General features: G+C 46.1%; 228 protein-coding genes, 1 pseudogene and 1 riboswitch (2 of these 230 running past the window's edge). Of the genes and pseudogenes, 156 read left to right on the forward strand and 73 right to left on the reverse strand.

The window, feature by feature from the left end:
* The 4 genes in view from KH172YL63_RS04960 to KH172YL63_RS04975 are tightly spaced (at most 22 nt apart) and all read left to right on the forward strand, a layout consistent with a single transcriptional unit that may run on beyond the window.
* On the forward strand, positions 1-315 hold the 3' portion of the coding sequence (locus tag KH172YL63_RS04960) for a ThuA domain-containing protein (protein ID WP_173105060.1). The gene continues 411 nt to the left of window position 1, outside the view; 315 of the gene's 726 nt are visible here — the last part of the coding sequence; its start codon lies beyond the left edge, outside the window; it ends in the stop codon at positions 313-315.
* 22 nt (positions 316-337) lie between these two features.
* Positions 338-1,366, forward strand: coding sequence for a Gfo/Idh/MocA family protein (locus tag KH172YL63_RS04965; protein ID WP_173105061.1), 1,029 nt, complete (start codon positions 338-340; stop codon positions 1,364-1,366).
* 14 nt (positions 1,367-1,380) lie between these two features.
* Positions 1,381-2,421, forward strand: a complete 1,041-nt coding sequence (locus KH172YL63_RS04970) for a Gfo/Idh/MocA family protein (RefSeq protein ID WP_173105062.1) — start codon at positions 1,381-1,383, stop codon at positions 2,419-2,421.
* Positions 2,422-2,434: 13 nt separating this feature from the next.
* Positions 2,435-3,403: a sugar phosphate isomerase/epimerase family protein gene (locus tag KH172YL63_RS04975; protein ID WP_173105063.1), complete on the forward strand. Its 969-nt coding sequence runs from the start codon at positions 2,435-2,437 to the stop codon at positions 3,401-3,403.
* A 432-nt stretch (positions 3,404-3,835) separates the two neighbouring features.
* Here the strand turns inward: KH172YL63_RS04975 and KH172YL63_RS04980 are convergent, their stop codons facing one another.
* Together KH172YL63_RS04980 and KH172YL63_RS04985 are read right to left on the reverse strand one after the other, a co-directional pair.
* Positions 3,836-4,273: a hypothetical protein gene (locus tag KH172YL63_RS04980; RefSeq protein WP_173105064.1), complete on the reverse strand. Its 438-nt coding sequence runs from the start codon at positions 4,271-4,273 to the stop codon at positions 3,836-3,838.
* Positions 4,274-4,395: 122 nt separating this feature from the next.
* Entirely contained in the window at positions 4,396-5,067 is a 672-nt protein-coding gene (locus KH172YL63_RS04985) for a B3/B4 domain-containing protein (RefSeq protein ID WP_173105065.1), read from the reverse strand.
* Between the two features lie 119 nt (positions 5,068-5,186).
* On the opposite strand from KH172YL63_RS04985, the gene queG reads away from it, so the two are divergent.
* From queG to KH172YL63_RS05030, 9 genes are all read left to right on the forward strand, one after another.
* Positions 5,187-6,320, forward strand: coding sequence for a tRNA epoxyqueuosine(34) reductase QueG (queG, locus tag KH172YL63_RS04990; RefSeq protein WP_173105066.1), 1,134 nt, complete (start codon positions 5,187-5,189; stop codon positions 6,318-6,320).
* A gap of 194 nt (positions 6,321-6,514) precedes the next feature.
* Positions 6,515-7,387 carry an amidase domain-containing protein gene (locus KH172YL63_RS04995; RefSeq protein ID WP_232066125.1) on the forward strand — a complete coding sequence of 291 codons (873 nt, stop codon included), beginning with the start codon at positions 6,515-6,517 and terminating at the stop codon, positions 7,385-7,387.
* A gap of 66 nt (positions 7,388-7,453) precedes the next feature.
* A complete protein-coding gene (gene trmL / locus KH172YL63_RS05000; protein ID WP_173105067.1) occupies positions 7,454-7,927 on the forward strand; it encodes a tRNA (uridine(34)/cytosine(34)/5-carboxymethylaminomethyluridine(34)-2'-O)-methyltransferase TrmL in 474 nt (157 codons plus the stop codon).
* An 88-nt stretch (positions 7,928-8,015) separates the two neighbouring features.
* Entirely contained in the window at positions 8,016-8,765 is a 750-nt protein-coding gene (gene nfsA / locus KH172YL63_RS05005) for an oxygen-insensitive NADPH nitroreductase (RefSeq protein WP_173105068.1), read from the forward strand.
* A gap of 395 nt (positions 8,766-9,160) precedes the next feature.
* Positions 9,161-11,056, forward strand: a complete 1,896-nt coding sequence (locus tag KH172YL63_RS05010; protein WP_173105069.1) for a PrkA family serine protein kinase — start codon at positions 9,161-9,163, stop codon at positions 11,054-11,056.
* A 92-nt stretch (positions 11,057-11,148) separates the two neighbouring features.
* Entirely contained in the window at positions 11,149-11,331 is a 183-nt protein-coding gene (locus tag KH172YL63_RS05015; RefSeq protein ID WP_173105070.1) for a hypothetical protein, read from the forward strand.
* 78 nt (positions 11,332-11,409) lie between these two features.
* Positions 11,410-11,580: a hypothetical protein gene (locus tag KH172YL63_RS05020; protein WP_173105071.1), complete on the forward strand. Its 171-nt coding sequence runs from the start codon at positions 11,410-11,412 to the stop codon at positions 11,578-11,580.
* 664 nt (positions 11,581-12,244) lie between these two features.
* Positions 12,245-13,405, forward strand: coding sequence for a sporulation protein YhbH (yhbH, locus tag KH172YL63_RS05025; RefSeq protein WP_442858772.1), 1,161 nt, complete (start codon positions 12,245-12,247; stop codon positions 13,403-13,405).
* 123 nt (positions 13,406-13,528) lie between these two features.
* Positions 13,529-14,020 (forward strand): STAS domain-containing protein, encoded by a 492-nt coding sequence (locus KH172YL63_RS05030; RefSeq protein WP_173105073.1) that lies wholly within the window; start codon positions 13,529-13,531, stop codon positions 14,018-14,020.
* 54 nt (positions 14,021-14,074) lie between these two features.
* Here the strand turns inward: KH172YL63_RS05030 and rpiA are convergent, their stop codons facing one another.
* Positions 14,075-14,743 carry a ribose-5-phosphate isomerase RpiA gene (gene rpiA / locus KH172YL63_RS05035; protein ID WP_269475193.1) on the reverse strand — a complete coding sequence of 223 codons (669 nt, stop codon included), beginning with the start codon at positions 14,741-14,743 and terminating at the stop codon, positions 14,075-14,077.
* Positions 14,744-14,878: 135 nt separating this feature from the next.
* Here rpiA and KH172YL63_RS05040 point away from each other — a divergent pair, with 135 nt between their 5' ends.
* The 3 genes from KH172YL63_RS05040 to proC all read left to right on the forward strand — a co-directional run bounded on the left by KH172YL63_RS05040 (position 14,879) and on the right by proC (position 17,152).
* Positions 14,879-15,184, forward strand: a complete 306-nt coding sequence (locus KH172YL63_RS05040; protein WP_173105074.1) for a YciI family protein — start codon at positions 14,879-14,881, stop codon at positions 15,182-15,184.
* A 24-nt stretch (positions 15,185-15,208) separates the two neighbouring features.
* On the forward strand, positions 15,209-16,231 hold the full coding sequence (locus tag KH172YL63_RS05045) for a phosphotransferase enzyme family protein (protein ID WP_173105075.1): 1,023 nt from the start codon (positions 15,209-15,211) through the stop codon (positions 16,229-16,231).
* Positions 16,232-16,345: 114 nt separating this feature from the next.
* Positions 16,346-17,152 carry a pyrroline-5-carboxylate reductase gene (gene proC / locus KH172YL63_RS05050; RefSeq protein WP_173105076.1) on the forward strand — a complete coding sequence of 269 codons (807 nt, stop codon included), beginning with the start codon at positions 16,346-16,348 and terminating at the stop codon, positions 17,150-17,152.
* Between the two features lie 268 nt (positions 17,153-17,420).
* Here the strand turns inward: proC and KH172YL63_RS05055 are convergent, their stop codons facing one another.
* From KH172YL63_RS05055 to KH172YL63_RS05065, 3 genes are all read right to left on the reverse strand, one after another.
* On the reverse strand, positions 17,421-18,074 hold the full coding sequence (locus tag KH172YL63_RS05055; protein WP_269475194.1) for an SIMPL domain-containing protein: 654 nt from the start codon (positions 18,072-18,074) through the stop codon (positions 17,421-17,423).
* Position 18,075: 1 nt separating this feature from the next.
* On the reverse strand, positions 18,076-18,636 hold the full coding sequence (locus tag KH172YL63_RS05060; protein WP_173105078.1) for a hypothetical protein: 561 nt from the start codon (positions 18,634-18,636) through the stop codon (positions 18,076-18,078).
* 89 nt (positions 18,637-18,725) lie between these two features.
* Entirely contained in the window at positions 18,726-19,676 is a 951-nt protein-coding gene (locus tag KH172YL63_RS05065) for an L-lactate dehydrogenase (protein ID WP_173105079.1), read from the reverse strand.
* Positions 19,677-19,984: 308 nt separating this feature from the next.
* Here KH172YL63_RS05065 and KH172YL63_RS05070 point away from each other — a divergent pair, with 308 nt between their 5' ends.
* From KH172YL63_RS05070 to KH172YL63_RS05080, 3 genes are read left to right on the forward strand one after another with little or no spacing between them, the layout of a single operon-like run.
* Positions 19,985-20,521, forward strand: coding sequence for a GNAT family N-acetyltransferase (locus tag KH172YL63_RS05070; protein ID WP_173105080.1), 537 nt, complete (start codon positions 19,985-19,987; stop codon positions 20,519-20,521).
* Between the two features lie 13 nt (positions 20,522-20,534).
* Entirely contained in the window at positions 20,535-21,017 is a 483-nt protein-coding gene (locus KH172YL63_RS05075) for a tetratricopeptide repeat protein (RefSeq protein WP_173105081.1), read from the forward strand.
* 60 nt (positions 21,018-21,077) lie between these two features.
* The gene (locus tag KH172YL63_RS05080) at positions 21,078-21,647 is read left to right on the forward strand and encodes a histidine phosphatase family protein (RefSeq protein ID WP_173105082.1); all 570 of its coding nucleotides are present in this window, start codon (positions 21,078-21,080) and stop codon (positions 21,645-21,647) included.
* Between the two features lie 40 nt (positions 21,648-21,687).
* Here KH172YL63_RS05080 and KH172YL63_RS05085 read toward each other — a convergent pair whose 3' ends face one another.
* The gene (locus KH172YL63_RS05085) at positions 21,688-22,989 is read right to left on the reverse strand and encodes an NCS2 family permease (RefSeq protein ID WP_173105083.1); all 1,302 of its coding nucleotides are present in this window, start codon (positions 22,987-22,989) and stop codon (positions 21,688-21,690) included.
* Between the two features lie 218 nt (positions 22,990-23,207).
* Between KH172YL63_RS05085 and KH172YL63_RS05090 the strand changes: the two genes are divergently transcribed.
* A complete protein-coding gene (locus KH172YL63_RS05090) occupies positions 23,208-24,851 on the forward strand; it encodes a M20/M25/M40 family metallo-hydrolase (RefSeq protein WP_173105084.1) in 1,644 nt (547 codons plus the stop codon).
* Between the two features lie 1,048 nt (positions 24,852-25,899).
* Here KH172YL63_RS05090 and KH172YL63_RS05095 read toward each other — a convergent pair.
* Entirely contained in the window at positions 25,900-26,511 is a 612-nt protein-coding gene (locus KH172YL63_RS05095) for a nitroreductase family protein (RefSeq protein WP_173105085.1), read from the reverse strand.
* 150 nt (positions 26,512-26,661) lie between these two features.
* Between KH172YL63_RS05095 and KH172YL63_RS05100 the strand changes: the two genes are divergently transcribed.
* Positions 26,662-26,976, forward strand: a complete 315-nt coding sequence (locus KH172YL63_RS05100) for a winged helix-turn-helix transcriptional regulator (protein ID WP_173105086.1) — start codon at positions 26,662-26,664, stop codon at positions 26,974-26,976.
* Here KH172YL63_RS05100 and KH172YL63_RS05105 read toward each other — a convergent pair.
* On the reverse strand, positions 26,967-27,113 hold the full coding sequence (locus KH172YL63_RS05105; RefSeq protein WP_173104246.1) for a hypothetical protein: 147 nt from the start codon (positions 27,111-27,113) through the stop codon (positions 26,967-26,969). The two genes, KH172YL63_RS05100 and KH172YL63_RS05105, sit on opposite strands and share 10 nt — an antisense overlap.
* A 121-nt stretch (positions 27,114-27,234) precedes the next feature.
* On the opposite strand from KH172YL63_RS05105, the gene KH172YL63_RS05110 reads away from it, so the two are divergent.
* The 5 genes from KH172YL63_RS05110 (at position 27,235) to helD (ending at position 34,145) form a co-directional block, all read left to right on the forward strand.
* Positions 27,235-28,194, forward strand: coding sequence for a LacI family DNA-binding transcriptional regulator (locus KH172YL63_RS05110; protein ID WP_173105087.1), 960 nt, complete (start codon positions 27,235-27,237; stop codon positions 28,192-28,194).
* A 178-nt stretch (positions 28,195-28,372) separates the two neighbouring features.
* Entirely contained in the window at positions 28,373-28,852 is a 480-nt protein-coding gene (mscL, locus tag KH172YL63_RS05115; protein WP_332066923.1) for a large conductance mechanosensitive channel protein MscL, read from the forward strand.
* 92 nt (positions 28,853-28,944) lie between these two features.
* Positions 28,945-29,877 (forward strand): ATP-grasp domain-containing protein, encoded by a 933-nt coding sequence (locus tag KH172YL63_RS05120; RefSeq protein ID WP_173105088.1) that lies wholly within the window; start codon positions 28,945-28,947, stop codon positions 29,875-29,877.
* Positions 29,878-30,019: 142 nt separating this feature from the next.
* Positions 30,020-31,261: a sensor histidine kinase gene (locus tag KH172YL63_RS05125; RefSeq protein ID WP_173105089.1), complete on the forward strand. Its 1,242-nt coding sequence runs from the start codon at positions 30,020-30,022 to the stop codon at positions 31,259-31,261.
* Positions 31,262-31,877: 616 nt separating this feature from the next.
* Positions 31,878-34,145, forward strand: a complete 2,268-nt coding sequence (helD, locus tag KH172YL63_RS05130) for an RNA polymerase recycling motor HelD (protein WP_173105090.1) — start codon at positions 31,878-31,880, stop codon at positions 34,143-34,145.
* Between the two features lie 103 nt (positions 34,146-34,248).
* On the opposite strand, the gene KH172YL63_RS05135 is transcribed toward helD, so the two are convergent.
* Positions 34,249-36,789, reverse strand: a complete 2,541-nt coding sequence (locus KH172YL63_RS05135) for a glycoside hydrolase family 31 protein (protein ID WP_173105091.1) — start codon at positions 36,787-36,789, stop codon at positions 34,249-34,251.
* A gap of 434 nt (positions 36,790-37,223) precedes the next feature.
* Here KH172YL63_RS05135 and KH172YL63_RS05140 point away from each other — a divergent pair, with 434 nt between their 5' ends.
* The 4 genes from KH172YL63_RS05140 to wrbA all read left to right on the forward strand — a co-directional run bounded on the left by KH172YL63_RS05140 (position 37,224) and on the right by wrbA (position 40,143).
* On the forward strand, positions 37,224-38,054 hold the full coding sequence (locus KH172YL63_RS05140) for an aldo/keto reductase (RefSeq protein ID WP_173105092.1): 831 nt from the start codon (positions 37,224-37,226) through the stop codon (positions 38,052-38,054).
* Between the two features lie 281 nt (positions 38,055-38,335).
* On the forward strand, positions 38,336-38,743 hold the full coding sequence (locus KH172YL63_RS05145; RefSeq protein ID WP_173105093.1) for a DoxX family protein: 408 nt from the start codon (positions 38,336-38,338) through the stop codon (positions 38,741-38,743).
* 20 nt (positions 38,744-38,763) lie between these two features.
* Positions 38,764-39,474 carry a pirin family protein gene (locus KH172YL63_RS05150; RefSeq protein ID WP_173105094.1) on the forward strand — a complete coding sequence of 237 codons (711 nt, stop codon included), beginning with the start codon at positions 38,764-38,766 and terminating at the stop codon, positions 39,472-39,474.
* 54 nt (positions 39,475-39,528) lie between these two features.
* On the forward strand, positions 39,529-40,143 hold the full coding sequence (gene wrbA / locus KH172YL63_RS05155) for an NAD(P)H:quinone oxidoreductase (protein WP_173105095.1): 615 nt from the start codon (positions 39,529-39,531) through the stop codon (positions 40,141-40,143).
* A gap of 68 nt (positions 40,144-40,211) precedes the next feature.
* On the opposite strand, the gene KH172YL63_RS05160 is transcribed toward wrbA, so the two are convergent.
* Positions 40,212-41,096 (reverse strand): RluA family pseudouridine synthase, encoded by an 885-nt coding sequence (locus KH172YL63_RS05160; protein ID WP_173105096.1) that lies wholly within the window; start codon positions 41,094-41,096, stop codon positions 40,212-40,214.
* Positions 41,097-41,267: 171 nt separating this feature from the next.
* Between KH172YL63_RS05160 and KH172YL63_RS05165 the strand changes: the two genes are divergently transcribed.
* On the forward strand, positions 41,268-41,669 hold the full coding sequence (locus tag KH172YL63_RS05165; RefSeq protein WP_232066126.1) for a YhcU family protein: 402 nt from the start codon (positions 41,268-41,270) through the stop codon (positions 41,667-41,669).
* A 157-nt stretch (positions 41,670-41,826) separates the two neighbouring features.
* On the opposite strand, the gene KH172YL63_RS05170 is transcribed toward KH172YL63_RS05165, so the two are convergent.
* Entirely contained in the window at positions 41,827-42,300 is a 474-nt protein-coding gene (locus tag KH172YL63_RS05170; protein WP_173105098.1) for a thioredoxin family protein, read from the reverse strand.
* 1 nt (position 42,301) lies between these two features.
* Positions 42,302-42,727, reverse strand: a complete 426-nt coding sequence (locus KH172YL63_RS05175) for a disulfide oxidoreductase (RefSeq protein WP_173105099.1) — start codon at positions 42,725-42,727, stop codon at positions 42,302-42,304.
* Between the two features lie 145 nt (positions 42,728-42,872).
* On the opposite strand from KH172YL63_RS05175, the gene KH172YL63_RS05180 reads away from it, so the two are divergent.
* From KH172YL63_RS05180 to KH172YL63_RS05205, 6 genes are all read left to right on the forward strand, one after another.
* On the forward strand, positions 42,873-44,546 hold the full coding sequence (locus KH172YL63_RS05180) for a glycoside hydrolase family 13 protein (RefSeq protein WP_173105100.1): 1,674 nt from the start codon (positions 42,873-42,875) through the stop codon (positions 44,544-44,546).
* A 141-nt stretch (positions 44,547-44,687) separates the two neighbouring features.
* The gene (locus KH172YL63_RS05185; RefSeq protein ID WP_173105101.1) at positions 44,688-46,229 is read left to right on the forward strand and encodes a bifunctional GNAT family N-acetyltransferase/carbon-nitrogen hydrolase family protein; all 1,542 of its coding nucleotides are present in this window, start codon (positions 44,688-44,690) and stop codon (positions 46,227-46,229) included.
* Positions 46,230-46,947: 718 nt separating this feature from the next.
* Positions 46,948-48,699, forward strand: a complete 1,752-nt coding sequence (locus tag KH172YL63_RS05190; RefSeq protein WP_173105102.1) for a phospho-sugar mutase — start codon at positions 46,948-46,950, stop codon at positions 48,697-48,699.
* Between the two features lie 207 nt (positions 48,700-48,906).
* Entirely contained in the window at positions 48,907-50,022 is a 1,116-nt protein-coding gene (locus KH172YL63_RS05195; protein ID WP_173105103.1) for a GAF domain-containing sensor histidine kinase, read from the forward strand.
* A 12-nt stretch (positions 50,023-50,034) separates the two neighbouring features.
* A complete protein-coding gene (locus tag KH172YL63_RS05200) occupies positions 50,035-50,688 on the forward strand; it encodes a response regulator (protein WP_173105104.1) in 654 nt (217 codons plus the stop codon).
* 2 nt (positions 50,689-50,690) lie between these two features.
* A complete protein-coding gene (locus KH172YL63_RS05205; RefSeq protein ID WP_173105105.1) occupies positions 50,691-51,230 on the forward strand; it encodes an NADPH-dependent FMN reductase in 540 nt (179 codons plus the stop codon).
* Between the two features lie 93 nt (positions 51,231-51,323).
* Here the strand turns inward: KH172YL63_RS05205 and KH172YL63_RS05210 are convergent, their stop codons facing one another.
* Positions 51,324-51,578 carry a YhdB family protein gene (locus tag KH172YL63_RS05210; RefSeq protein WP_173105106.1) on the reverse strand — a complete coding sequence of 85 codons (255 nt, stop codon included), beginning with the start codon at positions 51,576-51,578 and terminating at the stop codon, positions 51,324-51,326.
* A gap of 167 nt (positions 51,579-51,745) precedes the next feature.
* On the opposite strand from KH172YL63_RS05210, the gene KH172YL63_RS05215 reads away from it, so the two are divergent.
* The 4 genes from KH172YL63_RS05215 to KH172YL63_RS05230 all read left to right on the forward strand — a co-directional run bounded on the left by KH172YL63_RS05215 (position 51,746) and on the right by KH172YL63_RS05230 (position 55,434).
* Positions 51,746-52,048, forward strand: coding sequence for a DUF3889 domain-containing protein (locus KH172YL63_RS05215; RefSeq protein WP_173105107.1), 303 nt, complete (start codon positions 51,746-51,748; stop codon positions 52,046-52,048).
* Positions 52,049-52,235: 187 nt separating this feature from the next.
* Positions 52,236-53,426 (forward strand): MFS transporter, encoded by a 1,191-nt coding sequence (locus KH172YL63_RS05220; protein WP_173105108.1) that lies wholly within the window; start codon positions 52,236-52,238, stop codon positions 53,424-53,426.
* Between the two features lie 141 nt (positions 53,427-53,567).
* Complete coding sequence (locus tag KH172YL63_RS05225) at positions 53,568-54,980, forward strand: SpoVR family protein (protein WP_173105109.1); 1,413 nt, start codon at positions 53,568-53,570, stop codon at positions 54,978-54,980.
* A gap of 109 nt (positions 54,981-55,089) precedes the next feature.
* Positions 55,090-55,434 (forward strand): hypothetical protein, encoded by a 345-nt coding sequence (locus tag KH172YL63_RS05230; protein ID WP_173105110.1) that lies wholly within the window; start codon positions 55,090-55,092, stop codon positions 55,432-55,434.
* A gap of 39 nt (positions 55,435-55,473) precedes the next feature.
* On the opposite strand, the gene KH172YL63_RS05235 is transcribed toward KH172YL63_RS05230, so the two are convergent.
* Positions 55,474-56,103, reverse strand: a complete 630-nt coding sequence (locus KH172YL63_RS05235) for a YczE/YyaS/YitT family protein (RefSeq protein ID WP_173105111.1) — start codon at positions 56,101-56,103, stop codon at positions 55,474-55,476.
* Between the two features lie 173 nt (positions 56,104-56,276).
* On the opposite strand from KH172YL63_RS05235, the gene KH172YL63_RS05240 reads away from it, so the two are divergent.
* Positions 56,277-57,878 (forward strand): SLC13 family permease, encoded by a 1,602-nt coding sequence (locus KH172YL63_RS05240; protein ID WP_173105112.1) that lies wholly within the window; start codon positions 56,277-56,279, stop codon positions 57,876-57,878.
* A gap of 425 nt (positions 57,879-58,303) precedes the next feature.
* Here KH172YL63_RS05240 and KH172YL63_RS05245 read toward each other — a convergent pair whose 3' ends face one another.
* From KH172YL63_RS05245 to KH172YL63_RS05255, 3 genes are all read right to left on the reverse strand, one after another.
* The gene (locus KH172YL63_RS05245; protein WP_173105113.1) at positions 58,304-59,080 is read right to left on the reverse strand and encodes a 3-hydroxybutyrate dehydrogenase; all 777 of its coding nucleotides are present in this window, start codon (positions 59,078-59,080) and stop codon (positions 58,304-58,306) included.
* A gap of 18 nt (positions 59,081-59,098) precedes the next feature.
* Positions 59,099-60,385 (reverse strand): GntP family permease, encoded by a 1,287-nt coding sequence (locus KH172YL63_RS05250; RefSeq protein ID WP_173105114.1) that lies wholly within the window; start codon positions 60,383-60,385, stop codon positions 59,099-59,101.
* Between the two features lie 136 nt (positions 60,386-60,521).
* On the reverse strand, positions 60,522-61,847 hold the full coding sequence (locus KH172YL63_RS05255) for a hemolysin family protein (RefSeq protein WP_173108065.1): 1,326 nt from the start codon (positions 61,845-61,847) through the stop codon (positions 60,522-60,524).
* Positions 61,848-62,107: 260 nt separating this feature from the next.
* On the opposite strand from KH172YL63_RS05255, the gene KH172YL63_RS05260 reads away from it, so the two are divergent.
* The 5 genes from KH172YL63_RS05260 (at position 62,108) to KH172YL63_RS05280 (ending at position 66,343) form a co-directional block, all read left to right on the forward strand.
* Positions 62,108-62,437: a hypothetical protein gene (locus KH172YL63_RS05260; RefSeq protein ID WP_173105115.1), complete on the forward strand. Its 330-nt coding sequence runs from the start codon at positions 62,108-62,110 to the stop codon at positions 62,435-62,437.
* 263 nt (positions 62,438-62,700) lie between these two features.
* Entirely contained in the window at positions 62,701-63,072 is a 372-nt protein-coding gene (locus KH172YL63_RS05265) for an ArsR/SmtB family transcription factor (protein WP_173105116.1), read from the forward strand.
* Positions 63,062-65,170, forward strand: coding sequence for a heavy metal translocating P-type ATPase (locus KH172YL63_RS05270; protein WP_173105117.1), 2,109 nt, complete (start codon positions 63,062-63,064; stop codon positions 65,168-65,170). The genes KH172YL63_RS05265 and KH172YL63_RS05270 overlap by 11 nt, the downstream gene beginning before the upstream one ends.
* A gap of 10 nt (positions 65,171-65,180) precedes the next feature.
* Positions 65,181-66,074: a cation diffusion facilitator family transporter gene (locus KH172YL63_RS05275; RefSeq protein ID WP_173105118.1), complete on the forward strand. Its 894-nt coding sequence runs from the start codon at positions 65,181-65,183 to the stop codon at positions 66,072-66,074.
* Between the two features lie 83 nt (positions 66,075-66,157).
* Positions 66,158-66,343, forward strand: coding sequence for a Fur-regulated basic protein FbpA (locus KH172YL63_RS05280; protein WP_173105119.1), 186 nt, complete (start codon positions 66,158-66,160; stop codon positions 66,341-66,343).
* Positions 66,344-66,430: 87 nt separating this feature from the next.
* Here KH172YL63_RS05280 and KH172YL63_RS05285 read toward each other — a convergent pair whose 3' ends face one another.
* A complete protein-coding gene (locus tag KH172YL63_RS05285) occupies positions 66,431-67,333 on the reverse strand; it encodes an aldo/keto reductase (protein ID WP_173105120.1) in 903 nt (300 codons plus the stop codon).
* Between the two features lie 84 nt (positions 67,334-67,417).
* Between KH172YL63_RS05285 and KH172YL63_RS05290 the strand changes: the two genes are divergently transcribed.
* From KH172YL63_RS05290 to splB, 8 genes are all read left to right on the forward strand, one after another.
* Positions 67,418-68,308: a phosphotransferase enzyme family protein gene (locus KH172YL63_RS05290; protein WP_173105121.1), complete on the forward strand. Its 891-nt coding sequence runs from the start codon at positions 67,418-67,420 to the stop codon at positions 68,306-68,308.
* 68 nt (positions 68,309-68,376) lie between these two features.
* Positions 68,377-68,486, forward strand: a riboswitch (TPP riboswitch).
* Positions 68,487-68,638: 152 nt separating this feature from the next.
* Positions 68,639-69,625 (forward strand): ABC transporter substrate-binding protein, encoded by a 987-nt coding sequence (locus KH172YL63_RS05295; RefSeq protein WP_173105122.1) that lies wholly within the window; start codon positions 68,639-68,641, stop codon positions 69,623-69,625.
* 13 nt (positions 69,626-69,638) lie between these two features.
* On the forward strand, positions 69,639-69,932 hold the full coding sequence (locus KH172YL63_RS05300) for an MTH1187 family thiamine-binding protein (protein ID WP_173105123.1): 294 nt from the start codon (positions 69,639-69,641) through the stop codon (positions 69,930-69,932).
* Complete coding sequence (locus tag KH172YL63_RS05305; RefSeq protein WP_173105124.1) at positions 69,929-70,690, forward strand: ABC transporter permease; 762 nt, start codon at positions 69,929-69,931, stop codon at positions 70,688-70,690. The genes KH172YL63_RS05300 and KH172YL63_RS05305 overlap by 4 nt, the downstream gene beginning before the upstream one ends.
* A gap of 1 nt (position 70,691) precedes the next feature.
* Positions 70,692-71,429 (forward strand): ABC transporter ATP-binding protein, encoded by a 738-nt coding sequence (locus KH172YL63_RS05310; protein WP_173105125.1) that lies wholly within the window; start codon positions 70,692-70,694, stop codon positions 71,427-71,429.
* On the forward strand, positions 71,422-72,201 hold the full coding sequence (locus KH172YL63_RS05315) for a TatD family hydrolase (RefSeq protein WP_173105126.1): 780 nt from the start codon (positions 71,422-71,424) through the stop codon (positions 72,199-72,201). The genes KH172YL63_RS05310 and KH172YL63_RS05315 overlap by 8 nt, the downstream gene beginning before the upstream one ends.
* 155 nt (positions 72,202-72,356) lie before the next feature.
* Positions 72,357-72,602 (forward strand): transcriptional regulator SplA domain-containing protein, encoded by a 246-nt coding sequence (locus tag KH172YL63_RS05320; protein ID WP_173105127.1) that lies wholly within the window; start codon positions 72,357-72,359, stop codon positions 72,600-72,602.
* A 14-nt stretch (positions 72,603-72,616) separates the two neighbouring features.
* The gene (gene splB / locus KH172YL63_RS05325) at positions 72,617-73,645 is read left to right on the forward strand and encodes a spore photoproduct lyase (RefSeq protein WP_173105128.1); all 1,029 of its coding nucleotides are present in this window, start codon (positions 72,617-72,619) and stop codon (positions 73,643-73,645) included.
* 42 nt (positions 73,646-73,687) lie between these two features.
* On the opposite strand, the gene KH172YL63_RS05330 is transcribed toward splB, so the two are convergent.
* Positions 73,688-74,116 carry a low molecular weight phosphatase family protein gene (locus KH172YL63_RS05330; RefSeq protein ID WP_173105129.1) on the reverse strand — a complete coding sequence of 143 codons (429 nt, stop codon included), beginning with the start codon at positions 74,114-74,116 and terminating at the stop codon, positions 73,688-73,690.
* Between the two features lie 376 nt (positions 74,117-74,492).
* Between KH172YL63_RS05330 and KH172YL63_RS05335 the strand changes: the two genes are divergently transcribed.
* Entirely contained in the window at positions 74,493-75,737 is a 1,245-nt protein-coding gene (locus tag KH172YL63_RS05335; protein WP_173105130.1) for a dicarboxylate/amino acid:cation symporter, read from the forward strand.
* A gap of 67 nt (positions 75,738-75,804) precedes the next feature.
* Here KH172YL63_RS05335 and KH172YL63_RS05340 read toward each other — a convergent pair whose 3' ends face one another.
* Entirely contained in the window at positions 75,805-77,223 is a 1,419-nt protein-coding gene (locus KH172YL63_RS05340) for a cryptochrome/photolyase family protein (protein WP_173105131.1), read from the reverse strand.
* Between the two features lie 186 nt (positions 77,224-77,409).
* Here KH172YL63_RS05340 and KH172YL63_RS05345 point away from each other — a divergent pair, with 186 nt between their 5' ends.
* Positions 77,410-77,862, forward strand: a complete 453-nt coding sequence (locus tag KH172YL63_RS05345) for a helix-turn-helix transcriptional regulator (protein WP_173105132.1) — start codon at positions 77,410-77,412, stop codon at positions 77,860-77,862.
* Positions 77,863-77,913: 51 nt separating this feature from the next.
* On the opposite strand, the gene KH172YL63_RS05350 is transcribed toward KH172YL63_RS05345, so the two are convergent.
* Positions 77,914-78,438 (reverse strand): universal stress protein, encoded by a 525-nt coding sequence (locus KH172YL63_RS05350; protein ID WP_173105133.1) that lies wholly within the window; start codon positions 78,436-78,438, stop codon positions 77,914-77,916.
* Between the two features lie 899 nt (positions 78,439-79,337).
* On the opposite strand from KH172YL63_RS05350, the gene KH172YL63_RS05355 reads away from it, so the two are divergent.
* From KH172YL63_RS05355 to KH172YL63_RS05405, 11 genes are all read left to right on the forward strand, one after another.
* A complete protein-coding gene (locus KH172YL63_RS05355) occupies positions 79,338-80,609 on the forward strand; it encodes an MFS transporter (RefSeq protein ID WP_173105134.1) in 1,272 nt (423 codons plus the stop codon).
* 282 nt (positions 80,610-80,891) lie between these two features.
* The gene (gene sigY / locus KH172YL63_RS05360; RefSeq protein WP_173105135.1) at positions 80,892-81,416 is read left to right on the forward strand and encodes an RNA polymerase sigma factor SigY; all 525 of its coding nucleotides are present in this window, start codon (positions 80,892-80,894) and stop codon (positions 81,414-81,416) included.
* Positions 81,409-81,720 carry a YxlC family protein gene (locus KH172YL63_RS05365; RefSeq protein WP_173105136.1) on the forward strand — a complete coding sequence of 104 codons (312 nt, stop codon included), beginning with the start codon at positions 81,409-81,411 and terminating at the stop codon, positions 81,718-81,720. Before sigY ends, KH172YL63_RS05365 begins: the two co-directional genes overlap by 8 nt.
* Positions 81,717-81,929: a sigmaY antisigma factor component gene (locus tag KH172YL63_RS05370; protein WP_173105137.1), complete on the forward strand. Its 213-nt coding sequence runs from the start codon at positions 81,717-81,719 to the stop codon at positions 81,927-81,929. The genes KH172YL63_RS05365 and KH172YL63_RS05370 overlap by 4 nt, the downstream gene beginning before the upstream one ends.
* On the forward strand, positions 81,926-82,240 hold the full coding sequence (locus KH172YL63_RS05375; protein WP_173105138.1) for a YbjQ family protein: 315 nt from the start codon (positions 81,926-81,928) through the stop codon (positions 82,238-82,240). The genes KH172YL63_RS05370 and KH172YL63_RS05375 overlap by 4 nt, the downstream gene beginning before the upstream one ends.
* 500 nt (positions 82,241-82,740) lie before the next feature.
* Complete coding sequence (locus KH172YL63_RS05380; RefSeq protein WP_173105139.1) at positions 82,741-84,498, forward strand: ABC transporter ATP-binding protein; 1,758 nt, start codon at positions 82,741-82,743, stop codon at positions 84,496-84,498.
* Positions 84,495-86,513: an ABC transporter ATP-binding protein gene (locus KH172YL63_RS05385; RefSeq protein WP_173105140.1), complete on the forward strand. Its 2,019-nt coding sequence runs from the start codon at positions 84,495-84,497 to the stop codon at positions 86,511-86,513. The genes KH172YL63_RS05380 and KH172YL63_RS05385 overlap by 4 nt, the downstream gene beginning before the upstream one ends.
* A gap of 117 nt (positions 86,514-86,630) precedes the next feature.
* A complete protein-coding gene (locus KH172YL63_RS05390; protein WP_173105141.1) occupies positions 86,631-87,533 on the forward strand; it encodes an ABC transporter permease subunit in 903 nt (300 codons plus the stop codon).
* Positions 87,526-88,545 (forward strand): ABC transporter permease subunit, encoded by a 1,020-nt coding sequence (locus KH172YL63_RS05395; RefSeq protein ID WP_173105142.1) that lies wholly within the window; start codon positions 87,526-87,528, stop codon positions 88,543-88,545. Before KH172YL63_RS05390 ends, KH172YL63_RS05395 begins: the two co-directional genes overlap by 8 nt.
* 181 nt (positions 88,546-88,726) lie before the next feature.
* Positions 88,727-89,104, forward strand: coding sequence for a hypothetical protein (locus KH172YL63_RS05400; RefSeq protein ID WP_173105143.1), 378 nt, complete (start codon positions 88,727-88,729; stop codon positions 89,102-89,104).
* Complete coding sequence (locus KH172YL63_RS05405) at positions 89,101-89,592, forward strand: endolytic transglycosylase MltG (protein ID WP_232066127.1); 492 nt, start codon at positions 89,101-89,103, stop codon at positions 89,590-89,592. The genes KH172YL63_RS05400 and KH172YL63_RS05405 overlap by 4 nt, the downstream gene beginning before the upstream one ends.
* Positions 89,593-89,660: 68 nt before the next feature.
* Here the strand turns inward: KH172YL63_RS05405 and KH172YL63_RS05410 are convergent, their stop codons facing one another.
* Positions 89,661-90,269, reverse strand: a complete 609-nt coding sequence (locus tag KH172YL63_RS05410) for an NAD(P)-dependent oxidoreductase (RefSeq protein ID WP_173105144.1) — start codon at positions 90,267-90,269, stop codon at positions 89,661-89,663.
* Between the two features lie 201 nt (positions 90,270-90,470).
* On the opposite strand from KH172YL63_RS05410, the gene KH172YL63_RS05415 reads away from it, so the two are divergent.
* From KH172YL63_RS05415 to fumC, 8 genes are all read left to right on the forward strand, one after another.
* Positions 90,471-91,262 (forward strand): amino acid ABC transporter substrate-binding protein, encoded by a 792-nt coding sequence (locus KH172YL63_RS05415; RefSeq protein WP_173105145.1) that lies wholly within the window; start codon positions 90,471-90,473, stop codon positions 91,260-91,262.
* Positions 91,246-91,950, forward strand: coding sequence for an amino acid ABC transporter permease (locus tag KH172YL63_RS05420; RefSeq protein ID WP_173105146.1), 705 nt, complete (start codon positions 91,246-91,248; stop codon positions 91,948-91,950). The genes KH172YL63_RS05415 and KH172YL63_RS05420 overlap by 17 nt, the downstream gene beginning before the upstream one ends.
* A gap of 18 nt (positions 91,951-91,968) precedes the next feature.
* Positions 91,969-92,703 carry an amino acid ABC transporter ATP-binding protein gene (locus KH172YL63_RS05425; RefSeq protein ID WP_173105147.1) on the forward strand — a complete coding sequence of 245 codons (735 nt, stop codon included), beginning with the start codon at positions 91,969-91,971 and terminating at the stop codon, positions 92,701-92,703.
* 142 nt (positions 92,704-92,845) lie between these two features.
* Positions 92,846-93,409 (forward strand): biotin transporter BioY, encoded by a 564-nt coding sequence (locus KH172YL63_RS05430; RefSeq protein WP_173105148.1) that lies wholly within the window; start codon positions 92,846-92,848, stop codon positions 93,407-93,409.
* A gap of 134 nt (positions 93,410-93,543) precedes the next feature.
* On the forward strand, positions 93,544-94,980 hold the full coding sequence (locus tag KH172YL63_RS05435; protein ID WP_173105149.1) for an AMP-binding protein: 1,437 nt from the start codon (positions 93,544-93,546) through the stop codon (positions 94,978-94,980).
* Between the two features lie 18 nt (positions 94,981-94,998).
* Positions 94,999-96,132 carry a thiolase family protein gene (locus tag KH172YL63_RS05440; RefSeq protein ID WP_173105150.1) on the forward strand — a complete coding sequence of 378 codons (1,134 nt, stop codon included), beginning with the start codon at positions 94,999-95,001 and terminating at the stop codon, positions 96,130-96,132.
* A 14-nt stretch (positions 96,133-96,146) separates the two neighbouring features.
* A complete protein-coding gene (locus KH172YL63_RS05445) occupies positions 96,147-96,932 on the forward strand; it encodes an SDR family oxidoreductase (protein ID WP_173105151.1) in 786 nt (261 codons plus the stop codon).
* Positions 96,933-96,996: 64 nt separating this feature from the next.
* Positions 96,997-98,385 carry a class II fumarate hydratase gene (gene fumC / locus KH172YL63_RS05450; RefSeq protein ID WP_173105152.1) on the forward strand — a complete coding sequence of 463 codons (1,389 nt, stop codon included), beginning with the start codon at positions 96,997-96,999 and terminating at the stop codon, positions 98,383-98,385.
* 151 nt (positions 98,386-98,536) lie between these two features.
* Here fumC and KH172YL63_RS05455 read toward each other — a convergent pair whose 3' ends face one another.
* Positions 98,537-98,752, reverse strand: coding sequence for an alpha/beta-type small acid-soluble spore protein (locus KH172YL63_RS05455; RefSeq protein ID WP_173105153.1), 216 nt, complete (start codon positions 98,750-98,752; stop codon positions 98,537-98,539).
* A 293-nt stretch (positions 98,753-99,045) separates the two neighbouring features.
* Here KH172YL63_RS05455 and KH172YL63_RS05460 point away from each other — a divergent pair, with 293 nt between their 5' ends.
* On the forward strand, positions 99,046-99,297 hold the full coding sequence (locus tag KH172YL63_RS05460; RefSeq protein ID WP_173105154.1) for a hypothetical protein: 252 nt from the start codon (positions 99,046-99,048) through the stop codon (positions 99,295-99,297).
* A gap of 52 nt (positions 99,298-99,349) precedes the next feature.
* Here the strand turns inward: KH172YL63_RS05460 and KH172YL63_RS05465 are convergent, their stop codons facing one another.
* Positions 99,350-100,447 carry an ABC transporter ATP-binding protein gene (locus tag KH172YL63_RS05465; protein ID WP_173105155.1) on the reverse strand — a complete coding sequence of 366 codons (1,098 nt, stop codon included), beginning with the start codon at positions 100,445-100,447 and terminating at the stop codon, positions 99,350-99,352.
* 96 nt (positions 100,448-100,543) lie between these two features.
* Entirely contained in the window at positions 100,544-101,461 is a 918-nt protein-coding gene (locus tag KH172YL63_RS05470) for a PucR family transcriptional regulator (RefSeq protein WP_173105156.1), read from the reverse strand.
* A 148-nt stretch (positions 101,462-101,609) separates the two neighbouring features.
* On the opposite strand from KH172YL63_RS05470, the gene KH172YL63_RS05475 reads away from it, so the two are divergent.
* The gene (locus tag KH172YL63_RS05475) at positions 101,610-101,870 is read left to right on the forward strand and encodes a metal-sensitive transcriptional regulator (protein WP_173105157.1); all 261 of its coding nucleotides are present in this window, start codon (positions 101,610-101,612) and stop codon (positions 101,868-101,870) included.
* Between the two features lie 39 nt (positions 101,871-101,909).
* Here KH172YL63_RS05475 and KH172YL63_RS05480 read toward each other — a convergent pair whose 3' ends face one another.
* Positions 101,910-102,098 carry a hypothetical protein gene (locus tag KH172YL63_RS05480; RefSeq protein ID WP_173105158.1) on the reverse strand — a complete coding sequence of 63 codons (189 nt, stop codon included), beginning with the start codon at positions 102,096-102,098 and terminating at the stop codon, positions 101,910-101,912.
* An 89-nt stretch (positions 102,099-102,187) separates the two neighbouring features.
* Positions 102,188-102,397 carry a YheE family protein gene (locus KH172YL63_RS05485; RefSeq protein ID WP_173105159.1) on the reverse strand — a complete coding sequence of 70 codons (210 nt, stop codon included), beginning with the start codon at positions 102,395-102,397 and terminating at the stop codon, positions 102,188-102,190.
* 128 nt (positions 102,398-102,525) lie between these two features.
* Between KH172YL63_RS05485 and KH172YL63_RS05490 the strand changes: the two genes are divergently transcribed.
* Positions 102,526-102,924 (forward strand): ferritin-like domain-containing protein, encoded by a 399-nt coding sequence (locus KH172YL63_RS05490; protein WP_173105160.1) that lies wholly within the window; start codon positions 102,526-102,528, stop codon positions 102,922-102,924.
* Between the two features lie 43 nt (positions 102,925-102,967).
* Here the strand turns inward: KH172YL63_RS05490 and KH172YL63_RS05495 are convergent, their stop codons facing one another.
* The 4 genes from KH172YL63_RS05495 to KH172YL63_RS05510 are packed head-to-tail and all read right to left on the reverse strand — an operon-like array spanning position 102,968 to position 107,960.
* Positions 102,968-104,161: a YheC/YheD family endospore coat-associated protein gene (locus KH172YL63_RS05495; protein ID WP_173105161.1), complete on the reverse strand. Its 1,194-nt coding sequence runs from the start codon at positions 104,159-104,161 to the stop codon at positions 102,968-102,970.
* Complete coding sequence (locus KH172YL63_RS05500; RefSeq protein WP_173105162.1) at positions 104,158-105,531, reverse strand: YheC/YheD family endospore coat-associated protein; 1,374 nt, start codon at positions 105,529-105,531, stop codon at positions 104,158-104,160. Before KH172YL63_RS05500 ends, KH172YL63_RS05495 begins: the two co-directional genes overlap by 4 nt.
* Entirely contained in the window at positions 105,531-106,622 is a 1,092-nt protein-coding gene (locus KH172YL63_RS05505; RefSeq protein ID WP_173105163.1) for a YheC/YheD family endospore coat-associated protein, read from the reverse strand. Before KH172YL63_RS05505 ends, KH172YL63_RS05500 begins: the two co-directional genes overlap by 1 nt.
* Positions 106,623-106,625: 3 nt before the next feature.
* On the reverse strand, positions 106,626-107,960 hold the full coding sequence (locus KH172YL63_RS05510; RefSeq protein ID WP_173105164.1) for a YheC/YheD family endospore coat-associated protein: 1,335 nt from the start codon (positions 107,958-107,960) through the stop codon (positions 106,626-106,628).
* A gap of 131 nt (positions 107,961-108,091) precedes the next feature.
* On the opposite strand from KH172YL63_RS05510, the gene KH172YL63_RS05515 reads away from it, so the two are divergent.
* The 5 genes from KH172YL63_RS05515 to KH172YL63_RS05535 all read left to right on the forward strand — a co-directional run bounded on the left by KH172YL63_RS05515 (position 108,092) and on the right by KH172YL63_RS05535 (position 113,961).
* Entirely contained in the window at positions 108,092-109,231 is a 1,140-nt protein-coding gene (locus KH172YL63_RS05515; protein WP_173105165.1) for a DUF445 domain-containing protein, read from the forward strand.
* A gap of 88 nt (positions 109,232-109,319) precedes the next feature.
* Positions 109,320-109,673, forward strand: coding sequence for a YlbF/YmcA family competence regulator (locus KH172YL63_RS05520; protein ID WP_173105166.1), 354 nt, complete (start codon positions 109,320-109,322; stop codon positions 109,671-109,673).
* Between the two features lie 431 nt (positions 109,674-110,104).
* Positions 110,105-110,977, forward strand: a complete 873-nt coding sequence (locus KH172YL63_RS05525) for a Cof-type HAD-IIB family hydrolase (protein WP_332066924.1) — start codon at positions 110,105-110,107, stop codon at positions 110,975-110,977.
* A 141-nt stretch (positions 110,978-111,118) separates the two neighbouring features.
* Positions 111,119-112,615, forward strand: coding sequence for a coproporphyrinogen III oxidase (locus KH172YL63_RS05530; RefSeq protein ID WP_173105167.1), 1,497 nt, complete (start codon positions 111,119-111,121; stop codon positions 112,613-112,615).
* 551 nt (positions 112,616-113,166) lie between these two features.
* On the forward strand, positions 113,167-113,961 hold the full coding sequence (locus KH172YL63_RS05535) for an enoyl-CoA hydratase (protein ID WP_173105168.1): 795 nt from the start codon (positions 113,167-113,169) through the stop codon (positions 113,959-113,961).
* Positions 113,962-114,109: 148 nt separating this feature from the next.
* Here KH172YL63_RS05535 and KH172YL63_RS05540 read toward each other — a convergent pair whose 3' ends face one another.
* Positions 114,110-114,295, reverse strand: a complete 186-nt coding sequence (locus KH172YL63_RS05540; protein ID WP_173105169.1) for a YhzD family protein — start codon at positions 114,293-114,295, stop codon at positions 114,110-114,112.
* A gap of 193 nt (positions 114,296-114,488) precedes the next feature.
* Between KH172YL63_RS05540 and KH172YL63_RS05545 the strand changes: the two genes are divergently transcribed.
* The 7 genes and pseudogenes from KH172YL63_RS05545 to KH172YL63_RS05575 all read left to right on the forward strand — a co-directional run bounded on the left by KH172YL63_RS05545 (position 114,489) and on the right by KH172YL63_RS05575 (position 123,754).
* Positions 114,489-115,388: an ABC transporter ATP-binding protein gene (locus KH172YL63_RS05545; RefSeq protein ID WP_173105170.1), complete on the forward strand. Its 900-nt coding sequence runs from the start codon at positions 114,489-114,491 to the stop codon at positions 115,386-115,388.
* The gene (locus KH172YL63_RS05550; RefSeq protein WP_173105171.1) at positions 115,381-116,631 is read left to right on the forward strand and encodes an ABC transporter permease; all 1,251 of its coding nucleotides are present in this window, start codon (positions 115,381-115,383) and stop codon (positions 116,629-116,631) included. The genes KH172YL63_RS05545 and KH172YL63_RS05550 overlap by 8 nt, the downstream gene beginning before the upstream one ends.
* Positions 116,632-116,844: 213 nt before the next feature.
* Positions 116,845-118,050 carry a metallophosphoesterase family protein gene (locus KH172YL63_RS05555; protein WP_173105172.1) on the forward strand — a complete coding sequence of 402 codons (1,206 nt, stop codon included), beginning with the start codon at positions 116,845-116,847 and terminating at the stop codon, positions 118,048-118,050.
* Between the two features lie 18 nt (positions 118,051-118,068).
* Positions 118,069-121,044: an ATP-binding protein gene (locus tag KH172YL63_RS05560; protein WP_173105173.1), complete on the forward strand. Its 2,976-nt coding sequence runs from the start codon at positions 118,069-118,071 to the stop codon at positions 121,042-121,044.
* A 92-nt stretch (positions 121,045-121,136) separates the two neighbouring features.
* Positions 121,137-122,366, forward strand: a pseudogene (locus KH172YL63_RS05565) (MFS transporter); the annotation flags it as partial.
* 151 nt (positions 122,367-122,517) lie between these two features.
* On the forward strand, positions 122,518-123,459 hold the full coding sequence (yhaM, locus tag KH172YL63_RS05570; protein WP_173105175.1) for a 3'-5' exoribonuclease YhaM: 942 nt from the start codon (positions 122,518-122,520) through the stop codon (positions 123,457-123,459).
* 115 nt (positions 123,460-123,574) lie between these two features.
* A complete protein-coding gene (locus tag KH172YL63_RS05575; protein WP_173105176.1) occupies positions 123,575-123,754 on the forward strand; it encodes a sporulation YhaL family protein in 180 nt (59 codons plus the stop codon).
* 48 nt (positions 123,755-123,802) lie between these two features.
* Here KH172YL63_RS05575 and KH172YL63_RS05580 read toward each other — a convergent pair whose 3' ends face one another.
* Positions 123,803-124,753, reverse strand: coding sequence for a peptidylprolyl isomerase (locus tag KH172YL63_RS05580; RefSeq protein WP_173105177.1), 951 nt, complete (start codon positions 124,751-124,753; stop codon positions 123,803-123,805).
* 187 nt (positions 124,754-124,940) lie between these two features.
* Between KH172YL63_RS05580 and KH172YL63_RS05585 the strand changes: the two genes are divergently transcribed.
* The 3 genes from KH172YL63_RS05585 to KH172YL63_RS05595 all read left to right on the forward strand — a co-directional run bounded on the left by KH172YL63_RS05585 (position 124,941) and on the right by KH172YL63_RS05595 (position 125,395).
* On the forward strand, positions 124,941-125,027 hold the full coding sequence (locus KH172YL63_RS05585; protein WP_032089275.1) for a YjcZ family sporulation protein: 87 nt from the start codon (positions 124,941-124,943) through the stop codon (positions 125,025-125,027).
* An 86-nt stretch (positions 125,028-125,113) separates the two neighbouring features.
* Positions 125,114-125,197: a YjcZ family sporulation protein gene (locus tag KH172YL63_RS05590; RefSeq protein ID WP_032089274.1), complete on the forward strand. Its 84-nt coding sequence runs from the start codon at positions 125,114-125,116 to the stop codon at positions 125,195-125,197.
* Between the two features lie 111 nt (positions 125,198-125,308).
* Positions 125,309-125,395 carry a YjcZ family sporulation protein gene (locus tag KH172YL63_RS05595; RefSeq protein WP_082051156.1) on the forward strand — a complete coding sequence of 29 codons (87 nt, stop codon included), beginning with the start codon at positions 125,309-125,311 and terminating at the stop codon, positions 125,393-125,395.
* A 782-nt stretch (positions 125,396-126,177) separates the two neighbouring features.
* On the opposite strand, the gene KH172YL63_RS21570 is transcribed toward KH172YL63_RS05595, so the two are convergent.
* Both KH172YL63_RS21570 and KH172YL63_RS05600 read right to left on the reverse strand, forming a co-directional pair.
* Positions 126,178-126,357, reverse strand: coding sequence for a hypothetical protein (locus tag KH172YL63_RS21570; RefSeq protein WP_232066128.1), 180 nt, complete (start codon positions 126,355-126,357; stop codon positions 126,178-126,180).
* A gap of 175 nt (positions 126,358-126,532) precedes the next feature.
* Complete coding sequence (locus tag KH172YL63_RS05600; protein WP_232066129.1) at positions 126,533-127,009, reverse strand: DUF3267 domain-containing protein; 477 nt, start codon at positions 127,007-127,009, stop codon at positions 126,533-126,535.
* Positions 127,010-127,257: 248 nt separating this feature from the next.
* On the opposite strand from KH172YL63_RS05600, the gene KH172YL63_RS05605 reads away from it, so the two are divergent.
* Positions 127,258-127,587: a DUF1878 family protein gene (locus tag KH172YL63_RS05605; protein ID WP_173105179.1), complete on the forward strand. Its 330-nt coding sequence runs from the start codon at positions 127,258-127,260 to the stop codon at positions 127,585-127,587.
* Position 127,588: 1 nt separating this feature from the next.
* On the opposite strand, the gene KH172YL63_RS05610 is transcribed toward KH172YL63_RS05605, so the two are convergent.
* Both KH172YL63_RS05610 and KH172YL63_RS05615 read right to left on the reverse strand, forming a co-directional pair.
* Positions 127,589-128,164, reverse strand: coding sequence for an HTH-type transcriptional regulator Hpr (locus tag KH172YL63_RS05610; RefSeq protein ID WP_173108068.1), 576 nt, complete (start codon positions 128,162-128,164; stop codon positions 127,589-127,591).
* A 320-nt stretch (positions 128,165-128,484) separates the two neighbouring features.
* Entirely contained in the window at positions 128,485-128,856 is a 372-nt protein-coding gene (locus KH172YL63_RS05615; protein WP_173105180.1) for a YtxH domain-containing protein, read from the reverse strand.
* Between the two features lie 165 nt (positions 128,857-129,021).
* On the opposite strand from KH172YL63_RS05615, the gene KH172YL63_RS05620 reads away from it, so the two are divergent.
* Complete coding sequence (locus KH172YL63_RS05620; protein ID WP_138777326.1) at positions 129,022-129,216, forward strand: membrane protein YhzF; 195 nt, start codon at positions 129,022-129,024, stop codon at positions 129,214-129,216.
* Between the two features lie 52 nt (positions 129,217-129,268).
* On the opposite strand, the gene KH172YL63_RS05625 is transcribed toward KH172YL63_RS05620, so the two are convergent.
* Both KH172YL63_RS05625 and KH172YL63_RS05630 read right to left on the reverse strand, forming a co-directional pair.
* Positions 129,269-129,805, reverse strand: a complete 537-nt coding sequence (locus KH172YL63_RS05625) for a tryptophan transporter (RefSeq protein WP_173105181.1) — start codon at positions 129,803-129,805, stop codon at positions 129,269-129,271.
* A 174-nt stretch (positions 129,806-129,979) separates the two neighbouring features.
* A complete protein-coding gene (locus KH172YL63_RS05630) occupies positions 129,980-130,402 on the reverse strand; it encodes an HIT family protein (RefSeq protein ID WP_173105182.1) in 423 nt (140 codons plus the stop codon).
* 698 nt (positions 130,403-131,100) lie between these two features.
* On the opposite strand from KH172YL63_RS05630, the gene KH172YL63_RS05635 reads away from it, so the two are divergent.
* The 4 genes from KH172YL63_RS05635 (at position 131,101) to KH172YL63_RS05650 (ending at position 134,335) form a co-directional block, all read left to right on the forward strand.
* Entirely contained in the window at positions 131,101-131,844 is a 744-nt protein-coding gene (locus tag KH172YL63_RS05635) for an ABC transporter ATP-binding protein (protein WP_232066183.1), read from the forward strand.
* Positions 131,834-133,063 (forward strand): ABC transporter permease, encoded by a 1,230-nt coding sequence (locus KH172YL63_RS05640; protein ID WP_232066130.1) that lies wholly within the window; start codon positions 131,834-131,836, stop codon positions 133,061-133,063. Before KH172YL63_RS05635 ends, KH172YL63_RS05640 begins: the two co-directional genes overlap by 11 nt.
* 53 nt (positions 133,064-133,116) lie before the next feature.
* Positions 133,117-133,821, forward strand: a complete 705-nt coding sequence (locus tag KH172YL63_RS05645) for an EcsC family protein (RefSeq protein ID WP_173105184.1) — start codon at positions 133,117-133,119, stop codon at positions 133,819-133,821.
* 106 nt (positions 133,822-133,927) lie between these two features.
* A complete protein-coding gene (locus KH172YL63_RS05650; RefSeq protein ID WP_173105185.1) occupies positions 133,928-134,335 on the forward strand; it encodes a DoxX family protein in 408 nt (135 codons plus the stop codon).
* A 65-nt stretch (positions 134,336-134,400) separates the two neighbouring features.
* Here the strand turns inward: KH172YL63_RS05650 and KH172YL63_RS05655 are convergent, their stop codons facing one another.
* Entirely contained in the window at positions 134,401-135,603 is a 1,203-nt protein-coding gene (locus KH172YL63_RS05655; protein WP_269475198.1) for a M20 family metallopeptidase, read from the reverse strand.
* An 80-nt stretch (positions 135,604-135,683) separates the two neighbouring features.
* Here KH172YL63_RS05655 and KH172YL63_RS05660 point away from each other — a divergent pair, with 80 nt between their 5' ends.
* The gene (locus tag KH172YL63_RS05660) at positions 135,684-136,277 is read left to right on the forward strand and encodes a phosphatase PAP2 family protein (RefSeq protein WP_173105186.1); all 594 of its coding nucleotides are present in this window, start codon (positions 135,684-135,686) and stop codon (positions 136,275-136,277) included.
* 867 nt (positions 136,278-137,144) lie between these two features.
* Here the strand turns inward: KH172YL63_RS05660 and KH172YL63_RS05665 are convergent.
* Complete coding sequence (locus KH172YL63_RS05665) at positions 137,145-138,542, reverse strand: hypothetical protein (protein WP_173105187.1); 1,398 nt, start codon at positions 138,540-138,542, stop codon at positions 137,145-137,147.
* Positions 138,543-138,782: 240 nt separating this feature from the next.
* Between KH172YL63_RS05665 and liaF the strand changes: the two genes are divergently transcribed.
* The 3 genes from liaF to KH172YL63_RS05680 are packed head-to-tail and all read left to right on the forward strand — an operon-like array spanning position 138,783 to position 141,313.
* Entirely contained in the window at positions 138,783-139,586 is an 804-nt protein-coding gene (gene liaF / locus KH172YL63_RS05670; RefSeq protein WP_173105188.1) for a cell wall-active antibiotics response protein LiaF, read from the forward strand.
* A 27-nt stretch (positions 139,587-139,613) separates the two neighbouring features.
* Complete coding sequence (locus KH172YL63_RS05675) at positions 139,614-140,642, forward strand: sensor histidine kinase (RefSeq protein ID WP_232066131.1); 1,029 nt, start codon at positions 139,614-139,616, stop codon at positions 140,640-140,642.
* 17 nt (positions 140,643-140,659) lie between these two features.
* Positions 140,660-141,313, forward strand: coding sequence for a response regulator transcription factor (locus KH172YL63_RS05680; protein ID WP_173105189.1), 654 nt, complete (start codon positions 140,660-140,662; stop codon positions 141,311-141,313).
* An 81-nt stretch (positions 141,314-141,394) separates the two neighbouring features.
* Here the strand turns inward: KH172YL63_RS05680 and KH172YL63_RS05685 are convergent, their stop codons facing one another.
* Positions 141,395-141,970, reverse strand: a complete 576-nt coding sequence (locus KH172YL63_RS05685; RefSeq protein ID WP_173105190.1) for a cysteine hydrolase family protein — start codon at positions 141,968-141,970, stop codon at positions 141,395-141,397.
* Positions 141,971-142,162: 192 nt separating this feature from the next.
* Entirely contained in the window at positions 142,163-142,669 is a 507-nt protein-coding gene (locus KH172YL63_RS05690; RefSeq protein WP_173105191.1) for an antibiotic biosynthesis monooxygenase family protein, read from the reverse strand.
* A gap of 276 nt (positions 142,670-142,945) precedes the next feature.
* On the opposite strand from KH172YL63_RS05690, the gene hemE reads away from it, so the two are divergent.
* From hemE to KH172YL63_RS05710, 4 genes are all read left to right on the forward strand, one after another.
* Entirely contained in the window at positions 142,946-143,977 is a 1,032-nt protein-coding gene (gene hemE, locus KH172YL63_RS05695) for a uroporphyrinogen decarboxylase (protein ID WP_173105192.1), read from the forward strand.
* A gap of 90 nt (positions 143,978-144,067) precedes the next feature.
* A complete protein-coding gene (hemH, locus tag KH172YL63_RS05700; protein WP_173105193.1) occupies positions 144,068-144,997 on the forward strand; it encodes a ferrochelatase in 930 nt (309 codons plus the stop codon).
* 96 nt (positions 144,998-145,093) lie between these two features.
* Positions 145,094-146,491: a protoporphyrinogen oxidase gene (hemY, locus tag KH172YL63_RS05705; RefSeq protein WP_173108072.1), complete on the forward strand. Its 1,398-nt coding sequence runs from the start codon at positions 145,094-145,096 to the stop codon at positions 146,489-146,491.
* A 168-nt stretch (positions 146,492-146,659) separates the two neighbouring features.
* Complete coding sequence (locus tag KH172YL63_RS05710; RefSeq protein WP_173105194.1) at positions 146,660-147,574, forward strand: GNAT family N-acetyltransferase; 915 nt, start codon at positions 146,660-146,662, stop codon at positions 147,572-147,574.
* 114 nt (positions 147,575-147,688) lie between these two features.
* Here KH172YL63_RS05710 and KH172YL63_RS05715 read toward each other — a convergent pair whose 3' ends face one another.
* The gene (locus KH172YL63_RS05715) at positions 147,689-149,095 is read right to left on the reverse strand and encodes a LysM peptidoglycan-binding domain-containing protein (protein WP_173105195.1); all 1,407 of its coding nucleotides are present in this window, start codon (positions 149,093-149,095) and stop codon (positions 147,689-147,691) included.
* Between the two features lie 325 nt (positions 149,096-149,420).
* Between KH172YL63_RS05715 and KH172YL63_RS05720 the strand changes: the two genes are divergently transcribed.
* Both KH172YL63_RS05720 and KH172YL63_RS05725 read left to right on the forward strand, forming a co-directional pair.
* The gene (locus KH172YL63_RS05720; RefSeq protein WP_173105196.1) at positions 149,421-151,619 is read left to right on the forward strand and encodes a YhgE/Pip domain-containing protein; all 2,199 of its coding nucleotides are present in this window, start codon (positions 149,421-149,423) and stop codon (positions 151,617-151,619) included.
* Positions 151,620-151,755: 136 nt separating this feature from the next.
* Positions 151,756-152,508 (forward strand): FixH family protein, encoded by a 753-nt coding sequence (locus tag KH172YL63_RS05725; protein WP_173105197.1) that lies wholly within the window; start codon positions 151,756-151,758, stop codon positions 152,506-152,508.
* A 57-nt stretch (positions 152,509-152,565) separates the two neighbouring features.
* On the opposite strand, the gene yhfH is transcribed toward KH172YL63_RS05725, so the two are convergent.
* Entirely contained in the window at positions 152,566-152,700 is a 135-nt protein-coding gene (gene yhfH, locus KH172YL63_RS05730; protein WP_138777683.1) for a protein YhfH, read from the reverse strand.
* A 195-nt stretch (positions 152,701-152,895) separates the two neighbouring features.
* On the opposite strand from yhfH, the gene KH172YL63_RS05735 reads away from it, so the two are divergent.
* The 8 genes from KH172YL63_RS05735 to KH172YL63_RS05770 all read left to right on the forward strand — a co-directional run bounded on the left by KH172YL63_RS05735 (position 152,896) and on the right by KH172YL63_RS05770 (position 161,195).
* Positions 152,896-153,630, forward strand: coding sequence for an MBL fold metallo-hydrolase (locus KH172YL63_RS05735; protein ID WP_173105198.1), 735 nt, complete (start codon positions 152,896-152,898; stop codon positions 153,628-153,630).
* 11 nt (positions 153,631-153,641) lie between these two features.
* Positions 153,642-154,628 (forward strand): lipoate--protein ligase, encoded by a 987-nt coding sequence (locus tag KH172YL63_RS05740; RefSeq protein WP_173105199.1) that lies wholly within the window; start codon positions 153,642-153,644, stop codon positions 154,626-154,628.
* A 157-nt stretch (positions 154,629-154,785) separates the two neighbouring features.
* Positions 154,786-156,342, forward strand: coding sequence for a fatty acid--CoA ligase family protein (locus KH172YL63_RS05745; protein ID WP_173105200.1), 1,557 nt, complete (start codon positions 154,786-154,788; stop codon positions 156,340-156,342).
* A gap of 152 nt (positions 156,343-156,494) precedes the next feature.
* The gene (locus tag KH172YL63_RS05750; protein ID WP_173105201.1) at positions 156,495-157,271 is read left to right on the forward strand and encodes an enoyl-CoA hydratase-related protein; all 777 of its coding nucleotides are present in this window, start codon (positions 156,495-156,497) and stop codon (positions 157,269-157,271) included.
* Positions 157,272-157,480: 209 nt separating this feature from the next.
* Positions 157,481-158,410, forward strand: a complete 930-nt coding sequence (locus KH172YL63_RS05755) for a zinc-dependent alcohol dehydrogenase (protein WP_173105202.1) — start codon at positions 157,481-157,483, stop codon at positions 158,408-158,410.
* Positions 158,411-158,449: 39 nt separating this feature from the next.
* The gene (locus KH172YL63_RS05760; protein ID WP_173105203.1) at positions 158,450-158,836 is read left to right on the forward strand and encodes a nuclear transport factor 2 family protein; all 387 of its coding nucleotides are present in this window, start codon (positions 158,450-158,452) and stop codon (positions 158,834-158,836) included.
* A 75-nt stretch (positions 158,837-158,911) separates the two neighbouring features.
* A complete protein-coding gene (locus KH172YL63_RS05765) occupies positions 158,912-159,814 on the forward strand; it encodes an AEC family transporter (RefSeq protein ID WP_173105204.1) in 903 nt (300 codons plus the stop codon).
* Positions 159,815-159,944: 130 nt separating this feature from the next.
* Positions 159,945-161,195, forward strand: a complete 1,251-nt coding sequence (locus KH172YL63_RS05770) for a YeeE/YedE family protein (protein ID WP_173105205.1) — start codon at positions 159,945-159,947, stop codon at positions 161,193-161,195.
* 48 nt (positions 161,196-161,243) lie between these two features.
* Here the strand turns inward: KH172YL63_RS05770 and KH172YL63_RS05775 are convergent, their stop codons facing one another.
* Together KH172YL63_RS05775 and KH172YL63_RS05780 are read right to left on the reverse strand one after the other, a co-directional pair.
* On the reverse strand, positions 161,244-162,317 hold the full coding sequence (locus KH172YL63_RS05775; protein ID WP_173105206.1) for a CotH kinase family protein: 1,074 nt from the start codon (positions 162,315-162,317) through the stop codon (positions 161,244-161,246).
* 217 nt (positions 162,318-162,534) lie between these two features.
* Entirely contained in the window at positions 162,535-163,092 is a 558-nt protein-coding gene (locus KH172YL63_RS05780) for a helix-turn-helix domain-containing protein (RefSeq protein WP_173105207.1), read from the reverse strand.
* 105 nt (positions 163,093-163,197) lie between these two features.
* Here KH172YL63_RS05780 and KH172YL63_RS05785 point away from each other — a divergent pair, with 105 nt between their 5' ends.
* From KH172YL63_RS05785 to KH172YL63_RS05800, 4 genes are all read left to right on the forward strand, one after another.
* Entirely contained in the window at positions 163,198-163,917 is a 720-nt protein-coding gene (locus tag KH172YL63_RS05785; RefSeq protein WP_173105208.1) for an AzlC family ABC transporter permease, read from the forward strand.
* On the forward strand, positions 163,910-164,221 hold the full coding sequence (locus tag KH172YL63_RS05790) for an AzlD domain-containing protein (RefSeq protein ID WP_173105209.1): 312 nt from the start codon (positions 163,910-163,912) through the stop codon (positions 164,219-164,221). The genes KH172YL63_RS05785 and KH172YL63_RS05790 overlap by 8 nt, the downstream gene beginning before the upstream one ends.
* Positions 164,222-164,556: 335 nt before the next feature.
* Positions 164,557-165,828 carry a M48 family metallopeptidase gene (locus tag KH172YL63_RS05795; protein WP_173105210.1) on the forward strand — a complete coding sequence of 424 codons (1,272 nt, stop codon included), beginning with the start codon at positions 164,557-164,559 and terminating at the stop codon, positions 165,826-165,828.
* Positions 165,829-166,001: 173 nt separating this feature from the next.
* On the forward strand, positions 166,002-166,322 hold the full coding sequence (locus KH172YL63_RS05800; RefSeq protein ID WP_173105211.1) for a hypothetical protein: 321 nt from the start codon (positions 166,002-166,004) through the stop codon (positions 166,320-166,322).
* An 83-nt stretch (positions 166,323-166,405) separates the two neighbouring features.
* Here KH172YL63_RS05800 and KH172YL63_RS05805 read toward each other — a convergent pair whose 3' ends face one another.
* On the reverse strand, positions 166,406-166,645 hold the full coding sequence (locus KH172YL63_RS05805) for an IDEAL domain-containing protein (RefSeq protein ID WP_173105212.1): 240 nt from the start codon (positions 166,643-166,645) through the stop codon (positions 166,406-166,408).
* Positions 166,646-166,841: 196 nt separating this feature from the next.
* Between KH172YL63_RS05805 and KH172YL63_RS05810 the strand changes: the two genes are divergently transcribed.
* Complete coding sequence (locus KH172YL63_RS05810; protein WP_173105213.1) at positions 166,842-167,411, forward strand: competence protein ComK; 570 nt, start codon at positions 166,842-166,844, stop codon at positions 167,409-167,411.
* Positions 167,412-167,418: 7 nt separating this feature from the next.
* Here KH172YL63_RS05810 and KH172YL63_RS05815 read toward each other — a convergent pair whose 3' ends face one another.
* Positions 167,419-167,808 (reverse strand): YhjD family protein, encoded by a 390-nt coding sequence (locus KH172YL63_RS05815; protein WP_173105214.1) that lies wholly within the window; start codon positions 167,806-167,808, stop codon positions 167,419-167,421.
* A 203-nt stretch (positions 167,809-168,011) separates the two neighbouring features.
* On the opposite strand from KH172YL63_RS05815, the gene KH172YL63_RS05820 reads away from it, so the two are divergent.
* From KH172YL63_RS05820 to lepB, 3 genes are all read left to right on the forward strand, one after another.
* Entirely contained in the window at positions 168,012-169,982 is a 1,971-nt protein-coding gene (locus tag KH172YL63_RS05820; RefSeq protein ID WP_173105215.1) for a S9 family peptidase, read from the forward strand.
* 654 nt (positions 169,983-170,636) lie between these two features.
* Complete coding sequence (locus KH172YL63_RS05825; protein ID WP_173105216.1) at positions 170,637-171,278, forward strand: TVP38/TMEM64 family protein; 642 nt, start codon at positions 170,637-170,639, stop codon at positions 171,276-171,278.
* Entirely contained in the window at positions 171,275-171,835 is a 561-nt protein-coding gene (gene lepB / locus KH172YL63_RS05830) for a signal peptidase I (protein WP_232066132.1), read from the forward strand. Before KH172YL63_RS05825 ends, lepB begins: the two co-directional genes overlap by 4 nt.
* A gap of 141 nt (positions 171,836-171,976) precedes the next feature.
* Here lepB and KH172YL63_RS05835 read toward each other — a convergent pair whose 3' ends face one another.
* Positions 171,977-173,479 carry an HD-GYP domain-containing protein gene (locus KH172YL63_RS05835; RefSeq protein WP_173105218.1) on the reverse strand — a complete coding sequence of 501 codons (1,503 nt, stop codon included), beginning with the start codon at positions 173,477-173,479 and terminating at the stop codon, positions 171,977-171,979.
* Positions 173,480-173,710: 231 nt separating this feature from the next.
* Here KH172YL63_RS05835 and fabG point away from each other — a divergent pair, with 231 nt between their 5' ends.
* The 8 genes from fabG (at position 173,711) to KH172YL63_RS05875 (ending at position 186,392) form a co-directional block, all read left to right on the forward strand.
* Positions 173,711-174,454, forward strand: a complete 744-nt coding sequence (fabG, locus tag KH172YL63_RS05840; RefSeq protein ID WP_173105219.1) for a 3-oxoacyl-ACP reductase FabG — start codon at positions 173,711-173,713, stop codon at positions 174,452-174,454.
* Between the two features lie 26 nt (positions 174,455-174,480).
* The gene (locus KH172YL63_RS05845) at positions 174,481-175,656 is read left to right on the forward strand and encodes a thiolase family protein (RefSeq protein WP_173105220.1); all 1,176 of its coding nucleotides are present in this window, start codon (positions 174,481-174,483) and stop codon (positions 175,654-175,656) included.
* A gap of 166 nt (positions 175,657-175,822) precedes the next feature.
* Complete coding sequence (locus KH172YL63_RS05850; protein ID WP_442858753.1) at positions 175,823-176,992, forward strand: endonuclease; 1,170 nt, start codon at positions 175,823-175,825, stop codon at positions 176,990-176,992.
* A 160-nt stretch (positions 176,993-177,152) separates the two neighbouring features.
* The gene (locus KH172YL63_RS05855) at positions 177,153-177,701 is read left to right on the forward strand and encodes a GNAT family N-acetyltransferase (RefSeq protein WP_173105221.1); all 549 of its coding nucleotides are present in this window, start codon (positions 177,153-177,155) and stop codon (positions 177,699-177,701) included.
* A 439-nt stretch (positions 177,702-178,140) separates the two neighbouring features.
* Positions 178,141-178,527, forward strand: coding sequence for a VOC family protein (locus tag KH172YL63_RS05860; RefSeq protein WP_173105222.1), 387 nt, complete (start codon positions 178,141-178,143; stop codon positions 178,525-178,527).
* Positions 178,528-178,663: 136 nt separating this feature from the next.
* Positions 178,664-182,152 (forward strand): helicase-exonuclease AddAB subunit AddB, encoded by a 3,489-nt coding sequence (addB, locus tag KH172YL63_RS05865; RefSeq protein WP_173105223.1) that lies wholly within the window; start codon positions 178,664-178,666, stop codon positions 182,150-182,152.
* On the forward strand, positions 182,145-185,906 hold the full coding sequence (gene addA, locus KH172YL63_RS05870) for a helicase-exonuclease AddAB subunit AddA (RefSeq protein ID WP_173105224.1): 3,762 nt from the start codon (positions 182,145-182,147) through the stop codon (positions 185,904-185,906). The genes addB and addA overlap by 8 nt, the downstream gene beginning before the upstream one ends.
* Before the next feature lie 183 nt (positions 185,907-186,089).
* Positions 186,090-186,392 carry an HNH endonuclease gene (locus tag KH172YL63_RS05875; protein ID WP_173105225.1) on the forward strand — a complete coding sequence of 101 codons (303 nt, stop codon included), beginning with the start codon at positions 186,090-186,092 and terminating at the stop codon, positions 186,390-186,392.
* 161 nt (positions 186,393-186,553) lie between these two features.
* Here KH172YL63_RS05875 and KH172YL63_RS05880 read toward each other — a convergent pair whose 3' ends face one another.
* From KH172YL63_RS05880 to KH172YL63_RS05905, 6 genes are all read right to left on the reverse strand, one after another.
* The gene (locus KH172YL63_RS05880; RefSeq protein WP_138777273.1) at positions 186,554-186,772 is read right to left on the reverse strand and encodes a spore germination protein; all 219 of its coding nucleotides are present in this window, start codon (positions 186,770-186,772) and stop codon (positions 186,554-186,556) included.
* A gap of 83 nt (positions 186,773-186,855) precedes the next feature.
* Positions 186,856-187,263 carry a spore germination protein GerPE gene (locus KH172YL63_RS05885; RefSeq protein WP_173105226.1) on the reverse strand — a complete coding sequence of 136 codons (408 nt, stop codon included), beginning with the start codon at positions 187,261-187,263 and terminating at the stop codon, positions 186,856-186,858.
* A gap of 3 nt (positions 187,264-187,266) precedes the next feature.
* The gene (locus tag KH172YL63_RS05890; protein WP_173105227.1) at positions 187,267-187,446 is read right to left on the reverse strand and encodes a spore gernimation protein GerPD; all 180 of its coding nucleotides are present in this window, start codon (positions 187,444-187,446) and stop codon (positions 187,267-187,269) included.
* Positions 187,421-188,050 carry a spore germination protein GerPC gene (gene gerPC, locus KH172YL63_RS05895; protein WP_173105228.1) on the reverse strand — a complete coding sequence of 210 codons (630 nt, stop codon included), beginning with the start codon at positions 188,048-188,050 and terminating at the stop codon, positions 187,421-187,423. Before gerPC ends, KH172YL63_RS05890 begins: the two co-directional genes overlap by 26 nt.
* Positions 188,051-188,083: 33 nt before the next feature.
* Positions 188,084-188,311: a spore germination protein GerPB gene (locus KH172YL63_RS05900; RefSeq protein ID WP_173105229.1), complete on the reverse strand. Its 228-nt coding sequence runs from the start codon at positions 188,309-188,311 to the stop codon at positions 188,084-188,086.
* 12 nt (positions 188,312-188,323) lie between these two features.
* Entirely contained in the window at positions 188,324-188,545 is a 222-nt protein-coding gene (locus KH172YL63_RS05905) for a spore germination protein (protein ID WP_173105230.1), read from the reverse strand.
* Positions 188,546-188,672: 127 nt separating this feature from the next.
* On the opposite strand from KH172YL63_RS05905, the gene KH172YL63_RS05910 reads away from it, so the two are divergent.
* The 4 genes from KH172YL63_RS05910 to KH172YL63_RS05925 all read left to right on the forward strand — a co-directional run bounded on the left by KH172YL63_RS05910 (position 188,673) and on the right by KH172YL63_RS05925 (position 194,748).
* Positions 188,673-189,854, forward strand: a complete 1,182-nt coding sequence (locus KH172YL63_RS05910) for a DUF418 domain-containing protein (protein WP_173105231.1) — start codon at positions 188,673-188,675, stop codon at positions 189,852-189,854.
* Between the two features lie 24 nt (positions 189,855-189,878).
* A complete protein-coding gene (locus KH172YL63_RS05915; RefSeq protein ID WP_173105232.1) occupies positions 189,879-190,748 on the forward strand; it encodes a fumarylacetoacetate hydrolase family protein in 870 nt (289 codons plus the stop codon).
* Between the two features lie 72 nt (positions 190,749-190,820).
* On the forward strand, positions 190,821-191,192 hold the full coding sequence (locus KH172YL63_RS05920) for a YisL family protein (RefSeq protein ID WP_173105233.1): 372 nt from the start codon (positions 190,821-190,823) through the stop codon (positions 191,190-191,192).
* A gap of 649 nt (positions 191,193-191,841) precedes the next feature.
* Complete coding sequence (locus tag KH172YL63_RS05925; RefSeq protein ID WP_173105234.1) at positions 191,842-194,748, forward strand: EAL domain-containing protein; 2,907 nt, start codon at positions 191,842-191,844, stop codon at positions 194,746-194,748.
* A gap of 576 nt (positions 194,749-195,324) precedes the next feature.
* Here KH172YL63_RS05925 and KH172YL63_RS05930 read toward each other — a convergent pair.
* Positions 195,325-195,888 carry a DUF2777 family protein gene (locus KH172YL63_RS05930; RefSeq protein WP_173105235.1) on the reverse strand — a complete coding sequence of 188 codons (564 nt, stop codon included), beginning with the start codon at positions 195,886-195,888 and terminating at the stop codon, positions 195,325-195,327.
* A 157-nt stretch (positions 195,889-196,045) separates the two neighbouring features.
* Between KH172YL63_RS05930 and asnB the strand changes: the two genes are divergently transcribed.
* The 4 genes from asnB to KH172YL63_RS05950 all read left to right on the forward strand — a co-directional run bounded on the left by asnB (position 196,046) and on the right by KH172YL63_RS05950 (position 202,391).
* Positions 196,046-197,893 carry an asparagine synthase (glutamine-hydrolyzing) gene (gene asnB / locus KH172YL63_RS05935; protein WP_173105236.1) on the forward strand — a complete coding sequence of 616 codons (1,848 nt, stop codon included), beginning with the start codon at positions 196,046-196,048 and terminating at the stop codon, positions 197,891-197,893.
* A gap of 676 nt (positions 197,894-198,569) precedes the next feature.
* Complete coding sequence (locus KH172YL63_RS05940; protein ID WP_173105237.1) at positions 198,570-200,090, forward strand: phytoene desaturase family protein; 1,521 nt, start codon at positions 198,570-198,572, stop codon at positions 200,088-200,090.
* Entirely contained in the window at positions 200,087-201,592 is a 1,506-nt protein-coding gene (locus KH172YL63_RS05945) for a phytoene desaturase family protein (protein ID WP_173105238.1), read from the forward strand. Before KH172YL63_RS05940 ends, KH172YL63_RS05945 begins: the two co-directional genes overlap by 4 nt.
* Positions 201,558-202,391 carry a phytoene/squalene synthase family protein gene (locus tag KH172YL63_RS05950; RefSeq protein WP_173105239.1) on the forward strand — a complete coding sequence of 278 codons (834 nt, stop codon included), beginning with the start codon at positions 201,558-201,560 and terminating at the stop codon, positions 202,389-202,391. The genes KH172YL63_RS05945 and KH172YL63_RS05950 overlap by 35 nt, the downstream gene beginning before the upstream one ends.
* A gap of 76 nt (positions 202,392-202,467) precedes the next feature.
* Here the strand turns inward: KH172YL63_RS05950 and KH172YL63_RS05955 are convergent, their stop codons facing one another.
* The 4 genes from KH172YL63_RS05955 to KH172YL63_RS05970 all read right to left on the reverse strand — a co-directional run bounded on the left by KH172YL63_RS05955 (position 202,468) and on the right by KH172YL63_RS05970 (position 207,802).
* Positions 202,468-203,856, reverse strand: coding sequence for an ammonium transporter (locus KH172YL63_RS05955; RefSeq protein WP_173105240.1), 1,389 nt, complete (start codon positions 203,854-203,856; stop codon positions 202,468-202,470).
* A gap of 53 nt (positions 203,857-203,909) precedes the next feature.
* Positions 203,910-204,251, reverse strand: coding sequence for a P-II family nitrogen regulator (locus KH172YL63_RS05960; protein WP_173105241.1), 342 nt, complete (start codon positions 204,249-204,251; stop codon positions 203,910-203,912).
* A 327-nt stretch (positions 204,252-204,578) separates the two neighbouring features.
* Complete coding sequence (locus KH172YL63_RS05965) at positions 204,579-205,949, reverse strand: MATE family efflux transporter (protein WP_173105242.1); 1,371 nt, start codon at positions 205,947-205,949, stop codon at positions 204,579-204,581.
* 92 nt (positions 205,950-206,041) lie between these two features.
* On the reverse strand, positions 206,042-207,802 hold the full coding sequence (locus KH172YL63_RS05970; RefSeq protein WP_173105243.1) for an alpha-glycosidase: 1,761 nt from the start codon (positions 207,800-207,802) through the stop codon (positions 206,042-206,044).
* Between the two features lie 291 nt (positions 207,803-208,093).
* Here KH172YL63_RS05970 and KH172YL63_RS05975 point away from each other — a divergent pair, with 291 nt between their 5' ends.
* From KH172YL63_RS05975 to KH172YL63_RS05995, 5 genes are all read left to right on the forward strand, one after another.
* Positions 208,094-209,374 carry an extracellular solute-binding protein gene (locus KH172YL63_RS05975; protein WP_173105244.1) on the forward strand — a complete coding sequence of 427 codons (1,281 nt, stop codon included), beginning with the start codon at positions 208,094-208,096 and terminating at the stop codon, positions 209,372-209,374.
* 152 nt (positions 209,375-209,526) lie between these two features.
* Complete coding sequence (locus tag KH172YL63_RS05980) at positions 209,527-210,813, forward strand: carbohydrate ABC transporter permease (protein WP_173105245.1); 1,287 nt, start codon at positions 209,527-209,529, stop codon at positions 210,811-210,813.
* A gap of 1 nt (position 210,814) precedes the next feature.
* A complete protein-coding gene (locus KH172YL63_RS05985) occupies positions 210,815-211,657 on the forward strand; it encodes a sugar ABC transporter permease (protein ID WP_173105246.1) in 843 nt (280 codons plus the stop codon).
* Positions 211,658-211,695: 38 nt separating this feature from the next.
* Complete coding sequence (locus tag KH172YL63_RS05990; RefSeq protein WP_173105247.1) at positions 211,696-213,231, forward strand: alpha-amylase family glycosyl hydrolase; 1,536 nt, start codon at positions 211,696-211,698, stop codon at positions 213,229-213,231.
* 108 nt (positions 213,232-213,339) lie between these two features.
* A complete protein-coding gene (locus KH172YL63_RS05995) occupies positions 213,340-214,362 on the forward strand; it encodes a LacI family DNA-binding transcriptional regulator (protein ID WP_173105248.1) in 1,023 nt (340 codons plus the stop codon).
* A gap of 38 nt (positions 214,363-214,400) precedes the next feature.
* On the opposite strand, the gene KH172YL63_RS06000 is transcribed toward KH172YL63_RS05995, so the two are convergent.
* From KH172YL63_RS06000 to KH172YL63_RS06020, 5 genes are all read right to left on the reverse strand, one after another.
* Positions 214,401-215,270: an SDR family oxidoreductase gene (locus KH172YL63_RS06000; protein WP_232066133.1), complete on the reverse strand. Its 870-nt coding sequence runs from the start codon at positions 215,268-215,270 to the stop codon at positions 214,401-214,403.
* A gap of 104 nt (positions 215,271-215,374) precedes the next feature.
* Positions 215,375-216,724: a CoA-disulfide reductase gene (locus KH172YL63_RS06005; RefSeq protein WP_173105250.1), complete on the reverse strand. Its 1,350-nt coding sequence runs from the start codon at positions 216,722-216,724 to the stop codon at positions 215,375-215,377.
* 72 nt (positions 216,725-216,796) lie between these two features.
* Positions 216,797-217,288: a YajQ family cyclic di-GMP-binding protein gene (locus tag KH172YL63_RS06010; protein ID WP_173105251.1), complete on the reverse strand. Its 492-nt coding sequence runs from the start codon at positions 217,286-217,288 to the stop codon at positions 216,797-216,799.
* 505 nt (positions 217,289-217,793) lie between these two features.
* Positions 217,794-217,925 carry a DUF3941 domain-containing protein gene (locus KH172YL63_RS06015; RefSeq protein WP_148968441.1) on the reverse strand — a complete coding sequence of 44 codons (132 nt, stop codon included), beginning with the start codon at positions 217,923-217,925 and terminating at the stop codon, positions 217,794-217,796.
* A 57-nt stretch (positions 217,926-217,982) separates the two neighbouring features.
* Positions 217,983-218,840, reverse strand: a complete 858-nt coding sequence (locus KH172YL63_RS06020; protein ID WP_173105252.1) for a DegV family protein — start codon at positions 218,838-218,840, stop codon at positions 217,983-217,985.
* Positions 218,841-219,008: 168 nt separating this feature from the next.
* Here KH172YL63_RS06020 and KH172YL63_RS06025 point away from each other — a divergent pair, with 168 nt between their 5' ends.
* Positions 219,009-219,863 carry a YitT family protein gene (locus KH172YL63_RS06025; RefSeq protein WP_173105253.1) on the forward strand — a complete coding sequence of 285 codons (855 nt, stop codon included), beginning with the start codon at positions 219,009-219,011 and terminating at the stop codon, positions 219,861-219,863.
* A 54-nt stretch (positions 219,864-219,917) separates the two neighbouring features.
* On the forward strand, positions 219,918-220,658 hold the full coding sequence (locus KH172YL63_RS06030) for a BsuPI-related putative proteinase inhibitor (RefSeq protein WP_173105254.1): 741 nt from the start codon (positions 219,918-219,920) through the stop codon (positions 220,656-220,658).
* 45 nt (positions 220,659-220,703) lie between these two features.
* Here KH172YL63_RS06030 and KH172YL63_RS06035 read toward each other — a convergent pair whose 3' ends face one another.
* The 3 genes from KH172YL63_RS06035 to KH172YL63_RS06045 all read right to left on the reverse strand — a co-directional run bounded on the left by KH172YL63_RS06035 (position 220,704) and on the right by KH172YL63_RS06045 (position 221,965).
* Entirely contained in the window at positions 220,704-220,895 is a 192-nt protein-coding gene (locus tag KH172YL63_RS06035) for a DUF3813 domain-containing protein (RefSeq protein WP_173105255.1), read from the reverse strand.
* On the reverse strand, positions 220,895-221,041 hold the full coding sequence (locus tag KH172YL63_RS06040; RefSeq protein ID WP_173105256.1) for a hypothetical protein: 147 nt from the start codon (positions 221,039-221,041) through the stop codon (positions 220,895-220,897). The genes KH172YL63_RS06035 and KH172YL63_RS06040 overlap by 1 nt, the downstream gene beginning before the upstream one ends.
* A gap of 108 nt (positions 221,042-221,149) precedes the next feature.
* Positions 221,150-221,965: a Cof-type HAD-IIB family hydrolase gene (locus KH172YL63_RS06045; RefSeq protein WP_173105257.1), complete on the reverse strand. Its 816-nt coding sequence runs from the start codon at positions 221,963-221,965 to the stop codon at positions 221,150-221,152.
* Between the two features lie 177 nt (positions 221,966-222,142).
* On the opposite strand from KH172YL63_RS06045, the gene KH172YL63_RS06050 reads away from it, so the two are divergent.
* Together KH172YL63_RS06050 and KH172YL63_RS06055 are read left to right on the forward strand one after the other, a co-directional pair.
* Complete coding sequence (locus tag KH172YL63_RS06050) at positions 222,143-222,916, forward strand: prolyl oligopeptidase family serine peptidase (RefSeq protein ID WP_173105258.1); 774 nt, start codon at positions 222,143-222,145, stop codon at positions 222,914-222,916.
* Between the two features lie 85 nt (positions 222,917-223,001).
* Positions 223,002-223,310, forward strand: coding sequence for a metal-sulfur cluster assembly factor (locus KH172YL63_RS06055; RefSeq protein WP_173105259.1), 309 nt, complete (start codon positions 223,002-223,004; stop codon positions 223,308-223,310).
* 73 nt (positions 223,311-223,383) lie between these two features.
* On the opposite strand, the gene KH172YL63_RS06060 is transcribed toward KH172YL63_RS06055, so the two are convergent.
* The gene (locus KH172YL63_RS06060; protein ID WP_173105260.1) at positions 223,384-224,076 is read right to left on the reverse strand and encodes a Crp/Fnr family transcriptional regulator; all 693 of its coding nucleotides are present in this window, start codon (positions 224,074-224,076) and stop codon (positions 223,384-223,386) included.
* A 73-nt stretch (positions 224,077-224,149) separates the two neighbouring features.
* Positions 224,150-224,959 carry an undecaprenyl-diphosphate phosphatase gene (locus tag KH172YL63_RS06065; protein ID WP_173105261.1) on the reverse strand — a complete coding sequence of 270 codons (810 nt, stop codon included), beginning with the start codon at positions 224,957-224,959 and terminating at the stop codon, positions 224,150-224,152.
* Between the two features lie 193 nt (positions 224,960-225,152).
* Between KH172YL63_RS06065 and KH172YL63_RS06070 the strand changes: the two genes are divergently transcribed.
* Positions 225,153-225,332 carry a YjzC family protein gene (locus KH172YL63_RS06070; RefSeq protein ID WP_173105262.1) on the forward strand — a complete coding sequence of 60 codons (180 nt, stop codon included), beginning with the start codon at positions 225,153-225,155 and terminating at the stop codon, positions 225,330-225,332.
* Positions 225,333-225,464: 132 nt separating this feature from the next.
* On the forward strand, positions 225,465-228,056 hold the full coding sequence (gene clpB, locus KH172YL63_RS06075) for an ATP-dependent chaperone ClpB (RefSeq protein ID WP_173105263.1): 2,592 nt from the start codon (positions 225,465-225,467) through the stop codon (positions 228,054-228,056).
* A 59-nt stretch (positions 228,057-228,115) separates the two neighbouring features.
* Here the strand turns inward: clpB and KH172YL63_RS06080 are convergent, their stop codons facing one another.
* A complete protein-coding gene (locus KH172YL63_RS06080) occupies positions 228,116-228,298 on the reverse strand; it encodes a DUF2929 family protein (RefSeq protein WP_173105264.1) in 183 nt (60 codons plus the stop codon).
* 268 nt (positions 228,299-228,566) lie between these two features.
* Between KH172YL63_RS06080 and KH172YL63_RS06085 the strand changes: the two genes are divergently transcribed.
* From KH172YL63_RS06085 to KH172YL63_RS06095, 3 genes are all read left to right on the forward strand, one after another.
* Positions 228,567-229,310 (forward strand): hydrolase, encoded by a 744-nt coding sequence (locus KH172YL63_RS06085; protein WP_173105265.1) that lies wholly within the window; start codon positions 228,567-228,569, stop codon positions 229,308-229,310.
* A gap of 22 nt (positions 229,311-229,332) precedes the next feature.
* Positions 229,333-230,043 carry a hypothetical protein gene (locus KH172YL63_RS06090; protein WP_173105266.1) on the forward strand — a complete coding sequence of 237 codons (711 nt, stop codon included), beginning with the start codon at positions 229,333-229,335 and terminating at the stop codon, positions 230,041-230,043.
* Positions 230,044-230,154: 111 nt separating this feature from the next.
* Positions 230,155-230,686: the 5' portion of a BMP family ABC transporter substrate-binding protein gene (locus tag KH172YL63_RS06095; protein WP_173105267.1), read on the forward strand. The gene runs 437 nt beyond the window's last position; only the first 532 of its 969 coding nucleotides appear in the window; its start codon is at positions 230,155-230,157; its stop codon lies beyond the right edge, outside the window.

Genomic DNA, 230,686 nt, shown 5'->3' on the forward strand with positions numbered 1-230,686 from the left:
GCCGGTCTTGGAGAATATATTGAGCTTGAAAAAGAAGAGATGTATGGCGAGCATTTTGACATCCCTGCACCGGATCAGCTTGTGATGGTCAGCTGGTTCGAGGGCGGAGAAGTGTTCAGGAGCGGATGCACGTATCAGCGTGGGAACGGGAAAGTATTCTACTTCCGTCCTGGTCATGAAACGTATCCTACTTACTACAATGAAAATATCCAAAAGGTTATCGTCAATGCAGTGAACTGGGCATCCCCGGTTGATCGTGCAAGACCTGTATACGGAAATGCCAAGCCCCTTGAAGAAATCAAAGGATCAAACTAAAGGATAAGAGGAGGAAATCATCATGGATAAATTGAAAATCGGCGTCATCGGATGTGGAAGCATCGCAAAGCACCGTCATTTACCGGAGTATGCAAACAATGAGAATGTTGAAGTGGTGGCAGTATGTGACATCGTCGAAGAAAGAGCGTGGAAAATCGCAGATGCTGTTGGAGCGAAAGCCTATACCAACTATAAAGAGTTGCTTGCAAATGTCGATGTGGAAGCTGTGAGTGTATGTACGCCAAACTATCTGCATGCACCGATCTCCATCGATGCTTTGAACGCAGGAAAGCATGTACTGTGTGAAAAGCCGATGGCAACATCAAGTGAAGAAGCCCAATCCATGATCGATGCCGCTGCGAAAAACGGCAGAAAGCTGATGATTGCCCACAATCAACGTTTCGTCCCATCCCACCAAAAAGCGAGAGAACTGATCGCTCGCGGTGAAGTCGGCAAGATCTACAGCTTCAGATCTGCATTCGGTCACGGTGGACCGGAAGGATGGAGCGCAGACGGCAAGGACAGCTGGTTCTTCAAGAAGGAAGAGGCTTTCATCGGCGCGATGGGTGACCTTGGTGTCCATAAAACAGACCTGTTAAGATATATCCTCGGTGAAGAATTTTCAGAAGTCGGTGCATTCATCGAAACGAGCGCAAAGGAAAATGCCACCGTCGATGATACGGCGGTCTGTGTATTGAAAACAGAGAGCGGCACGATCGGGACACTGGCGGCGAGCTGGTCCTATGTGTCAAAAGAGGACAACTCTACGATCATTTACGGGGAAAAAGCGATTCTCCGCCTGGAGGACGATCCGGTGAATTCCCTTATCATCCAATATGCCACAGGTGAAGTCGTGAAATATGAGCTTGGCGGCATCCAGACAAATGATGAAGGCGGTCAGAAGAATTCCCGTGTGATCGATCAGTTTGTTCAAAGTATCCTGCATGATGAAGAGCCGCCTGTATCAGGTGAAGAAGGAAAGAAATCGTTGGAAGTCGTATTATCCGCGCTTGAATCCAGTGAAACGAAGAGAATTGTAAAACTATCATAGAGGTGAAACAAGCGATGACCAAGCTTCGAATGGGTGTGATCGGTGTAGGGGGCATTGCCCAAACCCGACACATCCCCACATTTATTAAACTATCAGATTCTGTAACGATTGAAGCGATCAGTGATATCAACCCTGTCACTGCCAAAACGGTGGCAGAGACATTCAACATCCCCCATGTGTTCGCGGATTACCGGGAGATGTTCGATCATGTGGATGCGGTTACGATCTGTACGCCGAATAAGTTTCATGCTGACATCTCGATCGCCGCACTGAAAGCCGGGCTGCACGTATTTTGTGAGAAACCGATGGCCATGACGCCCCTTGAATGTGAGCGCATGATAGAGGCTGCCGAAGAGTCCGGGAAAGTCCTTGCGATCGCTTATCATTATCGCTTCATGAAAGACTCCCGTGCGGCGAAACGTGTCATCATGGAAAATGAAATCGGCGAGCCGATGGTGGCGCGTGCCAGAGCGATCAGACGCAGGAAAGTGCCGGGCTGGGGTGTATTCACCAATAAGGAACTCCAAGGCGGCGGCAGTCTGATCGACTACGGCTGTCACTTCCTTGATCTCTCACTGTGGCTGCTCGGAAACCCGGCGCCGGTGGAAGTCAGCGGGACGGCATATAACAAGCTTAGCAGAATGCCAGATCAAGTGAATCAGTGGGGAGACTTCGATAAAGAAGGCTTTGAGGTGGATGATCATGTGACCGCCTATATCAAGTTTGATAACGGGGCATCCATGCTGTTCGAAACGTCATGGTCAGCCAATGTGAAGAGTGATGAAGAAAGCATGAGCATCTCGGGTGAAACCGGCGGGATCGATCTATTCCCATTCCAGATGAACCAAATGAAGCACGGCATGCTCCTGAACAGCGAAGCGGACTGGATCCCGGGGGAAGAGGACCCGAGCATCCCGCAAGCCGAGAACTTCATCAACAGCTGCCTCGGAAAAGAGGAGCTTATCGTGAAGCCTGCAGAAGCGATGCAAGTATCTCAAATCATCGATGCCATTTATAAAAGCAGTGAAACCGGACAGAGCATCCGGTTGAAATAGGAGGAAGCACACAATGAAACTTGGTGTATTTACGGTATTATTTTCTCAGAAGAACCTTGATGAAATGCTTGACTATGTGAAAGAAGCGGGACTGAACGCAGTGGAAATCGGGACGGGTGGATACCCTGGGAATGCCCATTGTGATCTGGACGCCCTTTTGGAAAGCGAAGAAAAGAGAAAAGAATATGCAGAGAAAGTGTCATCGAGGGGGCTTGAAATCAGTGCCTTCAGCTGCCACGGCAATCCGATTTCACCAGATGCGGCGTTTGCGGCCGAGTCCCATGAAGCCCTTCAAAAAACGATCAAGCTTGCCGGATTGATGAACGTTCCGGTCGTCAACTGCTTTTCCGGGACTGCCGGGGATCATGAAGAGGCGAAGCACCCGAACTGGCCGGTATCTCCTTGGCCGAACGAATATGGGGATATCCTGAAATGGCAGTGGGAAGAAAAGCTGATCCCATACTGGAAAGAGATGGGCAAGCTTGCACAAGACAATCAGGTGAAGATCGGTCTCGAGCTTCACGGAGGCTTCCTTGTCCATACGCCTTATACGTTGCTGAAGCTTCGTGAAGAAACATGTGAAGCGATCGGGGCAAATCTTGATCCGAGTCATCTATGGTGGCAAGGAATCGACCCGGTTGCAGCCATCAAGATCCTTGGTAAAGAAAATGCGATCCATCATTTCCATGCCAAAGACACGTATATCGACCAGGATAACGTGAATATGTACGGTCTGACGGATATGCAGCCATACGGCAGCATCCAAACAAGGGCCTGGTCATTCCGTTCTGTCGGATGCGGACACAGCCTGCAGGAATGGTCCGATATGATGAGTGCCCTGCGCACCTTTGGCTACGATTATGTGGTCAGCATCGAACATGAAGACCCGATTATGTCGATTGAAGAAGGATTCGCACGTGCAGTCAAGAACTTAAAATCGATCCTGATCGAAGAACAGCCTTCGGATATGTGGTGGGTGTAGTCAGAAAAAAGAGAGTCGTTGAGGACTCTCTTTTTTATTGGCTCTTTTCGCATTGATTGTTGTTATGAATAGGGGTTAATGTGAGCATCTACGGTAATTTGAGATTGCGGAATAAAAATTTCCATAGCAATGAATCAAGGGCAGTGTACTTAAATGACGTCGATCACTAATATTCAAAAGATGAATAAGCAGATAATCCAGTGAATTTTTGGTTTTTACCTTCGATGGTTGATTGGAGCGGAAGATGCTCGACTCCTGCGGGAACTGATGGACAGGTGAGACCCCGCAGGACGCAGTCCGAGGAGGCTCACCGCCAGCCCCGCGGAAAGCGAGCATCTGGAGCGGAAATCAACCGCATCTAGCTTGTCTAAAAGCCACAATGTTTACGAAAACAGTTTTTTTCACAAAGGTTGATCTAACGGGGTTGTCCAACTACACGACGATTTGATCTATGATATATAAGGCTTTATCGATATCGTTCACATCGATATATAGAAGCGTTTCCTCGCCGATGTAAATGGCCCTTACTTTCACTTTGCACCAAAGGGCACCGTACAGCGTATTGACGATTCCCGGGGTTTCTGGTGGGAAGCCGTAAACCTGGATGATATCATATTCCTGGAATTTCACACAGAGGGATCGAAGCACTTCGCGGGTTGTTTCTAATTCACAATACGTTTGTTGTGATGGCGTTCCTACTACGATTTTCACAAAGTTTGTCCCATTTTTCTCTTTGACTTGGACCAATCCGGTTATATTGATATCTTCCATGGCGAGCTCGTTATAAAAAGAGCTCAGGATCCGGTCATTCACCTGGAAAGTGAATTGCCTGTACACCTGAAACTGGAAAACGTTCTTTGATTTGCCCATATCCATTCACCTCCTGGACAGTACTATCTACTCATTATATGAACTGGAAGTGAATGGGAAACGGCGGGAATGGAGGATTTCAAAAAAAAGAACCCCATTAAAATGGGATCCTGCACAAATGTCTAACCGCCGACTACCTTGAACGTTCCTTCACCGCCATGGATGCTGATGAACATGTCCATCAAAGATTGTGTCAGCTGATTGCTTTCTTCCATTGAAAGGGAAGGCTTAAGGAAGATGACCTGGACCGCATTCTTCGTTTCTTCCCCGACAGGTGCACGATTTGAGTCCACGAAAGGACTGCCGAAAGGTCCGTCCCCGTCACAGGCGACGATCAGGTTCTCCAAGGAGTTGTCCCGGCCGTTGAGTCCTGTGTAGGTTTGTCCTGCTTCGCCGACTTTCAGTTCAAGTTGTTCACCTGTCAGGCGGTCAGTGTCGTATATGCCGATCGGCACTTCGTATTGAAGGGAGAAGAAATTGTTGAGGTCGATGGCTGAATTGATGGTATTCAGGTAATTCTGCTTCTTGACTCTCCGATACAGGGCTTCTGCAGCATGGCGGTACCGGTTCGGGTCTTTGCCGGTCCGCTTGAAGATGTCCCTCCATGCTGCGATGCCTTCGATTTCTGTGACGTTCTTATCATGCAGATCGAAGAAGATCGACTCCTGAAATAACTGCAGCCTCCCTTTCAACATTTGAGGCGAGTCCCCGACTTCGATATGATCGTATTGGATGAACCCTGCTTTAAAATCAGGGATTTTACTCGTAATGGATGAATCGATGGTGATTTCCACTTATTTTCCCTCCACATTTGTTTTAAAATAGTTTATCATAATACACGTTGCTATTTCACGTACGCTTATTTGTGAGCGTTTATATATTTTTAAACCATCAGCGAAAGGAGGAAAGGACAATGGATATGGATCAGTTGAAGCAGGATATCATCGCTTACAGCAAGACGATCGGGATTGATAAGATCGGCTTTACGACGGCAGATACATTTTCTGAAATGAAGAACAGGCTCCTGCGTCAGGAGATGCTTGGATATCAATCCGGCTTCGAGGAGAAGGATATCGAAAAGCGGGTGGACCCTGCATTGATATTCGACAAGCCGAAGTCGATCATCGCCATTGCCCTTGCCTACCCTTCGAGAATGAAGGACGCCCCCCAGAGCAAACGGGGTGAAAGACGGGGGATTTTCTGCCGGGCATCATGGGGAACGGATTATCACCATGTACTCCGGGACCGATTGTCTAAGCTGGAGGACTATATCTCCTCAAGAGTGCCACAGGCACGTTTCAAGTCGATGGTCGATACGGGGGAACTTGTCGATCGGGCAGTTGCGGAACGGGCAGGCATTGGCTGGAGCGGTAAGAACTGCTCGATCATCACACCGGAATTCGGTTCGTATGTGTATTTGGGAGAGATGGTGACGAACCTTCCCTTTGCCCCAGATACACCTATGGAAGACCAGTGCGGTACGTGTAATAAATGTGTGGATGTATGTCCAACCGGCGCCCTGATTGAAGGAGGGCAGCTCGACTCCCAGAAATGCATCGCCTTTTTGACCCAAACGAAGGGGTTTCTTGCCGATGAATACCGGGTGAAGCTGGGTAACCGCCTGTACGGATGTGATACTTGCCAAACGGTATGTCCGGAAAACAAGGGGATGGATTTTCATTTTCACGAAGAGATGGAACCGGATCCGGAAATTGCAAAGCCGCTGCTGAAGCCACTACTTACAATCAGCAATCGTGATTTTAAAGAGAAATATGGACATGTGTCCGGGTCTTGGAGAGGGAAGAAACCGATACAGCGAAATGCCATCATCGCCCTTGCCCATTATAAAGATGATACAGCCGTTGACGATCTGATCCATGTGATGAATAACGATGTGCGGCCGGTCATCCGCGGTACGTCCGCCTGGGCACTCGGTAAAATTGGCGGAGAACAGGCACGTCAGGCACTGCTGACACAGCAAACAACAGAAAAGGATGAAGAGGTTTTAAATGAGATCCAAAAGGGTCTTGACCTGATCATCCGATAAGTTGGAGGTTTGGCTGAAACCTTCTCATATACATGAAGCGTTCGCGATGAAAAACTCTATTCCGAACGGGTTTGATTGTTATTTAATCACTCGTTCGGATTTTTTGTTTGGCAAAAACCTTTTCGTCCCATCCTCTTCATTTTTTGTTTTGAACGGTCGCTTCCCGGCATAACAATTAAGGAGGAGGGAAGCCGATGATCAGAAAGCTCTTAATGGAAAAGGTCCAACATGTGATTGATGAATATACCACCCGGAGCCAGTCGCATTACACGAGCGAAAAAGTGAAGCGAAAGAAAGCATCATGTCTGGCGCGGCATGCAGAGATCGTCAAGGTGGATGCTGCCGGAAAGATTCACCGCATTGCCGACGACGCGGATGAAACCCAAAACATATCATATGATGTTCATTATAAATATCTCATCAAGCAGGGTGAATTATTGTATTTGGAAGAAGAAGTAGAGAATCGGAGCGCCGTCTTTTATGGTGACCGGCTCTATGATGACCGTGAAATCCCGCTTCCCGACGAGGATGGGGACGGAGTCGAAGAACATCTTTCCTTTGAAGGGGACAGAGTGAGCTATCAATATGACAGATTACGGGCCGTCCAATATGCGGAGCGGTGGTGGAACAGCTACAATCCGGCATATAAAAAGTTCGAGAATGACTGCACGAACTATATTTCACAGTGTCTCCATGCCGGCGATGCCCCCATGCGCGGATATCCTGCGAAGGGAAAAGGGTGGTGGATGCGGAGCGGGAACTGGAGCTACAGCTGGACTGTCGCAAATTCTTTGAGGTGGTATATTCCCCATTCAACAGTCGGCCTCCGTGGGACACAGGTAAGCGATCCCCAGGAATTGAAGCTTGGGGATGTGATCTGTTACGACTTTGAAGGGGACGGCCGCTTCGATCATACGACGATCGTCACAGGAAAAGATGCCGGCGGGATGCCTCTTGTGAACGCCCATACTTTCAACAGCAGGATGCGGTATTGGGATTACGAGGACTCGACAGCGTATACCCCGGATATCCAATATCGCTTTTTTACCATCATTGATGACCGGTAAGTATTGTCCTGCGGGGCAGAAATGGTATAATGTCACTTAGAGTTTTATGAATGAGGTGACATTGACATGGGAGTACATGTTGTATTATATCAACCGGAAATCCCTGCAAACACAGGGAATATCGCAAGAACATGTGCAGCGACAGATACAACCCTGCACTTGATCCGTCCACTCGGATTCTCGACAGATGACAAAATGCTAAAACGGGCAGGCCTTGATTACTGGCAGTTCGTAAACATCGTATACTATGATTCCATTGAAGAATTCTTCGAGAAAAATGACGGCGGTGAATTCTTCTACTTAACGAAGTACGGGAAGATCCCGCACACGAACTTCGACTACAGCGTAGAGGACAAAGATTATTTCTTCATCTTTGGACGGGAAACATCCGGCCTCCCGGATGATATCATCCAGAATAATCTAGACCGTGCCCTGCGCATCCCGATGAACGGAAATGTCCGTTCACTGAATCTGTCTAATACTGCAGCCATCTTGATTTATGAAGCATTAAGGCAGAGGAACTATCCGGGGCTACTATAAAAAATGAGGAATGAAAATCATATGATTTTCATTCCTTTTTTTATTTGGCTTATACTATGGAGAAGAACAGGAAGGGAGAGCGACTATAATGAATGAAACAATCGAAACGATCCTTCAGCACAGGTCCATCCGTCAATTCAAAGATGAACCGTTAAGCGAGGAACAGATCCGGACGATCGTCTCGAGCGCCCAGGCTGCGAGCACGTCCAGTTATATACAGGCATATACGATCATCGGGGTGAAGGATCCGGTTAAAAAGAAGAAGCTTTCTGAACTTGCAGGACCACAATCCTATATAGAAGAAAATGGCCACTTCTTTGTATTCTGTGCCGATTTGTACCGTCACGAGAAAATTGGTGAATGGGAACAGGCGGACGTCATTCCTTCGCTGGAAAGTACCGAGAAATTCATGGTGGCAGTGATCGACGCTTCACTTGCTGCCCAAAACGCATCCATTGCAGCTGAATCAATGGGACTCGGGATCTGCTATATCGGCGGAATCCGAAATGACCTGGAATCAGTCAGCGACATACTCGAACTTCCCGACCGTGTCATCCCCCTTTTCGGACTGGCTGTCGGCTATCCTGAAGGGGTGTCCGATGTGAAGTCCCGGTTACCAATGGCAGCCGTTTATCACGAGGATACCTATCAGCGGGATGAAGAAGCCATGAAAGCAGAACTCGACATGTACGATGAAACCATATCCTCCTACTATCATGCACGGACCGCCGGCAAACGCTCAGACCGCTGGACCGGCCAGATGGCGAAGATGCTGTCGGGGAAAAAACGGATGTATATGAAGGATTTTGTGGAGAAGAAAGGCTTTAATAAGCGATAACAAAAGAAAAACCTGCCGGAAAGGCTGACACCCTTCCGGCAGGTTTTTCTTTTGTATTAGTTTGAGCCCGGCTTATCATTATATCCAGCAGTGAAAATCGCTACTAAGAATGTTAATGATACACCTATGATCATTACTGTACCCATGTTTGGTAACCTCCCAGTTTCCATATTCCACAGTCTGTCTTTAGTATAGCCTATTTTTAAATTGATGTGAACGAATCTTGCATTTTTTTTACTGTTTTCTGAAACCGGTTTATTTTCGGGGCTTATCCAGCAGTTTGCAGAGAGTGGGGAGACTTTGTCTCCAATAATTATATCTTCTTAACATGTTCAGGTGAACAAGCGCATAAAGTATATTAATCGTCTCTCATTAAGCGACAGGGGGAGGTCCTTATGGATATCTTAAAAAGAATTGAACATTATCGAGAAGAAGAAGAGAAACTGAAATGGGAAGGGACGTTTGCTCAGTATTTAGACCTGTTGAAAGAGAAACCTTGGATCGGTCAATCCGCTCATTCTAGAGTCTTTAATATGATTAAGGATGCCGGGGTCGAGGAGGTCGAGGGAAAACGGAAGTACAAATTCTTCAGCAATCAATTATTTGGCTTAGAAGAGGCGCTGGAAAGACTCGTTGAAGAATACTTTCATCCTGCTGCGAAAAGGTTAGACGTGAGAAAGAGGATCCTGCTTTTGATGGGGCCGGTCAGTGGAGGGAAATCTACGCTTGTCTCCATGTTAAAACGGGGGCTCGAGCAATATTCACGGTCTGAAAGAGGGGGAGTCTTCTCCATTAAAGGCTGTCCGATGCATGAAGATCCATTGCATTTGATCCCACAGCATTTGCGTGAAGATTTCTATGAAGAATATGGCATCAGAATCGAAGGGAATCTCTCTCCACTGAATACGATGCGACTGGAGAAAGAATACCAGGGCCGCATTGAAGATGTCCAGGTGGAAAGAGTATTCTTCTCAGAAGATAAAAGGGTAGGGATCGGCACATTCAGCCCATCCGATCCGAAGTCACAGGATATCGCCGATCTGACAGGAAGCATCGATTTCTCTACCATCGCTGAATTCGGGTCAGAATCGGATCCGCGGGCATACCGGTTTGACGGAGAATTGAATAAAGCCAACCGTGGATTGATGGAATTCCAGGAAATGCTGAAGTGTGATGAAAAGTTCTTATGGCACTTATTATCCCTTACTCAGGAAGGGAATTTTAAAGCCGGCCGATTCGCCCTGATCTCAGCCGATGAGCTGATCGTGGCCCATACGAATGAAACCGAGTACCGCTCATTCATTTCGAATAAAAAGAATGAAGCCCTTCACTCACGGATCATCGTGATGCCGGTACCGTATAACCTGAAGGTCACCCAGGAAGAGAAAATCTATGAAAAGATGATCAATGAAAGTGATGTGTCCAATGTCCATGTTGCCCCTCATACATTGAGGGTGGCAGCGATGTTCACCATCCTCACCCGCTTAAAAGAACCGAAGCGGGGAGACATCGATCTCATCAAGAAGATGCGTCTTTACGACGGGGAAAATGTAGAAGGATTCAATTCAGCCGATGTGGACGAAATGAAGAAAGAATACCAGGATGAAGGAATGAGCGGAATCGATCCACGTTATGTGATCAACCGGATCTCCTCCACCATCATCCGGAAAGAAGTACCGACAATCAACGCCCTGGATGTGCTTCGTGCCCTCAAGGAAGGGCTGGATCAGCATCCATCGATCACAAATGAGCTTCGTGAAAAGTATCTGAACTTCATTTCCCTTGCCCGGAAAGAATATGATGATATTGCAAAGAAAGAAGTCCAGAAAGCCTTCGTCTACTCATATGAAGAATCGGCGAAAACGCTCATGGATAACTACCTGGATAATGTGGAAGCCTACTGCAATAAAGCAAAGCTCCATGATCCTTTGACCGGAGAAGAAATCAATCCGGATGAAAAGCTGATGCGTTCGATCGAAGAACAGATCGGCATCTCGGAAAATGCGAAGAAAGCATTCCGTGAAGAAATTCTTATCCGCATCTCGGCCTACGCACGAAAAGGGAAACGATTCGACTATAATTCCCATGACCGTCTCCGTGAGGCCATCCAGAAGAAACTATTCGCCGATTTGAAGGACGTAGTGAAAATCACCACATCCTCCAAAACACCGGATGAACAGCAATTGAAAAAAGTCAACGAAGTCGTCGCCCGACTCATCGACGAGCACGGCTACAACTCCACATCAGCCAACGAACTGCTCCGCTATGTCGGAAGCCTGTTAAACAGATAAGAAGGCAAGGTCGGGGGGGATGATCCCCCCGATTTTTCCATGCTCGTTTAAATCTCTCACTCGAAGGGAAAAGTAGTGAAGAGGTGAGAGATATGAGTAAAAACAAGCATGAACTTGATAAAAACTATGAACCGGAAAACGGCTCCATGGCACATGATATGGAGGAAATGGAGCAGCTCGGAAAACAGATGGAAAGACTCAGAACGAATGAAGAACTGAAAGAAGACAAGAAACAGCCTGATCCCGTCCAGTATAAAGAACGAGATAAGGAGTAGTTGACAGAAAAATCAGATTATAATAATCTATAGATAGAGAGCCGGGCCCATTATCTTATATGAAAGTGGGTGAAGAGGATGTCTTCCAAACCATTACCGCCGGAAGAAACAGCCCCTCTTAACGGAAGTATGGCCTCCAACATGGAGGAAGTCATCAAGCTCGGAAAGCAGATGGAGAAATTACGGTCCAGTGGCGAACTGAAGAGTCACAATCGAGTGTCAGACCCGGCCCAATATGAAGAAGATTAATCAGGTGAAGCAGCCTGGTTATTTTTTTTTGTAGGAATGGGGGAGGCAGTTGTGCAGATGACGGGAAGCAGGCATGCGAAATGACCAATTACGCAATGAACCCTGAAAGTTACGCAATAATCAGCTGAAGTCACGCAATGAACCCCGAAAGTTACGCAATCACACCAGGAAGTTACGCAATAACGGGGACAGGGGGCTAAAATAAAGCCTGGATATCAACCAGCACTTAATAAAAATTCTTATGTATGACTCATTTCCGGTCAACAGCGTTTAAAAAACACAAGTTACGCTTTGAAAATCATTCACAATATACGAATTGTTCATATAAAATGTGAAACCTTCTTATCATCCTCTTATCGCAAACGAAAAGCAACACACAGATGCCGCGCTCATACCCCGTCAAACCCACTCCGCTGAAGCAGTTTCCCTCAAAGAATCCCCGTCCATGATCCTTCGAGATAACCTGTCAGAAAAATAGGCTTGTCCAATCATAAAAGAACGATTAATTGTCGAAATTATTTGTAAATTTATCAATACTTCTGCATAGGATAGAGTAATCCCCGTTTCACTTCAAGGGGTACGTTCAGATTAGACAGTCAACATAGTGTATGCAGGAAAATGAAAAAATGTGAAAAAAATTAAGGAGGGGAATAATTTGAGTGAGATGGATAATCATCAGTTTGTCATTTCCAAGGAAGATTGGGCCCTCCACCGCAAAGGTCACGATGATCAGCAAAGGCATCAAGAGAAAGTACAGGATGCGATCCGCAATAATTTACCTGACTTGATTACAGAAGAGAACATTGTGATGTCCAATGGCCGCGATGTCGTCAAAATCCCGATTCGTTCGTTAGATGAATATAAAATTCGATACAACTATGATAAGAATAAACACGTCGGGCAGGGAGACGGTGAGAGCCAGGTAGGGGACGTCATCGCCAGGGACGGATCCCAACAGCAGCAGGGTCCCGGAAAAGGCCAGGGTGCAGGGGACAAAGCCGGTGAAGATTATTATGAAGCAGAAGTTTCGATGCTTGAAATCGAGGAAGCGTTATTCAGTCAATTGGAGCTGCCGAATCTGAAGAAGAAGGAGCAGGATGTTCAAACCGTCGAGCACATCGAGTTCAATGATATCCGGAAAACGGGACTGATGGGGAATATTGATAAAAAGAAGACGATGATGTCGGCCTTTAAGAGGAATGCCATGAAAGGTACTCCCGGATTTCACCCGATTTTCACGGAGGATCTGAAGTTCAGGACATGGAATGAAGTGTTGAAGCCCGAATCCAAGGCAGTCGTGTTGGCGATGATGGATACAAGTGGAAGTATGGGCGTATGGGAGAAGTATATGGCACGGAGTTTCTTCTTCTGGATGACCCGGTTCTTACGGACAAAATATGAAACGGTGGAGATAGAATTCATCGCCCATCACACCGAAGCCAAAGTCGTGTCTGAGGAACACTTCTTCTCGAAAGGTGAAAGCGGCGGGACCATCTGTTCATCCGCCTACCGGAAAGCGTTGGAGCTGATCGACGGTAAATACCCGCCGAGCCGTTATAACATTTATCCGTTCCATTTCTCAGACGGGGATAATCTGACATCGGATAACGTCAGGTGTGTGAAGCTCGTGGAAGAGTTGATAAAAGTGTCCAGCATGTTCGGATACGGGGAAGTAAATCAGTATAATCGTCATTCGACCTTGATGTCGGCTTATAAAAATATTAAAAATGATGACTTCCGATACTACATCCTCAAGCAAAAAGCCGATGTGTTCCATGCGATGAAAAGTTTCTTCCACAAGGACGAGGAAAAAGCCTTCGCTTGAGAAAAACCAGCCGATGAGGCTGGTTTTTCACTATGATTCTCTATACATATGATTAGGTGATGAAGCAGCAAAATGCTAGAATAGAAAATAGCTATGAAAATATCAACATACGGTGAGGTTATCATGACGACTGAAAATCAGGAAATTATGCAATTAAAAAAGGAAGTACAAGATTTGAAAGACCAGCTGGCCCAGGCTGAACAGCTGATTATGGACATCTCTGCCCCGATCATTCCATCGATCGTTCCGGAAACGATTCTGATTCCCATCACGGGCAAGCTCAGTCCTGAGCGGTTTGAGAGGATCATTTCAAAGATTTTGGATGTGTCCTACGGTGAGGAGATTCATACCATCATCGTCGACTTTTCGGCCATTTCAGAAAAAGAAATCGGTGAAACAGATATTTTTGGCACCTATATCGATAATATGGCTAAAGCCATTGGATTGATGGGAATCGAGACCCTTTTTGTCGGATTCACCCCGGCACTGACCCAGGTGATGATCAATTCCGGTGTGAGCGAGCTGCAGGGAATCAAAACATTCCTCACATTCCGGACAGCACTTCAGTATTTGATGAGAGAAAAAGACCTGGAATTTCAGAATGTCAATCAATAACATCAAACAGACAGGTCAATGAAAAGAGGGGGGCATCTGATGCTCCCCCTCTTTTTATTTGTCATCAGGGACGAGTATCTCCACCCCATCCTCTTTTCCTACGATGACCTTGTCAGCCATGCCTGTGAAGAGTCCTGTTTCGATGACGCCTGTCAGCTGTTTTAATTCCCTGTGAAGTTTAACCGGATCACCGATTGATGAGAAATCACAATCGAGAATGTAGTTCCCGTTATCTGTGAGGAAGACATCAAGCCCCTTCTTTCTTAAGACCGGATTGCACCCGAATTCGGCCAATGACTTTGCCGTCATCTCCCATCCGAATGGAACGACCTCAACAGGGAGGGGGAATGAACCAAGGACAGGCACCAGTTTGGACTCATCGATCACAACGATGAAGGATTTCGTGAACATGTCCACAAACTTCTCCCTGAGGAGTGCCCCGCCTCCGCCTTTAATCAAATGAAAATCAGGATCAACTTCATCGGCACCATCGATTGACAGATCCAGGGATTCCACTTCTGCAAAAGAAGTCAGGGGAATGCCTGCCTCTTTAGCAAGACGCGCTGTTTCTTCTGATGAGGGAATCGCTTTGATCTGCAATCCCTGAGAGATGCGTTCCCCTATCTTTTTGATCGTCCAATAGACCGTGGACCCAGAGCCAAGCCCTATCGTCATGCCGTCCTTTATCTCCTCGACCGCTTTCTCTCCGGCTGCTCTTTTCATGAATATACCCCTTTCAGACTTGGATTGATTTGAATATTATACGAATATGGGATGAAAAGAAAGAAGCGCGGCTTGTGGAATAAAGGATTTCACTTCAGGAAAGTCGTATATGTTAGGAAGAAAGGAGGCTGTGAAATGGAATTCATCTATATGTTAAAACTGATTCCCCGTTTATTTAAAGAGGAAAACTGGACGGCCAAGGACGAGGAAATCGTCCAACGGCATTTCTCCAGGTTGAAAGAATGGACCGATCAAGGCGTGGTAACGCTCGCAGGCCGGACATTGAATGAAGAGGAGAATGCCTTCGGGATCGTGATCTTTGAAGCGGAAGGGGAGGAATCTGCAAGGACTTTCATGAATGAGGACCCGGCTGTAAAAGAAGGAATCATGACTGCCGAGCTGTTTCCGTATCGGATCGCGCTGTTAAAAGAAAACCGGTAATCGTCCAGGATTGGAGGAGAATGTATGGAGAAGTGGATAGAGGAACTGTTTACCGGGGAGATATTGGCTGATGCCGCATCCCGGTTTGGTTGTGATGTGAAAGAAGCGAAAAAGCTCGGGGACTTTGAAAACTATGTGTATGAAGTCCATAAAGAGGAGAGCCCGTATATTCTCCGGCTCACACACAGTTCACATCGCTCAAAAGAAGAAGTCGAAGCGGAACTGAATTGGGTCAATTATTTACATAAGCACGGTGTGACCGTCTCTTTGGTCAACCGTTCGGAAGCGGGGAACCTGGTGGAAGTCATTGAAGCCGGGGAAACCCAATTTTACATTTGTTTATTTGATAAAGCTCCAGGACATCCGGTGAAAATAAATGATCCTTTGTTTGATGATCCCTTATTTTATCTGTGGGGTAAGCTGACAGGCCATATGCACAGGGTGACGAAGGAATATGAGCCTGACGGTACCCGCCGTGAACGATGGGATGAAGATGATGTGCTGGATTTTAAAAAGTATGTAACGTCTACAGAAGACAAGGAAATCGTAGAGAAGGGTCACCGCACGAAAGAAATCATCTCCCGCTTCCCAGAGACAAAGGATTCTTTCGGACTGATCCATTCTGATATCCACCCTGGGAACTTCTTTTATCATGAAGGTGACCTGCATGTGTTTGACTTTGATGACAGTTCACAGTTTTACTTTATGAGTGATGTGGCCATCCCCCTTTATTATTCTGTTTGGTGGAAGTACAGAAATGAGACGTTAGAGGATCGGAGCAGATTCGGAGAAAGGTTCCTCGTTTCGTTCTTGAAAGGGTATAGGACAGAATGTGATGTGGAGAATGAATGGGTGGAACGGATTCCCCATTTCCTGCTGCTGAGGGACCTGACGTTATATTCGGTTTTTCATAAAAAATGGGATCTCACAAACTTATCTGAAGCCGAGGAGTCATTGATCCATCAGCTCCGGGATCGATTGGTGAAAGATGAACCGATCGCAGAGCTCGACTACCGCAAAATCCTTGATGAAGTAAGAATGGCATAGGCCGGGAGGAATGTTCCTCCGGGCTTTTTTCTTAGTGGAGGAAGATTTTAATCAGGGGAAAAGTCTGGTAGAATGCAAAAGACTATGTACATATCAACAGATGAGGTGAAACAAATGGATAAAACCATTGGATTTATAGGATGCGGCAATATGGCGCAAGCAATCTTAGGGGGCATACTGCATGCAGGACTCGTCGATAAACGGGCCATACGTGCCAGTGCAAGGACTAAAGCAACACTCGAGAAGGTAGCGGAGCAGTTCGGAGTGGAAACGACCGTTGATAATCAAGCGGTTGCTTCAGTTTCTGATATCGTGTTCCTTGCCGTCAAACCGGATCAATACGGTGTGCTGATCGAAGAAATCAAAGATTCTCTGAAGGAGGACGCCATCATCATGACCATTGCAGCCGGCATCACGATTGACTGGATGGAGAAGAAGCTGTCACCATCTATGAAAATCGTACGGACGATGCCGAATACACCGTCCCTGGTCGGGGAAGGGATGACCGCTTATTGCGTGAATGGAGCGGTGACAGAATCGGACCTTGAAGCTGTGCAGGCAACGCTCGAAAGCTTCGGAAAAGCAGAGAAGGTGGACGAAGGGATGATGGACGCGATTCCCGCCGTCAGCGGGTCATCCCCTGCTTATGTATTCATGTTCATCGAAGCACTGGCCGATGGAGCGGTCCTGCAGGGAATCCCGAGAAAACAAGCGTATCAGCTCGCGTCCCAGGCCGTGCTCGGAGCAGCCAAAATGGTCCTGGAAACAGGCACCCATCCCGGCGAATTGAAAGATGCCGTATGCTCCCCGGGCGGCGCAACGATCGAAGCCGTCGCAGCCCTCGAGAAAAATCAGTTCAGAGGCACAATCCTTTCTGCCATGGAGGCATGCGGGAAGAAGTCTAGGTCCTTAGGGGAGTAGGGGTGTCAGGTTGGATTTAGGGAGCGGGGAGAGGAAGGAGATTGTGGATTTTTTGGGAGTGACGCATAAACCGTTGAGGGTGACGCATAAACGGGGAAAGTGACGCATAAACCAAAATCCAAACATTATCAAACAATCTATCTCTGAAAATAACAACAAAAATTCCGCTTGAATCAAAAAGCAAACCAGATTCTATATCCAAGTAATCCCTTCACAACACAAATCATAACGAAAACCTGCCGGAGTAGTGTCTACTTCGGCAGGTTTTTTATTGTGTCTTGAATTCGACCGTGATACTGGCAGTTACCCCGATTTGTCCTGGCTGTACCGGTGTGCTTTCGTCGGCAGCTTTGAGGTAGGCGACGTTCATCGAGGATGGCATTCCGATCGTCGATTGTTCTGTAATGGATGCAGGCTGGGGGTTGAGGTGTTGATTCGATTGGTTTGCCAGTGTGAGTGCTTTTTGGTACGCCTTTTGATAGGCAGAGGCAAGTGCCTGCTGGTAGGCTTCAATGGGGTTGGAATGGACAAATTGGATGTTTTCGATCCGGTTGGCACCGTTTTTTAAGGCGTCGTCAAGGATCGTCCCCACTTTTTCAAGGTTTTGAATCGTCACTCGATATATCTGACGAACCTCATATCCGGTGAAAACCTGCTTCCCATTATCATAATTGTACTGGGGGTTCACCTGATAGGAGGAGGTTTGGATGTCTTTCTTGAGGACACCGTTAGCCATCAGTGATTGCATGACGCTGCTTGATTGCTGTTGATTCAGTTGTTGAGCAGTCTGTAAATCTTCATCCTTTGTGACGATGCCAATGGAAACAACGGCTTGATCGGGATCGATATACATCGTGTGATCTCCTGAAACGGTGATTGTTCCGGGATTTGCGGTGGTTCGGTAGGAAGGATATGAATACATTTTACACGCACGTAAAGGATTCGATTTTATCTAAATCGATGCCGTAGTATACCCATGTGAAGCCGATCCATCTCCAGCCTGCAATTGAACGGTGTCCGATATATACCGGATAGAACCAGAAGGAATCTCTTTTGAGCCATATATAGGTGTAGTGGAATAAGCATCTTCTGATCGCGCCGGGATCTACTGCATAGAGGCCTGGACTGCCCTGCGTCCCTTGAACTGCCGTCTTTTGCGGCTGGAAATTCGGTGGCGGTCCGGGTGGATGTTGGTTTTGGCCGCCATGGCCGCCGGATGGTGGTGGGGAATCAGGTGCCCCTTGGCCGCCACCTGGAAAACCTGGGAAGCCTGGAAAGCTGCCACTGCCAGATCCCTGCCCTTCGCCCGGAAAACCAGGGAACCCGTTGCCTGATCCCTGCCCTCCGCCGGGAAAGCCAGGAAACCCGCTGCCAGAGCCCTGCCCTCCGCCCGGAAAACCAGGGAACCCACTGCCAGATCCCTGTCCTCCACCGGGAAAACCAGGGAATCCGCCTCCTGGGAATAGTTGTCTGTGACCGTACATAGAAGAACCTCCTCATAAAGAATTCTCTTTATCTTATGAGGAGGTCCGATGGGCGTGCGTGTCTATTCAATTGAGAAATGATTGCCTGATTAAGATTCCATTGCTTTATCGATGACGCTTTTTAACGTAGCTGCAGAATGGGCGAATTGCGCCTTCTCTTTTTCATTCAATGGCAGATCAACGACCTTGCGGATCCCTTCACGATTGATGATGGCAGGAACCCCGATGTAGATGTCGTTTTGATCGTACTCTCCCTCTAAAAGGGCAGATACAGTTAGAATGCTGTTCTCATTGTTAAAAATGGCCTTTGTAATCCGTGCAAGACCCATGGCGATGCCATAATAGGTGGCCCCTTTGCGTTCGATGATTTGATATGCCGCATCCCTTACGTTGACGAAGATGTCTTCGAGCTTGTTCTGCACTTCTTCATTTTCCATATCGATCAACTCGCTCAGTTGACTGGCACCGACGGTTGTATGACTCCATACCGGGAACTCAGTGTCGCCATGTTCCCCCATGATATAGGCGTGGATATTCCGGGTATCGATATCGAAATGCTCACCGACCAGGTATCGGAGTCTTGCTGTATCAAGGATCGTACCAGAACCAATCACCCTTTCCTTTGGCAGCCCGGAGAATTTCCAGGTTGCGTAAGTCAAGATATCTACGGGGTTTGTTGCTACAAGGAATATTCCGTTGAAGCCGCTCGCCATGACAGAGTCTACGATTGTTTTAAAGATCTTCACGTTTTTCTCCACAAGGTCCAGTCGTGTTTCACCAGGCTGCTGATTTGCTCCAGCCGTGATCACGACAAGATCGGCATCCTTACAGTCGCTGTAGTCCCCGGCAGATATCTTCATTTGGGGAGCGAAGGCAAGTCCGTGGTTCAAATCACGAGCATCTCCATCTGCTTTTTCCTTATTCAGATCAATCATCACAAGCTCATGAGCAATTCCTTGATTAAGCAGGGCGAAGGCATAACTTGAACCAACAAACCCTGTGCCGATTAACGCTACTTTATTTGTGCATTTAATTGTCATCCGTCATCACCTATCCACAAATTATTTGAACAATACGCATCCGTTTGAATGGATGTAGAAAAGAAGAAAACATATATTGTGAAGTAATTCACAATATAATCATAACATGAATCACTGTGATATTCTACTCCTTCATCCATTATACTATACGTATATGTGAAGTAATTCACAAATATGTCATAGCTTAGAGGGACGGACCTTGATTCCTAGGACCTGGTCCTAGGAATCAAGGTCCGTCCCTCAAAAAAAGGGTTTTGTCTCAGTGATGATGAATGTATAGGAAAGAGTGTGTGATGGGGGTGTATGGTATGGATGTGAGGAATGGTGAGTTGGTGATCCGCCCTTTGGAGGAGGGGGATAAGCATTTGCTGGTGAGGTGGCTGTCAGATCCTGTGGTGCTTGAATTCTATGAAGGCAGGGATCAATCGTTCACACTGGAAATGGTGGAGGAGAAATTTTTTGCGGACAGGGGTGTTATGAGCTGTCTCGTTCTCTATGAGGGAAGGGAGATCGGATACTTACAATATTATCCCCTTGATGAAGAAACGATGATCCGCTACGGCTACACGAATCTGGATGAAGTGATTTATGGAACGGATCAATTCATCGGGGAGGCTGTGTATTGGAACAGAGGAGTCGGCACGAAGATGATCAAGGCAGTGGTCGAGTATTTGCTTCAGAAGGAGGGTGTTCACCGGCTGGTGATGGACCCGATGACGTGGAACACCAGGGCGATCCGCTGCTATGAGAAATGCGGGTACAGCAAAGCCCGGATTCTATCGGAGAATGAGCTTCACGAAGGGAAGTATCACGATTGCTGGCTGATGGAGTACATTCCCGAATAAGGAGGAATGAAGGATGAGCAGGATTGAAGAAGCCGTTTCATTGAGGGGAACGGGTAATCATGAAGCGTCTATAAAGAAATGGAAGCAATTGATCGAGGAAGATCCGAAAGTCGGATACCTCCACTATCAATGTGCCTGGACCCATGATGCGATGGGCTGTGAAAGGGAAGCGGTCACTTATTATGAAGAGGCGATCCGGCTGGGATTGACGGACCTTCATCTGCAGGGCGCTTATATCGGGTTGGGAAGTACATATCGGTCATTGGGTGAATATGGGAAGAGCCGATCCGTTTTAAAGGAAGGCATGGAGCGGTTTCCCGACAATAACGGGTTGAAGGTTTTTTACGCCATGGCCCTGTATCATCTCGACGGGCACAAAGAGGCGATGGAGCATCTTCTCACCTGTATCGTGGACACGTCACAAGACGAAACGATCCAGCCTTACAAAAGGGCGATCGCCTTTTATTCAACACAATTGGATAAGGTATGGGACTAGGAAAGGCTGTTAGAGGTAGCAGCTTTTTCATTTTTTTAGATGAAAAAGGAGGGGACGAATGTGACCAGGTTGTACTTTGCGAGGCACGCTCATTCGGTTTATACACCGGAGGAACGGACGAGGCCTTTATCGGAAAAAGGAAAACGGGATGCAAAGATTGTGACTGAACTATTAATGAAAGAAAACATCGATGTTGTCTGTTCAAGTCCTTACCAGAGAGCGATTGAAACGGTGGAAGGGATCGCACATCACATCGGTCAGGATATCAGGATGGTGGAGGAAATGAAGGAGAGGACGTTATCGGGTGAGCCTGTGGATGACTTTCAGCAGGCGATTTCGAAAGTATGGGGAGACCCGGCCTTTTCATTCGAAGGGGGAGAGTCGAATGCTACCGCTCAAAAAAGGGGCGTACAGGGGATATTTAACCTGCTGGAAGAATATAATGGGAAAAACGTCGCAGTCGGAACCCATGGAAACATCATGGTGCTCATCATGAATCACTTCGATGAAAGCTATGATGTGAATTTTTGGAGAGCGCTTGAGATGCCTGATATTTATTGCTTAACCTTTGAAGGGCGAACGCTGCAGAATGTCAGAAGAGTGTGGACAGAGCAGGCAGGAATACTATAAAAAAAGACCGTTCGCTCTGAACGGTCTTTCAGTATCTTCATTAATGAGGCAGGAATGCCAATTGATAGAAGAATAGAACGGCAAAGATATACACAAGTGGATGAACTTGCTTCCACTGACCTTTGACAACTTTCAGTATTGGATAGGAAATGAAGCCCAATGCAATACCTGTTGCAATGCTTGATGTCAGCGGCATGCTCAGGATGATGAGGAAAGCAGGGAAGGCTTCATCAAGCTGATCCCATGAAATCTTTGAAATGCTTCCCATCATCAGACTTCCTACGATGATCAGTGCCGGTGCCGTGATGGCTGCAATCCCGGATACTGAGCTGACAAGCGGGCCGAAGAAAGCTGACGCAATGAATAAGATTGAAACGGTCAACGTTGTCAGTCCGGTTCTTCCTCCTGCAGAAACCCCTGCTGAAGATTCAATGTAAGCAGATGTCGGGCTCGTACCGAACATTGCCCCGACAGTCGTTGCGACTGAATCAGCGAGAAGTGCCTGTCTCGCACGAGGAAGTGTATTGCCTTTCATGAGTCCCGCCTGCTGGGCAACTCCGATCATTGTACCAGTCGTATCGAAAATCGTGACAAGTAAGAAGGAGAAGACTACGGCATATAAACCATATTGGAAAACGTCAGCAAACGCCGTAATCGGATTTGCGACAATCAGTCCTTCAGGCAGATGAGGAAGGGCGACAAACCCATCCTTAAAGGATAACTCGCCTGTGAAATACGCGATCATCCCTGTGACGATCATCCCGATAAACAGGGCACCGTGCACATTCAAGACCATCAGAATCAACGTGACCGCAAGACCGGTCAATGCAAGGATCGCTGAAGAAGAATGGAGATCACCGAGCTGCACAAGGTTCGTCGGGTGAGCCTGGATAAGGCCGGTCAGACGCAATCCGATGAAGGCAATGAACAACCCGATCCCTGCTGTAATTCCGTGCTTCAAATTTTGCGGAATCGCTTCGATCAATTTTTTTCGCAAAGGCGTCAATGAAAGAATGATGAACACAATCCCCGCAACAAATACGGCAGAGAATGCGACGATGTATGAAATATCATCGTGTGCACCAACGACAGAGTATGTGAAATACGCATTCAGTCCCATACCCGGGGCGATGGCGATAGGATAGTTCGCGAACAGTGCCATCCATAAAGTACCGGCAACTGCTGCAATGATGGTCGCCAGGAATACTTGGTCAAAAGGCACCCCTGCATCAGATAAAATGATTGGATTGACAATCACTATATATACCATTGTTAAAAATGTGGTGATTCCGGCCAGTATCTCCGTTTTAGGGTCTGTACCGTTTTCCTTCAATTTAAACATCATAATTCCTCCAATAAATACGAACATTAAAAACAAGCAACTCCTATATTATTCGTTATTTGAGCGAAATTCAATAGATTTCCCCGAATTTTTTTCAAGAAATTATATTGTAACCCCTTCCAAACACCTTCCGTTTTCGATAAGATGTTATCAATTACAGGGGGAGCATCCCCCATCCAGCGCAACTGGTATCACTTAGAGAAAGGGGCGGTACTAACGTGTATCCACAACTTAAAAACAAACCAATCTCAGAACAGATTGAACAGATCACACGGTCATTAGTCGCTCTGAAAAGTTACAACGGTACAACAGGAGAAAGTGAAAAAGCGAGATTCATATATGAACTGATTTCATCGTTCCCTTATTTCAAGGAGCATCCTGACCAGGTATGGATGCAGGAAGTCCCGAACGATCCAGTCGGAAGGAAGAACGTATTCGCCCTTTTAAAAGGACAGTCACCAAAAACTCTTCTATTCCATGCCCACTATGATACGGTCGGCACCGATGATTACGGGGCATTGCAGGATATGGCACATGATCCCGACTTTCTGCAAAAATTCTTTATGGATTATGAAGGGGAGGAAAAGGTGCGGGAAGACGCACTGTCCGGAAAGTGGTTATTCGGAAGGGGAGCCCTTGATATGCAAAGCGGCATCGCCGTTCACCTTGCGAACCTTCTGCACCACTCCAAAGAAAAGGAGCACGACGGACATTTACTCTTCTTATTCAATGGAGACGAAGAAAGTGAGCATGCCGGGATGATTACTGCTTTAAGCGAGCTTTACCGATTGAAGGAAGAAGGCCTGGACTACGTCGCCGCGATCAACACCGACTTCATTTCACCGATCTATGATGGGGACTGTAAGAGATATATCTACACCGGAGCGGCCGGAAAGCTTCTACCCAGCTTTTATATATATGGAAGGGAAGCACATGTAGGCGATGTCCTGACATCAATCGATCCCACCATTATCGCTTCCAGGATCAACTTGGAGGTGAATCAGAACTTAACGTATCTCGAAGATATTCCGGGGGAATTCACCCTGCCTCCTTCATGCTTATATTTTAAAGACGATAAGCATACGTACAATGTGCAGACGCCACTCAGTGCGTCCCTTTACTTCAACTATTTTGTTTATGAAAAAACGGCAAGGGAAGTCCTCTACGAAATGAAGAAAGTCGCCATGAAAGTAGTAAGCGAGGCAGAGGCACGGAGCAAGGAACAATATGAAAAGTACCGAAGCTATCATGGCTTCCCTGAAAGAGAATTCTCATGGGAGATAGAAGTAATGAGCTTGCGAGAGTACATCTTCTGGTTAAAAGAAAGGGGCATCGATCCTGATCCCGTCATGAAGAAAATCTTCCATGATATGGACGGGGAAGACAGACGGACAATCGCTTATGCCATGGTCGAAGCCCTGCAGCAACTGGACCCAGATCGCACACCGAGGGTCATCATCTTCTTTGCACCGCCGTTTTTGCCCCACAACTATGTCAATGAAGACAACGAATACGGAAAACGGGTCAGGGAAGTACTGGGCGCATGCCTCGATGACATCTCAAAAGAAACCGGCGAGGAATTCGTCATCAAACGCTTCTTCCCCTACCTCGCCGACGGCAGTTTTCTTTCCCTTCATGAAGAAGATGAGGATATTGAAGTGTTCAAGAAAAACCTCCCCCTCATCGATCAGCTCTACCCCGTCCCCATCGATATGATCAGGAAACTTAACATTCCATCGATCAATATCGGTGTGTACGGCAAAGACGGTCATCAATGGACGGAAAGGGTATATAAGCCATACACATTCTCCGTGTTGCCGGACATCATCCGGCGGGTGACGAAGGAATTGTTGAAGATTTAAGAGGTGATAGGCGGGTCGATTGGATTGGTTGGCCCGCTTTGTATGGTTTGGGTAGGGGGACGTTGGAGTAGGGTGCCACTAGGGGTGATTCGACTCCGACTCGATTCGATTCGACTGAGCGATCAGTCATATGGGTTTATTTGTAAAAAGACGCATATAAAGAAATTTTGACGCAATCCTTTAAGTAAGAGACGCAATGAAAATTATTATGACGCAATTACCTTTCAAATAGACGCAATCGAAGGATCGTACTGCTAATTGATGGACTGTGGATCTGTAAGAGGATACGAATCTTCTTACGGATTTTTTTATAAGGCATTGGAATGGAACGGGTGCTTCCTTTATTTGTATGGGAAGTTGGCAATTACGCAATCCACCCGGAAAGTCACGCAATAAACATTGATTCTCACGCAATAAGTGGTGAAAGTTACGCAATCAACATCGAAAGTTGCGCAATAACCTGTTCAACAGCCCTTGGTAGGGTACATGTACTTTTAATAGATGACGATTTTTGACAGTGAAGCGTCAAAATTTAGTATTATTTTTGCAAATTAATATGAAAAACAATGGAAACAGCTATCCAAACGGTGTGAAAAGACAATTACGCAATCCACCCGGAAAGTCACGCAATAAACATTGATTCTCGCGCAATAAATGGTGAAAGTTACGCAATCAACATCGAAAGTTGCGCAATAACCTGGTCAACTACCCCTGATAGGGTACATGTACTTTAAATAGATGCCCATTTTTGACAGTGAAGCGTCAAAATTTAGTATTATTTTTACAAATTAATATAAAAAACAACGGAAATAGCCATCCAAATGAGGTAATTAGCATTCCAACCTGAGCCTCTCTATATTGCTCCGCCTGCCCCTACAACCATCCATTCTGAATCTCTCCCCGTAAGATCCCACAATATAGTCAATCCCTTGCTCTCCCCCCACGGCAAGCTACCCTACCAAACCCATCCACGCTCCGCCCAATCAAAAACGCATCCAATCTTCATAAAAGATTGAATGCGTTCTGATTGTCCTATTAATTTAAAGGCTTATTCAGCCCAGTCAATGAGGTTTCGGATATCGAGGCGGCCTGATTTACGGGCTTCCTGCAATGGTTTTCCGATCGTGATCAGCATGATTGGAAGGTAGCGGTCTGAGATGTTGAATTCAGATACTAAGGCTGATGGGTTGAATCCGCCGATCGGGCAAGTATCCCAGCCTTTTGCTTTTGCGGCAAGCATCAGCTGCATTGCTGCGAGGGAAGCGTTGCTGTATGCTGCATCACGTGGATATTCTTCGCGGCCGTATGCGCCGTCGATTTGAGTTTTTAGTACGTTTTTGATTTCGGCTGTCATTTCTCCCTGTTCAACAGCAGGATCGAAGACGGGATCGATGTTTTTATTTGCTTCTAGATCTCCGAGTACCGCAACGACTGCAGAAGCGTCGTGTACTTGTTGCTGATTGTAAGCGATCGGAAGCAGGCGTTCTTGTACTTCTTTTTGATCGAATACTAAGAATTTCCAGTGTTGCAGGTTCCAGGCAGAAGGTGCTTTTCCTGCTGTTTCGAGTAGTCCGACCAGTTCTTCCCGTGGGATTTCCACCTGCGGGTCATAGACTTTTGTTGAGCGTCGTGCTTCGACGAGTTGTAAGAAATCTTCCATGTTATTGCCTCCTTGATGTTTAACACAGTGTTATAATATGGTATATAAAGATTAGTTACTTACTTTTTGTAAGTTAGGTTACAATATGAACAATATAACCGACGTTTTATTTTGCGTCAAGTGATAACGATTTAGGATGTGTTGTATGAAATGGAAACAAAACTTTGTCCGAAATATGCTTCTGCTTTTGAATTGTTGGGAAAGCGGTGGATCGGGTTGATGATAAAAGTTTTATTTGACGGTGAGTGCCGGTTTAAAGATTTACATGGGAAGATTCCGAATATCAGTCAGAAGGTGCTGACTGACAGATTGAAGGAACTGGAAGAGGCCGGCATCGTCCACCGGGATGTGGTGGACGGGAAGCCGGTCAAGGTTTTATACAGTTTGACGGATAAAGGGATGGAACTGAAGCCGGTGATGGATGCAGTCCAGGACTGGGCCATGAAATGGGTAGGTCAAGAGTAGTCGCGAAAGTTGAAAACAACCTGCTCCAGTGAATCATCCTGATCGCGGGGAGTATAGAAATTGATAGGCTTTAATGCGGCATAGCTCCCTCCGACGATGATGAAGCAAAGAATGGGTAAACATAAAATACCTAGCATTGTGACAGCCTCCTTCTCAGATCACAGGGGGAAAGCACTGTGCCCCCTTGCATGATCTACTGTAAACTGTGAAACGCGTTTCATGGCAAGGGCTTTTTTTATAAAAAAAGGGGGAATGGATATGACGAATATCCGGAGCATCGCCAAGCTCGCCGGGGTTTCCGTTTCCACTGTTTCGCGGGTGTTGAATGAGCATCCGTATGTGAAAGAGGAGAAACGTCAGAAGGTTCTGGAGGCAGTTGAGCAATTAAATTATATAAAAAACGCGAATGCGGTTCATTTATCAAAAGGGAAAACGTACAGCATCGGTGTTGTGTTGCCGTATTTGAACCTTCCATACTTCGGGGAAATCCTGCAGGGGATCGCAGGGGAAGCGTTGAAGCATGGCTATCATGTTCAGCTCTTTCAAACAAATTACGATCGAGGGGCTGAGCTGGAAGCTTTTCACCGGCTGAAGATGAAGGAAGTGGACGGATTGATTCTCACGTCGAGGTCGAATCCGATTGATGTGCTTACACCTTACATAGGACCGGATGTGGTGATGTGTGAAAATATTCACGAGCCAATGTGTAAAAAGGTGTTCATCAATCATTACAAGGGTATTCGGGATGGGGTGGATTACCTTCATTCAAAAGGTCATACCAGGATCGGACTTTGCCTGCACCGGACATTCGGTACAAATAGTGAAGAGCGGATCCGTGGCTTTCACGACAGCCTGGAGTCAGCGTCTGAAAGTGCCAGAAGCGAGTGGATCTTCAATGAATGCTACGATTTGCAGGATGGACGGAATGTGGTCAGGACGTGGGCACAGCTGAAAGAAAGGCCAACTGCCATCATCGCAACGAGCGATCAAGTAGCGTCCGGCATCATCGCAGAGGCAGGGAAAAGAGGGATAAGGATACCGGAAGATCTGGCTGTCTTGAGTTTTGATAATCACCCGATTGCTGATGCGCTGGATATCACATCCTTTGAAGTGCCGATTCGGAAGATGGGGGAAGAATCCTTTAGACTATTTCTCGAAAGGGACAATCCTAACCCTGTCATTTTGGAGACGGTGCTGTTTGAACGGAGCAGTGTGTAATTTTGATAAAAGGAGGCGAAGAGACATGTTGGGAGACAAGGAAGAAAAGATTCTGATCGTTGTGATGGGAATCGTTGCAGTGATCATGTTAATGGCCCTCATCGGAAAGTTCTTTTAGTCTGTTTTTATTCTTGTCTTCATATCCCCTTGGTTTCTGCCATATGTTAGGAGTAATGAAGTGGCAGGTGAATGGGAGATGTGGTCAGAATTCAAACAGTTTATTTCAAGGGGGAATGTTTTCGAATTAGCGATTGCCGTCATCATCGGATCCGCATTCAGCAAAATTGTTGAGTCGCTTGTGCAGGACTTTATGATGCCTGCAATCGGCATCCTGTTTGGCGGGATAAACTTCGAAGGAATCCATCTTCGGATAGGGGCAGAGGTGATTGAAGTGGGGAAGTTCCTCAGTGCATTGGTTGACTTTTTGCTGGTGGCCATGAGTATTTTTCTGATGATCAAAGTGGTGAATCATCTTAAAGGAGGAGCACAGCCGTACAAGGTAAAGCAGACGACCAACCTGGAAGTGCTGCAGGAAATCAGGGATATTTTAAAGGATGATGGTAAGGGCGAGGATAATCAGTCATTACTGAAGCCGGGTGATCACCTGCCAAAGAGCGGGATGAAGATCCAGATGAGATCAGACAGAAAACTGAAGTGAATCCAGAAATTGACCTAAATCCTACTTTTATAGTAGGATTACTTTGTGTTAAAGGGGTTTTATTTCATTTTATGGACAAAGGGGTCGAAACCGTGAAAAAAATTCATATCATACATGAAAACAATGAATGGACGCGGCACTTAACCGCACGTCTGGACGAGCTTCAGCTTCCGTACGAGGAATGGTTCCTGGATCAGGGAATCGTTAATTTATCTGAAGAGCCGCCGGAAGGGATATATTATAATCGCATCAGTGCTTCTTCCCATACCCGGAACCACCGCTTCGCACCTGAGTTGACGGAAAGTGTCCTTTCCTGGCTGGAGCGGCATGGACGGACCGTCTTGAACGGGAGCCGGGCACTGCGGTTGGAAGTAAGCAAGGTGAACCAGTACATGGCGTTGAACGCGTCAGGGATCAAGACGCCGAAAACGATTGCAGCCGTAGGGAAAAAGCAAATCATCGAGGCGGCAGAGAAACTCAGTGAAACATCATTTATTACAAAGCATAACCGGGCAGGAAAAGGTCTTGGCGTACGGCTGTTTCATTCTGTTGAAGCCTTGAAGGCGTATGTCGACAGTGATGATTTCGAAGAGCCATTGGACGGCACGACCTTGATCCAGCAATATATTGAATCCCCGGATGCGTCGATTACCCGATGTGAATTCATTGGAGGGAAGTTTGTCTATGCTGTCAAAGTGGACACCTCCAAAGGTTTCGAATTATGTCCTGCAGACGTGTGCCAGGTGGATGATTTATTCTGCCCGTCTGGAGAGAGGGAGGAAAAGCCCAAATTTCAAATCAGGGATGGGTATTCTGACGCGATCATCCAAAGATATGAAGCGTTTTTGCAAGAAAATGGGATCGATGTGGCCGGGATAGAATTCATCGAGGATCAAGAAGGCACCAAGTACACATATGATGTGAATACCAATACGAATTATAACAGGGATGCCGAAGTGGAATATGGACGGTATGGCATGCTGGAATTGGCTAAACATCTTGGACAACGTTTGAATAGGGTGTGAGAGTTGACTCCCCGGTATCAGATGCCGGGGAGTCAACTTATTTTGTATGGATGAAAATACATTTTTCTGTAACGGTTTGTGCTTTAATATGGTAAAATTTCAATCGTGGGGACAATTTTTTGAAAGGCCAAAGGGTACGAAGATGATCTTTAATCAGGATGTAATCAATAACTTTTTTTATATCATTTTAAGTATATTTTTCATTTTTTTCCTTGTTGAAAAAATTCGATTGCACCAATGGTATGCGAGGGCAGCCACATTTGTATCATTCAGTATTGCCATCATCCTGTGCATGCTGTCGCCGATTTATCAAAACCAGTATTGCGTCCATGATTTGCGGATGATCCCGTTTGTTCTCGGTATCTTGTACAGTGGCCCAGTCACAGGGTTTGCCCTGCTGGTTGTATTATTGGTATCAAGGACAATGATCTACAGCTGGAGCGCTGTGGCATTCGTCATCTACGTTGTTATTTTTGTCCTGACCGTCGCAGCCATGAAATGGTTCCGTTTTTCCATGCTTGCAAGCCGCAACAAAATACTGTTTTCAGTGGTGCTATTTACGGTGCACTCGATCCTTGCTGCCTTAATTGCGAAGGCGATGACGGTTTTTGTTATCGATAAAAGCTATTTCATCAATTTCATCTTACTGCCTTCAGTCGGGATGCTCATTCTTACATACATAAGCGAAACACTGTTAAAGCAGATGCAAATCAAGCAAGCACTAGTAAAGATAGAAAAGATGGAAGTGCTGTCCCAATTGGCGGCAAGCATTTCCCATGAGGTCAAGAATCCTTTGACGGTGATTAAAGGGTTCTTAAGGCTCCTGAATCAGGACAATCTTCCGCCTGGAAAGAAAGAACAATATTTGAAAATCGCTTCATCTGAGTTGAACCGGGCTGAAGAAATCATCGATGATTACCTGACATTTGCGAAGCCCGACCCGGAGCAGGTGGAAAGCATCTCCATCGCCGAACAGCTCCATAAGCTTGCCGATATGGTCGAGCCCTTAAGCAATCAACAATCGGTGCTGGTCCAAAAGCAAATCGACGATGCGACGATTCTCGGGAACACGAGAAGTTTTCAGCAGGCGTTTCTGAACATCATCAAAAACGCCATTGAATCCATGCCTGAAGGAGGAGAACTCACCATCGGCTCTGAGGTGAGGAAGGGGAACGTCCACCTTCTCATCAAAGACACGGGCATGGGCATGACACCTGAACAAAAAGCCCGGCTTGGTGAACCATACTTTTCCACAAAGGAAAAAGGGACAGGCCTTGGTCTCATGGTGTCCTATCGGATCATTGAAGCCATGGGGGGAAGCATTTCGGTTGAAAGCAGGGTATCGAAAGGAACAAGCTTTCATATCGTGTTTCCTCTTAATTGAGTTGAAAAACCTTCATCTTTTTAGGTGAAGGTTTTTTCTGCGTTCCTGATCAGCCGCCTGCGCATTTCGATTGTCCAGCTCCGGCGGCTAGCCCCTCGAGGTCACAACGGATAAATCCCATAAGGCAAAGAGCGCCTTTGGGGATTTCCCAGTTGTACTTGTCGGGGCTGCCCAAGCCGCCTGCGCATTTCGATTGTCCAGCTCCGGCGGCTAGCCCCTCGAGGTCACAACGGATAAATCCCATAAGGCAAAGAGCGCCTTTGGGGATTTCCCAGTTGTACTTGTCGGGGCTGCCCAAGCCGCCTGCGCATTTCGATTGTCCAGCTCCGGCGGCTAGCCCCTCGAGGTCACAACGGATAAATCCCATAAGGCAAAGAGCGCCTTTTGGGATTTCCCAGTTGTGCTTGTCGGGGCTCCCAAGCCGCCTGCGCTTTTCTTATTGAACTTTCCTTAATTATCTGATAATATATATTCCTGCTCCTAAACGCCTACATAATTTTTACAGATTTCGATATGTCTATTTAGTTCTGTTTATCCATAGAGCGTCGTTACCTTTATGGAAGTGACAGGATGTTTTTTTCTCCATTGCGGCTAAAACATTTGGAAGGAGAAATGTATGACGAAGGAATCGAACCATCATCCCGATTTTAAAATTGAATCTGAACGGTTAGCGTTCACGAAACGTTACATCGACGTTGTGATTGATACATCCCAGACGAGTAAGGAAAAGTATAAGGAAAACATGGAAAAAGCTTTTGGAGATATTGATTGGGGCGAGTCCAGTGCTGCCTACATCGATATCTTGACGAACTCAAGCTTTTTTGAGATGTCCAAAGAAGAATTGGAGTCGCTTACGAAAGCAAAGTCGAAGCCGTATTTTGCACGGATTGATTTCCAGCATGAGGGTTCGGATAAGGTGGAGAAGCACTATATCGGGAAGACCTCCCTGTATCAGCGGGAGAATCAAGAACAAATCATCGTGGACTGGCGGTCTCCCATCGCGAATCTGTATTACGAAGGAAGGATCGGCGATGTATCGTATGAGGCTGAAGATGAGACGTATGAAGGAGACTTGTCACTCAAGCGTCAATACATGGTCGAGGATGGCCTTCTGGAGGAAATCCGCGATATTGATTTGACCACGACGGATGAATTGCTTCAGGATTCTTTAGCCAAAAGCTCCAGTAATCGGTTAACCGAGATCATTTCCACGATCCAGGAGGAACAAAACCGGATCATCCGTGCCGATTTAAATAAGCCGATCATTGTGCAGGGGGCTGCCGGAAGTGGAAAGACCACCATTGCCCTTCATCGGATTTCTTACTTTATTTATAACTACAAACAATATTTCGATCCGAGTCAACTGATGATTCTGGCACCGAGTAATCTGTTCATTGATTACATTTCAGAAGCGCTGCCGGAGCTCGGAGTCGAGCGGGTAAGACAGACTACTTTTACCGATTACGTGATGACCTGTTTAGAAAAGAGTCTGTCTTTAGTTCAGGACGACAAGCTCATAAAATTGATTGAAGCCCATGATGAAGAGGTAAAGATCGCTTCCTGGATTTCAGGCTTCAAAGGATCCAAGGCATTCAGGCGAATCCTGGATGATTATCTCGAGGAAATCGAACAGCGTTTTTATACATCGAAAGACTTCTATGTTGATAAATATAAGCTATATACCGCCAAGAGGTTCACTCATCTTTTTAAAGAAGAATATACGTATATGCCGATTTATCGCAGGATTGAGAAGCTTAAATCCCTTCTTCAAAGCTATGTCCGTTCGAACAAGAAACAGATGGTGGAGAAGGTGGAGAAGTTCTTCGATGAACGGATCGAAACGGCTTTGTTTGAACGTTCAAAGGCAGGAAACCGGAAGGAATACGTGTCAAAGGCTCTGGATAAGAAAACTGAACGGGTAATCGAGATCAAAAAAGCGATCCGTACAAGCGTCAATGGGTACATGAGACAGTTTGAGAAGAAGAGTCTGGATCAGTACTTCATTGAATTATTCTCTGATCCGGAACGCCTTGTATCGTACTCGAAGGGGGACCTCAGCAGGGATCAGGCGGAGCAGCTTTGTCATTATACGCTGAAATACGCCAAGAAAAAGAAGTATGAAGTCGAGGATCTGGCGATTCTTCTATACTTACAATCCCACTTATTCGGCATTGATAAATATTATAAAGCGAAAAATATCGTCATCGATGAAGCGCAGGATTATAGTTATATGCAGCTTTATTCCTTAAAGAAGGCATTGGAAACCGATATGTTTACACTGGTCGGCGATCTTGCCCAGGGCATTCACTCCTATCGGGGGCTTCAGTCCTGGGAGCTTGTCTATCGTGATATCTTTCCCCGGGCGACGTATACCGAGCTTCAAAAAAGCTACCGGACGACGATTGAAATTATGGAGGAAGCCAATGAACTTCTTAGTCTTTTACCTTATGATTTTCCGAAAGTGAACCCGGTGGTAAGGCACGGGGATGTCCCGACGTATGAAGAATATGCGGATCTTGAAACACTGGCAGCCAACATCGAGGAAAAAGTGGAAGCAGGCAGGAAAGAAGGTTTCCATACCTTCGCCGTCATCGGAAAGAGCATGAAAGATTGTGTACAAATCAGTGAGATGCTCTCGCACCGGCGGCCGGGAAGCGTCAAGCTGCTGGAAGAAAAGGAATCGATCCCGAAAGACCAAATCGTTGTGGTCCCATCCTATCTTTCAAAAGGGCTGGAATTTGATGTCGTGATCATCGCAGCGGTGGATGAAGCATTCAACCCGAAGAATGAATTGGATATCAAGCTCCAATACGTAGCCATGACACGCCCGCTCCATAAGCTTGCCTTCATTGGAAAGCGAAGGGAACAATTCATCGGCCTCTGAATTCATAAAGGTCCGTCCCTCGAAATGGAGGGACGGACCTTTCCTGTACATGGTATGAAAAAAGGATCCGGACATGAAGGCCGGATCCTTTTTTATAGATTGATCAGAATTTGATCTGAACTTTTTTTCCTTCGTCAGCAGGGATGTTGACGTAAAGGGTTTTGGTTTTTTTGTCGTAGAAGTAAGAACGCTTTGTTTCGGTCATTTCGTCCATTGAAGGAACTTCGTGATATTTTCTGTGATGTGCCTGAACTCTCTTTGGAGCTTTTTCGTTATTCAGCTTCAATGTATACTGCTCAATATGAGAATCAAAGTTGTCTGCTTTCATGGATTGGTAGAATTCAATTTTGTTGTGTTTCTTTTCAACTTGGAAGTTTGTGATATCGTATTCTCCATTTTCATGATCCAGCGACTCTCCGTCATCTTCATAGAAGCTGTAAGATGCTTTTCCATCTACATAGGTGTCCAGTAATAGGTTTGTCAGTTCTTTTTCATCTGTGTATTGCTGCACTTCCCGGGTCGGGATGATGGAATCTTTCTTCACGAAAATCGGAAGGTCCTTGAGTGGAGCGTCAACATTGATGGATTGTCCACCTTTATACTCTTCTTGTGTCCAGAAGTTCACCCATGTTTCACCTTCAGGAAGGTAAACGTCACGGTTTGTGCTTCCTTGTTCGACAACCGGTGCAAGCATCATGGAATCTCCGAACATGAATTGATCGTTGATGTCATATGTGTTTTTGTCTTTTTGATAATGATAAACGAGCGGCTGTTGAACCGGCTTGCCTGTTTCTGCTGAATCTTGGAATGCGTTGTATAAGTATGGTAGAAGCTTATAACGCATTTCGATGTACTTCTTGCTGATTTCCTCCACTTCAGGACCGAAAGCCCAAGGCTCCTGACCCTGTTTGACGGTGGCTTTTGCATCTGAATCATAATGAATGCGGGAGAATGGAAGGAAAGCCCCGACCTCGATCCAGCGGGCAAATAGTTCAGCATCCGGGCGGTCAGCGAATCCGCCAATATCATTTCCGACGTTTGCCACTCCGGAAAGGGCGATGTTCATGTTCATAGGAAGTGACATTTGCAGGTGTTCCCATGTACTTGCATTGTCACCAGTCCATAGTGCAGCATAACGCTGAGACCCTGCGAACATATCACGTGTCAGGACAAATGGTCGTTGATTTGGTTTATACATTTCCCAAGCATTATAAGTTGCTTCTGCCTCATCATGACCATAAAGGTTATGATATTCCGTTTGAAGGATTTTATCGTCCTCTGTTCCGAAATATGAATCAAGCGGCATTGTATGATTGAATTCCGGCCCGTCAAGGAACACGGCAGGTTCGTTCATATCATTCCAGATTCCGTCGATGCCGGCATCGAATAATGTGTTGTGCTTGGATGCCCACCAATCACGGACCTCTTCTTTTGAAAAGTCGGGGAATGCCGAATCTCCCGGCCAAACCGGTCCGATGAACATGGATCCGTCCGCATTCTTCGCAAAGTAGTCATTCTTGACGCCTTCATGATACATCTCATAGTTTTCATCTTGTTTTACAGCCGGATCATTGATGGCAATCGCATGGAAGCCGTCCATTGATTTCAACTGCTGAAGGGCATCTTTATATTGATCGTCCCACGTGAATACACGGTATCCATCCATATAATCGATGTCAAAATGCATCGTATCAACAGGAATTCCTTTTTCACGATAGGTTTTTGCCACATCGACAATTTCGTCTGCTGTATATTCCCATTTACTTTGATGTAAACCAAGGGACCATTTGGCAGGCATATTCATTTTACCGGTTAACTCAGTGTAGACATCTAACACGTTTGAAATGTCAGGGCCGTACATGAAGTAATATGTAAGGGGACCGCCATTTGCGTAGAAGTAGTAGTAGTCATCTGACTCACTGGCCATTTCATAATAGGAACGGTAAGAGTTATCGAACATGATTCCATAGGCTTTTTCATTTTTCAGTCCCATGAAGAAAGGAATTGACGTATAGACATATTTCGTATCTTTCGTATATTTATAGGCATCTGTGTTCCACATGCCGATGCTTTCACCGCGCTGGTTGAAGTTCAATCCGGCCTGTTCTCCGAATCCGTAGAAATTCTCACCTTTGTCGGTTTTTTTGAATACGTAAGGCTTTCCGTCTTCGTAACCAGAGGAAGCACCGTTCTTCATATAGTCTTCATTGATGACATTGCCTTCTTTATCAAGAAATTTGACCCCGAATGGAGATTTACTGATCTTGATGGTAAGCTCCTCTGTTTCAATCGTATAAACATCTTTGCCATCTTTGGTTTTGAAATGTGGCGTTTTCCAGTCTTTTTTAGCGATGGCTTTAGAGTATTCTTCTTTCTGTCCTTCTTTTAATACAGAAACTTTTACTAGATCTTTAGAGAAGATACGAATGAAGGCTTGATATTCTCCCAGATCGAATTGAACCCCATTATCGAGTTTCTTCACATCCTTTGCAGAAAGCGTTTGGAGATTCTCCTTATTTAAAGGAGTGTCTGCTTCTGGCTGAGTGACTGCTGCGAATGCTGAAGTCAGTGAAGCCGATAGTGTGATCATGATTGCAATAGAAAGTATAAAGAAAACTCTCAAGGATTGTTTGGCTTGTGCCATGGTAACACCTCTCGTCCTGTTTTTTTATTTTGCTTCGTTACTATACTAATGGGGTGAAGCAGCGTCAACGCTTGTATAGACAAGTTTCCCGGGATGGTCAATAGTCCCTCAAGACTGATGTACCATTAAATGAAAGCGCACTATCAAGAAATGTAAATGATTTCACAGAATGTTAAAAATGAATATGAATGACTAGTTTTTTACAGCTTGTAATAGTACGGGTGCCAAATGGATCGTCTTTTGTCATAATTGATGCCAAAAAATCAAGGAGGGCAGGGGAATGCAGGCTTTCCCTTGATTGAGAGAGGACTTATTCACTAAAATCATGGTGAAATTGGACCATGCCGGATTGAAGGCAGGCAGAAACTTTACAATCATAAAATTAGCATTCTGGATATGAAGTTTGTAAAATATGTAATCAGGAGGGATGCAATATGTTGAAAAACTTACAAAGCACGAAAACTTTACATAACGGAATTGAAATTCCTTATGTCGGTTTAGGAGTTTACCAAATGAAAGATCCGTCTGAAACGGTACAGGCTGTTCAAACAGCGATTGAGTCAGGGTACCGTTCCATCGATACAGCAGCGATCTACGACAATGAAGAGAGCGTGGGTCAAGGTGTGAAAGAAGGTGGAGTGGCAAGGGAGGAACTGTTCATCACATCGAAAGTGTGGAATAGTGATCAAGGCTACGATACAACATTGAAGGCATTTGAAACGAGCCTGAAAAAACTGGACATGGATTATTTGGATCTCTATCTCATCCACTGGCCGGTAGAAGCCCGATACAAAGAAACATGGAAAGCGATGGAGAGGTTACACAGCGAAGGGCTGATTAAATCCATCGGTGTGAGTAATTTCCATCAGCACCATCTCGAAGATCTGCTGAATAACAGCAATGAAAAGCCAGTGCTGAACCAAATCGAATGTCACCCCCGTTTGAATCAGGAAAGTCTCCGGGAATACTGTGTATCGCAGAATATCGCAGTAGAAGCATGGTCCCCGATTGCCCAGGGAAGATTGCTTGATGAACCGACATTGAACCACATTGCAGATAAGCATGGAAAGTCAGCAGCGCAAGTCATTCTTCGCTGGCATCTGCAAAACGACGTCATCATCATCCCGAAATCAGTTCATGAAAACCGGATCAAAGAAAATGCTGATCTGTTCAACTTCGAACTGTCAAAAGAAGAAGTGAACCAAATCAACAACCTGAACCTCAACGAGCGCTTTGGTCCGGATCCGGACAATTTTGATTTTTGATCCATTTATATATGTTAAGAGGTCCGTCCCCTGTTTGAGGGACGGACCTCTTCATTTCCTCCACCCATTTTTTATCCAAAGTACAAAAAATGTAAAAAATGATTGACAGAAAGTGAGGAGCTGTCATACAATTATCTTGAATTCAAAATAAATACTTTCGAGATAATGGTTTGTCTTTTTTTATGCAAATATCTCAAATTAAAGATAATCAAATTTAAAATAATTGAATTTGAATTGTTTGAACAGACATCTCGATGGGAAAACACCAAGGAGGAAGAAAGATGGCGGTTTTAGCTGCATTAGGTTTATTGATAATCCGTTTGGTCGTGGGATTGACATTTGCTGCCCACGGGACACAGAAATTATTCGGCTGGTTTGGCGGACATGGATTGGAAGGGACCGGGGGTTTCTTCGATTCTGTCGGAATTAAACCAGGTAAAACGATGGCACTGATGGCAGGGATTTCAGAAGTTTTGGGCGGTCTTTTGTTCGCAGCCGGTTTGCTGACGCCATTCGCTGCCCTGGTCATCATCTGTACTATGATCGTTGCCATATTGAAAGTTCACGGTCCAAACGGTTATTGGGTTACACAAAATGGTGCAGAATATAATGTGATGCTCATTGTGGTCACGCTTGGCGTGGCATTGATCGGAGCAGGGACATTTTCGCTGGACGCCCTGCTATTCTAATAAATTGAGGTGATAGAGGCATGATAAAACGTTATCCTGCAGAAGAAAGGTATTCAGCAGATCATGGCTGGCTGAAAAGCTGGTTCACCTATTCGTTTGCTAATCATTATGACCCGGATAATCTTAACTTTGGTCCGATGAGGGTGCTGAACGATGACATCATTGCCCCTTCTAGGGGGTTCGGTGCCCATCCACATCAGGAAATGGAGATTGTGACGGTTGTTCTGAGCGGACAGCTTCAGCATGAAGACAGTACAGGGGAACGGGCCGTCACCACCTGGGGAGGCATCCAGAGAATGACAGCCGGAACCGGGGTGGTCCATTCGGAAGTAAACCCCTCTCCGACAGAAGAAGTGAGGTCTCTGCAGATGTGGTTCCTCCCTGAAGAAGACGGTTTACCGCCTTCTTATGAGAAAACTGAATTTCACCTCGATGAATTAAAGGATCAATTGCTGCCTGTCGTGTCAAAACGATATGCGGATGGAAAGACTGTCGCAGGGATCCATCAGGATTTAACGATCTACCTTTCAGAACTGACTGAAGGGAGACAAATTGAATTCAGTCAGGAACCGGGCAGAAAAGTATTTGTCTTTGTATTAGAAGGATCAATGAATATCCAAGATGTGGAATTGAAGAGGAGAGACTCGGCACGCATAACAGACATCACCTCCTTAACATTAAGCGCAAGTGAAATGTGCAGGTTCATGTTGATCGATTTACCTGCAAACTGACGATGTGTTTTACCCATTTATATATAAATGAAATGAAAAGGAGAGATTTAGAGTATGTCTAATGTGAAACTGGCTATCATGTATTACAGTTCTACGGGAACAAATTATCAAATGGCGAAATGGGCAGAAGAGGCAGCGAAGGAAGCAGGTGCAGAGGTGAAATTACTTCGCTTTGAAGAAACGGCACCGGAAGCGGCAATCTCTTCGAACGAAGCCTGGGAAAAGCACTATAATGAAACCAAGGATACCGTACCAGTCGTTTCATTGGATGACCTTGAATGGGCTGACGCCTATCTCTTCAATGTTCCGACCCGATTTGGGAACGTACCTTCACAGGTGAAAGCATTCCTAGATACAACTGGAGGACTATGGTTCAATGGGAAACTGGCAAACAAGGTCGTCAGCGCCACTTCATCAGCGAGCAACTCCCATGGCGGTCAAGAACAAACGATCCTTGCTTTATATACAACGATGATGCATTGGGGCGCCATCATTGCACCTCCGGGTTACACGGATCAATCAGTCTTCACTTCAGGTGGAAACCCGTACGGAACGAGCGTGACAGTCGATCAAGAGGGCAATATGGTCGAGTCGGTAGAGCCGGCCGTCAAACATCAGACGCGACGCACGATCGAGATTGCAGAAGCTGTGAAGAATGGGTTGAAATGATACAGAAATAGAAGAAGAGTGCCGGGGTCATCCGGCACTCTTCTTTTTGTTTCGTGTCATACACATATTCAAAGTCCCACATCATCCAAACAAGGGGCATCACATTCAATCCATTCTTCTGTAAAGGGGTGGGGGATGGAAATGTGGGCAGCATGCAGTGCCTGCCTGTGAAATACCGGTTTCCCGCCATATAATGTGTCTCCTGCAAGGGGATGCCCCAAGTGACTCATATGGACCCGGATTTGATGGGTGCGCCCGGTGTCGAGCTTTACTTCCACCAAGGTATAGGCCTCTTTATATGCCAGAACTTTATAGTGTGTGACGGCTTCCTGTCCGGATGGAGACACCCTCCTTCTCGTACCGTGATGCCTGTCCCTGCCGATCGAAGAAGAAATGGTGCCTTTCTTTTGCTTGATTCGTCCATGGGCAAGTGCGTGATACGTCCGTTTGATTTTCCGCTCAGAAAGCAGGCGATCGAGTATCGCTTTACTTAACGGGTGCTTGGCGAATACGATCGCACCTGACGTATCATGATCCAATCGGTGTATATGAAGCACCCTGCAGCTTTCTCCATTCGCTTGAAAATGGAAGGCGACCAGGTTTGCGAGCGTATCGGTTTCCCCGGGATGATTCGGGTGCGTGTCGATCCCGGCAGGTTTGTTGACGACAATGAGGTGCTCATCCTCGAATAATACATTCAATTCACCATATGTCGGTGTGACATCGTACTTGGCTTCTTTGAAAAGGTGAAGCTGAAGGGTGTCCCCGGGTTCAAGGGGAACATTCCATGGGACGGGCTCTCCATTCACCCTGACATCCTTATCCATACGCATGGAGTGGACCAGTTTCTTTGGCGCCTGCCAGTGATTTCTAAGAATTGTTTCAATCGTTACATTTTTCCATTTATCTGGAATGACTAGTTCAAATTGATCGCCTTTTTTCCTTGTTTTCATCGAAAAACTCCTTAATATGACAAAAATCGAATGATTATATAGGTACTTATGACTACCCCTGCACCTTTTCAACCCAATTCATGGGTATAATTACCACGCGGATGGTTCTACTTCTATGTTATCCTTAATATATCTATTACAGAGAGATTACAACCATTACAAAGGTGGGTTATGACGGTGAAAGTCTTACTAGCATCAACACATGAACAGGAAGAAAAAATCCAAGAGCTAATACAGTATATGTATTGTACTATTTTCCCGGATTATTTCACAGATGATGAAATTGAACAATTCGATGATATGCAAGTGCTACATACATCCACAAGAAATTTTGAATACTTTGGCACCCTGAAAGAAGCGTTTCAAGTCATCTCAAGCTTGCAGACCGTCATTTCGATCGTAGAAAGCGGAGCACGAGAGGAAATGTATGAAGAAATGTTTTACCACAATGCCGAAATCCTTCAGGGGTTCGGAATGTTTTTCCCACTGTCATTCGATCAATTCAGTGAAGACTCCGATTGCAGACATAATCTCAGCATCTATTCAAGAGCGGCTAATCAGCTCCTGATTTAATACCATTCAGAAAATTCTTAAAAATAGGTTTAGATCAAAGGGTTGAGGGGAAATTGATTTATAACAAGTTACTCATGAAGATAGGAATCGATCTTCATCTAGAAATTCCTCCTCATTTAAAAGGGGCTGACCGTGGAAAAGTCAGCCCCTCTTTTTTTTATTCAGATTTCACGTTCTCTTCGAAGAATGCTTTGAAGTCTTCCTCAGGGTGCTCCCCGACTATTCTCTCCACTTCTTTCCCGTTTTCATAATGAACAAGTGTAGGGGTCGCTTCAATTCCGTATTGTTCCCAGCCTTGTTCAAATTCAAGCAGGTTATACTGAACCATATCGACGCCCATTTCATCTGCAAGAGGCGCAAGGACAGGAGTGGTTCTCTTACAATGGATACAGTCGGAACTGTAGAAGTAGACGGTCACATCTTCCTTGTTAGACAGCTTCTCTTCTAATTCTTCCGGCAGGATGACGTTCTGATAGTTTGGGTCATCAAGCAGTTCGACCGTTGCTGGTTTCAAACTTGATTTTTGGAACATATTGCCTTCTGCTTTTTGCTTATTCTGCATGCTGGTGATGATCCCGATGGCTGCGAACAGCCCGACGATCACCACTAGGAAAATAATGATTTTCTTCAATCTAGTTGTCCTCCTTTAATGATTTGATAATGAAAAGGCTTGTGATGAAAATAATGGTGAATCCCGTCAGTGCAAGAAATGGGATGGTGATGAATCCGAGCACGTTGATATATTCCCCTGTACACGGAACACGCCCGCAGGTAGGGGCACTCTCAGTCAAGAATGACACTTTCTGGAGAGCGTAGTGATACAGTGAGAAAAGAAGGCCGATCCCGGATAATATAGAAGAATAAAATGCCATTTGAAAGTCTTTGCGGACATATGCCGCGCCCAGTAGTATGACCATCGGATACATCAATATCCGCTGATACCAGCATAGAAGGCAAGGTTCATATTTCATGATTTCAGAGAAATATAAACTTCCCAATGTGGCAATCAGAGAGGCAGCCCAGGCCAGGAATAAAAGGGAATCTGCTTTTTTATTCATATAGAGTTCCTTTCTTCGGTATATTCTATCAAATTATAGTATGCTATGATTATAAAAGTAAAATGAGAAATACTTCAGAGGAGATTTGATTTTTTTTAACGGTTTGTGCAAGCGTTTGCAAAACAGATTTTCAGGAGGCATACATATGACAAAACAATGGTGGAAAGAGTCGGTCGTTTATCAAATTTACCCCCGGAGCTTCATGGATTCCAATGGGGACGGGATCGGGGATATCAGAGGAATCATTGGCAAACTCGATTATTTGAAGTTGCTTGGGGTCGACGTGATTTGGTTATCGCCTGTTTATGAATCTCCGAACGACGACAATGGTTATGATATCAGTGATTATAAAAAGATCATGGACGAATTCGGCACAATGGCGGATTGGGAAGAGATGCTCGATGAAATGCACAAGCGGGGCATGAAGCTTGTCATGGACCTGGTGGTGAACCATTCATCCGATGAGCACGCCTGGTTTGTGGAAGCGAAAAAGTCGAAAGACAGTCTCTACCGTGATTATTATATTTGGCGTGAAGGCAAGGACGGTGCCGAACCGAATAACTGGGAATCGGTATTCAGCGGATCAGCCTGGGAGTACGATGAAGGGACGGAAGAATATTTCCTTCACCTTTTCTCGAAGAAACAGCCTGACCTCAATTGGGAGAACCCTTCTCTCCGCAGTGAAATATATAGCATGATGAAATTCTGGCTCGATAAGGGAATAGACGGATTCCGCATGGATGTGATCAATTTCATCTCCAAAGTGCCAGGGCTGCCCGATGCCCCCAACCCTGATGGTAAAAGGTATGCATCAGGACATGAGTATTTCATGAACGGGCCCCGCATCCACGAATTCCTTCAGGAGATGCATACCGAAGTCCTTTCCCATTATGACGCCATGACTGTCGGGGAAATGCCGGGCGTAACACCTGATGAAGCCGTCCTTTACACTGGAGAGGATCGAAACGAAGTGAATATGGTGTTCCAATTCGAGCATATGGATGTAGACGCCGGCCCAGGAGGGAAGTGGGACGTGATCCCATTTGACCTGGTAAAATTAAAAACGATTCTGACGAAGTGGCAGACTGAACTGCACGGAAAGGGTTGGAACAGCCTGTACTGGAACAATCACGATCAGCCCCGTATTGTATCAAGGCTCGGTGATGACGGGAAGTATCGGAAAAAATCAGCAAAAATGCTTGCCACCCTTCTTCATTTCATGCAGGGTACACCTTATATTTATCAAGGGGAGGAACTCGGGATGACGAATGTCCGGTTCCCTTCCATTGATGATTACAAAGATATCGAAACGTTGAACATGTATCGTGAAAAGACTGCAGCAGGCATTTCACCGGAAGAGATACTGCCATCCATCTATGCGAAGGGGAGGGACAATGCAAGGACTCCTATGCAGTGGAGTGACGAAAAGAACGGCGGTTTCACAGAAGGGAAGCCGTGGATTGCCTCCAATCCAAACTACAAGGACATCAATGCAGAAGAAGCACTGAATGATCCCCATTCCATCTTTTATCACTATCAGAAATTGATCGCTCTTCGCAAGGAGCTCGCCATCATTCCGTACGGTTCCTTCGAACTGCATGAACACGACCATCCGTCTGTCTATGCCTATACGAGAACGTATGGAAACGATCAACTCCTCGTTCTGTGCAATGTATCCGGTGAAACCGTGACGATCGATGAGATTGCTTCATTCGATATCGATGGGGCTGAGGTACTGATCACCAACGAAGATGGGCAAAAAGAAAGTCCATATACCTTGAATCCTTGGGAAGGGACTGCCTACTATATCCGGGGATAACGTTGGCAGGTTCAATCAAATTGCTTCAATTCGGGTACCCCGTTTTGCTAAAATATACAGGATGGACTGTCATGAACTTCGTTTCAACCGTGCATGATAAGGGTATATCATTGATGTAATAGATGAAGGAGTAGATAGCAGATGGCAGAAAAACTGGACTTATCACAATTTGAAAAGAAAATGATCATTCGTCCGATGGAACATAAGGACATTCAAGATATTATCACTATGCAATCTGTCTGCTTTCCCGGGATGGAACCGTGGAAGGTGGAACATCTGGAAAGCCATTTGGACGTTTTTCCCGAAGGACAGCTTGTTGCAGAATTAGAAGGTGAGATCATTGCATCCTGCTCAAGTCTCATCATCAATTTCGATGAGTACGATGACCGTCATACGTGGGATGATGTGACGGATAACGGGTACATAACCAACCACAACCCTGACGGCTACAACCTGTATGGGATCGAAGTGATGGTACATCCCGATTACCGCAGGATGAAGGTCGGGCACCGCTTATATGAAGCGAGGAAAGACCTGGCACGGAAATGGAACTTAAAGAGTATCATCATCGGGGGGCGGATCCCGAATTACTATAAACACTCGGACGAAATGTCACCGAGGGAGTATGTGGATTCAGTGGGGCGTCACAAGATTTACGATCCTGTGCTGTCGTTTCAGCTCCTGAACGGCTTCACACTCATGCGGATCAATCCGAACTACCTGCCTGACGACAAACGCTCACAAAAATATGCGACCCTAATGGAATGGAATAACGTAGACTACCGGCCGTCGAGCAAGCGTCATTTCAAGACGAGCTATCCGGTACGGATCTGCGTGGTTCAATATATGATGCGGAAAATCAATTCCTTTGAAGAATTTGCGAATCAGGTTGAATATTTCACCGATGTCGCCTCAGATGCGAAATCGGATTTCGTCGTGTTCCCAGAAATCTTCACGACACAGCTCATGTCATTCCTGAACATTCAATCACCGAGCCTTGCCGTGCGCAGATTGACGGATTTCACAGAGGACTATATCGAATTATTCACCGATCTTGCCGTCCGCTACAACGTCAATATCATCGGCGGATCCCACTTCGTCAAGGAAGAAAATGATGAAATCTACAACATTGCCTACCTCTTCCGACGGGACGGGACAATCGAGAAGCAGTACAAAGTGCACATCACACCGAACGAACGGAAATGGTGGGGAATCAGCCCTGGAGATTCTGTGCGTGTGTTTGATACCGATTGCGGCAAGATTGCAATCCAAATCTGCTACGATATCGAATTCCCTGAGCTTGCCCGCATCGCTACCGATAAAGGGGCGAAGATCATCTTTACGCCATTCTGTACAGAAGATCGCCAGGGCTATCTCCGCGTCAGATACTGCGCCCAGGCCCGGGCAGTGGAAAATCAGATTTACACGGTCATTTCCGGTACAGTCGGAAATCTTCCGCAAACGGAAAACATGGACATCCAATATGCCCAATCTGGCATCTTCGCACCGTCCGACTTTGAATTCGCACGTGACGGGATAGTCGGAGAAACAAACCCGAACATCGAAATGGTCATGATCGGCGACGTCGACCTCGAAGTGCTGCGACGCCAGCGCCAATCCGGCACCGTCCGTCAACTAAAGGACCGCCGCCATGATGTATACAGCGTGAATTATAAAAAATAAGCTTTTTGGCTAAGGGAAATCCGAGCGTATTCGAAACTCTTGATGAGAATGCGCTCGGATTTTTTTGTTGGGGATGTTTCTGTCGTCTGGATTCAATGATGGAGAAAAAGGTCGTTCGGCGATAAAAATGAGATATCGCCGTTAAAATCAGGATATCGCCGATAAAAATGATATTTCGCCGTTATATCCGGAATATCGCCGTTAAATTTAGAATTTCGCCGATATCGGGGTGAAAGGTAATAGAGATGACGTGCGTGTCAGGGGAATTGCTTGTAGTTTTTAAAAGGAATCGTATTATTAGGTATTTATTATGTATATATCACGTTAATTATATAGATTTTACCATAATGATGTTACTGTAGAGCTCAATCGTCCAAAGCGAAAGTCCTGTGTACATAATCATGCGTCTTGGAGAGATGTGAGGAAAAGACCGTTCGCCGATATCCATAAAGCATATAGCAAAAGCAAAATCAAACCAATCAACAAGCATTCCCGGCTGAAAATGAAATAGTATAAAACCTCACATGCCCTGAAATCTCCCACTACTCCAGCTTTCAACCCCACAGAATCCAACCTCCATACACCACGAACACCCCCACCAAAATTATGCTAAAATAAGATTTGTAAAAATCTTGTCGACAAGTGACGGATTGTTTTAGAAGGATTTCTACAATTTGTGATAGAATTTATTATTATACAGCATTAGGAGGGGATCGTTTTGAATTGGAAAACATCGTGGGAAAGATGGAGCAGCCACTTACATCTGGATAAGGAATTGAACGGCCTTTTAGATTCAATGAAAGACGATGAAAAGTCGCTGGAAGATGCATTTTATAAAAACCTTGAATTTGGTACCGGCGGGATGCGGGGAGAAATCGGCCCGGGAACGAACCGGATGAACATCTATACAGTAAGGAAGGCTTCTGAAGGCTTGGCAAGATACATAGAAGAGCAAGGGGAAGAGGCGAAAAGTCGCGGCGTTGTAATCGCTTACGATTCCCGTTATAAATCGCCTGAGTTTGCCATGGAATCTGCGAAGACATTGGCGACACACGGCATTCAAACGTTTGTGTTCGATGAATTGAAGCCGACACCGGAGCTTTCGTTCGCCCTCAGACAGTTGAAGGCATTCTCGGGGATTGTCGTGACCGCAAGTCACAATCCGCCTGAATACAATGGATACAAAGTGTATGGTGATGATGGGGCACAGCTGCCTCCGCATGTGGCGGACGCCGTGATCGAGAAAGTGAACGGTGTGGAAAATGAGCTTGAGATTTCCGTGAAATCAGAGGATGAGTTGAAATCTGCCGGTCTGATCAAAATGATCGGAGACGAAATCGATCAGTCTTACCTGGAACATTTGATTTCCATTTCCGAGAAACCTCAGATCGCCAAGGAGGTCGATCTTAAGATCGTCTTCTCTCCACTTCACGGGACAGCTTTGAAGATGGCAGAAAAAGGTTTGAAGGCACTTGGATATGAGCATGTTCATATCGTCAAGGAACAGTCTGTGCCAGACCCTGAATTCACGACGGTTAAATCACCGAATCCTGAGGATAAGGCGGCATTTGAATACGCGATCCGGGACGGGAAGGAAATCGATGCCGATATCCTGATTGCGACAGATCCTGATGCAGACCGTCTTGGTGTTGCGGTGAAGGGTGAGACGGGAGAATATGTTCTACTGACTGGAAATCAGACAGGTGCGATTCTCCTCGATTACATCCTGGCACGCAAACAGGAGAAGAATATGATACCTGCCAATGGGCGCGTCTTCAAGACGATCGTGACCTCTGAGTTGGGCCGCAAAGTGGCTGAGCATTACGGGGCATCAGTCGAAGATGTGTTGACAGGTTTTAAATTTATCGGGGAAAAAATCAAGAAATATGAAGAGACAGGTGAATATTCCTTCCTGTTTGGTTACGAGGAAAGCTACGGCTACTTGATCGGTGATTTCGCCCGTGACAAAGATGCCATCCAGGCCGTATTGATGGCTGCCGAGGCGGCTGCTTATTATAAGAAAGAAGGAAAGACCCTTTATGATGTATTGAACGACTTGTTCGAAAAGCATGGATTCTATCAGGAAGGCCTGAAGAGCTTAACGCTGAAAGGAAAAGAAGGCGCAGAACAAATCCAGGGGATCCTGAAAGACTTCCGGAACGAGCCGCTGAAAGAAGTGGCCGGCCTACAGGTTGTTTCTTCTGAAGACTATAAAGTGAGTACAAAAATGGACGCGCTGACAGGTGAGCAGTCGATGATCGACCTGCCTTCGTCCAATGTGCTGAAATATCATCTCGAGGACGGCTCATGGATCTGCCTCCGTCCATCAGGGACAGAACCGAAAATCAAGTTCTATTTCAGCGTGATCGGTAAAACGCAAGAGGACAGCGATCAGAAACTTCATGCATTGCAGGATGCAATCATGGCTAAGGTTGAAACGATGATCAGCTCCTCGGTGGGAAAGGCGTAACACATGGTGCGGCACTCAGGGAAATCACTGAGTGCCAAAAGTCTTAAATCGAAACAAGAGATGCTAAACCGGCATCTCTTGTTTTTTAATCGTGGAAGAACATATGTTTTCAGTCAAAGGTCGTAGAATGTTTCCTTCTTTTTGATAATCCCCCTTTTGATTGAAGTCGATATAATAATGGTAGAAGGATCGGAAAGGACGATGAGCATGAATCAGGAATCCCTTTCAAACATTGAGCTGTTGAAAGAGATCGCCGAATTACTGAATAATGAAACCGAACTTGCCTCGATGCTGTCAGGGGCGTTAAAAAAGCTGATCAATGGGTCCAGTTTTACGACAGGCTGGATCTTTTTTATAGAAGGGGAAGGGAGGCATGAGCTTGTTTCGTATGAGAATCTCCCCGAATCCCTTTCAGACCGTAAATGTGAGTTGATGAATAAGGGCGGGTGCTGGTGTGTGAACCGCTTCCGGAAAGGAAAGCTCACGAAAGCCTCGAACATCATTGAATGTCAGCGGATCGAGCAGGCCATTGAAGAGAACAGGGGCAAGACCGATGATATCACGTATCATGCCACGGTCCCCCTCCAGTCGGGACAAGAATCTTTTGGGCTTTTGAATGTGGCGGCACCACATAAAACCCATTTCTCGTCGGATGAATTGGCACTGCTGGAATCGGTCGCTTTCCAGATAGGTTCTGCAATCAAGCGCATCATGCTGACCAGGAAGGAACAGGAAATCGCCCTGATCGGGGAGAGGAACCGATTGGCAAGGGATCTTCATGATTCTGTGAATCAGCTGTTGTTTTCCCTGACATTGACGGCAAGGGGCGGTGCTGAGATGACCGGGGATGAAGGCGTGAAGGAAACCTTCCGGACCATTCAGGACATGGCGCAGGAAGCACTTTCGGAAATGAGGGCACTTATTTGGCAATTGCGGCCCAATGGGTTGGAAAACGGGGTCGTCGAGGCCGTGAAAGGTTATTCCGAAATGCTGGGGTTGTGTCTTGAAACGAAAGTGGAAGGTGTCTTATCCTTGAGCTCAAGGATGGAAGAAGTATTATGGAGGGTCTCTCAGGAAGCCTTGAATAATTGTAAGAAGCATTCAGGTGAAACCCATATTTACTATACGTTGAAAAGTGAACCGGAATCCCTTTATTTAAAGATTGAAGACCAGGGATATGGTTTTCAATATGACAAGAAGCAATCTATCCCATCGATGGGGATCCAGAGTATGAGGGAACGGGTGAAAAGCATCGGCGGGGAGCTGACAATTCAAAGCAGGCTCGGTAAAGGAACGGCGATAAATGTCCGATTACCCTATTAGGAGGATGCATGCATGATCAGAGTATTGATAGCAGATGACCATCACGTCGTACGGAGAGGCCTTGTCTTCTTTTTGAAGACGCAAAAAGACATAGATATCGTCGGTGAAGCAAAGGACGGGGCAGAAGCTGTCCGGCTGGCGCATTCCTTAAAGCCTGATATCATCTTGATGGACTTGATGATGCCTGTGATGGACGGCATCCAGGCCACCATGGAAATCAAGGCGCTTCATCCTGAAGTGCAGGTGCTGATGCTGACGAGCTTTTCGGATCAGAACCATGTCATTCCGGCCATTGAGGCAGGTGCAGCCGGATATCAGCTAAAGGATATTGAGCCCGATGAATTGGTGAACAGCATCCGAAAGCTCCTGTCGGGGGAAAATTCACTACATCCGAAAGCGACGAATCATCTGCTCACGAGGATTTCCAAACAGGAACCTCCTCACAAAATGGATGAACTCACAAAGCGGGAACGGGATGTTTTGATTGAACTGACGAAAGGGAAAAGTAATAAAGAAATCGCCTCCAGTCTTTATATAACGGAGAAAACGGTCAAAACCCATATTTCCAACATCTTTTCCAAACTGGAGGTTGCCGACCGGACACAAGCAGCTTTATACGCTGTCAAACATCAATTAACTTCAAATGATGAAAGAAAGGATATGTGAGGATGAACATTTTAATAATCAACGGAAGCCCCAGGAAGAACGGCCGGACTGGAATCGCATCACGATTCATCGCCCGGAACCACAACTGCGGACTCATTGACCTGAGTGACGGTTCGCTGCCTCTCTACACAGGGGAACAGGATCAGGCAGCGCTGGCATCGGTTCAAGGTTTAAAGAAAAAGGTAAAGGAAGCGGATGCTGTCATTTTGGCTTCCCCAGAGTATCACAGCGGTATGAGCGGGGCATTGAAAAACGCCCTCGACTTCCTCAGCTCTGAGCAATTTGCCCACAAGCCTGTGGCATTATTGGCCTGTGCAGGAGGCGGAAAAGGCGGTATCAACTGCTTGAACAATCTACGCATTGTCTCCCGGGGTGTATATGCAAACGTCATCCCGAAGCAGCTGATTCTTGATCCCCATTGCTTTGATTATGAAGGGGACGGACTTCTGGATGAGCCTGCAAAAATGGTCGAGGATCTCATGAAGGAACTGAAGATGTATGTAAAAGCGGCAGCATTGATCAAAAGTGAACAATCATCTTAACCGGCGCAGGTGCCGGTTTTTTTTATAAAAAAATAAAAGCTGATCCAATTGTGCAAACTAATTGGATCAGCCCGAGGTGGAATTCTCTTGTCGCTACATCTCTGCAAAGGTTTCCTCCAGTGGTTGCTCGACACTGTAGGTGAAGTTTGCATGCTCAATATATCGTAAAAGCGTATACAGGTTACGCTCTACAACCGTGTAGTCTTTAGAAAAATGATACGCGTGCAGGAAATGTTCAATTCTTTTTGAAAGAAGGTCATCCTTCGTTCTCACCATGAGGATCAGCAGGTTATCCCATTCTGACCGGTGAGTGTAATACAGAGCCCGATCGTAATCGACTTTGTTCACGTGGTTTCCCTCCTTTTGAAGGGGTAATGTTATTGTGTGAAGAAAAGGAGGATTCCTTTCTCTGAAAAAGTTGGTTATGCTGCTATTGCTCGCTTTCCTACTATTGGTTGAATAATCGAGGCGTTTTCATTCATCCTAAGAATGAAACATAATCAGGAGTGATGATAATGAAGAAAGCAATCGCAATTTTTTTAGCAGTATTTTTCCTGCTGTTTTCAGGACATGCCAACGCTGAACCGACAGATTATAAAAAATTTGGCCGGATTGCCACAGCCGTCATTAAAGAAGATTATCCCGGTCAGCCTGTGAAGGATTATCAATATCAGGGCCGCCGGAAAATGACTGAAAATAAAGTGGCGGATTCTTTTGAGTTCACTGTTCAGGAGAACAACAAGGATAAGAAAGTGACCGTCATCGTCGTGCACAATCTCGACAATGAAAAAACACTCAATATCACCGTACAGGAATAATTGAACGAGCCTCTTTTCAGGGGCTTTTTTTATTAGGGTATTTTTCAAAAAATTCACCTGCACATCAGCAATTGAAACATTTTTTTGATAGAATAAACCTATATAAATTTCTGAACGGGGAGCTTCTGTCCAATGTGATGCTGAACTTTTCTTACCTCATTAAAAATTGAATAAAGGAGGAAAAGAGATGCATTCCATTGCATTTAGACATTTATGGTTCGGCCAGGCGCTGGCGAACATGGGGGATGTTTTCTATATCGTCGGATTGATTTCACTTGTATACAGTTTGACAGGGTCCGCTGTGTATATGACGGCCGTTCCGCTCGTGATTACATTTTCCCGCTTCATCAGCAGCATGGCGGCACCTCTGCTATTGAACCGCACACAGATGAGGACGCTCATTGCGTACTCCCAGATGGGGAAGACATTCTTTCTTTGTCTGTTTTTACTGATGATGGTGTTGAATGCAGACAATGTCTGGTTGTTTCTTGCTTGTGCAGGTGTTGTTTCATTCCTGGACGGATGGGCTTTGCCTGCGAGGAATTCCTATGTCCCCTTTCTTGTGAAGCGGGAAGAATTGATGGGGGCGAATGGGTTTCTTTCCACAGTGGATCAGACCATACAATTTTCGAGCTGGGCGGTTGGCGGTATGCTGGTCGCTGTGATTCATGAAACGAACGTGTTCACCATCGTCATCATCCTGTTTCTCGCCAGCACCCTGTACATGTTGAAGCTGCCGGTCATCCCGACCACCACGTTGGAAGTGCGGAAAGCATGGTGGCAGCAGTTATTGGAAGGATGGTCAGAAGTCAGGAAGCGCAAGGGGCTTGCTCCAGTTTTTTGGATTTACGGGCTTGAGTCGGTTTCCGGGACCGTCTGGATCGCAGCCGTTCTCTATTTATATGTAGATCAGGTGCTCGGCAAGGGAGAAGAATGGTGGGGGTTCATAAACGCCAGTTTTTTTATCGGGCTGATTCTTGCATCTATGTTGATTTTCAAGCTGCACGGTCTGTTCTCCCATCACCGGAGCAGATGGCTGCCTCTTTGCATGATCCTGACTTCGATTGCGACCCTCGCCTTTGCCTGGAATCAGGCGGCCTGGTTGGCGCTCGTATTGTCCTTTCTGTTCGGACTGTTCGATCAAATCAAGAATGTCATCATGCAAACGTATATTCAGGAAAGTGCTCCGCCTGAAGAGCTCGGTAAAATCTATGCAGCACAGGGGGCGCTCTCGACATGTTTATTTGGATTATCATCCGTTGGTGTCGGGTTGCTTATAGAGGTTTTCAGCATGAGTACGATTTTCTCCTTCTCGGCACTATTGCTGATGACTGCGCTCATCCCAGTGTGGATCTTGCAAAGAAATATGAATAGGTAAGAATGAAGCTGTTCCCTGTGAAAGGGGACAGCTTTTTTCTTACCTGCTTGTCCCCCCTTGTCCAAACCCTCCCGCTTTTCTTTTCATCAAATCCATTTTTGGCTCATACATTTAGATAAGAGTATAAAGAGGGGGATGGCGATGAATTTAGAGGAACAAAGGCAGTTGCAGAATGCGATAGGTGAAATTACGGAGATTGCAGCCGGATTCGGTCTTGATTTTTACCCGATGCGTTACGAGATTTGTCCTGCTGAAATCATTTATACATTTGGCGCTTATGGTATGCCGACACGCTTTTCCCATTGGAGTTTCGGGAAGCAGTTCCATAAGATGAAGCTTCAATATGATCTGGGATTAAGCAAGATTTACGAGCTCGTGATCAATTCGGATCCTTGTTATGCGTTCTTGCTCGATTCGAATTCACTGATCCAGAATAAGCTGATTGTCGCCCACGTGCTTGCACACTGTGACTTCTTCAAGAATAATGTTCGCTTTCAGAATACGAAGCGGGATATGGTGGAGAGTATGTCGGCAACCGCCGAGCGTGTGCGGAGTTATGAGATTGAGTACGGTAAACAGGAGGTTGAAGATTTCCTTGATGCTGTGCTTGCCGTTGATGAACATATCGACCCGTCCCTTATGCGTCCGAAGCTGTCGTGGACGATGAATGATGTGGAATGGGAAGAGGTTGAAATCAGTCAGGCGACACCGTACGATGATCTGTGGTCATTGGATGAAAAGCCAAAGAAATTGGAAAAAAAGAAGGTCAAGAAGAAATTCCCTCCACAACCGGAGAAGGATATCATGCTCTTCATCGAACAATACAGCAGGGAGTTGTCGGATTGGCAGCGGGATATATTGACGATGATGAGGGAAGAGATGCTGTATTTCTGGCCGCAGCTCGAAACGAAGATCATGAATGAAGGATGGGCTTCATATTGGCATCAGCGGATCATCCGGGAAATGGATCTGACCAGCGGTGAGTCGATTGAGTTTGCCAAACTGAACGCAGGTGTTGTACAGCCTTCCCGCACACAGATCAATCCATATTACTTAGGGCTAAAAATATTTGAAGATATCGAAGAACGGTTCGATAACCCGACTGAAGAAATGAAGAAGCGGGGAGTCAAACCGAACTCAGGACGTGAAAAAATGTTTGAGGTCCGTGAAATTGAATCGGATATTTCCTTCTTGCGGAATTATTTAACGAAAGACCTCGTCACCCGGGAGGATATGTATTTATTCCAAAAGCAGGGGAAGGATTACAAAATTGTGGATAAAGAATGGACCCACGTCCGGGATCAGCTTGTCGGCATGAGGGTAAATGGGGGATTCCCTTACATCACTGTGAATGACGGCGACTATATGAAGAGTGGGGAACTATATTTGAAGCACTGGTATGAAGATGTGGAGCTTGATATCAAATACCTGGAGAAGGTCTTGCCGTACCTGCATCAGCTGTGGGGAAGACCGGTCCATATCGAAACACATGTGGAAAACCGGGATATGCTTTTTACGTATGATGGAAGAAGCGTACAGCGGAAATATTTATAATAGTGGGAACCGACTCGGAGTACGGGTCGGTTTTTTTGCTTCGTGAGTTCTAAAAGGAAGGACAGGCTTATACATAATAGAAGAGGCATTTATATGAGGAGGAGATACGATGGCAGATGTAGAAGTCTTTATCGGTGATTTAACAGACCGCACTTTCCATTACGACGGAGGGGACTGGAATCATAATTTCCCCAAACGGATCAGTCCGTTTTTCCCTAAAGGATATGACCTCTTTTTCAAGCTGCTGGACGGGATTTATCATAAAAAAATCGAGGGCAGGCAAACAGATTGGGGAAGTCACACCTGTTTGATGTATCCAGGTGAAATGCTCGCCGTGCTTGAAGATTATTATAAGAGGGAAGTGGACAACGAGAAGGTACAGGGACTGTTTCAGTTCATCAAAGGACTGGATCAGGAACAACAATACGGACTGGTGGCATGTGAAATGTCATGATGAAAAAGGACAAAGGGCTATATGGCCATTTGTCCTTTCTTACATACTGATGTTCTTTTGTTCAGAGAACCTCGCATGGAGTGTGCCTGTGAAGAATAGGAAGGAACGCTGGAAGATCGGGCTTTGAATGAACGTATAGAAAAAGGTGAAAATGAATACAGGCCCCCCAAGGAGCAAACCGAATAGAAGGATCGTGCATTCGCACATGATCCGGACCCTGCTGATGGAAAGCCCGGTTAAATCGGAAAGTGTGAGCATGAAACCGTCACGGGGCCCGGTACCCAAATGGGCTGCTGAATATAATCCCCCTCCGGTCCCCATCAAAATCACCGCTGACAGCAGCGTCAGGACATCCCCGGTGAGATTGGTCTCAGGCGGGAGAAGGTCAAAATAAAGGAAAAAATCAACGAGCATGCCCACCATTACCCCATTGAGCACCGTCCCGATCCTGACGTATTTTCCTTTTAATATCAGGGTCCCAGCGATCAACACCACCCCCACGATGATATTCCACGTTCCGATCGTGAGCCCGAATTTCTGAAACAATGCGATATTCAATACATCCCACGGATGGATCCCCAAGTATTGAACATGAATGGACAAACTGATGCCGTAGCTGAAAAGAAGTAATCCCACCACAAAATAACTGATTTGCCAATAGATTTTCATCGTGTCTCCTTCCTGATGCTTCCATCTAAAGCTATTTTACAATGAAGAGCCGCAGAAAAATAGTAAAAAAGAAGTGAATAATCAGATTTTGACTTATAATGGAAGAATATAATTGACACCGCTTTCTGTGGTCGATAGAGTTTTAGTATGAGAAACAGAGGAGGTTTATTAGGATGTTAACAATGAAACATGCGTGGACAACTTTATGGAAGTGGCATGGGGATGTACGGCAGACTCTCATGTTCTTTACTTCAGGCAGCACCGGGACTTCAGTGTCCGGACGCGTCCAGACCGATCATCAGCCTGGACCTGGCACAAATCCCAGGCAGAAAATAGGATTCATCCTCGGACCCCTGCTATTCTTTTTTTTCCTGCTGTTTTTTTCACCTGAAGGACTCTCGCAGGGGGCCGTCGGGGTACTTGCAGGCACGGTTTGGATTGCGGTGTGGTGGATCACGGAAGCGATACCGATTCCGGCAACGGCCCTGTTGCCGATCATACTCTTCCCGCTGACCGGTGCGCTCGAATCGGGAGACGTCACTTCCGCTTATGGGGACGGGACGATCTTTCTGTTTATGGGCGGATTCATCATCGCGATTGCCATGGAGAAGTGGAATTTACATAAACGGATCGCCATGAACATCATTCTCGCGATCGGGACAAGCACCGAGAGGATCGTACTTGGCTTCATGCTCGCAACAGGCTTCCTCTCCATGTGGATTTCCAATACGGCAACGGCGATGATGATGCTCCCGATCGGTACCGCCGTCGTTTACCAGGTGAATGAGAGTCTAAAAGGGGAGAAGCGGACCGGCCACTTCAGCAAGGTCATCATGCTCGGGATTGCCTACAGTGCATCGATCGGTGGACTGGGCACGTTGATCGGCACCCCTCCGAACACCATCTTTGCAGCTGTTGCTAAACAACTGTACGGCATCGACTTTTCTTTCGCAAAATGGATGATGTTCGGGGTTCCACTGTCAGCGATTCTCCTGCTCGCCACCTGGTGGTATCTCATCAAAATCGCCTTTCCGCTGAAAATCAAGGAACTTCCAGGGGGAAGGGAAATTGTCGAGAAAGAAAACCGGTCCCTTGGAAGGATCTCTTTTGAAGAAAAGCTTGTTCTTACTGTCTTTGTCACCACTGCACTGTGCTGGATCACCCGCTCGTTCCTATTGAGCCAGTGGATTCCGTCACTTGATGACACGATGATTGCCATCACAGGGGCACTCGTCCTGTTCCTGCTGCCGGGCCAAAAGGAATCCCGTCTCCTCAAATGGGAGGATGCGAAGAAACTTCCGTGGGGCATCCTTCTCTTATTCGGAGGCGGACTTGCCATAGCCAAAGGCTTCAAGGAAACCGGGCTTGCAGAATGGATCGGCAAGCAATTGACGGTGCTGGATGGGATTTCTTTCATCATCATCCTTGTGGCAGTGACAGCATTTGTAATATTCTTAACGGAAATCACGCCCAATACGGCGACGGCCACAATGATGTTCCCAATCATGGCATCACTCGCTGCCGCACTGAACGTCCATCCATACAGCCTGATGGTGGCGGCCGGCCTCGCAGCGTCCTGCGCCTTCATGCTTCCGGTAGCCACACCGCCGAATGCGGTCGTCTTCGGCTCCGGCTTCATCAAAATGGGGGACATGGTCAAAGCGGGTATATGGCTGAACATCATCAGCATTATTTGCATCACACTTCTCGTGTACTTATTCATGCCTGTTGTATGGGGAGTGGATCTTGGGGTGTTCCCTGGGGATATGAGATAATTGTTTCAGCATGTGATGGGGTAGAGTGTTGGATTCCAGGGCAGTAGGTGATATTTATTGAATAAACGCCGGAGGTCCTGCTTCATCCGATGTTCATGCTGGCGTTTGCAAGTCTTTCTCTCATGATATGATGAAATTAAATGATTCCACGTGAAAAAATCCGAACACATTCGATTTTCTGCAGAGAATTTCGAATGATATGTTCGGATTTTTGCTTTTGATTTGTTATGTTGTTGTGCCGAGGGTGCGATAACGGCGAAATATTTGATTTAACGGCGAAATCCTGGATATATCGGCGAAATTTTCATTATAACGGCGATATCACAAATATATCGGCGAAATCCCATTTTTAACGGCGAACGCCGATATTCCCTCATGCCGTCGACATCACCGACCACCCGGCACACACTCCATCCAACCCACAGCTACTGAGCCGTATACCCGCCATCGAGCACCACTGCCTGACCGGTAACTCCTTTGGCTTTATCACTCGAAAGGAAGATTGTGTAGTCTGCAATTTCTTCTACCGACAGTAATCGTTTTTGTGGAACAAGGGGATAGATGACATCCTCCAATACTTTTTTGAGTTCGACCCCACGTGTGTTTGAGATATCCTGTAGCTGATTGCGGACGAGGGGGGTGTCCACATAGCCTGGGCACATGGCGTTGACGGTGATGCCGTGCTCGGCTCCTTCAAGGGCCGATACTTTTGTTAAGCCGATCACACCGTGTTTGGCACTGTTGTAAGCGGCTTTGCCTGCAAATCCGATCAGTCCGTTGATGGATGCCATGTTGATGATGCGCCCGAATTTTTGCTTTTTCATATGAGGGAAAGCAAATTTTGTCGCGATGAATGGGGCGGTGAGCATGATTTTGATCAATAGCTCGAATTTTTCAATCGGGAAGTCTTCGATTGGCGCGACGTGCTGGAGTCCCGCGTTGTTGATCAGGACGTCGATGCGGCCATAGTGTTCAACCGTTTTATCGATCCCTGCCTTAACGTCTGATTCACTTGTTACATCGCATTTGATGCCGAGGCAGTCAAAGCCCCTGCTTTTCAGTTCATCGACCGCTTCGTCGAGTCCTTCCTGGTTGATATCAGAAAGGACGACCTTCGCGCCGTTTTGTGCAAAGTGTTCCCCTATTTCATATCCAATTCCCCTTGCAGCACCTGTGATGAATACCACTTTATCATTGACCATTTTCATTTCCTCCTCGCATTAATAAATTCCCATATTGGCTAGTATGATGGACACAATCTCTGCGATGGTCGGAATGAGAAGGCCGACGACCGCAACGTCCAGATATGAATCTTTGTGGGTGAGACCTGTTACGGCAAACAGAGTCAAAAGCGCCCCGTTATGAGGCAGGATCGAAGCACCGGAAGAGATGGAAGCGATTCTGTGGAACGCCTCTGCACTTATTCCGCTTGTTTGGGATAATTCGTAATATTTATCACCCAGTGCCTCAAGGGCAATCCCCATCCCGCCTGAAGCAGACCCGGTGATGGCAGCAAGGGTCTGGACTGCGATCGCTTCAGATATCACAGGATTTCCTTTGATGCCGAGTATCAGCTTCGTTAATGTCTTGAAACCTGGTGCAGCCGTGACGACAGCACCGAAGCCTACGGCAGCACTTGTGTTGATCACTGCCATAACACTGCCTTTTGCCCCCCCGTTGATCGCCGGGATAAATTTTTTATAATGCTTGAAGTTGATCAGCAATATGGACAGAATCCCGACAAGAAGTGCTGTGAGGATGTTCCACTCGAATACATTCAAGGTAACCACGACGATGACGAGAGGAAGGAAAGACAAATAAAAATTAGGAAGATCTGATTCATTTATTTCCTTCACATCATTTCCACCCTTTGGCTCTGTGAAAGTATCCCCTTTATTGGTGAATTGCTTTTGGCGCCACCTTAAGTAAAAATATCCGCCGCAAGCCATAATCAGTCCGCCGACCGTCCCAATGATCGGGGCGGCGGTAGGGGACGTCTTGAAATAGTCGATTGGGATCAGATTCTGGATCTGGGGTGTCCCTGGGATAGCCGTCATCGTAAATGTGAAAGCTCCCAATACAAATGTGGGCGGCAATAGTTTTCGGGTGATATTTGCCTCCCTGAACATGGCGATCGCCAAGGGGTAGATCGCAAACACGACGACGAATAAGCTTACCCCTCCGTATGTTAAAACAGCGGCTGCGATAAGGACGCCGAGGATGGCACGGTCTTTGCCGATGAGGTTGGTGATTTTATAGGCAACCGATTGAGCGGCACCTACATCTTCCATCAGCTTTCCAAAGATGGCCCCGAATAGGAAGACAGGGAACCATTCCTTCGCAAAATCCACAAATCCGGTCATATACGTTTCTGTATAGGCCGGCAGGAGATCGAGACCGCTCATGAGCGCAACGAGCCCTGCAACCAATGGGGCGATCCAGATGATGGACCAGCCCAAATAGGCCAGGAGCATGAGCAGGATTAAACCAATGATGATACTAGTCATATGTCACCTCTCATAAATGTTTGTGATTATCTTTCCATGAATGATAGGATTTATGCGATATGGAAAAGAACAAATCAAGGAGTATGGGATGAGCGGAGGAGTAACTGGGGGACAGGTCAAAAAAAAGAACGAGCCGTCAGTTTGACTCGTTCTTTTCAATAGTAAGTGATTTCATTTTCGTCACTTCCAGATATTGAATATGGTGACCGTCGATTTTCTTTACTTTGAAGCAATAGCCTTGTTCCTCGATTTTATCATCGGGCTTCACTTCATATTTCTGTGTAAGGAACCAGCCGCCGATTGTATCCACTTCATCTTCTTCGATAGATATACCGAGGAGATCATTGACGTCTTCAATGAGCATGACGGCATCGAAAATATAGTGATCTTCTTTGAGTTTTTGGACTTCAGGGATTTCATCGATATCGAACTCATCCCTGATTTCCCCGACAATTTCTTCGATGATGTCTTCAAGCGTCACAAGCCCCGCGGTTCCGCCGTATTCATCAAGGAGGACGGCCATCGGAGAGCGTTCTTTTTGAAGCTTGAGAAGGAGCGCCTTGATCGGGATTGTCTCGATGACACGGATGACAGGTTTGATGAAGGGCGTAACGTCCTGATGTTTTCCCTGTTCTGTCATGAGTGTTGTCAACAATTCCTTCACATTTACAACCCCGAGTACATTGTCTTTATCACCGTCCACGACCGGATATCGGGTATAACGTTCTTCCCCGATGACGGTCAGCACTTCCTCGATGGAAGAACCTGCTGATAGGGTGACGATATTCGTTCTCGGAACCATGATTTCCTTTGCAATCCGTTCGTCAAATTCAAATATTTTGTTCACATATTTGAATTCCGATGAATTGATCTCGCCGCTTTTGTAGCTGTCTGATAAGATGATTCGAAGCTCTTCTTCAGAATGGGCGATTTCATGCTCAGAAGCAGGCTTTAACCCGAACAATCCTGTAAATACCCGGGCAGCGCTGTTCAGCGTCCAGATGAAGGGATATGCGATGCGGTAAAACCAAATCAACGGACGGGCAAACAATAAGGTGATTGTCTCTGCCTTCTGGATGGCGAATGTCTTCGGGGCAAGCTCACCAACAACAACGTGCAAAAAGGTGATGACCGAGAAAGCAAGTCCGAACGAAATGATGCTCGTGATCGAAGGGCTCAATTCGATCCGTTCGAAAACCGGATGAAGGAGCGTTTCGATTGTCGGTTCACCCAACCAACCAAGTCCGAGGGCGGTGATGGTGATACCCAATTGACAGGCTGAAAGATATTCGTCTAAGTGTGATATGACTTTCTTTGCTGCGATTGCCGTTTGATTCCCTTCTGAAACCAATTGATCGATCCGGGAACTCCTCACCTTGACGATGGCGAATTCTGAAGCCACGAAAAAGGCTGTCAGTGCAATCAAGAGAGCAACGAGAAATAAATTAAATAAAATGTCCAATTGAGTGAAGCGAATAGAATGGGAATGGTCCCCCTTCCTATGCCTCAAACACCTCCTTTATATAATAATGATAAATGCATACGGACACACCGGGAATCATCCTTTTGTTCAGATTACAATCTAGAATCTCAATTGAAAAGTGATCCCCATTCGTTTATTCTTAATGATAATGATTGATATGATTTCATCATAGAGAATATCATCCCGCTTTACAATCATTTCGAATTTCAATTGTAGTCAGTTTGGAAAGGAGAACGATCATGGCAGACGTATTCAACCAAGAGTTTGTTGTATCCCTCATCATTGCCTTTTCGGTTTATATGATGATCAGGGGAATAGCCATTTTCTTCGGAAAAGCAGGAAAAGGCTATCTGGAGACCATTCAGTCTGGAAACGGGCAATCATACCTGCACTTTATTGGGGGTTATTATATATTATCAGGCGTACTCGGCCTGCTTATTCCACGTTTGGACTGGAAAACGGAAGACATTTACTTCGCAATAGCGATTTACGCCGTAACATCCGTCGTATTCTGGGTCACGCTTGATGTGCTGATGAAACGTGAAAGAAAAAAACTGCAGCAGAACTGATGGAGTGACAGGGGTCAACAACAGGCCCCCTGTTTTGTATATCCATCCTTTTCATAAAAAACCGACCGGAATCGATTTCAATATCGATTCCGGTCGGTTTTTTTCGTGGAACTTCACCCAATGAAAATTTGGGCAGGACATCTCCGTGCCAACTGAATAAATTACATAAAAAAGTGTTAACATTCAAAAGAATGTTTGAACATCTTTGCCAATTCTTTTATACTATATTCAAAAGGATGTTTGAATGAAATAGGGGTGGAGACATGAAAGAGACGGAAGTATGTGAAGTGGCCTGTGTGGAAAGTGACAAGGTCAATCGCTTAAAAACAGATCTTTTAACACAAAATACGTCTAAAGTAGCGGAGATTTTCAAGGCATTGTCTGATCAGACGAGAATGAAGATTGCCTATGCACTGACGGTAGAAGAAGAGTTGTGCGTGTGTGATGTGGCGAATATCGTAGGTTCATCAACAGCAACGGCGTCCCATCATTTGCGTTTATTAAAAAAGCTGGGCTTGGCAAAATTCCGGAAAAAAGGCAAGCTGGTGTATTATTCTTTGGATGATCATCACGTGAAACAGTTAATAGAAATCGCTGTGACGCATCAAATGGAGGTAGAGGAACGTGACCGGTAAACCTGCAGAAAAACAAACATATAGAGTGGAAGGATTTACGTGTGCAGGCTGTGCGGCCAAGTTTGAAAAGAACGTCCAGCATCTCCCTGGCGTTATGGATGCCAAGGTGAACTTCGGCGCAGCCAAGATCACCGTTTACGGGGATACGTCAAAGGAAGCGGTTGAAAAAGCAGGGGCCTTTGAAGGGCTTCGCCTGACCGAAGACGGAATGAGAAAGATCCAGGAAGAAAAGGAACCATTTTTAAAAAGATATAAACATGTATTCATTTCCATCATGTTCATTTTGATTGCATATGCGATCCCCTTGACCGAAGCGGCAAATAGCCAGCTGTTAGCAAATCTGTCATTCGGCATTGCCATCGTCATAGGGGGATATCGATTATTTGAAACAGGGTTGAAGAACCTCTTTAAATTAGAGTTCGATATGAGGACCCTGATGACCATTGCGATCATTGGTGCAGCAATCATTGGAGAATGGGGGGAAGGTGCAGTCGTCGTGATCCTCTTTGCAATCAGTGAAGTGCTCGAAGCCTACTCCATGGATAAGGCAAGGGAATCGATCCGGTCGCTCATGGATATCGCACCTCAACAGGCGCTGATCCTCCGAAACGGCACAGAAGTGAAGATTGATGCAGAAGATATCGAGGTCGGGGACATCATGATCGTCAAACCGGGCCAAAAGATCGCCATGGACGGAGACATTATCGAAGGGGCATCCTACATCAACCAGGCTGCGATTACCGGTGAGTCTGTCCCGGTGAGAAAGGGCAAGGGAGATGAAGTGTTTGCAGGGACGCTGAATGAAGAAGGATATGTAAAAGTGCTGGTGACAAAGCGCATTGAAGATACCACTCTTGCCAAAATCATTCATTTAGTAGAGGAAGCACAGGGTGAAAAGGCACCTTCCCAGGCATTCATCGATGTATTCGCGAAATACTATACGCCTGTGATCATGATCATCGCGTTTCTTGTCGCAATCATCCCGCCGCTATTATTTGGCGGGGAGTGGTCGGTGTGGGTATATCAGGGGCTGTCTGTCCTAGTCGTCGGATGTCCATGTGCGCTGGTCATTTCCACCCCGGTGGCCATCGTGACGGCCATCGGAAATGCCGCGAAAAACGGCATCCTGATCAAAGGCGGGGTGTATTTAGAGGAATTGGGGCGTTTGAAGGCGATTGCCTTTGATAAGACGGGGACGCTGACAAAGGGTGAACCTGTCATAACTGATGTGGTGACTGCAGGTGAAATGGAAGAGAGGGAATTGTTGACGAAGATGGCTGCCCTCGAATACCATTCACAGCATCCGCTTGCCCATGCCTTTTTGAAAAAAGCCGATGAAATGGGGCTGAACTATAAGGAATGTGAAGTGTTTGAGTTCCAATCCCATACGGGTAAAGGAATCAGTGGTGTGATTGATGGTGAGAGGTATTTCCTTGGTTCTGATGATTCTTTGAATCCTTCTTCTGTTGATATGAAAAAGCTTCAGGATGAAGGAAAGACTGTCATCGTATTTGGTACAGAAGGCAGACCTCTTGCCATGGTCGCAGTGGCAGATGAAGTAAGGGAAACGAGTGCATCTATTATAGGTGAACTTCACCGGATGGGTGTCGAACAAACCGTCATGTTGACAGGTGACCATGAACATACGGCATCATCGATCGGCAAACAAATCGGAGTCAAAGATATCAAGGCGGGACTCCTACCTGAACAAAAACTTGAATTTGTTAAACGATATATGCAGACGTACGGGAAAGTGGCCATGGTCGGGGACGGAATCAATGATGCCCCAGCCCTTGCCGCGTCTACTGTCGGGATTGCGATGGGGGGAGCCGGTACAGACACAGCCCTGGAAACGGCAGACATCGCACTGATGAATGATGATTTAAAGAAATTACCTTATATTATCGGCTTAAGCAGAAAGACGCTTGCGATTATCAAGCAAAATATCACATTTGCCATCGGCATCAAACTTCTTGCCCTATTACTGGTCATCCCCGGGTGGCTGACGTTGTGGATTGCCATCTTTGCCGATATGGGCGCAACGCTGCTCGTCACTTTAAACGGGCTGAGATTATTGAGAATCAAAGATAGAAAGTGAGGGATACCCAATGGGTCACGATCACAACCATGGACATAACCAGAATAAGAAAGCGTTATTCATCAGCTTTGTATTTATCTTCACCTTTATGATCGTTGAGGTGATCGGGGGCATCGTCACAAACAGCTTAGCCCTTCTTTCAGATGCCGGGCATATGCTCAGCGATGCTGCGGCACTTGGCCTGAGCCTTGCAGCATTTTATATCGGGGAGAAGGCGACTGATAAAGGGAAGACGTATGGTTACAAGCGATTTGAAATTGTAGCCGCATTCCTAAACGGCATCACCTTGCTGCTGGTCTCTCTTTATATCTTTTGGGAGGCGTATCATCGTTTCATCGATACGCCGACGGTTTCTCCAACGATGATGATCATCGCCGTTATCGGTCTGGTCGTGAATATCATCGTGGCATGGATCCTGATGAGGGGTGACACAGAACATAACCTCAATGTCAGGAGTGCCTTCCTCCACGTTCTCGGAGACATGCTCGGTTCTGTCGGTGCCATCATAGCGGGTCTGTTGATCTATTTCTTCAGCTGGAACCTGGCAGATCCGATTGCATCAGTCATTGTAGCCGTCCTCATCATCATTTCCGGATGGAGGGTAACGAAAGATTCCATCCATATCCTGATGGAAGGTTCCCCTGAACACATCGATACTGAAAAGGTGAAGTCAGATTTATCTCAACTCGGGGGCGTACTGGAAGTGCATGATCTCCATGTCTGGTGCATCACTTCGGATTTCACGGCATTGAGCTGTCATGTCGTAGTAGGGGAAGAGGTGGACAGGGACCGCATCCTTGTGGAATTGTCCCACTTCCTGGAAGAAGAGTATGATATCCAACATACAACGATCCAAGTCGAAGGAAAGGGTGTCACAGAAGGTCACCATCACGTTTGTACGTAAACGCTCACCGTATAGAAAAATTTTCAACAATCATGTTTACTCCCTTCAAGAATTGGGGTATACCCTCAACTGGAGGGATTGTCATGTACCATCAGGAAACAACACTTCAACAGAAAAAGACACCTGAATTTAAAAAAGACTTTTATATTCAACAACTATTAAGAATCGGTGTATATAAATCTTTCGGGAAACAACTGTATGAATTATCAATGGACGATTTGCAGGATGTTTACCTGGAATACTATATTGGCGGAGAAATGGCTCAATAGAAAAAAGACGGACCTTTTAAATGAAAAGGCTCGTCTTTTTTTATGGTTCTTACCGCTCTTTAGGGAAACAAGTGAATCTAACATTCATCACGGTACATCATGCCCCATGGATGACTGGAGGATCTCAAACCATTGATCATGGTTCAAGGTGATGTGTTGAGAGTCGATTGCACGCTGGATACGTGCTTTTTTGCCGGATCCGACAATCGGCATGATGTTCGCAGGATGATTCAGGAGCCAGGCATATAACACCTGATCGATTCCCTCGGCACCCGTTTCTTCCTGGACTTTCTTTAATGTCCCTTGAAGGCGCAGCGCTTTCTCGTCTTCCCCTTTAAAGATCGCCCCTCCTGCCAGCGGTGACCAGGCCATCGGTGCGACCCGTTTCTCCTGGCAGTGATCCAAGGTGCCGTCTTCGAAGTTTTCCAGATGATAAGCAGACAATTCAATCTGGTTGGTGATCAGTGGGAAAGGAAGATACGATTGAAGCATGTTCCACTGGTGCTGTTTGAAATTGGACACACCGAAGTGTCGTACCTTTCCTTCTTCTTTCAGCTGCGTGAAGGCCTCTGCCACTTCTTCCCCGTTCATGAACGGATCGGGGCGGTGTATGAGTAAGAGGTCGATATAGTCGGTGTTTAGATTGTGAAGAGAGTGTTCCACCGACCTGATAATATGCTTTTTGCTTGTATTATAATGATGTGTCTTATGTTCAGGACGATTGCCAGAAGGAAGCACGATGCCGCATTTTGTGACAATCTCCATTTTCTCACGTAATGAAGGCTGTAGTGAAAGTGCGTCACCGAAGAGGGCTTCGCACGTATAAGATCCATAAATATCTGCATGGTCGAATGTAGTGATGCCGCTTTCAATATTGTGCTGAATCAAGGAAAGTGTATCTTCCTTCGATTGCTTCCAGTCTGCAAGTCTCCACAAACCATGGATGATCCTTGAAAATGATAAGTCCTCAGACATTTGTACTCGTTGCATTTCTAAACCCCTTTTCAAATGGTATGTAGATATTCTTTCAAGTCATACTAAACGTATATTACTACGTTCTGAAAGGAAAGGAAAATGATAGCGTCCATCCAGGATATTTTACGGAGTTGGGAACTTGGTCCCCAATTGATAGTAGCCTCCCAGGTCGCACCAAAAGTGTGGAGGGTGAAGAGTGGGGGAAAGGTATTTTATTTAAAAAGAAGAGGGAACACACATCCCTGGGGACCTTCGGATGAGCTTGAGCTGGCCGCCTATCTGAACGGGAAGGGGATCGCTGTTGAATCGCCCCTGTTGACCCGGGCCTGCCAGCCGGCACTGAGGGTTGGGGAAAAATCTTACTTGTTATACGAAGCACTCGAAGGGGAACCGTTGAAGGAACCAACACTTTCTTCCCTGACAGCCATAGGGGCACACTTGTCAGCCTTACATGTGCACTTGGACAAGTATCCCGGCCAGAGCATCGTCAGCCGGTGGGAAATTGAAAGACATACCCGTCAATGGGTGGATGAATGTGGCCACCCCCCGATTGGGAAATGGGCAAGGGAAGTGCTTCTGGAATTAAAGGGAAAGATGGGACGATATAGTGAATTACCCTGTCAGCTTGTACACAGTGACCTGAATAAGGGCAATATCTTGATGAAAGGTGGACGGGTTACCGGCCTTATTGATTTTGAACGGGTGAGAAAGGCTCCCCGTATAGCCGACATCGGCTATTTCCTGGCAGGCAGGCTGAAGGAGGGAAATGTGCCGGCTTCATCAGGATCCGTCGCTGCGTTTTTGAAGGGGTATGAGGGGGCCGGTGCTGCTCTGACACCGGAGGAAAGGAGGCTGCTGCCATACGTGATCCTTACTTTTCTCTTGCAGTACACATTATTTTATTATGACAGGGGCTGCTTTTCACTTGGCTCAGTTCTCACAACGATAGTGGAAGATTTTCTCGGTACAGGGGTCATTTCAATAAAATGAATAGGTAATACTTGAATAACCACCTTTTCTATGGCAAAGTAGGGATGAAGATAACGTGTAATTTCATATACTAAGTGTAGGGGAACCGGTAAGGCCGGTTGAGATTGTATCCAGCAGATACTGACCCTTTGAACCTGAACTGGCTGATACCAGCGTAGGAAACAACATTCTCTTAAACGATACATACATTTGTTTAATGATGCGTCCTAAAGCTGCTGCTTGGGGCGCATTTTTGTCGTTCCAGCCCTGCTGCTGGGGTTTCCTTGCCATTGTTCCGCCTTCATTTATTTTAAGGCTACGTTATCATTGAGTATTCAAGGAGGAATCATCATGAAGAAATGGTTAATGATCATCAGTTCCGTGTTTCTGCTGACTGCCTGCGGCGGCGGTGGGGATACTGCGGATGAAAAAAAGGAAGAGTTGAAAAAAGTCTCGGTCGTACTGGACTGGACTCCGAATACAAATCACACGGGGCTGTATGTAGCCAAAGAGAAGGGCTATTTTAAAGACGAGGGCCTTGATGTGGACATTATCTTACCAGGAGAAGCAGGTGCCGATCAGCTTGTCGCTTCCGGTAAGGCTGAATTTGGCGTTGGGTATCAGGAAAGTGTGACACAGGCAAGGGTTCAGGATGTTCCCCTTGTATCCATCGCTGCCGTCATCCAGCACAATACATCAGGATTTGCTTCGCCAAAGGATAAGGGGATTGCAAAGCCTGAAGATTTCGAAGGGAAAAGCTATGGAGGATGGGGTTCCCCTGTTGAAAAAGCCGTGATGACTTCCATCATGAAGCAGGAAGGTGCAGATGTAGAAAAAGTGAATTTCATCAATATGGGAGACACCGATTTCTTTACAGCCGTCAAACGTGATGTGGATTTTGCCTGGATTTATTATGGATGGACAGGGATTGAAGCAGAGCTTCGCGGTGAAGAATTGAACATGCTGTATGTGAAGGACTACTCGGACAAGCTGGATTACTACACGCCAGTACTGACAACGAATGAAAAAATGATCGACTCGGACCCGGAAACAGTAAAGGCGTTTTTGGCCGCAACATCAAAAGGATATCAATTCTCCATCGATCATCCGAAAGAGGCAGGGGAGATCCTGCTTTCCTCAGCGCCAGATTTAGATGAAGAATTAGTCTTGAAAAGCCAGGAATGGTTAGCCCCGAAATACAAAGATGATGCAAAAAGATGGGGAGAACAGAAGCTTGAAGTGTGGGAAGGCTATGCTGACTGGATGTATGAAAATGATCTGTTAGATAAGAAGCTTGACAGCAAGCAGGCATTCACAAACGAATTTTTACCAAAATAAGAGGTGAACGGTAATGGGGAACTCACTCGTAAGTATACAAATCATCCCGAAGACAAAAAACGGGGAAGATGTCATCCCGTATGTAGATGAGGCGATTGCCATCATTGAAAAGTCAGGTGTCCGTTATGAAGTCCATCCGTTGGAAACGACGATGGAAGGCGATCTCAGTGAATTATTCAAAGTGATCGAAGAAATGAATGAACGGATGGTCGAGCTTGGGAGCAAAAATGTCATTTCTCAAATCAAGGTGCTTTATCAGCCGGACGGCATTGAAATGAATCAATTGACGGAGAAGTACAGAGGATGAGGCAGTGGATTTCAAAAGGATGGAGACCCTTCTTGGTCCTCATCCTTTTATTCATCATCTGGGAAGTCAGTATAGGGATATTCAAGGTGCCAACGTGGTTGATGCCAGCACCATCAGATATTTGGAGTGAGGGGATTTCCTCTTGGGGGGAATTTACCGGTCACCTTACCTCCACCACGCTTCTGACGGTCGTTGGATTTGTGATCGGATGTTCATTCGGAATCGGAGCGGCAGTAGCCCTCCATCTCCTTCCGAAAGTAAGGGAGGCCCTCTATCCACTGATGATCCTTTCTCAAAATATACCGATCATTGTCCTTGCGCCACTCCTGGTCATTTGGTTCGGATTTGGTTTGCTGCCAAAAATCATCGTCATCACCCTGATCTGTTTCTTTCCGGTAGCAGTATCGGCATTGGATGGGTTCAGACAGACAAATGCTGAATACATCCTCTATATGAAGATGTCAGGGGCGACGAAGGGGCAAATCTTCAGGAAAGTGGAATGGCCCCATGCCCTCCCGTCCATTTTCTCAGGCTTGAAAATCTCGGCTACCTACAGTGTGATGGGGGCTGTCATTTCTGAATGGCTTGGTGCCCAAAAAGGGATCGGGGTATATATGACCCTGGCATCTTCTTCTTTCAGGACCGACCGGGTGTTTGTCGCTATCTTCATGATCATGGTTCTCAGTCTTGTATTCTTTTCGATCATCGTCTGGCTGGAAAGAGTCTTGATCAAGTGGAACCGAAAGGAGGAAGAGTAATTTGACCACACTATCGATTCAGCATATGTCTAAATCCTTTGACGGTGAGCGGATATTGGAAGACCTTTCAATCACTGTGAAGGAAGGGGAGTTTGTGTCGATCCTCGGTCCTTCAGGAAGCGGTAAAAGTACGTTATTTCACGTGATCGGCGGGTTATTCACTCCGGATGAAGGGGACATCGTACTTGACGGCGCGTCGATCAATGGAAAGCGGGGGGCAATCAGCTATATGCCCCAAAGTCCGTCCCTCCTTCCATGGAGAACGGTGCTTGAAAACGTGATGCTCGGTCAGGAGCTTCACGGGAAAAGGGACCGTGAAAAGGCGATTGGCATGATTGAAAGGGCCGGGCTGACTGGATATGAGGATGCTTATCCGGCCGACCTGTCAGGTGGGATGAAGCAGCGGGTTGCATTTATCCGTGCCCTCGTCAGTCCACAGCCTTTCCTATGCCTCGATGAACCCTTCTCTGCACTCGACGAGTTCACGCGCCTCGATATGCAGAAGTGGCTTCTATCCTTGTGGGAGGAAGATAAAAGCTCAGTCCTGTTTGTTACCCATAATATCGACGAGGCATTATTCCTGTCCGACCGGATCATCGTTTTATCGACCAGGCCGGCAAGGGTTCAGAAGGCATTCAAGGTGCCATTCCCCCGCCCTCGCAGCGAAGACATCCTTCTCACGGAAGAATTTTTGAGATGGAAGGCAGATATATTCCGGGAGCTGTCCCATTATGTGTAATCACTCCCTTATCGATGCCCATATCCATCTGGATTTTTATGACGAAATCGAACGGATGAAAATCCTTCAGGAACTCGATCTTTATTCGGTAGAAGCGCTGATTTCAGTTTCTTTTCATCTCGATTCCTCAAAACGGAATCTGGCATTTGCGAAACGTGACAACCGGGTCAAGCCGGCAGCCGGTTTTCATCCGGAGCAAGAGCTGCCATCTGAGAAAGATGCAGACGAACTTCTCCGTTTCATTGAATGTCACCACCAGGAGCTGGTTGCGATCGGGGAAGTGGGATTACCCTATTATAAAATGAAAGAAAATCCATCGTTGCCCCTCACGCCGTATATTGAGCTGTTAGAGCGCTTGATCATCACCGGGAAAAAGCTTGATAAGCCGATCATCCTCCACGGGATCTATGATCATGCACCAATCATATGTGATCTCTTGGAGAAGCATCATGTCCGTGATGCCCATTTTCACTGGTTCAAAGGGGACTCAGACACAGTGGCAAGAATGATTGAAAATGGTTATTTCATATCAGTCACCCCGGATATTCTCTATGAACCGGAAATTCAGGACCTTGTCAAAATCTATCCAATCACAGGGCTGATGGTGGAAACGGACGGTCCATGGAGGTTTGGCGATGTTTTTCTCGAAAGGATGACACATCCAGGCATGATGCACCGGACCATCGAGAAGATAGCCGAATTGAAGGGTATGAAAGAAGCAGAGGTGTATGGACAGTTAATCAAGAATACGAGAAAATTTTACAGAATTTAGGGTTAGTGTAGATCCGAACGGTGATGGTTCCTTTAGTGGAATGATAATCGTTCGGATTTTTTGACGCCGTTCAAGTATAAACATCTTTTTCCATCATATTTCTGTCACCATTGACAGAAAATGATAATAATCAACCGAAGGAAAAGGTGAAAATCATGGAACTGAACAGTCAAAGTATGTCTTATCAGGCCGGCGATGTTGTATATGTCATTTATCGCAATCCCCACACGCAGAGTGTGGCAAATGTACAGGAGGCAGCCGTTGTGCATGATCCCGGCAATCCTCATGAATTGGCATTATTTTTTTATGAGACGTATTACCCGTTAACAGATGAGATCGCCGTCTATCCAACCGAGACTGAGGCAGAAGAAGCATATAGCCAATCTTTTGGAGACCTTTAGGAGGGGATGAAGGAATGGTAAAACCGTTTGTACCTCAACTGGTCTATTTCGAACCGAATGCATTGGATTATCCGTTGGGAAAACAGCTGAAAGAGAAATTTGAGAACATGGATGTGGAAATCAGATATACAACCTCACACAACCAGGTCCGGAATCTGCCAGGGGATAATCATTTCCAGAAATACCGGATCGCCAAATCCACATTGGTCGTAGGAGTCAGGAAGACGCTCAAATTCGATACGTCCAAACCGTCGGCGGAATATGCGATTCCATTTGCGACCGGCTGCATGGGACACTGTCATTATTGCTACCTGCAAACGACGATGGGGAGCAAACCGTATATACGGACCTATGTCAATGTCGATGAAATCTTTGAATCGGCCGATCGATACATCGCAGAGCGTGCACCTGAATTTACACGCTTTGAGGCAGCCTGTACTTCTGATATAGTAGGAGTGGACCATCTTACTCATTCACTCAAGCGGGCAATCGAGCATTTTGGTGAATCAGAATACGGAAAGCTCCGTTTCGTCACGAAATTCCATCATGTCGATCACCTTCTCGATGCGAAGCATAACGGGAAAACACGATTCCGGTTCAGTATCAATGCCGATTATGTAATCAAGAATTTCGAACCGGGCACCTCACCGCTGGATAAACGGCTGGAGGCTGCAGGGAAAGTGGCGAAAGCCGGATATCCCCTCGGTTTCATCGTGGCCCCTATTTATCTTCATGAAGGTTGGAAGGAAGGATATCAACAGATGTTCGAGCATCTGGAAGCCCACTTGCCTCAGGAAGCGAAAAAGGATCTCACTTTTGAATTCATCCAGCATCGTTTCACAAAGCCTGCCAAAAGGGTGATCGAGAAGAACTATCCCATGACCAAGCTTGAATTGAATGAAGAAGAGCGAAGGTATAAATGGGGGAAATACGGAATCGGAAAATATATTTACCAGAAGGATGAAGAACAGGAAATCAAGGATCATCTTTATGCCCATATGGAGAAACTGTTTCCTCAAGCGAAACTTGAGTATTTCACATAAAAAAAAGGACTGGTTACAAGTGCTTAACTGTAATCAGTCCTCTCAATGTATTTGTGGAAGAAGGCTTTCTAAATCCTTCACTTTCATGGCGATTTCCTCGCAAACTTCCTGATAATGCGCCCATTCCTCTATGAGGGAAGTGGATCGTTTTTGTGGATTTGGCAAGTCCCAGTAGATGACTTTATCTTTCAGTTCAGCGGGTATCTCAAACTCATCATCAAACTCTCTATCTTGAATCGCTACAATAACCGAAGCGTCACCGAGATCCTTCATTTCAATGCGTGAGAGTGGGAATGCACTGATGTCGATACATAATTCCTTCATTGCCAAAACGCTGAATTCAGCACGACACTCAGCAGCCCATCCGGCGCTTTTGAAAGACCAATCGGTCACATCCAGCTTTTCGGCCCATCCTTCGGCCATCAAGCTGCGCTGCTGACAACTGGAAAGAAAATAGACAGTTTTATTCATAATCATATGTTCCTTTCTATTATCATGCTGTTATTACTATTTACCCAATCCCGGATACTTTAATCCATGAATCGCCAAAAGAAAAAATTGGTATTCATCCTATAGTATAATATAATCATTGTTTTTCCGGAAATTATGTTGTTTGGCGCCCTGGGGATAGTAAATATGATTTAATTCGTCACGATATTCTTCAATAATTAAAAAAATCAGTATAATAGGAAAAGGACAAACAAACTTTACCCGGTTAAAACATCTATGCAGCCAGGTTCATGAAAAAGAGGGGAATGTGAGGGAACAATCCATATGGATGGTTTCAAAAACATGAAAGAAGGGTAAATATATTTCATTATTTGGAAAAATATAGGGAGGTACATCAATGAAATTTAACTTAACAACAAAGATTATCACAGCCCTGATTTTAGGGGCGATAGTGGGGTTGATCCTAAATATATTCGCAAAAGATCTATTCGATATTCTGGATCCATTCCTTTTCACCCCACTGGGAAAGATTTTCCTTAATTTAATCAGCATGCTTGTCGTGCCGATCGTCTTCCTTTCCATCGTCCTTGGGTCGGCTGGACTGGGGGACCCAAAGAAGCTCGGACGAATCGGGCTGAAAACAATTATTTTCTTCCTGCTGACAACTTGTATCGCAATCGTCATTGGTTTATCGCTTGCTTACATCATTGACCCAGGGTTGGTTGAGGGGATAGACAAAACCCAATCAGAAGGGTTTGATTCAAAAGAAGCGCCTCCTGTTGGTGAGACACTCATGAACATCATCCCAAAAAACCCACTTACAGCGATGACGGAAGGGAATATGCTGCAAATCATCGCATTTGCGATTTTCATCGGATTCGGCCTGACTGCCTTGGGTGAAAAGACAAAAGGGATCCTTAAACTGGTAGAGCAGGGGAACGAACTGATGATGTATCTCGTTACACTTGTCATGAAATTTGCCCCATACGGAACGTTCGGCCTGATCGCTTCTGCCATCGGTAGCCAAGGATCGGGTGCGTTAAAAGCGATGTGGTTATACTTCGTTGTCGTTCTTGCTGCATTACTCGTTCACGCGATCATTACATATGGCGGAACGATCCTGCTGCTGGCGAAGAAAAATCCACTGTGGTTCTTTAAGAATTTCAGCCCGGCCATGAGCGTGGGTTTCAGTACGTCAAGCAGTAACGCAACACTCCCGATCTCAATGGAGGTTGCACAGCAGCGCTTAGGGGTGTCGAAATCAGTAAGCTCATTCGTCCAACCGCTTGGTGCTACGATCAATATGGATGGGACCGCAATCATGCAGGGGGTTGCCACAGTGTTCATCGCCCAGGTATACAACGTAGACCTTACGTTGGAACAGCTCATCACCGTTGTACTGACGGCCGTATTGGCAAGCATTGGTACGGCAGGGGTGCCGGGTGTAGGACTGATTCTTCTTGCCATGGTACTAAGTAGCGTCAACCTGCCGGTGGAAGGAATCGGACTGATCCTTGGAATTGACCGTCTGCTGGACATGGCCCGTACGTCCATCAACATTTCCGGAGATGCGGCCTGTGCATTATTTGTATCTGAATCTGAGAAGAAACGGACGATCAAGATACAGAGGGGCGAATCATAACTTTCAGTCAAAAATGATAAAGAAGTGGGCATCATCGAGATGCCCACTTCTTTTTTTATATGCAGTATTATTTGGAATGCTGTTTGATGTCATTGAATCTCTCCAGTGCCCTTTCTCTTGCAGCCTTATGGTCTACAATTGGATAAGGGTAGTCTTCCCCAAGGGTTATATTTGCTTTTGTAAGGACATCCTTTGGTGCACTGGATGGATTGTGAATATATTTATCTGGAAGCCCGGTCAATTCCGGCACCCACATCCGTATATACGAACCATCTTCATCGAATTTCCCGCTTTGTAAAGTCGGGTTGAAAATCCGGAAATAAGGGGACGAATCGAAGCCTGAACCGGCAACCCACTGCCAACCCATTGAATTATTGGCAAGATCAGCATCAATCAATGTCTGAAGGAACCATTCAGCTCCCCGCTGCCATGGCAGGAGTAAATGCTTCGTCAAAAATGATGCAGCGATCATCCTTACCCGGTTGTGCATGAATCCGGTAGCCCACAGTTCCCTCATCCCGGCGTCTACAATGGGATAGCCCGTTTTTCCCTCTGTCCACCTTTTCCATTGCCCTGCATCTTTATCCCATTGGAAATGATTGAACTTTTCATGGAGGGGGCGGGAAGGGGACTGGGGAAAATGACTGAGTACCGAATAAGAAAATTCTCTCCAGATCAGCTGCTTTATGAACGGCTCCACCGGTTTGTGTTCCAGTTTCAAAAGGGTATGGAACATCCCCCGGACCGAGATGACACCCAGTGCGAGGTAAGGAGAAAGGGTGGAATGGTGGCCTTCGCTTGGATAATCCCTGCCCTCGGCATAGTGTTGCAAACTCTTCTTGATAAATGCATGAAACCTTTTGACTGCAGCTTCTTCCCCAGGGTCCCATATACTTTCCATCACATCATACCAAGGGATGGAAGGGACGAGTCCCAAATCCTTCAGGGAAAGTCCTTCCTCTTCAATGTCTGCGATTTTTACATGCTTTAAAGATGGAACAGGTCGAGGTATGTCTTCCTTCCTTAAAGCTTTATAAAACGCCGAATACACTTTATAAGGGGTATCGTCGTCTTTTTTGATCGTCCAAGGCGGAAGCAGAAGTGCTCCCTCAAAGGTTTGAACATCAATTCCCTGAGAAGATAGTGAGTGGGCAAGTGCCCGGTCCTTATCATAGACAGCAGGATCATAAACCCGGTTCCAGTAAACGGCAGAGGCATTTGTCCTCTTCACCCACCGGGGCAGCACCTCATCGACTTTTCCTTTATCGATCCATAACTTCCCGCCAATGGACTGGAGTGATGATTGAAAGGATGCCAAGTTCTGATGAAGCCACCATTTTTTCGCTTCCCCGATCGGGAATTGTGAAGTTTCGTCATCCAATATATACAGGGGGATGACGGTGCCATCCTGGGAGGCCTGATAAAGGGCCGGATGATCATGGAGTCTGAGGTCCTCCCTGATCACCACGATGATACGTCGATCCATAGCGTTTGCTCCTTTCATAAGTTGATCAACAGCGATGTTTTTCTTAAATTATAGCCAAAGGCACCACACGGCACAAAAATGGATGGGTTTTGATTTGGATGATTGAAGGGAAGAAAAGATCCCAGTATTGAAATGAATGGAAGGATTGGTGTAATATTACACTATAAGAACAGAAGGTGTGAAACGATGACAAAAGAAGAAATTATCTTAATCATTTCGGAGAAGTTAAGGCTGATCCGGACAGAAGCAGGATACACCCAGGATAAAATGGCAAGCGTCATAGGAATATCAAAAAAAACCCTCGTTCAGATAGAAAAAGGGAGAGTAATGGCCGGCTGGACGGCTGCGATTGCCATCTGTGCCCTGTTCAAAGATAGTGAAACCCTGACAACAAGCCTTGGAGGGGAACCTTTGGAAGTGATTGAAATCATCGCAAGGGAAGGCATTGACTACCGGAAAGAAAAGACGCTTGGAGGAAAAATCTGGTGGAAAGACCTGAAGCGTCACCACGAATACATCCTTCAACAAAACATGTTCAGTCAGCACTTCCGGATACTTGACGCGGAAAACTACCGGATCTACAGCACATTTGATGAAACCAGTGCCTACACGAGATTTGATGAATTGATTGGCGGATAAACAAGAGCAAAAGTGAGGGACGGACCTGGGTCCGTCCCTCACTTCATCCTATTATTTCACCACTAGGACACTCGCTTCACAATCCTGTGTCACTTTTTCACTCACGCTTCCGAGAACCCATTTTTTCATGCCGGTTTTTGTACTGCACCCGACTGCAACGAGATCGGCCTGAATTTCTTTCGCATATTCACAAATGCGCTTCGCTTCGGACCCTGAAAGATGAATATAATTTGCATCTATCCCGTACGCAGTAAATTTATCCCTGGCGCTTTTCAGAGTTGGGTGTGTCGATGCCGGCGTCTGAATTTCGTGGCGTTCTTCCTCCGTTCCCCGCACTTTGTTATCCGGGGAGACAGACAGGTTTCCCATGTACTGATTATCGAACCCCGGCGATGTGTCTGCGATTGCGTGAGTCGGCGTGTAGTGGTCCCTTGATTCATTCGCTGTCTTTTCGTCAGAGATATGGAGGACGGTCAATTTGGTGTCTATGGAATTCTTCATTAATTTCGATACTTGATCTAAAGCTTTATTGCTTCCATCACTTTCATCGTAAGCCAATAAAATATGTTTATACATCAAAATCACCTCGAAATTGTAATACACATTATTTACCCCGTATGAAAACTTTTAACCCCTTTTTTAAAAAACTATGGCGTGCTGCAGGGAGAAAGAAGGGTGAATATATAAAGCGGGTGCTTCTCCAGGAGGGATTCTCTGAGATGTTTGTAAGCTGATTGATAATGTTAAACGGAGCGGTTCTTTTCCGTGGGCATTGTATAATCGTAGCGTACAAAAAAGGAGCAGAATGGGGGGAAGATCCATTCTGCTCCTTTTTGTACATATGATAACGTGAATGATAGCAAGAATCTTACTTTCCTACAGCATGCTGATAATCCAGCCAATGACGACAATTGCCCCAATGACCATTAGAATTGTACGTACCATGAAAATCACCTCGACTTATCGTATCGTAAAATGTAGTTTTTTCTTTTAACCGGTTAAGGTAACGATACCCCGTTATCGGATCGTTAAAACATACCTGCACTTCACAGCGATTATTTTGCCATTTTGAAAAGAAATCCTCTTTAAAATGAAAGAAGATACCCTTAGTTTGGCTGGTTTTGGTTAAAATATGCGTGTTTTTATTAGGAGGGAGTGGTGGGTTTGATGACAGGGGCCAGGAATTTGTTTTAACGGCGAAATCCTGGATATAACGGCGAAATTTTCATTTTAACGGCGATATTCCTGAGATAACGGCGAAAAATCAATTATAACGGCGAAATCTCGAATTTAACGGCGAACGTGTTAAATCCACCGCCTCTCCACTTCCTCAGAATGAAGCGAACGCCCCCTCCGGCACAATCCCAACCCCTATCCGACCTGAGGCGGAGGAAAAAACCTCCAGTAGCCCCTCCTGAGGGCCGGGGATTTCTTATAGAATGAGATTATGCAAACAAAGATGGGAGACGGGTTTTGTGAAGAAGTTGATTGAGATATTCAAGAATAAAATATTTTTAAAATTGTTTTTTGCTAATTTCACTTCGCATATGGGAAGTGTGATCGGGATGACTGCATTTATGTTTTACCTTCTTGATCGTTTTGCTGAGAAGCCCATGTATGCGTCCATTACGGAAATGATGTATTCGCTGCCTACACTGGTCGTGTTTTTCCTGGTCGGGGTACTGGCTGACAGGATGGACCGGCAGAAGATTGCCTATCATTGTGATACGATCAGTGCGTTTTTGACATTGGTGTTATTTGGGGCCATTTTCATCGGCTGGCTTCCGTTCATCTTTTTCGTGTTGTTCCTGCGGAGCGGTGTTCAGAAGTTCTTCTTCCCGGCTGAGCAGGGGATACTGCAAGGGGTTCTTACAAAGGATGATTATTCGACTGCTGCCGGCCTGAATCAAATGGTGATGAGTTTATTCATGCTGCTCGGAAATGCAGTGGCGATCTTTGTGTACTGGACGACCGGAATTTACGGTGCACTTGTGGTTGACTTTCTGACCTTCGCGGTTTCTGCCGTTTTGATCAAACGCTGTGATATCCCGGAGGAAGTCCGTCTCCCGAATGGGAAGCATTCCTGGAAAGACTTGAATATCAAATCTGTATCTAAAGACTTTACTGCCGGGATGAAGTATATCCTGAATCATAAGCTCCTTCTGTCTCTTGTTGGAGGATTTGTCGTGTTTGGTGTCGTGAACGGCGGGTTCGCGGTCATCCCAATTTTTATTTTGAAATATAAACTCGCCCCTCAGTCTTATGAAGAATACTCGATTCTCCTCGGAATTGCGTTTGGGGCAGGGGTCCTGATCGGCAGCGTTTTCTCCTCGGTGCTCGCTCAGAAATTGAAGTTTCACGTTTTGATTGTAGCGGGGCTCGTCATATCGGGGACGTTCATCATTGCCGCATCCTTTGCACCGACAACCTGGATCTTTCTGATTGTGATATTTATCTCTGCTCTTGGACTGCCCCTTGTGAACATCGCAATCGGCGGCTGGATGCCGAGTATCATCGATCCGAAGATGATGGGAAGGGTACAGGGATGGATCACTCCCCTGATGATGCTGTCACAATCCATTACCCTTGGGGTGATTGCCCTTACGTTCCCTAAAATCGTCACCGTCGAAATGCTGTACTGGCTCGTGGGCGGATGTTTGATTCTTGTAGCTATCTTCTACACACTCATCCTTCCTAAATACGTAAAGGAAGAAGAAGATCATTCCCCTGCGGTCTTAAATGGTTAGAAATAGTCTCCCTTCATTTTATATATGGAGGGAGTTTTTATAGGTTATAAGGACATATGCAAAACTTTCAGGCAGATTGTGGTAAGGTTCTCCTCATACATAGCAGCAGGATATGAAGAAATACTATTCAATAGTAAATCTATAAAAATCTACCGGGCGTAGGATTGTCTCAGCGCCTTCCCGAGTGAAAAAATAAAATCATCATAAATTGAACGATTTCTCCTGTTCCACGTCTTATAGATGAATGAGGCCGGTTTTGGCGGCTGGAAAGGACAGTAAGGGATGAAAGAGAAACAATGGATCAAGCAAGCGAAAAAAGGGAATCACGAAGCCTTTGCTCTTCTTTTTAGGGAACATTATCCGTTTCTCTTAAAATATTTGATCAAGGTGACCATGGACCGGGATCAGGCTGAAGAGCTTGCCCAGGAAACGATGGCGACTTGTGTAGAGAAGATCCATCAGTATCATGGGAAAGCTAAATTTTCTTCATGGCTGATCTCGATTGCGACCAATCGCTTCATCGACCTTCAGCGGAAAAAGAAAAGGGAGCAGGAGTGGAAACATGAAGAAGTGAACATCAGAAAGCTGAGATGGGAAATGGAATCCAGGAATGAGGAGTGGAATGATGTGTTGGGTGCATTAGCGGGTTTGTCTGAAGATGTCAGGCTGCCAATCATCCTGAAGCATTATTACGGATATTCTTATGAAGAAATCGGCCGCATGATGGATATATCCCAAGGAACCGTTAAATCACGGGTGCACAATGGCATCGCTCGGCTCAGGAAGGAGTTGAAAATAGATGGATAAAGAAAATGATGACTTAAAGGAATTATTGGATGAAGGATTCAGGCCACTCCATGAAGAAATCGATGGGCATACACCACCTTTGCAATGGTTCGAGCAGCTGGTCAAGGACCGGCAGGCGGAGATGAAAGCGAGGTTCAAGCGCGATTTCATCGTGTTCCTTCTGATCGCCTGCTGCATCCTGACGGTGTTGGCCCTCACTTTATTTCAGATGCCACTTCTATTTCTCCTCCTTCAGGGGGCCATCTTTATAGGGGGGACGGTTTTTACCGGAATCATTTACGTGAAAAAGGTGAAAGAAATATGACAAAAGAAGAATTATATATTTTCCTTCTCCTCATACCGATCCTGCTGGCGCAAAGCATGTATTTGTTCATCGATGCAAGGAAGAATGGGCATCATTACTGGTTCTGGGGAATCTGGGGGTTGATTCAATGCCCGATGCCCCTCCTGTTTTATTTCCTGTTCGCGAAGAAAGTATGGAAAAAATATAAAGCAAGGGAGAGAAAGATATGATCATCGTGACGTCAGCGTTTGTACCAGGCAGGGAAGTGAAAGAACTGAAGGGCTTTGTGAGGGGCAGCACCGTGCAGGCCAAGCATATCGGAAAGGATATCATCGCCGGACTGAAAACACTCATCGGTGGAGAAATCAGCGAATACAGTGAGCTGATGGAGGAAGCAAGAAAGCAGGCAATCGAGCGGATGACAAATGAAGCGGAGAAGCTCGGGGCGAATGCGGTCATTGCGGTCCGTCTCGAAACGTCTTCGGTCATGCAAAATGCATCAGAAATCATCGCCTACGGGACGGCCGTTTTTGTGGAGTAAAAACGGCGGATATTGTAGAGAAAATTATCAATTAAAATAATATTGACACAATTTCAACTGTATAGTATGGTTATTAATGGAATTAATAAAAGAGATTGGAGGGTTTTGTGATGATGAAGAGATATACAACTGATCGAGTAGCGGCAGGATTTAAAAGCCAACTTCATACCATCACATAACCGGTAACTCCTTAAATTAACATGTTTATGGGCACAGGTTATGTATGTAACCTGTGCTTTTGTATGTCCAAGGAAAAGACGGACGTTCATAGGCGCAACAGATCAGGGTGAGAATGTCATCATCCTGATCTGAAGGAAGCCTGTTGACGTCCGTCTTTTTTTGTTCATTCGGTGCATTCAGGGTCCGACCCTGATCACATATAGAAGTTCCATAACAAAAGGAGGAAATGATGATGTCAATTGTACAAAAGAAGAAGATGATGGCCGCCGTGGAGGCAGAAGGCGGATAGTGAAGAAAGCCAATGAGGGGAGGTAAATGGGATGTTCAGTATTTTTAAGAAGTTATCGTGGTTTTTTAAAGAAAATTGGAAGAGATATACCGTGGCAATCGGTTTGTTGACGATTGTCGGCGTGCTTGATGTGGTGCCCCCTAAACTTGTGGGGAATGCCATCGATGATATTCACCTCGGTGATATGTCGTGGGGGGATGTCGGGAAGTATCTGTGGATGATCGGGGGAATTGCCCTTATATCGTATGCCATGACGTATGTATGGATGTATCAGCTGTTCGGAGGGGCATTCCTTGTAGAACGGAAGCTCCGGAGCAGGTTTATGGGACATCTGTTAAAGATGACACCGACGTTCTTTGAGAAAAATCGTACAGGAGATCTGATGGCAAGGGCGACGAATGACCTGAAGGCGATTTCTGTCACGGCCGGGTTCGGGGTGCTGACATTGATCGATTCGAGCGTATTCATGCTTACGATTCTGTTTACGATGGGATTCCTCATCAGCTGGAAGCTGACGTTTGCGGCGATTTTGCCCCTTCCGATCATGGCGTTGCTCATGAAGGTGTATGGAGCGAGGATCCATAAGCGATTCACGGAAGCGCAGGATGCGTTCGGTGATCTCAACGATAAAGTGCTTGAATCGATTGCAGGCGTACGTGTGATCCGGGCGTATGTCCAGGAGCGGGCGGATGAATCCCGATTCGGAGAGATGACCGAAGATGTGTACAGAAAGAACATTGCTGTAGCCAAGATTGATTCCCTTTTTGAACCGACGATTAAAGTGCTTGTCGGGTTAAGTTATTTGATTGGTCTCGGGTATGGCGCATATCTGGTGTTTCATCAGACGATTACGTTAGGGGAACTGGTTTCATTTAACGTCTACCTCGGGATGCTGATCTGGCCGATGTTTGCAATCGGTGAACTGATCAATGTGATGCAGCGGGGAAATGCTTCCCTGGACCGGGTGCAGGAAACACTCGATTATGAACAGGATGTAAAGGACGGCTATCATCCGAAAGAAGTAGATGCACCAGATCGTATCGGATTCAAAGATGTTGATTTCCAATACCCTTCTTCCCAGGTCCTGAACTTAAGCGCGGTCAATGTAAGCATTGAACGGGGAGGGACGCTCGGGATCGTCGGGAAAACAGGCAGCGGGAAGACGACTTTCATCAAGCAGCTACTCCGTGAATACCCAACGGGGAAAGGATCCCTGACAATCGGAGGGGTGCCGATCACCGACCTGTCGATCCAGCAGGTGAGGGACTGGATCGGCTACGTTCCCCAGGATCATGTCCTGTTTTCAAGGACTGTAAGGGAAAACATACTATTCGGCCGACACGATGCAACTGAGGAAGATTTGGAAAAGGCAATAGAATTGGCCGATTTCAAGAAAGATTTAGAAATGCTTCCGGACGGATTGAATACGCTTGTTGGAGAAAAGGGGGTCGCCCTGTCAGGGGGACAAAAGCAGCGGATATCGATTGCACGGGCACTGATCAAAGATCCGGAAATCCTGATCCTCGATGATTCATTATCAGCGGTGGATGCCAAAACAGAAGCCAAGATCATAGACAATATACGTAAAGAACGTGACGGAAAAACAACGATCATTACGACTCACCGTCTATCGGCTGTGCAACATGCAGACTGGATTGTCGTATTTGAAGACGGGAAAGTGGTAGAAGAAGGCGTACACGAACGTCTCCTTGAAAATGGCGGCTGGTATAAAGAACAGTTTGACCGCCAACAAGTTGAAGATTCCTCACGGGAGGAGGTGGGCGCATGAAAGTCGGAAGAAAATTAACCGGATATGCCCTTATTTATAAAAAAATTATCATTGCGGCCCTGTTGATGCTGAGTGTGTCGGTGGCGGCAGAACTGGCCGGTCCTTTTATCGCCAAGAAGCTGATTGATGACCATATCCTTGGGATAGAATCGAGCTGGTATGAGACGGTTGAGGGGCAGGATGCCGTCTTGTACGATGGAAAATGGTATAAACGTGAGCAGTATTTCTCAGACGGGGAGGCAAAAGGCGATGAAAGCCGGGTCCTTCAAGTTGGAAGAGCGTTTTATTTCGTCCCATCCTCCGTTTCATTTGATGGGGAAAGAAAGGTGAAAGCAGGGGAACTGACGATTTCAAAAGGGGATGAATCCAACACGTATCCTGCTTCAAAGTTGACAGGGGAAGAGTTGTTAAGGTTCTATAATCCGGAAATCCCAAAGATCATCAAACTGATCGCCTTTTATTTCGGGTTGCTTGTCGTCGCTGCCTTTTTCCAATATGGTCAGCGGTTCTATCTGCAAAAAGCAGCGAACAGGGTCATCCAAAAAATGCGGAATGACGTGTTTCAACATATTCAAAAGCTGCCGATCCGGTATTTTGATAATCTTCCTGCAGGGAAGGTAGTGGCGAGGATCACCAACGATACGGAAGCGATCCGGGATCTGTATGTCACGGTTTTATCAACCTTCTTTTCCAGTACGATTTATATCATCGGGATCTACATCGCCCTTTTCATTCTCGATGTGAAGCTGGCGGCGATTTGCTTGATCCTGATTCCGATCTTGATCATTTGGACGTATCTGTACCGGATTTATGCGTCGAAATACAATCATATCATCCGGTCCAAGGTCAGTGAGATCAACGCCATGATCAATGAATCGATCCAAGGGATGAACATCATCCAGGCGTTCAGCAGAGAGAAGAAGACGAGGGAAGAATTCAAGGATTTGAATGATACCCATTTCAAGTACCAGAATAAATTGTTAAGCCTTAACTCAATGACATCCCATAATCTCGTCGGGGTGCTGCGAAATATCACGTTTGTCGCTTTCATCTGGTATTTCGGAGGCGCTTCGATCGGCGTTGGCTCCGTGGTTACATTGGGCGTCCTATATGCCTTTGTCGATTACATCAACCGTTTATTCCAGCCGGTGACAGGCATTGTGAACCAGCTTGCCAATCTTGAGCAGGCACTTGTGGCAGGTGAGCGGGTATTCAAGCTGCTGGACGAGGACGGGGTTCAGGTAGAGGATGAAAAGATGGCCCGCTATGAAGGAAATGTAAGCTTTGAACATGTTTTCTTCGGATACAAAAAAGACGAATATGTGCTGAAGGATATTACCTTCACCGCGAACAAAGGGGAAACGGTGGCATTGGTCGGTCATACAGGATCAGGGAAAAGCTCGATCATGAATCTGCTGTTCCGTTTCTATGACAGCAATGAAGGGAAGATCCTGATTGACGGCAAAGACATCGTCGACATCCCTTATCAGACGATCCGTGAGCACATGGGAATCGTGCTGCAGGACCCGTACTTGTTCACTGGAACGATCGCTTCAAATGTAAGCCTTGATGATCCGCGGATTTCCCGGGATCAGGTAGAGGCTGCCCTTAAGGCGGTAGGGGCAGAGAAAGTGTTCAAGAATCTGGAGAACGGATACGATGAGCCGGTGATTGAGAAAGGGAGCACCCTTTCATCGGGGCAGCGACAGCTGATTTCCTTTGCAAGGGCACTTGCCTTCAATCCGGCGATCCTGATCCTGGACGAAGCGACTTCCAGCATCGATACGGAAACAGAATCGATCATACAGGAAGCCATGGAAGTCCTGAAAAAAGGAAGAACGACCTTCATCATCGCCCACCGGCTTTCCACGATCAAAAATGCCGATCAAATCCTTGTGTTGGACCGGGGAGAAATCGTAGAGCGTGGTAACCATGATGAGCTGATGAAGCAAATGGGCCGTTATTACCAAATGTATCAGCTCCAGCAGGGCACGAAGGAAGAAAAGGCAGGGTAAGAAGGAAAAAGCATCCGGCAAAGGTGAAGCCGGATGCTTTTTTTATCCAAAAAAAGGATTTTTACCGTACAGACAAGAAATGATTACTAAGAAGCAGAGAGGAAAAAGGGGGAAATCATGAAAGCACTTCTTCAATTATTTCTGATCATAACGGGTTTCATCCTGATCAGTGTCTTGCCCGTATTGTTTTATGGAGCTGAAAAGGCGGAACTTTTCTACTTGATGGTAAAAGGTAACGGAAGTTCTTTTGGCTTTTATCCGAAGGAATACCTTTTCGGGATCTATCATATTTTCACAGGAATCTTTCATCCTGGAGAGTGGAAGGTGTTCATTTTGCGTAATGAATATCCTCTGCAGGATGTGCTGGCAGACAGATATATTTATTCTATGAAAGTATTTTTATTTTCATTAAGCTTGGCGGTGGGAATCTCATTTATTGTGAGCGTATGCATCTCCCTTTCGTCAAAATGGTTTCAATGGGCATTCATGGGGATGGTGAATATCCTTGAATCACTTCCTGACGTTTTTATTATCATTGGCGTTCAGCTGGCGGTGGTTATGTACTTCCGGGAAACCGGTGTGCTGATCGGTGAGATTGCGATGATGGATAAGGAATTATACCTGTTACCAGTGACATGTTTGACAATTGTCCCTACAGTGTTCCTGATCAAAACGATTGTATTGCTTCTCAAGGAAGAAGAGCGGAAGCCTTATGTCGAGCTTGCGAAAGGAAAAGGGTTGAACGCTTTACAGGTGTTGGTGACCCACAGTTTCCGGAATGTGGTATTCAGCTTATTCTACCGTTCGAAGCTGATTTTTTCTTTTATGCTCTCCAATTTGTTCATTTTGGAGAGGTTGTTCAATATGAGGGGAATCATGGATTTATTACTATGGTCGGGCGGGATCACTTTTGTCGTCATTTCAACTGTCATCCTCCTGCCGTTTTACCTGGTGTTCACAATGATTGAAGTCCGTTTGAAAATGAGCATTGGCTTAAAGGGGGACGGGACGTATGCTTAACGGTTTATGGAGGCGTCCCCGATTCCTTGCGGGCTTCCTGTTCATTACTGGCGTTTTATTGCTTAGTTTTATGTATGAACCTTTTATTGAAGAACATGTGAAAATGTACAGCTTCTTTGACCACAACGGTGAAAGGGTGGGACCGCCGTTTACACCGGCAGAGCTTCCCCCATTCGGTTCTGACCGGTTGGGGATCCCCCTCTGGACATACGTCATTCAGGGAGCGAAGTATACAATTCTGATCGGGTTGTCCATCAGTCTACTTCAAATGGTGCTTGCCTTTTCATTATCCGTCCTGTTCATTAAGTTCTTCAATAAACTACAAAGTTTGTTGGAAGGACTGGTAGAGGCCATGATGTATATTCCCATGGCCGTCATTGCTTATTTGCTTCTTTCACCGATCAGCTTCGTTATTGAAGAACCGGAAAAAGCATTTGTAAAGGTGCTGTGCATCCAAATCTTCATATTGACAATCGTCGGCATCCCGCCATTGATAGTCGTATTGTCAAAAGAAATCAGGAAAGTGCTTCAGGAAGAATTCATCCTTAGCGCCAGGACGCTCGGGGCCCGGGGGATTTCACTTTATAAGAAGCATGTGCTGACTGCCCTGTTCCCGAGGCTGATCCTGTTGTTTTTTCAGCGGAATGTGGCAGTGCTGATCCTGTTCGCCCACCTCGGTTTCCTTGAAATATTCCTTGGGGGTGCCGTTGAAAGGGAGATCATGATCGACGTGATCCGGAAGTTTTCCCTCTCCAACGAATGGGCGGGAAATATCGGTAAATCCTATTTTGAATTGATGGTCGCGCCCTGGATCCTTTTTGTCCCCCTTGTCGCCTTATCCTTGACGGCCTTTTCCTACAATCTTATGGCTTCATCCCTCCAGAAAATCCTGCTCGGGGACAAGAGTCGAGTGAAGAAGAGCAAGAAAAAGGACGTAGATGGTGGAAACCGGGATAAAAACGTAATGGAAGGGATGTTTGTGAGGGAAAAGAAGGAATATTTCAAAGGATAAACCGTTCGTGAAATAACGTTGGTCCCAATGCCAGCAGGGGTTCCAGCAACCCGGTCATGTACTATTTTCTGCAAGTAAAACAGGACTTTTGTGTGATTTTGTCGATTCCAATCGAAATTCTTCCTTTATCAATGTATAATTTAATTGATGAAATAGTTTCATAATAAGGGAGGACACTAAAATGGGATGGATCATCACCATTTTGTTTGGTACAGCAGTAGTACTGCTAGTTATATCGTTTGTGAAAACGACACAATCAAACTCAAAGCTTGAGCAGCAGATAGAGCATGTTTCGATTTCAGTATTGAATGAAGTTCATGAACTTGAAAAACAGTTGCGCAATATTCAATTAGACGCAGAAATCACCGCCCAACAGGCAGGTGTGGCCCCGGCAGCCTCGGATGAACGATTGTTGCTCCGTGAGATGCTCGACCTGCAAAAACGGGGGTATTCGTTCGAAAGCATCGCAGCGCAAACGAAGTTAAAACCCCACGAAGTTGAACACATGCTGACACCATATATTGCAGACAGGACGGAAAGGGGCTTAGTGGCACAATGACAGTGACATCTCATTCTTTGCGCAGCTTTGCTGCAGGCCTCTTGATTGCCACAAGTTTGATCGGTGCTGTATATCTTTTCGGCCCTGCAGAGGCGAAAAGCTCGGAGAAAGAAGCGCCGGTTAAAGTGGAGAAAATCTCTGAGGATAAAATGGTGGAAGAGCTGACTTCAAAGGGTTATGTGATCCATACAGAAGATCAATGGAACAAGCAGCTGGCTGACATGAACGAAAAGCAGGAAAAAAGCGAAAACAAAAAAGATGAAAAATCAGATGGTAAGGTCATCTATCGTACGATGCTGACCGTCTCTACCGGGATGACGAGCATCGATGTTGGGAATGCATTGGAGAGCGCCCACATCATTGAGAGCGGGCTGGATTTCTATAAAGAAGTTGAGAAGCGCGGTGTGGAAAATGACCTGCGCCCAGGCACGTTCCAAGTGGAAAGCGGAATGACAACTGATGAAATCATTTCAACGATTTTTAAATAATATAACAAAAGGACAGCTCATAAGTGGGCTGTCCTTTTGTTTATTACTGCTGGTGGAAAAGGCAAAGCTTAATAACAAATCCCTACCCGGCTTTTGATATAGCGGTCATCCGTTAACTGCCGGCAGATGAAATCCCCTGTATCATAAATGGAAATGCTTTTCCCTCCTTGTGGGAGTGTATCCTTCTCGACCCGATATTCTCCCCGTCTTTCCCCGTCCGGCAAGTAAGTGGGGCAAACGATCGTCCAGTCCATATCAGAAGCTTGTAACATCAAGAAAGCTTTTAAATGATCTTCTGCCGCCGTTGTACTCCTCCTTTTCGATTCGCTCGTTTGAAAGCGATAGAGGTCTGAATCCTTCCGTGCTTGGAGGATGCCTGCCGTACCGCAGGTGATGATCCTTTTCACGCCGTGAGCTCTCATGGCTTTTAGGAGGATAGGCATGCTTTTTGAAAGCACATCCTGTTTATCCGTGTTCAAGCAGCTCACCACTGTATCACAGCCTTCAATCGTTTTCATCACGTCTTCTTCATTCAATACGTCTCCTGATATCTCTAAACACGAAACAGCCGTCTGGCTTTGCCTTCGGGTTAGAGCTTTAACTTCATGTTCCAATTGGACATTTCTTAGAACAACGGAACCGACTCTTCCTGTGCTCCCAAAAATAGCGATTTTCATCATTCAACCCCCTGAGTTCTAATACATAATAGTTTATCTTAATTTTGGACGTATTACATGTTTTTGCATGAAGCGATCCATACTAACACTACATCTGTGAACATCTCGAAATGAAAACTTCTTTATTGACTTCTGATTCATATCGTTTTATGATGACATTCGTAACAAAATAATTCCGATAAGAATAGTGGGGGTTTAAAAATGAGAAATTGGACATTATCCATCATGTTGCTGATTGCATTATCTACGGTGCTAGCTGCTTGTGGATCAAAAGATAAAGAAGAAATGTCACTATACGATAAAGTAATGGAAGACGGGGAATTACTCGTAGGGACGGAAGGTACATATCCTCCTTTCACATTCCACGATGAATCAGGGGAACTGACAGGATTCGACGTAGACATCGCCCGTGAAGTTGCGAAGCGTCTTGGCGTTGAAGCGAAATTCCAGGAAACACAATGGGATGCCATGTTTGAAGGCTTGAATTCAAAGCGATTCGATATGATTGCAAATCAGGTTGGGATCCGTGAAGACCGTGAGGAGAAATATGATTTTTCCAAACCATATATCGAGTCAAGTGCAGTAGTGGTCGTGTCGAAAGATAATAAAGAAGTGACATCATTTGAAGATATCAAAGGATTGACTTCTGCTCAATCACTGACAAGTAACTACCGTGATATCGCTGAAGAAAACGGGGCTGAAATCCAGGGTGTGGATGGATTGGCTCAATCGATCCAGCTTCTTGAACAAGGAAGAGTGGATGTGACCGTTAATGATAAAATCTCGATTCTTGATTATTTAAAGAAACAGCCGAACGCAGGCATCAAAATTGCAGCTGAAGCTGAAGATGCCGGACAAAGCGGGCTGATGTTCCGCAAAGGGAACGAACAGCTGGTGGAGGAAGTAAACAAGGCGTTAGAGGAAATGAAAGAAGACGGTACGTACAAAAAGATTTCTGAGAAATGGTTCGGGGAAGATGTATCTCCTAAGTAGCATTTACCAGAACCCTGAAGCAATGATTGATATGTTACAAAGCTCCCTGCTTCCAATGTTAGAGGGGGCTTTGTACTATTCTATCCCTCTGGCGCTCATTTCATTTGCTTTAGGTATGGTTCTGGCCGTTCTCACCGCATTGGCAAGGCTGTCCAATATCCCGATATTAAGGGGCATCGCAAAGGTCTATGTATCGGCCATCCGTGGTACGCCTTTATTGGTGCAATTATTCATCATCTTTTATGGATTGCCTTCAACCGGCATCGAGTGGCTCAAGTTTGATCCATTCCCTGCAGCCGTCATTGCATTCTCATTAAATAAAGGGGCTTATTCATCGGAAATCGTCCGGGCGGCGATCCAGTCCATCCCGAAAGGTCAATGGGAAGCGGGTTATTCAATCGGAATGACGTACTCACAGACTTTAAAGAGGATCATCCTGCCCCAGGCGACGAGGGTATCGATCCCGCCGCTTTCGAATTCCTTCATCAGTCTCGTGAAAGATACATCGCTTGCTTCCCTCATACTTGTGACGGAAATGTTCCGCAAAGCCCAGGAAATCGCCGCCACGAACTATGAGTTCCTGCTCATGTATATGGAAGCAGCCCTGTTGTATTGGGTGATCTGTTTTATTTTATCCATCATTCAAGGCCGTATCGAGAAACGGCTTGACCGATATATCGCCAAGTAATATTAAAGGAGATTGACGATGATTTCCATTAAAGGATTAACAAAACGATTTGATCAGTTAGAAGTATTAAAGGGCATGGATGTTGATGTCGGCAAAGGGCAGGTGGTTGTGCTGATCGGCCCTTCAGGATCAGGAAAGACGACATTCCTCCGCTGCCTGAATGCACTTGAAATCCCGAATGAGGGGAATGTGTCGATCGGGGATGCGACTGTAGATTTCAGCCGTAAGCCGTCGAAAAAAGAGCTTATCAGCCTTAGGAGAAAAACCGGGATGGTATTCCAGAATTATAATCTCTTCCCTCATATGACGGCCCTTGAAAACGTTATGGAAGGCCCGATGGTCGTACAGAAGCGAAGTAAGTCCGACACAAGGAAGAAGGCCGTCCAGCTGCTTGAGAAGGTGGGGCTTGGGGACAAAGTCGACTACTATCCATTCCAGCTTTCAGGCGGACAGCAGCAAAGGGTCGGGATCGCAAGGGCACTGGCGATCGAGCCGGAAGTCATGCTCTTTGATGAGCCGACATCGGCACTAGATCCGGAACTGGTGGGAGAAGTCCTGAAGGTCATGAAGGATCTTGCCGAAGAAGGCATGACCATGGTCGTTGTCACACATGAAATGAGGTTTGCCAGGGAAGCCGCTGACAAGGTCATCTTTATGGATGGTGGACATATCCTTGAAGAAGGGTCTCCACATCAAATTTTCGAGGCTCCCCAACATGAAAGGACACGACAATTCTTGAATTTAATACAGTAAAGGTATAAGGATGAATGAGGATGATACCCGTTCATCCTTTTATTTTGTCATCCTCTATGTAAACATTAACGAAAATTAAGTTGACATAAAGTGAAAAAAATCTTATATTTTGAATTGTAGAACTTTTAAGGAGTGTTGTTGGATGAGATTAAAAGACATGATTTTGGTTTCAATGTTTACAGCGATTGTGGCAGCTCTTGGCGTGATTCCGCCGATCGCACTGCCGTTCACACCAGTTCCAATCACCGCACAGACATTTGGTGTCATGTTGGCAGGAGCAGTGCTTGGCGCGAGGCTTGGCGGATTAAGCCTTGGATTATTCGTATTGTTAGTCGGTGTAGGTGCACCGATTCTTTCCGGTGGAAGAGGAGGGTTTCCGATCCTGATCGGACCGAGCGGAGGATACATATTAAGTTGGCCGGTTGCGGCATTTGTCATCGGTTTCCTCGTTGACAGATACAGAGGCCGTTTGAAACTCTGGAATATGATAGTATTCAATGTCATTGGTGGAATCTTAGTTGTCTATGCAGGCGGGATTACATTCTTATCTATCGTGACGGGACTTTCCTGGATGGAGGCGGCCACCTCTGCTCTGGCTTATATCCCTGGTGATATGGTGAAAGCGGTCATTGCAGGTACGGTTGCCCTTCAGTTGCATAAGGCGGCACCGATCGCTAAATTTCATAAAGAACAAAAAGCGGCGTAAGTGGAAAAAGGCTCGATGGGACAGTGGTTACACTGCTTGTCGGGCCTTTTTAACTTGTACGGGGGAATCAGATATGATTTCATTAGGATATATATATAATTTTCTGATCATTCAGGCAGAAGGGACTTTCATTCATGAACTATATCGGAAGCACCTTGGAAGATCACAGCCGGCAATTTCCTGATAAGCTGGCGGTTGTTTCGGAAAAGGACAGGATCACGTATAAAGAATTCAATGAACTTGTAACGGGATATCAACAAGCACTGTTGAAATATACCGGTGTACATAAGAAGCGGATCGGCATCAAGGTGGAGGATCCGCCGGCCTTCCTCGCACTGTTCATGGCCACGGCAGGAAACGGTTGGGAGGCGATGCCGATCGATCCGAAATGGACCGACGCAGAAATCCGGCATGCATATGCTGTCGCTTCTCCTGACTATATTGTGACAGATGGTGAAGAGGCGGAAGAAGACGATCGTGTCATTGCTATAAGGCGCCTGAGAGAGGCGGGAAGGGGTCATGCACTTGTTTCCCCTCCTGCCCCGTTAGATGATTTCTATGTAGGATTTACATCCGGTTCATCGGGCAAGCCTAAAGGATTTACACGCCATCATTTATCGTGGACCGAGAGCTTTTCCGTCTGTGAGGAAATCTTTCAGCTGACACAAAGAGACATCATCACGTCTCCGGGCCCTCTCTATCATTCTTTGAGTTTATTCACAGCGGTCCATGCCATCCAATTGGGAGCGACCCTTCATGTGACAGATGCATTTCACCGCAAAACGTTGCTGGACAGGCTGGAAAAGGATGAAATCGATACGTTTGTCGGCGTCCCAACCATGCTTGAGGCATTGATGGAAGAATGTCGTTCACGCTCATTGCAGCTCCAGGGTATCAAAAAGGTCATCGTCTCTGGGGCAGGTTGGTCACAGACTTCAAAGGAAAAGGCAAGATGCTTTTTTCCCGAGGCATCCTTCTTAGAATATTACGGGGCGTCAGAGCTGAGTTTCGTGATGTATAAGAAAGACCGTGAGCAGGGGCACCGCCCCTTTCCAAATGTGTCTGTGCGCATACTGAATGAACACTTTAAGGAAACGGATTGCAAAGAAGCGGGGAATGTATTTGTGAGAAGTCCCATGCTCTTTACCGGATATCTCGGGCTTCCGGAAGAAACGAAGGAAGTGCTGACACCATACGGGGCAACCGTAGGCGACGTTGGATACAAGAACGAAAACGGGGAAGTCGTCCTGGTCGGAAGAAAAAGCAATATGATCAAAAGCGGTGGATTAAAGGTGTATCCAGAGGAAGTGGAGGCGGTTCTTGAAAGCCATCCGGATATCGAAGCGTCCATCGTCTACCCCGTTGAGGATCCCTATTGGGGTGAGATGGTTGTGTGCTCATTGCAATTGAAGAATAAAGCCTGCCTGACAGCAGAGGACGTAAGGAATTTCTGCAGAGGTAAACTGTCTGACTATAAAGTGCCAAAGCAAATCCTTCCCCTTTCCGTCTTTCACTACACAAAAAGCGGGAAAATCAACCGGAAAGCAACACTTGAGGGACGGACCTTATAATCGAAGGAGGAAGAAATCATGAAAGAAGCGGTTATCGTTTGGGCGAAGAGAACGCCCGTCGGAAAATGCGGGGGCAGCTTAAAGGATGTTCCGCCTCAGCATCTCGCCGCCCCACTCATCAGGGCATTGGTGACTGAAACGGGGATCGTCCCGGAAGAAATAGATGATGTGATCCTCGGTAATACGGTCGGTCCCGGTGGAAATCTTGCCCGTCTGTCTGCACTGACTGCAGGACTGCCCGTCAAGGTTCCGGGAGTGACCGTTGACCGGCAATGCGGCTCAGGGTTGGAAGCGATTGTGACGGCATGCAGATTGGTCCAATCTGGAGCAGGCGAAGTGTATGTGGCCGGCGGTGTGGAAAGCACGAGCCTTGCCCCATGGAAAATGGACAAGCCGGCACATCCTGTAAAAGCGCCGCGCATTTTCACAAGGGCGAGATTCTCCCCTGACCATATAGGGGATCCGGAAATGGGCGAAGCTGCAGAAAACGTAGCAGAAGCATTTAGGATCTCCCGCCGTGATCAAGATGAGTATGCGCTGAAGAGCCATCAAAAAGCGGTACGGGCCCAGAAGGAAAAACGGTTCACCGGTGAAATCGTCCCTGTAGAACATGTAATGGCCGACGAATGTCCAAGGGAAGACACATCCATGGAAAAACTCTCAAGTCTTCTTCCTGTATTCCGTGAAGGAGGAAGTGTAACCGCCGGCAATGCTTGTCCGATCAATGACGGGGCAGCGGTCGCACTCGTCTTATCAATGGATAAATGCCGTGAATATGGACTCATGCCCGTACTGAAATTCATCGATGGGACGGCGGCGGGTGTAGACCCGAATCTTCTGGGCATTGGCCCGGTCCCGGCTGTCGGCAGGCTGTTAGAGAGAAACAGACTCACATCAGATGACATTGATCTCGTTGAATTCAATGAAGCATTTGCAAGTCAGGTTCTGGCCTCATTGAGGGAACTGAACATACCGGAACACAAAGTCAATATTGGAGGCGGTGCATTGGCGATCGGACATCCATACGGGGCTTCCGGGGCGATCCTTTTGACACGGTTGTTTCATGAGATGAAGAAAGGACAATTGGGGCTTGCCACTCTCGGTATCGGTGGAGGAATGGGCCTCGCCGCTTTATTTGAACGGATAGAATGAGGGAGGAAGAGAGAATGAATGAAGAGGTAGTCATCATCACCGGCTCGACAAGGGGAATCGGCAAAAGCATCGCCTGTACACTTGCCAGAAGAGGTGCAAAAGTCGTTATAAACGGAACATCAGAAGAAAATGTGAAAGCAGTGGTGCAGGAAATCAGGGCGGCCGGAGGTGAAGCGGCAGGGTGCTGCGGAAGAGTGGAAGAGTTGGAAACTGGGGAGAAGCTGATTCAGACAGCGATCGAGGCGTTCGGAAGGGCGACGATACTCATTAATAATGCAGGGAACAACAGGGACCGCATGGCTCACCGCTTATCGGAAGATGATTGGGATTCAGTTATTTCCACCCACCTGAAAGGGACATTTTCAGCGGTGAAACCTTTTATACTCCATAGAAAAAAAGATGGGGGAGAGGGAATCATCCTTAATATGACTTCTCGGGCAGGGATTAAAGGCACGATGGGACAGTTGAATTACAGTGCAGCGAAAGCCGGGATCATCGGGATGACGAAAACCTTGGCGCAAGAATTAAAAAGGGAACATATCCTGGTGCTCGCACTGTCCCCTGCTGCCCTGACGGATATGACCTCACCCCATGTGGAAAAGGCGAAAGCGAAGGCACTCGAGGAGGGTAGGGAACTGGAATCTTATTGGGAAATCGGAACGGCTGAAGATGTGGCTGCTTTTGTCGGGTCCCTTATCGAGAAGAAAGGATCCATTCGCTCCGGTGCAGTTTACAGCGTAAACGGAAAGCAGGCAGGCGTGTGGGAGGATCCCGTCTGGCACGAACTGAATTTATCATAAAAAGGTTAGTTTCCATGAATTAGTGGAATTATGGTAAAGAGAATCGTAAAGGGAGGATCAGAGGATGGAATTTCGTATTGAACGAGACACAATCGGAGAAATGAAAGTGCCGAAGGAAAAGTATTGGGGCGCTCAGACTCAGCGAAGTAAAGAGAATTTCCGGATCGGAACGGAAAAGATGCCGATCGAGGTGACATATGCTTTCGCTCAGTTGAAAAAAGCGGCTGCAGTCGCCAACCATTCCCTCGGGAAACTTTCTGAGAACAAGATGAAGGCGATCGGGCAGGCTTGTGATGAAATCTTGGAAGGAAAATGGGACACCCATTTCCCCCTTGTTGTATGGCAGACAGGAAGCGGCACACAATCCAACATGAATGTGAACGAAGTCGTCGCTTACCGGGCGAATGAAATTTTAGCGGAAAAAGGTTTAGACGGAGGCGTACATCCAAATGATGATGTGAATATGTCGCAAAGCTCCAATGACACATTCCCTACAGCCATGCATGTCGCAGCTTACCAGGAACTTGAATCCAAGCTGTTTCCTGTCCTTCAGGAATTCATCTCCACATTACAAGAGAAGGAAGACCAGTTTAAGGACATCATTAAAATCGGCAGGACCCATCTTCAGGATGCCACCCCCTTGACCCTCGGGCAGGAAATCAGCGGGTGGCGGGCGATGATGGAACGGTCTTACAGTATGATGCGGGAAAGCCTGCAACGGCTGGTCAATCTGGCTATCGGCGGGACGGCTGTAGGGACGGGCATCAATGCACACCCGGTGTTTGGAGAGAGAGTGGCGAAACAGCTGGAGGTCCAAACAGGCATAAAGTTCGTTTCCTCGGATAATAAGTTTCACGCGCTGACGTCCCATGATGAAATGGTGTATGTCCACGGTGCGGTAAAAGCACTGGCAGCCGACCTGATGAAAATAGCGAATGATGTCAGGTGGCTCGCAAGCGGTCCGAGAAGCGGAATCGGGGAGATGGCGATCCCGGCCAATGAACCGGGTAGTTCAATCATGCCAGGGAAAGTGAACCCGACCCAGAGTGAGGCCGTCACGATGGTCGTCACGCAGGTGTTCGGAAACGATGCGGCAATCGGCTTTGCAGCGAGTCAAGGGAACTTTGAGCTGAATGTATTCAAACCGGTGATCATTTATAATTTCCTTCAGTCTGTCCGCCTGCTGACAGATGGAATCAAGTCGTTTAACGATAAGTGTGTGAAGGGGCTGGAGGCCAATACAGAGGTCATTGAAGGTTTTGTTCAAAAATCACTGATGCTCGTGACAGCCCTGAATCCCCATATCGGCTATGAAAAAGCCGCCGAAATTGCGAAGAAGGCCCATCAGGAAGGCACGACATTAAAGAAAGCCGCCATCGAATCAGGATATGTAACCGAAGAACAATACGACAAATGGATTGATCCTGCAGCGATGGTCCATCCTGAGTCGTAGGATTGCTTTGTGAAAGAGCAGTATGAAGGACCCGGGCGATGATCCTGCATTCGCCCGGGTTTATTATGATTGGAAAGGCTTTGTTACCAAGACAAATTGAATCCCCCGGCCATAAGACCGGGGGATTTATCCATTCATATGAAATTGCTTATTATTTTTGGTACCCGCCGCCGATTTGTTGTTCAGCCATTTGAACAAGGCGTTTTGTGATTTCTCCACCTACAGAACCGTTAGCGCGTGCTGTTGCATCTGGTCCTAATTGTACGCCAAATTCTGAAGCGATTTCGTACTTCATTTGGTCGATTGCTTGTTGAGCTCCTGGAGCTACCAGTTGGTTAGATGAATTGCTGCGAGATTGTTGTTGCATAATCTGTCATCTCCTTAAAATGTATAAGATTTTTTTGGCTGGGTCAGCTGGATTTGCACCAGCGCGCTATTCCATGAGCGGCCATCTGATATGGCATAACCCATCGTCTGGGTGTGAGAGAAGGCTTGTTGCTTGCCTTGTTACTGATATTATGGATTGTTTCGGCCGTAATATTCAACGTGCACTCAGGGAATTTATTCCTTTTAAATACCGATAAGTTCTGTACATAATTCAGGTCTATTGTCAAAAGGCTAACAGTATATACTGAATAGATTTGAAAGTATGGTGACAACATGAAAGCCTGCGCATTATGTAATGGAATCGTTGAATACAGGGGGCTCTGCGGAAAGTGCGGGGACGCTACAACGGATCAGGGAAGATATTATGATTATTATGATGAATACAGTGCATATATGGACATTCAACATTTACAGTTAGCCGACGGAATTCCGAACAGCAGCTGTTCCGATACGTGCCTTCATCTTTTTACGTGCCTCAGGTGCGGGGAAGAAGAAGGGAAAAGTGTTGATTTGACTGAGTTTTAACGTTTGTAAACAGGAAAAGAGTCCGTCATCGACGGACTCTTTTTCTCATGTATTATCGGATTCTGAACTCAGATGCTGAGTCGAAGAAGTGGGCTTTGTTCATATCAAAGGCCAGTTCAATCGTTTGACCTGCAGAAATATCAGTGCGTGAATCAACGCGAGCGACAAATTCTTGGCCCTCTAGTTGTGAATAGAGCATCGTTTCAGCTCCCGTCAGCTCGGACACTTCGATTTTCGCAGTGATTTTCGCACCTTGGGCAGTATCGATGAAAAGCGGCTCATCATGGATATCTTCCGGACGTACGCCCAGGATGATGCTCTTGCCGACCTGACCTTGTTCACGAAGGACTTTCATCTTTCCTTCCGGTACAGATACTTTCGTGTTTCCGAGCACGAAATGACCATCCTCAAGGGAACCGTGGAAGAAGTTCATGGCAGGTGAACCGATGAAGCCGCCGACAAACACATTTTCAGGCTTATCGTACACTTCTTTAGGAGAACCGACCTGCTGGATGACCCCATCCTTCATGACGACGATACGTGTAGCCATCGTCATCGCTTCAGTTTGGTCATGTGTCACATAAATCGTCGTCGTTTGCAGACGTTGGTGAAGCTTGGCGATTTCAGCACGCATTTGGACACGCAGCTTTGCATCAAGGTTGGATAATGGTTCATCCATCAAGAACACTTTCGCATCACGCACGATGGCACGTCCGAGGGCGACACGCTGACGCTGTCCACCAGACAGTGCTTTCGGTTTACGGTCAAGCAACGCTTCAAGTCCAAGGATCTTGGCTGCTTCCTGCACGCGGCGGTCAATTTCCTTTTTATCGAACTTGCGTAATTTAAGACCGAATGCCATGTTGTCATATACGGTCATGTGCGGATATAGTGCGTAGTTCTGGAATACCATGGCAATGTCACGGTCTTTCGGCGCAACATCGTTCACACGTTTTCCGTCGATGGAGAAGTCACCTTTTGAAATTTCTTCAAGACCTGCGATCATGCGGAGTGTGGTTGATTTTCCACACCCTGATGGTCCAACGAATACGATGAACTCTTTATCTTGAATATGAAGATTGAAATCATTTACCGCCGTTACTTTGCTATCATAAATTTTGTGGATGTTTTCCAGTTTTAATTCAGCCATTATCCTCTTCCTCCCTGAAATGCAATCGTTTTCATCTATATATTTATTGTAGAGAAAACGGATTCAAAAGGGTATGGTCAACCTGCACAAAGTTGCCTACATCTTTTTAGGCAGGTTGTCAGATTGAAAGTCTAAGCAGGCGAAGTAAGCGAGAACCCCTCCCTGGAATGTCTTAATATCGATATCCGTTTTCTCGATGAACTTATCGATCCGGTATTGGACACTGTTCCGGTGCATAAATAATTGTTTGGCGGTTTGACTGATATTTGATTGGTTTTCCAGGAATGCCTTCACCGTATGAATCATTTCAGGGTCTTCTTGGAATAGATCCGTCACTTTCCCAAACAGGTTCAGCCTCCATTCGTGGGGGAGGTGATGCAGGGTGAAAGCCGGCAGGATCTTTACGGCCGTTTGGATGGAAGCCTTCTTATGAACCGTCTGTGAAAATGAAAATAACTCCTGTTCAAAAGAAAATGAAGAGGGGAAGTCAGCATCGACCGGACGGAACTGACCGATGAAAAATGAAAGACTGACGAAAAAGTCGGCTTCGATCACATGTGAAATTGAAAGCAATTGTTCCTCATCGAGGGAAAACTCATTCTTCTCTTCAATGATCAGGCCTGCACCGTCATGTTGAAAAACAAGGCACGTACCGTGGGGGAGGAGATGCTTGAATGCTTCCTTCAGCATACCCTGTTCGGCCACATCTTTCATTGAGAATTGAATGATGCGGTGATCTCCCGTTGCCCCGTTAGGTCTGCTTCCTTGTTCAAATAAGTAGGCATGCCATTCTGACGCTTCTCTGGAATCATTGACGGTCAGGGGAGGCATTTTCACTTCCTGTAACAAGCATGATAATACTTCCAGCTCACCTATCGGGGTGTCATTCCTGGATAGTCCTATGTATTGTTCTTCACTGCTGTCGGTGAACCAGACGATCGTGTCGTCGAGCAGGGAAGGGAAATGGTTTTGAAGTATGGCAGTTGGATATTTTTTACGCAAAGATGTAAGCATGGGACCCCTCTTTGTTCATTATTATAGTAAAAAAGGTTATAATGGTATTGTACTGAAAACATCACGGTAGTCAAAGGGTACAGGTTTGCAAAAAAATGCTGTATTTACTACTATTATAGAATGAATAACTATTTATGGGGTGCCGAATATGGAATATACCAAGGAAGTCACGAATCGAATGAAACGTCTTGAAGGTCAAGTCCGTGGCGTATTGAAGATGATGGAGGACGAAAAGCATTGTAAAGATGTTGTCACTCAGCTGTCTGCCGTCCGTACTGCAGTTGACCGCACCATTGGCCTCATCGTCGCAAAGAATCTGGAAGCTTGCATACGTGAATCGGAAGATGAAGGCATCAAGGCTGAAGATGCCATCCAGGAAGCCGTCAATATGCTTGTGAAAAGTCGATAAAAGATAGAAAAGCTGCCTGTTCGGCAGCTTTTTTTATTGTTACATAGGGGGTTCTTCGTAATCGGTGATCTCTACCGCTTCTTCGATATTGGTTGTGTTTTCCCTCATGTGGACAGAGCCGCCTGACAAGCCTTCATTGATGAATCGATCCACATCGAGGAATGCCTTCTCTCTTCCTTCATAATTGGTATCCGGAAGGAACTGGGCATTCTGATTGTCCTTTTTCATGTTCATCAGCCTCCTTACGTTAGTTTTCGAAAGGGGGCTGAAGTTATGCATGAAGAATGAATGACTTCAGCGCCTTGAGTGGAAGTGTCTTATTCATACACATGAAAGAGCATCAGTTCATGAAGCTGTTTCTTGAGGGACTCTTCCTTTTCTTCTGCCGGGACTGGGCCGGTCCATTCGATTCTTCCGTCTTTATGGTAATTCCCGGCATATTTTGTGCCGCCGAAGTAAAACGAAAACGTCCAGCCGGGAAGCTGCGTATTTTCGAACATATTCTTGAATTGAAAATGCTGGATCATCGTTTCTCACCTCCATCCTCATTGTAAACGTTTTATTGATGGCTGTGTAGCGCAATGGTTGAAATGTATCATAAATGGAATGCCCCTCTAATAGAATTTACTGAAGAGGAACAGAGGGGGTGCCGAAGATGAATGCGTTTATTCGTGATTTGCAAAAGGCGATAAGTGATGAATGGACAGGTTATTATTTCTATAAAGAGCTGAAAGCGCGAACGAATAATCCCATGTATGTGGAATTCATAGAACATGCGAAGAAAGATGAGAAGGAGCATTATGAAATGTTCCAGTATCTTCATTATTTATTAACAGGTGAGTATTATGAACATAAGAAGGAAAAAGTAGGGTTCACCACCTTTAAGGAAGGGGTGATGCTTGCGCTGAAGGATGAGCTTGAAGCAGCGGAATTTTATCGGGATATGCTGCTTGACCTCCCGAATCAGCAGGCGTATAAGCCCCTTTTTATTGCCATGACCGATGAACAGGAACATGCCATCCGGTTTTCCACGATTTATAATTCTTTGAAATAGCGGACGTGAAAAAAAGGTTGAACCTAGTGTGCGCCACGAAGATTCAACCTTGATTATGTTTTGCGCTGAGTGTGAGGAATGTACGGACAAGCTGTTGTCTCCGGCTGTTTTCTATTTCCTCTTCGTCAAAGGTCATCGGCTTTGAATTGATTTCAAACAACACAAATCCCCCTGTTTCCCTTGGCGCAATGTCAATGGAAAATTCACCGATATACCCAAATGATTTGGCGAGTTCCTCTCCGCACAGCTGGACAATTCTTCCGATCTCCTGTTTTGCCCCGCTATCGGCCACTTCCTTGACAGAAATGATTTTCCCCCCGCTTGGTACATGTGTGGTGACTTCCTGTCGCTGTGACATGCGGACCCCGATGCCGATCAATTTGAATGCTTTCCCTGTATGAAGGACCAATACCCTGAAATCGTAGCGGTGATCCTGCAGCGTTCTACATTGTATCGCTTCCTGCATGATCCACTGTTGAGTCGTAAACCAATCCGGATACGTCTGGAGAAGCCTTGAGACGTTAACGAACCTCTCGATTTTTTTGGTGCTTTTGCATAGTACTCTGCCGGTGGGATCGATTTCGATCAGCCTGATGCCTTTTCCCTGTGAAGCGAGGGTATGCTTCACATAGATTTTTCGATTGGCAGTCAGGAATCGGATGAAAGATTCTTCATTTGTGACCTGCTCTGTGGCAGGGAGGTAAGGAAGAAGTTCTTCATTTTTCGATAGGAGCCCATGAAGTTCCCATTTGTTGAAAAAATGTGGGTTAAAGAAAGGGATGCCGTGCTTCCGTACAAATACTAGAAGCTTTTCATACTCCTTATGCTGTTCAGCATGCCTTGAAGGCACCCGGTTGTAAATGACGTTCGGGACCGGGAACACACATTTTACCCATTTGTTCAACCCGTGATGGTAGATGATTCCGGCGATCGAATCACCAAATATATCCTGAGGGGAAAAGACGAAGCAGATGCCGCCTGACTCAGCCACGTCCTGCTGAATACAGCGGAATAATCCGAAGTTCCCCTTATATTTATTGCTTCCTTCCTTGCTTGAAACGATTCCTATCAAGGGGATCGACGGTTTATTGCTATGATTGGGGGCAATCGTGAATTCATAGCATGCTTCACTTCCCCTGGAAGAAAGAAGGAATGCCCCCTTTGCAAATGCATATGTCTTCATCGGTTCCCCGCCGTGAAAGAATGTCTGCTTACCCCGGTCGTACAGAATATTCATGGAATCATTTCCTCTGGATGATTCAAGCTCTGTTTGGTAAGAAATACGCCGAATGAAAGGGCAAGCTTTCTGGTCAATAAGTCAAAGCTCTTCAAGTGGGGGTGCGAAAAGATGGACCTGCCTGGTTTAGAATTCGCTTCAAACATCCATATGTGATGATTTTCATCCACCCCGAAGTCAAACCCGATTTCCCCGATAAAGCCTTCCAGATTCCGTTCGATGGCATGGGAGAGGATGAGTGCAGCCTCCCTTAAGGCATCTTCGATGAATTGCCGTTCCTCCTCATCAGGAAACAGTTCTGCCAGTATCTTTATTTCTCCCCCGTTATTGGCATGTGTGGTGACGCTTCCCGACCCGGCGACTTTACCAGCCACTGCGCTCACCTGCCAGTTTCCTTCCTCATCTTTATTCGTATGGACCCGGAAATCGATGACCCGGTTATTTTCCTTCAAGAGGGGAATGCCCTGCTGGACGATGAAATTGTCCAGACTGCGGTGCTTGAAAACGGCGTTCACCAGCTGTTCCAGCGTCTTGAATTTCAACAGCCTGTTCTGATTCCCTTCATCCCTGAAGCGGCAATAATATTCCTGGAGTGACCGGCTGTAGGTGATTTTATGAATGCCTTTACCGAGGCTTCCGTTTTTCGGCTTCAAGTACACTTGTTGATAACGGGTCAGCATCCGTTCAATTTCTTCCAGTGATTGAAACCTATGTGTTTCAGGAAGGAATTGTTGGACAGCATCATCATTCTCAAGCCTTTCAAACAGGTCCAGCTTATTAAAGAACCCGGGATTATACCAGGGAATCCCGTATTCCCTTTGCAACCGTTCCTTGATGGTTTGATAGGTTTTCCGCTTCTCGCTGCGCCGGTTCGGAAGTCTGTCATAAATCACATTCGGAAAGGGGATCTCCTCGATTTCCCATCCTTCACCAAAGTGAAAATATCCTTTGATCCGTCCATTTTCCCAATCAATATGGCGCTCGCCGAACACAAACGGGACGACACCCAACGACGATTGAACAGACAACAGCTTCTTGAAAAAGTATGAGCGTTCCCCGATCGGACTGAGCCGGAAGCTTGTGAACCCAGCGGTGAAAATGCCAATCAGCACACCGGTATATAAACACCCATCCTTATAAAAGAGGGAAAGGGAATCCACTTTGCCGGGGAGGTAGAGGCTTTTTGCCAGCGCAGAGCTGATGCCGATCACATTGCGGCCATTCGGGTGCCTTCTGCATAAGGCAGGCTGACGTTTCGTGCCGAGTATCACGGTGCCCGCGCCTTGATCGTCGTCCACCACAAACCCGGAAGGAATGTAAAGGATGCACGCTTCATCCTGAAAGTGTTCCACTTTATATGTTTTGAGCACTAGAAATCACCTCTATTTAAGGATGTCAGGGACAGGGAAGACAGATAATCACAATAATCCAGTGGAGCGTTGTATAATGCGGAGAGTTTTTCCGGCTCTATTGCCCCTACGAGTTTGTGACCCGGCTTTGAATTCATATCCAGTATCCACAATGATTGATCTTCACCGATGATCAGGTCCACACCGATTTCAAATAATGGAGAAAAGTGATCTTCGAGAAGCACGGGCATATCATCCAGGATCCCGGTGATTTCCCCTTCAATGAATGCCCAATCTCTCCTATGGTCGGCTTTTTTCCAGTCGGAGAAAGAATGATAAGCGGCCCCCCGGCTGATATTCGTCAAGATGGCATTTTCCTCCCCTAAGCGCACGGCCCGTTGAAACTCCCTCCATTCCCCGCTCTGGTCCTTATTCAGCAGGATCCGCATATCAAAGGGTGCACCGCTTTTGGTCAGATTCGGGAGCCGTTTCTGACAAATGAATGTGTGCCTTTGTAAAATGCGGCCGACCCACCTCAGAAACATATCCTTCGATGGAAATGTACGCTCCATGATCCCCTGTTTCTTGGTCGTGCGTAAGAGGATGCCCCCGGTGACAGAGGTGATGTGATAAACCGCATATCCTTGTGCACCGTCTACCGGTTTGATGATGATGTCTTGATGTTCATCAAGGAGATTCATGAGATGGTATCCATCTGCAGCAAGAAAGGTTTCAGGTATATAAGGGGAAAGGGAAGTGTGCCGGAGCTTTTCGTACAGATGCCATTTGTTCGGCAGGCCGTACCCGAGGAAGCGGATATGCTTCTGGTTCTTCAGCCATTGTACGATCGCCTTCGCCTGCCTGGATTCCATATCGTTCTGATAATAGGTCCGGTCATAAATGTAGTCTGGGATGTTGAACACTTCCTCCACCCATTTTTGGGACAAACGGTTAAAATGATATCCTTCCACGGTTTCATCGATAGGGGAAATGCCTTTTGGAGAAAAGAGATAAAGGTCGACCATATGGGACAGGGAATGCTTCGCGATTTCGAGAAAGTATGGATTCGTCTCTTGTGGGGTGAGGGTCATGATGCCTAGTGAGTGATTCATACGTTAATCCTCCTTGTGGATCCATTTTCTGTAGCTGTATGCATAGAGCGATTTAACCGATGGACGGATCGCTGAAGCTTCAGTATAGGTGCGCTTCGACGGTTTGGCATTGACTTCAATCAGCCAAGGCTTGCCGGATCCGTCAATGCCAATATCCATCCCGAGCTCTGCGAAATGCCCATCGATGCTGTCTGCAAGCAGCCTGGCAGTTGCGATGCACAATTTCTTCATTTCATTTGAAATCTCCACTGCCTTTTCAGGGAAAAGAGTCTGAAGGATGGCGGCCGGCTTTTCGATCACGCCTCCTTGGTCTACATTCGCTACAAACTGATGGGGGGAAGATACCCTGGCGACCGATGAGACGATTTGCCATGTCCCGTTTTCATCGAGATGGCACAGATAACGGAAATCCAAAGAACAGCCATCCACCTTTACGAACGAAATCGTCTCCTGAACCAGATAGGAAGATCTCCTGCACCACAACTTTATCTGCCTGAGGAGTGCCTCTTGGGAGGAAAAAGTGAGAGGGCTTTTCGCCCCGAAAGAATTTTGATGAACGAGGTAATCTCGCTCCCTTTTCTGGATGCGCAGAATGTACCTTCCCCGGCTCCCGTCAACAGCTTTAACGAAAACATCGTTACAGGAGGCAAGCATTTCTTCAAGTGAATCCAGTCCATTCACCGTTTCAGGCAGATGGGCTGAAATGACCGGGCTGTCTTTCAGCGCCGCGTACACTTCATCTTTCGACAGGAAGCCGCGGTTGAATACATGGATCTTTTTTTTCTCAAAACGTGACAGCGCCCCCTGAAAAGAAGGGCTTCTCTCCATCTTCCGGGAGTGACAGCGATTATATATGACGTCAGGGGCGGGAAGGGGAGCCATCTCCCAGGTGTGTCCGTTATATGCAGCTCCTTCCTGCCTGCTCCCGAGGAAGGAGGGGAGGGGCAACAGGTAGAAGAAGCCTCCTTTTCGCTGAAACCAATTGTGACACTCAATAAAATAATTCATTAATGGATGGGTATGAATTCCGTTGGGATTGAAAGGGTGGATTAAAAGCGCGACCACTGGTCCCATTCTGATCGTGGCAGTGTCAGGATTGAATGAAATCCAGCTATTTTCCAATTCCGGGATGGAAGAAAATAATGAATCCCCCGTATCCAACATAATCTGTAAAGAATCGGTCTTTGCCTCCAGACATGTGACATTGAGGGAAGCGTGCCCGACCCAGAGCGTCATGTTCCGCTGAAAAGGGTACTGGGCCAGCATGTTGGCCGGCACATATAGATGGTGATATCCCTCGGTGTTTTTTCTCGATAGAAATGAACATTTTATTCTCATCCGGCATTCCCCGTTTGCATAACCCGTCAGATTGATTTTATAATGTTATATTGGGCTAAGGTTGATATAGCATTCTATGTGAACCTGGGCAAAATGTTCAAACGAGAGAAGTAGAAAAGGAAGGTGCGCACATGCTAGATGCTTTCATCCTGGTACTGTTCATGGTGATCGTCGGAGCCCTCATCGGCGGTTTCACGAATTCACTGGCAATAAAAATGTTATTCAGGCCTTATCGGGCTTACTATATTGGTAAATTCAAAGTTCCCTTCACCCCGGGACTGATCCCGAAACGAAGGGAAGAATTAGCGGAGCAGCTTGGAAAGATGGTGGTCGATCACTTGATCACGCCGGAAAGCCTCCAGAAGAAAGTAATGAATGAAGACTTCCAAAGAGATGTCACCCTGTGGCTGACCGAAGAGCTGGAGCCGGTTTTTTCATCGGATAAAACAGTGGAAGAATGGCTCGATATCCTTCAAATCCCCGTCTCATCAGAACGGCTGAACGAATGGCTGGAGGACTGGATATCGGTCAAAATGACGTCTGCCAAAGAAACCTATACATCAAGGACACTTTCTGAAACACTTCCGGAAAAATGGCAGAATAAAGTTTCAGAAAGCATCCCGACACTCGTCACGTTCATCGCGACCCGGGCAGAAGATTATTTCACAAGCCCGGAAGGAAAAAAGAAAGTGAAAATCATGATCGACGATTTCCTCAAAGAGCGGGGTATGCTCGGCAATATGCTCGGCATGTTCCTCGGCAACACATCGGTCGCAGATAAAATACAGCCGGAAATCGTAAAGTTCATCAAGCATGAAGGAACACAGGAAATCCTTTTCAATCTCCTGACAAACGAATGGGCGAAACTGAAGTCAATGAAACTCGAAGAATTCATCGACCGTCTACCGGAAGAAGAGCTGATCGAAACCGCTCAATCCTCCCTGGTAAAACTCGTCAACATCGACGGACACCTGGCAAAGCCGCTCTCACACTGGCTCGAACCACATAAACAATCCTTCTTCGCCATCCAGCTCCCGAAATGGGTGGACAGAGGGACGGACCTTCTATCGAAGAAGATCCCTAACCTGATGGAGAAAATGCACCTCCAGCATATCGTCAAAGAGCAGGTGGAATCATTCTCCGTTGGACGCTTGGAGGAACTCGTGCTCGGCATATCCCGCCGCGAATTCAAAATGATCACCTATCTTGGGGCACTGCTCGGAGGGATCATCGGAATCGTCCAGGGGTTCATCGCCCTCTTCATCTCCTGACCGCATAAAGGTTCTTCCTAGAAATTCACTCTATAGTTTGTTATAGTGATGGAGGAAACATAGAGTGAAATTATAGGAGGTACGTATAATGGCAATCAACTTATACGATCAAGCGAACGAACTGGAAAGAGCAATGCGTCAAAGCGAAGAATTCATCCAATTGAAGAACATGTACGATGAAGTGAACAATGATGAATCTGCAAGCAAGATGTTCGAAAACTTCAGAAACATCCAAATGACACTTCAACAAAAGCAAATGAGCGGCGAAGAAATTTCCCAAGAGGAAATCGAGCAAGCTCAAAAAACTGCACAACTTGTTCAACAACACGAAAAAATCGCCAAGCTTATGGAAGCTGAGCAACGCATGAGCATGGTCATCAATGACTTAAACAAAGTCATCATGAAGCCGCTTGAAGAACTTTACGGTTCAATGCAGCAGTAATGATGAGATAGAGGGACCGACTTTCTTTGGAAAGTCGGTTTTTTTATTTGGGATTGTGAGGAAGTGGGTGCCAGTGGTTGGTCTGGGACCTGACGCATAAATTTGGGAAGTGACGCATAACCGAGGGATCCGACGCATAAATCCTGAAAGTGACGCATAACCGGGGGATCTGACGCATAAATCCGAAAAGTGACGCATAATCCAGGAACCACGCCACATACATCCATTTGTAAAAAAGGAAATCAAATTTCCCTTCACACCAAATGAGAAACAAATCAACGTTCTCCGTACTGATTTTCTCCTTCCAGAAGCTGAAACTCCCTCCCTTTTCAAGCTGCCTTGCATTTTTCATCCCCACCCCTTGTCATATTTGTCTCTCCTCCTTCATAAAAGTAGAGAAAGGGAGTAGACAACACTTAGGAGGGACACCGATGATGATCTATCGCATGCTTGCATTGAATATTGATGGCACGATCGTGAATGAAAACGGAAAGATTGCAAGGGAAACAAAGGAAGCAATCGAGTACGTTCAAGATAAAGGGGTACCCGTCACGCTGGTGACCAGCAGGAGCTTCGCTTCGGCTAAAAAAGTGGCAAAAGCGTTAAAAATCAATAGTCCCCTCGTCACCCACAGCGGCTGCTATATTGCCGGTGAGCTTGAACAGCCGATGTTTGTAAAAAAGATTGCAGAAGATATCACATATGAAATCACTCAATTCCTGGAAGGTTTCTCGAGTCAGGTTCACCTTTCCCATGAAAAACGGTCCATTATCGGAAAAGTGAATGCACAGGCACGGGACCGGGCACACGTCTCGTGGGAAAAGGAATCTAAATTGATCTATAGTAAACAGTATGTGGACAGAGTAAGTGACTTCCTGCTTGAAAACCCGATGTCGGTGCCGAAGATCTCAGTCATGATGGAGCATAAAGAAGATGTGTGGGATGTGGTTGCATCGTTGAAAGGGATGTACGGGGAAGTGGACGCCATCCCGACTTCCGAGTATAAATTGGATATCGTGCCAAAGGGTGTTTCAAAGTTAAGGGGCCTCATGTACCTGTCAGAGCGCCTTGGTGTGAAAAAGGATGAAATCGTCATGGTCGGTTCGGGCATTGACGACATCGACACCATGGAATGCTGCGGTTTAGGCGTCGCCATGGGGAATGCCCCACGGCAAGTCCGGGATTCAGCCAACTGGATCACCCGGAGCCAGGCTGAAAAAGGCATCCCGTACTTTGTGACAGAGCTGTTCCGGAAGCAGCATCCCATCCCGTTCCTGAAGAAAATGAACATCATCAAATCATAAATTAAGAGTAACACCACCCATTCCGGGAGAGGGATGGGTGGTGTTTTTTGCCTCAAGAGCGGCACCGGCACCATTGACCATTACGACCCCATTCTGTACACTTATAAAAGCTTATTAGATTTGGTGAAAGGTGATTACATCGTGAATGTTTTAATAAAAGGAATCGAGGATGAACGTTTTGAACGTCCTTTGAGATTGATAGCCAATTTATTTTTTGAAGAGTCGGCGATCCACTTCGGTACATGTGCGGATCCGGAGCTTCAGGTCCATATACAACTTTCAACAGAGGATAACATAGAAGCTTCTGCAACACTGACTGAATTGTCGACAGACGTAAGGCACACAGCCCGTTATGAACACGGATGGATGCCCTATGAAACGGAGAAGGAACGGTTCAAACAGCTGAAAACAGCCGTTTCCCACGTGTATTTGAATGTTCTTCAGGATTTGACCGGCATCAGGCAAAAGTGGGGGATTTTGACAGGGATCCGCCCGACAAAGCTTTTGCATAAACAGAAACAGCTTGGCGTACCCAAAGAGGAGATTCATGCAAAGCTGAAAGAGGAATACCTCATCACCGATGAGAAAATCCAGCTGATGCAAAACATCGTGGACCGCCAGCTTTCCGTCGTGCCGGATCTCTATGATCTTCAGCATGAGGTGAGCATTTATATCGGGATCCCGTTTTGTCCAACCAAATGTGCGTATTGCACCTTCCCTGCCTATGCGATTCTTGGCAAACAAGGGCGGGTGGATTCGTTCCTCGCAGGTCTTCACTATGAAGTCCAGGAGATGGGGCGCTGGCTGAAGGAAAATAACGTGAAAATTACGACCATCTATTACGGAGGCGGGACACCGACATCGATCACCGCAGAAGAAATGGATGCCCTCTATGAAGAAATGTACCGCTCATTCCCTGATGTGGACAGTGTCCGGGAAGTGACCGTGGAAGCAGGAAGACCGGATACAATTTCGCCGGATAAACTCGAGGTTCTGAAGAAATGGAATATCGACCGGATTTCCATCAATCCACAGTCGTACACACAGGAAACCCTGAAAGCAATCGGCCGCCATCATACGGTGGAAGAGACGATCGATAAGTTCCATTTATCCCGTAACATGGGGATGAACAACATCAACATGGATCTCATCATCGGACTTCCCGGCGAAGAGACGCCTGAGCTACAGCATTCACTGGATGAAACGGAGAAGCTCATGCCTGAATCGCTGACGGTGCATACGCTGTCGTTCAAGCGTGCGTCCGAAATGACGAAGAACAAAGACAAGTACAAAGTGGCGGACCGTGTGGAAATCGAGAAGATGATGGACCTGGCCGAAGACTGGACAAAACGCAAAGGCTATGAACCATATTATTTATATCGTCAGAAGAACATCCTCGGAAATCTCGAAAATGTCGGGTATGCACTTCCTGGACAGGACAGCCTCTATAACATCATGATCATGGAAGAAGTTCAGACAATCATCGGCATCGGCTGCGGTGCCGCAAGTAAATTCATCGACCCGAAGACAGGGAAGATCACACACTTCGCCAATCCGAAAGAGCCGAATGCGTATAACCTCGGCTTCAAGGAGTATACAGATAAGAAGATTAAGATCCTGAATGAATTATTTTCTTAATTCTTTCTTCATAGACAGCGGCGTAGCGATTTTTCGACAAAGAGATCATAAGTCCGATGAGATGGATCATATTTTAAAAATCCCGCTCATATATTTTGAAAGGTGCTCATAAATGTAAAAAGTGGATCATAAACAGAGGAAACCGGCTCATATTCCACGGAATCATTGGGCAAGAGCCGGTTTCACCCCTTTTGCAACGGTCTCTTTGGCCTTTTTCAGCTTGTTAGCGGACCGAATCATATGATTTTGATAAAAAAATCGAACAAAAATGTACATTTTATCGTTAAATCCGCTATATCATGTCATGGCTTTGACAGGCAAAGTGGGTGTACCTCCAAAAGGTGCCGAAGAGATTCTCTTCGGCACCTTTTTTTCATGTCTCGACCTCTCCCTTAAAAGCTACAATACTGAATGGTCGGAATTTTTAAATAACGTGGAGGAATATTTGCAGAAAAGGAGAATTAGTACAATAGGTATAAATTGAAAGCGGTTACCGAAGGGAGGAAACCTCCCATATGTATATTACGCTATTAGAAAGGGGAGGGATTGTGTTGACAGTGTCAAATCAATACGAAACAGTAACTTTACATAAAGAGGGGAAGGTTGCGAGGCTCAAGCTGAATCGTCCTCAATCGTTGAACGCATTGGATGCCGGATTGATGAAGGAACTGCTTGCGGCATTGAAGGAAGTGGAGAACGATCCGTCGATTTCGCTGTTGGTCCTGACCGGTGAAGGGAAGGGGTTCTCTTCCGGGGGAGATATCAAGTCCATGCTTTCATTAAGCGGGGAGGAGCAGTTCTCGGAAATCATGGATACGATCAGTGAACTGGTCATGACACTGTATTCGATGCCGAAAGTTGTGCTGACGGGCATTCACGGGGCGGCTGCAGGTCTCGGCTTCAGTCTTGCGCTTGCTTCTGACTATATCCTTTGTGAGGAAGACAGCAAGCTCGCCATGAATTTCATCGGGATCGCCCTGATTCCTGACGGGGGAAGCCATTTTCTCCTGCAGGAACGATTGGGGACCCATAAAGCGAAGCGCCTGATTTGGAACGGGAAGGTGTTCGAAGGCCAGGAAGCGATGATGAAAGGGCTGGTCGATGAAGCGATTCCTTCAGGAAAGTTGGAAGAGGGCATTGAACGGTACATCAAACAGGTATTGGCGGCACCGACCAAAGCGTTGCTGAAGACGAAAGAAGTGTATGTGTCACTGAACAAAGAAAGGCTTCAGCATGCACTCGACCTTGAAAAAGAAGGGCAGTGGCTCATGCGTCAAACATCCGATCATCAAGAAGGCATTACCGCATTCGTTGAAAAAAGGAAACCGAATTTCAAAGGGGAATAAGCAGGGAGGGGACTGACCTTGAAGAGGTCGGTTCTTTTTTCTTTAACAAACGAGGGGGAGATGTTCCGCTCTGCACGTAGATGTTACTGTTCACCTGAAAAAACAGCATGACAGGCCACATTAAGTGACCTGTCATGCACCCCCTTTTTCACACGTGGAACAACAACAATTTGCCAAGCGGCGATGTACAGCGGTGGGTATGCTCAGCATATCCTTTTTCCTCCAACAGCGTTTCTCCCATTTTCTTCGCTTCGCTGTCAGATGCTGCTTCAAACGATTCATCAAGAATTTTTTTTCCGTCCTTTTCAAAAACCGTCAATTTGTATACTTTCATCTTGATTTACCCCTTTGTCTTGAAGTATGTACTTCTTTATTTTTTCATAATATCTTTTTTTTGGGAAGTCTAAATAGTTTGATAATGAGAAAAAGATTGGAAAGTGAAACCTTTTCAGGATAGAATCGTAAAGTACTAGAGAGAAAAATGGATGCATAAAAGCATCGATCGGAAACAGGAGGGAGATGGGGAAATGAGTTTAGAGATAGAACAAGTAACCAAAAGGTTCGGGGATTTTACTGCTGTCGACGAGCTTTCACTGAACATTCCTCGCAGTGAAATGTTCGGGTTTCTTGGAGCGAATGGAGCAGGGAAGACGACGACTTTCCGGATGATTCTCGGATTATTGGATCTGACGGATGGAAAGATCACGTGGAACGGGAAGAAGATTGATTATTCCACGAGTCCGGAAATCGGTTATCTTCCTGAAGAAAGAGGATTATATCCGAAGATGAAGGTAAGCGATCAAATCGTCTATCTTGCACGTCTGCGCGGGATGGAGAAGAAAACGGTGCTGAAGGAATTGGATTACTGGCTGAAACGCTTCAATGTGCCGCAATACTTGAACAAAAAAGTTGAAGAGCTGTCAAAAGGGAATCAGCAAAAAATCCAATTCATCGCTTCTGTGATTCATAAACCGAAATTACTGATACTGGATGAGCCATTCAGCGGTCTCGATCCGGTAAATGTGGAGCTGTTGAAGGATGCCGTCCGTGAAATTAAGAAAAGCGGGACGACGATCGTCTTTTCCAGCCACCGCATGGAGCATGTGGAGGAGTTGTGCGAAAGCTTGTGCATCATGCATAAAGGCAGACCGGTCGTCCATGGCGGCTTGAAGGAGATCAAGCGCTCCTTTGGTAAGAAAAATGTGGTGATTCATGCAGACTTCGATCTCACATTCCTGAAAGAGAAGGAAGGCGTTGTGAAGCTGAAAGAAACAACCGAAGGCGTCACGCTGCAGGTTGAGTCAGAGCAAGCGGCGGAAAGCGTGTTTCATGAAGTCGTCCAAAAGGGCTTCCTTCGTAAATTCGAATTAGAGGAACCTTCTCTCAACGATATTTTCATAGAAAAGGTGGGAACTTCTTATGAATAATTTCTTCTTGATGCTAGGACACTCCTATCTGTCAAAGCTGAAAGCGAAGTCGTTTATCATCTCCACTGTCATCATCGCCTGTGCCCTCGTGTTATTGGCGAATTTCGACAGCGTGATTTCTAAATTCACCGGAGACGAAGAAAGCAAGGTAGCGGTCATGGATGAAACGGGCCAATTGTATGAGCCGCTCGTTCAGCAAATGAAAGCGATGAATAGTGACATTATATTGGAGCCGGCTTCTCAATCAACGGAAAAGATCGAGGAAAGGATTCAATCTGAAGAACTGAAGGGCCTGCTCGTACTGAGTGAAAGTCCGGATGGCCTTCCGCAGGCGTTATATAAATCGAATTCATTATCGGATACATCGGTGACCGGTGAACTTCAGGTTGCGCTGCAGAATGTGAAATCAGCCCAGGCTGCAAGCAAGTTAGAACTTTCGGGAGATGAACTGGCACTGCTGAGCGGGCCTGTCGCCTTTGAAAAAGAGGCACTTGTGGAAGGTGCAAAGTCTGAAGAGGAGTTAAGTCAGGCAAGGGGCATCGTGTATGTGCTATTATTCTTTATTTACTTTTCAGTCATTGCCTATGCAAATATGACCGCCATGGAAGTGGCAACTGAAAAAAGCTCAAGGGTGATGGAAATCCTCATCTCGAGCGCTTCGCCGGTAAAGCAGATGTTTGCCAAAATCATCGGGATCGGGCTCGTCGGTTTGACACAACTGGCGGTCATCCTTACAGTGGGTTACTTCACAATGATAAGGAAAAAGGATGAACTCGTAGGTGGATTCTTTGAAGGGTTCGGGTTTGAATCTCTGTCAGTGAGCGTTGTCATCTATGCGATTCTCTTCTTCCTGCTGGGGTATTTCCTATATGCGACACTGGCTGCATTGCTGGGATCGCTCGTAAGCAGGATTGAAGATGTTCAGCAGATGATCATGCCGATGACCTTCCTGATCATGATTGGATTCTTCATCTCCATGTTCGGACTTGGAAATCCTGAATCAGGGTTTGTCACCGTGACATCTTATATTCCGTTTTTCACACCGATGGTCATGTTCCTCCGGGTCGGGATGCTGAACCTTCCTGTGTATGAGCCGATCATCGGGATCGTGGTTATGCTGCTTTCGATCATCCTGTTGGGTGTGTTTGGGGCAAGGGTTTACCGTGGAGGTGTCCTTCTTTACGGGAAATCGAACTCCTTTAAAGATATTAAGAAAGCAATCGACCTGACGTCTAAAAAATAGTGCTCACCCTGAAGTGAAGATAATCCGGATCATTCGAGTTTCTTTGATGAAATCGAATGGATCCGGATTTTTTGTATTTAAATGTCCGGTGAACAATGCAAAATCTCTTTCTTCAGGAGCACAAAAATTGCATACAGGCTGAAAATATCACGGGTTTTAGGATATAATGGAGATATATAGGAACGTATATTCGTAGTGTTGGGAGGTTTTTTTATGGAAGAGATCCGTTTTTTTCATGTAGCAGATCTGCATTTGGACAGTCCCTTTAAAGGGCTTAAGCATATGCCGGATGAAGTGTTTGAACGGATTCAGAATAGTACGTTTGCTTCTTTTGAAAAAGTGGTGAGTGAGGCGATAGCCGGCCAGATCGATTTTATGATCATCAGCGGGGATTTATTTGACGAAGAAGACCGGAGCATCCAGGCACAGGCGAGGTTATTGAAGCAATTCAATCTTCTGCATACATACGGCATCCCTGTATACGTCGTTCATGGAAACCATGATCATCTGGGAAGTCATCGGCTGGAGCTCGATATGCCTGACAACATACATATTTTCAAAGATGTGACCGAGGTGAAACAGCTGATCACCAAAAAGGGTGCGGTTGTCGACATTGCCGGATTCAGCTATGGTACGAGGCATGTGAAGGAAAGACGGATCAGTGAGTATCCTAAACGGACTGAGGACCATTATATGATCGGTATCCTGCATGGAAGTGAAGGAAGCATGAAGTCACTGCATGAAACGTATGCCCCGTTTACGGTAGAAGAGCTGCTTGAAAAGAAATATCACTATTGGGCGCTCGGTCACATCCATGATCGGAGAATCCTGCATGAAGAGCCGTTTATCGTCTATCCAGGCAACATCCAAGGAAGGCACCGGAAGGAATCAGGGGCGAAGGGATGCTATGAAGTCGTGCTGAAAGAGCATCATACCTCGTTGACCTTCATTCCGACCCATGATGTAAGATGGGAGACGTGCAGTATTTCCCTGGAGGGGACCGAACGATTTGGAGAAGTGTTTCAGCGCATTCAACAGGAGCTGGATGGACTGACGGAAGACGTACTGGTCGACATCGTTTTGACAGGGACTGGAGCGCTGTCGAAAGAAATGAAAGTGAAATTGGACAATGGAGATTTGCTCGAGGCACTTCAGGCAGACTATGACAGAAACGGAGACTTGAGGTGGATCCATACCTTACGCAGGGCGAAAGATGAGGGAGACCGTGATCCGGAACAGGATCCATTCTTGGGAGAAGTCATCGAGACCCTGGAAGGGATGAATGGGGCCGAATGGGAAGAAGCCCTTGCCGATCTCTATGAGCACCCATCCATTTACCGTTTTCTTGACCCTTTGGATGAAGGGGATAAGCGCTCTTTAATAGAAGAAACTGAACAATTATTATCATACAAGGGCTAAGGATTGGAGGTGAGCACCTTGAAGTTGATTGAACTTCATATTTACGGATATGGAAAGCTTGAGGATAAGCATTATCAATTGGGGGATCTTCAATTGTTTTATGGTGAAAATGAAGCCGGAAAATCGACGATTATGTCACTGATCCACAGCATTTTGTTCGGCTTTCCGACGAAACAGCAGGCCATGCTGAGATATGAGCCCAGGTCCTCGACGAAGTATGGGGGCAGGCTCGTTTGTGAGACTGCCGACCATGGGAAGGTGAGCATCGAGCGGATGAAAGGGAAAGCGACGGGAGATGTCACTGTCCAATTCGAAGACGGCAGGATTGAAGGGGAAGAAACCCTTCAACTCCTGCTTGGACAGATGGACAGGACCACTTACCAAAACATTTTCTCTTTCAATCTCGAAGGCTTGCAAAACATCCATCGCCTCAAAAAAGAAGACCTGAACCGTTACCTCTTCTCGGCAGGCTCCACAGGGACAGACCTTCTTTTACAGGTTGAGCAGGACTGGCAAAAAGAAAGGGAACAGCTGTTTAAGAAATCAGGAAGAAAACCCCGGATCAATACGGTGCTGAACGAACTGAAATCCCTCGAAAAAGAAGTGAGGGAAGGAAGGGAGAATAATGAGCAGTATCGGCCTCTGATCGAACAGCGCAGATCCCTGGAATCTGACATCTCTTCTCTTGAAGCGGAGAAGAAGACATTGGGAGCAAGAAAAGATGAGTTGACTTCAGTGAATGAAAACTGGGAAACGCTGGCCCGGTTCAAAGATGTGGAAGAACGCCTGAATGAGCTTGAAGGCATCGATTTCCCCATTAAAGGATTGGACCGCCTCAATGAGTTGAAAAGGGAAGAGCGGCAACTATCCGCTTCTCTTGAGACCCTGAAAGGAAAGCAAGAGAAGCTGCTGAAAAAATTATCTGCAGATGAAGAATCGGATACATATGTGAATGAACGTCCATTTATGGAGAAGATGCTGTCCCGTCAAGCCTTCTACATGAAGTGGCGGGAAGAGAACGCCGAGCGGATGAAAGAGCTCAAAAACCTGAGGGCGAAAATCGACGATACAATCAGGGAATTAGGCCTGCATATCGATGTGGAGAATATCCCTGAACTCGAGACTGGCATGATGATGGCAGACCGTATCGAACAGGCAGTAGAACGACAAACCGAACTTCTCCATGAACAGAAAAGCTTACACAAGGTGTATGAAGAAGAAGAGGACACACTGCATCTCATCGAACAAAAATGTGACAGCTTAGAAGACCGGCTGATGGAGGAAGAAGAATATCAGGAGCTGCAGCGGACAGTGAAAGCACAATCCGCGCAAAAAGCCTCCTACGAGCAGATGCAGTGGCTGAACATGCAAATGAAGGATGCGGAGGAAAGCTACAGAAGAAAGAAATCCTCCTTCTCTGGCCAGATGATCTTGAGCATGACGGCCCTTGTCCTCTTCCTTGGACTCGGCATTTGGGGAGTCATGTCAGGAAATGGGATTCTTACAGTGGTTTGCTTATTAATGGTCGTGCTCCTTGGGCTAACAGGAATGCAGGCGAGGCGCAACCTTCTTGAAGAAGCCCGCAGCCTTCAGCGGACGAAGAGCAGAGTCAAAGAACTGAAGCCTGAAGAGGTGAAAGACATTGAGCACCTCGATAAGGCAGAGCACATCCTGAATCAGCAAATGGAATACAGAAATGAATGGAAGCAGCGGATTCTTGCCCTGGAAGAGCAGGAAATGAAAATCCATCATCTCCGGAATAAAATGAAGGATGTGGAGAACGGGATCCACCTTGGTGAAGAAAAGCTGAATGATGTAAAGGAAGCCCTTCACCTGCCAACAGATTTCCATTGGAAGTGGCTCAGAGATGCCTTCACCAAAATCAAAGCACTGGTTGCTTCCTATGAAAGCTATAAACAATTGAACAGGGAAGTAGCGCATACCCGGGATAAATTGATTGATTATGAGAAAGAGACCGAGGATTGGTTTCAGCGTCATTCGTTGCCATTCACCACGGTGGATGAAGCGGGTGTGAAGTGGAAACACATCATCCAGGCGCTGGACAAACGTCAGCTGGAAGCAGGAAATATTGATTCTGAGCTTGAGGCCATCTCTTTTGAAATTGAAAAATATTCGAACGAGAAAAAAAAGATCAGGGATGAGATCCAGGCTCTCTTCCTGTCAGCAGATTGCAGGGACGAAGAGGCATTTCGGGAACGGGGCCTTCTGGACGAGGAACGCACTTCATTATCCACACAGTACGGTGCCATGAAGACGGCACTGACGGTAACCGCGTTCCATACATTTCTTGCGTTCAGCTCCCTGGAAGAGTGCAGGCATGAATTACGACGGATTTCGGATGAGGTTGAATCCTGTGTAAAGGAGCTTTCTCTACGTCAAAAAGAACTGGCGACGGTTTCCTATGAAATCAAGATGCTCGAAGAAGGAAAAAGTTACTCAGCACTCCTTCAGGAATTCGAAGGGAAGAAAGCAGAGCTGCAGGAACTCGCCTATGAGTGGTCGAAATACACCCTTGCCCAAGCTTCCCTGAAGAAAACGATGGACCACTATCAGAAAACAAAGATGCCTAAAGTGATGAAACTTGCAGAAGCAAACTTCCGGGAACTGACTGAAGGGAATTATCACAGAGTGTTTTTGATAGAAGATGAAATGATCAAAGTGGAAAGGAAAGATGGCGCCGTCTTTCACGCAGTGGAGCTCAGTCAAGGGACGAAGGAGCAGCTTTATATCGCGATCCGTTTTGCCCTCATTCAATCATTCAGGGACAAATATCCATTGCCAGTCCTGATTGATGACGGTGTTGTGAATTTTGACAGGTCAAGAACCCGTGCGTTCCTGTCCCTTCTCAGGAACATATCAGCACATCATCAGGTACTGTTCTTTACATGTCACCCCCATATCAGCGAAAGTTTCTCACAGGAAGAAACGATCCGTTTGAAAAGGGAAGAAAAAGAATCGAGTCCGACATTCTGACAGAAGAAAAGAACCATTCGCAATAATTGTCATATTTCGGTACAATAAACAAGTAGTTTTCATCAGAAAAACCGTGCAGATACAGAAGAAAAGAGTGCCGGAAAGAAGGAACACATGTTATGACAAAAACAAAAGGACGGAAACGAAATCGGGGACCCCTTGCCCTCTTGAGCTTTAATTTATTTATCGTCATGGTGGGGATCGGTCTGGTCATCCCGATTCTTCCTTTCTATGTAGAGAAATTCAATGCCAATGCCCAAACACTAGGTGCATTGGTCGCAGTATTTGCTTTTATGCAGTTTCTATTTGCCCCTGTGTGGGGACGGTTGTCCGACCGGATCGGAAGGAAGCCGCTGATCACGATCGGTCTCATCGGTTTTGCCGTCGCAGAATTTATCTTCGCTTTTGCGGTAGGCTTGTGGATGCTCTTTTTATCCCGTATCCTTGCGGGAATTTTCGGTTCCGCATTGATGCCGACAGCCATGGCATACGTCTCTGATGTGACCGATGAAGATAACCGCGGGCAGGGGATGGGGATCCTTGGTGCCGCCATGGGCCTCGGGATCGTCATCGGACCGGGGATCGGCGGATGGCTTGCGGAAATCGACCTTTCCTATCCATTCCTCTTTGCAGGCGTAGCGGCCAGTCTCGCAGCCATTGTCTCGGTCATCATCCTGCCTGAATCGTATCCTAAAGAAAAAAGGATCACTGACGGGGATGAAAAGCTGGAGAATCGCTTTGTCGTCATGAAAAACGCTGTGATGAGCCCGGTTGGATTTCTATTGGTGCTCGTCTTCATCATGAGCTTCGGGCTTGCCAATTTCCAATCGATCTTCAGCTATTATGCACTGGAGAACTTCGGATACGGACCCCAGGAAGTCGGGATCATCATCCTGATCATCGGATTGATTGGGACGATTGTACAGGGAGCAGGCGTTGGAAGAGCGACGAAAAGATTCGGCGAAGAAAAGGTTGTGACCGTATCACTGCTCATCAGCGCATTTGGGTTTGTGATCATGAATTTTGCGACAGATTTCACAGGGGTATTGATCACGACGGCGATTTTCTTCATCGGGAACTCGATGCTGCGCCCATCGCTGAATTCCCTGATCTCCAAACTTGCAGGTGAACGCCAGGGAACCGTCATGGGGCTGAATAACTCGTTCCTGAGTCTCGGGAACGTTGCAGGACCCATCCTTGCCGGAACACTGTTTGAATGGAATATCCACATCCCTTATTATTTCGGGGCATTTGTTATGCTTGTCGGCTTGGTTTCGACGAAAGTATGGATCGGGAAGAAAAAGAAAAGGGCACTCGTATAATGAAAACCGCCTCACACAGGCGGTTTTTATCATGAAGGGGACAGTGCTTCAAGAATGTGTGGTTATGGGGTATGAGAGCCCTTTCCAGCCCTTATCATCCATGAAATATGATATACTGAAAACACAATAATAGCAGGACGGAGGAATACACATGTCTGGTATCACACATTTCAACGTCGGGGAGACGATCGATCTACCCCTTTTAATCAAGACAATGACAAAAGGTACGACAAATACAGGAAAGCCGTTTTTGACGCTGATCCTGCAGGACAAGAGTGGAGACATGGAAGCGAAGCTTTGGGACGCTTCTGAGCAGGATGAGAAGGCATTTCAGCCTGAAACCATCGTAAGGGTCGTCGGAGACATCCACAGTTACCGGGGGAAGAGTCAGCTGAAAATCAAGCAGATCCGCCCTGTAGCGCCTGGTGATGGGTATGCGATTTCCGATTTCCTTGAAACGGCCCCTGTGAGCATGGAGGAAATGACGAGTAAAATCACCCAGTATATTTTCGAAATGACAAATCCGAATATCCAACGGATCACAAGGCATTTGCTCAAAAAGTATCAAAAGCCTTTCTTCGAGTATCCGGCTGCCACGCGGAATCATCATGAATTTGTTTCTGGCCTTGCTTATCACGTCGTCTCGATGCTTGACCTTTCAAAGGCGATTGCCGGGCTGTATCCTTCCCTTGATTCCGACCTGTTATATGCAGGAGTCATCCTCCATGACCTGGGTAAGGTCATCGAACTGTCAGGCCCTACCTCGACGACGTACACGATCGAGGGCAACCTGCTCGGACATATTACCATCATGGTGAATGAAATCGGGAAAGCGGCCGAGGAGCTTGGGATCGAAGGGGAAGAAGTCATGATCCTTCAGCACCTCGTGTTAAGCCACCACGGAAAAGCAGAGTGGGGAAGCCCTAAGCCGCCGTTGATCCGTGAAGCGGAAATCCTTCACTATATCGACAACGTGGATGCGAAGATGAATATGCTCGACCGGTCCCTTGAAAAAGTGAAACCGGGAGAATATACGGAAAGAGTCTTCGCCCTGGATAATCGTTCCTTCTATAAACCTACGTTTCATAAATGATCAGAAAGGACCCGGTCTTTAACCCGGGTCCTTTTTTTATGAATGGGGCATGTTTTAAATCTCCATCTCATATAGTGTAATAAAAGCAGGACAAACCTATAAGGAGATGAAGCAAATGACACTGCCCATTTGGATGTATCTGGTTGTAGCAGGGATCTTCGGAAGTGCCTTCATGACAATAAAATCTGCCAAAGAAGAAAAATCCTTGGAAGATGAATGGATCGAAAAAGAAGGAGAAGTGTATATCCACAGGATGGAAGAAGAAAAAGAAAAACGGCGTCAACTCTCGTCTTGATATAGCAAAAAGGACTGAAGGCTACGCATGCCTTCAGTCCTTTTTATATTATTCTTTACTTTCGCTTTCTGGTGCTTCTTCGCCTTCAGGAGCAGGCGTTTCTCCAGCTTCAGGAGCTGCCGGAGGATTTAATACCTCGTCAAAAGATTTCTTCAAATCTTCATCCTTGATGTTCAAATCCGCTTTTTCAATTTCAGCTTTCATCGCTTCCTGGATTTTTTGAGGATCCACTTTTGAAAGCTTCAATTCTTTTTCGATTTCCTTTTTCATTTCATCGAGAGATTTCTTCTCTTTCTTATCTGTCACTTCAATGATATGGAAACCATATTCTGTCTTGATCGGCTCGCTTACTTTGCCTTTTTCAAGCGTATCCAGCGCCTTTGAGAATTCAGGTACGAAATTCTGACGGCCTGCGTAGTCTACCCATCCAAGGCTTCCGCCGTTTTCAGCAGATCCTGGATCAGTGGAATATTCCTTGGCAAGATCTTCGAATTTCGCTCCATCAGCAAGCTTTTGCTGAACCTCTTTAACAGTCTTTTCGTCCTCTACAAGAATGTGGCGCACCTTGATGTCAGGCTTCCAGTTCTCATAGTATTCTTTCACTTCTTTCTCCGTCACCTTCACATCGGAGATCGCCGCTTTTTCTTGAAGCAGCTGAAGCTTCAAGTATTGTTTGAATGACTTCTCATCCAGATTGTATTGTTGTAAGAACATATCGAATTGAGGTCCTAATTGATCCTTCGCCTCATTCAGCTTTTCTTCCACTTCCTCTTTGGACACATCATACTTTTCTTCAAGTACCTTTGTGTAAACCAGTTCTTGAAGGGCTTGTTCCATTTGTGGAGTGAATTTTTGCTTCATTGATTTGTAAAGTTCATCCTTCGTTACATCTCCAGCCTTCGTTGTGGCAACAACGTCGCTGTCAGCGCCGTCCCCACTGCAGCCTGCGAGCCCGATGACCCCGGCAGCCAATGATACTGACATGATCCATTTTTTCATGGTGACCAACTCCTACAATATATTCGTTTGATAGCTTGGCAAATTTCTACAAACCATACTATAACACACTTATTCCATTTAAAAAAATATTTTCCAAACTAATCTTCAGAAAAATGGGCATTTTACACACCCATTTCCTAGGTTCCTTCATATGATAAGAGCGAAGAGAGAAAAGGAGGTAATAAATATGAGCTGTGGATACAATTCCGGATTCGCGTTAATCGTAGTGCTGTTCATCTTATTAATCATCGTTGGTGCCGCATATCTTTACTAAAAAAACCTAAATTTATGACATTAGCCTAAACAAATGGCAGCTAACTTGAATAAGATAAATTAGCGCTTCAAAGGAGGTGGGAAGTTATGGGTAATGCATACGGCGGAGGATTCGCGTTAATCGTAGTACTGTTCATCCTGTTAATCATTGTGGGTGCAGCATGGCTATAATTTTAGCCTCAGGAAAAAAGTTCATCGGATCATGACTGTAAGAGGGGGCAACTAAGCAAGGCTGGCCCCTTTTGCTCATATGCTTTTCATACATGAAAGGAGGAAGCGCATATGTCAGGTGCTTACGGCGGAGGTTTCGCGTTAATCGTAGTTTTATTCATTTTGTTAATCATCATCGGTGCAGCATACGTTTGCTAATCTAAATAGAGTGTGTTCAGCAGGTCCGGATTTGCCGGGTCTGCTTTTTTGTTGTGGGGGAGGTGGAGGTGGAGATGGATGGAGTGGAGGTCGGTAATATATTTGGAAAGTTGATAATATCCGTTTTAAGGGAGTTGATCCGTCGTCGAATCCACGCTTTCTGGCCCAATGGACGTCTGTGAACAGCAGGAACGGGTCATGATTGGGACGGAAAGGGTGAAAATAAGGAAGTTGATAATATATCCGGAAATTCGATAATAAATGGGTCAAAGTCGATAATATCAGCCTGGACTCGATAATATATCCGAAAAGTCGATAATATCCCGGCTAAAGTCGATAATATCCGTGTCAAGGTAGTCCATCCGCCGTCGAATCACGCTCGCCCGTCCCAGGATAAACCTGTAAACGGCAGGAACGGGTCAGGATTGGGACGGATGGAGGGGCGGAAAGGGTGAAAATGAGGAGGTTGATAATATATCGGGAAAGTCGATAATAAATGGGTCAAAGTCGATAATATCCAGCCTCGAGTCGATAATATATCCAGAAAGTTGATAATATCCCGGCCAAAGTCGATAATATCCCCAATCCAGCAGCCAATCCCCATCCCAAGCAGTCACTCCCCCACCCAATCCAAGCGAATAAAACGGCAAGTATAACACCCTCAATACAAACCTTCTCCCCCTCCCCATCACCCATCCCAATCACATGAAAAACCCCACCAGGCTGCAGCCTGATGGGGGTTTTTTGCCTGGGCTTCAAGATGAGCCGGCAAGCATTTGGTGCTATGTAAATAATATCTCTATGTATGAAGAAATCAGCAGTATGGTGATTAGGATATTGATGGTTCTAAACACCTTAGATTGGCGTTCTTCAGGTATTTCTTTCTGTAAACATAATGCATTTGTCATTTTATTTATATAAAATAAGATGAAAACTGCAAAGACTAAAAACATGGAGATCATCCAAACCCCTCCCCGTTATCTCCTATAGACTATACATTACCAAATTATTTGGCGGAATGGTAGCGTGAGGATTGGAATTCACGCATTTTCAATTGTGGATTTCCTTTTTTTATGGAAAAGAGAGAAGGATGATTTCTTCCATCGAGTGCTTTCGTTCAATGGTCATTCATCATCCTTACTGATATATCAATATTTCATATCCATCTTCGTTCTCTTCGATCAGTGCATTCTTTGGTGAATCCATCAGCTGCTTTGCATAAATGAAATCAATGGCACATATCCCGGAATGAAATGCTAGAAGCATTGAGAAGTAATGGGAATAATGCGGGAAATGCAGGCATGCATAAAGTAAAATGCTGTTCAGTACGAAAAAGGGTGCCACCAGGGCAACGAGATAATGGTATTTTGAAATCGGCTGGTCGACTCTCACTGAAAGGATCGGCAGCAGGTACATTCTCCGGTTGCATTTGAATTTTATCTTTTTCACAAACGGCAGGACCGGAACAATGTGAAAAAATTTATGCAAAGGATAGATGCTCATCAAACCTGCGAAAAATCCAAAGATATGGCGGTCGTAGAATGCGCTCGGAAAGAGCAGGTTGATCGGTACATATATGAGTGAAAAGACCATCATCATGATGATGGTTGACATAAGAAAGACTCTATAAAAACCGAATTGTTTTTCAAGATTAATTGTTTTCCAGCAATGCATAAAAAAATCGCCTCCATTAGACGAATTGTGGTGAATTAATAAGTGCTTTACATACTTTATTACGATTGCAGAAAAAAATCAATACATTTTAAGATGATTTTTTTCTTCTTTTTTGGGGATGGTTTTGAGGACAGGTATGTGATAGTTTTGTACAATAAGAGTAAGAGGAATTTAGTAGGTGATATGCAATGGATGAAGTACTTAAAAGATTAGAGAAACTTGAATATTATCAGCGGTTGATGGCTGAGATGATACCCGATGAAGGTTACCCGTTTCACCGGCTGATCATCCAAGGAGGCCTGTCTGAGGAAGAGGTTCAGGCGTTTTTACTGTTATGTGATAGATTGAGCAAGAAGTTTGAAAAACAAAAAGCGGAAGGATTTGTGTATCATACTCCGCTTTTTAAAGAATTTAAGAATGAGCTCCATCCAAAACTTGAAGTGAAAGAAGTGGTGGAGAGCTGCTTGGCTCAGGAATTATATCCTGCTCTGATGTATCATTTTAAGAAGAGCCTGTAGGTCAAGCGAGTTCTTCTTCATCTTGAAAAAGTTCACCGAGCTTTCCGTTGTCATCGGAGAAATCGTTTTCTATGTTATGAAACGACTTTTCAAAGATTTCCATAAAGTCATTTCCATAAATGTTCCGAACGACCGTCATCATTTCGATCATTTCAGGGAATTTCCCATATAATTCACGTAATGGGGCAACTCCTTGGAAGATCGAATGACTTTCAGGCTTGTAATTCTTCATCAGCTCCAGCAGAATTTTTTCCCCTTTATCGGTCAGCTGAATGTACGTATTCCGTTTGTCATTCTCCCGCTTGGAAAACCTCAGGAGTTCACGCTCCTCCAATTTCTTTGAGAAGTTAAAGGCAGTTGAAACATGCATCACCCCGAATTTGGCCACGTCTGATATGGAAGCACCCTTCAGATGATAGGCAATCCAGAGAATATGATGCTCGTTGATATTCAGGTCGTATGGCTTGATCCACTGCTGCCAGTCCTTTTCTATGGCCTTCCATAAAGCTTTACTGAGCTGGGCCATCCTTTGACTGAAAAGCATTGCCTCTTTCAAAGTAAATTCTCTTTCCTTCATCTCATTCACCCACTTTGCTAGAAAATCTTTTTCTGTCATGTGACGCATCGATCCTTGCAAGATAGTATCTCAATTGAACTTCTTTGTTAGCAGTACCAGAATGGTCATTCATCCACCTGTTGAAAAAAAAGAAAGCGCTTATATTTTATTATGCCAATAAAACAATAATTAATAAAGACTAAATTGACAAAATTTTTCGAAGTATATAATTTCTGGGGGTGGAATGTTAGGTATGACATGGGTGAAACCCTGTATGTACGGATAATTTTTTTTATAAAAAAGAAAATTCCCCGGCCGTATACAGGCAGGGGAAAGCTAGATCATTGATTTGTCGGATTCGCCGAATTGATTGATTTCTCAAGGTCTTCGATCGTTCGTTGGATGGACTGGATTTCTTCCTGGAGACGCTGGTTATTCGGTTCGGTGGAAGCCTGCCATTGCTTGAATGAGGCCTGAAGATCCTTGGAAAGCTGAAGGACCGTTTCTTTTCCTTCCTGTGAAAGGGTGCCGATGGATTCCTTTAGTTCACCGATGTGCATCTTCATTTCTTCGATGACTTCGTTCCAGTCATCTTTCTTTTCTTTGATTTGAGCACGGATTTCTTTTCCGGATGAAGGGGAAGTCAGCAGTGAAGCCAATCCTCCAACCACTCCTCCGATCAAAAGGCCGTAAGCAAGAGATTTCTTATTCATTGTCATTCACCTCGATATACTATGTCTATAATACTATATTTCTACAATCATTATGTATTCTCCTTTTCCCTTTTAACACAGATTGAAACAAGACGGCTCATATCTTCCCTTGCAAGCGCATAAAATAAAAGAAAAGAGGTGGTGGAGGGGGGAGGTCCTGACGCAATGGACGGGATAATCTTTGGTTTCTTTGCTCTCAGTGGCGTACTTTTTTTAAGCATGGTGTATAACTTTATCAGCATTCAAAGACCCGGCATGTATCCTCCTAAGAATATATTGAAAAAACGTGCAACGATCATGGGGTCCGGCGGGGTGATCACGTTTCTCATCGGTATCCTCTTGTGGTTTGCAGTCAGTTGATAGAAAAAAGCCCTCCATTTCTGCGCAATGGAGGGCTTTTCTATGATTTCAATCAGGACAGCTGTTCTGATGTGACAGCTTCCTGAATGGATGAGCGTTTTAAAATACCGTTGATGATCGGATACACAACGAACATCGCTCCGGCGTTCACAAGTGTTGCCGGAAGGACCACTGCTGCGAATAGAGCGAAGAACGCGCCAGGCAGACCAACGATCACATATGCGGAAAGCAGGAATACACTTCCTGATACCAGTGTACCGATTGCGGTAAGAACGGATGCACCTACCAATGAACGGGTGATTTTCTTTGTTGCAAGGAATAATCCGTAAAACACGAAGGCTGTGATCGGCTTATCGATCAGGTTTGGCAGGAATCCACCAGGGAATTGTGTTGTCAATCCTGAAATGACGCCTGTCAGCAGACCTAACAGCAATACGTTTTTCTTTGCCGGGAATAAAATAATGCCGAGAAACATCATCGTAAGCATCATGTCCGGCTTCATTCCTAAGAAAATTCCGGGGATCACTGTGTGCAGGACCGCCCCGATCCCAACTAATAATGATAGGGATACAAGTGTTTTTGTATTCATTTCTCATCTCTCCTCAACTAAACTGAACTTTTGTACTGCTTCTCCTGATGTGCACTATTGCCATCAGCGAAAAGATAGGTACATTATAACACATCGATGGATGTTGTCAAAAGTGCCGCAATCGTAAAAAGAGCCTGAACCCCTTGATGAAAGGGGAACAAGCTCTCTTTTAGTTTATGACAGATGCCCTTTGATGGAATCGGCAATTTCCTTCAGTTCTTCTTGTGTGTAGTCGTCGTTATGTGTTTTCCATACGGCGCCGAAGCCGTCTCCGTTTCCGTAGCGTGGAATGAAGTGCATATGGAAGTGAAAGACCGATTGACCGGCTTCTTCTCCAGCATTGCTCAACAGATTCATGCCGACCGGATTGAATTCAGCTTTTATACTGTTGGCGATTTTTGGTGCAACAGAGAATAAATGACTCGAGATATCCGGTGTAAGCTCGTATACGTTTTCCTTATGTACTTTCGGGATCAGGAGCGTATGCCCTTTCGTCACCTGGCTGATGTCAAGGAAAGCAAGGACGTGCTCATCTTCATACACTTTCATTGCCGGGATGTCACCATCGATGATTTTACAAAAAATACAGTCACTCATATTCATTTCCACCTTTCAGTAATGGTGTATGTATTTTATCATTAATAAGCTCATAAATGAAGAAGAGACAGGAACGATTTTCCTGCCTCTCTTCTAGAAGGGGTAATACTTTAAGGTTATATGTCAGGCTTCGTTTTCTTTGATAAACACCTCATTCGCTAGTAGCTTCGAAAAGTGTTCCATTCCTGGATAGAATGAACGTTGTTCAATGCGACCATCCCCTTATCTTTTAGCTATTTAAGCAATTAAGACAATAGAAACTGTAAGCCGTCTTGGACAAACACCTCATTTGCTATAAGGATGATATGTGTAAATCTCTGGAAACATGAATGACGTTGTGCAAACTGACCATCCCCTTATCTTGTAGGCTAAGAAAGCTTATAAAGTAAGTTGATTCAGTCATAATGTGCTTTAACAAACACCTCATTTATCAAAATTTGATGAAATGAATTGTGTGAGTATGTCATTCACTAAGGAAGACGACGAATCCTTCAAGTCGCAAACAATAGTGAAATCGGTTAGCTGGTCTTTAACAACCATCCCCTTTTTCTTATTGCTGGCCCCTTCTGATATTATGTTGTGCAGATCGTGAAGGAATATGAATTCTAAAATATGGTAGTGAGATGGAATCAAACATGCCTTCATCTCAATATTTTGATAAAATAGATACAATACAAGAAGAGAAAGGACGTTGGCTCGTGTCATTATTAGAAATCAACCACCTGGTGGGAGGATATACCCGCAAGCCTGTACTGAAGGATATTTCCTTTCGCGTAAATGCAAATGAAATCGTCGGCTTGATCGGCCTGAATGGAGCCGGAAAAAGCACGACCATCAAACATATCATCGGCCTGATGGAGCCTAAGCAAGGTGAGGTTTCCATCAATGGCCATACGTTGAAGAGCGATGCAGACCTTTATCGGAAGCAATTCTCATACATACCTGAAACACCGATTTTATATGATGAACTCACCCTTGAGGAGCATCTGAGACTGACTGCGATGGCATACGGCCTGAGTGAATCAGAGTACAAAGACAGAATCGACAAGCTGTTAAAGGCATATCGCATGGAGAAGAAAATGAACTGGTTCCCTGCTCATTTCTCAAAAGGAATGAAGCAAAAGGTGATGATCATGTGTGCGTTTCTCATTCAGCCTAGCCTTTATATCATCGACGAGCCGTTTGTAGGTTTGGATCCGCTCGGGATACAGTCGCTGCTGGATTGGATGGAAGAAATGAAGAGAAACGGTGCAGGCATCCTCATGTCGACACACATTTTGGCCACGGCAGAAAGATACTGCGATTCCTTCATCATCCTTCATGAAGGGAAAATCAGGGCAAAGGGGACGCTTGGTGAACTTCGCAAGGAATTCGCGATGCCGGATGCGACGTTGGATGATATTTATATCCAGCTGACGAAGGAAGAGTCTCATGATGAATAATGTGGAGAGTATCTGGAAGAAACGAATCGTAGAGTATAATCAAGAACTGCAGAAATATTTAAAGTACATGTTCAACGACCATTTATTGTTTGTCCTGATTTTCGCATTGGGGGGAGGAGCCTTTACGTATAATCAATGGGTCAAAACGCTTGACCCTGGCTTTCCCGCCCCGCTGATCATGGCGGTCATACTCGGATTCCTGCTTGCTTGGAGCCCAGTCTATACATTCCTGAGGGAAGCGGATGCCGTCTTTCTTTTACCACTTGAAGGACGCCTGACAAGCTACTTCACAAAGTGTATCTGGATCAGCTTCATGTTCCAGTCGTACATCCTTCTCTTGGCGCTTGCAGCCCTGATGCCGATGTATGTGGCCGTATCAGGTAACAGTTTCAGGACTTTCTTTCCACTGCTTGGCCTAGTTGGCATCCTGAAAGTATGGAATCTTTATGTGCGCTGGTTCATGCTGAGATATCAGGAAAAAGAAGCCCATTGGATAGACAGCTCGATCCGCTTCCTGTTAAGCGGGGCACTCGTCTTTCTTATCTTATCGGGAGCGGTCCTGTGGATGCCGAGCGTGCTCGCCGTCTCCATGCTTGGGTATGCCCTGTATTTCCATCAAGCCACAAAAGGAAAGAACCTTAAATGGGACACATTGATCAATCTGGAAGAACAACGGATGCTGATGTTTTACCGAATTGCCAATATGTTCACCGATGTTCCGAAGCTAAAAGGAAAGGTGCACCGGAGAAAATGGCTTGATCTGTTCGTACGGACTCCTTTTTCACAGTCATCTACATACCGTTATCTCTACATGAGATCATTGGTGAGGACGAGTGAATATTCCGGACTATACATTCGCCTGACCGTCATCGGGGTGTTGTTGATTTATTTCAACTCATCATTTATCTTCAGCATCCTGACCGCCCTGGTATTCTTGTATTTAACAGCTTTCCAGCTGATCCCGTTATACAAGCGGTATGATTATAAAATATGGGTGCTCATCTACCCGGTTTCAAGGGAATTGAAGACAACCTCTTTTCAAAAGATCATCGGGCAGTCGATGATGGTCCAGGCGGCTGTATTTTCCCTGCCTCTCCTGGTGAAGGGAGCCTGGCTCGAATCATTGATCACCCTGATAGCCGGTTTGACCCTTTCACTTTTCTTCAGTCAATTCTATCTGGTACAAAGGTTGAAGAAGATGGAAGAAACACTGTTTTAGTGAAACGATCCTTCAGGCACAAACGTATAGTATAAAAAGGATGGTGGTTTTCTTTGAACCGTGAGAAAGAAGAGCTTGAAGCATGGAAGCGGAAATATACGAGAAAATCTTCGGTATTTCAAAGGTTTTCAAAGCAGGCGCAGACGAAAGTGAACGGATGGATCCCGGAAAAAGCCCATAAAATCGTGACGGAAAGCATCAAGAAAATGGTGGAAGCCACACTAAAGGGGAGCGAATGGGTGTCGCTTCAAACGATTACGGTAAAACCGAACCTGGATGAGCGGGATGCTCTAATGAAAGAACGGATGGAATTTTACAGGAAAGCTGCGACCATTGAAGGCGCAGGGACAGGGGCCGGTGGGATCTTCCTTGGACTGGCAGATTTCCCGCTGCTTCTGTCCATCAAGATGAAGTTCCTAAGTGAATGCGCTGCGATTCATGGATATGATCCAAGACAATACGAAGAACGATTATTTCTTCTGCACGTCTTTCAGCTGGCCTACTCGAGTGATTCCCATAAAAGGGATGTCCTCCGGGTCATCGAAAACTGGGAGGAAGAGAAGGAAAAACTGAAAGATCTTGATTGGAAAACCTTTCAACAGGAATACCGGGACTATATCGACTTTGTAAAAATGCTGCAGCTCATCCCGGGAGTCGGGGCAGTCGTCGGGGCATATGCGAACTATCAGCTCCTCGATCAGCTTGGAGAGGTGGCAAAATTTGCTTATCGGATCCGGTACTTTCATGAGATAGAATAGGCATGGAGAGAGAAGGTCGAGCGAAGGCGTCGACCTTTTTCCTTACAATCCGTTATTGTTGTTTGGATGTAAGGAGATACAGCGCAGTAAAGAGGTGTATAGTATGATGAATAAACGGAAAAAAGGATTGAAAATACTCGGGCTCTTCCTGTTTTCAGTTTTCTTCTTTGGAGCAGGGGTATCACATTTCATCGAGGCACAGGGATTTGCGAAGATGATCCCGCCTTTCATTCCCTTGAAGGAAGAACTCGTCTATATCACGGGAATCATTGAATTCCTGCTGGCATTTTTATTATTGATTCCGAAGACCAGGGAAAAGGCCGGGATCATCACCGCGATTTATTTGGTACTTATTTTCCCAGCAAATATATATGCTGCCATGAAAGGAATCCCTGCACCGGGACAGGAGGAAACAAATCACCTCCTCCTTTGGATCAGGCTATTGTTCCAGCCGCTCCTGATCTGGTGGGTCCTGTCTGTGAGCAAAGTGGAGCAGCAGCACCGGTTTTATTAGAATTGAAAGAAAAAAACCAAACGCTTCGGATGTTGCAAAAGTCCGAATGGGTTTGGTTTTTGTTTTTATTTAGAAACAGCTTGTGATGCTGCATGTTTCTCCTGAAAGTGAAGGGTCGCACTTGCAAGTGATTTTGCCGCTATCAGAAGTGCTTTTTCGTTAATATCGAACTTCGGGTGATGGTGAGGGAATGCGATGTCCACACCATCAGGCTTTGCCCCGGTAAAAAAGAATGTTCCCTTTACATGTTCCAAATAGTAGGCAAAGTCCTCGCCGCCCATCTGCATCTCAATTTCTTCCGCGGTGTGAATCTCATCTACAGTCCCTGCGCACTCGACAAAAAGATCTGTTTCTTCGCCGTGATTCACGACGGCCGGATACCCACGGTCATACGTATAGTCGAATTCACAGCGGGCAGAGAGACAAGCACCTTTGGAAATCTGACCGATTTCTTCTTCAATCAGGTCCCTCACTTCAGGATTAAAGGTCCGGACCGTACCGATCAATTTAGCCGAATCGGCGATAACATTGAACGCATTGCCGGCGATAAAGGAACCGATCGTCACGACAGCAGGTTCAATCGGATTCACCCTTCTGCTGACAATCTGCTGAAGATCTGACACGACCTGGGCCCCCACCACGATAGAATCCTTCGTTTTATGAGGCTGTGCACCGTGACCGCCGGAACCCTGGATCAGGATTTCGAACCGGTCGGCTGAAGCCATGACAGGTCCGGTACGATAAAGGACCTTCCCGACGGGCTCGGTTGCCCATAAATGAGTCCCGAAAATCACATCGACCCCATCCAGGCAGCCCGCTTCAATCATCGACCTGGCCCCGCCCGGCGCATACTCTTCCGCATGCTGATGAATCAGAACGACCGTCCCTTGCAGGGTATCGCGCATCGCGTGGAGCGACTTTCCCAGTACGAGAAGGGAAGCCGTATGTCCGTCATGACCACAGGCGTGCATGACGCCCGGAACAGTCGATCGGTATGGCACATCCTTCTCATCCTGAATCGGCAATGCATCAAAATCGGCACGCAAAGCCACTGTCTTCCCAGGGAGGCTACCCTGTATCCGGGCGACAACCCCGTTGCCCCCGACCCCTTCTTCCACAGGGACGCCGATATTTCTGTAGTAGTCTGCAATATACTTCGCAGTATTCTTTTCCTTGAAAGATACTTCCGGATGCTGATGGAGATAGCGCCGGATTTTAACCATTTCGTCCCAATGACTTTCTAATTTCTGATATAATTCATTCAGCAAGTGAAGAACCCCCTAATGATTGGTAATAGTAAGAATATTATAACATTAAAAGTCCCGGGGAGAATATCTAGGAGGAAACAATGAAGAAAATCCACTACATAACAGCTATTATTTCATTTTTATTATTTATGTCTATCGCTCATTTTGTTTTTTACGGAATGGAGATTTTCGGCGAGAACTACCTGATGACAAACATGAAAGACCTTCATTTTCTGGTTCCATTTTCAGTGATCGGCACCGAGATTGTGATTGGAATTGCATCCGTTGCACTGATTCTGTATCTTTGGTGGGGCAAGAAAGACTACGTGGGAATCCTGACAGTCGTCGTCCTTGTCGCAGGGAGCAACGTGCTGAACAAACTTATCAAGAGCCTGATGAAAAGAGAAAGACCGACGTTTGCACATATTGAAGAAGGATTCAGCTTCCCAAGTGGCCATGCCATGGTCGGATTGGTCTTTCTACTGGTGATCGCTTACTTCATCAGCAAAGAATGTGCCTCCGTACGAATAAAAGCGGCAGTCTACACATCTGCCGTCCTCCTGGCGCTCCTCACAGGATTCAGCCGAATCACCCAGGGAGCCCACTACCCATCAGACGTAGCAGCAGGCTTCCTGCTCGGATATGCATACTTTGTTCTATGCATCTTCCTGTATGAGAAGCGGGGAAGGGATTAGGAGATTGGATTTAGAGGGACAGGTTTAGGAGCTTTAAGGGGACAGCGTTAAGGGGACGGACCTTGGAATTGGGGTCCGTCTTTTTTTGTGGCATGGGCAGGGGGGAGTTGCGGTTTGGAGATTTGGTGACTTGGACGAAGGGGATGGGCACATTGCTGTATGTTCAGGGAGGATAATTACGCAATGAACCCTTATAGTTACGTAATAAGTGTTGAAAGTCACGCAATAAATGGGTGAAGTTACGCGATAAATGTTTGAAGTTACGCAATAAGAGCTTTAGCGTGGAATAAAACAGTGAAAGTACCAGTGGAGAACCCCTTTTTGAATGCAAGATTTTTAATAAAGATCAAATATTGCAGGGAAACGCATGGTATGAGAATGAAAACAGTTGTATTCGTACGAAAACGGATTAAGGGCGGCGATCGCTCACTAAGCTTTTAACATTTGCCCGGTGAGCTGTGATAGCAGCGTGATCCGCACACCTTCTCACTGTTGAGAAAGGTCAATTACGCAATGAACCTCTAAATTCGCGCAATAAATGCCGAAAGTTACGCAATCCCCCCGGAAATTCACGCAATAAAATATGAATCTCACGCAATAAACGTCTCCACCCTACAACCAACCGCCTATATCCCGGCTCTATCCTTCAAAAATTCCGGAGCGACCATCCCTGTCACCCCAAAAACAACCTTTCCAACGCAAATCAACTACCAAACCACACACAAAACCGGAATTCTACTCAATTTTTTAAAGATCTCCATGAAAAACAATCATCCCCGAAGAAAACCACCTTCCCACGTGTCCCAGTCCCAAACCAAAAAAGAGGGACGGACCTCAAAACCGAGGTCCGTCCCCAAAAGCCCAAAGTCATATCAAAAACATGGCCACGATGGTGGTGGCGGTTAAGCCGATGAGGACGGGGAGGAGGTTGCGGCGGGCGAGTTCGAATGGGTCGACTCCGCAGATGGCGGCTGCGGGGATGAGTGCCCATGGGACGAGTGTGCCTCCTCCGACCCAGATTGCTGCCACCTGTCCGAGGGCGGTGAGTGTCGCGATGCCGGAGCCGATGCTTTCTGCGAAGAGGTTGGCTACGGAGCCGGCGAGGGAAATGCCGGAGAATCCTGATCCGTCCAGTCCGGTGATGGCTCCGACAGTGGTAAGCGTGATCGCCCCGACCGCTTTGGAGAGGGGAACGGCAGCGGCGAGGGAAGCGCCGAGGTCATTGACAATTCCTTGTGACGTGGCAGGGAGAAAGTCGCCGATGATCGTCTGAAATCCCGAATCACCCAAGTAGAAGAAAGCGGCGATTGGAATGACGGGGCCGAACACTTTGAAGCCGAACTGAAATCCTTCAATCATGTAGCTTGTCGTTTTCTCCAACCCTTTTCCTTTGTAGGCGGCCAATGAGATGAGAAGCAGGATGAGGATGGAGGTACCGCCGATGAGTGCCGTTGCATCTCCGCCCTGCAGATTGAATACGACCATGGCAGCGATATCCAGTCCGAAGAGAACGGGAATGAGAAGGGCGATGACCCTCTTCCATTTTGTTGAAAGAAGCCCGGGTTCCGTTTTATCATCCTCCTGGAGCGTCATAAGGGAGCTGGAGTCCACTTTCAGGATTCCCTTTTTCATATCCCTTTTTAAGAAAATGAAGGCAGTAACGGTGGTGACGGCACCCATGACAATGATAAGGGGGATGCTTGCTGAAATGACTTCGGAGACCGGTATACCTGCAGCATCTGCAGTCAGTTTTGGTGCCGCCTGAATGACGAAGTCCCCGGAGAGGGCGATACCGTGGCCGAATAAGTTCATGGCCATGGCGATGCCAAGCGCAGGTAAACCCACCCTTAAGGCGACGGGTACCAGAACGGCTCCAAGGAGGGCGACTGCCGGAGACGGCCAGAAGAACCAGGAGATGAACATCATCAACAGTCCGATCGTCCAATAGGCAAGGGCAGGTGTCCGGATGAATGTTGTGAAGGGACGGATCATGACATCGTTAATGCCTGTCGATGTAAGTCCTTTGCTCATGGCTACGATGATGGAAATGACGAGAATGGTAGAAAGGAGTTCGGTGATGGCGAAGATGAAGCTGTTGAATATGCTGCTGATGGAGCCGCTCAATGAACCTGTTGCAACGAGGGCGATGCTGAAGATCCCGATGATACAGACAATCGTTGTATCTTTGCGAAAAATCATAAATAGGATGATCAATCCTATGAAAGCTAAATAAATCCAATGAAGAGAAGTCAAATCAATCCCCACTAGAAAAACCTCCTCATAAATACTTCTTCAATCTTTAGGCGTTTGCCCTGAACTGTAGTATAGATTATGAAAATATGAGGAAGATGTGAAACCGCTCCTGAAAGGTTTTTCCGTCTTCAGACGGAGAAGGAATCGTGCCGATGCTCCTTCTCCGGAGGGGAAAAGGCACCTATAATGAATATCAAACAGGAGTTTGTCAATTTTTAGCGAACTTATAGTAAATGTGAGGGTGGTGTCTATATGAGGTATCAGGGAAGGAAACAATGGTTCTTCTCATTCCTGTTATTGATGACAGGACTGCTGTTGTTACTGTTGAATATTGGTGTCATTTCCTTGGAAATAACGCAGATATTTGTCAATATAGTTCCTATTTTGTTACTGCTGCTTGGTGTGAAGTGGACGGTAGACAGTATGTTGAGGAAAAGTTTCGGGAAATTATTATTTGGGCTTTTCAGTTTGGTGTTTGGACTGCTCATTCTCCTGGACAGGTATGAGGTAATGGTATTCGATTATGAGAACTGGTGGAAGCTGTGGCCGATCTTTATCATTGCCATTGCGATTAACCGGGTCATCCTGAAGAAGCCGATCAAGGTAAGCATCAGCAATGAATATCCTTATGATAAGGAGTCTGATTTTGAAAGCGGGGCAGAACATACGCCGCGGCCGAAAAAAAACAAGATGAACAGGGGCTTCATAGTCGGTGACATCCGCTTCTCAGAGCCGAATTGGCCGCTGGAGAATATGAAACTGTACAATGCGATAGGAGATTACTATTTTGACTTCAGTAAGGCGTATATCCCTGAAGGTGAATCTACGATCGATATTAAAGGCTGGATTGGTGATGTGAAGATGATCATCCCTGAAAATGTCCCGGTGGAGATCGACTTGAGAGTACAGGTGGGGGATGTGAAGTTATTTGAACAAAAATCTGCAGATATCCGTTCAGAACTTTACTATCGTTCTCCTGAATACGAATCGGCAGCAAAGAAGATCAAGCTGACCGTTGATGTGAAGATCGGTTCAATCCGCATTAATCGGGTGTAATAACCATGTTGGAAAGGAGGAAAAGGCTTGAACAAATCCTCTAATATTCGAAATTGGATTTTTAAAAGTTTCTTCATGATGTCAGTCATGGCCGTATTGCTGTTTTTTGTTTCCCTGCAAGTTTATTTGATGCTATCGGACAGGCCCAGTATATCACTTCAACTGTCAATCTACCTGACCCTGTGGCTCGCTTTCATTCTATTGTTATTAAGCATTTATTTCGGTTTTCGTACAGGATATACGTTCAAGGGAAGGATCGATGATATTTCGACTTTCATTACGTTATTGAGAAGCGGGAAGTTTTCTGCCCGGGTCGATCGTTTCGAGCATGATGAGCTTGGAATATTATCAGATGAATTGAATCAGCTGGCTGTGTATATCCAGGAGCAGGTGAAATCTTTGCAGCGCCTGGCTGATGAAAAATCCGAACTTGCCGATCAGGCCCATCAGGCTGCGGTCATGGAAGAACGTCATCGGCTTGCCAGGGATTTGCACGATTCGGTCAGTCAGCAATTATTCGCGTTGAATATGCTCTCTTCCGCAGCCCAGAAGAGTGTCGGGAAAGACGGCGGGAAAGTGGAACTTATCGTGAAACAGATCGCCGATATCGCCGGTAAAGCACAAGGTGAGATGAGGGCACTTTTACTCCATCTGCGGCCGATAGATTTAAAGGGGGAAAGTCTCTGTGAGGCGTTGACGATCCTGATCAGGGAGCTGAAAGAAAAGACAATGATTGAAATCGATGCGACACTTGAGGGCATCGATGATTTGTCAAAAGGGACGGAAACCCATATGTTCCGGATCATCCAGGAAAGCCTCTCCAATATACTTCGCCACTCGGAAGCGACGAAAGTGAAAATCGTGACGGAGAAAAAGGGTGGTTATGTTTCTTTATATATCAGTGACAACGGCAAGGGCTTTGATTTAAAGAAGAATAAGATGACGTCTTATGGACTTCAAACGATGAGGGAAAGGGCCGAGGAAATCGGCGGGAGGTTTCAGATCCGCTCGAAAGAAAGGGAAGGTACATATATCGACCTTCGCATCCCGGTTTAATGAAAGGAGGAGAATTCATGGAAAAAGTTAAGGTGATGATCGTGGATGATCATGAGATGGTCAGGTTGGGAATGAAGACCTATCTACTGACAGAGGAAAGGATTGAATTCCTCGGTGAAGCGAGCAGTGGAAATGAGGCGGCAAAGCTCGCGAAACTGTATATGCCTGATGTCATTTTGATGGACTTGTTGATGGAAAACGGTAACGGGATCGAGGCGACGGAGAAGGTCCTGAGCTTCCATCCCCACTGTAAAATCATCATTCTGACGAGCTATTATGATGATGAAAAGGTGTTCCCTGCCATTGAGGCTGGTGCCCATAGTTATTTATTGAAAACGGCAAGTGCAGAAGAAGTGACGGAGGCCGTTTATAAAGCGGTGAAAGGGGAAGCGGTCATTGCGTCGAAGGTTGCAGATAAAATGCTGAACCGCTTCCGTCCTCAGAAAAAGATGCCCCATGAAGAGCTGACATCAAGGGAAATGGATGTTCTGAAATGTCTGGGTGAAGGGATGACGAATCAGCAGATTTCCGAGATGCTGTTTATCGGGATCAAGACAGTCAAAACGCATGTCAGCAACATCCTGAGTAAACTTGGTGTCGATGACCGCACTCAGGCAGCGGTTTATGCGAATCGGAATGGTATTTTGCACGGGGAAGAAAAGAAAGGATAAGCAACATGCAAAGGGGCTTAGTCAGAAGGAATGGAAACATTCCCCTTGACTAAGCCCCTTTGCAGGATAGAAAGAGATGAGTTAAAAAGTGACCGGTTTGCCGGATTTCAAAACAGATGATATCAGATGTTCGGTTGTAGAGATGGTGGCATACTGCCGGTGGAGATTGGCCAGTGAGAGGTTATGGACAATTTCTGCTGAAAACAATGAACCATCATATGAGTAGGTTTCAAAGCAGGCGGCGGCATCATGTGCGACCGTCACATCGTATCCCAGGTCTGCGGCCATGCGGACGGTGGCAGAGACACAGTGGTTTGTGGTGAAACCCATCGTGACAAGGGATGTGAATTTTTCCTTTTTTAAGAATAAATCCAGATCGGTATCGATAAATGCGCTGTTCACGTGCTTAATGATTTGTTTTTCCCCCCGTAAAGGCTGAAATTCGTCAATAAAGTCGAAACCGGCAGAGCTTGAATGAAGCAGTGATTCCATATCAATTGAAGAGTGCTGAACATGAACAAGCGGCCATTCTCTTTCTCTCCATCTTTTTAAAAGATGATAGGCGTTCTTTTCCATATCCGGATTGTTTCGTTTTCCCCATGAAGGATCACTAAAGGCTTTTTGAAAGTCAATCAGAAGCAGACAGGTTTGACTCATCGGTACTCCTCTCCTTTCATACAGGGTAGGAAGGTCAGGTGTTGAGACCAACACGATAAAGTATACTGTTAATTTTTTGTAATTATGTATGTACACCTGAACTGTTATGTTAAGATTCTTCCGCTTCACCAAAAGATCCGGACGCACCTGATTCCGTTGAATTCAGTGCGTCCGGATCTTGATGTGACAAATTTAAGATTGTGATGATACGTGAAATTTCGTTACGTAGGAAGCGCGGGGGAAGATATCCTTCTTCTGATCGATCCCTTCCTCTGTCCCACGTTTTGCATGTGCTTTCTCATATTGCTTCGACTCCTGCCAACCGTGGAAGCTTTTTTCATCTTCCCAAAGTGTCATAATCACATATGTATCACTGTCGAGAGGACGGAGTACACGGATGGCTGTAAAGCCCGGCACTTCTTCGATTAATCCTGCACGATTTTTGAATCGGTATTCAAACAGGGGGCGGCCCTCGTCTGAAACTGGGATGTTGTTGAATACGGCATATCCTTTATTTTCAAGCTCACCGGACTGATCGACGATTTCATAGCGTCTGGGGGATTCAAATACGCTTTCACCGTTCGTCTCGTGTACAAGCAGTGCATCCTCTCCCTGCATCAATATCATCTTCTCATCCTTGTTTTCATTCTGGATTTTCTGCAGGAAGTCATGGGTTCCCGTCGTCATAAAAAGCTTCATCCAAATCACCTCGATTAAGTAGTACCTTCTATTATACTGTTCCCTTTTCTTCTGCGCATGTAAACGGATTTATGGACATTTTTTCTTTTCTGCGGGAAAATCGGCAAATTTATGACATTTTCCCTTGATAACTATACATTTCTCTTTAAAACGCTTATAGTTTATAAGGGTTACAATCTGAACGGTCAGAGGGAAGTTAGCGCAATTTTAGAATCTACTCAAATTAGTATACAATGGGAATAATGGAGTTACATAGAAAGGTGGACGAACAAAGGTATGAAACAGATGAATGATACGTTTTTACGAGCGGCAATGGGGGAAAAAACGGACTATACGCCAGTATGGTATATGAGACAAGCCGGTCGTTCCCAGCCTGAATATCGAAAAATTAAGGAGAAGTATTCTCTTTTTGAAATCACGCATCAGCCGGAGCTTTGTGCATATGTGACGAGGCTGCCTGTCGAGCAATATGATGTGGATGCAGCGATCCTTTATAAAGATATCATGTCACCGCTTCCATCTATCGGTGTGGATGTTGAGATCAAATCAGGGATCGGCCCTGTCATCGATAATCCCATTCGTACGACTGCGGATGTGGAGAAGCTTGGGGAAATCAATCCAGAGCAGGATGTCCCTTATGTTCTTGATACGATTAAATTATTGACGCAGGAACAATTATCGGTTCCGTTAATCGGATTTGCCGGTGCCCCGTTCACGATGGCGAGCTATATGATCGAAGGCGGACCTTCCAAAAACTACAACAAAACGAAAGCTTTCATGTATGCAGAACCACAAGCCTGGTTTGCACTGATGGATAAATTGGCTGCAATGACGATTACATATGGGAAAGCACAGATTAAGGCAGGTGCCTCGGCTTTCCAAATTTTCGATTCTTGGGTCGGCGCGCTTAATGTGCAGGATTACCGCACGTTCATCAAGCCGGTTATGGAAAAGATCTTCAATGAATTGAAGGAAGAGAACGTTCCATTGATCATGTTTGGCGTAGGGGCAAGTCACCTGGCAAATGAGTGGCATGACCTGCCCATCGATGTCGTTGGCCTGGATTGGCGTCTGCCGATTACAGAGGCACGTGACAGAGGCATTTCGAAAACGGTTATGGGCAACCTGGATCCTGCCATCCTGTTAGCTCCTTGGAACGTGATTGAAGAGAAAGCAAAAGAGATCCTGGATCAGGGCATGGAGCTTCCAGGACATATTTTCAACCTTGGTCACGGGGTATTCCCGCAGGTCAATCCGGATACGTTAAAGCGTTTGGCAGCATTCGTTCATGAATACAGTGCAAGATAGAACACATTCATCAGTGCTTATTCATGGATTCAGAATAAGAAGCATGGCACAATAATGGAATGTAGGAAACTGATAATGAGGTGAAATGGTATGTCAAAGAAGAAAATGGGCCTGTTGGTGATGGCTTACGGGACTCCTTATAAAGAAGAAGATCTGGAACGGTACTACACACATATCCGTCACGGAAGAGCGCCATCAAGTGAACTGCTTGAAGATCTCCGGGAACGTTACGAAGCGATCGGAGGGATCTCTCCACTCGCTGGCATCACCCTGGATCAGGCGAAGAGCCTGGAAGAACATTTAAATTCCATTCAAGACGAAATCGAATTTCACATGTACCTGGGCTTGAAGCATATCGAACCGTTTGTTGAAGACGCAGTGGAAAAAATGCATGAAGACGGCATTGAAGAAGCAGTATCGATCGTACTTGCTCCTCACTTTTCAACATTCAGCGTGAAGTCATACAATGGACGTGCGAAAGAAAAGGCAGCACAACTGGGTGGACCTGTGATCACGTCAGTTGAGAGCTGGTATGATGAACCGAAATTCATTCAATATTGGGTGGACCGTGTGAAAGAAACGTATGCAGGAATGTCTGAGGACGAACGCAGCAAAGCTGTCCTGATTGTATCTGCACACAGTTTACCTGAGCGGATTCTTCAATCGGGTGACCCTTACCCGTCTCAATTGGAGGAAACGGCCAAGATGATTGCTGAAGGGGCAGGCGTGACTGAGTATGCAGTCGGCTGGCAAAGTGAAGGGAATACCCCAGATCCATGGCTAGGTCCTGACGTACAGGATCTTACAAGGGAACTGCACAAAGAAAAAGGATTTACAACTTTTGTTTATACACCGGTAGGATTTGTGTCAGACCATCTAGAAGTATTATATGACAATGACTATGAGTGCAAAGTGGTGACAGATGAGATCGGCGCTTCGTACTATCGTCCAGAAATGCCAAATGCCAAGCCTGAATTCATCGATGCCATGGCGGATGTCGTGTTAAAACACTTAAAATAATGCTGGCTAAGGACTGAAGCAAGAGATCACTCTCATTGCTTTGGTCCTTCTCTTATGGGAATGGAAGATATTTTGTTAAAGAAGGCGATGAACGTGTTGAAACAACAAACAAAGAAAGTTGTGATCATTGGTGGGGGGATCACAGGATTGACGACGGCTTATTATTTACAGCAGGAAATGAAAGAAAAAGGTCTTCCCATCGAAATCAAACTTGTTGAAGCGACCCATCGACTCGGGGGCAAAGTCCAAACCTTGGAAAAGGATGGCTTTGTAATCGAAAAGGGTCCCGATTCCTGTCTTGCAACGAAAACAGAGGTATCGCGCTTAGCCCAAAGCCTGGGCATAGAAAGTACAATGATCCGAAACCAAAAAGGTGTTTCCTACGTCATCGCAGGCGGAGAGCTCTATCCTATACCAGGGGGATCGATCGTCGGCATCCCTACACAAATCGCTCCCTTCATTACAACAAGCTTATTTTCATTAACGGGGAAAATGAGGGCAGCAGCGGATTTTGTCCTGCCCCGTTCACAGGAAAACGAAGATCAGTCACTTGGGAAATTCTTTAGACGAAGAATGGGTGATGAAGTCGTCGATCATTTGATTGAGCCTCTCTTAACAGGCATTTTTGCCGGGGATATCGATCAATTAAGCTTAATGTCTACCTTCCCGCAGCTCTATGAATTAGAACAAAAACACCGAAGCCTGATTGCGGGGATCAAGAAGACCGGTCAGGGTGCCGACCCGCATGGAGAAGGGAACTTCCTTACCTTCACCGGCGGCCTTCAATCATTGATAGATGCAATGGAAGAAAGATTGGATCCACATACGGTATATAAAGGCATGAAAGTGACCTCCATTGAAAAAGAAGACAGTGCTGGTTATACGATAACCTTTACGAGTGGGGAACAGCTGGAGGCGGACAGTGTCATCGTCACCACCCCTCATCACGTATTGCAATCTGTATTACCTTCCTATTCTTTTTTATCATTTTTAAAAGACATGCCGGCAACGTCTGTCGCGACTGTTGCAATGGGCTTTTCACAGCAGGCCATCAAAAAGGACATCGCCGGGACAGAATTCCTCGTATCCCGGAACAGCGACTTCTCCTTGACCGCCGGGACATGGACACATAAGAAGTGGCCGCATACCGCACCTGAAGGAAAAGCACTGTTAAGATGCTATGTTGGCAAATCAGGTGATGAAACCATCGTTGACCTGTCCGATGATTCCATCGAGCAAATCGTCCTTGAGGACCTTGGGAAGATCATGGATATCGAAGGGAAACCGGAATTTACAATCGTTTCCCGGTATAAAAATTCCATGCCTCAATATACGGTTGGACACGGTGAACGCATACGTGACATGTATGATGAAGTGGAATCGACGCTGCCTGGATTGTTCATTGCAGGAAGTTCCTACGACGGACTCAGTATCCCCGACTGCATTGCCCAGGGGGAAAAGACCGTTGAGAAGATTGTGGAATATGTAAGATAAGGGAGGCTGCCGATTGGCGGTCTTTTTTTTGTTGGTGAAAGGGGAAGAAGGCAGACTGTTGAATACGAAGCCTCTTTCTGAATACTTTCTAGAATTTATTTGATACAATAGAAAATAATGGATGATCAGGCGTCGGTCTGGAGTATCAAACATAGAGGAGAGTAGCCAATGAGCCAACAATGCGCTTCTTTGCAAAGTCCCATTGATTTAGGGGAAGGATTAACGCTGGTGTATCAAAATCCGAAAGCGTTTTCTAGATATTACGCTATTTATTATGCACAAAAATATGCAGACTACTTTTTTAAAAGCTCTCCAGAAGCATCGATCGAAATCGCCACTGCATTTGATTGCGGATACTTGATCGTGAAAGATGGTATGCCGATTGGCGGTGTTTTTCTGAAACCCAACTTTATGGCGGATTTTTTTCTTGTACCGCCTTTTGAAGACTATGAAGGCTTACTTCACAAACTTTTAAGACATGTAAGAAAGATTTCAAAGGCCGAAGAGAAAATTTTCCTGAGAGAAATCGTAGAAGAACATGTACTTGCTTATAAAGAAAAAGGGTGCCGCATTCATGAAGTGAACTATTGGATGATCCGTCCGACAGAATCACTTAAGGTAACTCTTCCGGAAGGATATCGTTCACGTTCCGTATCATATGATGATATTCATGGAATCGCTTCTTTACTATTGAAATCGTATAAAGCGAATCCTGCCTATAAGAACATTGGTACGAAAGAGGCTTATGCAGATCATGTAATGGAGTTCATCGAAAAATATCAACACAATCATACAATGGATCAGTGCTCAAGGGTCATCATTGATCAGAGGAATGGTGCCATTGTTGGTGTCTGTCTTCATATGGAGTTCGAAGGGTATCCATTAATCATGAGTTTGGCAGTCGATCCAGATCATCAACGAAACGGCCTCGGACGATATTTGTTAACCCATTCAATCAACGCATCAAGTAAAAAGTATCCGGCTACCCGTCTGAGTGTGATCAAAGATAATGCAGCGATTAAACTCTATGAGGATCTTGGGTTTATCAGAAATAGATCACTGACGGATATGTATGTCGTTTAATTGGCATCATTCTTAAAACCCAGCGCCCCGGAAGCGCTGGGTTTTTTTCGTGTGAAACAATGGGGTTGCAAAGCTTCCCTGATGAAATGGCTTTCGTCAAATGAGCACCGGCATTTACTTCTCCACCCTGTATCTGGCATGCTGCAGCATCCAGTTCTGTGGAAATGCCGACCCAAGGACCCAGTAGCTCAGCCCCTTTAATTGATAGTCATCGAGCGTCTTTTGTTTGGCAAGCATGCTCCTGGCGTCTTCAAACCAGACCTCATGCTGCTGCCCTTCTCTGTCCCAATAGGTGAAGTAGGGTGACTGATATTGTTCATTGTACCGGATCCTTACACCGTATTGAGCAGCGAGGTCGACTGCTCCCTGCGGGGAAATCGTTTTGGCGAATGTCCCTTCTTTCCATGGGATCTTCCAGTCACGCCCGTAAAGCGGGGTCCCCATCATGATTTTTTTCCTTGGAATGACGGTTACTGCATAGTCGAGTACCTTCTTTACTTCATTGATTGGTGCGATCGCCCATGGTTTGCCCCCGGCCCAGCCCCACTCATAGGTCATGAGCACGACAAAGTCGACGATTTCACCGTGTGCTTTGTAATCATGGGCTTCATACAGGAGTCCTTTTTGATCGCCTTTCGTTTTGGGTGCAAGAGCTGTTGATACCGAATAGCCTTTCGGTTTCAACGAAGCAACGGTCTTTCTTAGAAAACGATTGTAATGTTCCCGGTCTTCAGGATAAATGTATTCGAAATCAATGTTCAACCCTGTGTAGCCTTTGTCCTCAATTTTCTTCACAATCGAAGCAATTAATGCATCCTGCAGGGAATCACTCCGTAAAATTGTCGCAGCCAGGTCTGAATTGAATTTCCCATCCCGGTAATTGGTCAGGACGAGCAGCGGATCGACATCCCCATTCTTTGAAACGGAAATGAGGGCGGCATCATTCAGTTCGGTCATCGACCCTTCTTTCGTGATGGTATGTGTGAACGGAGAGAGGTAAGAGAAATAACTTGAAAGGCCATTCACTTCCGCTGCACCTTCCCCTTCGGCTCGGGTCGTATAGGCATTCACTGCAATGACAGGTTTGGGATTGGGAATCCTGATCTGCTGTTGGGGATAAATCAGGGACGGATTGGGAATAGCGTTCGCTTTCAATACGTCTTCCAGGGGAACTTTATGATTATAAGAAATCGTATAAAGCGATTCACCAGATCTGACTTCATGTATAAAAGCAGGCAGGACGATCAATTGACCGACAAACAACCGGGACGGATCTGTGATTTGATTGAATGCGATCAGTTCATCAATGCCTATTCCATACTTCTGACTTACCCCGGATAATGTATCACCAGGCTCAATGATATACTCCTTTAATGGCTCTGGAATGAGGAGACATTGACCGATTACCAATATATTCGGGTTCTTCAGCTGGTTTCCATACAGGATTTGATTTATTTCCACACCATATCTTGAAGCAATCGACCAAAGTGAGTCTCCGCTTTTTACCACATAGATATTCATTTCACACCTCCAGCTCCTCTTGTTCTAGCTTATTCAAGAGGGCTTATTCCATATGTGAACCTGTGTGGAATAAAAAGAACTTGTATAACCGGTGAGGATGTGATAAATTATTCAATGTTAACGAAATGACCGAAAATGTATTTTGGTCATTTTATCAAAAAACTTTATTTGTCGGTAAGTGGAGGTGCCGGATCACGTTCAAATCGTGTGATCCAATATTTTTTACCCGGAAATGACCGAAATTAAAATACGGTCAATTTAATTTCAAATGTGACTGATTGTATTTATTGGTCATTTGTTCTTTTTTAATATATAGGAGGTAAATATGAGACAATCATTTATTGGTTCAGAATTCAAAGCGATTTTCCAAAATAAAAAGTTGCTCATTCCGATACTCGCGGTACTGTTTATACCCGTGTTATACAGCGGTATGTTTCTGTGGGCATTCTGGGATCCATACGAGCAGCTGCCTGATCTTCCGGTAGCGGTTGTGAACAGCGATCAGGGTGCTGAGTTTGACGGAAAGGAATTGCATATCGGATCTGATCTCGTGGAGAAATTACAGGAAAGCGGTCAATTCGATTTCCATTTCGTTGATAAAGAAGAAGGATATAAGAATCTTGAGAAACAGGACTATTACATGCTTGTAGAGATTCCTGAGGATTTCTCTGAAAATGGGACGACGCTGTTAGAAGAGGACCCGAAGAAGCTTTCACTAAAGTATGTACCGAATGAAAGCTTTAACTTTCTTTCCGCCCAAATCGGAGATACGGCGATGAAAGAAATCAAGGCGAGTCTTTCAAAATCCGTTTCAGAAACGTATGCTGAAACGATGTTCGAGAAAATCCAGGAAATGGGGGATGGTTTCCAGACGGCAAGTGATAAAGCCGGTGAAATCAATCATGGTGCCATTGATCTTTCTCAAGGTGCCAACAAACTGAAGGACAATCTGGCTGTCCTTGCTGAAAAAAATGTAGAGATGACTGACGGTGTGGCGAAGACCCGTGAAGGAGCCGGGAAGCTGGCAAGTGGTTCTCAGGAATTATCTGATGGAGTGGCCGTCATGAAGGACAAATCCCGGCAGTTGTACAAAGGGACGCAGGACATCCAATCGGGGATGAATTCCCTGGCAGCCGGTATCGATAAAAGTAAGGCAGGTTTGGAGGAGCTTGATGCCGGAGTTGACCGTGCAGTGGACAATACGGCTTTATTGCAGGCGGGATCTGAAGAACTTGCAAAGAAAATCGGTGCGCTGAAAGACGGCGCAGACAATGCAAAAGCAGGAGCACAGACAATCGGAGCGGGTGCGACAAAGCTTGAAGAAGAACTGGCTCCATTCATGGGCAGTCTGCCTGAAGAGAAACAGGCGGAATTACAGGCTGCCATCGACAGTATTAAAAAGGGTGCATCGGGCCTTGAAACGGGTACCGGGTCATTGAGTGCAGGAGTGACCGGCCTGGAGGGCGGAGCATATAACCTGGCTGATGGCATCGGGAAATTAAACGAAGGTCAAAAGAAACTCCAAGGTGGGGTAGATCAGCTTGTGGCAGGTTCAGTCCAGCTTGACGAAGGCTCGGACGGGCTCGTGGCAGGACAGAACACCGTTGTTGAAAAATACGGATTATTAAATGAAAAGCTTGACGAGGTATATAAGGGGACAGTCGGACTCTCAACTGGTGCGAGTGAATTAAGTTCAGGGCTGGACCAGGTATACAGCGGCTCGACGCAGCTTGCAGATGGTTCGAAAAAGCTTGCAGACGGTTCTAGTGAGCTGGCAGATGGAACAACGAAGCTGTCAGACGGAACTGGAGAATATGCCGAGAAATTAAAAGATGCTGCCAAAGAGGCGAACGGTGTCAAAGCAGATGATGACACGTACGACATGATGGCAGGTCCGGTGGATGTGAAAAATGAGAAAATCAATCATGTTCCCAACTACGGAACCGGGTTTGCTCCCTATTTCTTATCACTCGGACTGTTCGTCGGAGCACTGTTGATCTCGATTGTGTATCCGCTGAGAGAACCATCCGACCGCCCATCAAGCGGCATGAGTTGGTTCCTTGGTAAGTTTACGGTCCTTACGACAGTAGGGGTCATTCAATCATTGATCGCTGCAGCGATTCTGCTCTTTGGGTTGGGGCTTGAAGTGGAAAGTGTTCCTTTATTCTTACTTTCTACAATCATCACAAGTCTCACATTCCTCGCTCTCATTCAGATGCTTGTGACGGTCCTTGGCGATCCGGGACGATTCGTTGCAATCATCATCTTGATTCTGCAATTAACAACGAGCGCAGGGACATTCCCGCTTGAATTGATTCCGACGGCACTTCAACCGATCAGTGCCGCATTACCGATGACGTATTCCGTGGCGGCATTCAAGTCTGTCATCTCCAGCGGTGACTATGCTTTCATGTGGCAAAATCTTTGGATCCTGCTTGGGTATTTCATCGTATTTGTCACTCTGACCTCGGTGTTCTTTATCGGATTATTCAAGAAGCAGTATTCGAAAACAATAGAAGCATAATGAGAAGCGGCAGGTGCGACAGGCATCTGCCGTTTCTTCATAAATTAGACAAACCCTTTCTCGTCCTGAACGTGTATACTGATTGGGAAGAGGTACATACTGGTGTTACGAAGAATGCTCATTAGGAGGTTATACAATGAAGAAGGCAAGCTTGATCATGTTTATGGGGTTACTTGCACTATTGATGACGGCATGCGGAAATGCCGATGAACATAACGGGGCAAATGAAGACAATCAGCTGAAACCGATCGAGGCGAAATTGGATGTTCCTGCAACAGGCAAAAAGGGTGAAACCATTTCCCTTTCTACAACAGTCACACAAGGCGATGAAAACGTAGAGGATGCCGGCGAAGTGAAATATGAAATATGGCAGGATGGTCATAAGGAAGAAAGTGAAATGATTGAAGCGAAACATGAAAAAGGCGGGATATACAAGGCAGAAAAGTCGTTCGGGGAAGACGGTATGTATACAGTACAGGTTCATGTGACCGCTCGTGACATGCATACGATGCCTAAAGCGCAAATTGCGATTGGTGAAGTGGAAGCCGGTGAGCACGAGGAAGCCGGGGATGACCACCATCACGGCGACCATGAAAGCACAGTCGCGATTCATCTCATGAAGCCTGACAAAATGACAGCAGGGGAAGAAACCGGACTGATGGTGCATGTTGAGGAGGAAGGAAGTGCCTTGGAAGATGCCGAGGTGCGCTTTGAAATTTATCAGGACGGTCAGGAAAAGCATGAATGGGTCGATCTCACATCAACTGAAGCCGGCAAGTACAGCGGCTCTTATACCTTCCCTGAAAAAGGCACATATACTGTCCAGGTACATGTCACCAAAGGAGAAGCCATCCACGAACATATCATGGAAATGGTGGATGTAAAATAACAATAAAAAGGATGCTCATAGATTGAGCATCCTTTTTATTACCCCTTAATCAGCTTATCAGTATTCGTAATCAGTCGTACATTTCTCGCAATAAATGCCGTAGCATTCATGCTGCTCCTCAATTGTATCTCCACACTGTGCACAAGACTTAGGCGGCAAATTCCGAAAGAACTCCATAATATTTTTTACCATGTTCATCACCCTCCGTAAATTTGTATTCACCCATCAATTGTTCGTGTTATATAACTGATGTGTTAATTTATTTTATTGTATTATAACAGTATGAACTTCGTCAACGATTAATTCAAAAATGGGCGAAAAAAATGAAAAAATAGGTCCAATGAAGTATAGTAAGGATACATACCAACTGAATGGAGGAGTGGCATTATGAAGCTGACCATCATCGGCCATTGGGGCGGTTATCCGAAGGCCGGAGAAGCCAGCACAGGTTATTTGCTGGAGCATGACGGCTTTAAGCTGTTGATTGACTGCGGGAGCGGGGTGCTGTCCCATCTGCAGCGTCATATAGAAGCAACCGATCTGGATGCTGTATTATTGTCCCACTATCACCCGGATCACACAGCGGATATCGGTGTACTACAACACGCATTATTGATTCAATTTTTCCTTGGGAAGAACAGCGGGACCCTTCCCGTATACGCCCATCGGGGGGATGAATCGGGCTATGGCGCCATTACATATAAGAATCTGATGAAAGCACATGAATACAAGGAGGATTCAACTTTAACGATCGGCCCTTTCACGGTCACATTCGTGAAAACGAAACATCCGGTACCATGCTACGGGATGAGAATCGAAGCTGACGGGCAATCGCTGTTTTACACAGCCGATTCCGCCTACCGTGAAGCTTTCATTCCGTTCGGTAAAGATGTTGATGTACTTCTTTGTGAGTGTAATTTTTACGGAGGGATGGATGCATCGAATGCCGGTCATATGACGAGTCTCGAAGCGGGGACCCTTGCCCGGATAACGAATGCCGGAAAACTGATCCTGACCCATCTCCCTCATTTCGGGGATCTCAATCAGCTCGTGACAGAAGCGAAAACCAATTATGACGGCGACGTACTGTTGGCGGAGAAAGATATGGAAGTCATCATTTAGGAGGAAAAAAGATGTTATTTATCGATAATAAAGGGATCACAGATCCCCGCATCAACCTGGCTATAGAAGAATATGCGCTCAAGAACCTGGATATTAATGAGAGTTACCTATTGTTTTACATCAATGAGCCTTCCATCATCATCGGAAAGAATCAAAATACGATCGAAGAGATCAACACTGAGTATGTGGATAGTGAAGGTCTTCATGTCGTACGCCGTCTTTCCGGTGGAGGAGCCGTATACCATGATCTGGGGAACTTGAACTTCAGCTTCATCACCAAGGATGACGGAGAGAGCTTTCACAATTTCAAGAAATTCACAGAGCCTGTCGTCACCGCCCTTCACAAACTGGGCGTGAAAGCGGAATTGAGCGGGCGCAATGACATCATCGCCGAAGGAAGAAAGATTTCCGGAAATGCACAATTTTCGACAAAGGGACGCATGTTCAGCCACGGAACATTATTATTCGATTCAGAGATGGAAAACGTCGTATCTGCACTCAGGGTGAAAAAGGACAAAATCGAATCAAAGGGGATCAAATCGATCCGCAGCCGCGTCGCCAACATTTCTGAATTCCTGACAAAGGAAATGACGATCGAAGAGTTCCGCGCCACATTGCTAGATTATATATTCGATGGAAATGATGTAGAGGAATATGTGCTTTCGGAAGAAGACTGGAAGAACATCCATGAGCTGTCTGAAGAGCGCTACGGGAACTGGGATTGGAACTACGGGAAGTCCCCTAAATTCAATCTTCAGCACTCCCACCGATTCCCGATCGGTTCGATTGATGTCCGTCTTGAAGTGAACAAAGGAAGAATCGACTCCTGTAAGATATTTGGTGACTTCTTCGGTGTCGGGAATGTGGAAGAAGTGGAAGAAAAGCTGACAGGTATCCGTTACGAGAGAAAAGATATAGCCGAGGCACTCGACGGTGTTGACATCCAGCACTATTTCGGGAATGTATCAAAGGAAGAATTCGTGGACCTGGTCTACTGAAGTATAGGAATGAAAAGTCGTCCGGATCGCGGGCGGCTTTTTTTAATTTGCAACACTTGTATTAATACTATTCTTTATATAGAATATATTTTGAATACTTTTAATAGTTAGATGAATGACCATTCATTCAGTTTTCCGGAAAAGGGGAGGGATTCAAATGAATATTTCTACCGTGTTAGACCAAATCGCCCAAGAGAAAGCAGATAAAACGGCGTATCACTTTCTTCACACCTCCAGTACATATGGGGAGTTAAATGGGGCCGTATCGAAATTTGCAAGCGGCCTTAAGCGGTTGGGTTTAAGCAAAGGGGATCACATCGCACTGGTATTGGGGAATTCGCCGCATTTCGTCATTGGGTTGTATGGTGCATTGCGCCTCGGATTAAAGGTCATTCCGATCAATCCGATCTACACCCCCGATGAAATAGGCTACATCTTGAAAAATGGGGATGTCAAAGCAATCGTCACACTCGATTTACTTGTTCCATTGATCGAGAAGATGCAGCATGCTTTATCCGATGTCGACCATTTCATCCTGTGTGAATCAGGAGATGAAAGGGCAAAGGGGATCGACCTTGAAAAGCTTTCCCTTGCATACCCTAAAATGAAATCGTTTACAAGTATTCTGAGTCAAGGAGATCCCACGTTCAAAGGGGAAGACGTGGATGAAGACGAAGTCGCCATCATCCTTTACACCTCGGGAACGACCGGGAAACCGAAAGGCGCAATGCTGACACATAAGAACATTTATTCAAATGCCACCGATGTGGGCAGCTATCTGAAGATGAATGAAGATGATACGGTCATCACGGCACTGCCGATGTTTCATGTGTTTTGTTTGACGGTGGTACTGAATGCGCCGTTAATGACCGGGGCGACGTTACTGATTGTACCCCGCTTCAGTCCGAAGGCCATCTTTGATCTGTCGAAGGCTCATCGTCCGACTGTATTCGCCGGTGTGCCGACGATGTACAATTTCTTATTTCAGTATCCGGAAGGGAATCCAGAAGATTTATCGTCACTCCGCCTCTGTATTTCCGGCGGGGCTTCGTTGCCTGTTGCGCTCTTGAAAAACTTCGAAAAGAAATTCAACGTGATGATCTCGGAAGGGTATGGCCTATCGGAAGCGTCACCTGTCACCTGCTTCAACCCGCTGGACCGACCAAGAAAGCCAGGCTCCATCGGAACGTCGATCATGAATCTTGAGAACAAGGTTGTCGATGAAATGGGCGATGAGGTGCCGGTCGGACAGGTTGGGGAACTGATCGTCAAAGGACCGAATGTCATGAAGGGGTACTACAAGATGGAAGAAGAAACGGCCGCCACGATCCGTGATGGATGGCTGTACACCGGAGATCTTGCCCGGATGGATGAAGAAGGCTATTTCTACATCGTGGACAGAAAGAAAGAGCTGATCATCGTCGGCGGATACAACGTGTATCCACGTGAAGTGGAAGAAGTGTTATACAATCACCCTGGCATCGTCGAAGCAGCCGTCATCGGCGTCCCTCACCCTGAGCTTGGTGAAGCGGTCAGCAGCTATGTTGTCAAAAGCGATCCATCTTTAACGGAAGAAGATGTGCTTGCTTATTGCAAGGAGCATCTTGCCAAATATAAATGGCCGGCGTCGATCGAATTCATAGATGAGCTTCCGAAAAATACGACAGGGAAAATCCTGAGGAGAGCCCTGAAAGAACAAGTGCTTCAGGCATAGAAAACAGAAGGTGTCCAGTGATTCACTGGACATCTTTTCTCTGTATTGTTTAGGCAGGATATATACCAAAATCAGAAAAATGAAAGGGTTTTCTTCGGATGGTGTCGAATTCTAGTCAGGGAAGAAACACTTAAACAAAGGGGAGAATACACATGGAATCCATACTTCTAGAACAAAAAGGCAACGTCGCAACCGTCACGATCAATCGTCCGGATGCGATGAATGCCTTTAATTATGATACGCTGAATGAGCTTCAGCAAGTTGTCGAGGCGCTGCGGATCAATCCGGATGTCAGGGTCGTCATCTTTACGGGCAGCGGAGAGAAAGCCTTCTCTGTCGGAGCCGATTTGAAGGAAAGAAAAACCCTGACCGAGCAGCAGGTCATCCGGAATGTCTACAAAATCGGTGAAGTGTTCCAATCGGTCTCCACCCTTCCGCAGCCGACAATCGCTGCCATGAACGGCTATGCTTTCGGCGGAGGAATGGAGCTCGCACTTGCCTGTGACTTCCGGATCGCCGTTGAAGGGACCACAATGGGACTCACTGAAACGAGTCTCGCCATCATACCTGGAGCAGGAGGTACGCAGCGTCTGCCACGATTGATCGGAGAATCAAAAGCGCTTGAACTGATTCTGACGGCAAAACGATTGAGCTCGGAAGAAGCATTGAATATCGGACTCGTCACAAAAGTAGTAGAAAAAGAGAACTTCATGGGTGAAGTCCATGCCTTTGTAGAACCGATGCTGTCGAACGGTCCGGTTGCCCTGCAGCAGGCTAAATTCGCCGTAAAAAACGGGATGAACGCTGATTTGCAGACTGGATTGCAGATTGAAAGAAAAGCATATGAAATCACCATCCCCACTGAAGACCGTGTGGAGGCGTTACTGGCATTCAGCCAAAAGCGAAAGCCTGAATTCAAGGGGAAATAATACGGCAAAAAGGACTCTCATGGAGGGTCCTTTTTATATTGGGATGATACGAACAGATTGAAATAAATCGTTGAGTAAAGGTTCTTTATTTGGAATAATGAAAGGAAGGAAAAAAATGTATGATGAAGGCAGGATGAAGGGATCCTGAAGCAAACTCAGTGAACGGAAAGTAGAAAGTATGTCTGATCATGAAAGGTGAGCTTTTCAACATGAAGAAGAAATCGCTTGTATTAACGGGAAAGCAGCAGCTCGAATGGCGGGTGAAAACCATCCCTCCCATGAAAGAAGATGAAATCCTCATCAAAACGATGGCAGGTGCCATCAGCATCGGGGCTGAACTCCCTCAATATGATGAATGTGATCTCACTGAGCCTGCACCTTCCTACCCGAAAGAGACCGGTTATGAAAGTTACGGGGAAGTGATCGGTGTCGGTGACGGAGTGGAGAAGATCAAGGCCGGTGACCGGGTCGTGGCATTCTATGGACATAGTGATTACGGGATTGTGAAAGCGGCTAAAGTCATCCCTGTTCCAGAAGAGATGCCTTCTGCAGACGCGCTGCTCATCATTTTGTCATGTGATGCCGGCAAAGGAGCGTTAAAGCTGAATCCATCCAAGGATGAGACCGTCCTCATTTCTGGTGGAGGCACAATGGGGCTCTTGACCCTTCACTTCTTGAAGGAGCATCTCGGCGTGACAAAGATTGATGTAATCGAACCAGATAGGAATAGGGGAAGGCTGGCAAAATCATTCGGTGCTCATACCGTGTTTTTGAATGGGGACGAGATCCCCGGTGATCATTACGATTATGGTGTGGAATGTTCAGGGAGAAACGATGCTTTCCACACCCTTCAAAAGGCGATGAAACATGAAGGGGCGATCTGTATCCTTTCTGACGGCAATAAGGAAACGTTCACCCTTCACCCTGATTTCTACCGCAAAGAGCTCAAAGCAGTGGGGTCGAGTGACGGATGGGATTATCATCGCCATGCAGCATGGTATGCTGATGCGGTAAAAAGAAGTGATGGGGGCTTGCGCAGCATTTTTGAGAAAGTGATTTCTTCTCATGAACTTATCTCATGCTTTGAAGAATTGAGCAGTGGCAAGAGAAATCCTGTGAAGGTCCTTGTGGAGTATTGATAGGTCGTCAAGATATGTCAATGAAAAGAGGTGTGAGCAATGGAAGATGAAAATAAGACAGATGATCAGATGTTAAAGAAGCATATTCAATTTCTTGAAGAAGCCCTTCTTGATCCTGGGGTCCGTACCGATCGTGAGTCATTGGAGCGGCTGCTGGCTGAAAGTTTTATCGAATTCGGGAGTTCCGGTACCGTATGGAAAAGAAAAGACTGCCTGGGGGAAAGCGGGCTCAGCGTCAGAAACTTTCATCTCTATGATTTCAACCTCGAATCCTTGGCTGACAACGTCGTCCTCGCAACCTATCGATTGCATGATAGGACAAGAGGGCAGCACACTTTACGCAGTTCTATATGGAAAGCAGCCGATGGAGGGTGGCAGATGTGTTTTCATCAGGGGACTGTTACCGATCAAAATGAATTCCTTTGAAGCGTAGATATGATACACTGAGGCTTGACTCCCATAGTCAAGTCTCTTTCACTTTAATAGATTGTGGTGACATACATGGATGTAATTTTGATTGTGCTGCCGGCATTGCTTGTGTTTGCCGTTGGATATGTCGGTCAGAAGAAGCTTGGTTTCGAGATCAATTCTATTTCGAAGATGGCCATTTATTTAATGTATCCGTTCCTGGCTTTCAAGACCTTTTATGAAAATGAACTCAATATGGATTACGCTTATATTTTTCTCTTTTGCATCGGTCTGTGTCTGATCTTGATCCTTGCGATTAAAATCGTCGCCAAGATCAGGAATTATCCCAAACCGAAAGTCTCTGCCATGATTCTTTCAGGTGTGTTCATGAATTCGGGGAACTATGGGGTTCCGATCATCCTGTTCGGTTTCGGGGAGCTTGGTTTCCGGTATGCGGTCATCATGATGGTCATTCAGTCATTCCTCATGAATACGATCGGGTTATACTATGCGATCAGCGGAAGTGGACAGGCGAGGGGTTCGAAGGATATTTGGGTGAAGATCGCCACTATGCCGATCCTCCATGGTGCTGCGCTGGGTCTTGCTTTCCAGCTGCTGAATGTCCATGTGCCATTATTTCTGCATCAAACAATTGATTTGATCTCACAGGCGACAATTCCGACAATCATGGTGGTGCTCGGGATGCAGCTGGCTACTTTAGGCGGGAAGAAGGTGGAACGAAGTGCACTTTCCTTCATAGTCATCATGCGGATGGTGGCATCGCCGGTTCTTGCACTTCTACTTGTTTCACTGCTGCCGATTTCATCCACATTGGGGTCGATCCTCATTATTTTGGCAAGCATGCCGACTGCAGCAAACACGACGATGTTTTCCCTCCAGTTCAACACAGAGCCGGATTTAGTATCAGCAAGCACACTCGTCACTACACTCATGAGCATAGTGACGATTCCAATCATGCTTGCACTTGTGTCTTAATGAGCTGTCGAGAGTGTCCTCTCGACAGCTTTTTTTGTTCATGAAAAAATTATTTTGACAGACGTCTTCCAATCTATTAAGATGGTTAAATGAATTCCAACCAAATCAATCAACTTTAGGAGGATTATATATGTCTGGCTATGTTCAACCTATCAATGAACAAAAAGGACCCCAGAAGCAAAGTACGGAATTGAATGCACCACAGATGCCATTGGTGGCTGGTGGAATCATCGTCACTGCGGTTCTGGGCCTATATCTTTTATTCACACAAGAAATCTCCCAGACCGTCTTGCTACTTCTTGGGTTGCTGTTAGGATATACATTATTCCACGCCCGATTCGGCTTCACTTCAGCGTTCCGGAGAGTGATGTCAGTAGGGAACGGACAGGCGTTGCGCGCCCATATGCTCATGCTTGCCGTTGCAGTAACGCTGTTTGCACCGATCCTTGCGACAGGCTTCACATTCTTTGGCGGTGAAGCGGCAGGATATGTGGCGCCGGTCGGTGTCAGCTTGTTTGTAGGAGCCTTCCTGTTCGGAATCGGCATGCAGCTTGGAGGCGGATGTGCGTCAGGTACCCTGTATGCGATCGGCGGGGGACGTTCTGTGATGTTCATTACTCTGTTGTTCTTCATCGTAGGAGCGACTGTCGGTGCTTATCACCTTCCGTTTTGGACACAGGAACTGCCATCATTTGCACCTGTTTCATTGGCAACGTCCACTGGCTTGGGGTACTTTGGTGCCTGGGTCGTTTCCCTATTATTCTTTGCACTGGTAGCGTGGACCACGCTGCGAATTGAAAAGAAGAAGAATCCTCCCCGTATGGCGGCACTTCCATCAACGAAAGGATGGAAGAGGGTGTTACGCGGATCATGGCCGATGTTTACCGCAGGGATCGTCCTTGCTGTCTTGAATGCCCTCACCCTCATGACAAGGGGAAACCCTTGGGGGATCACGTCTGCCTTCGCCCTTTGGGGATCTAAAGTCGCAGATGTATTCGGTGTAGATGTTGCGGGCTGGGGCTACTGGTCTGGCGCCAATGCCGAGGCACTTCAGGCTTCAATCATGGCCGACTCGACCACTGTCCTGAACTTCGGTGTCATCCTGGGTGCATTTCTTGCATCGGCTGCAGGCGGATTATTCCGATTCAATAAAATCACCGGTAAAAATGCGATGGCATCAGTCATCGGTGGCCTGTTGATGGGGTATGGTGCACGCCTTGCATTCGGATGTAATATCGGGGCGTACTTCGGTGGAATCGCATCCTTCAGCCTTCATGGCTACATCTGGGGAATCCTTGCCCTTGCAGGTACATTCCTGGCTCTGTATCTCCGACCGCTCTTTGGGTTGTCGGTACCAAAGCCGAAGGATACATTTTGCTGATTCCATTGTTTGATAAACTGCTTGTGACCATGGTCACAGGCAGTTTTTTTATTTGAGGAACATCAATTCCCTTTTTAAAAAGGCATTCCGGTCCTTGATGAACTGAAAGATGAAGGCAGGCTCTTCATCATATGCATCGATATTGTCCTGGAAGTGGGGATCCATCAACACATAGGGACGTAATGCAGTATGGAGCGTCATCACTTTCTCTTCCAGATAATTAACCGTAAAGATCGTCTCAAGGAGTTCCTCCAGAATCTTTTTATACATATTCCGGAAACTCGATGATTTCATCAACTGTGCCGTAAGGTGGTTTTTGCTTTTACCTGTCAGGGGAAGGTAATCCCATTCCATCACACCGCCGTTCACTTTTCGTCCGAATGTCGCATCATAGTCCCAAGGAATGATGTTGAACTGCTTTTTCTCCCCGTCCCTGTATAAGGCATAGTTATGGGTGAAGCCGTCATTATTCATCGTGCATACGGCACCGGCGAGCCATCGTAAGTAGTTCTCGACATTCAATACTTTTGGTATTTCCTTTTGGAATGATAACCGGGAGGGGGTGTTGATGGTTCTGATGAAAGAGATGAGATGGTGGTCATCCTTCATTTTTCCCACCTTACGCACGTAACCGGAAGTGAGTCCCCGCTTTTTCTTTTGGGAGAAATCCGCTTTATTATTTACCGCGTAATAAATCGGTCCGAAAGGGAGGTTCCTTTTCGTTAAATATTGTTCATTGACGGACTCGAGCTGAAGATAGAGGCCAAGGGGTGCGCCGTCCATGGTCAGGAAAACATGCTTGCTTTCCGGCGAATGGATCCCTATGTCACGCATGAAATCAAGAGAAAGCTTGTTCCTGAAATGGGCCGGATCATAGGCTTCTGCATTCAGGTGGATCTCTTCAGGGTAGTCAGCACCCCTATTCTGCACAAACTCAACCTGGTAGGATTTCTTTTCTAACTTTCTTGTATATGATCCCCGATACCGAATGGCGATGTCGTGAACATCTTCTTCCATGCGGATTTTTGCGGGGACGGGCTTTTTACTCGAAACATCCCGTTGCAGTTTTTTTAAATCACTCTCTTCAAAATGGAGGTCATATGAGGGTAAGGATACAACCATCTATTACCTTCTCCTTTCATTTGCTTCCTTCCACGCACGACTAGGCGGGAGAATGTTTCACTGTATGATGTAATAGTGTATTATTCTCCTGCTCTCCTTGACATTGAAAGTTGCAAAGAAAATGAGTACTGAAGCAGAACGAAAAAAAACCGGACGGCCACCCCATTCCTTGAAGAATGTCGGATGAACGCCCGGATTTCACCGGTCAGTTTCTAGTTTATTCTCCCCCATAATAAATGACCATTTGACAAACAGCCATTTCCCCGGTGTCGTTGGTATATTCATGGCCCGAGTCTGCGGCAAAACGGATCGAGCTCCCCTCAGTCAGGTCATATGTTTCCCCGCCTATCTTCAGTCTGATGCTTCCTGACAGCACCGTGATGTATTCTTCCACACCCTTCGTATGTCCGTCATTTTTGTAGGCGCAGCCGTGCTTCAGCTCAACCCGGTAGCTCTCCCATTTCTTCAGGGGATCGAAGGGGAAGATGGGATAGACGATATAATGTCCGTCATCTTCGAGCACTGGTTGAACATCTTCATAATGGATGATGGAGACCTGGCTTGCCGGCTTTTCGATCAAGGAAGAAAAAGACACCTTTAACCCATTGGCGATTTTCCAAAGTATTGCAACGGTAGGATTTGAATCCCCCCGTTCAATTTGTCCGATCATCGCCTTGCTCACGCCTGTACGCTCTGCCATCTGTTCCAGGCTGAATCCCCGTTCCCGTCTGATCCTTCTGATATTCTCCCCAATCTGCAGTGGGAAATGTTCCATATTCATGCCCCCTCTTGTATACTATAACGTCTATATGTATAATATAATAAATTATCAAAAAAGTGAAAAAACGTATGTATTTTCTATTATAAAGGATGTGAGCCGATGGAAGCACTTCTTTCAAGAAAAAAGGTGAGTGATTTTCGCCTTGGCCTTCAAGGCGGATTGAGTATCGCCATTGGGTATATGCCTGTGGCATTAACCTTTGGTTTGTTGGCCCGTACGACAGGGCTGACGGTCGCGGAAACGGTCCTGATGAGCATGCTCGTGTTTGCAGGTGCGGCCCAATATATTTCGTTGAGTCTGATCGCGGTGGGAACCGGAATCATAGAGATTATTCTCACCACGTTCATCGTCAACATACGCCATTTCCTCATGTCTGCCTCCCTGAGTGAAAAGCTCGATGAGGACCGTTTATTCAAGAAGCTCTTTTTTGCGTTCGGCATCACAGATGAAACCTTTACAGTCATCAGTGTCAAAGAAGGCAGGGTGAGAACGGGGTTTGTCTTCGGCGTCATGCTCATTTCATACGGTAGCTGGGTCGTGAATTCGGGGGTCGGGTATTTTATCGGGGAAATCCTTCCTGAATTCCTGCAGGCAAGTATGACGATCGCCCTTTACGCCATGTTTGTCGGACTGCTCGTGCCTTCCATGAAAAAAAGTGCAAAGGTCACATTATTGGCTGTGACAGCGGGGGCTCTGAACAGTGTACTCCTGTATACGACGAATCTGTCCAATGGATGGTCGATTGTGACGGCCACCATCGTGTCGGCAATCGTAGTGGAACTAGTTGGGCTGAAGAAAGGGGGAGGAAGAGATGAATAGCGCTATTGTATGGATGATTCTTGGCATGGCGGTGGTCACATATATTCCAAGGATGCTTCCCTTCCTTGTGTTTAAAGGAAAAGAACTTCCTCCATTTCTTCAGGGTGTGCTGAGGAATGTGCCATTTGCCGTACTGGGTGCATTGATTTTCCCGAGCATCCTGTTCATACAGGAAGGAAACCTCCTGTTCGGCTTCGTCGGGACGGCTGCCGCTTTTCTCATCGCTTTTCTCGGAGCGAACGTCATCCTCGTCGTCATCGGGTCGATTGCCGTATTGTCCCTGTATTCGGTTTTCTTCATGTAACTTGGGGTTGGGATAAAACGGTGCCCGCCAATGAAACGTCTGAACGAATGATTTGTAAAAAATCTACTTCGTTCGGATTTTTTTATGCGATCAGTCCTTGCCTGTATTTAGCAGGTTCCGGCTGTTGATTGGCGTGCAAAGCGGATACTCCTTCGGGAAAAGCAGGGGAGATGTGACCCCGCAGGAGTGCATAGATATGTCCCACCCTCTTTTTTATATTTTCATTGTGGAAGTTATAATGTAAGAAAGAGCAGGTCAACGTGAAAAGGTGTTTAGGTTCTAAAACGTTGGACAGGGTATTACATATAGTAGTGAAGAAGAAGGGGGGAAGCGTATTGGCTAGAAAATGGGCAGTCAGGTCGATACTGGCTTATATATTATTAGGCTTATTTTTGTATGTATATTTATTTTTCCTGGCGGATTCCACTTTACCTGATATGTATAAAGGAAGCAGTGCGGATCCAACCACATTTATGAACGAAAAGGAAATTATGCTGAGTGAGGACTTTTCGAAAATCAAAAATCTCTTGTTCTTTTTATCGACTCCATATGAATGGTTGTTTTATTTATTGATTTTGATCCTTGGTGCATCACGCATGTTTGAGAAGTGGGCGAGGGGGACGGTGAAAAACGGATTCCTGCAAACGGCCATATACTTATTCTGGCTATCGATTGCATCTTTTGCAGCCATCTTTCCGCTTCAATATCTCTCTTATAAGATCTCAAAGAGCTACCATATTTCCACTCAGACCTTCTCGATGTGGATGAAGGATGAAATCACGGATTTCTGGGTGAATTATCTGATCATGTTCATCATCGTCTCGGTTCTTTATGGCTTGATGAAACGGTTCAAGCAGCGGTGGTGGCTTGCGGCCTGGGCATTGTCTGTACCGTTTACGGTCTTCATGATGTTCGTGCAGCCCGTCTTGATCGATCCATTGTACAATGACTTCTATCCACTGAAAGATAAAGTATTGGAAGAGGAGATCCTGTCCCTTGCAGAGAGGGCGAACATCCCGGCCGATCATGTCTTCGAAGTCGACATGTCGGAAAAGACCAATTCCCTGAACGCGTACGTGACCGGAGTCGGGTCGAATTCAAGGATCGTCCTTTGGGATACGACCCTTGAGAAAATGACAGACAAAGAAATCCTCTTCGTCATGGCCCATGAAATGGCCCACTATGTAGAAAAACACATCTATATCGGGATTGCCATTTATCTTATCCTGTCCTTCTTCGGGTTGTTCCTGACATCCAAGTTGATGAGGGGGATCGTCGCGAATCATAAGGACGATCTCAAAGTATCGAGCGTGTCGAGCCTGAGCTCGCTCCCGCTGTTTCTCATGATCACATCGATGCTGTTGTTCACCGTCAGTCCTCTGAGCAATTGGATCTCCCGCTATCAGGAAACAAGGGCGGACCGATATGCCATTGAAATGACCGGAGATAAAGAAGCAGCCATTTCGTCCTTCCAGAAGCTGTCGAAGGTGGGCTTATCCCAAGTGAATCCACCCCTCTTAGTGAAGATTTTCCGCTACGGGCATCCGACCATGCTTGAGCGTCTGTCTATGCTGGAAGAATATGAGGTTGAAAAACAGGAAGACTAAAGAAGAAGGACCTGATCCCTTATATAAAGGGAAGCGGGTCCTTTTTTATGAATCGGTTCCTGAGAAAAATATTCTCATGCACATCTCGAGATAATTATAATATTCAGAACACTTTCATGTTAAATGTGGTAAAATAAGGGATATTGTGAATTCTACTCAAGGGGGCATGGGGAATGGAAAGTGTCTTACACAAGAAGGTAGTACAATTGTTCATTAAAGTTGCTTTTACAATGTTGGCATTATTGGGGATCCCGTATTTGAGTTACCTTGAAACGGGCAGACCGATGCTGGAATGGTCATTAATCATCGGGGTTTTGGTCACGCTGACCATCATCTATGTCAATGGCGACGGTTATTTTTACAGACCGGGACAGTACCTCATGAAGCAAAAGAAAAAAATGTTTTATCAATCGATTTCTTTTTGGACGGCTTTTTTATTTACGGTCGCAGCCTTCTATTTCACGATGAAAGCATACGGGAATATTTTACTGTAGATGAGCGGACGCCTGCCGGTGATGATAATGGCCCGTCCATTATAAAAGGAGATAGCTGACCCTCAAAGAGAGCCAGCTATTTTTTATGAACCGTAGCTTACGTTCAGTGTTTTCAATTCTTCGGTCAGCTTCATGAATAGAGGTTTATCATGTTGATCCAGGGCGGCGTCAATGTCTGTTAGAAGTCTGTCTTTCTGCGACTTGAGGATGCTTTCATGGACAACCATATCAATGTAGATCTCCATAACGCTTCTTCCAGCGGCTTTTTTGCGGGTCATCGCAGAAGCTTTCATCAATTCGGTATAGGACTTTTTGTTTTCCATATACGATCACCTCTGAATTCTTTTTATTAGTATATGGGGGAAGGAGTGAAAACTCAACCTAAAATTTAAATATTCTGAAAATTTTTTAAAGGTTGCTATTGGGGTGTGAATGATTTCAGAATTTTTAAAAATATAGGAGACATAAGTCGGGATTTATGGTATTATTTTGGAGAAAAATGTAAATGGAGGCGATGAAATGAGAGAAAAATCTCGAATTATAGAAGAATATGAAGTGAATCCACATACGATGATCCTTCAGCCTATGGAATATGGTGCCAGGACATTTACAAAAATCATAGAAGTTGATGATGTATTGGTGTCTCCATTTAAACCCTTTGATATCATAAAGAAAAGCTGTGAGTTCTTTGGATGCTCTTATGAGGGAAGAAAAGAAGGCACGAAACAGCTAACCGGTATCATCTATAAAGCCCCCATCATGGTCAATCCAGATATGTTCATCTATCTCTTTCCAACATCTTCTCCGGTCAAACAGGATTGCACCTGGGTTTCCCACTCCCATGTTCGTGGATACGAACGCTCAACAAATGGTTCGACCAAGGTTTTTCTTCACAATAACGAGTCCTGCATCGTGCCGATTTCCTACAGTTCTTTTGAAAATCAGATGCTCCGCACGTCCGACCTGCGCATCGCATACACCCAGCGTGTCTCGGAAATGGAGAGCAAGTATCATACGAAGCTTCAGGCCCAAAGTAACAATGTGAAGACATTTTACTTTAATCGCCATGCCCACAAAACCGATGCGTGAGCCATGATCACGCTTCTTTAGTTGTATCGGCTTTTGTTTCAAGGAACCTGCGGTACAAATAATGGCGCATTAAATCCTCAACCCGGTTCCTTAAGCGGGGATTAAAGTAGTTATGATGTTCTTCATACCCCTTATAGAGGAACATATACATCGTAAAAGCATCATCCGACTGCATCCGCTCAACCTTCATCTTATTCGTCCTCATGTGTTTCTTTACATGGGCGAGTTCCCCTTGTATCACCTTCATCGTTTCCTCGATCATTTCTACATATGGTCTTTTTAATTTAAATGGACAGTTGTCGACGATCTGCAGGTCACGGTTTAGAATCGTCAGTACCATGGGCAGATAAATCGCCTGCTCAAAAATATTCCGCTCGTTTTCCGGAATTCTGGTCATATGAAAAGCCCCCTTTTCACTTTTATAGAACAAATGTTCGTATTTTTATTTTACGTGGAATTCAATTTACTTTCAATAGGGAAAGTTGTAGAATTTGAATTTGTTTCTATTATGAAAATGAATCCACTTTTTTATCCATAAAGGGAATGGTATTTCAAACGTCGAAATACTACTGGAAAGAACGGGAAGGAAGGGACGTTAACATGAATAAAGGCATAAAGATCGAGGATCTCTATCAATTCAATTTCGTATCAGACCCGGTGCTCTCCCCTGATGGAGACAGCGCCGTCTTCGTCCAGACGGTCATGTGCAGGGAAAAAGACGATTATCGGTCAACGCTTCACAGCATCAATCTTCACGACCATTCGATCCGTCAATGGACGTTTGGGAGTGAAAAAGTATCTGCCCCGAGATGGTCGCCTGATGGGAAGCAGGTCATTTTCATCTCCAACAGGACGGGTGCCAATCAACTTTACCTGATTCACCGTGACGGGGGAGAGGCGCAGAAGATCACCGATGTTCCGAACGGGGTTTCTAAACCGGTCTGGTCCCCCTGTGGTGAAAAGATCGCCTTTTCGATTTCCCTGAAAAAAGGTGCCGCAGTTGACGGGAAGGAAGAAGGGGAGGAAAAACCGGTCCCGTTTGTTGCGACAACGATGAAGTATAAAAGTGATGAACGGGGCTTCCATGATGAGCGCCGTACCCAGATTGCAATCCTGGATATCTCCACCGGGGACGTGAGGAGGGTCACGGATGACGAGCATGATTACACCCTTCATTCATGGTCCCCTGATGGTGAATATCTCGCCCTTTCGACCGATCAGCAGGAAGAGAAGGATTTCTCCTTCCGTTCCGATTTGTACGTGTTGAACCTCGGCACAGAAGAGGTCCGCCAGATCAATGAGGGGGGAGGATACTTCGGTGAAGCGAGCTGGTCACCGGATGGAAAGCGGCTGGCTTATATCGGGCATGACCGGGAGTTTGAGAATGCGACTCTTCGTAAAGTATGGCTCCATGAGATTGCGACAGGATATTCTGTTTGCCTGACTGAGGGAATGGACGTTCCGGCAGGGGATTATCTCAACAGCGACAGTATTCAAGGTTCATCGGAGACGGGGATTCGCTGGTCGAAGGATAATGAAAGCTTATACTTTATCGCATCGGATGCCGGCAATACGGTCCTCTACTACGCCCACATCGATGGGGCGATTTATCCGGCACTGTTACAGGAAGAACAGCATGTGTACGGGTTCGACCTTGATTCAGACCGTCAAAGGATCCTCCTCGCCATGAGCAAACCGTCCGAGCCCGGTGAGTTATACACGCTCCATGTCCCGACAGGCGAACTGACCAAAGTCACCAACTTAAACGGTGAGTGGCTCTCGGACCGGCATATTTCCGCTCCCGAATCATTTATGTATCCCGGGGCAGGCGGCACGCTCGTGCAGGGCTGGATCATGAAGCCGGCAGGGTATGAAGAAGGAAAGAAATATCCACTGATCGTCGAAATCCATGGTGGTCCCCATACGATGTACGGCAACACCTTCTTTCATGAGTTCCAGGTGCTTGCTGACAAAGGATATGCCGTTCTCTTCGTCAATCCCCGGGGCAGCCACGGCTATGGCCAGGAGTTTGTAAATGCCGTCCGGGGTGACTATGGCGGAGGGGATTACGAAGACATCATGCTTGCTGTCGACTACGGACTGGACGCATTTCCATTCATTGATGAAACCCGGCTTGGTGTAACCGGGGGCAGCTACGGGGGATTCATGACCAACTGGATCATCGCCCATACCGACCGGTTTAAAGCGGCAGTCACACAGCGCTCCATTTCCAATTGGATCAGCTTTTACGGAGTCAGTGACATCGGATACTACTTTTCAGAATGGCAGATCCAAAGTAATCTTGGTGACGTTGAAACGTTGTGGAAGCATTCACCGCTCGCCTATGTAGGTGGAATCGAAACGCCACTGTTGATCCTTCACAGCGAAAAGGATTACCGCTGTCCGATCGAACAGGCTGAACAGCTGTTCATCGCCATGAAACGGCAAGGAAAAGAAGCGAGATTCGTCCGTTTTCCCGAATCGAACCATAACCTCTCAAGAACCGGGAAGCCTTCTTTACGGGAAGCCAGGTTACAGGAAATTGTGGATTGGTTTGACGCCCATCTGTGAATAGGAGAGCTGTCATCCCGGTTGGGTGGCAGCTTTTTGTTTTGGGGGCAATGATTAGGGAGTCGAGCATATGGGGAGGGGGGCGGTCATGAAATTGGGAAGTTGACTATACGTGGATGGAGTGGGGCATGAAATTGTGAAGTTGATAATATCCGGGGAGAAGTCGATAATAAAATAGGAAAGTCGATAATATCCGGGGTAAAGTCGATAATAAAATCAGATAGTAGATAATATCCCAACAGAAGTCCCTCATAATCCGATAACCCCCGCTAATATCCGGTTCGAATCCGCTAAGTTCTGCCTCAAACACGGTCATAAACATCATGAAACCAGCCAGTCCCCCTATAAAGAGACCCAACACCGGCCAAAATCGAAACCGCTGCCCCGCACCGGGCAAATTCCCCCAGAAACCGGGTCCTGTCACCCAGACTTACCATTCGATGCTGCAAAGGACAGAACAAGGCTCTCCTTCTCCCGAAAAATCCCCACCCAAACGTTTACATTCCCCCAATTTAGGCAAACTTGTATTAATAAAACGACGCAGAAGTTCATGATATGGAAATCCGCTTCTTGTGTGATATGATGAATAAAGGAAGTAACGTAATAATGAAATGGGCGTAACTGTTCATGGTCGTTTAAGGGGAAACATATAATATGGATATCAATAGGATAAAAGATTGGTTTACATTGGAAAATATGATGGATCTGATTCAGCAGTACCGCTCGTTTGGGCCGATTCCTGGAATCCTGCTTCCGCTTTTGGAAGCATTCCTGCCGTTTCTTCCCCTCGTTGTTTTCGTGACGGCGAATGCCAATGCCTTCGGGCTGTGGTGGGGATTTCTGTTTTCATGGATCGGTGCTACGCTTGGGGCGCTGATTGTTTTCTTGCTTGTGAGGAGATACGGTGAGACACGGGTCTTTCGTTTTTTGAGAAAGAACAGGCAGGTGAGCAGGCTGACGAAATGGGTAGACAGGCACGGGTTTGGGCCGTTGTTCATTTTATTGTGCTTTCCGTTTACTCCGTCCGCAGTCGTGAACGTTGTTGCCGGATTGTCATCCATCAGCATCGCACAGTACATGCTGGCGGTTATTACCGGGAAAATGGTGATGATCTTCACCATAAGTTTTATCGGTTATGATATTATATCTTTAGTGAAACAACCGATGCGTACAGTCATTGTGGTTGCCATTATATTCGTGTTATGGTTTGTAGGAAAACGAATTGAAATACATTTGAACAAAAAGATGGAATGGGATCAACGAATCGAACGGAAAAAGCAGGAGGAATCAAATTGAGAGAAGAGGTAAAAAGGGAAGGACTTGAATGGATCAAAGCCTTGGGAATAGGATTAATCATCTTCATCATCATTCGAACCTTCCTCTTTTCCAACTATGTGGTCGAAGGCGAATCCATGATGCCGACGCTCCAGGATGGAAATAAACTCGTTGTAAATAAAATCGGTTATCATATCGGGGAATTGGACCGCTTTGATGTAGTGGTGTTCCATGCGAACGAAAATGAAGATTATGTGAAGCGCATCATCGGGCTGCCCGGGGACAAAGTCGTGTATAAAGACGATAAGCTCTATATCAACGGGGACTATTACCCGGAAGCCTATCTTGATAAATTCAAACAGGAGTATATCGGCAGCAAGCTGACAGGGGATTTCACGCTGAAGGAAATCACCGGTGAACAAACGGTCCCGAAAGGCAAGATCTTCGTACTTGGTGACAATCGCCGTGGAAGCATGGATAGCCGTTACTTTGGATTTATCGACAGGGAGCAGATCGTCGGAAAAGTGGACCTCCGCTACTGGCCGATCAATGAGTGGGATATGCAGTTCAGAAAGTGATCATAAGATGGATACGGCTTGAGCTGTATCTTTTTTTGTTGGGAACATCATATCATTTATAAAAAAATCCGAACGATTTTGCGTCCCTTTTAGGATGCGAATGATCGTTCGGATTTTTTTGCCTTGCTAAAGAAACGGAATTCATTCTTTCTGCCTGTCAGGACCGGCTTTCGCCCTGAGGAAAGCATCGACAAATGCAGGGTCCCACTGTGTCCCTTTTCCTTCCATCAAGATGGAGAAAGCTTTCTCATCAGCCATCCCTTTCCGGTACGGTCGGTCTGAAGTCATGGCGTCAAAGGCATCTGCGACAGCAATCAACCGTCCGAACACAGGGATTATTTCTCCCTTCAAACCATCAGGGTATCCCCGGCCGTCGATCCGTTCATGATGATGCTTGATGCCGGGCAGAATCGGGAGAAGGTCTTCGGTCAATTGGACCCCTTTGACGATATCCTCGCCTATGACCGGGTGACGTTTGATCTGATCGAACTCTTCGTCTGTCAGTTTCCCTTCTTTTAATAGTACATCGTCCCGTATGCCGATTTTGCCGATGTCGTGAAGGAGGGCAGACTTCTTGAGTAGGTCGATGTCCGTCACCGGCCAGCTGCATTCCCTTGCGATCAGGACGGAATATTCGGCGACACGTTTACTGTGCCCTGCCGTATAGGGGTCTCTCGCGTCGAGTGTCCCTGCAACGACTGCAAAAAACTGGTCCAGGAGCTGCTGGTTCTTCCGGTCACGGAGGTTGATGGCCCCCACCATATGATTGAAACCGGAGAAAAGATGGGAAAACTCGTCACTGTATGTATTCACGACGGCAGTCATCTCACCTTTTTCCACTTTCCCGAACCGATCTACCAATTCTTTCACCGGTGCTTCTATACTTTTGAAAATGAGGAGTGCCCCGTAAAAAGCAAGAACGGTGATGATGAGAAGAAGAGCCCCCGCCCATTTCCAATAGTCTACAAGAAGAGCCGAGTCAGCAATTGACAGACGGATCTGGGTGGCCAGTGAAAAAAGCAGGATCGGAAACAGGGCGAGAAACAGGGAAGCGGCCAGGATTTTTCGCTTTAAGCTGATGAACAGGGTGGACTGTTGGGAAGGGTCGACACCGTAAACAGCAATGGTTGTACGTATTAGGTCTCCCTGAAGGTCCTGGCACGCCCTGAATGTTAAGAAAAATTCGATTAACGCATGGAGAATCGCCACTAAAAACGCCCCGCACCACGCATAAATGATGTAGGTGTATGGGATGTGAAGGACGCCTCCGTTTATGAATGCCACTGTCATCAGCGTGGACGGAACCGCAAGTCCGAGAAAATGAGGCAGCATGATCCGTTTCACAGTCAACAGTGGAAATCTCTCGGTTTGCCGGTAGGCTGATAGGAGGATAGCGAGCTCAGGTGCACCGTCCTGCTTATAAACCTGCTTGATCGGGTCAATATGCCTTTGGTACACAAAGAATTCACAACCGAACATCGTAAGGATCGAGAGAAAGAGAATGAGCCCCATGGCAAGGAACTCAGACTGCTTAAGGGAAAGCGTTTGGAAAATAAACACAGATCCGACGCCGAAGACTGCGATAAAGCTGCCCAACAAGTAATGTTTGATGATGGTGCGCTGGAATTGCTGGAATCTATTCAAGGATGAATCCTCCAATATCATGTACATTTAGTAGATTCATTATATAGGAAAATGCTGGTGAGTAACATGATCGTTTCAAAGCTTGACTGGTGGAAGCCGATTTTTTTATGCAGGGATTTAGTAAATATTGTCGTTTACACAGGAGAAAGCGCTATATTTGTAGAATGATTGATTGGGGGTATTCACCGTTTTCCGGTGATGACTTGAGATATAGACAAAGGAGGAACAGGGATGAGACTAGATGGAAAAGTCGCGTTGATAACCGGGGCTGCCAATGGCATCGGATATGCGGCTGCGGAAATGTTTGTAAAGGAAGGGTGCTCTATTGCACTTGTGGACTTTGATCGGGAAGCAGGGGAAGAAAGGGTGCGGAGCCTGGATGAACTTGCACAGGGGAGAGCAGCCTTTTTTCAGGGGAATGTGGCCGACCGGGCGTCTGTTGATTCTTTTATGAATGACGTGAAAGAACATTTCGGCAGAATTGATATCTTGATCAATAATGCAGGGATCACGAGGGACGGAATGCTACATAAGCTTTCGCCGGAAGATTTTCAGAAAGTGATGGACGTGAATGTGACGGGGGTGTTCAATTGTACCCAGGCGGTGCTTCCACACTTGATTCAACAGGGGAAAGGGAAAATCATCAATACCTCTTCGGTCAGCGGGATCCACGGAAATGTCGGGCAGACGAATTATGCCGCAAGCAAAGCGGCGGTAGTGGGCATGACAAAAACATGGGCAAAGGAATTGGGCCGCAAGGGGATCAATGTCAACGCAGTCGCCCCTGGTTTTATCGAAACGGGCATGGTGGCAGACATACCTGAAAAGGTCGTCGCTCAGATGAAAGCGATGATCCCGCTTGGAAGGCTCGGGAAACCGGATGATATTGCAAAAGCATACTTATATTTGGCATCTGATGACAGCGACTATGTGAATGGGACTGTTCTTCATGTTGATGGGGCCATCATGATGTAACTTGAATGGGGAAGGAAAGTGAGAAAATGAGAAATGTAGTGATTACATCGGCTTTTCGTACGCCTGTGGGTGCTTTTGGAGGCGCTTTCAAAGAGCTGCTGCCGACGGATTTGATCGTACCGGTGATGAAAGAGGCGGCAAGAGACAGTGGATTATCGGCAGGGGATATCGATGAGGTGATACTCGGGCACTGCATCCAGCGGACGGACCAGCCGAATACCGCAAGAACTGCCGCATTGCTGGCAGGGTTTGAAGATACGACGACTGGCTACACGATTCAGCGGCAATGTGCAAGCGGGATGCAGGCCATCATGTCTGCGGCGATGCAGATCCAAATGGGCATGTCGGATATTGTCCTTGCAGGCGGCGTGGAGGCAATGAGCTCAAGTCCCTATATCCTGAAGGAGCATCGCTTTGGAAAAAGACTGCAGCACAGTGAAATCAAGGATTCGGTGTGGGAGGTACTAGAAGACCCGATCCATGGCATCATGATGGGGGAAACGGCGGAGAATCTGGCAGAAACCCACTCGATTTCCCGTGAAGAACAAGATGAATACGCCGCCTTGAGCCATCAACGGGCAGTGACTGCGATGGAGAATGGATACTTCGATTCGCAAATCGTGCCCGTGAGTGTAAAGGAACGAAAAGGTGAAAAAGTGATCGGTCAGGATGAAAGCCCCCGTCCCGGTTTGCAGGTTGAAAAGCTGGAGAAGTTGAAGCCTGCTTTCCGTGATGGAGGATCGGTCACTGCCGGTAATTCCTCAAGCCTGAATGACGGCGGTGCCGCCCTGATCTTGATGAGTGAAGAAGAAGCTGCAAGACGGGGACTGGAGCCGCTCGGGAGAATCGTCGGCTACTCGGTTGCAGGCGTCGATCCGAAATTGATGGGGATCGGTCCTGTACCGGCCATTCAAAAAGGGCTGCATACGATTGAAAATTGGTCATTGGATGAAATAGATTTATTTGAGATCAATGAAGCGTTTGCCGCTCAATATTTGGCCGTGGAAAAAGAGCTCGGTCTCGACCGGGATAAAGTCAATGTCAATGGGAGCGGCATCAGCATCGGCCATCCGGTCGGATGCACAGGTGCGCGCCTCGTCGTTTCATTGGTGCATGAAATGAAGAGGCGTAAGTTGAAAAAAGGCATCGCGTCATTATGTGTTGGCGGAGGCATGGGAGCTTCCGGTGTTTTTTGTATGTAGGCAATATGACTCGGCAGGCTTCATGAAAGTATGCCGAAACATGTGCTGGGCGTCAATGTGAGTGTGAGGATAGACTCATTTATCTGTTTTTACATAAAATTAACCCTATTATGACAATGGTTGTTGTACGCTAACTATGTAGTCATACTATAAGGAGGCGAAGGGTTTGAAGTTTATTCACAAAAAGGTCATCAGCATTTTTACGGTTGTTTTTCTTTTTACAATTGCGTGTGGTCAAGTATCTCCGAATGAAATGAATGCGGCAGGGAATGGGACATGGAGTTCCCCCTATACAGTCGATCAGGCGATAGCCGATCAAAGCGGGTCGACTTTGTCGGTGGAAGGATATGTTGTCGGGCAGCCGACTTCCACGTCGACTGTTGTCACGGGCAACTTCCCGAACGATTATGCATTGGCGCTTGCAGATTCACCTTCAGAATCCAATACGAATGATATGGTGTATGTTCAAATTCCATCATCGTTCCGCTCAAGCTTCGGGCTTCAGAGCAATCCGGGATTGATGGGAGAAAAAATCAAGATAACCGGAAGTTTGACAGCCTATTTCTCTCACCCGGGTGTGAAGTCGACCTCTGCGTTTGAAGCAGTGGAAGATGGAGGGACGGACCCGACCGATCCCACTGATCCCCCGACGTACGAAGAATACTATAATGGAGCAGAAGGAAAAACGGGAGAAGTGTTGAAAACGGCATTACATAACATCATTGATGACCATCAAACCCTTTCATACGATGCCGTCTGGGATGCGTTGCGCCACACAGACGAAGATCCGAATAATCCGAATAATGTCATTCTATTATATTCAGGCCGTTCCCAATCGAAAACGACCAACGGCGGCGGTGTGAACGACTGGAACCGGGAGCACGTATGGGCGAAATCACATGGTGACTTCGGGACGGCCCAGGGACCGGGGACGGACCTTCACCATTTAAGGCCGACCGATGTGACAGTGAACTCGTCGAGGGGCAATCTCGACTTTGATAACGGAGGCAACCAGCACAGCGAAGCGCCTGGAAACTATTATGACGGCGATTCTTGGGAACCGCGTGATGAAGTGAAGGGTGACGTTGCCCGCATGATTTTCTACATGGCTGTGCGGTACGAAGGAGACAGCGGTGAACTCGATCTCGAAATGAATGATTTTGTCAACAACGGCAGTGCTCCTTATATGGGCAGGATGTCTGTGCTTCTCCAATGGAATGACGAAGATCCTGTGGATGCAACTGAACTCCGCAGAAATAATATTATCTTTGAACAATATCAAGGAAACCGAAATCCGTTTATCGATCACCCTGAATGGGCGGAAATGATTTGGTAAGCTTATTTGAAGCCTGGGATCTCCCGGGCTTTTTTTTATTTACGTAAGCATGTATCCCGATGCTTGTGTTTCAGAAAAAGGAACAGCCTTGAAACTATTTTCAGCTTATTAAAGGAAATAAAGGGAAAGGTGCAGAAGTACATATGTCGAGGTGAAAAGGATGAAACGTTTATTAACGGGCACGCGGATCTACCTGTCCGGTTTTATGGAAGAAGATATATTGCTCATAAGGGAATGGAATCAGAATGAAAAGGTCCAGAGACTGCTGGATGCAGTACCCCACAAACCGAAAACTGTAGAAGAGTTGAAGAAGTGGATGGGGGATCCGGGAAGCAACGGCTTCCGATTTGCGATCCGCCTGAAGGATAACGGAAGGATGATCGGATTTGCTGAGTTGGATGGCATCCTCTGGAATCACCGGGTTGGCGGAATCGCCATTTCAATCGGTGATGAAGAGTCCTGGGGATATGGCTACGGTAAAGAAGCGCTACAGTGCCTGCTGGCGTACGCTTTCCATGAATTGAATTTACACCGGGTCCAGCTGACGGTCTTCTCATACAATGAAAGGGCAATCTCATTATATGAATCTCTCGGGTTCCAAAAAGAAGGAAGCTACCGGGAATTTCTGCAAAGGGACGGGAAACGGCATGACATGTTCCTCTACGGGCTGTTGGCGGATGAATGGAAAGAAAGTGTGAAGGAAGGATGAGCCCGTCCTTCTTTTTTTGATTGGGGATGGATCCGAACAGTTTTTTAACTGGGGTTGAGATCATCGTTTTGGACGGAAAATGACTCATTTCTGAAGACAATGTAACCAAAATCATATGAAAGGGGAGCATAATCCGCTCATGATGGGGTGTAAGCGTCCATATCAGTCGTTTGACCCTATCCAAAACCGGTCTCAACTCTTTATATGAGCCGGTTTCAGCCCGTTATGATCCGCTTTTTGAAAATATGAGCGGCTTTCGTCCATATATGAGCGTGAATCCTGAAATATGATCCGCCTTTGAAATATATGATCTCTTTGTCGAAAAATCGTCGCTCCGTTACCTAGCATACCTTTCAGCACGCGACTTCCCATCAGCTCATGACTGATCCCCACCACGTCACCCACACCCACATCTTTTATCAAAAAAGGAGGTCCCCCCATGAACATCACAGGCATCAACCACCTAACAATCAACACGAAAAGTTTAGAGAAATCATTGCCCTTCTACCTCGGGATCCTGAAGGCAGCGCTCATCCACAGGGGGCGGAGTGACGCGTACCTTGAATGGGGACCGGTCTGGATCTGTCTTCAGGAAAAAAGCATCCCGGGCGCGGACCGGGATGGTGCTGTCGACCATATTGCATTCACGATCGATGAAGATGGCTTCTGGGAAGCTGTTCGGACTTTGAAAGAAAACGAAGTGGAGCTGATACGGACGCCGGTGAAAAGAGGGAAGGGGTGGAGTGTGATATTTAGAGCCCCTGATCATATCCGGTTCGAACTTCACACGTCCAATCTGAAGGAGAGAATGGATGTATGGCGCTAGTCTCCTTCCGAGGGAACGGTTGGATCGTCAGGGCTGAAGCAGGAAAGTTTTGATCTTGTGTACTATAATGAACACATACAAACAATCATATAACCTCTTGGTTAGAATAGATAAACACTAGAATAGGAGTGGGAGAATGAGTGTGCGATTTATTCTCGGACGCTCCGGTACCGGGAAAACCCATCGGATTTTGGATGAGATGAAGCAAAGCTTATTGGCAGAGCCAAATGGACATCCCATCATTTATATTGTACCGGATCAAATGTCCTTTATTTCGGAATACGAGCTTGTGAACACGCCTGGGATGAACGGGATGATCCGTGGCCAGGTGTTCAGCCTCACGCGCCTTGCATGGAAAATCCTTCAGGAAACTGGCGGCATGAGCCGGTATCATTTATCGGATGTTGGATTGAATATGATGATCCGGAAGATCATTGACGAAAACAAAGAGGATCTTCATATTTTTACGAAGTCTTCGGAGAAGCCCGGCTTCATTCACCATGTGGAAGCGATGTTGACTGAATTCAAGCGCTACTGCATCTCACCGGCGGACCTCCACCAGTTCGATGAGAATGGTGAAAGGGAAGGGTCCAAGGTGCTGAAGGATAAGCTTCATGACCTTGAATTGATTTATGAGAAATTTGAGGAGAAGCTTTCAGGAAAGTACATTGATTCAGAAGACTATTTTGGCCTGCTTGCTGAAAATGTGAAGAATTCAGCGCTCCTGAAAGAAGCGGAAATATACATAGACGGCTTTTACAGCTTCACGCCACAGGAATATCTCATCATCGAACAGCTCATCCTGCACGCAAAAAATGTGACGGTCGCCCTTACAACCGATCCTGAACAGCAGATGGGTGCGATGAACGAATTAAGCTTATTCCGCATGACGAATGAAACCTATCAAACGCTTAACGACATATGCAGGAGCGGCGGGGTTTCGGTGAAAGAAGAAGTGCTCGTCAAACCGATCCGCTTCCATCATGAAACGATGCTCCATTTAGAGCGTCACTTTGAAGCGCGTCCAACCGTCGCTTTTGATAAAGGGGAGACGAGGATTGAATTTCTGGAAGCATCCAACCGGCGGGCCGAAGTGGAAGGGGTCGCCCGTGAGATCAGGAAGCTTGCCAGGGAGGAAGGGTATCGCTATAAAGATATCGCCGTATTGGTGAGGAACAGCCAGGACTACCGTGACAAAGTCGAGACGGTGTTTCAAGATTATGAGATTCCATTTTTCCTTGATCAAAAGAGGACGATGCTGAATCATCCGCTGATTGAACTGATCCGCTCGACACTTGAAATCATGAATACGAACTGGAGATACGAGCCAGTGTTCCGGGCAGTGAAAACAGATCTATTATTCCCTTATCAGAAGAACCCGACCGATCTCCGTGAGCAGATGGACAGGCTGGAAAACTATGTGCTGGCCTACGGGATCAAGGGTGATCGCTGGACGAAGAAGGATCGTTGGAAATACCGCCGCTTCCGGGGACTCGAGCATGTCGATGCCCCGCAGACGGATCAGGAACGGGAAATGGAGCATGAAATCAATGAACTGAGATTATTTATTTCTGCACCGATCATCCGGCTTGGAAAACGGCTCAAAAAGCAGAGGACAGGAAGAGAATTCTGTGAAACACTCTATCTGTATCTGGAAGAGCTTGATATACCGGCAAAGCTTGAGCGACTCCGGATCGAGGCAGAGGATAAAGGCGATCTGATTGCTGCAAGGGAGCATGATCAGGCGTGGTCAGCCGTCATGGATTTGCTTGATCAGTATGTAGAGATGCTTGGTGACGAGGAAACGACCGTGAAGAAGTTTTCGTCGATCCTTGATGCAGGGATGGAAACGATGCAGTTTTCCCTTGTGCCGCCGGCTATCGATCAGGTCATGATCGCCGACTTGGAAAAATCAAGGCTCGGGGATATTAAAGCGGCTTTCATCATCGGAGCGAACGACGGTGTGCTTCCTGCGAAGATGAATGAAGACGGGGTCCTGTCTGATGAGGACCGTGAATCATTGATCAGTAGGGGATTCAAGATTGCCCCCGGCAACAGGACGAAGCTTCTTGATGAAGAGTTTGTTGCATATAAAGCTTTTACGACTCCGAGTGAACGCTTATTTATCAGCTATCCGATCGCGAATGAAGAAGGCAAAGCTTTACTTCCTTCCTCTTTCATTAAAAGGATGAACGAAATGTACCCGGATGCTCATACGAAGCTTCTCATCAATGAACCTTCCGAGCTGCCTGAAGAGGAACAGCTGCATTATGTGTGTCATCCGAATGTGACGATTTCCCATTTGACGTCACAACTTCAGATGAAGAAAAGGGACTACCCAATATATGATTTCTGGTGGGATGTATATAACTTCTATTCAACGTCAAACGACTGGAAATGGCATTCACAGCATATTTTATCAAGCCTGTTTTACCAAAATCGTGCCGATCAGCTGTCTGAGGACACGAGCAGGGAACTGTATGGAGATCATATCCTGGCAAGTGTCTCCCGGATGGAACTGTTCCACAGCTGTCCGTTTTCCCATTTCGCAAGCCACGGGCTGAAGCTGAGGGAGCGGGATTTCTTTAAGCTGGAAGCACCTGATATCGGCGAAATGTTCCACTCGGCGTTGAAATGGATGTCTGAAGAAGTGGAGCGGCACGGATTGACCTGGGCATCGCTTACGAAAGCACAGTGTATCCAGCTTGCGAAAGAAGCGGTCCTGATGCTCGCGCCGAAGCTGCAGCATCAGATTCTCCTAAGCTCGAACCGGCATCATTACATTGCCAAAAAGCTTGAACAGATCATCAGCCGGGCGGGCCTGATCCTGAGTGAACATGCAAAGGCAAGCGGCTTTGTCCCGGTCGGGGTGGAGCTTGGGTTCGGACCCCGTGCGACCCTCCCGCCGTTCCAATTTCAGTTGAGAAACGGGACGAAGATGGAGCTTCAAGGAAGGATCGACCGTGTGGATAAAGCGGAAGATGAAAACGGGGTATACCTCAGAATCGTCGATTACAAGTCGAGTGCGAGAGATCTGGATATGACGGAAGTATATTATGGATTGGCGCTGCAGATGCTGACGTACCTTGATATCGTGCTGACGAATTCCAAGAAGTTTGTCGGGAAGGAAGCGAAGCCTGCAGGGGTACTCTATTTCCATGTTCATAATCCTATGATCAACAGTAAGAAAATCCTGACGCTTGATCAAATCGAGGAGGAAATCTTTAAGAGCTTCAAGATGAAAGGTATGGTTCTTGGGGACGCCGGGATCGTCCGCTTGATGGATCAAACGCTGGAGACGGGTAATTCCGATATCATCTCAGCGGGAATTAAGAAGGACGGTTCACTGTCCTCCCGTTCAAAAGCTGCAAGCCATGAAGATTTTCAATATATGCGCCAGCATGTGCGCAAGCTGTACGAAACATCCGGCAACAGAATCGTTTCAGGGGAGACGGACATTTCTCCTTATAAGCTGAAGGACCGTACACCTTGTCAATTCTGTTCTTACCGTTCTGTCTGTCAGTTCGATCAATCCCTTGAGGAAAATGACTATAGGGTATTGCCGACAGCGAAGCCGGAAGATTTATTAGCGAAAGTGAGAGAGGAGGTAGAAACAGATGAGTAAATATGTTATTCCAGTCAAACCTGACACTATGACGTGGACCGATGACCAATGGAAAGCGATATGGGCGAAAGGGCAGGATATCCTTGTAGCCGCCGCGGCTGGTTCCGGTAAGACGGCTGTACTCGTGGAAAGGATCATCCAGAAGATCCTGAATGAAGAAGACCCGATGGATGTGGATGAACTGCTGGTGGTTACCTTTACGAATGCGTCTGCTGCCGAGATGAGGCACAGGATCGGACAGGCGTTGGAGAAAGCGATTGATGAAGATCCCCATTCACATCATCTGAGAAAGCAGCTGAGCCTGCTGAACCGGGCGTCGATTTCCACCCTTCACTCCTTTTGTCTCGAAGTGATTCGGAAATATTATTATCTCATCGATATCGATCCCGGATTCAGGATCGCCAATGAGACCGAGGGGGACCTGCTCCGGGATGAAGTGCTTGATGACCTGTTTGAGGAGGAATACGGGAAAGAAGATAATGATGATTTCTTCAGACTCGTCGATACGTTCACGAGCGATCGAAGTGACGGTGCCCTGCAGGATATGATCCGTAAGCTGTATGATTTCTCCCGCTCCCATCCGAACCCGGATGAGTGGCTGAGAGGTCTTGAGACGATGTATGAAATCGGGGAAGGGTCAGAGATTGATGAGCTTAACTTCATTCAGCCGTTATTGACGGATATTCAGCTGCAGCTGCACGGTGCGAAGAACCTGTTTCAGCGGGCATATGAATTGACCCGGGTGCCGGGAGGCCCTGGTCCGAGGGCGGAGAACTTCCTTGATGACCTGGCCCTTGTGGAAAGCCTTGAGGAAAGCAGGCGTGAATCGTGGAGTGCTTTATATGAGAACATCCAAACCCTTGCATTCACTAAACTGAAACCTTGCAGGGGGGCTGATTTCAATAAAGAAATCGTCGATGAAGCGAAAAAGCTCCGTGATCAGGGAAAGAAAGCATTGGAAAAGCTGAAGGAAGATTTCTTCTCAAGAAGGCCACAGTCATTCCTGGATGACATGGTGAAGATGAAGGGGGTCATTCACACCCTTGCAGAAGTGGTTGTCGAATTCGGGAAAAGGTTCAAGCAGGTGAAAGAAGAAAAAGGTCTGGTTGATTTCGCCGATCTGGAGCATTTCTGCCTCGCCATCCTGAAAGATCCTGCATCTGAAGAACTGCGTCCGTCAGAAGCTGCGAAGCAGTATAAACAAAAGTTCAAAGAAGTGCTGGTGGATGAATATCAGGATACGAACATGGTTCAGGAATCGATCCTCCTTCTTATAACAGAAGAAGATGAAGCGATCGGCAACAGGTTCATGGTCGGGGATGTGAAACAGTCCATCTACCGATTCCGATTAGCGGAACCGAACCTGTTTTTGGGCAAGTATACACGTTTCCTGCCTGAAAGCGGGGAAGCTGGGTTGAAGATCGATCTTTCCCAGAACTTCCGGAGCCGTAAGGAAGTGTTGGAGGGGACGAACTTTTTATTCAAGCAGATCATGGGCATTTCTGTCGGGGAGATGGAATATAACAAGGAAGCCGAACTTGTCAAAGGGGCACCTTATCCGGAAGAGGAGGCGTTTCCAATCGAAGTGGCCCTGATCGATCAGGAGTCAGGTGAAGATGCTTCAAAGGATGAAGAGCTCTCGATCTTTGATGAAGGGGATATCGAGAAATCTGTCCTTGAAGCCCGTTTTATGGCGAATAAAGTGCGGATGCTGATCGATGGCCGGACACCGATCTATGATGCGAAGACAAAGACAGAACGTCCGATTCAGTATCGTGATATCGTCATACTGCTGAGATCAATGCCGTGGGCGGCTGAGATCATGGAAGAATTCAAACGGCAGGGAATCCCGATTTATGCAAATTTATCAACCGGTTATTTTGAAGCGACTGAGGTAGCGATCATGCTTTCATTATTGAAGGTGATCGATAATCCGTACCAGGATATTCCTCTTGCGTCGGTGCTCCGCTCTCCGGTTGTCGGTCTGGATGAACAGGACCTCGCCACTGTAAGGATCCATTCCCGGTCGGGCAGCTATTACGAAGCCGTCAAAAAATTCGCAAGTGAGAAACCGGCAAATCCGCGGGAAGAAGAAGCGTTCGAGAAGATCAAAGTATTCCTGTATCATTTACAGAACTGGCGGACAAAGGCGCGACAGGGTTCCGTGACAGAATTGATCTGGCAGCTGTACCGCGATACCCGCTTCTATGATTATGTAGGGGGTATGGCCGGCGGGAAGCAGCGGCAGGCAAACCTTCGTGCCCTGTATGACCGTGCACGCCAATACGAAGAAACGTCATTCAGGGGATTATTCCGCTTCCTGCGATTCATTGACCGTATGAGGGAAAGGGGCGATGACCTCGGGGTGGCAAGAGCCCTCAGCGAACAGGAAGATGTGGTGCGTCTGATGACGATCCATTCGAGTAAAGGCCTGGAGTTTCCGGTCGTATTCGTCGCCGGGACTTCAAAGCAATTCAACCTGATGGACTTGAATGCTTCGTACCTTCTTGATAAAGATTTCGGTTTGGCTACAAAGTATACCGATCCGGATAAACGAATCAGCTATCCGTCGCTGCCTCAACTTGCCTTTAAGCGAAAGAAGCGTATGGAGTCGATTTCTGAAGAAATGCGGGTGCTGTATGTGGCATTGACCCGGGCAAAGGAGAAATTATACCTGGTCGGAACGGTGAAAAGCCTTGATAAATCCATTGAAAAGTGGCGGGGTGCCCTCGGGCAGACGGAGTGGCTGCTGTCGGATTATGACCGGGCACAAGCAAGTTCGTATCTGGATTGGATCGGTCCTGCCCTCATGCGCCACCCTCACTGCGGACATCTTGGTGAAGGGGCAGCGTCCACTGACTCAGGGATCAACGAGGAGATCCTTCTGCATCCTTCGTGCTGGAAAGTCACAGAGATCCACAAGTCTGAACTCATCTTAGAAGAAGATGAGGAGCAGAGTGAAGAACTCACGTGGCAGGAGAAAGTGAGAAAAGGATTGGAAGTGGAAAATAGCTCTGAACATAAAAAAGGGGTATTGAACCGCTTATCATGGAAGTATCCTCATCTCAGGGCAACGAGCCTGCGCTCAAAGCAATCGGTTTCCGAGCTGAAGCGGATGGTGGAGATCCGGGACGAGGCATCCAGCAACGAAATATTGAGACGACACCAAAAACCTGTATACAACAGACCGAAATTCATGCAGTCGAAAGAGTTGTCACCGGCCGAAAAAGGGACTGCCATGCATACAGTCATGCAGCACATTCCGTTTGCGGGTGGTGTGCCTGCAAGGGAAGATGTTGAAGAGCTGTTATCAGGATTGGTACATAAAGAAATCCTGACGGAAGAACAGCAGAAGGCCGTTTCCATTGATCATATCGTCGGCTTCTTCCATAGTGAACTTGGTCAACGGATGGTCCATGCCAAAGAGATCCAAAGGGAAATCCCGTTCAGTATGAGCGTTCCCCTCAGCGAGATATCAGAGACTGGAGAAGAGGCGCCGGAAGAAACGATCCTCGTTCAAGGGGTCATCGACTGTGTTTTCCGGGATGAAGAAGGTCTGGTGCTTCTGGACTATAAGACTGATGGGATCCACGACCGTTACAAAGATGGCTTCACGGAAGCGAGGCCGATCCTTGAAGAGAGGTATAAAGTTCAAATCGAATACTATACACGGGCACTGGAATCCATTTGGAAAGAGCCTGTCTCAGAGAAGTACTTATACTTCTTTGACGGAGGTCATATACTGACCTTGTAAAAATATAATGGAAAACCGGACAATTCGACAACTTCATTGAAGTCGGATCGTCCGGATTTTTTTATGCCGATTGAATTTGGCAATGCTTAAACGGTTGCAAATTACAGTCATGGGGAAGAAGCGGCATGTGACCTGTTTTTTTCAGTGGAGTGAAGGGAATAGCTATTGTGAGGAGGGGATGCTGTGGGGAAAAAGGTAAAAGGTACGTGTGAGCTGTGCGGCAGGAATGAAGTTGAAACGACGATCCATCATCTTACACCTAAAGAAGAAGGAGGGACTTTCCTCCCGACAGCCCAGCTGTGCATTCCGTGTCACAAGCAAATCCATTCCCTCTATTCGAACGAGGAATTGGCCGTGAGATTGAATACGGTTTCCGACCTCAGGAGGGATGAAAAAATCCATGCATTTATCAAATGGATCCGTAAACAGCCCCCGACAAAATTGGTGAGAACAAAAAAAAGTGCCGAGCGGCGGAAGAAAAAGTGACCAATCGGAAATCATGTTTGCCCATTCATAACCAACATAGAGAAAAATCCGGACGGCTTCGAATTTCAAAAAGAAATTCGAAAGATCGTCCGGATTTTTTCTTATTAAGACCGGTTTGTCAGATTGATGATGTGCACCGGTTTCAAAAGGGGGAACATCATCTAATTATTTCCTGTAATTGGTTGATCGATGACGTTGCAGTCGAAGGTCGTACTTACACTGAACACATTGTAGCTTAATTGGAATGGACCTGTATTGAATCCACCGGCACCACCGAATGTCTTCGAAGCGTTTTTAGGTGAAATGATGACGGTGTCCCCAAACTGGATATTCCCTCCACCGACGTTGAGAATCGCAACAGGACCTACTAAAGCGGGCATAATCAACATCCTCTTTTTTATTTGTCTATATTGGTAGCCTATGTGAAATGTCCGGGAAGGTTCTTGAAGGGATGAATTCAAGATCAATTAGGTTCTTCGATTTCTTCAATCGTTTCCGGTGCTTCACCTTCCTTATGCTCCAGCTGGCGGATATTTTTCACCCGTGCATCCATATACACATTGCAGGTATTGCCGATATGGATGATGGAAGAAGAGGAGGTGGCGCGAATGAACATAGAATTGACTTTGATGGGGCACAGATTGAGCCGGCTGACCTGAATGCCCGGATTAATGGGGGGGAGTTCGAGTGGTTTGGTGAACACATCTGAATCAAAGGACCCTTCGCTCGTCCGGAAAAATTCTTTCTCCCGTTGAACCGCATATGCCTTTGATTGGGCATAAATATTTTGCGAGTCCCCGATTTGATACACAGAGCAGAAGGCAAGTGTGATTCCTTCAAGTTTATTGACAATCGAATAACGTTTGAGCATGGGTCAACCTTTAGGGGTAAGAGGGACGAATGGGCCGATGATCAGTGACTCCGGCGGTGTGTCGAATGCGGAGGCGAGCTGGATGATATCGGCATCCCCGACCATTACGAGGGATGAACTCGCCACCCCTGCTATTTCTATGTTACCGACAGACAATTCACGATTGATCACTTGGAGGTTCATTGTTCTTCATTCCTTCCATGTTATCTGGTATTTGTGACATGAATGAGAATAGGGCCGTTTCGATATCCTTTTTGATTTTAGAAATGATCTTCCGTTCCCATTCTCCTTCATCCTGCTTTCCTTCAATAAAAGGGATGTTCTGTAAATAAAAATCGATCCGTTGCGGCATTTGATTCAATAGATCCTGTTGGATCATTTCGTAATATTGAGGATCGAGAGAGCGTTGGAACTGCATTTCATTGTCCTGAATCAGGCTCGGGAGTTCTGAATCGATGAATGCCTTTATTTCAGCGGTGATTCTTTCTTTATAAGGTTTCAGATCTTTGATCGATTTGACGTCCACCTTTTGCTCGACGGCCAGATCCTCGATGGTTTCTTTTAAACTGTTGGGATTCAATCCTATGTTCAACGTGCCGTCGAGGGATTCTACCTTCAGCTGATCGAATTTGTACTCGATTTTCTCTACATTGATTTTAGGGGTATCCCTCATGGTTGTTAATTCTTGTGACAGGTCGTTGACTTTTTTTTCGAGGGCGGTGATTTTTGAGTTCAACATTTCGATATACTGATAGAGTTGTTGGGGGGTCATATAGTAATTATTCATCCTGTCACCTCTTTCTGTTGACGCGTTTCTTTCTTACTGCGGCGATTGCAAAGGTACGAGAGGAGACACAGTGGGAGGTGCCGTCCCATTCCCGTTTTTCTCTGCTTTCGGAGCAGGCTCTGTGTAACCGCCCGTATTATAAAGGAAATCGTTTGTGGCAATCTGACCGCAAGTTCCAATTTGAAAAATGGAGGAATTGGACATCCCTCCGATTTTGATAAATTGAATCTGTATGGACTGTTGAACATAATAATTCGTCATTTCGCATCACACTCATAGGTTGAAGTTTATTCCTTGATCCATGCCGTCGTCATCAACGGTATAGGTCAGGGAGCTTTCATTGTAGACGGAAATCCCTTTACCGGTTATGAACGATCCTGCCCCGGCGAAGGTCTTGGCTGTAGAAATGGGACTGATATTGAAGACGTCCCCTATATGAAAGACGCCGCTCGAACCGACGCTTACGACTTGTGCTATTCCTACGATTGCGGGCATTGCGACTCACACCTTTAAGACAAAGTTAATTATTGTTATTCTATGTGAGAAGAATGAATAGGTGATAATCGCCTATTTTTCCATTTGGGGTTAGAATGGAATTAACACTATTTTCGGAGGAACAAATATGAATACCATTTCGCCAGTGCAACAGTCAGAACGAATTGTAAGTCTTGATGTCATTAGGGGATTCTCACTGCTTGGGATTTTCATTATCAATATGATCTCTTTTCATTCCCCATTTCTTTATCTGGACCCGTATACATGGTGGAAAACACCTGAAGATGCCGCTCTGTATCCGTGGATCGATGTATTCGTGCAAGCGAGCTTTTATCCATTGTTTGCCATGATGTTTGGATATGGACTGGGCATTCAGCAGCAGCGGGCAGGAGGAGCTTCGTTTTATCGATTCGGGGTTCGAAGACTCCTCATACTCCTGGGGATCGGCTGCATCCATGCTTTTCTTATATGGTCAGGTGATATCCTGATCAATTATGCGGTTTTCGGATTGATCCTTCTCGCTTTCATGAAGCTTTCCGGCAAGGTGTTGATGTGGGCCGGAGCGATGTTATTTCTTCTTCCGCAATTGTTTTTCAGTATATTACTAGTATTAATGACATTTACAGATCCGACTGGTGTTACAAACTATACGGACATCGGCGCACTTCAGGACTCGGTTTCGGCCTATGCTTCAGGCAGCTTCGCCGATATTATGGATCAGCGCTTTGAAGATTGGTACGCTGTCAATTCACCGGGCAATCTCATTTTCCTTATGCTTTCGATCCTGCCGATGATGATGATCGGGGCAGGAGCCAGTAAAATGCAGCTTTTGGAAAAGGTGCGCTCACATAAAACAACTTGGATCGTGATTGGTTTCGCTACCCTGGCAGCAGGGATCATCATCAAGTCACTTCCGCTGTTCATCGAAGCAAACTTTGCTTATGCCTATATCCAGGATTTTTTCGGAGGTCCGTTCTTATCAGTATCTTATGCAATAATCCTTTCATTATTATTGTTGAGTGAAAAAATCATGAGATGGAGCAAGCCGATTGCCTCTGTCGGGAGAATGTCCCTGACAAATTATTTACTCCAATCGGTCATAGGCACCTTGATCTTTTATTCATATGGTTTGGGGATGTACGGGGAGGTCACCTTGACGACCGGAACGATGCTTGCCCTAGGGATTTATGTGATCCAGGTGATCCTTTCTGAAATCTGGCTGTCCAAGTTTCAGTATGGTCCGGTTGAAAAAGTATGGCGTCTATTAAGCTATGGAAATAAGGCTGTGACAAGGAAAGTGGAGAATTAAATACAGGCAAAGGGGATGGGGAAGATGAAATTTGTGAGCTTTCAGATAGGGGAACGGCAATCGTATGGAGTGGAACGGGAAGGACGGATCCTTGACCTTGCAGGTGTCGAAGGCGTGCCTCTGGACATCCTTGAAGGAATCGGTCAGGGGGAACATTTTCTGCACGCAGTTTCACGTGTGCTTGAGCAGAAGGAAGATCGACTCGACACATACACATTTAATGAAGTGACATGGCTCCCCCCGATTCCAAAGGTGAAACGGAATATCATGTGCGTAGGGAAGAATTATCGGGACCACGCCGTTGAAATGGGCGGGGAAGACGACATCCCGAAACATATCATGATCTTCACGAAAGCGACGGGTACAGTCACCGGGCATGGAGGGACGGTCCTTCATCATCAGCATTTGACGGAAGAACTGGATTATGAAGGAGAGCTTGCGGTCATCATCGGGAAAAGGGGTATCGGGATTACCCGGGAAGAAGCGATGGATCATGTATTCGGCTATACGATTGTAAATGATATCACAGCCCGCGACCTCCAGAAGCGGCATGGTCAATTCTTCATCGGTAAAAGCCTCGATACAACATGCCCGATGGGACCATTTCTGGTGACAAAGGATGAAGTGGCGGACCCTCACGACCTATCCATTACCACGAAAGTGAATGGGGAAATCCGCCAAGCGTCCAATACCGGTCAGATGCTCTTCAGAATCCCTGAAATCATCGAGACCCTGTCAGCCGGGATGACCCTTGAACCCGGGGATATCATCGCGACCGGAACGCCTTCAGGGGTCGGCAAGGGATTCAAGCCTCCCCGCTTCCTGAAAAAGGGTGATAAAGTTGAAGTCGAAATCCCGCCCCTTGGAATTTTGACAAATCAGTTACAGGCTTAGTTTAAATTTCTGTTGTCACCGAGACTGTGATACTATTATGAGCGTATACTATTTACCTGTAGGAGGTTCAATATGTTTGATACAACACATGCCCATATTACTACCTGGGTTGTTGCCCTCATTCTTTTCTTTGTAGCGGTTGGTTTGCATAACGCAGGAAAGAACAAAGGCATGAAAATTGTACATATGACTTTGAGATTATTCTATTTGTTGATTATTTTGACAGGTGCCCTTCTATTCTGGAAGCACCAGGGAATTGATCCTGGCCTGTATGGCATCAAAGGATTGGTTGGAATCTGGGTGATCGGGATGTTTGAAATGGTCCTTGTCCGTCTGCAAAAAGGAAAGGATACGAAGGTATTCTGGATGCTGTTGATCCTGTCGTTCGTGATCGTCTTATTCTTAGGATTACGTTTACCGTTGGGCTTTCACCCATTTGCTTAATCAATGAAAAAAGCCGGCTCACCTGAGTCGGCTTTTTATTTATGCTGTTTTTGGAGAGGATTAACTTATATCATGTGCTTTTGCTCAGCCATCATCTTTTTAAAAGGCTCTTTTCGTATAGATTGTTGTATTATTAGACATTAATGTGAGCATCTTCGGTAATTTGAGACTGTGGAATAAATTTTAGTATCGATGAATCAAGGGCATTGTATTTGAATGACGTTGATCACAACTATTCAGAAGATGAATAAGCAGTTAATCCAGTGGATTTTTGGTTTTTATCTTCGATGGTTGATTGGAGCGGAAGATGCTCGACTCCTGCGGGAAACGCTGGAAAGGTGAGACCCCGCAGGCGAAGCCGAGGAGGCTCATCGCCAGCCCCGCGGAAAGCGAGCATCTGGAGCGGAAATCAACCGCACCTCGCTTGTTTATAAGCCACAATGTTTACGAAAACAGCCTTTTAAATAGACTGTTTTCTTTAAGGGCCATAAGTACATCACTTCCAAAGGCAGCGGTTTCAAAATATCCTGGGCATGTCAATGATATTTGTCACCTTTTTGAACTTTCTTCCATTTAGGATAAATGAATATCCATATCTGTCGAATTGTGGTATTTTGATAGAAACGATGTCTTTCAAGTAGGTGTGAAAATGGTCAAGTCCTTTCAACATATTTACCGTAATGAGCAATCTTTACGTCGATTTATCATAGAAAATGAAATAGCCCACTATCCTACCCTTTTGATTCAGGCTTTTGTCGGCAGTTCCCCGAAAGAAGCCATACAGTCACTGCAGGATCAAATCACCCGGTTGTTGCCTCATGCTACCCTCATCGGATGCAGTTCAAACGGTCAAGTGAAAGAAGGGGTGGTCGTATCAGGGACCGTCCTGACATTCACCGTGTTTGAGAAGACTGTCATCAAGTCGCTCCTTCAAGAAAAATCCTTCCCGGGCAGGCAGATGGGCAGACAGCTTTATGAAACAATAGGCCAAGCCGACACAAAAGCCTTCATTACGTTTGCCAGCCACTTACATCTTCAGGTACAGGAATATCTCGATGGTGCATCGGAAAATGGAGAGGGTATCGTCATTGTCGGGGGTGTCACATCTGACCTTCCCGATGTGAGGCCGACATTTGTATTCAATAATCATGACATTTCAAGGGAGGGATTCGTCTCCGTATCACTGTCAGGTGAGAATTTGCGCGTTCATTCAAAGTCCATCGAAGAATGGCAGGAAATCGGGTCAACCTTTCATATTACGAAGGCCGGTGGGAATGTCATTAAGGAGATAAACGGTATGCCCCCGCTTCATCTCCTGGAAAAGTATTTAGGGAAGCGGTTTGTCAGGGATCTCCCGGATTCCTCGATCGAGTTTCCTTTTCTCCGTCAGGCGGAAGGTGAAAAGGTGGCAATCTATATTATGAACGTAGGGAATGACGGAGGGTTGGAGTGCAGCAGGGAAGTGGCAGTGGGTGATAAGATCTCGTTCGGGTTCGTCAGCACCCTGCAGTTGATCCAATCTACCACCAGGCTCCTGACTCAATTGGCGCGCAGCCCTGTGGAAAGTCATTTCGTCTATAACTGTGTAGCAAAGAAAAAGTATATCAGGGATATGACGAATCAGGAGCTTTTTTACCTTAACAGGGTGTCGCCTGTGAGCGGCTTTTTCTCTTTCGGTGAATTCGGATCCTACAACGATAAGCCGGTACTGATGGCACATTCCTTAACGTATCTTGGGTTATCAGAAGGTGTTCGTGAACCGATCAGGGAAATGAAAATTGACTTTACCTTGACCCCTGAAGCGAATGCAATGATGTCATTGACGAATCTAATCAACACAGCCGAAAAGGACATTCAGGAATTGACTCAAAATATCCAGGTATCTGAGGAATATTACCGGTCACTTTTTGATAACAATACCGACTTTGTATACAGTACAGATTTAAAAGGAAGATTCACATCCATCAATCCATCCTTTATGAAGACATTCGGATTTGCGGAGGAAGATGTGCTGGGAAAATCGGCCCTTCATTTCATCAATCAAGAAGATATACAACGGGTGAGGAGGCATTTTTACCTGGCAATGGACGGAAGGGCTCAATATTATGACCTTCCCTTCACTTCTGCAAATGGAGAAGTGAACAATTTCCAAATCAAGAATGTCCCGATAACCGTTGATGGGAAGTGCGTGGGAATCTTCGGGATTGGCAGAGATGTAACGAAAGAGAGGCAGTATGAAAAGAAAATCACCCAGCTCGCCTTTTATGATGGTGAAACAGATCTTCCGAACAAAATGAAGTTCAGGGAAATCCTTGATGAAAAAATCAGAAGCGGGAAAAAGAACCAGGAACTTGCCCTATTGTTTCTAGATATGGACCGGTTCAAGATGATCAATGACACCCTTGGTCACGCTGCAGGAGACCTGGTCATTAAAGAACTGTCCGACAGGATCAAATCCATCCTGCCACCGGGTGCTGTACTGGGGCGTTTCAGCGGTGACGAATTTACGGTCTTGCTCACAAGGGACGTAACCGAGTCTGCCATCTCACATGTGACTCAATCGATTTTGAAAGCGATCGAAGCCCCATTCACCCATGAATACAAAGAATTTTATATTACTGTCAGCATCGGTGTGGGCATTTATCCGAGGGACGGGGAAGCCTCGGCGGACCTTTTGAAAAATGCCGACTCCGCCCTCCATTGGGCGAAGGCACAAGGTGGGAATACGACCGTTTACTTCTCCAGGGATATGAAGGAAGAAATCACCCGGAAAGTAGAGATGGAAGCAGAACTCCGCAGGGCGATTGAACGGGATGAGCTGTTTATCGCCTATCAGCCGATCATTGATATCCCATGCGAAACACTCATTGGCTGTGAAGCATTGCTGAGATGGCAACATCCGTCATGGGGAATGATTTCCCCGGCGGAATTCATTCCGCTCGCTGAAAAGACGGGTCTCATTTATGAAATCGGTAAATGGGTTCTGGTCGAATCGTGCAGGCAGCTGATGAAATGGAATATGGAGCACGGAGCGAGCTTTTATATGTCTGTCAATGTATCGGCGCAACAGTTCCAGCACCCGACCTTCCTGAATGATGTAAAAGAAGCGCTGGAAATTTCCGGGCTCCCTCCTGAACAACTATGCTTGGAATTGACAGAAACGATCATGCTTCACGATTCATCCCATACGATCGCCGTCATGCAGTCGCTTGCCAATCTCGGCGTGAAGCTTGCCCTGGATGATTTCGGAACCGGCTATTCATCACTGAGCTATCTGAAGGATCTTCCTCTTCACATCTTAAAGATCGACCGCTCCTTTGTGCAGAATATGAGCGACCACAGCCCTGATGTAGCCATCGTTCAATCGATTGCCACCATGGGGAAGGGGTTGAAGATGAAGGTCGTGGCTGAAGGTGTGGAAACCCAGGAACAATTGGATCTGCTCAAGCAGCTTGGCTGTGACTGCGCGCAAGGGTTCCTTATCGAAAGGCCCATGCCGTGGGAGGATATGGATGCTTTTCTGAAGGCGTCAAGCCTTGTGACAGCCCGGGAGTAATGATAAGAAACAAGTGCAGATGGCCGTAAGTAAACACAAAGGGATTGGGACAAAACGGTGTTCGTCAATAGAAAATCCGAACGAGTGATTTATCATAAATCTACTTCGTTCGGATTTTTTGTGCTGTCACTTCTTATATGTATTGAGCAGGTTCCAGCTGTTGATTGGAGTGCAGGGCGGAGACTCCTACGGGAAAAGTGGGGTAGGTGAGACCCCGCTGCAGATAGCGCCGAGGAGGCTCACCGCCGCCCGAGGAAAGCGAAGCCTTGCACGGAAAATTATTATGTGAATGTGGCTGTTATTACCAGCGATTTTCCTGTGATCGAATATCTCGGTTCTCATTCACTTATTTATCCTTGATCTCTCTGTGAATAGCAGAAAATGGGATCTTGCATAATAAGTTAAATAACACCCCGAACAGCTACTTTGGATGAATCATTCCCAATCGGCTGTTCGGGGTGCTATTTGATATATTGCTTGATTGTTATGAGGTAAGAATAGGTTGGTAAATGAACAAAACAGCCATTGAATTTAACATGCTATAGGGATGATGACTGCTTTTGCCCGTAAGGTTGCCTACATATTAAAGCTTTCGATCACGATCCGCCTGCCTGTACTCAGTGTGAATTCAAAACGGTCCCGTTTCTTTTTGTAATAAGTGAAGTGATGCTGAACAGCACATACTTCCACACCGTTATCAAAGGTGATGAAGTTCACACCCTCTTTGATTTTTTGATGTCCGAGGAAAACGAGGTGATTGTGGCAGAAGATGCTGTCATAGATTGAATAGCCAAGATTATTTAAGGCGGTTGTGAACTGATGAAAGGCGTCATCAGAAATCTCTTCCAATAAATTCTCCAATGAATACAATATATTCTTCTTTATCTGGATCCGGTCACCATTCTCGATTCTTATTCGCTCATATGGGGTGACAAGGATGCCATCTTCTAAAAGGACACCTGTCATCCATTCACCATCTCTATATACTTTCAATTCGTGATTGAGGTAAAATTCGAGCTCAGACTCTTCCTCGGCATCGATTTCGAAGAAAAACCACGTATCTTCTTCAAAAAGAGCTGTGCCCTCGGAATAGGACCTTTTTTGGGATTTTAAAATGTTTGAACGAAAGATGTTGCTCAAGTGAATATCCCTCCTTAACTACATTTCTTGTCATAATTATCATATTTCATTCATGTAAAGTTTGATTGAGACAATTAACTATTTCGAGGGCTTTGCATAAAATAATTTATGTGTCCGTGAGCCCAGAGCGTTTGACTAGAAAGTGAGGATGATCATCATGTGTGGAATTACTGGTTGGATTCATTATCAACAAGATTTGACGAATCAAAAAGAAGTGGTAGAAAAGATGGCAGAAACCCTTTCTAAAAGAGGGCCAGACGAAACGAATGTATGGCTGAATCAGCATGTAGCATTCGGTCATAAGCGCTTGATCGTGGTAGACCCGGCAGGTGGAAGGCAGCCGATGAGCAAGAGTCATAGAGGCCATCTGTTCACGATCTGCTATAACGGTGAACTTTATAATACGGAAGACTTGAGAAAAGTACTTATTTCTAAGGGATATACTTTCAGCGGACATTCTGATACGGAAGTCCTCCTTACCTCTTACATTGAGTGGAGGGAGGAATGCGTCGATCACTTGAACGGGATTTTTGCCTTTGCGGTCTGGGACGAAGAAATGGAACACGTTTTCATCGGCAGGGACCGAATGGGGGTGAAGCCTTTATTTTTTGTGGAAAAAGATGGAGGGATCCTGTTCGGTTCGGAGATAAAGGCGCTGCTTGCCCATCCTGATGTCCATCCTCAGGTGGACCACCGTGGACTGGCGGAAATACTCGGGCTCGGGCCGTCCCGCACGCCTGGTAATGGCGTGTTCAAAGGAGTAAAAGAGCTGCGTCCCGCCCACGCCATGCGCTTTTCGAAGAATGGACTGGATATTTGGAGATATTGGAATGTGAAGAGTGAAAAGCATACAGATTCATTTGACGAAACAGTGGCCAAAGTCCGTTTCTTACTGACAGATGCGATTAAAAGGCAGCTTGTTTCGGATGTTCCATTATGTACCTTCTTATCAGGGGGACTTGATTCCAGTGCGATTACAGCGGTGGCGGCGAACACTTTCAAGGAAGAGGGCAAGGGAAATCTTCATACGTATTCCATTGATTATGAAGAGAATGACCAGTATTTCAAAGCGAATGACTTCCAGCCCAATTCAGATGCACCGTGGATCGAGAAGATGACGGCGGAATTTGATACGGTGCATCACCGGTCTGTCATCAGTCAGCAGGAATTAAAGGACCACCTGATAGAAGCGGTGCATGTACGGGACCTGCCGGGAATGGCCGACGTTGATTCATCACTCCTGTGGTTCTGCCGAGAAATCAAACAAGACTTCACTGTAGGATTATCAGGAGAGTGCGCTGATGAAATATTTGGCGGATATCCCTGGTTCCACCGTCCTGAAGATTTCAACCGCAGGGGATTTCCATGGATGAGATCGACGGATGAACGTCAGGGTCTCTTGAAGGACGAATGGAGCAGGAAATTGAATCTGGAAGAGTATGTACTGGAGCAATATGACCGGACGGTGGCCGAAACGCCGTTATTAGAAGGGGAGGATGAAACAGAAGCGAAGAGAAGACAATTGTTCTATTTGAATTTACTCTGGTTCATGACGACCTTATTAGACCGTAAAGACCGGATGAGTATGGGGGCAAGCCTGGAGGTGCGGGTTCCCTTTGCAGATCATAGACTTGTAGAATACGTGTGGAACATCCCGTGGGAGATGAAGATGCATGATGGCAGGGAAAAGGGGATCCTCAGGAAGGCGCTTGAAGGCATTCTTCCCCATGAAGTCCTTTATCGAAAGAAAAGCCCCTACCCGAAAACGCATCACCCTGCTTATACGAAAATGGTCGGTGACTGGTTGAATGAGATATTGGAAGATAAATCAAGTATTCTGTATGAATTGTTCAATGAAGAGAAATTGAAGGAAATTGTTGCGACAGGCGGTTCTGCCTTTAAAGTACCGTGGTATGGCCAGTTGATGACCGGTCCGCAGCTCCTTGCCCACCTCGGTCAGATCCACATCTGGTTCAAGGATTATCAAATCGAAATCGTAGAATAGTAAACAGATGGTGAGCTTCCTTCGAAAGGGAAGCTTGCCATTTTTTGTTGCCGGACTTCCGTTATTTGGCAGTACCAGGGGATTTGTAAGAATGAAAGAATGTAAACCGCCATAAATTTGTATAGAACATGTCCAGATGCTTTGGTGGAAAATCAAAGAGGGCTTTTATCAAGGCTCTTTTCGGATTGATGGTTGTTATTAATAGAGGTTAATGTGAGCATCTTCGCTCATTTGAGACTGTGAAATGAAAAATGTCACAGCAATGAATCAAGGGCAGTTTACTTGAATGACGTTGATCATTACTATTCGGGAGATGAATAAGCAGTTAATTCGGGAGCTTTTGGTTTTTATCTTCGATGGTTGATTGGAGCGGAAGATGCTCGACTCCTGCGGGAACTGATGGACAGGTGAGACCCCGCAGGACAAAGTCCGAGGAGGCTCACCGCAATCCCCGCGGAAAGCGAGCATCTCTCGCTGCAATCAACCGCATCTTGCTTGTTTAAAAGCCACGATGTTAACGAAACAGCCTTTATCAAAGACAAGATGAAAATACATCACGTGTACAGACAAGCTGGCATAATCGAAAAAACAGTTTGCTGCATTTTAAAGTGGAAAGGTATTGTATAACTATTGTATAATAATTGTACATATATATAATCTGTAGGAGGTTAAGATCATGGCCAAAAAAATCATCGTCATCGGGGCGGGGCCTGGAGGGTTGGCGGCTGCAATGCTTCTAGCGGGAAAAGGATACAGTGTGGACGTATATGAGAAGCAAACTTTTGTCGGCGGCAGGAATGGGTCTGTTACGATGGATGGTTATACGTTTGATATCGGCCCGACATTCTTCGGGATGCCTGAAATTGCAGAAGAACTCTTTGCAGAATCAGGGAGGAACCTCCATGACTACGTCGATTTACACGAGCTTTCCCTTATGTATGAATTGGTCTTTCCCGATAAACGAGTCAAGATGTACAGGGACCGGGAGCGGCTGTCGAAGGAAATTGAAAACCATTTTCCGGGGAACGCCCGGGGCTACAGCCGATTCATGAATGATACACGCAGAAAGATGGAGGCGCTGAAGCCGATCCTCCAAAGCCCGATGGACCGATATTATCAATATATCAGCTGGAAGGTGCTACGGGCACTGCCGCAGCTTTCGTTGGGGAAATCGCTATACGACGTGTTGAGTGAATATTTTACAGATCATGAATTGAAGCTTGCGTTTACATTTCAATCCAAGTATTTAGGCATGTCCCCCTGGGAGTGTCCCGGAGCCTTCTCCATCCTGTCTTTCATGGAGCATGAATATGGCATATTCCATCCGGTTGGCGGATTGAATCAGCTTTCCAAGGCAATGGCGAAGGTAGTCACCGAGCATGGCGGGAGAATCCACCTTGGCAGGGGAGTCAAAAAGCTGTGGATCGAACAAAAGGCGGTAAAAGGGATCATCACCGAGGATGGTGAAGAGTTAGAAGCGGATGAGGTCATTATTAACGGAGACTTTGCCCATGTGATGAGTCATCTTGTGGATGACGGTGTGCTGCGGAAATACAGTAAAGAAAAGCTGAAGAAGAAGAAATATTCATGCTCGACATTTATGATTTATCTCGGCATCGATAAACAGTATGATATTCCCCACCACAGCATCGTGTTTGCTGAAGATTACAAGCAGAACGTCGAGGAAATCACAAAAACCTATCGCCTTTCGGAAGACCCATCCATCTATATACAGAATGCTTCGGTGACAGATGCAACTCTTGCACCGCCTGGACACTCCACATTGTATATACTGGCGCCGGTGCCGAATAACGTGAGTGGTATCGATTGGGAGAAGAATGAGCAGGCTTTTCGGGACCTTGTGTTGGATATCGTTGAAGAAAAAGCCGGTTTGAAGGACGTAAGAAAATATATCCAAGTTGAAAAGATCATCTCTCCGAAAACGTGGGAGTCAGACTTCAATATATACGAAGGGGCGACTTTCAACCTCGGACACCAGCTCACACAAATGATGGCACTGCGCCCCCATAATAAATTCGAAGAGCTTGATCACTGCTGGCTGGTCGGCGGAGGGACCCATCCGGGAAGCGGTCTGCCGACAATTCTGGAATCGGCAAGGATCACAACGACTATGCTTATGAGGGAAGATCCGGCTTTATCAAGGGCAGATGAGCAGGCGATGGAGGGGGCATTATGAAGACGGCAGTGATCGGATCGGGTATCGGCGGGTTAATATCCGCCTTGCTGGTGGCGAAAGATGGTCATGATGTCACGGTATATGAGAAGGAGTCTTCCATCGGGGGACGGCTCGCCTTTATCCAGGAGGGTGAGTACAAAATAGACAAAGGTCCAACGATTGTCCTTCTTCCTGACATGCTTCTTTCCATCCTGAAGGAGTCGGGAGTCAACACAGATGAAATCGATTTCGTCAGATGTGACCCGCTCTATGATGTTCATTTTGCAGATGGTCAGGTTTACCGGAAATTCGCAGACCTGGATAAACAGTATGAGGAAATCAAGCGGGAATTTCCAGGGGATGAAAATGGCTTCCTCTCCTTCATGAAAGACATGGAAGAGCGGTTCACTATTGGAAAACCGCAATTCCTGGAGAGTTCTTTTTCTAAACCGGGTGATTATCTGAACACGGGCACCATCGGTTCACTGCTTAAATTGAAAGCGTATCGGAATGTTATGGGAAACTTGAATCACTATTTTAACCATGAAAAGCTAAGAACTGCATACGGTCTGCAAACCCTCTATATCGGTGGGGACCCGTACACAACCCCGGCCATATACAGCTTGGTGTCTTTCAGTGAACATCAACATGGGATCTACTACATAAAAGGAGGATACGCGAGCCTGCTCGATCACGTAAAATCGGCCTGTGACCGGGTCGGGATCACCATCAAGACTTCCACACCCGTCAATGAAATCGAAACAGATGGAGACACAGCCACGGGTCTTGTGATGGGGGGCGGAAGAAGGGAAGCGGTTGATGCGGTCATCGTCAATGGAGACTTTCCCCTTGCTTCCCGGTTATTGAAGAAGGAAACCCCGAAGCGATATAAACCCTCTTCCGGATGCGTCCTGTTGTATATGGGGGTAGACGGACGGTTCGATGAGATGGAAATGCATCAATTCTTTTTGAGTGAAGACTTTTCAAGGAATATGGAGGCCATCTTTAAGCACGGGGAAATTCCCGGGGATCCATCATTCTATGTTTTTAACCCTTCGAAAGTGGATGGGACGCTTGCTCCTGAAGGGAAGAGTGTACTGTATGTCCTCATTCCGGTCCCGGCGACAGATAAAGTGGACTGGGAATCGGCTTCAGAATACCTTTCCAGACAAGTATTGGATACAATGGAAAAAAGGGGATTTCGTTCTCTCGCAGAAAGGATTGAATGGATGAAGGTCCGGACGCCGCTTACAGCCATGCAAGATGGATTATATGCAGGTGGAAGCTTCGGTATCGCCCCGAGCCTTGGACAATCGGGACCCTTCAGGCCCCAGGTCCAGCCTTTTAAAGAAAGGAATATCTTTGCGGTGGGGGCATCGATCCATCCTGGTGGGGGTGTGCCGATAGTCATGCAAGGGGCAAAGCTTGTCAGGGAAGCTTTTAGATCATATTGCAATACCCAATCAGAGAGGAAGGATGTGTCTTTACATGAACATGATTTCGGAAGCGTACAATCACTGTGATCAAATCATTCGACAACATTCAAAAACCTTCTATAAGGCATTTTCCCTTTTGCCTAAGAAACAAAGAAGAGCTGTCTGGGCTGTCTACGCATTTTGCCGAAGAGTGGATGATATTGTGGATGAAGGCATGAACCCGGTCGATGAACTGAGCCGGTTCGAAAAAGAGTTTGAATGCTTTCTGACTGGATTGTATCCTGACGAGCCGATGTGGATTGCACTTGATGATGTGTTTCGCCATTACACAATGGACGTTGAAGCATTTCGGGACATGATAAAAGGGCAGAGAATGGACCTTTCCGGGAGAACTTATGTCAAGATAGAAGACATACTCGACTATTCGTATCATGTTGCGAGTACAGTAGGTTTGATGTTGCTGCCCATCCTTGCACCCGGGAAGGAGTCAGCCCTCCGTGAAGATGGGATCTATCTTGGGTACGCCATGCAGATTACGAATATATTAAGGGATGTAGGGGAGGACCTGGAAAGGGGCAGATTATATATCCCTCAGGACTTGCTGGTAAAATATGAATATACCGTCGCAGACTTAAAACAGCATCGTAATAACGAAGCCTTTCAATCATTATGGGAGGAAATGGCCCAAATCGCGGAAGATTTCTATGAGAAAGCATTCCGTTCGATGCACCTCTATCCCATGCATTCGAGAACGCCTGTAAAAGGAGCGGCTTTATTATACCGGGCCATCCTCGGTGAAGTGAGGAATCAAGACTACAATGTATTCTCCAAAAAACACAATGTCTCACGGTCAGTCAAAGAGAAAATCCTGTCGGCCATATCATAAATAAGCTCATATGGAAGCACGCTTTGATGCTTTCCATATGAGCTTATGTTTTGAGGTTTTTAAAAAAGCTCACTGTTTATATGGTATTACGCTGATTCACCGGTTCACTCATTTTTCCCGTTCCGATTGAATTCAATCGCTGCACCAAATCTGTACCGAATGGAGAAGAGGATGAAACATTTGATTCTAACACAGTGTCTTTTAACTCATATGCATTTGAACCATGCTCTGTAAAATCAAGTCCGGAGAGTTCTTCTTCACGTGAAACACGGATGCTTGAAACCCGGGTCACGATATACAGGAATCCGCCTACGGTGACCGAAGTCCAAGCGATGACAGCCAGGACACCGATCGTCTGGGTCATAAGTAAAGAAGCACCGCCTCCGTAGAATAATCCGTTTGAAACATCGAACAGGCCGACAGCAATCGTACCCCAGACTCCGCAAATGCCATGAACGGCAATGGCGCCTACCGGGTCGTCGACTTTAAGCTTGGAATCGATGAAAGTAACAGCTTCGACAAGGATCACTCCGGCGGTAAGACCGATGATAAGAGAGCCGGTAAGAGATACGTTGGCACAACCGGCCGTGATGCCCACCAGTCCGCCGAGAGCACCATTCAGTGTAAGAGAAGGATCGATCCGCTTGAATCGGAAGAGTGTGTAGAAAGCTGATGATAGTATGGCAGCTGATGCTGAGAATAAAGTTGTTGTTATGACGTGGGGAACAAGGGTCGGGTCTGCGGCAAGGCTGCTTCCGCCATTGAATCCGAACCATCCGAACCAAAGGATGAAAACACCAAGGGCGCCAATCGGGATGTTATGACCCGGGATGACATTTGTGTTCCCTTTCGAGTACTTTCCGATACGGGCACCGAGGAAGATTACAGTCATGAATGCACCGGCTGCACCTGTTAAATGGACGACGGTGGAGCCTGCGAAATCAACGAATCCAAGTTCTGACAGCCAACCGCCTCCCCATACCCAGTGTCCGACAATGGGATAAATGATTCCTGTCATGGCGACCGTCAACAAGATATAGCTACCCAATTTCATCCGTTCAGCAACGGCCCCTGAAATGATGGTGGCGCATGTTGCAGCGAAGACTGACTGAAAGAGGAAGAAACCGATATCTTCACGGCCGGAAAGGAAGAAACCGTCTAAGCCGATAAGTCCCCCTGATGAGCTCCCGAACATGAATGCAAAGCCGATGAGGAAATACAGGACGGAAGCGATTGCCACGGTCAAGAAGTTCTTCATCAGAATATTCAGTGAATTTTTCGCTCGGGTAAATCCTGTTTCAACCATTGCGAACCCAGCGTGCATAAAGAATACGAGGACAGCAGCGATCATGACCCATAAAGAGTCGATGGAAGCCTGAACCGATTCAGCGGTTGGAGCAGCGGCGAAAGCGGTGGTACCCGAGAACAATGACAAAGCCAACAAAGCAGAAATTTTTTTAATCAAGTAAATCCCTCCAATAATTTGATTGATCAAGATCATGTAATGATGAATGCTGCTTATAGAACTGCTTCTTTTCCCCGTTCACCTGTCCGGATCCTGATGACTTCCTCAACAGGATAGATGAAAATCTTGCCGTCCCCGACGGTCTCGGTGCTGCAGTGCTCGACGATAAGATCAATGATATCCTCCACCTGACTGTCGTCTACTATCATTTCAACCTTCACACGGGGGACGAGCTGAAGTTCAAATTTGTTCCCTCTGAATATACCTTGCTTTCCTTTTTGTTTTCCGCACCCGGCTGCCTCTGATACGGTCAGCCCGCTGAATCCCCGCATACATAATGCTTCCCGTAAAGATAGAAATGCTTCTGCGCGGATGATGGCCTCCACTTTTTTCATTATGATTCCTCCTTATTTTCATTTATTATTCCTTTTCTTCGATGTTAGGTTTTGTGACATGAGTGAGTTATAGTATTTATCATATTCAGAAAATAACAAAAGTTCAAGTGTTAATTTACTATGTAAGCGTTTTAATGTAAAAAAATATAACATGAAGTGATTGTTTGCGCTTTCAAGACGAAGTTTTGGATGGAAAAGAGGGGATGATTGATCTTCCGTGTGGGTAAACCGAGCAGGACAGGATCAACACGTTCCGTCGTAGAACAGTGAGCAGTAAAAAACCGAACGACATGTTTTACAATGATCGTCCGGTTATGATGCGGATGTTTATGAAGAGAGGTCCGTCCCCTGGTTTTGCTCAGTCTCGCTGAAACGTCGATGAATCCAGATTTTTGATTTCCAGCGCCGGAGCATGATGAGGCCCCTCAGCCATTCGTCTGCTATGAAGGAAATCCAGATGCCTATCAGGCCGAGTCCGAACCAGATGCCAAGAATATAGGATAAGCTGACGCTTACGCCCCACATAGAGAGGATCCCCATATATACAGGGAATTTTACATCTCCGGTTGCCCTGAGTGCATTGATGACGACGAGATTGAAGCTTCTGCCCGGTTCAAGGATGATGGTCAGGTAAATAAGGGTTTTCCCCAGGGAAATGATGTCTTCATTGCTTGTAAAGATGCGAAGGAGCGGTTCTGCCGCCAGGGAAAAGATTCCGGCCATCATGAGGGAGATCACGATGGCGATTTTCAAGCTTTTTAAACATCTTTCATAGGCGCTGTCGAATTCCTTCGCACCGATCATATGACCGATGATGATCTGGGTACCCTGACTGATGGCGACGCTGAATAAGAATATAAACATCATCAGATTCTGGGCATACACCTTCGTTGTCAATGCGTGGGTCCCGAGACTTGCGATGAAATAGGTAATGACCATTTGCGAACCGTTATACGACAGATGCTCTCCAGCAGAAGGGACCCCGATCCTCAGTAAATTTCTCACATGAACAACAGGGGTGCGGAACAATTTTTTGACGGGGAGTGCCGATGGAATCCGTTTCCTCAATACGATAATGCTGACGATGAATCCAATCAGTCTGGAAGCGATCGTTGATATCGCGACCCCTTCCACACCCAATACCGGTATTCCGAAAGGGCCGAAAATAAACAAGTAGTTACCGATTACGTTCAATACATTCATCCCGATGGTGATATACATCGCGTCCTTGGTATATCCATAGCTGCGCATGACAGAACCGGCCGTCATGATCAAGGCTTGTATAAAGGCGAACCCTCCGACAATCATTAAATAGGATGAAGCTTCCTCGAGAAGGGCAGCGGGAAGATCCATCGACAGGAGGATCGGTTCGCTGAAGAACACCAAAGCGATGCTCAAAAGAAGACCGAAGACAAGATTCACTGCAATGGAAATGAGGGAAACTTCGCCTGCGAGATGATGTTCCTTTGCCCCGAGATGCTGGGCGACGAGAATGGCTGTCCCTGTCGCGATGAACCCGAACATGACAAGGATCAACGACAGGATTTGATTTGCCACCCCGACGGCGGCAACAGAATCATCCGAATATTGACTTAACATCAACGTATCGGCGTTCCCCATCAGCATATGAAGTAATATCTCTATGAAAATAGGCCAGGTTAAAGCGAAGAGGGTCATATTATTATTAAGTTTGCTCATCGTTATTCTCCTTTGTTTGGTCAAGGATATGCACATGGCCCTTTTCAGATAGAATAGAGAAGGGGCTAACCGTGATGGGTTAGCCCCGTTTGTTAAAATTGAAGGATAGCGAAACCGTATCCTTCAAGTGCGACTTCGATCGACTCTGCTTCTGCGGCAAAATCTTCGCCGGTCCATAGATTGGTGATTTTCCTTCCCTTTAAATCGAAAGGAAGACTGTAGTTCGTTGCTTCTTCATGGCAGTTCAGTAAGATGAACAGTGTTACATCTCCATCGGATTTGGTGAAAGCAATGCAGTGCTCGTGAAGGTTTACCGGCAGAAATGTCATATTTCCTTCATTCGCCAATAGAGGGTGCTGTTTTCTCAGGGCGATATGTTTTTGAATATGGGTGAATAGCCCTTTGTTGTGCTGGGAATCGTCCCAGGGGAAGCATTTGCGGCACCCGGGATCCTGTCCGCCGGTCAAACCGATTTCATCTCCATAGTAAATACACGGCGTGCCTGTAAAAGTGAGCATGAATGTATAAATCTGCATGACGCGGCGGATATCATCACCACACTCGGTCAGTACACGGGGCGTGTCGTGACTTCCGACGAGGTTGAAGTTCACTTCATTGACGTTTTTAGGATACATATGAACGACGGACGTCATATTTTCTACAAATTGTGAAGCGGTGATTGTCTGCTTTGCAAACAGGTTCAATAAATTGTTGGTAAATGGATAATTCATCACCGCATCGAATTGATCTCCACGGAGCCATGGCATGGCATCATGCCAAATTTCTCCTAATATATATAGGTCTGGTTTGACTAGTTTGACTTCTTTCCTGAATTCCCGCCAGAAGTGGTGGTCCACTTCGTTCGCAACATCCAGGCGCCAGCCGTCTATGTCAAATTCCCTGACCCAGAAGCGTCCCACTTCCAACAAGTAATTCCGCACTTCTTCATTTTCAGTATTCAGCTTCGGCATCGAAGCTTCAAATGCAAACGTATCATATGAAGGGGGAATGCTCTCGACATCGAGTGGGAATTCGTGAATGTGGAACCAGTCTTTATATGGTGAGTGCTCGCCATTTTTCAGGACGTCCTGGAACTGTTCGAAATAGAAGCCGCTGTGATTGAAAACTGCATCGAGCATCACCTTGATCCCGTTTTCATGACATACCCGGATCAATTCCTTCATCGTCTCTTTTGTTCCGAATTGGGGATCAATCTCGAAGTAATCAATGGTGTCGTATTTATGATTGGAATGTGCTTTAAAGATCGGAGTGAAATAAATGCCTGAAATTCCGAGTTCCTTCAAATAGGAGATGTTTTGAATGACGCCATCAAGATCTCCCCCGAAGAAATTGACGGGAGTCGGTTCAGTGCTGTTCCATTCCAATGTCCCGTCTGGATCATTTTCTATATTCCCGTTTGCGAACCTTTCAGGGAAAATTTGATACCATACAGTCTCTTTTACCCAGGAAGGTGCCTGAAAAACATCGATTCCGTTTAAGAAAGGAAAACAAAAATAATCTCCGATATCAGAGGATGGGGATTCATTGAATCCTTTTTCACCATAAAAAATTTCTTCTGATTCGTCTTGAAGCAAAAAGCCATACCTGAGCCGCTTGTATGGAGGGGAAATCGGGGCGAACCAGTAATCAAACAAAGAATCGGTGCCGGTCAACACCATGTCCTTCCGTTCGCTTTGCCAAATCCCGTCTTCCCAGCGGTAAGGATCTCCGTGGATGAGCGTGACATGTTTTACATCATCTTTTTTGGTGCGTATCCGCAGGTGTAATTCGTCTTTAGTGCAAGCGTATGCATGGTGATCTTTAGGTCTATGATAAATTGCTTCAAGCAGCATAGATGATCCTCCTCTTATTCATTTCAATTAAAGCGTATGCCAAACTGATAGGCTTGTCAATAAAACGAACAGAAAGAAGAAAGCGTTTTATTATGGGGCGTATTGCAATAATTTTTTTTCAAAAAAGTATTGTCAAAAGAAAGATAGTTTGTATAATTAGAAGTAGGTTGTGCAATCGTTTTCACAATAAATGTAAGCGGTATCTTAGGGGTTTTTTTCACAATGTGTGCAAACGTTTGTTCAGTCTGACAAATGGTTCTATAGTTTCTACCATACTTAGGAGGGGTCAAGATGAAGAAAGCGTTATCGTTACTGATGGTAATCATGCTTGTATTGGGGGCACTCGCAGCATGCGGTCCGAATCGTGAGGAAGGATCGAAAAGCAGCGACAGTGGAGAGAAAAAAGCTGACGATGCAAACAAACCTGAAAAGCTGGTTGTCTGGGAAGATGAAAAGAAATCCGGATGGCTTGATGAAGTAGGTGCCAAATTCGAAGAAGAAACCGGCATCAAAGTTGAAGTAAAAGAAGTGGAAATGGCTTCTAAAATGAGAGAACAATTACGTCTTGACGGTCCTGCAGGAACAGGTCCTGACGTTTTAACATTACCACATGACCAAATCGGTGAACTTGCGATTGCAGGTCACATTGCGGCATTGGAAATTGACGGGGAGATCGAAAAGCGCTTTACCGAATCTTCCATGACGGCAGAAAGCTATGACGGTAAATTATACGGTCTTCCGAAGTCTTCTGAAACACCTGTATTCGTTTATAACAAAGCATTAATGGAAGAAGCACCAAAAACGATGGATGAAGTCCACACATTCGCGAAAGATTTCACAAAAGACGGAAACTACGGTTTCTTGGCACTGTGGGATAACTTCTACTTCGCGCATGCGCCTATCGGTGGATTTGGCGGATATGTTTTCGCTGAAAACGACGGTGCATTGGATGCGAAAGATCTTGGCTTAAACAATGACGGTGCTGTAAAAGGTACTGAATATATCCAACAGTGGTACACAGAAGGATTATTCCCTAAAGGAATTGTAGGGGAAAATGGCGGATCTGCAATGGACGGTCTTTTCAATGAAGGAAAAGCTGCTTCAGTGATGAACGGACCATGGTCTTTCCAAGGTTATAAAGATGCCGGGATCGACATTGGTATTTCTGCTTTACCAAAGCTGCCAAATGGAGAACCTATGAAAACGTTCATGGGTGTGAAAGGATGGCACGTGTCCGGCTACTCTAAAAATCAAGAGTGGGCTCAGAAGTTCATCGAATTCATCACGCAAGATGAGTATGCGAAACTGCGCTTCGAACAAACTCAGGAAGTTCCGACAAACCAAGGTTTGATCGACGATCCTGCGATTGCTGACAATGAAGGTGCAAAAGCGGTTGCCGAGCAATCTCAATATGCGGTTCCAATGCCGAATATCCCTGAAATGGGAGAAGTATGGGGACCAATGGCTGACTCACTTCAAACAGTTGTGACAGGCAAGCAAAAACCGAAGGCTGCACTTGATGCGGCAGTGAAACAAATCGAACAAAACATCGAAGCGAATCACTCCAACTAATGAATAAACATAGCGGTACCTTCTCATACTCTTGAGAGGTACTGCTATCCTTTTAAAGGCCCATTCAAGGGCTTTTTAAGGAAAGTGTCACTTCTTTTCTTAAAAAGCTCTTGAAGCTTTATAAAACGTGAACGTAGAAAGGGGAATATAGGATGGAACAACGATCCTATCAAACAAAACATAGAAAAACAGCCCTGGCCCTTTCCCTGATCCCTGGTTTAGGTCAGATGTATCATAGACAGTTTATGAAGGGCGGTTTCTTCCTGATCATGACAGCCGCTTTCATCCTCGTCTTCAGAGATTTGATCGGTCATGGTTTATGGGGAATTACAACTCTCGGGACCGACGTCTCTTACGGAGATCACTCCATTTTCTTAATGGTATATGGAATCCTTGCCATCATTGTATCCATATTCGGTATCGGTTTTTATTTATTTAATTTACGGGACGCCTATAAAAACGGTGAAAAGAGAGACAGAGGGGAGACCCTAAACACAGTCCGTGAGCAGTATAGAAATCTGGTGGACAACGGTTTTCCATATCTCATCATGTCCCCGGGATTTTTGTTACTCGTATTCGTTGTCATCTTCCCGATCATCTTCGTTGTATTGCTTGCTTTCACAAACTACGATCTCTATCACTCACCGCCTGCGAAGCTTGTCGACTGGGTAGGGATCCAAAACTTTGTTGATATCTTTAAGATTGATATTTGGAGAGAAACATTCATCACCGTCCTAGCTTGGACACTTGTCTGGACATTTGGTGCAACGACCCTGCAGGTGGCACTCGGTGTAGGTCTTGCCATCCTGGTCAATCAAAAAGATTTAAAAGGGAAAGCCCTTATCCGTACAGTATTCATCCTGCCTTGGGCGATTCCGGCCTTCGTTTCCATCCTTGTATTTGCCGGGATGTTCAATGAGTCATTTGGAACGATCAACCGTGACATTCTTAGTTTCTTCGGAATAGGGGAAATCCCCTGGATGACAGAGCCGTTCTTTACGCGGATCGCACTCATCGGCATTCAGGCGTGGTTGGGCTTCCCGTTCATCTTTGCGATGACGACAGGTGTCCTTCAATCCATCCCGGATGAGCTCTATGAAGCGGCAACGGTCGACGGGGCGTCTGCTATCCAGAAATTCAAGAACATCACGCTGCCGCTTGTTCTATTTGCAACGGCACCGATCATCATCACCCAATATACGTTTAACTTCAATAACTTCAACGTTATTTACTTGTTCAACGGAGGCGGACCTGCTTTGACTGGTCAAAATGCCGGTGGAACCGACATCCTGATTTCATGGATCTACAGTTTGACGATGACATCCGCTCAGTACTCGAAAGCTGCAGCCATCACTTTATTATTGTCGGTCATCGTCATCACAGTCGCTATCTGGCAGTTCAAGAGAACGAAATCATTCCAAGAAGAGGATATGATGTAATATGAATATGAAGAGACAGAAACTCATACGTTTGACACTTTCATACGCAGCGATCGGAATCATGTTTGCAATCATCCTTTATCCGGTTGCATGGATCATCGGTTCTTCATTCAATCCGGGCCAAAGTCTTTCAGGTTCTTCGATCATCCCGAAGAATGCAACACTTGCCCATTATAAAGAACTATTCAATATGGAAGAAAGCAACTATCTGTTGTGGTACTGGAATTCGATTAAAGTCAGCTTATCAACGATGGCGCTGACAGTATTAATCGTCAGTTTGACCGCGTATTCATTTTCCCGCTATCGCTTTACCGGCCGGAAAAATGGCTTGATGACATTCCTGATTCTACAAATGATCCCTAACTTTGCAGCATTGATCGCCATATTCGTATTGGCATTGCTGACTGGATTATTGGATACGCACATCGGCTTGATTCTCGTATATGTGGGCGGTCAGATTCCGATGAATACATGGTTGATGAAAGGTTATTTGGATACCATTCCGAAAGAGCTGGATGAATCGGCGAAGATGGATGGTGCCGGGCATATGCGGATCTTCTTCCAGATCGTCATGCCGCTTGCAAAACCAATCATTGCGGTGGTTGCACTGTTTTCATTCATTGCACCATTTGCAGACTTCATCATCGCAAGTATCCTGTTACGGTCAGAAAAGATGTATACATTACCGGTTGCCCTTTATGATATGGTGGCAAAGCAGTTCGGGGCGGAATTTACAACCTTCGCAGCCGGATCTGTGCTTATTGCCGTACCAATTGCCCTATTATTCCTGTTCTTCCAGAAATACTTCGTTTCAGGATTGACGGCAGGGGGTACAAAAGGATAATCTTATAGGCGTTACTAACAGTTTGAGGAGGAGCGGAGATGAAAAGAAGAGTATTATCTCTCATTTTAGTCCCGTTTCTTCTTTTTTACGCCCTTCCGGTAGGTGCAGTTGAAAAAGAAGAACGCAAGTGGCAGGATGAGACCATTTATTTTCTGATGGTCGATCGCTTTCATAATGGGGATACGAGCAACGATAAGCATATCGATACAAAGGACCCGAAAGCATATCAGGGTGGAGATTTTCAAGGTGTGATCGATAAATTGGACTATATCAAGGATATGGGATTCACTGCGATCTGGCTGACCCCGGTCTTTGAGAATCAGCCGATGGGGTATCACGGTTATTGGATCACCGACTTTTACAAACCTGAAGAACACTTCGGGTCGATGGAAACGTTCAAGAAGCTTGTGGAAGAAGCCCATAAGCGAGATATCAAAGTGGTTTTGGATTTCGTGGTGAACCATGTCGGACCTGAGCATCCATGGGTAACCGATCCTGCAAAGGCAGATTGGTTCCATGAGAAGCAGCCAATGAATTTTGATAATGAAGAAAGTCTTCAAAATGCCTGGCTATACGACCTGCCTGATCTCAACACAGAAAATCCGGAAGTAAAGAGCTACCTGTTCGATGTGGCAAAATGGTGGATCACTGAAACCGATGTGGACGGATATCGCCTTGACACGGTCAGGCATGTGCCGAAGGAGTTCTGGACCGAATTCAGTAAAGAGGTAAAATCGGTGAAAGACGATTTCTACCTGCTCGGAGAAGTGTTTGACCGTGATCCTGAAAAGATTGCAGCTTATAATGGTGCAGGAATTGACGGGTTCGTGAATGTCCCGCAGGCAGAAGAACTGCGGACTGTTTTTCAAAAGCCTGACACGTCGATGGACCGTCTTTTTAACTTTTGGAAATATAACGAAACATTTTATGGACAACCTGAACTGATGGGTACATTCATTGATAATCATGACATGGAACGATTTACGAGATTACTTGTTCAAGAGAAGCTGTTCCCGGGAACAAGGTGGAAGCTGGCACTGACGTATATGTATGCGACGCCTGGCATCCCGATTGTTTACTACGGATCGGAAATTGCCGTTGACGGAGGGGATGATCCTGATAACCGCCGTTTCATGAACTTCAGGGCAGATGAGGAACTGATCGATTACATCAGCCGTATAGGTGAGCTCCGGCAAGAATACCCGGCCCTTACAAGAGGGGATATCGAGCCGCTCTATGAAAAAGATGGAATGGGACTATTCAAGCGTACATATAAAGATCAGACCATCGTGGTAGCCATTAATAATACGAGTGAAACACAAACTGTTCAACTGACGAAAAAAGAATTAGACGAAAACAAAGAGTTGAAGGGTCTGATCGGTGATGCCCTTGTCAGGAGTGATAAGGAAGGCAACTATCAGCTTGTGCTTGACCGGGAAGAAGCAGAAATGTATCTGCTTAAGGAAAAAAGCGGTCTGAACTATCCTTATTTAATTGCTCTTGGTATTATGTATCTCCTTTTCCTTTCGTTTTTGTATATTGTTTGGAAACGGGGAAAAGCCAGGAAGGAATAAACGGCAGGCCGGCTTCGGCACTGCTGTTTTCTTGAAATGAAATGGAAGCGTTTTAATGATTATATATAGGAAAAGGGAGACTTTTCCGTTAGAGGGGAGGCGGAATAGATGGCTGTCACGATAAAAGATGTAGCGAAGCTTGCAAACGTAGCACCATCAACCGTTTCAAGGGTCATTGCCAATAACCCGAGAATCAGCGAAAAAACGAAGCAAAAAGTAAGGGAAGCGATGGACAGGCTTGGGTATCACCCCAACTTTATTGCCAGAAGCCTTGCCAATCAATCCACCCAGGTGCTCGGACTCGTATTGCCCGGTTCTGCGAGCACCTTCTCACAAAATCCATTCTTTCCAACCGTATTGAGGGGTTTAAGCGAAGGGGCGCATGAAAAGCAGTATGCCCTTCAGATGTCCACAGGGCAATCTGAGGAAGAAATCTTTGACGGTGTCGTTCAAATGGTACAGGGGGGAAGGGTAGACGGAATCATCCTTCTGTACTCAAAAGTTGAAGACAAGGTAATGAACTACTTGAGGGAACGGAAATTTCCATTCGTTGTCATCGGAAAGCCGTACAAATATTGTGAAGAAATCACCCATGTGGATAATGATAACTTCCGTGCGACAAAGGAAGTAACAGATTACCTTCTTGGCCTTGGCCACGAAGGGATCGGTTTCATCGGTGGTGACCTGGATCTTGTGGTGACCGTTGAGCGTCTGATGGGATACGAAAAGTCTTTGGAAGATGCCGGTATTAAGATGAAGGATGAATACATCATCCACGAGGAATTCCTCCGTGAAGGGGGACAGGAAGCGATCAATGAGCTCATGCAACTGAATGAACCACCGTCAGCCCTGGTCGTAGCGGATGACTTAATGGCGCTTGGCGTGCTTAATACGCTCGATGAAATGGGAAAACGGGTACCTGATGACATCTCTGTTGTCAGCTTCAACAACGTCCTGCTCGCTGAAATGTCACGGCCTCCACTGACGTCGGTGGACATCAACATCTTCAGCCTTGGCAATGAGGCTGCAAAGAGCCTGATTCAAAAGATTGAAAATCCGAAAGAGCCGATCAAGAGGATCATCGTCCCTCATGAACTGGTGACGAGACATTCGTGCAGTGAGAGAAAGTGAATGAAAAAGACCTGAACCATTTTGGTTCAGGTCTCTTTTTATCCATTGATGACAGTGCCTCCGTTAATGTGGATCATCTGTCCTGATACATAGCTTGAGTCATCACTTGCGAGATACACATAGGCAGGTCCCAATTCATATGGCTGTCCGGCCCTGCCGAGTGGCGTGTTAGCACCGAACTCAGAAACCTTTCCTGAACTGAATGTAGACGGGATCAGCGGTGTCCATATCGGACCGGGTGCAACCCCGTTAACCCTGATGCCCTTCGATGCGATATTTTCCGCCAGTGAGCGTGTGAAGCTGACAATGGCACCCTTTGTAGATGAATAGTCAATCAGGTCTTTATTTCCTTTATAGGCTGTGATGGAAGCTGTATTGATGATGGACGCCCCTTTTTTTAGATGTGGAAGAGCGGCTTTCGTCAAATAAAACATGGAGAAGACATTTGTTCTGAACGTTCGCTCAAGCTGTTCGTCACTGATATCCTCCAAACCTTCCTGCGGGTGTTGTTCGGCGGCGTTGTTGACAAGGATATCGAGCTTGCCGAACTCTGATAGTGTTTTATTCAGGATGTCCTTGCAGAATGTCGAGCTGCCGATGTCCCCAGGCAGTAAGAGGCATCTGACACCTTCTGCTTCCACAAGTTCCTTCGTTTTATTCGCGTCCTCGTGCTCGTCGAGATACGAGATTGCTACATGGGCACCTTCCCTGGCGAAGTACCAGGCAGCAGAACGACCGATCCCGCTGTCGCCTCCTGTAATGAGCGCCACTTTACCGTCTAACTTCCCGCTCCCTTTGTAGTTTTGGTCTGTATGGATGGGCTGGGGATTCATTTCATCGACCGTACCCGGCTGGTGATCCTGATGCTGTGGTGGAAACGTTTGTTTTTGTCCTTGCTGATCTGACAACGAAAACACTCCTTTATATAGGTTTGATGATCCTTGAATAGTGTTTACCCGTAAAAATGTTTTCATAACGTATTTTTTCCAGTTTTTTGATGAGGGCGGTACCTTTACTTATTTAACATGGAGGCACCCTTATACCCGATCATATTCAACAACCCTTTCGGTGAAGAGAAGGGAGGGGCGTAGCATGTTTCAATTTCCTGCAGATCTGCGATCGTCAATTTTCCGCGAATCGCAGTGGCAAGTATATCAATCTGTTTATCAACACCTTCACCGCCTACTGCATTCCCGCCAAAGATCTTTCCTGTTTCCGGACAGAAATGGACCCGGATGTACACCTCTTTCGCACCAGGGTAGTAGCCGGCGTGGGACTTCCCTTTATGGACGGCGGTTTGGTAGGCATACCCCTTATCCCGTAATGCTTTCTCCCCCAATCCCGTTGATGCGATGGCGAGGTCGAATACTTTGGCGATTGCCGTGCCGAGCATCCCTTTAAAGGGGACCGGGTCTCCTGTCAGGTGTCTTGAGATGATGTAAGCCTGTCGATGGGCAGGCCAGGCAAGGGGCACCTGCTTTGGTGATCCGTCAATAAAATCAATCGATTCTGCTACATCGCCCACTGCGTATATCGTTGGATCATCGGTCTGCATGTAGGGATTACACATCACGCCTCCTGACTCCCCAATGGACAGCCCTGCATCCTCGGCTAATTGACTGCGGGGCTTTACGCCTACCGAGAGAAGGATGAAATCGGATTGAACATGTTCTCCGCTATCAAGGATCAACGTCCCGTCAGGCAGCACTTCCTTCAATCCGTCATTCGCCCGCACACTCACACCCTGCTCGATGATATGATCCTGAAGGATTTCTGCGGTGTCTTTGTCGACGATGCTGATTACATGTTCTGAGCGCTCAATGATCCTCACCTTCATCCCTAAATGGGTGAAGTTCTCAGCCATCTCCACCCCGATGAATCCACCTCCGATGATCGTACAAGACCGGGGCTTTGACGATTCTACATACTGCTTAATCCTGTCCATATCCTCCACTGTCCTCAGGTGGAAGGAAGGGATGTGATCAAGGCCCGGTATGTCAGGTTGAAATGGAGAGGCACCGGTCGCCAGCACAAGGTAATCATATGTTTCTTCATAGTCCTTGTTGCAGGTGTGGTCCCTTATCGATAATGTCTTTTCACTCCGGTGGATTTTCAGTGCTTCATGCTCCATTCTCACATCGATATTCTTTTTACTATGTAATGTTTCAGGCGTGGCTGCAAACAGACTATCCCGATCTTTGATTACATCACCTAGATAGTAAGGCATTCCGCATGCCCCGTATGACAGGTAAGAAGTTTTTTCGAGAAGGATGATGTCTAACTCGTTATCCAGCTTCCTGATTTGTGAAGCGGTGGTGGCACCACCACCGACAGCTCCTATAATAATGACCTTTTTCTTCATGTCATCCCTCCTAAAAATAAAAGAAGTCTAATGGGTTTATTGTACCCATTAGACTTCTTGGAAAAACCGTATTTAACGGAAGTTTACGTATTGTACATCAATGGAAAGATCTGCTTCACGGACAGCCGCAATGATTTTTTGAAGATCATCTTTACTTTTTCCGGTGACGCGGACCTGGTCATCCTGCACCTGGCTCTTTACCTTTACGCCGGAATTTTTGATGATTGTGTTGATTTTCTTCGCGTTATCCTTGTCGATCCCCTGTACGAGCTTCGCACGCTGACGGACGGTACCGCCGGATGCCCCTTCCAACTTGCTGTAATCAAGATTTTTCACTGGGACATTACGCTTGATCAGTTTGCTGAGAAGCACATCCTTCAGCTGGTTCATCTTGAATTCATCATCAGATACGAGAACGATTTCCTCCCCATCCAATTTAATATCACTCTTGCTTCCCTTGAAATCATAGCGTGTTTGAATTTCTTTCAATGCGATCTGGATTGCATTGCTCACTTCAGACATATCCACTTTCGACACAATGTCAAATGAACTTTCTTTTGCCATATGTAACCCCTCCAAAACATTTTCTCTATCCATTATAGACAAGCAAGGGGGAGACATACAACTTGCAGGGGTGGGATAGAGGTGTTTTTTTGCGTGAGGAGTTGGAGTGGTGATTCGAGAGAGCGCTACGATGGTTGGGGATAGTGGGGGAGGGTGATAATAGGGTGTCGTAGAGAAGTTGATAATATATGAGGTGAAGTCGATAATAAAATCGGAAAGTCGATAATATCCAGGTAGAAGTCGATAATAAAATCGGGAAGTCGATAATATCCAGGCCAAAGTCGATAATAAAACCGCCAAGCCGATAACATCCAGGCCGCAGCTCCTTAAAAAAATCCAAAAACTCACTCAAAATCGCTAATCAGCCCTCTGAAACAGACAAAATGCCACTCATATCAGCCGCACCGGGCACCTTCCCGGCTCACGGCAGCATATAACCGGCCGGCATCCATAAAAAAGCACCAGTTCACGAACGAACTGGTGCTTCTTAAGTGAATTGGCCGGCCTATAAATGGTCGGTCTTTTTTGAGAATTGGTTCTTCCCGGCTTTTCGGTTCACTTCTTTGATTTTATTCTTTTCCTGACGCAGGGCGTTGTTGTCCCTAGCTTTCTTTTCGTTGTCAGATGTATGTGGCATGGTGTGACTCCCTTTCCATTTAGGATTCCCCCTTAGTATGGATAAGTGGGAGGAAGTTTATGAGTGGTCGTTTTGGAAAAAGATAGCTAATGTACCTGTTCCTGTATGAGATCCGACCGCACACCCAATAATACTGATGTATACGTCTTTAGGTGAGAATTTTTCCTGGATGAGTGCCTTCATTTCAAGGGCCAGCTCTTCGTCGTCACCATGACTGATGGCGATGACCTGGTTCGAAAGATCTTTACCCCGTTCTTCCATTAGATCGAGTATCCGTTTGAGGAGCTTTTTCTTCCCGCGGATTTTTTCAATCGGGACAAGTTGGCCATCTTCTACATGAAGGAGAGGTTTGATGTTCAACAGTCCGCCCAGGAACGCTGAAGCTTTCGATACCCTGCCGCCTTTTGCAAGATATTCAAGGTCCTCGACTGTGAATAAATGCTCCATATGAATGGCGTTGAAACGGGAGGCCTCGATGATTTCCTCTTTCATTTTGCCTTGTTCAAGCAGTTCCGCCGCTTTCATGACGACGAGCCCATATCCGAGGGATGCACATTTAGAATCGAGAATGGTCAGGTCAAGGTCCGGATATTCTTCCTTGACTTGATCGCGAATCATGACAGCTGTTTGATATGTACCTGATAATTGGGAAGAAAATGCGATATAAATGCCTGATTGTTTTGTTTCTGCCAGCTCTGTGAACTTATTTAAGAAAAGTTCCGGTGAAACTTGGGAGGTTTTGGGCATGTGCCCTTCCCTGATTTTGTTGAATACGGATTTCGGCTCGATGTTGATCAAGTCCTCGTAGTCTTGACCGTCTATATGTACTTTAAGCGGTAAAAGCTCTATGTTGTGTTCGGTGTAATAGGCAGCCGGAAGGTCGCTTGCGCTATCTGCAAATAATTTTACTGTCATTCCTATCATCCTTTGACTTTTCTTTATAGTTTCAGTCTAGCGATTTTCATTGAAAATAACAATGTGTTGAGCGTTAAATTATGATAAAAAAGATGAATAACCCTGAGAGTTTAGATAAGATGAATAGTGGAACATAGAAAAGGACAACAAGATTGAGGAGGTATGTGTATGTCAAGAGATCATGTACAGTTGGAGGCAAAGAAGTTCATCGTGGTGTTGGTCGGGTCTTTATTAGGCGCCGTTGCCATGAATTTCTTCCTGATTCCTGCGAATGTTTATGCGAGTGGATTCACGGGACTTGCCCAGCTGTTATCAAGTATTTTAAAGGAATTTGCACCATTTAATATTTCAACGGGTATTTTATTATTCATATTGAATATTCCTGTCACGATATTGGGTTGGCTCAAAGTAGGCCGGTCCTTTACCGTGTATAGCTTCATTTCAGTGTTTTTGACTTCCTTTTTCCTGGAAGTGATTCCAATCATCCAACTATCCCCGGATATTCTGCTGAATGCAGTATTTGGCGGTGTCATAGCCGCTGTAGGGGTCGGTATCACCTTGAAATGGGGGGCTTCAACAGGCGGGATGGACATTATTGCGATGATTCTTTCACGGATGAAGGATAAGCCGGTGGGTTCATATTTCTTCCTGATGAATGCGGGCATCATCATTTCTGCCGGATTCCTTTATGGATGGGAAAAAGCCCTGTATACGTTGGTGACACTGTATGCTTCCACCCGGGTCATCGATGCGATCCATACACGACATGAAAAGCTGACGGCCATGATTGTCACAAAGAAATCGGATGAGTTAAGGGAAGCGATCCATTCCAAGCTTGTGAGGGGGATTACGACCCTGCCTGCAAAAGGGGCTTTCTCCGGTGAAGACAAGGAGATGTTGATCATTGTCATTTCACGTTATGAGCTGTATGAGCTTGAGCATACGATCAAAGATGTGGATCCTAATGCCTTTACGAATATCGTTCAAACAACCGGTATATTTGGTTTCTTCAGAAAAGATTAGTTTGCTGAATTTGACAGATACTAACGATGAACCTATATAGAAAGGGGCATCATCTTGAAGGCAGCAATGTATCTAGTCATCAGCTTTTTCCTGTTATTGAGTTTGCCGCTGACTGTGGAAGCAGGGAGCGACCGTTTGGATTTCTCTGTCCAGCCGTTTCCAGGAGAGGAAGGAGTCAAGATTTCCCTTAGGCTTCATAATGAAAGTGACCATGAAAAGACACTCACATTCCAAACGAGCCAGGCATTTGATTATTATATTAAGAACGACCAGGGAAATGTGGTCTATCAATATAGCCGTGATAAATCATTTCTGCAGGCACTTCAGTCCCTCCGTCTGAAAAGGGGCGAAGAAAAGGTTTGGACAGAAAAGTGGGATTACATTCAGAATGGTCACCGCGTTCCTACAGGCCGATATACGATTGAAGCCCTTCTGCTTGGAGAAGATTTAAGCGGATTTGACCATCCTTTAAGGGCAGTCGGTTCATTTAATGTGCCGGTTGAGAACGGGAGCTTCAGGTCAGTGGGCGTGAAGGAAATCAAGGGAAGGTTTGTTGTAACGGGAAAGGCCAGGGTGGCGGATGGGAGCTTTTATTACTCCGTTGAAGATGGACATGAAGTCCTCTTGAAAGAATCGCTTATGAAGGTGAATAAAGAAGCTCCGTACTGGACCGGTTTTTCCATCGTGCTTCCTGAATTGAAGGGTAGTGGGGAGAGGATGTTCCTGCACTTATACGAACGGGATGACGGGGACGGGAAAGTAGTGAATCTTTATGTGGTCCCGATAACAAAATGAACAGGGTTGTCCGAAACCGGACAACCCTGTTTTTCATTCATTCAATCAAGAAAGAGTGTTTAACTCATCCTGCAGCACGCGAAGCTGCTTCTGTTCCTCTACATTGGAGTTGGCGTAAGCAGATGACAAAGCATTCTTTGCTTTATCAATAGACATTTGAACGTTTTCACCGCTGCTGCAAGCTTGTTTGGCTGAAGATACGGCGCTGCGGGCTTGCTGGAATAATGGATTGCTCATTATTCCATCCCTCCTGTACCTTCATGGGAAGCAAGTTTTTTTGCTTCAGCTTCAGCATAGGTCAAATGGTAAGGAATGCGTTCATCATGTTTTGATACAGCAATTTTACCTTGTTGTACAAATCGTTTAGATTTATTTCTACCCATCACGACCACCCCTTTTGCGAGTTGGAACGCTTCATGCGTTCTTTGTTAGTATGGCTGCAAATGGAGATTTTACAGGAAGAACATATACCCATCTCTTCCACATGAGAATCAAAGGTTGAATCTGTTTTGCAGATAGCGGCCGATCCCGTCTTCTTCGTTGGACAGGGTCACTTCGTTGGCAATGTCTTTCAACGGGTCGATGGCATTGCCCATTGCGACACCGGTACCTGCATATTCAAGCATTTCAAGGTCGTTGTCTTCATCCCCGAAGGCAATGATCCGTTCTTGAGGGATATTAAGTGATGAAGCGACTCTTTCAATGCCGACCGCTTTATTGAGACCGGTCTTTACAATTTCGATAATATGCCACGGTGCAGCCCATCTCCGGTGATCAATCAGTTCTGCATGCACTTCATCGAGATGTGCACGGATTTCCGCCACATCTTCCTCTTCTGCATGAATGAGCATGGATGTTGGATGATCGGTCAGGTAATGTCGGATATCGCCTGTTGATATCGCAGGGTTCCCCATCATGAACACATCGATGATCCTTTCATCATGATAATGCATGTACACATCATCCATCACTTCAGCCACGATATTCCGGAACTTAAAATTATTGCATGCTTCGATGATTTGTTTGGCCACCTTCACATCCATCGGTTCGTGAAACATCCCCCAGGACTCATCTGCAGGATGATGGACGAATGCCCCGTTAAAATTGACGATCGGAGTCGTCAATTGCAGCTGTTGATAATACAGTTCACTGGCCCGGTATGGCCTGCCGGTCGCGATCATGACTTCATGGCCATTTAAGCGGGCTTTCTTTAATATATCATGTGTTTTGGTCGAGATTTTCTTCTCATCAGTCAGCAGTGTCCCGTCTAGATCCAAAACGATTAAATGTTTCTCTTGTGAGTTCATAGTGTAAATCCCCAATCTGAATGTTATGAGAGTAATATCAGTTTAGCGTGACTGCATGAAGGTTGTCTACCGTCTGCTCTTACATTTATAGGAATGTATCCGGCACCGTGCGAAATATTATACATGCTCCCAAATCTAGGATATCATATGAAGAAGATCAGGAAGGAGAGAGCAGATATGATCACTGTTGAAAAATCAACCGTCCAAAGCATTCCATTCCTACATATAGTGAAAAAAGAAATTGGTGAAGAACAGGCTCCCCTTTGCTTTTTCATACATGGGTTCACCAGTGCGAAAGAACATAATCTGCACTACGCCTACTACCTGGCCGAGAAGGGCTTCCGGGTGATCCTGCCCGATGCACTGGAGCACGGGGAACGCTCAACGGGTAAATCTGAGCAGCAATTAGGTGAAGTGTTCTGGAAGATTGTCATCAATACGATTCATGAATTAGGCGTACTGAAAGAGCATTTCGAAGAAGAAGGCTTGATCTTACCAGACCGGATCGGTGTTGCAGGCACGTCCATGGGTGGGATTGTCACGCTGGGTGCACTGACTCAATATGAATGGATATCATCTGCCGTTTCATTGATGGGAAATCCAGCTTATGTGAAATTTGCAGAAACCCAGATCGGTCAGGTGGAAGCACTTGGTTACGATCTTCCGTTCAGCAAGGAAGAAATTCAAGGCATTTTAAATGAACTGTCTCATTACGACCTGAGTCTTCAACCAGAGAAACTTGGAGGGAGACCGCTCATGTTCTGGCACGGGAAAAGGGATAAAGTCGTCCCGTTCAATCTGACCCGTGAATTTTATGACAGCATTGTGCCGGTCTATGAAGGGCAGGAAGATCACCTTCTCTTTATAGAAGATGAAAAAGCCGACCACAAGGTGACGAGGGAAGGCGTGTTGAGGCTGGTTGAATGGTTTGAAAAGCACATCTCAGCCTGACTTTTTTGTACTATACCCGTTTATTTGTTAAGATGAAGGGTGAATAAAGAGTAGGATAACGTAATTAGAATAAAGGAGTGATACCATGGATCAAGATTTAAAGGATAATTTGATGGGTGCGTTAGAGCAGGTTGTCGACCCTGAATTAGGTATAGATATTGTGAATTTAGGACTGGTGTATGACGTTGATCTAGACGAAGAGGGACAGGCGAAGGTTACGATGACGCTTACGTCGATGGGATGCCCGCTAGCAGGTACAATCGTCGATCAGGTGAAGACCGCTTTGGGTGAAATCCCAGAAGTCAAAGAAACAGAAGTGGATATCGTCTGGAATCCACCATGGAGCAAAGACAATATGTCCCGCTATGCGAAGATTGCCCTCGGCATCAGATAATAGCGGTGAATAATGAAAGATCCCCCTGGGCGATGTGCCCCGGGGGATCTTTTTAGTCAGGATCGGTTACTCATCAATCGATCCGGCAAATCGAAACCGGACAATTCTCACAATCGATGGCTTCTTTCAGGTAGTCCAGATCCATAATCGTCAAATAACCTTTTTCCCAGATCAGAACGTTCTCTTTCTTTAACTCACTCAATAACCGGTTCACCACTTCCCTCGAAGTCCCGCAGAAGTTAGCCAATTCCTGATTTGTCAGTGGCAGGTCGAGAAGGATTCCTTTATCGACGGTTTTGCCATAGCTGTTTGTCATGCGGATGAGGGTAGAGTACAGGGCTCCCTTTTTTCCATGGAGGATGAGGTCGCGGAATTTCGTCTGGTTCTGCTGATTCTGGAGCTGGATCCATTTCATCCACTGAATGGTCAGCGAATTGTCATGGGAAAGGGCCTCTTCGAAACTTTCTCTCGGCAGCACATAGATTTCCCCGTCTTCCACGATTTTTCCGCTGAGCATATAATGTGCTTCCTGGCTGAACAGGGTCAGCTCACCAATAACATCATCGCATGAACAAATCCGCAGGGAGAGTTCCCTGCCATCCGGAATCACCTTACTGATTTGTACCCGTCCTCTTTTAATCAGGTACACCTCTTGTGCAGGGTTGCCTTCTTGAAACAAAAAGTGTCCTTTTTCAACCGGTTTCAATAAGCCGTTCTCGGTAAATAATTGTTTTATCTCGAAAGGGACTTTTGTGGTTTCACTCATGAGATCACATCATTTCCATCAAAATGTATGATTTATCCAAGTGTAACGTATTTTCCTGCAGGATTGAAGGTTTCTATGCAAAAATCAGGACAGCGGCACCTGCAATTCCACAATAGATCGCAAAGTACTTCAAGTTTCCTTTAGCCATGATATTCATGAACCACTTCAAAGAGAAGTAAGAAGCGACAAGTGACGATAGGAAAGCGACAGTGTAAGGTAGCGCCCGTGAAGCCAAATCCGGATCATCCATCAGGTCGCTGATTCCAAATACCATGACCCCTACGCTGACTGGGATGTAGAGGAGAAAGGAGAAACGGAGTGCCGTTTCCGCCTTCATTCCGCTCGCCATGGCAGCTACGATCGTTGCACCGGACCGGGAAATACCCGGGATGAGGGCTACCGCCTGGGCAAGGCCGATGATAATCGCGTCTTTCACATTCAAATCTCCGTCATTCTTTCTGCCTCGGAGATTTCGGATCATCCAGAGGGCGATACCCGTGATGATCAGCGTGATACCAACCGTAACGACTTTCGTCAAATGCTTCTCAATCACATCGCCGAACAACACGCCAATCACCCCGGCAGGGATCGTACCGATGATTAAGTATAAAATGAAATGAAAATCACGTTTCGTTTCAGGTGTTTTATGTTTAAAGTAACCCAAACCGTTCACGATCAGACGAAGGATGTCTTCCCGGTATATGATGAGGACAGCAAGCAGTGAAGCCGTATTGACGAGCATTTCAAATGTCAATGTTGCATCATCGATTCCGAGGAAATGCTGGGCAAGCAGCAAGTGTCCACTTGATGAGATCGGAATCGGCTCAGTAAAGCCTTGAAAAATCCCTAAAAATAAATATTTCATTATCAGATAAAAATCCATTGTGTTTCCTCCAAGCGTTTTTTCTCCACATTTTTTAATTTAACACCATAAAGGGAAAGACTGTAAAGCCTTTTTCAAAATGTTAACCGAACCGTAACGTGTTTATCATCTTTATCCTTCATCTGGCATGCATGAAAGCTTGCTGTTGTAGAAAAATAGGAGAGAAGCACAGCTTCAACAAGGAGGGGTGACAATGGGACAATCGCGACAATTCAGGGCGGGAGACAAGGCGCCGAATAACGGAGAATACATCGAAATCGGTGAAACCGGGAGCATGGTGAAAAACCCGCAGAAACTCCGGATGAAAGCAGGGGACCGGTTCCCGGAGAACGCCAATCACAACCGTCTATGGACATATGCAAGAAAGCCATAACAGTCATGGCGCAAGGCTCCGGAACTGACAATGTTCTTGTCAATTACCGGAGCCTTGTTTCTTTTCCTTTTCCAAAGAAAGGGATATAATGAATATAAAGGTCAATAAAGGTCAATGTACGAGGTGAAAGCAATGGATTTTGACAAAATGACACACAGCATACAGGAAGGCCTGGTTTCTGCAGGTGAAATCGCAAAAGGAAAACTACATACGGACATATCGACTTTTCATCTGTGGAAAGCGCTCCTCAGCAAAGAAGACAGCCTGCTACGAACGATTTATGATCGGACAGGGATCGACGGGCAGGACGTGATTGAGTGGACAGAAGCGAGGCTGAATGAAAAACCTGCAGTCGAAGGAACAGGCATCCAATATGGGCAGTTCTTCTCCCGGGATGTTCACCAGCTGCTGCAGGACAGTGAGCAATTGAAAACCAAGTGGGGAGATGACTACATCTCGATCGAACATCTGGCAGTCTCCTTATGGAAACAAAAGGATAACAGAATCAACACATACTTATCCAATCTGGGTGTGACAGAAAGGATCATCCTCGGCATCATTGAAGAAATTAGAGGAGGGAATAAGGTGACGACACAAAATCCTGAAGTGAAATATGAAGCACTGAAGAAATATGGGAGAGACCTGGTTGCCGACGTCAAAGCTGGAAGGATCGACCCTGTCATCGGGAGAGACAGCGAGATACGTCATGTAATCAGGATCCTTTCCAGAAAAACGAAAAACAATCCTGTCTTGATCGGTGAGCCTGGCGTGGGGAAAACGGCGATCGTTGAAGGACTTGCACAGCGGATCGTCAGAAAAGATGTCCCGGAAGGATTGAAGGATAAAACCATCTTCGAACTGGATATGAGCTCATTGGTCGCAGGGGCCAAGTTCAGGGGTGAATTTGAAGAGCGCTTAAAGGCGGTATTACAAGAGGTGAAGAAAAGTGAAGGACGGATCCTTCTGTTCATCGACGAGCTTCATACAATTGTAGGGGCTGGTAAAACAGAAGGGGCGATGGACGCCGGCAATATCCTCAAACCGATGCTTGCAAGAGGGGAGCTTCACTGTATCGGGGCGACGACCTTGAATGAATACCGGAAGTATATTGAAAAGGACCCGGCACTTGAAAGGCGCTTTCAACAGGTGCTCGTCAAGGAACCGGATGTGGAGGACACGATTTCCATCTTGAGGGGGCTGAAGGAACGATTTGAAATCCATCACGGTGTGAATATCCATGACCGGGCAATCGTGGCATCTGCCAGATTGTCTGTCCGGTATATTTCTGACCGGTTCCTTCCGGATAAAGCGATCGATTTGATTGATGAAGCGTGTGCCACGATCCGCACAGAAATCGACTCCATGCCGTCGGAGCTTGATGAAGTGACCCGTAAAGTGATGCAGCTCGAGATTGAAGAGGCCGCGCTGAACAAGGAAAAGGATCCGGCAAGCCTCGAGCGGCTCGAGCGTATCCGTGAAGACTTAAGCAATCTGAAGGAAAAGGCAAATGAAATGAAGCTGAGGTGGCAACGGGAGAAAGAAAGTATCTCCGTTGTACAGGAAAAGCGTGAAGAGCTGGAAAAGCTGCGGAGGACGCTTGAAGAAGCAGAAAGCAATTATGACCTCAACAAAGCAGCCGAGCTGAGGCACGGACGTATCCCGGCGATGGAAAAAGAGCTTGAGGCACTGGAGCGGGACATGATGAAAGAAGAGGAAGGCCGCCTCCTCCGTGAAGAAGTGACCGAAGAAGAAGTTGCCGATATTGTTGCCAGATGGACCGGTATTCCTGTCACGAAGCTTGTTGAGGGAGAGAGGGAGAAGTTATTGAAGCTTGACTCTATCCTCCATGAAAGGGTAATCGGCCAGGATGAAGCCGTTCAATTGGTAAGCGATGCGGTGATCCGTGCAAGGGCAGGAATCAAGGATCCAAACAGGCCGATCGGGTCATTCATTTTCCTTGGTCCGACCGGCGTCGGGAAAACGGAGCTCGCAAAAACTCTCGCACAAACGCTGTTTGACAGTGAAGAGCAGATGATACGGATCGATATGTCTGAGTATATGGAGAAGCATGCTGTATCCCGATTGATCGGTGCACCTCCTGGATATGTTGGATATGAAGAAGGCGGTCAGCTTACAGAGGCTATCAGACGGAAGCCTTATTCAGTCATCTTATTGGATGAAATTGAAAAGGCCCATCCGGAAGTCTTCAATATCCTTCTACAGATGCTTGATGACGGACGGATAACCGACTCCCAGGGAAGAACGATAGATTGTAAAAACACTGTGATTATCATGACCTCCAATATTGGATCGGCTTATTTACTAGAGCGGAATAAAGGAGAAGAAGAGATTGATGATGAAACGAAGAATCTTGTCATGGGGCAGCTCCGCTCATCGTTTCGTCCCGAGTTTCTCAACCGGGTCGATGATATCATCTTATTCAAGCCCTTAAGCATCGGAAATATTAAAGGGATCATTGATAAGCTTATCGACGATTTACAAAGCCGGTTAGAAGAGCAGCAGATCAGCTTATCACTGACGGAAGCCGCCAAAGCGTTCATTGCTCAATCGGCGTATGATCCAGTCTACGGTGCCAGACCGTTAAAAAGGTACCTTCAAAAGGAGATTGAAACGAAACTGGCGAGGGAATTGATCAAAGGGGGCGTCATGCCAGGTCAGACCTTCACCATCGATGGAGGAAAAGACGGGTTGATATTCAAGTGACGGAATCCCGGTAATCCACATGAAAGCATAAAAAAAAGCAGCCGCATCAGGCTGCTTTTTTAATGTTTCTCAACCGGCTCGTTTGGAAGAACAAGCGTGATCAGGAACACCAATACTGTTACACAAACAGAAATGATCAATCCAGTTACGAAATGGAATTCGATTCCGTTCATTGAACTAACAACGTATGTCAACATTTCACTCAGAGCAAAAGCCCAGAAAAACATCCAGAAAAATCTCATGCGAATGCACCTCATTCCTATGTAATCAACTAACTTCTTAGCAGTTTGTAACCATTTCAATCTTTTTCATTTTACCACAGGACTTTTAATTAATAAATGGCGAATATGTGAAATGTAACCCTTATCATTCCTCCCCTGCCCATGGATAAAAGTAGGGGTAACATCCATTTATTCGCAAATATCAGCGCCTGGTTGGGCGTTCTCCCTTACCAAAGTTGTACCTTTACATAAACTATAATGACTTATTATGTAAAAAGGAGAAATCAAAATGTATCAGCGATTGTTTCAATTAGAGCAAGAGTGGTGCATGATTCATTATCCTGAACGTCCAAATGGTTTCGCTGTCCTGATCATCGGGGATGCCAATCATTATGTGGATGAGAAAAGCAGCTTTTGGGTTCAGCATGAGGCACGCTATAAATGGATTCAGGACCTGACAAACAAAGGATATATTGTGTATTATAGCAATCTTTACGGGGCGAATTGGGGGAGTAATCAGGCCGTGAAGCTCGCAAAGCGGCTGTATCAGCACGTGAAGCGGAATGAAATCATCAACGGCAAGATTCATATCCTTGCAGAAGGCATGGGGGCGCTTGTGCTCAAAAATTTGTACCCGAAAATGGAAGATGATATAAGAAGTGCCGTATTATTTTCCCCTTGTGTATCCGTATATGATCATCTGGAGCAAGAAAGGGAACAAAAATTTTTTTATAAAAAGATGATAAAAGAACTTTCACTCACCCTGGATGTGATGGAGGAAGAGTGTGAAACGCTTATTTCCCGGCAATCCCTTGACTATGAAGTGTTCAAGACCATTTCGATTCCTTTGTATATTGTTCAGCCGACAACTCTAAATCGTTATAAAAATCAATTCACTCTCATAAAAGATATATATACGGAGCGTTTGGAAAAAGGAAAACCGACCGATTTATTCTTTGTCCTCCCTGAAAAACGCGTCTCTCTTGGAGGGAAGTTTGCTTCATACTTTTCCCTGCATGAGAAGGAGTTATAACTAACAAATTGGAGTGATTGATTTGAATCATGCATTCGTGTTTGCTGCACAACAGTTTTTAGGATTTGAACTGTGCGATGCACTGTTGGAAAAAGGATGTACAGTGACTGCTGTAGATGAAGACATGGAAGTGAAGGATAAATGGCTCGAAATCGGAAGGAATGCAAACCTTCAATACATTCCGTATGAGAAATGGGATAAGGATCTGCTTGAAGACTGTTTTGTATTCCTTCCATATTATGATCAGATGAGGGAAGGCACGGTGGAATATTTACAAGAAGTGGATGCCATGGTTTCAAAACTTGAACAACCTCCCCAAGTAATCAGGATCTATCAGAACGGAACGCGGAATCACAGAAAGGATGGGGCAGCATTTTATATCCCGACACTGTACGGCGTTCATCAGCCCCGGGACTTTTTATTTGCTCAACTTCTTCAAGGCGGGCAAGAGGGGAAGGGGTATGCTGATGACCCAAGTGGAGCCATTTATGTGAAAGATGCGGCAAGGACAATCGTTTCCCATTCATCAAGAAGTGAATCCTTCACGCTGAAGCCACTTTCTCCCGACAGCTGGAATGAAGCATTGTCCTACGTCACTGACAAAGCGGTCAATCCAGTCCGCAAGGGGAGAGAATCAGTCGGGCAAGAGATCATCGTGAAGCCGTCCAAGCCCCATCAGTACATCATCGAAAATCAAATAAAAGGGATCCGTCTCCATGAAATTCAGGAATGAGAAATATTTCTCTTTTCACAGTATGGGGATGGAGGTAAAATAGAGATGATGTAATAATTTTCTATTGTACTTTTTATAATGGCTGCACGGTCTGTAAAGGAGTTGCTGCACATGAAAAAGCAATTATACACAATATTATTGACAATCATCATGCTTGTCCTCGGTGGTTGTTCCTCTGGGAATGGCGCGCATATAGAGAAAGTAGGTTTACTTGTTCCCGAAACAATAAATGACGGTGTATGGGGAACAAAAGGGTATAAAGGATTATTGAAAATTCAATCGGATTATCATGCAGACGTGTTTTATAAAGAGAGTATGAAGAGTGATACATCAATCAAACAAGCAGTAAAAGAATATGAAGGCGAAGGAGTGGAATTGCTCTTTGGTCACGGAAGCGAGTACGCCAGTGTGTTCAATGAGCTGTCCGGTGAATACAAAGATATCCACTTTGTCAGCTTCAACGGCAGTGCAACAGAGAAGAACACAACAAGCTTGCAATTCAAAGGGTACGCCATGGGATTCTTCGGTGGGATGACTGCCGCCAAACAGTCCCCTGCACATCATATCGGTGTCATAGCGGCATTTGACTGGCAGCCTGAGGTTCAAGGTTTCATCGACGGGGCAAAGTATCAAGACAGTGATA

The sequence above is a fragment of the Bacillus sp. KH172YL63 genome, from assembly GCF_011398925.1.
In the GTDB taxonomy this organism is placed as follows: domain Bacteria; phylum Bacillota; class Bacilli; order Bacillales; family Bacillaceae_B; genus Rossellomorea.

What these genes read in the sequence shown, in the direction of transcription:
- KH172YL63_RS04965 (WP_173105061.1), top strand. Translation starts at nt 338, where the DNA reads ATGGATAAATTGAAAATCGGCGTCATCGGATGTGGAAGCATCGCAAAG.
- KH172YL63_RS04970 (WP_173105062.1), top strand. Translation starts at nt 1,381, where the DNA reads ATGACCAAGCTTCGAATGGGTGTGATCGGTGTAGGGGGCATTGCCCAA.
- KH172YL63_RS04975 (WP_173105063.1), top strand. Translation starts at nt 2,435, where the DNA reads ATGAAACTTGGTGTATTTACGGTATTATTTTCTCAGAAGAACCTTGAT.
- KH172YL63_RS04980 (WP_173105064.1), bottom strand. Translation starts at nt 4,273, where the DNA reads ATGGGCAAATCAAAGAACGTTTTCCAGTTTCAGGTGTACAGGCAATTC.
- queG (WP_173105066.1), top strand. Translation starts at nt 5,187, where the DNA reads ATGGATATGGATCAGTTGAAGCAGGATATCATCGCTTACAGCAAGACG.
- KH172YL63_RS04995 (WP_232066125.1), top strand. Translation starts at nt 6,515, where the DNA reads ATGATCAGAAAGCTCTTAATGGAAAAGGTCCAACATGTGATTGATGAA.
- trmL (WP_173105067.1), top strand. Translation starts at nt 7,454, where the DNA reads ATGGGAGTACATGTTGTATTATATCAACCGGAAATCCCTGCAAACACA.
- nfsA (WP_173105068.1), top strand. Translation starts at nt 8,016, where the DNA reads ATGAATGAAACAATCGAAACGATCCTTCAGCACAGGTCCATCCGTCAA.
- KH172YL63_RS05010 (WP_173105069.1), top strand. Translation starts at nt 9,161, where the DNA reads ATGGATATCTTAAAAAGAATTGAACATTATCGAGAAGAAGAAGAGAAA.
- KH172YL63_RS05015 (WP_173105070.1), top strand. Translation starts at nt 11,149, where the DNA reads ATGAGTAAAAACAAGCATGAACTTGATAAAAACTATGAACCGGAAAAC.
- KH172YL63_RS05020 (WP_173105071.1), top strand. Translation starts at nt 11,410, where the DNA reads ATGTCTTCCAAACCATTACCGCCGGAAGAAACAGCCCCTCTTAACGGA.
- yhbH (WP_442858772.1), top strand. Translation starts at nt 12,245, where the DNA reads ATGGATAATCATCAGTTTGTCATTTCCAAGGAAGATTGGGCCCTCCAC.
- KH172YL63_RS05030 (WP_173105073.1), top strand. Translation starts at nt 13,529, where the DNA reads ATGACGACTGAAAATCAGGAAATTATGCAATTAAAAAAGGAAGTACAA.
- rpiA (WP_269475193.1), bottom strand. Translation starts at nt 14,743, where the DNA reads ATGAAAAGAGCAGCCGGAGAGAAAGCGGTCGAGGAGATAAAGGACGGC.
- KH172YL63_RS05040 (WP_173105074.1), top strand. Translation starts at nt 14,879, where the DNA reads ATGGAATTCATCTATATGTTAAAACTGATTCCCCGTTTATTTAAAGAG.
- KH172YL63_RS05045 (WP_173105075.1), top strand. Translation starts at nt 15,209, where the DNA reads ATGGAGAAGTGGATAGAGGAACTGTTTACCGGGGAGATATTGGCTGAT.
- proC (WP_173105076.1), top strand. Translation starts at nt 16,346, where the DNA reads ATGGATAAAACCATTGGATTTATAGGATGCGGCAATATGGCGCAAGCA.
- KH172YL63_RS05055 (WP_269475194.1), bottom strand. Translation starts at nt 18,074, where the DNA reads ATGTATTCATATCCTTCCTACCGAACCACCGCAAATCCCGGAACAATC.
- KH172YL63_RS05060 (WP_173105078.1), bottom strand. Translation starts at nt 18,636, where the DNA reads ATGTACGGTCACAGACAACTATTCCCAGGAGGCGGATTCCCTGGTTTT.
- KH172YL63_RS05065 (WP_173105079.1), bottom strand. Translation starts at nt 19,676, where the DNA reads ATGACAATTAAATGCACAAATAAAGTAGCGTTAATCGGCACAGGGTTT.
- KH172YL63_RS05070 (WP_173105080.1), top strand. Translation starts at nt 19,985, where the DNA reads ATGGATGTGAGGAATGGTGAGTTGGTGATCCGCCCTTTGGAGGAGGGG.
- KH172YL63_RS05075 (WP_173105081.1), top strand. Translation starts at nt 20,535, where the DNA reads ATGAGCAGGATTGAAGAAGCCGTTTCATTGAGGGGAACGGGTAATCAT.
- KH172YL63_RS05085 (WP_173105083.1), bottom strand. Translation starts at nt 22,989, where the DNA reads ATGTTTAAATTGAAGGAAAACGGTACAGACCCTAAAACGGAGATACTG.
- KH172YL63_RS05095 (WP_173105085.1), bottom strand. Translation starts at nt 26,511, where the DNA reads ATGGAAGATTTCTTACAACTCGTCGAAGCACGACGCTCAACAAAAGTC.
- KH172YL63_RS05100 (WP_173105086.1), top strand. Translation starts at nt 26,662, where the DNA reads ATGGAAACAAAACTTTGTCCGAAATATGCTTCTGCTTTTGAATTGTTG.
- KH172YL63_RS05105 (WP_173104246.1), bottom strand. Translation starts at nt 27,113, where the DNA reads ATGCTAGGTATTTTATGTTTACCCATTCTTTGCTTCATCATCGTCGGA.
- KH172YL63_RS05110 (WP_173105087.1), top strand. Translation starts at nt 27,235, where the DNA reads ATGACGAATATCCGGAGCATCGCCAAGCTCGCCGGGGTTTCCGTTTCC.
- KH172YL63_RS05125 (WP_173105089.1), top strand. Translation starts at nt 30,020, where the DNA reads ATGATCTTTAATCAGGATGTAATCAATAACTTTTTTTATATCATTTTA.
- helD (WP_173105090.1), top strand. Translation starts at nt 31,878, where the DNA reads ATGACGAAGGAATCGAACCATCATCCCGATTTTAAAATTGAATCTGAA.
- KH172YL63_RS05135 (WP_173105091.1), bottom strand. Translation starts at nt 36,789, where the DNA reads ATGGCACAAGCCAAACAATCCTTGAGAGTTTTCTTTATACTTTCTATT.
- KH172YL63_RS05140 (WP_173105092.1), top strand. Translation starts at nt 37,224, where the DNA reads ATGTTGAAAAACTTACAAAGCACGAAAACTTTACATAACGGAATTGAA.
- KH172YL63_RS05145 (WP_173105093.1), top strand. Translation starts at nt 38,336, where the DNA reads ATGGCGGTTTTAGCTGCATTAGGTTTATTGATAATCCGTTTGGTCGTG.
- KH172YL63_RS05150 (WP_173105094.1), top strand. Translation starts at nt 38,764, where the DNA reads ATGATAAAACGTTATCCTGCAGAAGAAAGGTATTCAGCAGATCATGGC.
- wrbA (WP_173105095.1), top strand. Translation starts at nt 39,529, where the DNA reads ATGTCTAATGTGAAACTGGCTATCATGTATTACAGTTCTACGGGAACA.
- KH172YL63_RS05160 (WP_173105096.1), bottom strand. Translation starts at nt 41,096, where the DNA reads ATGAAAACAAGGAAAAAAGGCGATCAATTTGAACTAGTCATTCCAGAT.
- KH172YL63_RS05165 (WP_232066126.1), top strand. Translation starts at nt 41,268, where the DNA reads ATGACGGTGAAAGTCTTACTAGCATCAACACATGAACAGGAAGAAAAA.
- KH172YL63_RS05175 (WP_173105099.1), bottom strand. Translation starts at nt 42,727, where the DNA reads ATGAATAAAAAAGCAGATTCCCTTTTATTCCTGGCCTGGGCTGCCTCT.
- KH172YL63_RS05180 (WP_173105100.1), top strand. Translation starts at nt 42,873, where the DNA reads ATGACAAAACAATGGTGGAAAGAGTCGGTCGTTTATCAAATTTACCCC.
- KH172YL63_RS05185 (WP_173105101.1), top strand. Translation starts at nt 44,688, where the DNA reads ATGGCAGAAAAACTGGACTTATCACAATTTGAAAAGAAAATGATCATT.
- KH172YL63_RS05195 (WP_173105103.1), top strand. Translation starts at nt 48,907, where the DNA reads ATGAATCAGGAATCCCTTTCAAACATTGAGCTGTTGAAAGAGATCGCC.
- KH172YL63_RS05200 (WP_173105104.1), top strand. Translation starts at nt 50,035, where the DNA reads ATGATCAGAGTATTGATAGCAGATGACCATCACGTCGTACGGAGAGGC.
- KH172YL63_RS05205 (WP_173105105.1), top strand. Translation starts at nt 50,691, where the DNA reads ATGAACATTTTAATAATCAACGGAAGCCCCAGGAAGAACGGCCGGACT.
- KH172YL63_RS05215 (WP_173105107.1), top strand. Translation starts at nt 51,746, where the DNA reads ATGAAGAAAGCAATCGCAATTTTTTTAGCAGTATTTTTCCTGCTGTTT.
- KH172YL63_RS05220 (WP_173105108.1), top strand. Translation starts at nt 52,236, where the DNA reads ATGCATTCCATTGCATTTAGACATTTATGGTTCGGCCAGGCGCTGGCG.
- KH172YL63_RS05225 (WP_173105109.1), top strand. Translation starts at nt 53,568, where the DNA reads ATGAATTTAGAGGAACAAAGGCAGTTGCAGAATGCGATAGGTGAAATT.
- KH172YL63_RS05230 (WP_173105110.1), top strand. Translation starts at nt 55,090, where the DNA reads ATGGCAGATGTAGAAGTCTTTATCGGTGATTTAACAGACCGCACTTTC.
- KH172YL63_RS05235 (WP_173105111.1), bottom strand. Translation starts at nt 56,103, where the DNA reads ATGAAAATCTATTGGCAAATCAGTTATTTTGTGGTGGGATTACTTCTT.
- KH172YL63_RS05240 (WP_173105112.1), top strand. Translation starts at nt 56,277, where the DNA reads ATGTTAACAATGAAACATGCGTGGACAACTTTATGGAAGTGGCATGGG.
- KH172YL63_RS05245 (WP_173105113.1), bottom strand. Translation starts at nt 59,080, where the DNA reads ATGGTCAATGATAAAGTGGTATTCATCACAGGTGCTGCAAGGGGAATT.
- KH172YL63_RS05250 (WP_173105114.1), bottom strand. Translation starts at nt 60,385, where the DNA reads ATGACTAGTATCATCATTGGTTTAATCCTGCTCATGCTCCTGGCCTAT.
- KH172YL63_RS05260 (WP_173105115.1), top strand. Translation starts at nt 62,108, where the DNA reads ATGGCAGACGTATTCAACCAAGAGTTTGTTGTATCCCTCATCATTGCC.
- KH172YL63_RS05265 (WP_173105116.1), top strand. Translation starts at nt 62,701, where the DNA reads ATGAAAGAGACGGAAGTATGTGAAGTGGCCTGTGTGGAAAGTGACAAG.
- KH172YL63_RS05275 (WP_173105118.1), top strand. Translation starts at nt 65,181, where the DNA reads ATGGGTCACGATCACAACCATGGACATAACCAGAATAAGAAAGCGTTA.
- KH172YL63_RS05280 (WP_173105119.1), top strand. Translation starts at nt 66,158, where the DNA reads ATGTACCATCAGGAAACAACACTTCAACAGAAAAAGACACCTGAATTT.
- KH172YL63_RS05285 (WP_173105120.1), bottom strand. Translation starts at nt 67,333, where the DNA reads ATGCAACGAGTACAAATGTCTGAGGACTTATCATTTTCAAGGATCATC.
- KH172YL63_RS05290 (WP_173105121.1), top strand. Translation starts at nt 67,418, where the DNA reads ATGATAGCGTCCATCCAGGATATTTTACGGAGTTGGGAACTTGGTCCC.
- KH172YL63_RS05295 (WP_173105122.1), top strand. Translation starts at nt 68,639, where the DNA reads ATGAAGAAATGGTTAATGATCATCAGTTCCGTGTTTCTGCTGACTGCC.
- KH172YL63_RS05300 (WP_173105123.1), top strand. Translation starts at nt 69,639, where the DNA reads ATGGGGAACTCACTCGTAAGTATACAAATCATCCCGAAGACAAAAAAC.
- KH172YL63_RS05305 (WP_173105124.1), top strand. Translation starts at nt 69,929, where the DNA reads ATGAGGCAGTGGATTTCAAAAGGATGGAGACCCTTCTTGGTCCTCATC.
- KH172YL63_RS05315 (WP_173105126.1), top strand. Translation starts at nt 71,422, where the DNA reads ATGTGTAATCACTCCCTTATCGATGCCCATATCCATCTGGATTTTTAT.
- KH172YL63_RS05320 (WP_173105127.1), top strand. Translation starts at nt 72,357, where the DNA reads ATGGAACTGAACAGTCAAAGTATGTCTTATCAGGCCGGCGATGTTGTA.
- splB (WP_173105128.1), top strand. Translation starts at nt 72,617, where the DNA reads ATGGTAAAACCGTTTGTACCTCAACTGGTCTATTTCGAACCGAATGCA.
- KH172YL63_RS05330 (WP_173105129.1), bottom strand. Translation starts at nt 74,116, where the DNA reads ATGAATAAAACTGTCTATTTTCTTTCCAGTTGTCAGCAGCGCAGCTTG.
- KH172YL63_RS05335 (WP_173105130.1), top strand. Translation starts at nt 74,493, where the DNA reads ATGAAATTTAACTTAACAACAAAGATTATCACAGCCCTGATTTTAGGG.
- KH172YL63_RS05340 (WP_173105131.1), bottom strand. Translation starts at nt 77,223, where the DNA reads ATGGATCGACGTATCATCGTGGTGATCAGGGAGGACCTCAGACTCCAT.
- KH172YL63_RS05345 (WP_173105132.1), top strand. Translation starts at nt 77,410, where the DNA reads ATGACAAAAGAAGAAATTATCTTAATCATTTCGGAGAAGTTAAGGCTG.
- KH172YL63_RS05350 (WP_173105133.1), bottom strand. Translation starts at nt 78,438, where the DNA reads ATGTATAAACATATTTTATTGGCTTACGATGAAAGTGATGGAAGCAAT.
- sigY (WP_173105135.1), top strand. Translation starts at nt 80,892, where the DNA reads ATGAAAGAGAAACAATGGATCAAGCAAGCGAAAAAAGGGAATCACGAA.
- KH172YL63_RS05365 (WP_173105136.1), top strand. Translation starts at nt 81,409, where the DNA reads ATGGATAAAGAAAATGATGACTTAAAGGAATTATTGGATGAAGGATTC.
- KH172YL63_RS05370 (WP_173105137.1), top strand. Translation starts at nt 81,717, where the DNA reads ATGACAAAAGAAGAATTATATATTTTCCTTCTCCTCATACCGATCCTG.
- KH172YL63_RS05375 (WP_173105138.1), top strand. Translation starts at nt 81,926, where the DNA reads ATGATCATCGTGACGTCAGCGTTTGTACCAGGCAGGGAAGTGAAAGAA.
- KH172YL63_RS05380 (WP_173105139.1), top strand. Translation starts at nt 82,741, where the DNA reads ATGTTCAGTATTTTTAAGAAGTTATCGTGGTTTTTTAAAGAAAATTGG.
- KH172YL63_RS05385 (WP_173105140.1), top strand. Translation starts at nt 84,495, where the DNA reads ATGAAAGTCGGAAGAAAATTAACCGGATATGCCCTTATTTATAAAAAA.
- KH172YL63_RS05390 (WP_173105141.1), top strand. Translation starts at nt 86,631, where the DNA reads ATGAAAGCACTTCTTCAATTATTTCTGATCATAACGGGTTTCATCCTG.
- KH172YL63_RS05395 (WP_173105142.1), top strand. Translation starts at nt 87,526, where the DNA reads ATGCTTAACGGTTTATGGAGGCGTCCCCGATTCCTTGCGGGCTTCCTG.
- KH172YL63_RS05400 (WP_173105143.1), top strand. Translation starts at nt 88,727, where the DNA reads ATGGGATGGATCATCACCATTTTGTTTGGTACAGCAGTAGTACTGCTA.
- KH172YL63_RS05405 (WP_232066127.1), top strand. Translation starts at nt 89,101, where the DNA reads ATGACAGTGACATCTCATTCTTTGCGCAGCTTTGCTGCAGGCCTCTTG.
- KH172YL63_RS05410 (WP_173105144.1), bottom strand. Translation starts at nt 90,269, where the DNA reads ATGAAAATCGCTATTTTTGGGAGCACAGGAAGAGTCGGTTCCGTTGTT.
- KH172YL63_RS05415 (WP_173105145.1), top strand. Translation starts at nt 90,471, where the DNA reads ATGAGAAATTGGACATTATCCATCATGTTGCTGATTGCATTATCTACG.
- KH172YL63_RS05420 (WP_173105146.1), top strand. Translation starts at nt 91,246, where the DNA reads ATGTATCTCCTAAGTAGCATTTACCAGAACCCTGAAGCAATGATTGAT.
- KH172YL63_RS05425 (WP_173105147.1), top strand. Translation starts at nt 91,969, where the DNA reads ATGATTTCCATTAAAGGATTAACAAAACGATTTGATCAGTTAGAAGTA.
- KH172YL63_RS05430 (WP_173105148.1), top strand. Translation starts at nt 92,846, where the DNA reads ATGAGATTAAAAGACATGATTTTGGTTTCAATGTTTACAGCGATTGTG.
- KH172YL63_RS05435 (WP_173105149.1), top strand. Translation starts at nt 93,544, where the DNA reads ATGAACTATATCGGAAGCACCTTGGAAGATCACAGCCGGCAATTTCCT.
- KH172YL63_RS05440 (WP_173105150.1), top strand. Translation starts at nt 94,999, where the DNA reads ATGAAAGAAGCGGTTATCGTTTGGGCGAAGAGAACGCCCGTCGGAAAA.
- KH172YL63_RS05445 (WP_173105151.1), top strand. Translation starts at nt 96,147, where the DNA reads ATGAATGAAGAGGTAGTCATCATCACCGGCTCGACAAGGGGAATCGGC.
- fumC (WP_173105152.1), top strand. Translation starts at nt 96,997, where the DNA reads ATGGAATTTCGTATTGAACGAGACACAATCGGAGAAATGAAAGTGCCG.
- KH172YL63_RS05455 (WP_173105153.1), bottom strand. Translation starts at nt 98,752, where the DNA reads ATGCAACAACAATCTCGCAGCAATTCATCTAACCAACTGGTAGCTCCA.
- KH172YL63_RS05460 (WP_173105154.1), top strand. Translation starts at nt 99,046, where the DNA reads ATGAAAGCCTGCGCATTATGTAATGGAATCGTTGAATACAGGGGGCTC.
- KH172YL63_RS05465 (WP_173105155.1), bottom strand. Translation starts at nt 100,447, where the DNA reads ATGGCTGAATTAAAACTGGAAAACATCCACAAAATTTATGATAGCAAA.
- KH172YL63_RS05470 (WP_173105156.1), bottom strand. Translation starts at nt 101,461, where the DNA reads ATGCTTACATCTTTGCGTAAAAAATATCCAACTGCCATACTTCAAAAC.
- KH172YL63_RS05475 (WP_173105157.1), top strand. Translation starts at nt 101,610, where the DNA reads ATGGAATATACCAAGGAAGTCACGAATCGAATGAAACGTCTTGAAGGT.
- KH172YL63_RS05480 (WP_173105158.1), bottom strand. Translation starts at nt 102,098, where the DNA reads ATGAAAAAGGACAATCAGAATGCCCAGTTCCTTCCGGATACCAATTAT.
- KH172YL63_RS05485 (WP_173105159.1), bottom strand. Translation starts at nt 102,397, where the DNA reads ATGATCCAGCATTTTCAATTCAAGAATATGTTCGAAAATACGCAGCTT.
- KH172YL63_RS05490 (WP_173105160.1), top strand. Translation starts at nt 102,526, where the DNA reads ATGAATGCGTTTATTCGTGATTTGCAAAAGGCGATAAGTGATGAATGG.
- KH172YL63_RS05495 (WP_173105161.1), bottom strand. Translation starts at nt 104,161, where the DNA reads ATGAATATTCTGTACGACCGGGGTAAGCAGACATTCTTTCACGGCGGG.
- KH172YL63_RS05505 (WP_173105163.1), bottom strand. Translation starts at nt 106,622, where the DNA reads ATGAATCACTCACTAGGCATCATGACCCTCACCCCACAAGAGACGAAT.
- KH172YL63_RS05510 (WP_173105164.1), bottom strand. Translation starts at nt 107,960, where the DNA reads ATGAGAATAAAATGTTCATTTCTATCGAGAAAAAACACCGAGGGATAT.
- KH172YL63_RS05515 (WP_173105165.1), top strand. Translation starts at nt 108,092, where the DNA reads ATGCTAGATGCTTTCATCCTGGTACTGTTCATGGTGATCGTCGGAGCC.
- KH172YL63_RS05520 (WP_173105166.1), top strand. Translation starts at nt 109,320, where the DNA reads ATGGCAATCAACTTATACGATCAAGCGAACGAACTGGAAAGAGCAATG.
- KH172YL63_RS05525 (WP_332066924.1), top strand. Translation starts at nt 110,105, where the DNA reads ATGATGATCTATCGCATGCTTGCATTGAATATTGATGGCACGATCGTG.
- KH172YL63_RS05540 (WP_173105169.1), bottom strand. Translation starts at nt 114,295, where the DNA reads ATGAAAGTATACAAATTGACGGTTTTTGAAAAGGACGGAAAAAAAATT.
- KH172YL63_RS05545 (WP_173105170.1), top strand. Translation starts at nt 114,489, where the DNA reads ATGAGTTTAGAGATAGAACAAGTAACCAAAAGGTTCGGGGATTTTACT.
- KH172YL63_RS05550 (WP_173105171.1), top strand. Translation starts at nt 115,381, where the DNA reads ATGAATAATTTCTTCTTGATGCTAGGACACTCCTATCTGTCAAAGCTG.
- KH172YL63_RS05555 (WP_173105172.1), top strand. Translation starts at nt 116,845, where the DNA reads ATGGAAGAGATCCGTTTTTTTCATGTAGCAGATCTGCATTTGGACAGT.
- yhaM (WP_173105175.1), top strand. Translation starts at nt 122,518, where the DNA reads ATGTCTGGTATCACACATTTCAACGTCGGGGAGACGATCGATCTACCC.
- KH172YL63_RS05575 (WP_173105176.1), top strand. Translation starts at nt 123,575, where the DNA reads ATGACACTGCCCATTTGGATGTATCTGGTTGTAGCAGGGATCTTCGGA.
- KH172YL63_RS05580 (WP_173105177.1), bottom strand. Translation starts at nt 124,753, where the DNA reads ATGAAAAAATGGATCATGTCAGTATCATTGGCTGCCGGGGTCATCGGG.
- KH172YL63_RS05585 (WP_032089275.1), top strand. Translation starts at nt 124,941, where the DNA reads ATGAGCTGTGGATACAATTCCGGATTCGCGTTAATCGTAGTGCTGTTC.
- KH172YL63_RS05590 (WP_032089274.1), top strand. Translation starts at nt 125,114, where the DNA reads ATGGGTAATGCATACGGCGGAGGATTCGCGTTAATCGTAGTACTGTTC.
- KH172YL63_RS05595 (WP_082051156.1), top strand. Translation starts at nt 125,309, where the DNA reads ATGTCAGGTGCTTACGGCGGAGGTTTCGCGTTAATCGTAGTTTTATTC.
- KH172YL63_RS21570 (WP_232066128.1), bottom strand. Translation starts at nt 126,357, where the DNA reads ATGATCTCCATGTTTTTAGTCTTTGCAGTTTTCATCTTATTTTATATA.
- KH172YL63_RS05600 (WP_232066129.1), bottom strand. Translation starts at nt 127,009, where the DNA reads ATGTCAACCATCATCATGATGATGGTCTTTTCACTCATATATGTACCG.
- KH172YL63_RS05605 (WP_173105179.1), top strand. Translation starts at nt 127,258, where the DNA reads ATGGATGAAGTACTTAAAAGATTAGAGAAACTTGAATATTATCAGCGG.
- KH172YL63_RS05610 (WP_173108068.1), bottom strand. Translation starts at nt 128,164, where the DNA reads ATGAAGGAAAGAGAATTTACTTTGAAAGAGGCAATGCTTTTCAGTCAA.
- KH172YL63_RS05615 (WP_173105180.1), bottom strand. Translation starts at nt 128,856, where the DNA reads ATGAATAAGAAATCTCTTGCTTACGGCCTTTTGATCGGAGGAGTGGTT.
- KH172YL63_RS05620 (WP_138777326.1), top strand. Translation starts at nt 129,022, where the DNA reads ATGGACGGGATAATCTTTGGTTTCTTTGCTCTCAGTGGCGTACTTTTT.
- KH172YL63_RS05625 (WP_173105181.1), bottom strand. Translation starts at nt 129,805, where the DNA reads ATGAATACAAAAACACTTGTATCCCTATCATTATTAGTTGGGATCGGG.
- KH172YL63_RS05630 (WP_173105182.1), bottom strand. Translation starts at nt 130,402, where the DNA reads ATGAGTGACTGTATTTTTTGTAAAATCATCGATGGTGACATCCCGGCA.
- KH172YL63_RS05640 (WP_232066130.1), top strand. Translation starts at nt 131,834, where the DNA reads ATGATGAATAATGTGGAGAGTATCTGGAAGAAACGAATCGTAGAGTAT.
- KH172YL63_RS05650 (WP_173105185.1), top strand. Translation starts at nt 133,928, where the DNA reads ATGAATAAACGGAAAAAAGGATTGAAAATACTCGGGCTCTTCCTGTTT.
- KH172YL63_RS05660 (WP_173105186.1), top strand. Translation starts at nt 135,684, where the DNA reads ATGAAGAAAATCCACTACATAACAGCTATTATTTCATTTTTATTATTT.
- liaF (WP_173105188.1), top strand. Translation starts at nt 138,783, where the DNA reads ATGAGGTATCAGGGAAGGAAACAATGGTTCTTCTCATTCCTGTTATTG.
- KH172YL63_RS05680 (WP_173105189.1), top strand. Translation starts at nt 140,660, where the DNA reads ATGGAAAAAGTTAAGGTGATGATCGTGGATGATCATGAGATGGTCAGG.
- KH172YL63_RS05685 (WP_173105190.1), bottom strand. Translation starts at nt 141,970, where the DNA reads ATGAGTCAAACCTGTCTGCTTCTGATTGACTTTCAAAAAGCCTTTAGT.
- KH172YL63_RS05690 (WP_173105191.1), bottom strand. Translation starts at nt 142,669, where the DNA reads ATGAAGCTTTTTATGACGACGGGAACCCATGACTTCCTGCAGAAAATC.
- hemE (WP_173105192.1), top strand. Translation starts at nt 142,946, where the DNA reads ATGAAACAGATGAATGATACGTTTTTACGAGCGGCAATGGGGGAAAAA.
- hemH (WP_173105193.1), top strand. Translation starts at nt 144,068, where the DNA reads ATGTCAAAGAAGAAAATGGGCCTGTTGGTGATGGCTTACGGGACTCCT.
- KH172YL63_RS05710 (WP_173105194.1), top strand. Translation starts at nt 146,660, where the DNA reads ATGAGCCAACAATGCGCTTCTTTGCAAAGTCCCATTGATTTAGGGGAA.
- KH172YL63_RS05715 (WP_173105195.1), bottom strand. Translation starts at nt 149,095, where the DNA reads ATGAATATCTATGTGGTAAAAAGCGGAGACTCACTTTGGTCGATTGCT.
- KH172YL63_RS05720 (WP_173105196.1), top strand. Translation starts at nt 149,421, where the DNA reads ATGAGACAATCATTTATTGGTTCAGAATTCAAAGCGATTTTCCAAAAT.
- KH172YL63_RS05725 (WP_173105197.1), top strand. Translation starts at nt 151,756, where the DNA reads ATGAAGAAGGCAAGCTTGATCATGTTTATGGGGTTACTTGCACTATTG.
- yhfH (WP_138777683.1), bottom strand. Translation starts at nt 152,700, where the DNA reads ATGGTAAAAAATATTATGGAGTTCTTTCGGAATTTGCCGCCTAAGTCT.
- KH172YL63_RS05735 (WP_173105198.1), top strand. Translation starts at nt 152,896, where the DNA reads ATGAAGCTGACCATCATCGGCCATTGGGGCGGTTATCCGAAGGCCGGA.
- KH172YL63_RS05740 (WP_173105199.1), top strand. Translation starts at nt 153,642, where the DNA reads ATGTTATTTATCGATAATAAAGGGATCACAGATCCCCGCATCAACCTG.
- KH172YL63_RS05745 (WP_173105200.1), top strand. Translation starts at nt 154,786, where the DNA reads ATGAATATTTCTACCGTGTTAGACCAAATCGCCCAAGAGAAAGCAGAT.
- KH172YL63_RS05750 (WP_173105201.1), top strand. Translation starts at nt 156,495, where the DNA reads ATGGAATCCATACTTCTAGAACAAAAAGGCAACGTCGCAACCGTCACG.
- KH172YL63_RS05755 (WP_173105202.1), top strand. Translation starts at nt 157,481, where the DNA reads ATGAAGAAGAAATCGCTTGTATTAACGGGAAAGCAGCAGCTCGAATGG.
- KH172YL63_RS05760 (WP_173105203.1), top strand. Translation starts at nt 158,450, where the DNA reads ATGGAAGATGAAAATAAGACAGATGATCAGATGTTAAAGAAGCATATT.
- KH172YL63_RS05765 (WP_173105204.1), top strand. Translation starts at nt 158,912, where the DNA reads ATGGATGTAATTTTGATTGTGCTGCCGGCATTGCTTGTGTTTGCCGTT.
- KH172YL63_RS05770 (WP_173105205.1), top strand. Translation starts at nt 159,945, where the DNA reads ATGTCTGGCTATGTTCAACCTATCAATGAACAAAAAGGACCCCAGAAG.
- KH172YL63_RS05775 (WP_173105206.1), bottom strand. Translation starts at nt 162,317, where the DNA reads ATGGTTGTATCCTTACCCTCATATGACCTCCATTTTGAAGAGAGTGAT.
- KH172YL63_RS05780 (WP_173105207.1), bottom strand. Translation starts at nt 163,092, where the DNA reads ATGGAACATTTCCCACTGCAGATTGGGGAGAATATCAGAAGGATCAGA.
- KH172YL63_RS05785 (WP_173105208.1), top strand. Translation starts at nt 163,198, where the DNA reads ATGGAAGCACTTCTTTCAAGAAAAAAGGTGAGTGATTTTCGCCTTGGC.
- KH172YL63_RS05790 (WP_173105209.1), top strand. Translation starts at nt 163,910, where the DNA reads ATGAATAGCGCTATTGTATGGATGATTCTTGGCATGGCGGTGGTCACA.
- KH172YL63_RS05800 (WP_173105211.1), top strand. Translation starts at nt 166,002, where the DNA reads ATGGAAAGTGTCTTACACAAGAAGGTAGTACAATTGTTCATTAAAGTT.
- KH172YL63_RS05805 (WP_173105212.1), bottom strand. Translation starts at nt 166,645, where the DNA reads ATGGAAAACAAAAAGTCCTATACCGAATTGATGAAAGCTTCTGCGATG.
- KH172YL63_RS05810 (WP_173105213.1), top strand. Translation starts at nt 166,842, where the DNA reads ATGAGAGAAAAATCTCGAATTATAGAAGAATATGAAGTGAATCCACAT.
- KH172YL63_RS05815 (WP_173105214.1), bottom strand. Translation starts at nt 167,808, where the DNA reads ATGACCAGAATTCCGGAAAACGAGCGGAATATTTTTGAGCAGGCGATT.
- KH172YL63_RS05820 (WP_173105215.1), top strand. Translation starts at nt 168,012, where the DNA reads ATGAATAAAGGCATAAAGATCGAGGATCTCTATCAATTCAATTTCGTA.
- KH172YL63_RS05825 (WP_173105216.1), top strand. Translation starts at nt 170,637, where the DNA reads ATGGATATCAATAGGATAAAAGATTGGTTTACATTGGAAAATATGATG.
- fabG (WP_173105219.1), top strand. Translation starts at nt 173,711, where the DNA reads ATGAGACTAGATGGAAAAGTCGCGTTGATAACCGGGGCTGCCAATGGC.
- KH172YL63_RS05845 (WP_173105220.1), top strand. Translation starts at nt 174,481, where the DNA reads ATGAGAAATGTAGTGATTACATCGGCTTTTCGTACGCCTGTGGGTGCT.
- KH172YL63_RS05855 (WP_173105221.1), top strand. Translation starts at nt 177,153, where the DNA reads ATGAAACGTTTATTAACGGGCACGCGGATCTACCTGTCCGGTTTTATG.
- KH172YL63_RS05860 (WP_173105222.1), top strand. Translation starts at nt 178,141, where the DNA reads ATGAACATCACAGGCATCAACCACCTAACAATCAACACGAAAAGTTTA.
- addB (WP_173105223.1), top strand. Translation starts at nt 178,664, where the DNA reads ATGAGTGTGCGATTTATTCTCGGACGCTCCGGTACCGGGAAAACCCAT.
- addA (WP_173105224.1), top strand. Translation starts at nt 182,145, where the DNA reads ATGAGTAAATATGTTATTCCAGTCAAACCTGACACTATGACGTGGACC.
- KH172YL63_RS05880 (WP_138777273.1), bottom strand. Translation starts at nt 186,772, where the DNA reads ATGCCCGCTTTAGTAGGTCCTGTTGCGATTCTCAACGTCGGTGGAGGG.
- KH172YL63_RS05885 (WP_173105226.1), bottom strand. Translation starts at nt 187,263, where the DNA reads ATGCTCAAACGTTATTCGATTGTCAATAAACTTGAAGGAATCACACTT.
- KH172YL63_RS05890 (WP_173105227.1), bottom strand. Translation starts at nt 187,446, where the DNA reads ATGAACCTCCAAGTGATCAATCGTGAATTGTCTGTCGGTAACATAGAA.
- gerPC (WP_173105228.1), bottom strand. Translation starts at nt 188,050, where the DNA reads ATGAATAATTACTATATGACCCCCCAACAACTCTATCAGTATATCGAA.
- KH172YL63_RS05900 (WP_173105229.1), bottom strand. Translation starts at nt 188,311, where the DNA reads ATGACGAATTATTATGTTCAACAGTCCATACAGATTCAATTTATCAAA.
- KH172YL63_RS05905 (WP_173105230.1), bottom strand. Translation starts at nt 188,545, where the DNA reads ATGCCCGCAATCGTAGGAATAGCACAAGTCGTAAGCGTCGGTTCGAGC.
- KH172YL63_RS05910 (WP_173105231.1), top strand. Translation starts at nt 188,673, where the DNA reads ATGAATACCATTTCGCCAGTGCAACAGTCAGAACGAATTGTAAGTCTT.
- KH172YL63_RS05915 (WP_173105232.1), top strand. Translation starts at nt 189,879, where the DNA reads ATGAAATTTGTGAGCTTTCAGATAGGGGAACGGCAATCGTATGGAGTG.
- KH172YL63_RS05920 (WP_173105233.1), top strand. Translation starts at nt 190,821, where the DNA reads ATGTTTGATACAACACATGCCCATATTACTACCTGGGTTGTTGCCCTC.
- KH172YL63_RS05925 (WP_173105234.1), top strand. Translation starts at nt 191,842, where the DNA reads ATGGTCAAGTCCTTTCAACATATTTACCGTAATGAGCAATCTTTACGT.
- asnB (WP_173105236.1), top strand. Translation starts at nt 196,046, where the DNA reads ATGTGTGGAATTACTGGTTGGATTCATTATCAACAAGATTTGACGAAT.
- KH172YL63_RS05940 (WP_173105237.1), top strand. Translation starts at nt 198,570, where the DNA reads ATGGCCAAAAAAATCATCGTCATCGGGGCGGGGCCTGGAGGGTTGGCG.
- KH172YL63_RS05945 (WP_173105238.1), top strand. Translation starts at nt 200,087, where the DNA reads ATGAAGACGGCAGTGATCGGATCGGGTATCGGCGGGTTAATATCCGCC.
- KH172YL63_RS05950 (WP_173105239.1), top strand. Translation starts at nt 201,558, where the DNA reads ATGAACATGATTTCGGAAGCGTACAATCACTGTGATCAAATCATTCGA.
- KH172YL63_RS05960 (WP_173105241.1), bottom strand. Translation starts at nt 204,251, where the DNA reads ATGAAAAAAGTGGAGGCCATCATCCGCGCAGAAGCATTTCTATCTTTA.
- KH172YL63_RS05965 (WP_173105242.1), bottom strand. Translation starts at nt 205,949, where the DNA reads ATGAGCAAACTTAATAATAATATGACCCTCTTCGCTTTAACCTGGCCT.
- KH172YL63_RS05970 (WP_173105243.1), bottom strand. Translation starts at nt 207,802, where the DNA reads ATGCTGCTTGAAGCAATTTATCATAGACCTAAAGATCACCATGCATAC.
- KH172YL63_RS05975 (WP_173105244.1), top strand. Translation starts at nt 208,094, where the DNA reads ATGAAGAAAGCGTTATCGTTACTGATGGTAATCATGCTTGTATTGGGG.
- KH172YL63_RS05980 (WP_173105245.1), top strand. Translation starts at nt 209,527, where the DNA reads ATGGAACAACGATCCTATCAAACAAAACATAGAAAAACAGCCCTGGCC.
- KH172YL63_RS05985 (WP_173105246.1), top strand. Translation starts at nt 210,815, where the DNA reads ATGAATATGAAGAGACAGAAACTCATACGTTTGACACTTTCATACGCA.
- KH172YL63_RS05990 (WP_173105247.1), top strand. Translation starts at nt 211,696, where the DNA reads ATGAAAAGAAGAGTATTATCTCTCATTTTAGTCCCGTTTCTTCTTTTT.
- KH172YL63_RS05995 (WP_173105248.1), top strand. Translation starts at nt 213,340, where the DNA reads ATGGCTGTCACGATAAAAGATGTAGCGAAGCTTGCAAACGTAGCACCA.
- KH172YL63_RS06005 (WP_173105250.1), bottom strand. Translation starts at nt 216,724, where the DNA reads ATGAAGAAAAAGGTCATTATTATAGGAGCTGTCGGTGGTGGTGCCACC.
- KH172YL63_RS06010 (WP_173105251.1), bottom strand. Translation starts at nt 217,288, where the DNA reads ATGGCAAAAGAAAGTTCATTTGACATTGTGTCGAAAGTGGATATGTCT.
- KH172YL63_RS06015 (WP_148968441.1), bottom strand. Translation starts at nt 217,925, where the DNA reads ATGCCACATACATCTGACAACGAAAAGAAAGCTAGGGACAACAACGCC.
- KH172YL63_RS06020 (WP_173105252.1), bottom strand. Translation starts at nt 218,840, where the DNA reads ATGACAGTAAAATTATTTGCAGATAGCGCAAGCGACCTTCCGGCTGCC.
- KH172YL63_RS06025 (WP_173105253.1), top strand. Translation starts at nt 219,009, where the DNA reads ATGTCAAGAGATCATGTACAGTTGGAGGCAAAGAAGTTCATCGTGGTG.
- KH172YL63_RS06035 (WP_173105255.1), bottom strand. Translation starts at nt 220,895, where the DNA reads ATGAGCAATCCATTATTCCAGCAAGCCCGCAGCGCCGTATCTTCAGCC.
- KH172YL63_RS06040 (WP_173105256.1), bottom strand. Translation starts at nt 221,041, where the DNA reads ATGGGTAGAAATAAATCTAAACGATTTGTACAACAAGGTAAAATTGCT.
- KH172YL63_RS06045 (WP_173105257.1), bottom strand. Translation starts at nt 221,965, where the DNA reads ATGAACTCACAAGAGAAACATTTAATCGTTTTGGATCTAGACGGGACA.
- KH172YL63_RS06050 (WP_173105258.1), top strand. Translation starts at nt 222,143, where the DNA reads ATGATCACTGTTGAAAAATCAACCGTCCAAAGCATTCCATTCCTACAT.
- KH172YL63_RS06055 (WP_173105259.1), top strand. Translation starts at nt 223,002, where the DNA reads ATGGATCAAGATTTAAAGGATAATTTGATGGGTGCGTTAGAGCAGGTT.
- KH172YL63_RS06060 (WP_173105260.1), bottom strand. Translation starts at nt 224,076, where the DNA reads ATGAGTGAAACCACAAAAGTCCCTTTCGAGATAAAACAATTATTTACC.
- KH172YL63_RS06065 (WP_173105261.1), bottom strand. Translation starts at nt 224,959, where the DNA reads ATGGATTTTTATCTGATAATGAAATATTTATTTTTAGGGATTTTTCAA.
- KH172YL63_RS06070 (WP_173105262.1), top strand. Translation starts at nt 225,153, where the DNA reads ATGGGACAATCGCGACAATTCAGGGCGGGAGACAAGGCGCCGAATAAC.
- clpB (WP_173105263.1), top strand. Translation starts at nt 225,465, where the DNA reads ATGGATTTTGACAAAATGACACACAGCATACAGGAAGGCCTGGTTTCT.
- KH172YL63_RS06080 (WP_173105264.1), bottom strand. Translation starts at nt 228,298, where the DNA reads ATGAGATTTTTCTGGATGTTTTTCTGGGCTTTTGCTCTGAGTGAAATG.
- KH172YL63_RS06085 (WP_173105265.1), top strand. Translation starts at nt 228,567, where the DNA reads ATGTATCAGCGATTGTTTCAATTAGAGCAAGAGTGGTGCATGATTCAT.